Annotated in this window: 216 protein-coding genes, 4 tRNA genes and 1 pseudogene (2 of these 221 cut by a window edge); 133 read left to right on the top strand and 88 right to left on the bottom strand. The window is 62.7% G+C overall.

From position 1 onward, the window contains the following. From QTA58_RS05470 to QTA58_RS05460, 3 genes are all read right to left on the bottom strand, one after another. Window positions 1-81, bottom strand: partial view of a helix-turn-helix transcriptional regulator gene (locus tag QTA58_RS05470; RefSeq protein WP_085423355.1) — the start only. 585 nt of this gene lie to the left of the window's left edge; the window shows 81 of its 666 coding nt (coding positions 1-81); it begins with the start codon at window positions 79-81; the stop codon falls past the left edge of the window. Window positions 82-279: 198 nt separating this feature from the next. After that, window positions 280-927, bottom strand: coding sequence for a response regulator transcription factor (locus QTA58_RS05465; protein WP_085422262.1), 648 nt, complete (start codon window positions 925-927; stop codon window positions 280-282). 85 nt (window positions 928-1012) lie between these two features. Continuing rightward, window positions 1013-1408 carry a hypothetical protein gene (locus QTA58_RS05460; RefSeq protein WP_289673032.1) on the bottom strand — a complete coding sequence of 132 codons (396 nt, stop codon included), beginning with the start codon at window positions 1406-1408 and terminating at the stop codon, window positions 1013-1015. 111 nt (window positions 1409-1519) lie between these two features. Between QTA58_RS05460 and QTA58_RS05455 the strand changes: the two genes are divergently transcribed. Next, on the top strand, window positions 1520-1867 hold the full coding sequence (locus QTA58_RS05455) for a DUF952 domain-containing protein (protein WP_200814105.1): 348 nt from the start codon (window positions 1520-1522) through the stop codon (window positions 1865-1867). Further along, window positions 1864-2955 (top strand): quinone-dependent dihydroorotate dehydrogenase, encoded by a 1092-nt coding sequence (locus QTA58_RS05450; RefSeq protein ID WP_289672009.1) that lies wholly within the window; start codon window positions 1864-1866, stop codon window positions 2953-2955. Before QTA58_RS05455 ends, QTA58_RS05450 begins: the two co-directional genes overlap by 4 nt. Here the strand turns inward: QTA58_RS05450 and QTA58_RS05445 are convergent. From QTA58_RS05445 to QTA58_RS05435, 3 genes are all read right to left on the bottom strand, one after another. Continuing rightward, window positions 2931-4202, bottom strand: a complete 1272-nt coding sequence (locus QTA58_RS05445) for an MATE family efflux transporter (RefSeq protein WP_289673030.1) — start codon at window positions 4200-4202, stop codon at window positions 2931-2933. The two genes, QTA58_RS05450 and QTA58_RS05445, sit on opposite strands and share 25 nt — an antisense overlap. A gap of 96 nt (window positions 4203-4298) precedes the next feature. Continuing rightward, a complete protein-coding gene (locus tag QTA58_RS05440; protein WP_289672008.1) occupies window positions 4299-4787 on the bottom strand; it encodes a CAP domain-containing protein in 489 nt (162 codons plus the stop codon). Between the two features lies 1 nt (window position 4788). Continuing rightward, window positions 4789-5055: a DUF6460 domain-containing protein gene (locus QTA58_RS05435; RefSeq protein ID WP_085422267.1), complete on the bottom strand. Its 267-nt coding sequence runs from the start codon at window positions 5053-5055 to the stop codon at window positions 4789-4791. 130 nt (window positions 5056-5185) lie between these two features. Here QTA58_RS05435 and QTA58_RS05430 point away from each other — a divergent pair, with 130 nt between their 5' ends. Together QTA58_RS05430 and QTA58_RS05425 are read left to right on the top strand one after the other, a co-directional pair. Next, window positions 5186-6115: a methyltransferase domain-containing protein gene (locus tag QTA58_RS05430; RefSeq protein ID WP_289672007.1), complete on the top strand. Its 930-nt coding sequence runs from the start codon at window positions 5186-5188 to the stop codon at window positions 6113-6115. 104 nt (window positions 6116-6219) lie between these two features. After that, window positions 6220-6873 (top strand): YitT family protein, encoded by a 654-nt coding sequence (locus QTA58_RS05425; protein WP_289672006.1) that lies wholly within the window; start codon window positions 6220-6222, stop codon window positions 6871-6873. Window positions 6874-6888: 15 nt separating this feature from the next. On the opposite strand, the gene QTA58_RS05420 is transcribed toward QTA58_RS05425, so the two are convergent. Next, window positions 6889-7350 carry a carboxymuconolactone decarboxylase family protein gene (locus tag QTA58_RS05420; protein ID WP_289672005.1) on the bottom strand — a complete coding sequence of 154 codons (462 nt, stop codon included), beginning with the start codon at window positions 7348-7350 and terminating at the stop codon, window positions 6889-6891. A 26-nt stretch (window positions 7351-7376) separates the two neighbouring features. Next, complete coding sequence (locus tag QTA58_RS05415; RefSeq protein WP_289672004.1) at window positions 7377-7877, bottom strand: Rrf2 family transcriptional regulator; 501 nt, start codon at window positions 7875-7877, stop codon at window positions 7377-7379. A gap of 111 nt (window positions 7878-7988) precedes the next feature. On the opposite strand from QTA58_RS05415, the gene QTA58_RS05410 reads away from it, so the two are divergent. Together QTA58_RS05410 and pdeM are read left to right on the top strand one after the other, a co-directional pair. Beyond that, complete coding sequence (locus tag QTA58_RS05410) at window positions 7989-10538, top strand: ligase-associated DNA damage response DEXH box helicase (RefSeq protein ID WP_289673029.1); 2550 nt, start codon at window positions 7989-7991, stop codon at window positions 10536-10538. Between the two features lie 278 nt (window positions 10539-10816). Further along, window positions 10817-11527 carry a ligase-associated DNA damage response endonuclease PdeM gene (gene pdeM, locus QTA58_RS05405; RefSeq protein WP_289673028.1) on the top strand — a complete coding sequence of 237 codons (711 nt, stop codon included), beginning with the start codon at window positions 10817-10819 and terminating at the stop codon, window positions 11525-11527. A 56-nt stretch (window positions 11528-11583) separates the two neighbouring features. On the opposite strand, the gene QTA58_RS05400 is transcribed toward pdeM, so the two are convergent. From QTA58_RS05400 to QTA58_RS05385, 4 genes are all read right to left on the bottom strand, one after another. Beyond that, complete coding sequence (locus tag QTA58_RS05400; RefSeq protein ID WP_289672003.1) at window positions 11584-12021, bottom strand: universal stress protein; 438 nt, start codon at window positions 12019-12021, stop codon at window positions 11584-11586. A 71-nt stretch (window positions 12022-12092) separates the two neighbouring features. Beyond that, on the bottom strand, window positions 12093-13040 hold the full coding sequence (locus QTA58_RS05395) for an alpha/beta hydrolase (RefSeq protein ID WP_289672002.1): 948 nt from the start codon (window positions 13038-13040) through the stop codon (window positions 12093-12095). Window positions 13041-13120: 80 nt separating this feature from the next. Then, window positions 13121-14917, bottom strand: coding sequence for a chloride channel protein (locus QTA58_RS05390; RefSeq protein WP_289672001.1), 1797 nt, complete (start codon window positions 14915-14917; stop codon window positions 13121-13123). A gap of 98 nt (window positions 14918-15015) precedes the next feature. Then, the gene (locus tag QTA58_RS05385) at window positions 15016-15576 is read right to left on the bottom strand and encodes a dihydrofolate reductase family protein (protein WP_289672000.1); all 561 of its coding nucleotides are present in this window, start codon (window positions 15574-15576) and stop codon (window positions 15016-15018) included. A 97-nt stretch (window positions 15577-15673) separates the two neighbouring features. Between QTA58_RS05385 and QTA58_RS05380 the strand changes: the two genes are divergently transcribed. After that, entirely contained in the window at window positions 15674-16192 is a 519-nt protein-coding gene (locus QTA58_RS05380) for a helix-turn-helix domain-containing protein (protein ID WP_085422277.1), read from the top strand. Here the strand turns inward: QTA58_RS05380 and QTA58_RS05375 are convergent, their stop codons facing one another. The 3 genes from QTA58_RS05375 to QTA58_RS05365 form a co-directional block, all read right to left on the bottom strand. Then, window positions 16193-16996, bottom strand: coding sequence for a TIGR02186 family protein (locus QTA58_RS05375; RefSeq protein ID WP_289671999.1), 804 nt, complete (start codon window positions 16994-16996; stop codon window positions 16193-16195). After that, the gene (locus QTA58_RS05370; RefSeq protein ID WP_085423358.1) at window positions 16996-17922 is read right to left on the bottom strand and encodes a sulfite exporter TauE/SafE family protein; all 927 of its coding nucleotides are present in this window, start codon (window positions 17920-17922) and stop codon (window positions 16996-16998) included. Before QTA58_RS05370 ends, QTA58_RS05375 begins: the two co-directional genes overlap by 1 nt. A gap of 247 nt (window positions 17923-18169) precedes the next feature. After that, window positions 18170-22126 carry a peptidoglycan-binding protein gene (locus QTA58_RS05365; protein WP_289671998.1) on the bottom strand — a complete coding sequence of 1319 codons (3957 nt, stop codon included), beginning with the start codon at window positions 22124-22126 and terminating at the stop codon, window positions 18170-18172. Between the two features lie 480 nt (window positions 22127-22606). On the opposite strand from QTA58_RS05365, the gene QTA58_RS05360 reads away from it, so the two are divergent. The 4 genes from QTA58_RS05360 to QTA58_RS05345 all read left to right on the top strand — a co-directional run bounded on the left by QTA58_RS05360 (window position 22607) and on the right by QTA58_RS05345 (window position 29530). Next, window positions 22607-24400 carry an acyl-CoA dehydrogenase C-terminal domain-containing protein gene (locus tag QTA58_RS05360; protein ID WP_289671997.1) on the top strand — a complete coding sequence of 598 codons (1794 nt, stop codon included), beginning with the start codon at window positions 22607-22609 and terminating at the stop codon, window positions 24398-24400. Between the two features lie 184 nt (window positions 24401-24584). Next, a complete protein-coding gene (locus QTA58_RS05355) occupies window positions 24585-25793 on the top strand; it encodes an acetyl-CoA C-acetyltransferase (protein WP_289671996.1) in 1209 nt (402 codons plus the stop codon). 189 nt (window positions 25794-25982) lie between these two features. Next, window positions 25983-28199 carry a 3-hydroxyacyl-CoA dehydrogenase NAD-binding domain-containing protein gene (locus QTA58_RS05350; protein WP_289671995.1) on the top strand — a complete coding sequence of 739 codons (2217 nt, stop codon included), beginning with the start codon at window positions 25983-25985 and terminating at the stop codon, window positions 28197-28199. 935 nt (window positions 28200-29134) lie between these two features. After that, window positions 29135-29530 (top strand): hypothetical protein, encoded by a 396-nt coding sequence (locus QTA58_RS05345; RefSeq protein ID WP_289671994.1) that lies wholly within the window; start codon window positions 29135-29137, stop codon window positions 29528-29530. 33 nt (window positions 29531-29563) lie between these two features. On the opposite strand, the gene QTA58_RS05340 is transcribed toward QTA58_RS05345, so the two are convergent. Continuing rightward, a complete protein-coding gene (locus tag QTA58_RS05340) occupies window positions 29564-30859 on the bottom strand; it encodes a cystathionine gamma-synthase family protein (protein WP_289671993.1) in 1296 nt (431 codons plus the stop codon). 195 nt (window positions 30860-31054) lie between these two features. Between QTA58_RS05340 and QTA58_RS05335 the strand changes: the two genes are divergently transcribed. After that, complete coding sequence (locus QTA58_RS05335) at window positions 31055-32455, top strand: mannitol dehydrogenase family protein (RefSeq protein ID WP_289671992.1); 1401 nt, start codon at window positions 31055-31057, stop codon at window positions 32453-32455. Here the strand turns inward: QTA58_RS05335 and QTA58_RS05330 are convergent. The 9 genes from QTA58_RS05330 to QTA58_RS05290 all read right to left on the bottom strand — a co-directional run bounded on the left by QTA58_RS05330 (window position 32452) and on the right by QTA58_RS05290 (window position 41389). Continuing rightward, window positions 32452-33729 (bottom strand): L-fuconate dehydratase, encoded by a 1278-nt coding sequence (locus tag QTA58_RS05330; RefSeq protein WP_289671991.1) that lies wholly within the window; start codon window positions 33727-33729, stop codon window positions 32452-32454. The two genes, QTA58_RS05335 and QTA58_RS05330, sit on opposite strands and share 4 nt — an antisense overlap. A gap of 18 nt (window positions 33730-33747) precedes the next feature. After that, a complete protein-coding gene (locus QTA58_RS05325) occupies window positions 33748-34482 on the bottom strand; it encodes an SDR family oxidoreductase (RefSeq protein WP_289671990.1) in 735 nt (244 codons plus the stop codon). A gap of 32 nt (window positions 34483-34514) precedes the next feature. Then, window positions 34515-34844 (bottom strand): L-rhamnose mutarotase, encoded by a 330-nt coding sequence (locus QTA58_RS05320; protein WP_289671989.1) that lies wholly within the window; start codon window positions 34842-34844, stop codon window positions 34515-34517. Between the two features lie 10 nt (window positions 34845-34854). Then, on the bottom strand, window positions 34855-35862 hold the full coding sequence (locus QTA58_RS05315) for a zinc-binding alcohol dehydrogenase family protein (protein ID WP_289671988.1): 1008 nt from the start codon (window positions 35860-35862) through the stop codon (window positions 34855-34857). Between the two features lie 4 nt (window positions 35863-35866). Beyond that, a complete protein-coding gene (locus QTA58_RS05310) occupies window positions 35867-36685 on the bottom strand; it encodes an amidohydrolase family protein (protein ID WP_289671987.1) in 819 nt (272 codons plus the stop codon). A gap of 3 nt (window positions 36686-36688) precedes the next feature. Next, complete coding sequence (locus QTA58_RS05305) at window positions 36689-37702, bottom strand: aldo/keto reductase (protein ID WP_289671986.1); 1014 nt, start codon at window positions 37700-37702, stop codon at window positions 36689-36691. Window positions 37703-37765: 63 nt separating this feature from the next. Continuing rightward, window positions 37766-38707, bottom strand: a complete 942-nt coding sequence (locus QTA58_RS05300; RefSeq protein WP_289671985.1) for an ABC transporter substrate-binding protein — start codon at window positions 38705-38707, stop codon at window positions 37766-37768. A gap of 97 nt (window positions 38708-38804) precedes the next feature. Further along, entirely contained in the window at window positions 38805-39833 is a 1029-nt protein-coding gene (locus tag QTA58_RS05295) for an ABC transporter permease (protein WP_085422292.1), read from the bottom strand. An 8-nt stretch (window positions 39834-39841) separates the two neighbouring features. After that, window positions 39842-41389, bottom strand: coding sequence for a sugar ABC transporter ATP-binding protein (locus QTA58_RS05290; RefSeq protein ID WP_289673026.1), 1548 nt, complete (start codon window positions 41387-41389; stop codon window positions 39842-39844). Between the two features lie 313 nt (window positions 41390-41702). Between QTA58_RS05290 and QTA58_RS05285 the strand changes: the two genes are divergently transcribed. Both QTA58_RS05285 and QTA58_RS05280 read left to right on the top strand, forming a co-directional pair. Further along, window positions 41703-42404 carry a FadR/GntR family transcriptional regulator gene (locus tag QTA58_RS05285; RefSeq protein WP_085423361.1) on the top strand — a complete coding sequence of 234 codons (702 nt, stop codon included), beginning with the start codon at window positions 41703-41705 and terminating at the stop codon, window positions 42402-42404. 45 nt (window positions 42405-42449) lie between these two features. Then, complete coding sequence (locus tag QTA58_RS05280) at window positions 42450-43982, top strand: altronate dehydratase family protein (protein WP_289671984.1); 1533 nt, start codon at window positions 42450-42452, stop codon at window positions 43980-43982. A 223-nt stretch (window positions 43983-44205) separates the two neighbouring features. On the opposite strand, the gene opgC is transcribed toward QTA58_RS05280, so the two are convergent. Beyond that, the gene (gene opgC / locus QTA58_RS05275; RefSeq protein WP_289671983.1) at window positions 44206-45438 is read right to left on the bottom strand and encodes an OpgC domain-containing protein; all 1233 of its coding nucleotides are present in this window, start codon (window positions 45436-45438) and stop codon (window positions 44206-44208) included. Between the two features lie 197 nt (window positions 45439-45635). Then, window positions 45636-49151: a NahK/ErcS family hybrid sensor histidine kinase/response regulator gene (locus tag QTA58_RS05270; protein WP_289671982.1), complete on the bottom strand. Its 3516-nt coding sequence runs from the start codon at window positions 49149-49151 to the stop codon at window positions 45636-45638. A 190-nt stretch (window positions 49152-49341) separates the two neighbouring features. On the opposite strand from QTA58_RS05270, the gene mscL reads away from it, so the two are divergent. The 5 genes from mscL to QTA58_RS05245 all read left to right on the top strand — a co-directional run bounded on the left by mscL (window position 49342) and on the right by QTA58_RS05245 (window position 53623). Next, the gene (gene mscL / locus QTA58_RS05265; protein WP_085422296.1) at window positions 49342-49773 is read left to right on the top strand and encodes a large conductance mechanosensitive channel protein MscL; all 432 of its coding nucleotides are present in this window, start codon (window positions 49342-49344) and stop codon (window positions 49771-49773) included. A gap of 114 nt (window positions 49774-49887) precedes the next feature. After that, a complete protein-coding gene (locus QTA58_RS05260; protein WP_289671981.1) occupies window positions 49888-51057 on the top strand; it encodes a pyridoxal phosphate-dependent aminotransferase in 1170 nt (389 codons plus the stop codon). 157 nt (window positions 51058-51214) lie between these two features. Next, complete coding sequence (gene galE, locus QTA58_RS05255; protein ID WP_289671980.1) at window positions 51215-52249, top strand: UDP-glucose 4-epimerase GalE; 1035 nt, start codon at window positions 51215-51217, stop codon at window positions 52247-52249. Between the two features lie 221 nt (window positions 52250-52470). Further along, a complete protein-coding gene (locus QTA58_RS05250) occupies window positions 52471-52716 on the top strand; it encodes a hypothetical protein (RefSeq protein ID WP_085422299.1) in 246 nt (81 codons plus the stop codon). Window positions 52717-52855: 139 nt separating this feature from the next. Further along, entirely contained in the window at window positions 52856-53623 is a 768-nt protein-coding gene (locus QTA58_RS05245; protein WP_289671979.1) for a polysaccharide deacetylase family protein, read from the top strand. A 131-nt stretch (window positions 53624-53754) separates the two neighbouring features. Here QTA58_RS05245 and QTA58_RS05240 read toward each other — a convergent pair whose 3' ends face one another. The 3 genes from QTA58_RS05240 to QTA58_RS05230 form a co-directional block, all read right to left on the bottom strand. Continuing rightward, on the bottom strand, window positions 53755-54153 hold the full coding sequence (locus tag QTA58_RS05240) for a DUF1236 domain-containing protein (protein WP_289671978.1): 399 nt from the start codon (window positions 54151-54153) through the stop codon (window positions 53755-53757). Between the two features lie 70 nt (window positions 54154-54223). Beyond that, on the bottom strand, window positions 54224-54412 hold the full coding sequence (locus QTA58_RS05235) for a hypothetical protein (protein WP_085422302.1): 189 nt from the start codon (window positions 54410-54412) through the stop codon (window positions 54224-54226). A gap of 23 nt (window positions 54413-54435) precedes the next feature. Further along, the gene (locus QTA58_RS05230) at window positions 54436-55218 is read right to left on the bottom strand and encodes a DUF1236 domain-containing protein (protein ID WP_289671977.1); all 783 of its coding nucleotides are present in this window, start codon (window positions 55216-55218) and stop codon (window positions 54436-54438) included. Window positions 55219-55738: 520 nt separating this feature from the next. Here QTA58_RS05230 and QTA58_RS05225 point away from each other — a divergent pair. Next, window positions 55739-56521, top strand: a complete 783-nt coding sequence (locus tag QTA58_RS05225; RefSeq protein ID WP_289671976.1) for a hypothetical protein — start codon at window positions 55739-55741, stop codon at window positions 56519-56521. Here QTA58_RS05225 and QTA58_RS05220 read toward each other — a convergent pair. From QTA58_RS05220 to QTA58_RS05210, 3 genes are all read right to left on the bottom strand, one after another. Then, window positions 56495-57166, bottom strand: a complete 672-nt coding sequence (locus QTA58_RS05220; RefSeq protein ID WP_289671975.1) for a response regulator transcription factor — start codon at window positions 57164-57166, stop codon at window positions 56495-56497. The genes QTA58_RS05225 and QTA58_RS05220 overlap by 27 nt on opposite strands. Then, a complete protein-coding gene (locus QTA58_RS05215; protein WP_289671974.1) occupies window positions 57166-58560 on the bottom strand; it encodes a sensor histidine kinase in 1395 nt (464 codons plus the stop codon). Before QTA58_RS05215 ends, QTA58_RS05220 begins: the two co-directional genes overlap by 1 nt. A gap of 183 nt (window positions 58561-58743) precedes the next feature. After that, a tRNA-Thr gene (locus QTA58_RS05210) sits at window positions 58744-58818 on the bottom strand. A gap of 152 nt (window positions 58819-58970) precedes the next feature. On the opposite strand from QTA58_RS05210, the gene QTA58_RS05205 reads away from it, so the two are divergent. The 10 genes from QTA58_RS05205 (at window position 58971) to QTA58_RS05160 (ending at window position 65731) form a co-directional block, all read left to right on the top strand. Next, window positions 58971-59201 (top strand): hypothetical protein, encoded by a 231-nt coding sequence (locus QTA58_RS05205; RefSeq protein ID WP_289671973.1) that lies wholly within the window; start codon window positions 58971-58973, stop codon window positions 59199-59201. Between the two features lie 100 nt (window positions 59202-59301). Then, complete coding sequence (gene murA, locus QTA58_RS05200) at window positions 59302-60594, top strand: UDP-N-acetylglucosamine 1-carboxyvinyltransferase (RefSeq protein ID WP_289671972.1); 1293 nt, start codon at window positions 59302-59304, stop codon at window positions 60592-60594. A 138-nt stretch (window positions 60595-60732) separates the two neighbouring features. After that, window positions 60733-61578, top strand: a complete 846-nt coding sequence (locus tag QTA58_RS05195; RefSeq protein WP_289671971.1) for an oxidoreductase — start codon at window positions 60733-60735, stop codon at window positions 61576-61578. Between the two features lie 88 nt (window positions 61579-61666). Continuing rightward, on the top strand, window positions 61667-62098 hold the full coding sequence (locus tag QTA58_RS05190) for a DUF2948 family protein (RefSeq protein ID WP_085422309.1): 432 nt from the start codon (window positions 61667-61669) through the stop codon (window positions 62096-62098). Between the two features lie 54 nt (window positions 62099-62152). Next, on the top strand, window positions 62153-63496 hold the full coding sequence (gene hisD, locus QTA58_RS05185; protein WP_289671970.1) for a histidinol dehydrogenase: 1344 nt from the start codon (window positions 62153-62155) through the stop codon (window positions 63494-63496). A gap of 3 nt (window positions 63497-63499) precedes the next feature. Continuing rightward, window positions 63500-63973 (top strand): UPF0262 family protein, encoded by a 474-nt coding sequence (locus tag QTA58_RS05180; RefSeq protein WP_085422311.1) that lies wholly within the window; start codon window positions 63500-63502, stop codon window positions 63971-63973. A 332-nt stretch (window positions 63974-64305) separates the two neighbouring features. Then, window positions 64306-64524 carry a translation initiation factor IF-1 gene (infA, locus tag QTA58_RS05175; RefSeq protein ID WP_004435948.1) on the top strand — a complete coding sequence of 73 codons (219 nt, stop codon included), beginning with the start codon at window positions 64306-64308 and terminating at the stop codon, window positions 64522-64524. Window positions 64525-64548: 24 nt separating this feature from the next. Further along, complete coding sequence (locus QTA58_RS05170; RefSeq protein ID WP_085422312.1) at window positions 64549-65169, top strand: Maf-like protein; 621 nt, start codon at window positions 64549-64551, stop codon at window positions 65167-65169. A 91-nt stretch (window positions 65170-65260) separates the two neighbouring features. Beyond that, complete coding sequence (gene yacG, locus QTA58_RS05165) at window positions 65261-65476, top strand: DNA gyrase inhibitor YacG (RefSeq protein WP_085422313.1); 216 nt, start codon at window positions 65261-65263, stop codon at window positions 65474-65476. A 179-nt stretch (window positions 65477-65655) separates the two neighbouring features. Then, window positions 65656-65731: transfer RNA gene (locus QTA58_RS05160), tRNA-Phe, on the top strand. Between the two features lie 84 nt (window positions 65732-65815). Here the strand turns inward: QTA58_RS05160 and QTA58_RS05155 are convergent. The 3 genes from QTA58_RS05155 to QTA58_RS05145 all read right to left on the bottom strand — a co-directional run bounded on the left by QTA58_RS05155 (window position 65816) and on the right by QTA58_RS05145 (window position 68318). Then, on the bottom strand, window positions 65816-66880 hold the full coding sequence (locus tag QTA58_RS05155; RefSeq protein WP_289671969.1) for a tyrosine-type recombinase/integrase: 1065 nt from the start codon (window positions 66878-66880) through the stop codon (window positions 65816-65818). 566 nt (window positions 66881-67446) lie between these two features. Beyond that, window positions 67447-67815: a hypothetical protein gene (locus tag QTA58_RS05150; protein ID WP_289671968.1), complete on the bottom strand. Its 369-nt coding sequence runs from the start codon at window positions 67813-67815 to the stop codon at window positions 67447-67449. Window positions 67816-67820: 5 nt separating this feature from the next. Further along, entirely contained in the window at window positions 67821-68318 is a 498-nt protein-coding gene (locus tag QTA58_RS05145; protein ID WP_289671967.1) for a hypothetical protein, read from the bottom strand. A gap of 111 nt (window positions 68319-68429) precedes the next feature. Between QTA58_RS05145 and QTA58_RS05140 the strand changes: the two genes are divergently transcribed. The 4 genes from QTA58_RS05140 to QTA58_RS05125 all read left to right on the top strand — a co-directional run bounded on the left by QTA58_RS05140 (window position 68430) and on the right by QTA58_RS05125 (window position 69693). Then, on the top strand, window positions 68430-68666 hold the full coding sequence (locus QTA58_RS05140; protein WP_289671966.1) for a helix-turn-helix transcriptional regulator: 237 nt from the start codon (window positions 68430-68432) through the stop codon (window positions 68664-68666). Between the two features lie 93 nt (window positions 68667-68759). Continuing rightward, window positions 68760-68924, top strand: a complete 165-nt coding sequence (locus tag QTA58_RS05135; RefSeq protein ID WP_289671965.1) for a hypothetical protein — start codon at window positions 68760-68762, stop codon at window positions 68922-68924. Beyond that, window positions 68917-69228, top strand: coding sequence for a hypothetical protein (locus tag QTA58_RS05130; protein WP_289671964.1), 312 nt, complete (start codon window positions 68917-68919; stop codon window positions 69226-69228). The genes QTA58_RS05135 and QTA58_RS05130 overlap by 8 nt, the downstream gene beginning before the upstream one ends. A 69-nt stretch (window positions 69229-69297) precedes the next feature. Further along, window positions 69298-69693 (top strand): hypothetical protein, encoded by a 396-nt coding sequence (locus tag QTA58_RS05125; RefSeq protein ID WP_289671963.1) that lies wholly within the window; start codon window positions 69298-69300, stop codon window positions 69691-69693. A 29-nt stretch (window positions 69694-69722) separates the two neighbouring features. Here QTA58_RS05125 and QTA58_RS05120 read toward each other — a convergent pair whose 3' ends face one another. The 5 genes from QTA58_RS05120 to QTA58_RS05100 form a co-directional block, all read right to left on the bottom strand. Next, window positions 69723-69881 carry a hypothetical protein gene (locus QTA58_RS05120; protein ID WP_289671962.1) on the bottom strand — a complete coding sequence of 53 codons (159 nt, stop codon included), beginning with the start codon at window positions 69879-69881 and terminating at the stop codon, window positions 69723-69725. A gap of 178 nt (window positions 69882-70059) precedes the next feature. Beyond that, window positions 70060-72288, bottom strand: a complete 2229-nt coding sequence (locus QTA58_RS05115; protein ID WP_289671961.1) for a glycosyl hydrolase family 28-related protein — start codon at window positions 72286-72288, stop codon at window positions 70060-70062. A gap of 69 nt (window positions 72289-72357) precedes the next feature. Continuing rightward, entirely contained in the window at window positions 72358-72489 is a 132-nt protein-coding gene (locus QTA58_RS05110) for a hypothetical protein (RefSeq protein ID WP_289671960.1), read from the bottom strand. Next, window positions 72474-74720: a tape measure protein gene (locus QTA58_RS05105; RefSeq protein ID WP_289671959.1), complete on the bottom strand. Its 2247-nt coding sequence runs from the start codon at window positions 74718-74720 to the stop codon at window positions 72474-72476. The genes QTA58_RS05110 and QTA58_RS05105 overlap by 16 nt, the downstream gene beginning before the upstream one ends. After that, entirely contained in the window at window positions 74720-74917 is a 198-nt protein-coding gene (locus QTA58_RS05100) for a hypothetical protein (RefSeq protein ID WP_289671958.1), read from the bottom strand. Before QTA58_RS05100 ends, QTA58_RS05105 begins: the two co-directional genes overlap by 1 nt. Window positions 74918-74982: 65 nt before the next feature. Here QTA58_RS05100 and QTA58_RS05095 point away from each other — a divergent pair, with 65 nt between their 5' ends. Further along, a complete protein-coding gene (locus QTA58_RS05095; protein WP_289671957.1) occupies window positions 74983-75810 on the top strand; it encodes a hypothetical protein in 828 nt (275 codons plus the stop codon). Window positions 75811-76127: 317 nt separating this feature from the next. On the opposite strand, the gene QTA58_RS05090 is transcribed toward QTA58_RS05095, so the two are convergent. The 7 genes from QTA58_RS05090 to QTA58_RS05060 form a co-directional block, all read right to left on the bottom strand. Further along, complete coding sequence (locus QTA58_RS05090) at window positions 76128-77258, bottom strand: phage major capsid protein (RefSeq protein WP_289671956.1); 1131 nt, start codon at window positions 77256-77258, stop codon at window positions 76128-76130. A 13-nt stretch (window positions 77259-77271) separates the two neighbouring features. Beyond that, window positions 77272-77601, bottom strand: a complete 330-nt coding sequence (locus tag QTA58_RS05085; protein WP_289671955.1) for a hypothetical protein — start codon at window positions 77599-77601, stop codon at window positions 77272-77274. Further along, window positions 77598-78092 (bottom strand): hypothetical protein, encoded by a 495-nt coding sequence (locus tag QTA58_RS05080; protein ID WP_289671954.1) that lies wholly within the window; start codon window positions 78090-78092, stop codon window positions 77598-77600. Before QTA58_RS05080 ends, QTA58_RS05085 begins: the two co-directional genes overlap by 4 nt. Before the next feature lie 128 nt (window positions 78093-78220). Continuing rightward, a complete protein-coding gene (locus tag QTA58_RS05075) occupies window positions 78221-79111 on the bottom strand; it encodes a hypothetical protein (protein WP_289671953.1) in 891 nt (296 codons plus the stop codon). Window positions 79112-79422: 311 nt separating this feature from the next. After that, a complete protein-coding gene (locus QTA58_RS05070) occupies window positions 79423-80316 on the bottom strand; it encodes a DUF2971 domain-containing protein (protein WP_289671952.1) in 894 nt (297 codons plus the stop codon). A gap of 374 nt (window positions 80317-80690) precedes the next feature. Next, entirely contained in the window at window positions 80691-80855 is a 165-nt protein-coding gene (locus tag QTA58_RS05065; protein WP_289671951.1) for a hypothetical protein, read from the bottom strand. A gap of 7 nt (window positions 80856-80862) precedes the next feature. Next, window positions 80863-82065, bottom strand: coding sequence for a hypothetical protein (locus QTA58_RS05060; RefSeq protein ID WP_289671950.1), 1203 nt, complete (start codon window positions 82063-82065; stop codon window positions 80863-80865). 698 nt (window positions 82066-82763) lie between these two features. Here QTA58_RS05060 and QTA58_RS05055 point away from each other — a divergent pair. From QTA58_RS05055 to QTA58_RS04990, 14 genes are all read left to right on the top strand, one after another. Continuing rightward, window positions 82764-83330, top strand: coding sequence for a DNA-3-methyladenine glycosylase (locus QTA58_RS05055; protein WP_289671949.1), 567 nt, complete (start codon window positions 82764-82766; stop codon window positions 83328-83330). Window positions 83331-83785: 455 nt separating this feature from the next. Next, entirely contained in the window at window positions 83786-85399 is a 1614-nt protein-coding gene (locus QTA58_RS05050; RefSeq protein ID WP_289671948.1) for a globin-coupled sensor protein, read from the top strand. Further along, window positions 85399-85692, top strand: coding sequence for an STAS domain-containing protein (locus tag QTA58_RS05045; RefSeq protein WP_085422315.1), 294 nt, complete (start codon window positions 85399-85401; stop codon window positions 85690-85692). Before QTA58_RS05050 ends, QTA58_RS05045 begins: the two co-directional genes overlap by 1 nt. A gap of 2 nt (window positions 85693-85694) precedes the next feature. Continuing rightward, a complete protein-coding gene (gene cheY1 / locus QTA58_RS05040) occupies window positions 85695-86060 on the top strand; it encodes a chemotaxis response regulator CheY1 (protein WP_037158833.1) in 366 nt (121 codons plus the stop codon). 16 nt (window positions 86061-86076) lie between these two features. Beyond that, window positions 86077-88392: a chemotaxis protein CheA gene (locus QTA58_RS05035; protein ID WP_289671947.1), complete on the top strand. Its 2316-nt coding sequence runs from the start codon at window positions 86077-86079 to the stop codon at window positions 88390-88392. A gap of 5 nt (window positions 88393-88397) precedes the next feature. Further along, window positions 88398-88865, top strand: coding sequence for a chemotaxis protein CheW (locus QTA58_RS05030; protein WP_085422317.1), 468 nt, complete (start codon window positions 88398-88400; stop codon window positions 88863-88865). Next, the gene (gene cheR / locus QTA58_RS05025) at window positions 88862-89770 is read left to right on the top strand and encodes a protein-glutamate O-methyltransferase CheR (RefSeq protein WP_085422318.1); all 909 of its coding nucleotides are present in this window, start codon (window positions 88862-88864) and stop codon (window positions 89768-89770) included. The genes QTA58_RS05030 and cheR overlap by 4 nt, the downstream gene beginning before the upstream one ends. Next, window positions 89767-90807: a protein-glutamate O-methylesterase CheB gene (gene cheB / locus QTA58_RS05020; protein ID WP_085422319.1), complete on the top strand. Its 1041-nt coding sequence runs from the start codon at window positions 89767-89769 to the stop codon at window positions 90805-90807. Before cheR ends, cheB begins: the two co-directional genes overlap by 4 nt. After that, window positions 90808-91197: a response regulator gene (locus tag QTA58_RS05015; RefSeq protein WP_085422320.1), complete on the top strand. Its 390-nt coding sequence runs from the start codon at window positions 90808-90810 to the stop codon at window positions 91195-91197. It begins immediately after the preceding gene. Then, window positions 91194-91754, top strand: coding sequence for a chemoreceptor glutamine deamidase CheD (gene cheD / locus QTA58_RS05010; RefSeq protein ID WP_085422321.1), 561 nt, complete (start codon window positions 91194-91196; stop codon window positions 91752-91754). Before QTA58_RS05015 ends, cheD begins: the two co-directional genes overlap by 4 nt. Window positions 91755-91768: 14 nt before the next feature. Then, on the top strand, window positions 91769-92161 hold the full coding sequence (locus QTA58_RS05005) for a hypothetical protein (RefSeq protein WP_085422322.1): 393 nt from the start codon (window positions 91769-91771) through the stop codon (window positions 92159-92161). Window positions 92162-92308: 147 nt separating this feature from the next. Continuing rightward, window positions 92309-93979, top strand: coding sequence for a flagellar basal-body MS-ring/collar protein FliF (gene fliF / locus QTA58_RS05000; RefSeq protein WP_289671946.1), 1671 nt, complete (start codon window positions 92309-92311; stop codon window positions 93977-93979). A gap of 404 nt (window positions 93980-94383) precedes the next feature. Beyond that, window positions 94384-95100: a helix-turn-helix transcriptional regulator gene (locus QTA58_RS04995; RefSeq protein WP_289673024.1), complete on the top strand. Its 717-nt coding sequence runs from the start codon at window positions 94384-94386 to the stop codon at window positions 95098-95100. Between the two features lie 14 nt (window positions 95101-95114). Next, a complete protein-coding gene (locus QTA58_RS04990; RefSeq protein WP_289671945.1) occupies window positions 95115-95861 on the top strand; it encodes a helix-turn-helix transcriptional regulator in 747 nt (248 codons plus the stop codon). 46 nt (window positions 95862-95907) lie between these two features. On the opposite strand, the gene QTA58_RS04985 is transcribed toward QTA58_RS04990, so the two are convergent. The 6 genes from QTA58_RS04985 to motA form a co-directional block, all read right to left on the bottom strand. Further along, on the bottom strand, window positions 95908-96342 hold the full coding sequence (locus QTA58_RS04985) for a hypothetical protein (protein WP_289671944.1): 435 nt from the start codon (window positions 96340-96342) through the stop codon (window positions 95908-95910). A gap of 5 nt (window positions 96343-96347) precedes the next feature. After that, window positions 96348-97427: a flagellar biosynthesis protein FlhB gene (gene flhB, locus QTA58_RS04980; RefSeq protein ID WP_085422327.1), complete on the bottom strand. Its 1080-nt coding sequence runs from the start codon at window positions 97425-97427 to the stop codon at window positions 96348-96350. A 203-nt stretch (window positions 97428-97630) separates the two neighbouring features. Beyond that, on the bottom strand, window positions 97631-98683 hold the full coding sequence (fliG, locus tag QTA58_RS04975; protein WP_289671943.1) for a flagellar motor switch protein FliG: 1053 nt from the start codon (window positions 98681-98683) through the stop codon (window positions 97631-97633). Window positions 98684-98711: 28 nt separating this feature from the next. Continuing rightward, window positions 98712-99287 carry a flagellar motor switch protein FliN gene (gene fliN, locus QTA58_RS04970; RefSeq protein ID WP_289671942.1) on the bottom strand — a complete coding sequence of 192 codons (576 nt, stop codon included), beginning with the start codon at window positions 99285-99287 and terminating at the stop codon, window positions 98712-98714. A gap of 57 nt (window positions 99288-99344) precedes the next feature. Continuing rightward, entirely contained in the window at window positions 99345-100298 is a 954-nt protein-coding gene (locus QTA58_RS04965; RefSeq protein ID WP_085423364.1) for a FliM/FliN family flagellar motor switch protein, read from the bottom strand. After that, the gene (gene motA, locus QTA58_RS04960) at window positions 100298-101167 is read right to left on the bottom strand and encodes a flagellar motor stator protein MotA (protein WP_085422330.1); all 870 of its coding nucleotides are present in this window, start codon (window positions 101165-101167) and stop codon (window positions 100298-100300) included. The genes QTA58_RS04965 and motA overlap by 1 nt, the downstream gene beginning before the upstream one ends. A gap of 201 nt (window positions 101168-101368) precedes the next feature. Here motA and QTA58_RS04955 point away from each other — a divergent pair, with 201 nt between their 5' ends. From QTA58_RS04955 to QTA58_RS04895, 13 genes are read left to right on the top strand one after another with little or no spacing between them, the layout of a single operon-like run. After that, complete coding sequence (locus QTA58_RS04955; protein WP_085422331.1) at window positions 101369-102145, top strand: DUF1217 domain-containing protein; 777 nt, start codon at window positions 101369-101371, stop codon at window positions 102143-102145. Window position 102146: 1 nt separating this feature from the next. Beyond that, window positions 102147-102884 (top strand): flagellar basal-body rod protein FlgF, encoded by a 738-nt coding sequence (gene flgF, locus QTA58_RS04950; RefSeq protein ID WP_085422332.1) that lies wholly within the window; start codon window positions 102147-102149, stop codon window positions 102882-102884. A gap of 21 nt (window positions 102885-102905) precedes the next feature. Next, the gene (gene fliI / locus QTA58_RS04945; protein WP_085422333.1) at window positions 102906-104303 is read left to right on the top strand and encodes a flagellar protein export ATPase FliI; all 1398 of its coding nucleotides are present in this window, start codon (window positions 102906-102908) and stop codon (window positions 104301-104303) included. 7 nt (window positions 104304-104310) lie between these two features. Then, window positions 104311-104880 carry a flagellar protein gene (locus QTA58_RS04940; protein WP_085422334.1) on the top strand — a complete coding sequence of 190 codons (570 nt, stop codon included), beginning with the start codon at window positions 104311-104313 and terminating at the stop codon, window positions 104878-104880. A 53-nt stretch (window positions 104881-104933) separates the two neighbouring features. Further along, complete coding sequence (flgB, locus tag QTA58_RS04935) at window positions 104934-105320, top strand: flagellar basal body rod protein FlgB (protein ID WP_085422335.1); 387 nt, start codon at window positions 104934-104936, stop codon at window positions 105318-105320. Window positions 105321-105324: 4 nt separating this feature from the next. Then, window positions 105325-105744, top strand: a complete 420-nt coding sequence (flgC, locus tag QTA58_RS04930; protein WP_085422336.1) for a flagellar basal body rod protein FlgC — start codon at window positions 105325-105327, stop codon at window positions 105742-105744. After that, window positions 105741-106076, top strand: a complete 336-nt coding sequence (locus QTA58_RS04925) for a flagellar hook-basal body complex protein FliE (protein ID WP_085422337.1) — start codon at window positions 105741-105743, stop codon at window positions 106074-106076. The genes flgC and QTA58_RS04925 overlap by 4 nt, the downstream gene beginning before the upstream one ends. Before the next feature lie 18 nt (window positions 106077-106094). Further along, a complete protein-coding gene (gene flgG, locus QTA58_RS04920; protein ID WP_085422338.1) occupies window positions 106095-106883 on the top strand; it encodes a flagellar basal-body rod protein FlgG in 789 nt (262 codons plus the stop codon). A 19-nt stretch (window positions 106884-106902) separates the two neighbouring features. Beyond that, window positions 106903-107385, top strand: a complete 483-nt coding sequence (gene flgA, locus QTA58_RS04915; RefSeq protein WP_289671941.1) for a flagellar basal body P-ring formation chaperone FlgA — start codon at window positions 106903-106905, stop codon at window positions 107383-107385. After that, window positions 107382-108497, top strand: a complete 1116-nt coding sequence (locus QTA58_RS04910; protein WP_289671940.1) for a flagellar basal body P-ring protein FlgI — start codon at window positions 107382-107384, stop codon at window positions 108495-108497. The genes flgA and QTA58_RS04910 overlap by 4 nt, the downstream gene beginning before the upstream one ends. Then, window positions 108494-109051, top strand: coding sequence for a MotE family protein (locus QTA58_RS04905; protein ID WP_289671939.1), 558 nt, complete (start codon window positions 108494-108496; stop codon window positions 109049-109051). The genes QTA58_RS04910 and QTA58_RS04905 overlap by 4 nt, the downstream gene beginning before the upstream one ends. After that, window positions 109048-109767, top strand: coding sequence for a flagellar basal body L-ring protein FlgH (gene flgH / locus QTA58_RS04900; protein ID WP_085422342.1), 720 nt, complete (start codon window positions 109048-109050; stop codon window positions 109765-109767). The genes QTA58_RS04905 and flgH overlap by 4 nt, the downstream gene beginning before the upstream one ends. A 42-nt stretch (window positions 109768-109809) precedes the next feature. After that, the gene (locus tag QTA58_RS04895; RefSeq protein WP_289671938.1) at window positions 109810-110301 is read left to right on the top strand and encodes a flagellar basal body-associated FliL family protein; all 492 of its coding nucleotides are present in this window, start codon (window positions 109810-109812) and stop codon (window positions 110299-110301) included. A 33-nt stretch (window positions 110302-110334) separates the two neighbouring features. Here the strand turns inward: QTA58_RS04895 and QTA58_RS04890 are convergent, their stop codons facing one another. From QTA58_RS04890 to QTA58_RS04860, 7 genes are all read right to left on the bottom strand, one after another. Then, window positions 110335-110988 carry a hypothetical protein gene (locus QTA58_RS04890; RefSeq protein ID WP_085422344.1) on the bottom strand — a complete coding sequence of 218 codons (654 nt, stop codon included), beginning with the start codon at window positions 110986-110988 and terminating at the stop codon, window positions 110335-110337. 18 nt (window positions 110989-111006) lie between these two features. Next, window positions 111007-111846, bottom strand: coding sequence for an NAD(P)-dependent oxidoreductase (locus QTA58_RS04885; RefSeq protein WP_289671937.1), 840 nt, complete (start codon window positions 111844-111846; stop codon window positions 111007-111009). Further along, a complete protein-coding gene (locus tag QTA58_RS04880; RefSeq protein ID WP_289671936.1) occupies window positions 111843-113066 on the bottom strand; it encodes a class I SAM-dependent methyltransferase in 1224 nt (407 codons plus the stop codon). Before QTA58_RS04880 ends, QTA58_RS04885 begins: the two co-directional genes overlap by 4 nt. Then, a complete protein-coding gene (gene rfbC, locus QTA58_RS04875; protein WP_289671935.1) occupies window positions 113063-113623 on the bottom strand; it encodes a dTDP-4-dehydrorhamnose 3,5-epimerase in 561 nt (186 codons plus the stop codon). The genes QTA58_RS04880 and rfbC overlap by 4 nt, the downstream gene beginning before the upstream one ends. Beyond that, the gene (rfbG, locus tag QTA58_RS04870; protein ID WP_289671934.1) at window positions 113620-114702 is read right to left on the bottom strand and encodes a CDP-glucose 4,6-dehydratase; all 1083 of its coding nucleotides are present in this window, start codon (window positions 114700-114702) and stop codon (window positions 113620-113622) included. The genes rfbC and rfbG overlap by 4 nt, the downstream gene beginning before the upstream one ends. Next, window positions 114684-115457: a glucose-1-phosphate cytidylyltransferase gene (gene rfbF / locus QTA58_RS04865; protein WP_289671933.1), complete on the bottom strand. Its 774-nt coding sequence runs from the start codon at window positions 115455-115457 to the stop codon at window positions 114684-114686. Before rfbF ends, rfbG begins: the two co-directional genes overlap by 19 nt. A gap of 100 nt (window positions 115458-115557) precedes the next feature. Next, a complete protein-coding gene (locus QTA58_RS04860) occupies window positions 115558-116805 on the bottom strand; it encodes a glycosyltransferase family 2 protein (RefSeq protein ID WP_289671932.1) in 1248 nt (415 codons plus the stop codon). A 227-nt stretch (window positions 116806-117032) separates the two neighbouring features. Here QTA58_RS04860 and fliP point away from each other — a divergent pair, with 227 nt between their 5' ends. After that, complete coding sequence (gene fliP, locus QTA58_RS04855; protein ID WP_289671931.1) at window positions 117033-117770, top strand: flagellar type III secretion system pore protein FliP; 738 nt, start codon at window positions 117033-117035, stop codon at window positions 117768-117770. A 48-nt stretch (window positions 117771-117818) separates the two neighbouring features. Here the strand turns inward: fliP and QTA58_RS04850 are convergent, their stop codons facing one another. Beyond that, on the bottom strand, window positions 117819-120095 hold the full coding sequence (locus QTA58_RS04850) for a glycosyl transferase (RefSeq protein ID WP_289671930.1): 2277 nt from the start codon (window positions 120093-120095) through the stop codon (window positions 117819-117821). Here QTA58_RS04850 and QTA58_RS04845 point away from each other — a divergent pair. From QTA58_RS04845 to QTA58_RS04690, 32 genes are all read left to right on the top strand, one after another. Continuing rightward, entirely contained in the window at window positions 120085-121341 is a 1257-nt protein-coding gene (locus QTA58_RS04845; protein WP_289671929.1) for a flagellin, read from the top strand. The genes QTA58_RS04850 and QTA58_RS04845 overlap by 11 nt on opposite strands. A gap of 252 nt (window positions 121342-121593) precedes the next feature. Beyond that, window positions 121594-122850, top strand: coding sequence for a flagellin (locus QTA58_RS04840; protein ID WP_289671928.1), 1257 nt, complete (start codon window positions 121594-121596; stop codon window positions 122848-122850). Window positions 122851-123101: 251 nt separating this feature from the next. Beyond that, a complete protein-coding gene (locus QTA58_RS04835; RefSeq protein WP_085423365.1) occupies window positions 123102-124352 on the top strand; it encodes a flagellin in 1251 nt (416 codons plus the stop codon). A 323-nt stretch (window positions 124353-124675) separates the two neighbouring features. Further along, entirely contained in the window at window positions 124676-125962 is a 1287-nt protein-coding gene (locus QTA58_RS04830) for a flagellin (protein WP_289671927.1), read from the top strand. A 286-nt stretch (window positions 125963-126248) separates the two neighbouring features. Beyond that, a complete protein-coding gene (locus QTA58_RS04825) occupies window positions 126249-126890 on the top strand; it encodes a hypothetical protein (RefSeq protein ID WP_289671926.1) in 642 nt (213 codons plus the stop codon). Then, a complete protein-coding gene (locus QTA58_RS04820) occupies window positions 126887-128167 on the top strand; it encodes a MotB family protein (RefSeq protein WP_289671925.1) in 1281 nt (426 codons plus the stop codon). Before QTA58_RS04825 ends, QTA58_RS04820 begins: the two co-directional genes overlap by 4 nt. Before the next feature lie 2 nt (window positions 128168-128169). Beyond that, the gene (motC, locus tag QTA58_RS04815) at window positions 128170-129444 is read left to right on the top strand and encodes a chemotaxis protein MotC (protein WP_289671924.1); all 1275 of its coding nucleotides are present in this window, start codon (window positions 128170-128172) and stop codon (window positions 129442-129444) included. Continuing rightward, on the top strand, window positions 129441-130904 hold the full coding sequence (locus tag QTA58_RS04810) for a flagellar hook-length control protein FliK (protein WP_289671923.1): 1464 nt from the start codon (window positions 129441-129443) through the stop codon (window positions 130902-130904). The genes motC and QTA58_RS04810 overlap by 4 nt, the downstream gene beginning before the upstream one ends. Window positions 130905-131025: 121 nt before the next feature. Beyond that, window positions 131026-131529, top strand: coding sequence for a lytic transglycosylase domain-containing protein (locus QTA58_RS04805; RefSeq protein WP_289673022.1), 504 nt, complete (start codon window positions 131026-131028; stop codon window positions 131527-131529). Between the two features lie 281 nt (window positions 131530-131810). Continuing rightward, the gene (locus QTA58_RS04800) at window positions 131811-132482 is read left to right on the top strand and encodes a winged helix-turn-helix domain-containing protein (protein WP_289671922.1); all 672 of its coding nucleotides are present in this window, start codon (window positions 131811-131813) and stop codon (window positions 132480-132482) included. Window positions 132483-132584: 102 nt separating this feature from the next. After that, on the top strand, window positions 132585-133904 hold the full coding sequence (locus QTA58_RS04795) for a flagellar hook protein FlgE (protein ID WP_289671921.1): 1320 nt from the start codon (window positions 132585-132587) through the stop codon (window positions 133902-133904). Window positions 133905-133951: 47 nt separating this feature from the next. Continuing rightward, window positions 133952-135421, top strand: a complete 1470-nt coding sequence (gene flgK, locus QTA58_RS04790) for a flagellar hook-associated protein FlgK (protein WP_289671920.1) — start codon at window positions 133952-133954, stop codon at window positions 135419-135421. A 2-nt stretch (window positions 135422-135423) separates the two neighbouring features. Continuing rightward, window positions 135424-136533 (top strand): flagellar hook-associated family protein, encoded by a 1110-nt coding sequence (locus QTA58_RS04785; RefSeq protein ID WP_289671919.1) that lies wholly within the window; start codon window positions 135424-135426, stop codon window positions 136531-136533. Between the two features lie 38 nt (window positions 136534-136571). Further along, the gene (gene flaF, locus QTA58_RS04780) at window positions 136572-136919 is read left to right on the top strand and encodes a flagellar biosynthesis regulator FlaF (protein ID WP_289671918.1); all 348 of its coding nucleotides are present in this window, start codon (window positions 136572-136574) and stop codon (window positions 136917-136919) included. Continuing rightward, a complete protein-coding gene (gene flbT / locus QTA58_RS04775) occupies window positions 136916-137365 on the top strand; it encodes a flagellar biosynthesis repressor FlbT (protein ID WP_085422366.1) in 450 nt (149 codons plus the stop codon). The genes flaF and flbT overlap by 4 nt, the downstream gene beginning before the upstream one ends. Continuing rightward, window positions 137356-137841: a flagellar hook assembly protein FlgD gene (flgD, locus tag QTA58_RS04770; protein WP_085422367.1), complete on the top strand. Its 486-nt coding sequence runs from the start codon at window positions 137356-137358 to the stop codon at window positions 137839-137841. The genes flbT and flgD overlap by 10 nt, the downstream gene beginning before the upstream one ends. Before the next feature lie 29 nt (window positions 137842-137870). Further along, a complete protein-coding gene (gene fliQ, locus QTA58_RS04765; RefSeq protein WP_085422368.1) occupies window positions 137871-138137 on the top strand; it encodes a flagellar biosynthesis protein FliQ in 267 nt (88 codons plus the stop codon). A gap of 123 nt (window positions 138138-138260) precedes the next feature. Next, window positions 138261-140348 carry a flagellar biosynthesis protein FlhA gene (gene flhA / locus QTA58_RS04760; protein WP_085422369.1) on the top strand — a complete coding sequence of 696 codons (2088 nt, stop codon included), beginning with the start codon at window positions 138261-138263 and terminating at the stop codon, window positions 140346-140348. A 71-nt stretch (window positions 140349-140419) separates the two neighbouring features. Further along, a complete protein-coding gene (fliR, locus tag QTA58_RS04755; protein WP_289671917.1) occupies window positions 140420-141172 on the top strand; it encodes a flagellar biosynthetic protein FliR in 753 nt (250 codons plus the stop codon). 8 nt (window positions 141173-141180) lie between these two features. Continuing rightward, window positions 141181-141582 (top strand): hypothetical protein, encoded by a 402-nt coding sequence (locus QTA58_RS04750; RefSeq protein ID WP_289671916.1) that lies wholly within the window; start codon window positions 141181-141183, stop codon window positions 141580-141582. Between the two features lie 160 nt (window positions 141583-141742). After that, complete coding sequence (locus QTA58_RS04745; RefSeq protein WP_085423367.1) at window positions 141743-142294, top strand: rod-binding protein; 552 nt, start codon at window positions 141743-141745, stop codon at window positions 142292-142294. 25 nt (window positions 142295-142319) lie between these two features. Further along, the gene (locus tag QTA58_RS04740; RefSeq protein ID WP_085422371.1) at window positions 142320-142685 is read left to right on the top strand and encodes a hypothetical protein; all 366 of its coding nucleotides are present in this window, start codon (window positions 142320-142322) and stop codon (window positions 142683-142685) included. Further along, complete coding sequence (locus tag QTA58_RS04735) at window positions 142685-143227, top strand: hypothetical protein (RefSeq protein ID WP_085422372.1); 543 nt, start codon at window positions 142685-142687, stop codon at window positions 143225-143227. Before QTA58_RS04740 ends, QTA58_RS04735 begins: the two co-directional genes overlap by 1 nt. Before the next feature lie 173 nt (window positions 143228-143400). Then, complete coding sequence (locus QTA58_RS04730) at window positions 143401-144045, top strand: hypothetical protein (RefSeq protein WP_289671915.1); 645 nt, start codon at window positions 143401-143403, stop codon at window positions 144043-144045. 172 nt (window positions 144046-144217) lie between these two features. After that, entirely contained in the window at window positions 144218-145885 is a 1668-nt protein-coding gene (locus tag QTA58_RS04725; RefSeq protein ID WP_289671914.1) for a hypothetical protein, read from the top strand. Between the two features lie 118 nt (window positions 145886-146003). Beyond that, window positions 146004-146903 (top strand): bifunctional methylenetetrahydrofolate dehydrogenase/methenyltetrahydrofolate cyclohydrolase FolD, encoded by a 900-nt coding sequence (gene folD, locus QTA58_RS04720; RefSeq protein WP_289671913.1) that lies wholly within the window; start codon window positions 146004-146006, stop codon window positions 146901-146903. A 137-nt stretch (window positions 146904-147040) separates the two neighbouring features. Next, window positions 147041-148402: an ABC transporter substrate-binding protein gene (locus tag QTA58_RS04715; RefSeq protein ID WP_289671912.1), complete on the top strand. Its 1362-nt coding sequence runs from the start codon at window positions 147041-147043 to the stop codon at window positions 148400-148402. 169 nt (window positions 148403-148571) lie between these two features. After that, complete coding sequence (locus tag QTA58_RS04710; RefSeq protein ID WP_289671911.1) at window positions 148572-149582, top strand: sugar ABC transporter permease; 1011 nt, start codon at window positions 148572-148574, stop codon at window positions 149580-149582. A gap of 1 nt (window position 149583) precedes the next feature. Beyond that, window positions 149584-150744 carry a carbohydrate ABC transporter permease gene (locus QTA58_RS04705; protein ID WP_085422378.1) on the top strand — a complete coding sequence of 387 codons (1161 nt, stop codon included), beginning with the start codon at window positions 149584-149586 and terminating at the stop codon, window positions 150742-150744. 27 nt (window positions 150745-150771) lie between these two features. Further along, on the top strand, window positions 150772-152427 hold the full coding sequence (locus tag QTA58_RS04700; RefSeq protein WP_289671910.1) for an alpha-glucosidase family protein: 1656 nt from the start codon (window positions 150772-150774) through the stop codon (window positions 152425-152427). A 13-nt stretch (window positions 152428-152440) separates the two neighbouring features. Beyond that, entirely contained in the window at window positions 152441-153394 is a 954-nt protein-coding gene (locus QTA58_RS04695) for an ATP-binding cassette domain-containing protein (RefSeq protein ID WP_289671909.1), read from the top strand. A 178-nt stretch (window positions 153395-153572) separates the two neighbouring features. Continuing rightward, window positions 153573-153929, top strand: coding sequence for a hypothetical protein (locus tag QTA58_RS04690; RefSeq protein ID WP_289671908.1), 357 nt, complete (start codon window positions 153573-153575; stop codon window positions 153927-153929). 55 nt (window positions 153930-153984) lie between these two features. On the opposite strand, the gene edd is transcribed toward QTA58_RS04690, so the two are convergent. The 5 genes from edd to QTA58_RS04665 all read right to left on the bottom strand — a co-directional run bounded on the left by edd (window position 153985) and on the right by QTA58_RS04665 (window position 160977). Next, the gene (gene edd / locus QTA58_RS04685) at window positions 153985-155802 is read right to left on the bottom strand and encodes a phosphogluconate dehydratase (protein ID WP_289671907.1); all 1818 of its coding nucleotides are present in this window, start codon (window positions 155800-155802) and stop codon (window positions 153985-153987) included. A gap of 122 nt (window positions 155803-155924) precedes the next feature. Next, entirely contained in the window at window positions 155925-156623 is a 699-nt protein-coding gene (gene pgl / locus QTA58_RS04680) for a 6-phosphogluconolactonase (protein ID WP_289671906.1), read from the bottom strand. Between the two features lie 38 nt (window positions 156624-156661). Continuing rightward, window positions 156662-158134: a glucose-6-phosphate dehydrogenase gene (zwf, locus tag QTA58_RS04675; RefSeq protein WP_085422383.1), complete on the bottom strand. Its 1473-nt coding sequence runs from the start codon at window positions 158132-158134 to the stop codon at window positions 156662-156664. Window positions 158135-158237: 103 nt separating this feature from the next. Next, entirely contained in the window at window positions 158238-159527 is a 1290-nt protein-coding gene (locus QTA58_RS04670) for an FAD-binding oxidoreductase (protein ID WP_289671905.1), read from the bottom strand. A 10-nt stretch (window positions 159528-159537) separates the two neighbouring features. Further along, window positions 159538-160977, bottom strand: a complete 1440-nt coding sequence (locus QTA58_RS04665; RefSeq protein ID WP_085422385.1) for a glutamine synthetase family protein — start codon at window positions 160975-160977, stop codon at window positions 159538-159540. 126 nt (window positions 160978-161103) lie between these two features. On the opposite strand from QTA58_RS04665, the gene QTA58_RS04660 reads away from it, so the two are divergent. From QTA58_RS04660 to QTA58_RS04650, 3 genes and pseudogenes are all read left to right on the top strand, one after another. Then, the gene (locus QTA58_RS04660) at window positions 161104-162285 is read left to right on the top strand and encodes an NAD(P)/FAD-dependent oxidoreductase (RefSeq protein ID WP_289671904.1); all 1182 of its coding nucleotides are present in this window, start codon (window positions 161104-161106) and stop codon (window positions 162283-162285) included. A 142-nt stretch (window positions 162286-162427) separates the two neighbouring features. Further along, the gene (locus tag QTA58_RS04655; protein ID WP_200814079.1) at window positions 162428-162565 is read left to right on the top strand and encodes a hypothetical protein; all 138 of its coding nucleotides are present in this window, start codon (window positions 162428-162430) and stop codon (window positions 162563-162565) included. Between the two features lie 206 nt (window positions 162566-162771). Further along, window positions 162772-162936 (top strand): annotated as a pseudogene (locus tag QTA58_RS04650) (LysR family transcriptional regulator); the annotation flags it as partial. A 22-nt stretch (window positions 162937-162958) separates the two neighbouring features. Here QTA58_RS04650 and QTA58_RS04645 read toward each other — a convergent pair. Continuing rightward, a complete protein-coding gene (locus QTA58_RS04645; protein WP_085422387.1) occupies window positions 162959-163210 on the bottom strand; it encodes a hypothetical protein in 252 nt (83 codons plus the stop codon). A gap of 168 nt (window positions 163211-163378) precedes the next feature. Next, on the bottom strand, window positions 163379-164668 hold the full coding sequence (aceA, locus tag QTA58_RS04640) for an isocitrate lyase (RefSeq protein WP_289671903.1): 1290 nt from the start codon (window positions 164666-164668) through the stop codon (window positions 163379-163381). Window positions 164669-164865: 197 nt separating this feature from the next. Here aceA and QTA58_RS04635 point away from each other — a divergent pair, with 197 nt between their 5' ends. The 5 genes from QTA58_RS04635 to QTA58_RS04615 all read left to right on the top strand — a co-directional run bounded on the left by QTA58_RS04635 (window position 164866) and on the right by QTA58_RS04615 (window position 170479). Beyond that, a complete protein-coding gene (locus tag QTA58_RS04635) occupies window positions 164866-166284 on the top strand; it encodes an XRE family transcriptional regulator (RefSeq protein ID WP_289671902.1) in 1419 nt (472 codons plus the stop codon). A 183-nt stretch (window positions 166285-166467) separates the two neighbouring features. Further along, window positions 166468-167499 (top strand): polyamine ABC transporter substrate-binding protein, encoded by a 1032-nt coding sequence (locus tag QTA58_RS04630; RefSeq protein WP_289673020.1) that lies wholly within the window; start codon window positions 166468-166470, stop codon window positions 167497-167499. 72 nt (window positions 167500-167571) lie between these two features. Then, window positions 167572-168729 (top strand): ABC transporter ATP-binding protein, encoded by a 1158-nt coding sequence (locus QTA58_RS04625; RefSeq protein WP_289671901.1) that lies wholly within the window; start codon window positions 167572-167574, stop codon window positions 168727-168729. Between the two features lie 12 nt (window positions 168730-168741). After that, window positions 168742-169659, top strand: coding sequence for an ABC transporter permease subunit (locus tag QTA58_RS04620; protein WP_289671900.1), 918 nt, complete (start codon window positions 168742-168744; stop codon window positions 169657-169659). 1 nt (window position 169660) lies between these two features. Further along, the gene (locus QTA58_RS04615; protein WP_085422393.1) at window positions 169661-170479 is read left to right on the top strand and encodes an ABC transporter permease; all 819 of its coding nucleotides are present in this window, start codon (window positions 169661-169663) and stop codon (window positions 170477-170479) included. Window positions 170480-170494: 15 nt separating this feature from the next. Here QTA58_RS04615 and QTA58_RS04610 read toward each other — a convergent pair whose 3' ends face one another. After that, a complete protein-coding gene (locus QTA58_RS04610) occupies window positions 170495-172357 on the bottom strand; it encodes an AsmA-like C-terminal region-containing protein (RefSeq protein ID WP_289671899.1) in 1863 nt (620 codons plus the stop codon). A 181-nt stretch (window positions 172358-172538) separates the two neighbouring features. Between QTA58_RS04610 and QTA58_RS04605 the strand changes: the two genes are divergently transcribed. Beyond that, window positions 172539-174491: an acetoacetate--CoA ligase gene (locus QTA58_RS04605; protein ID WP_289671898.1), complete on the top strand. Its 1953-nt coding sequence runs from the start codon at window positions 172539-172541 to the stop codon at window positions 174489-174491. A 257-nt stretch (window positions 174492-174748) separates the two neighbouring features. Here the strand turns inward: QTA58_RS04605 and QTA58_RS04600 are convergent, their stop codons facing one another. Together QTA58_RS04600 and QTA58_RS04595 are read right to left on the bottom strand one after the other, a co-directional pair. After that, window positions 174749-176398 (bottom strand): iron ABC transporter permease, encoded by a 1650-nt coding sequence (locus QTA58_RS04600; protein ID WP_289673018.1) that lies wholly within the window; start codon window positions 176396-176398, stop codon window positions 174749-174751. A gap of 63 nt (window positions 176399-176461) precedes the next feature. Continuing rightward, window positions 176462-180295, bottom strand: coding sequence for an ATP-binding protein (locus tag QTA58_RS04595; RefSeq protein WP_289671897.1), 3834 nt, complete (start codon window positions 180293-180295; stop codon window positions 176462-176464). Window positions 180296-180530: 235 nt separating this feature from the next. Here QTA58_RS04595 and QTA58_RS04590 point away from each other — a divergent pair, with 235 nt between their 5' ends. The 3 genes from QTA58_RS04590 to QTA58_RS04580 all read left to right on the top strand — a co-directional run bounded on the left by QTA58_RS04590 (window position 180531) and on the right by QTA58_RS04580 (window position 181659). Continuing rightward, a complete protein-coding gene (locus tag QTA58_RS04590; protein WP_085422398.1) occupies window positions 180531-180977 on the top strand; it encodes a phasin in 447 nt (148 codons plus the stop codon). A 127-nt stretch (window positions 180978-181104) separates the two neighbouring features. Then, window positions 181105-181181 (top strand) — tRNA-His (locus tag QTA58_RS04585). Between the two features lie 232 nt (window positions 181182-181413). Continuing rightward, entirely contained in the window at window positions 181414-181659 is a 246-nt protein-coding gene (locus tag QTA58_RS04580; RefSeq protein ID WP_085423369.1) for a helix-turn-helix transcriptional regulator, read from the top strand. Window positions 181660-181779: 120 nt separating this feature from the next. Here the strand turns inward: QTA58_RS04580 and QTA58_RS04575 are convergent, their stop codons facing one another. Further along, a complete protein-coding gene (locus QTA58_RS04575) occupies window positions 181780-182679 on the bottom strand; it encodes a LysR family transcriptional regulator (protein WP_289671896.1) in 900 nt (299 codons plus the stop codon). 122 nt (window positions 182680-182801) lie between these two features. Here QTA58_RS04575 and QTA58_RS04570 point away from each other — a divergent pair, with 122 nt between their 5' ends. Then, a complete protein-coding gene (locus QTA58_RS04570) occupies window positions 182802-184298 on the top strand; it encodes a CoA-acylating methylmalonate-semialdehyde dehydrogenase (RefSeq protein WP_289671895.1) in 1497 nt (498 codons plus the stop codon). 403 nt (window positions 184299-184701) lie between these two features. On the opposite strand, the gene QTA58_RS04565 is transcribed toward QTA58_RS04570, so the two are convergent. Further along, window positions 184702-185748 (bottom strand): Fe(3+) ABC transporter substrate-binding protein, encoded by a 1047-nt coding sequence (locus QTA58_RS04565; RefSeq protein WP_289671894.1) that lies wholly within the window; start codon window positions 185746-185748, stop codon window positions 184702-184704. 173 nt (window positions 185749-185921) lie between these two features. On the opposite strand from QTA58_RS04565, the gene rirA reads away from it, so the two are divergent. From rirA to QTA58_RS04545, 4 genes are all read left to right on the top strand, one after another. Then, window positions 185922-186392: an iron-responsive transcriptional regulator RirA gene (rirA, locus tag QTA58_RS04560; protein WP_085422402.1), complete on the top strand. Its 471-nt coding sequence runs from the start codon at window positions 185922-185924 to the stop codon at window positions 186390-186392. A 187-nt stretch (window positions 186393-186579) separates the two neighbouring features. Beyond that, on the top strand, window positions 186580-187611 hold the full coding sequence (locus tag QTA58_RS04555; protein WP_289671893.1) for an AbrB family transcriptional regulator: 1032 nt from the start codon (window positions 186580-186582) through the stop codon (window positions 187609-187611). A gap of 97 nt (window positions 187612-187708) precedes the next feature. Next, window positions 187709-188236 (top strand): gluconokinase, encoded by a 528-nt coding sequence (locus tag QTA58_RS04550; RefSeq protein ID WP_289673016.1) that lies wholly within the window; start codon window positions 187709-187711, stop codon window positions 188234-188236. A gap of 214 nt (window positions 188237-188450) precedes the next feature. Continuing rightward, window positions 188451-189107, top strand: coding sequence for a TetR/AcrR family transcriptional regulator (locus QTA58_RS04545; protein ID WP_289671892.1), 657 nt, complete (start codon window positions 188451-188453; stop codon window positions 189105-189107). 29 nt (window positions 189108-189136) lie between these two features. Here QTA58_RS04545 and QTA58_RS04540 read toward each other — a convergent pair whose 3' ends face one another. After that, complete coding sequence (locus QTA58_RS04540) at window positions 189137-190384, bottom strand: FAD-binding oxidoreductase (protein ID WP_289671891.1); 1248 nt, start codon at window positions 190382-190384, stop codon at window positions 189137-189139. A 245-nt stretch (window positions 190385-190629) separates the two neighbouring features. On the opposite strand from QTA58_RS04540, the gene QTA58_RS04535 reads away from it, so the two are divergent. From QTA58_RS04535 to QTA58_RS04485, 11 genes are all read left to right on the top strand, one after another. Then, entirely contained in the window at window positions 190630-190815 is a 186-nt protein-coding gene (locus tag QTA58_RS04535) for a hypothetical protein (protein WP_289671890.1), read from the top strand. 13 nt (window positions 190816-190828) lie between these two features. Then, window positions 190829-191116: a hypothetical protein gene (locus QTA58_RS04530; protein ID WP_289671889.1), complete on the top strand. Its 288-nt coding sequence runs from the start codon at window positions 190829-190831 to the stop codon at window positions 191114-191116. Window positions 191117-191127: 11 nt separating this feature from the next. Then, window positions 191128-191289: a hypothetical protein gene (locus QTA58_RS04525; protein WP_289671888.1), complete on the top strand. Its 162-nt coding sequence runs from the start codon at window positions 191128-191130 to the stop codon at window positions 191287-191289. Between the two features lie 495 nt (window positions 191290-191784). Further along, window positions 191785-191874 (top strand): K(+)-transporting ATPase subunit F, encoded by a 90-nt coding sequence (locus QTA58_RS04520; RefSeq protein WP_111561755.1) that lies wholly within the window; start codon window positions 191785-191787, stop codon window positions 191872-191874. Window positions 191875-191909: 35 nt separating this feature from the next. Beyond that, the gene (gene kdpA / locus QTA58_RS04515; RefSeq protein WP_289671887.1) at window positions 191910-193613 is read left to right on the top strand and encodes a potassium-transporting ATPase subunit KdpA; all 1704 of its coding nucleotides are present in this window, start codon (window positions 191910-191912) and stop codon (window positions 193611-193613) included. A 213-nt stretch (window positions 193614-193826) separates the two neighbouring features. Then, complete coding sequence (gene kdpB, locus QTA58_RS04510) at window positions 193827-195914, top strand: potassium-transporting ATPase subunit KdpB (RefSeq protein ID WP_289671886.1); 2088 nt, start codon at window positions 193827-193829, stop codon at window positions 195912-195914. A 12-nt stretch (window positions 195915-195926) separates the two neighbouring features. Next, window positions 195927-196496: a potassium-transporting ATPase subunit KdpC gene (gene kdpC, locus QTA58_RS04505; RefSeq protein WP_289671885.1), complete on the top strand. Its 570-nt coding sequence runs from the start codon at window positions 195927-195929 to the stop codon at window positions 196494-196496. Between the two features lie 210 nt (window positions 196497-196706). Further along, the gene (locus QTA58_RS04500) at window positions 196707-199412 is read left to right on the top strand and encodes a sensor histidine kinase KdpD (protein ID WP_289671884.1); all 2706 of its coding nucleotides are present in this window, start codon (window positions 196707-196709) and stop codon (window positions 199410-199412) included. Then, window positions 199409-200101: a response regulator transcription factor gene (locus tag QTA58_RS04495; RefSeq protein WP_085422412.1), complete on the top strand. Its 693-nt coding sequence runs from the start codon at window positions 199409-199411 to the stop codon at window positions 200099-200101. The genes QTA58_RS04500 and QTA58_RS04495 overlap by 4 nt, the downstream gene beginning before the upstream one ends. Window positions 200102-200134: 33 nt before the next feature. Next, window positions 200135-200584 carry a PTS sugar transporter subunit IIA gene (locus QTA58_RS04490; RefSeq protein WP_289671883.1) on the top strand — a complete coding sequence of 150 codons (450 nt, stop codon included), beginning with the start codon at window positions 200135-200137 and terminating at the stop codon, window positions 200582-200584. 202 nt (window positions 200585-200786) lie between these two features. Beyond that, entirely contained in the window at window positions 200787-202250 is a 1464-nt protein-coding gene (locus tag QTA58_RS04485) for an MDR family MFS transporter (RefSeq protein ID WP_289671881.1), read from the top strand. Window positions 202251-202281: 31 nt separating this feature from the next. Here the strand turns inward: QTA58_RS04485 and QTA58_RS04480 are convergent, their stop codons facing one another. Both QTA58_RS04480 and QTA58_RS04475 read right to left on the bottom strand, forming a co-directional pair. Then, window positions 202282-202719, bottom strand: a complete 438-nt coding sequence (locus QTA58_RS04480; protein WP_085422415.1) for a PAS domain-containing protein — start codon at window positions 202717-202719, stop codon at window positions 202282-202284. A 235-nt stretch (window positions 202720-202954) separates the two neighbouring features. Continuing rightward, window positions 202955-203028 (bottom strand) — tRNA-Gln (locus QTA58_RS04475). 276 nt (window positions 203029-203304) lie between these two features. Here QTA58_RS04475 and QTA58_RS04470 point away from each other — a divergent pair. Together QTA58_RS04470 and QTA58_RS04465 are read left to right on the top strand one after the other, a co-directional pair. Beyond that, on the top strand, window positions 203305-204891 hold the full coding sequence (locus QTA58_RS04470; RefSeq protein WP_289671879.1) for an exopolyphosphatase: 1587 nt from the start codon (window positions 203305-203307) through the stop codon (window positions 204889-204891). Continuing rightward, a complete protein-coding gene (locus QTA58_RS04465; protein ID WP_289671878.1) occupies window positions 204891-205622 on the top strand; it encodes an RlmE family RNA methyltransferase in 732 nt (243 codons plus the stop codon). The genes QTA58_RS04470 and QTA58_RS04465 overlap by 1 nt, the downstream gene beginning before the upstream one ends. A gap of 1 nt (window position 205623) precedes the next feature. On the opposite strand, the gene QTA58_RS04460 is transcribed toward QTA58_RS04465, so the two are convergent. Next, complete coding sequence (locus QTA58_RS04460; RefSeq protein ID WP_289671877.1) at window positions 205624-207027, bottom strand: MFS transporter; 1404 nt, start codon at window positions 207025-207027, stop codon at window positions 205624-205626. Between the two features lie 198 nt (window positions 207028-207225). On the opposite strand from QTA58_RS04460, the gene QTA58_RS04455 reads away from it, so the two are divergent. From QTA58_RS04455 to QTA58_RS04440, 4 genes are all read left to right on the top strand, one after another. Beyond that, the gene (locus QTA58_RS04455; RefSeq protein ID WP_289671875.1) at window positions 207226-208215 is read left to right on the top strand and encodes an MBL fold metallo-hydrolase; all 990 of its coding nucleotides are present in this window, start codon (window positions 207226-207228) and stop codon (window positions 208213-208215) included. A gap of 179 nt (window positions 208216-208394) precedes the next feature. Then, window positions 208395-209900: an IMP dehydrogenase gene (guaB, locus tag QTA58_RS04450; RefSeq protein WP_085422419.1), complete on the top strand. Its 1506-nt coding sequence runs from the start codon at window positions 208395-208397 to the stop codon at window positions 209898-209900. Between the two features lie 122 nt (window positions 209901-210022). Further along, entirely contained in the window at window positions 210023-210442 is a 420-nt protein-coding gene (locus tag QTA58_RS04445; RefSeq protein WP_289671874.1) for an MAPEG family protein, read from the top strand. Between the two features lie 142 nt (window positions 210443-210584). After that, the gene (locus QTA58_RS04440; RefSeq protein WP_289671872.1) at window positions 210585-211469 is read left to right on the top strand and encodes a dienelactone hydrolase family protein; all 885 of its coding nucleotides are present in this window, start codon (window positions 210585-210587) and stop codon (window positions 211467-211469) included. Window positions 211470-211528: 59 nt separating this feature from the next. Here QTA58_RS04440 and QTA58_RS04435 read toward each other — a convergent pair whose 3' ends face one another. Beyond that, window positions 211529-212479, bottom strand: a complete 951-nt coding sequence (locus QTA58_RS04435; protein WP_085422422.1) for a LysR substrate-binding domain-containing protein — start codon at window positions 212477-212479, stop codon at window positions 211529-211531. Window positions 212480-212675: 196 nt separating this feature from the next. Between QTA58_RS04435 and QTA58_RS04430 the strand changes: the two genes are divergently transcribed. Further along, window positions 212676-212975 carry a DUF1127 domain-containing protein gene (locus tag QTA58_RS04430; RefSeq protein WP_085422423.1) on the top strand — a complete coding sequence of 100 codons (300 nt, stop codon included), beginning with the start codon at window positions 212676-212678 and terminating at the stop codon, window positions 212973-212975. Between the two features lie 146 nt (window positions 212976-213121). On the opposite strand, the gene QTA58_RS04425 is transcribed toward QTA58_RS04430, so the two are convergent. The 6 genes from QTA58_RS04425 to QTA58_RS04400 all read right to left on the bottom strand — a co-directional run bounded on the left by QTA58_RS04425 (window position 213122) and on the right by QTA58_RS04400 (window position 219483). After that, entirely contained in the window at window positions 213122-214009 is an 888-nt protein-coding gene (locus tag QTA58_RS04425; protein ID WP_289671871.1) for a DUF937 domain-containing protein, read from the bottom strand. An 87-nt stretch (window positions 214010-214096) separates the two neighbouring features. Then, window positions 214097-215470, bottom strand: a complete 1374-nt coding sequence (locus tag QTA58_RS04420) for a glutamate--cysteine ligase (RefSeq protein ID WP_289671870.1) — start codon at window positions 215468-215470, stop codon at window positions 214097-214099. A gap of 133 nt (window positions 215471-215603) precedes the next feature. Continuing rightward, entirely contained in the window at window positions 215604-216341 is a 738-nt protein-coding gene (locus tag QTA58_RS04415; protein WP_289671869.1) for a 16S rRNA (uracil(1498)-N(3))-methyltransferase, read from the bottom strand. 22 nt (window positions 216342-216363) lie between these two features. Further along, window positions 216364-217869 (bottom strand): inorganic phosphate transporter, encoded by a 1506-nt coding sequence (locus tag QTA58_RS04410; RefSeq protein WP_289671868.1) that lies wholly within the window; start codon window positions 217867-217869, stop codon window positions 216364-216366. A 129-nt stretch (window positions 217870-217998) separates the two neighbouring features. Beyond that, window positions 217999-218505: an NUDIX hydrolase gene (locus QTA58_RS04405; RefSeq protein WP_143531610.1), complete on the bottom strand. Its 507-nt coding sequence runs from the start codon at window positions 218503-218505 to the stop codon at window positions 217999-218001. A 204-nt stretch (window positions 218506-218709) separates the two neighbouring features. After that, window positions 218710-219483, bottom strand: a complete 774-nt coding sequence (locus QTA58_RS04400; protein ID WP_289671867.1) for a FadR/GntR family transcriptional regulator — start codon at window positions 219481-219483, stop codon at window positions 218710-218712. An 89-nt stretch (window positions 219484-219572) separates the two neighbouring features. Here QTA58_RS04400 and QTA58_RS04395 point away from each other — a divergent pair, with 89 nt between their 5' ends. From QTA58_RS04395 to glcF, 3 genes are all read left to right on the top strand, one after another. After that, window positions 219573-221006, top strand: coding sequence for an FAD-linked oxidase C-terminal domain-containing protein (locus tag QTA58_RS04395; RefSeq protein WP_289671866.1), 1434 nt, complete (start codon window positions 219573-219575; stop codon window positions 221004-221006). Between the two features lie 244 nt (window positions 221007-221250). After that, the gene (locus QTA58_RS04390) at window positions 221251-222468 is read left to right on the top strand and encodes an FAD-binding protein (RefSeq protein WP_289671865.1); all 1218 of its coding nucleotides are present in this window, start codon (window positions 221251-221253) and stop codon (window positions 222466-222468) included. A gap of 214 nt (window positions 222469-222682) precedes the next feature. Further along, a complete protein-coding gene (gene glcF / locus QTA58_RS04385) occupies window positions 222683-223987 on the top strand; it encodes a glycolate oxidase subunit GlcF (RefSeq protein WP_289671864.1) in 1305 nt (434 codons plus the stop codon). A 46-nt stretch (window positions 223988-224033) separates the two neighbouring features. Here the strand turns inward: glcF and QTA58_RS04380 are convergent, their stop codons facing one another. The 3 genes from QTA58_RS04380 to QTA58_RS04370 all read right to left on the bottom strand — a co-directional run. Next, window positions 224034-224747 carry an outer membrane beta-barrel protein gene (locus QTA58_RS04380; protein ID WP_289671863.1) on the bottom strand — a complete coding sequence of 238 codons (714 nt, stop codon included), beginning with the start codon at window positions 224745-224747 and terminating at the stop codon, window positions 224034-224036. A gap of 105 nt (window positions 224748-224852) precedes the next feature. Beyond that, window positions 224853-225521: a L,D-transpeptidase gene (locus tag QTA58_RS04375; protein WP_289671862.1), complete on the bottom strand. Its 669-nt coding sequence runs from the start codon at window positions 225519-225521 to the stop codon at window positions 224853-224855. 172 nt (window positions 225522-225693) lie between these two features. Continuing rightward, window positions 225694-225838: the 3' portion of a L,D-transpeptidase gene (locus QTA58_RS04370; RefSeq protein WP_289673015.1), read on the bottom strand. The gene runs 626 nt beyond the window's last position; the window shows 145 of its 771 coding nt (coding positions 627-771); its start codon lies off the right edge, out of view; it ends in the stop codon at window positions 225694-225696.

The raw sequence follows: 225838 nt of genomic DNA, 5'->3' as shown, positions 1-225838 counted from the left end.
CCGTGCAAGCCCCGAGGGCGTCAGCTGATGACGCTCGGCCAGCGTGTCGATCGCGTTCCAGATCGTTTCATGTGACAGCATCTTGCCCGTACCCGTGATCTTGCCCGGACCAAGGGCGCGCGAGGCAGGGCCGGACAATCCGGCGCTCGGCGACACCCTTCGATCAAACCCTTGCCCGCGGCCTTTCAAGCAGAAAGGAGGCTCGCGCATACCCCCGGATTTTAACGGAGCCGCGGCCCGGCGTAAAGGGACGAAAGGAATAAAATCCTGTTTCGCCGGTCAGGCCACCAGCGCCATGTTGATCTTGCCGAGCTTGATCACCGCTTGCGTGCGGCTGTCGACGTTGAGTTTCAGGAGGATCGCCGAGACATGCGCCTTAATGGTCGCTTCGGAGACGCCGAGTTCGTAGGCGATCTGCTTGTTGAGCAGGCCCTCGCCCAGCATGGTCAGCACCCGGCTCTGCTGCGGGGTGAGCGTTTTCAGCCGCTCGATGAGTTCGGCAAGGCCGGGATCCTCTTCCTGTGCGGTGAAATCGCCCTTGGGCGCCCAGATATCGCCCTCCAGCACCGCCTGGATACCGGCGCGGATGTCGTCGAGACCGGAGGATTTGGAGATGAAGCCCGAGGCGCCGAGTTCGAGCGCCCGGCGGATGGTGGTGCAGTCGTCGCTTGCCGAGACGATGATGATCGGCAGGCCGGAGAATTCGGCCCTGAGCGTCATCAGCCCGGAAAAGCCGCTGACGCCCGGCATGGCGAGGTCGAGCAGCATCAGGTCGGCGTCGGGATTGCTTCCGGCGGCAAGCCGGGCGGCCTCGAAATCGCCCGCCTCGATGATGACGAGCTCGTCGGCAATACCCTGCATCGCCTGGCTGAGCGCGCCGCGAAACAGGGGATGATCGTCTGCGATGATGATCGTGAGTGTCTGCATTCCCACGCTCCCTCCCAAGAGCATAGTCGGGCCTGCTTCTTTGAGAAGTTGTAAACCTCCCGTGAGCCGGAAACAAGTGCGGGAATCAGGTGCGGTCGGGTTGCGGCTCGTTCGCCCGCCGTTCATCCACAAATTCTCCGACGATCGCCATGAAGCGCCGCATGAATTTCTCCATGATCGAGAGCGACTGCTCTACGTCCTGGTCGCTCGGCAGCGCTTTCAGCGGCGTCTGGCTCAATCGCTCCTCCAGCGCGGTCACGCGTTTTGCGAGCCTGTCGAGCTCCTGTTCGTAGGCCGCCCTTTCGTCCGGCTGCATGCGGCAGGCGAGCGTGCCGTTCTCGTCGCGGCAAAGCGTCATGGCGCCGGTTTCGGTGTCGAGCCGAACGATGCCGTTTTCCGTGCGTTCGAGCTGGAAGCGGTTGGCCTGTGTCTGCTGATGGGGCTGCTGCTGGGCATGCGTGCCGGTGGAGACGAGAAGCATCGCGATCGCCAATGCTGACGTTTTCATCCTGTGGTCCTCCTGTTGCCGGGTGGACAAGCGCCGGGCTTTGCGGCAAACGCTGCGACTATAACACATCCCAGAGAGCTCATGATGACGGATATAGTGTACAAGATCGTGCCGGAAACGCTCTGGCGCCAGGCCAAGGAAAAAGGCGTCTTCGAAGGCGCCGAAATCGACTTGAAGGACGGTTATATCCATTTCTCGACCGGCGCCCAGGCGCGGGAGACGGCTAGGCTGCATTTCGCCGGCGTCGCGGGCCTGCTCCTGGTGGCGGTCAATGCGCTCACACTGGGGGAGGCGCTGAAATTCGAGCCCTCGCGCGGCGGCGATCTCTTCCCGCATCTCTACGGTGCCCTGCCGTTCTCCGCGGTCCTCTGGGAAATGCCGCTGCTGATCGGTGCCGATGGCCTGCATGCCTTCCCGGAGAAGATGCCGTGATCGGTCCGTTCGCAGGCCTTGCCTCCCGCAGTCTGTTCGTTTTCGATCCGGAAACCGCCCACGGGCTTTCGGTGGCCGCGCTGAAGACGGGCTTCGTGCCCGCCTGCCGGATGCCGGTCGATCCGCGGCTCGTGCAGACGGTCGCCGGCATCCGGTTCCCGAACCCGATCGGCCTTGCGGCGGGCTACGACAAGAATGCCGAGGTTCCGGATGCGATCCTGAGGCTCGGCTTCGGCTTCACGGAAGTGGGCACGGTGACGCCGAAGCCGCAGTCCGGCAACGACAGGCCGCGCATCTTCCGGCTCGTCGAGGATCGCGGCGTCATCAACCGGCTCGGCTTCAACAACGAAGGGCATGAGGCCGCCTTTGCGCGGCTGACCGCCCGCCGCAATGCGCCGGGCATCGTCGGCGTCAATATCGGCGCCAACAAGGATACGGCCGACCGTGTCGCCGATTACGTCCTCGGCATCCGCAGGTTCTACGGCCTCGCCACCTATTTCACCGTCAACATCTCCTCGCCCAACACGCCGGGCCTGCGCGATCTCCAGGCGCGCGACAGCCTGCGGGCGCTTCTGGAGGCCGTGCTCGCCGCCCGCGCCGAGGAGGCGGTGCGGCACGGAAAGTCCGTTCCGGTCTTCCTGAAGATCGCCCCCGATCTGACCGAGGAGGGACTGGACGACATCGCGGCGGAAACGATCTCCCATCCGCTCGACGGGCTCATCGTCTCCAACACGACGCTCGCCCGCGACGGGTTGAAGGACGGAGTGCAGGCAAAGGAAGCCGGCGGGCTTTCCGGCGCGCCGCTCTTCAGGCGCTCGACCGCAGTGCTCGCGAAGATGCGCAGGCGCGTCGGGCCGGCTCTGCCGATCATCGGCGCCGGCGGCGTTTCGAGCGCCGAGGATGCCCTGGAGAAGGTCCGTGCCGGGGCCGATCTGGTGCAGCTCTATTCCTGCATGGTCTATGAAGGGCCGGGGCTTGCGGCGACGATCGTCAGGGGCCTGTCCTCGCTGCTGGACCGGGAAAAGGCCCCGTCGATCCGCGAGCTGCGCGATAGCCGTCTCGACTATTGGGCGGATACGAAACTCTGACGCGCCTTGCGCGGCACCATGGCCGCCAGGAAGAAACCGCGCATCAGGAGGAACAGGTTGAGGGACAGCCAGAGCCCGTGATTGCCGAAAGGCAGCACGAGCAGCGCGAGGCTCGCGCAATAGCCCGCGAACGAGACCAGCATCATGTTGCGCATCTCGCGCGACCAGGTGGCGCCGATGAAGACCCCGTCCATCTGGAAGGCGAGCGCGCCGGTGAGCCCCGTCACCGCCGCCCAGGCCAGATAGGTATAGGCCTCCTGCCGTACCTCTTCGGACGTCGTGAGCAGGTGGATGATCGGCTCGCCGAAGGTGATGAAGAAGAGGCCGACGATGGCGGCCATGGCGAAGGACCAGAGGCCGGTGAGCTTCAGGGCCTGGTTGAAGGAGGGCCGGTATTGCGCCCCGACCGCACGGCCCGCGAGCTGTTCGGCGGCACCCGCCAGCCCGTCGAGGAAGAAGGCCGACAGCATGAAGATGTTCATCAGCACGGCGTTTGCCGCCAGCGTCACGGCGCCGAAGCCGGAGCCGACGCGGGTGAGCAGCGCGAACGCGCCGTTGAGGATCAGCGAACGGATCAGGATGTCGGCATTGAGCTGGAAGAGCTGCTTCAGCTTCGCGGTGTCGAATATCTCGGCCCGGCTCGGCCGGTCGGCGGCGGAAAACTGCCGGCTGAGGATGAGGAGGCCGATCGCCACGGCGCTGGCTTCCGCCGCTGCCGTCGCCCAGGCGACGCCCGCGACGCCCCAGCCCAGGATGAGGCCGAACAGGATGGCGAGAACGATATTCGTGCCGTTCAGAATGATCTGCAGGGTGAGCCCCAGCACGCCCTGGCCCCGTCCGAGCACAAAGCCGAGGATCGCGAAATTGGCGAAGGTCGCCGGGCTCGTCAGCACCCGGATGCCGAAATATTGCCGCGTCACCTCGGCGACGGCCGGATCGCTGGTCATCAGGTCCGGCGCGAAGGTGAGAATCAGCGGCGAAAGCGCCAGCATGAAGAGGCCGAGCGCGAGCGCGCTCAGGAGCGCCCGCCAGAAGACGGCCTGCTGCTCGTGCCGGTCGCCGCGTCCGAAGGCCTGCGCCACGAGCCCCGTGGTCGAGGTGCGCAGGAAGCTGAGGCTGCCGTAGATGAGGTCGAAAAGGATCGCGCCGATCGCGAGCCCCGCCAGCGCTTCCGGCCTTCCGAGATGGCCGACCACGGCGGTATCGGTAAGGCCCAGCAGCGGCGTCGTCAGGAAACCGAGGGTCATGGGGATCGCGATGCCCAGCACCAGCCGGTGCGTCACCTCGAATGGCCTGACGGCCTCTCCCCTGGCCTCTCCCTTTTGCCCTCCGCTCTCCACGGATCAGCCCGAGAGGACCATGGCCCAATAGGACCGGGCGCCTGTCGACGTGCGCGCCATGGCGACGCCGAGGCCCCTGTAGGAGCCGAGCATGTTTTCCAGATGTTTCGGCGAGTCGATCCAGGCCTGTACGGCGGCTTCCACCGTGTTCTGGCCGCTCGCGATATTCTCCGCCGCCGGCAGCGGCACGTCGTTCTTCCTCATCCTGCCGCCGAAATCGTCGCCGAAGCCGATCAGATGGCTCATCTCGTTGGCCTTCGCCATGCGCACCGCCTGCTGGAGGGCCGCCCGGCGGGCCGGCGTGTCGGGCGACAGCGACGACCGGTTGCGGCTCTGCCTGAGCCTGTTCACCAGCGGCAATGCCGCTGCCGTCTCGTCCTCTGCACTCGACGCGGGCGTGAGGACATTGGTGGTCGAACAGCCGGCCAGAAGAAGCGCCATGCCGGAAAGGACGAGGAAACCCCGCCGCGTAGGAAGGACGAAGGCGGTCATGTCAGCGGCGGTAGCTCAGGAGACGCAGGATGACGAAGATCGGTATGACGACGATCGCGCCCAGCAGCAGATAGTCGCCGACCCGCCCGAGCGCCCGGAAGCCGTTGTACCAGAGGTCCAGGAACCAGTAGCGGATGGTGCCGACGATATTGTCCGGCGTGAAACCGAAAAATGCGAGTACAAAGCCCACCACCAGGCACACGACGATCAGTTTGACGATCGTGCGGCCCAATGAATCGCCCAGAAACCTGTTGACCCCGTCCGCCATCCTTGTCCTTCTCCGAATTGCAACTGAGAAATAGTCGGCAGCAGCTTCCGCCGCAAGCGTTTCCCCTTAGATAGAACTTGAGTTTTTTTGTGGCTTCGGCGAAGAACCCGCACCTTCAGGGATCATTCCGATGCTGCCCAGCCAGTTTTCCTCCGGCGACGTGATCGCCGACCGCCGCGCCGACTATGCCCGCATGCTGGCGGAGGGAGGCGATTTCGCGGCCGCGGCCGAGCTGATGGAGCAGGCGCTGGAGATCGCGCCGTCATGGGCCGCCGGCTGGTTCCGGCTCGGCGAGTACAGGGAAAAAGCGCGTTTCGAAACCGCTGTGGACGCCTATCGCCGGACGCTCGACCTCGCGCCTGACGATGTCTTCGGTGCCCGATTGAAGCTCGCGCTGCTCGGCGCGGAAGAGGTGCCGGACCAGCCGCCGAGCCGCTATGTCGAAGGTCTTTTCGACGATTACGCCGACCGTTTCGATGCGGCGCTCGTCGAAAAGCTCGACTATTCCGTTCCCGGCAAGCTCGCCGCGCTCGTCGCGCCTTACGGGCCGTTCACGAATACCGTCGATCTCGGCTGCGGAACCGGGCTTTTCGGCGCCGAGGTCCGCGACCGGACGGGCCGCCTCGAAGGCTTCGACCTCTCCCTGAACATGCTGGCCAAGGCGGAGGCCAAGGGGCTCTACGATCATCTCGGCCAGTCCGACCTCAGCCTTTCCATGGAAGAATCCGGCCTCTTTTCGGCCGGTCTCGCAAGACAGCGCGCCGATCTCGTCTCGGCGGCCGATGTACTGATGTATCTCGGCTCGCTGGAAACCGTCTTCCCGCTCGTCCCGGAACTGCTGGCGCCCGCCGGCCTCTTCGCCTTTTCCGTCGAGGATGCGGGCGAGGGGGCGACATTCCTCCTCCGCGATTCCCTGCGTTACGCGCACTCGGAAGCGTATATCCGCGCGCTGCTTGCCCGCTACGGCCTCGATCTTCTGGACGTCCGGCGGACGGTCATTCGCCTGGATGCCGGCAAACCCGTCCACGGCATTCTGTTTCTGTCGCGAAAGCCCGGCTGACCGACCGTTTCTTGCTTTTTTCTTCGCCGGTCCGTCCCCGCTTGAACGGTCTTGATGACCGTTTTATTGCAGTGCAATATCATCGAAGACAGATGGGGTGAGCGTTGGCTGGACAGCAGAAGCAGGTTCAGAGAAGAAGCCTTGGTTTCTACAGCATCGATCCGTCGCAGCATACGCTGCTGGAGGATGCGCAGGGCCTGTTCACCGGCGCCATGGTCGCGGCCCTCGGCTTCTACATGCTGAACAAGGTGGGGCTGCTGACCGGCGGCACGGCGGGCGTCGCCTTTCTCCTGCACTACGCTTTCGGCATCTCGTTCGGCCTGCTGTTCTTCATCGTCAACCTGCCGTTCTATTACCTGTCGTTCCGGCGGCTCGGCTGGGCGTTTTCCCTGAAGACCTTCGTCGCCATCGGCCTCGTCTCGGTGATCTCCGAGATCGAGAGCCGCTTCTTCCTGATCGATTACCTGCACCCGTTCTGGGCGGCGCTCCTCGGAGGCCTGCTTCTCGGTTACGGGCTGCTGGCGCTTTACCGGCACCGGGCATCGCTCGGCGGCGTGGGCATCCTGGCGATCTACATTCAGGATCGTTTCGGCATCCAGGCAGGCCTTATCCAGCTTGCCTTCGACCTCGCCGTCATGGTCTGCGCCTTCGCGGTCGTCAGTCCCCTGACGGTGATGTGGTCGGTCCTGGGGGCGGTGATGCTGAACCTCTTCCTCGCCATCAATCACCGCTCCGACCGCTATATCGTCGTGCGGTGATCGCGGCGGGAAGGATCAGGCGGCCTTTGCCGGCTGGTCGACCGGATGCATGGCGCGGAAGCCGACGCAGAGCCGGTTCCAGACGTTGATCACGCCGATCGCGACCGTGATCTTGACCATGTCCTCTTCCGTGAAATGCGCCCTCAGCGCCTCGTAGGCGCTGTTGGGAACATGGGTATCCGCAACGCGGGTGACCGCATCCACCCAGGTCAGCAGCGCGCGTTCCTTCTCGTCGTAGATCGGCGATTCTTCCCAGGCGCTCATCAGGTTGATCCACTGCTCGGAAAGCCCGTCGTGCCGGCTTTCCTTCACATGCATGTCGATGCAATAGGCGCAGTGGTTGATGATCGAGGCCCGGAGCTTGATCAGGTGGATGTGGCGCTTTTCCAGGCCGCAGCCCTGGACATAGTTTTCGAGATTCTTGACGGCGTTGTGGGCCTCCTGCGAGGCTTTGAAGAAATTCAAGCGGGGCTCCATGGGGTGGTCTCCTTCAGGTTATGGCCTCAGCGGGCCGTCTTGCGTTCGTGGATTTCGAGGAAGGCGCAGCCACGCGCGGCGATCCCGCCGTCGTCGGTAACCTCCAGGTCCGCCAGGATGTCGGCGATCGACACCTTGGCGAGTTCGGCGCGGTAGGCCCTTTCCGCCTTCAGCATCGCCGCGTTGATGCCGCAGGGTTTTGCGAAATAGCGCCCGGGCAAAGGGTTCGGCCCGCGCTGGCGGATTTCGGCGCAGCGGAAGGCAGGCGCCGGTCCTTCGACGGCCAGAACGATGTCGAGCAGGGTGATCTCCTCCGGCTTTTTCGCCAGCCGGTAGCCGCCCTTCGGCCCCGGCATCGTGTCCACCAGCCCGGCGCCCGAGAGCGCCTGCAGATGCTTCAGGAGATAGCTTGTCGAGACGCCGTGAAACTCCGCCAGCGCCGCCGCCGACAGCACGCCGCCTTCCGAAAGGCGCGAGAGCATGGTCACGCAGTGGATCGCCTGTTCGACGCCGTCGCCGAGTTTCATGGCTCGTCTCCTACTACGGCTTGTCTCCTATCATGGATAAAACATATCCATGATTCTGTGAGGCCGTCAAGCACCCTTCTTTTTCTTGCGGTTACGCTTATCTTGAGCGGCGTGGATATCGTCGAAACCCAGTCCTCCGGCCGAGATGCCGCGCTCCTGCCCCGGCCGTTCCAGACCTGGTTCGCCGAAAAGGGCTGGCAGCCGCGCGCCCACCAGCTCGAACTGCTCTCGCGGGCCACGGCCGGCGAGAACATGCTGCTGATCGCGCCGACCGGCGCCGGCAAGACGCTCGCCGGTTTCCTGCCCTCGCTCACCGATCTCACCCGCCGCGGCAAGATCCCGCCGGGCTCGGCCTTTACCGGCATCCACACGCTCTACGTCTCGCCCTTGAAAGCGCTGACGGTCGATATCGAGCGCAACCTGATGAAGCCGGTCACGGAGATGGGCCTGTCCGTCACCGTCGAGAACCGCACCGGCGATACGCCGCAGGCCAAGCGCCAGCGCCAGAGGCTCAATCCTCCCGACATCCTGCTGACCACGCCCGAACAGGTGGCGCTGCTGCTCGCCAACAAGGAGGCCGAGCGCTTCTTCAAGGACTTGAAATACGTGGTCCTCGACGAGCTGCATTCGCTCGTCACCTCCAAGCGCGGCCACCTTCTCTCGCTCGATCTCGCCCGCATCCGCAGGCACGCGCCGCACGTGCGGACGATCGGCCTTTCGGCCACCGTCGCCGATCCCATGGACCTGCAGCGCTGGCTCGTCCCGCAGGGCCAAAGGGAAACAGGGCGTCCGGCCCCGCCCGCCGGCCTCGTACATGTCACGGGCGGCGCCGCACCCGATATCGCCATCATGAAGACGGACGACCGCATTCCCTGGTCCGGCCATGTCTCGACCTATGCGATGCCGGAGGTCTACGAAGAGATCAAGCGCCACAAGACGACGCTGATCTTCGTCAATACGCGGTTCCAGGCGGAGCTTCTGTTCCAGACGCTCTGGACGATCAACGAGGACAACCTGCCGATCGCGCTGCATCACGGTTCGCTCGATGCCGGCCAGCGCCGCAAGGTGGAAGCCGCCATGGCCGCCAACCGATTGCGCGCCATCGTCGCCACCTCGACGCTCGACATGGGCATCGACTGGGGCGACGTCGATCTCGTCGTGCATGTCGGCGCGCCGAAGGGGGCGTCGCGGCTCGCCCAGCGCATCGGCCGCTCGAACCATCGCATGGACGAGCCGTCCAAGGCGATCCTCGTTCCCGCCAACCGCTTCGAGGTGATGGAGTGCCAGGCGGCGCTCGATGCGAACTATCTCGGCGCGCAGGACACGCCGCCGGTCGGCGAAGGCGCGCTGGACGTGCTCGCCCAGCACGTGCTCGGCATGGCCTGCGCCGAACCCTTCGATCCGGTCGAGCTTTACGACGAGATCGTCTCGGCTGCGCCCTATGCCAACCTCTCCTGGGAAATGTTCGAGCGCATCGTCGATTTCGTCGCGACCGGCGGTTACGCGCTGCGCTCCTACGAGCGTTACGCCAAGATCCGCAAGACGAAGGATGGCCGCTGGCGCGTCTCCAACCCGCAGGTCGCGCAGCAATACCGCCTGAACCTCGGCACTATCGTCGAGGCGACCGAGCTCAACGTCCGGCTGGTGCGGCGCAACGCCAACGGCTCGCTCGGCCGCGGCGGCCCAGGTCGGGGAGGACTTTCGCTCGGCAAGGTCGAGGAATATTTCCTCGAACAGCTTGTTCAGGGCGATACCTTCCTCTTCGCCGGCAAGGTGCTGCGCTTCGAGGGCATCCGCGAGAACGAATGCCTCGTCTCCAACGCCTTCTCGCTCGATCCGAAAATCCCGGCTTACGCCGGCGGCAAGTTCCCGCTCACCACCTATCTGGCCGCCCAGGTCCGCTCCATGCTGGCCGATCCCGATCGCTGGCGCGTCCTGCCCGATCAGGTGCGCGACTGGCTGAATATCCAGCGCGACCGCTCGATCGTGCCGAAGCAGGACGAGCTGCTGATCGAGACCTTCCCCCGCGGCAAACGTTTCTTCCTGATCGCCTATTGTTTCGAGGGCAGGCTGGCGCACCAGACGCTCGGCATGCTGCTCACCAGAAGGCTGGACCGCATCGGCGCCCACCCGCTCGGCTTCGTCGCGACCGATTACTCGCTCGCGATCTGGGGCCTCTCCGACATGGGCGCGATGATCGGATCGGGCCGTCTCAGCCTCTCCGACCTCTTCGACGAGGACATGCTGGGCGACGATCTCGAGGCCTGGCTGAACGAGAGCTACATGCTGAAGCGCACCTTCCGCAATTGCGCCGTGATTTCCGGCTTGATCGAGCGCCGCCATCCGGGCAAGGAGAAGACCGGAAGGCAGGTGACGGTGTCAACCGACCTGATCTACGACGTGCTGCGCACCCACGAGCCGGACCACGTGCTGCTGGAGGCGACGAGGCGGGATGCGGCATCCGGGCTTTTGGATATCGGCCGGTTAGGCGATATGCTGAAGCGAATCAGGGGGCACATCACCCACCGCGATCTCGACCGCGTTTCGCCGCTCGCCATCCCGATCATGCTGGAGATCGGCAAGGAGCCGGTGCCGGGCGAGGCGCAGGATGCGGTGCTGCAGGAAGCCGCCGAGGAACTGATCGCGGAGGCGCTTGGGTGAGACGCGGTGGGGCGAAGCCCGAGCGATCGATCCGGTGATCGATTGCGTCGTGCCCCTCACCCTCACCCTCTCCCCGCAGGCGGGGAGAGGGAACGTGCCCTGTCCGGCCGTGGGTGGATTCGGATAGGCTGCGGCGAGTCTTCCTTCTCCCCGTCATGACGGGGAGAAGGTGCCTGGCAGGGCGGATGAGGGGCAGTCGCAAGGACGAAGGCGGCCACCTCGAATATTGGGAAGAAACGAAGTTGATGCACCGCCTCGGGCTCGCAGCCCGTTCGACAATGATGACCGGAGCCGCCACGGGCGCGGAAGAGATCGTCGTGAACGGCACCGTCGCCGTCTGCGATCCCATGGGCGGGCTCTATCTGCCGGAAACGGGCATGCTCGTCGTGTCCGATCTGCATCTCGAAAAAGGCGCTGCCTTCGCCCGCCGCGGCATGATGCTGCCGCCCTATGACACGATCGCCACGCTCAACATCCTGTCCGCCGTCATCACCCGCTACGATCCGAAGATCGTGGTCTCCCTCGGCGACAATTTCCATGACCGCAAAGGCTCCGAGCATCTGCCGCAGGAGCTGCGCTCGCTGATAGGCGCCATGGCGCGCGGCCGCGACTGGATCTGGATCAACGGCAACCACGATCCGGACGGCACCGTCGGCCTGCCGGGAACCTGCACCGACGAATTGTTTTACGGCGGCCTCGTCTTCCGCCATGAGCCGAGCCTGATTTCCGGCCCGAGGGGGAGCAAAGGCGAGATCGCCGGCCATCTTCATCCCGCCGCCACCGTCCGCCGCCGGGAAAAATCCGTCCGCCGTCCATGCTTCGCGAGCGACGGTTCGCGTCTTCTCATGCCGGCCTTCGGCGTGCTGGCAGGCGGCCTCGATCTTCGCCACCAGGCCATGCGCGGCCTCTTCGATCATGAGACGCTGGTCGCGCACCTGCTCGGCCGCGACCGCATCTATTCGGTGCGTTACGCCAATCTCATCGGCTGACCGGCGCGGATGCCGAAGGGTAGTGCCGTTTTCGGTTGGGCATCCAGCCCGAAACCTTACCGATAGACCAGAACCGGCGTCTTGGAATTGGCCAGCACCTTCATGGTGACGCTGCCCAGCATGAACGCCTTGAAGCCGGAGCGGCCGTGCGAGGCCATGGCGATCAGGTCGCAATTGTACTTGTCGGCCGCCTCGATGATCGTGCTCGCCGGATCGGTGCTTTCGAGCTTGACGGTTTCGCAGGCGACCATGCGCTGTTTCGCCGCCTCCCTGGCGCCGGAAAGAATGCCGTCCGCGGCCTCGTTGTTCTGGCGGTCGTATTCCGCATAGGCGATTTCCATGCCGGCCGGATTGAGCGTGAAGACCTGCAGCGGCTCCATGACGACCAGCACCGTCGCTTCCGCGCCGGTTTCGTGTGCGAAATCCAGTGCCTTTTCGAGCGCCTGGGTGGAAAGCGGCGATCCGTCGATGGGGATGAGGATGTGTTTGTACATATGCGCCTCCGTGATCTTGCGGCTTCAATCTAACAAGGAACGCTCTAAGGTAGGCGCTTCATTGACATTGCTCAATTGTCCCGTGCCGGCGCCCAGGGGTTCTCTCCGTCCCGCAGCCACCTGAGAGTGTCCCGCCAGAAGCCGTTGGCATGGCGGGAGTGGAACAGGCTGAAATGCCCGATCGCCTCGAGATCGTAGTCCTGAGGTCTCAGCAGCACCTCCGTGCGGTCCGCGTTGCGGTAGTAGGCGAGCGTCCGCCGGACCGCGGCGACGGTACCGATATCGTCGTCCGAGACGGCGACGGCCAGGATCGGCGCCTTCACGGCCTCGAAGCGCCGCAACACGTCCTCCCGTTCATTGGCGGGATGGGTCATCTCCATCCGGGCGCCCCGAAAGCTCCATTCGTTGGCGACGCCGGCCGGCAGGTCCTCCAGCCAGCCCAGCCGTCTTCCGGGAAAATAACCGTAGAGCGCCGTCAGCGCGGGCATCACCACATGCCATTTGTAGAAGAGGCGCAGCCGGTGCCTGGCGGCATAGTCCCGCCAATAGGCATATTGCGCGCCGACGGTCAGCATACGGTCGATCCGCCCCGCGCAAGGAGAAAGACCGGGCAGGTAGCCGCCGATACTGTGGCCCACCACGCGAAGCGGCTGCCCGGGCCGGGATGTGGCCAGATGGCGCAGGGCCGCGTCGAAATCCTGTTCGCCCCAGTCCCGCCAGCGATAGCGGCACCCCCTCAGCGTCTCCGGCCGCGAAAGGCCGATGCCGCGATAGTCGTAGGTGAGCACGTCGAACCCTTCCCGGGCGAGGAAGTCCGCGTAGTAATGGTAGTAGCGGGCAAGCACGCCGGTGGCGGGATTGATGACGATGCCGGCGGCCGGCTCGCCGCGGGCCGGCCAGAAATGCCCGTTGAGCACCACCCCGTCGCGGCAGGTCAGGGAGACCGGCTCGCCGAGAGGCCGCGCCGCCACCTTTGCCGGTTCCTGCGCCAAGCCGGCTGTATTCTCGTTGACCGCCATGTGCCGCCTCCCTCGCAAGCACACCATAGCCGCCATCGTGTGCGGCGCAATAATCCGAAGGAAGGGGTTGTCGCGGCCGTTCAGATCTCGCCGGACATCTCCCGGCGGCGCCGGTCGAGTTCTTCGCTGTAGCGCCTGAGCGTATGGCTTTCGGTCAGGAGCCCGATGACCTTGCGCTCGATCTGGTTGTTGACGACGGCCAGGGCTTCCGCCTCCAGCTTGTCGAACATCGCGGCCGCCTGCTTGGCGTTCATGGAACGCAGCAGCACGTCGTTCCTGTAACGTATGAAGGAGGCAAGCGTCGGCTTCTCCTTCTTCTCGGCGTCCTCGGTCGGCGCGGCATAGACGTCCGGCAGCAGGATCATGCCCGCATATTTCTCGCCTTCGTCGACCAGGATCACCCGCTGCGTCGCGCCGAGCGGAAATTGCTTCCGGAATTCCTCGATGCTCATCGTCACCGGCGCGGTGCGCACGTCCGCGCGCATCATCCGTTCGACGGTGAGGTTGCGGATCCAGCCGATGTCGTGGGCGCTGCGGATGCTTTCCCCGCGCAGGTGGAAGCGCCACGTGGCGAAGGAATAGCCGAAAGTGCTGCGCACGGTGACCGACGAGGTGATGACGGCTGCGAGCGCGAGCGCGGTGATGGGAAAGTCGCCCGTCACCTCCAGCGCCAGGAACGTCATGGTCAGGGGACCGCCGATGACGGCGACCGACAGCGCGCTCATGCCGACCACCGCGTAGATGACCGGCGTGACCGTCGCCTCGGTGAAGACGTAGGGAGCGGCATAGGCGAAGAGCTTGCCGAGCAGCGCGCCCAGGAACAGCGATGCGAAGAAGAGCCCGCCGCGAAAGCCGGAGCCGATCGAGATGGCGCTGGCAACCGATTTCAGCAGCAGGATCGACAGGAGCGCGAAGACCGTCATGCTCTGGTTGAGGTTGAGGTGCAGGGCGCCGTGGCCGGCGGCCAGCACCTGCTGGTCGACGAGGGCGAGCAGTCCGACGGCGATGCCCCCGAGCGCCGGCCGGAAAACCGGTGAAATGGAGCTCTTGCGCGCCAGTTCCTCGACGAAGGTCACGCCTTTCATGAGCAGGATGCCGCCGCCGGCGCAGAACATGCCGAGCACGATCGCCGGCACGTAATCGGCCGGCACGACGGCGCCGAAATCCCCGACGTCGATCATGAAGGCGTCGCCGACGAAAAGCCGGGTGACGATGGTCGCGGTGAGCGCCGATACCACGACCGGCGCAAGGCTGATGATCGTATAGGTGCCGATGATCAGCTCGAAGGCGTAGAACGCGCCTGTCAGCGGCGCGTTGAATGCCGCCGCGATCGCGCCGGCCGCGCCGCAGCCGACGAGGATCCGGAGATCGGAGCGGCGAAGCTGCAGCAGGAAACCGATCTTGGAGGCTATTCCGGAGGAGAGCTGGGTATAGCCGGCCTCCAGCCCGACGGAGGCGCCGAAACCGTTGGAGATCAGGTTCTGGACCGCGACGAGAATGCTGTCCGTGAGCGACAGGCGGCCGCCATGCAGCGCGTTGGCCTCGATCGGATCGACCATCGGCTTCTTGCGCCACTTGCGCAGGATCAGGAAGACGAGACCCATGACGGCGCCGCCGACGATCGGTGCCGCGAGAATGGTAAGCCGGTCCGTATTGACCGAGGAACTCAGCCTTTCCCCCGCCTCGATCTTGAAGATCAGCTGATGCAGTTCATGCGAGACCCAGCTCATCCCCGCAACGGCGAAACCTGCAAGCACGCCGACCATGGCTGCCGCGACGATGAGGCCGAATTCGCTGCGCCGGATAAGGACGCGCAGCGCGGCCGGATCGAGAAGAATGCGGGCGGATGGCAGGTATGAGATGATCCGGCTGAACATGATGGCACGAGGCGGGCACGAGAAGGATGGGGCCTACTTAGTGCAGGCGGCGGCGGAAGCAAACCGTCAAAGCGGTCCCTTCCGCCTCCGCGCCGGTATCATGCGGCCTTCCCGATTTCATAATGCAGGATCACCGCGCCGTTGGCCGCGGTTGCGGAAGAGACGAGCTTCAGCTCCGTCACCTGGTCCGCCGTCTTGAAAAGCGGATTGCCGGAACCGAGCAGCACCGGCACGATGCAGATGCGGTATTCGTCGATCAGTCCTTCCTTCATCAGCGAGGCTATCAGCTCGGCGCTGCCGAAGACGAAGATCGTCTTGCCGTCCTGCGCCTTCAGCGTCTTGAGCTCCGCAACCGGATCGCTCACCACGCGGCTGTTGTTCCATGTCGCCTCCTTCATCGTCTTCGAGACGGCGAGCTTGGCGATGCTGTTCATGTAGTCCTTGACCGGCCCTTCGTTCTCGGCCGTCGGCCAGTAGGCCGCCATGCCCTCGTAGGTTCTGCGTCCGAAGACCAGCAGATCGCCTTCCTTGCCGAACTGTTCGGAAAGCTCCCGGAGCTCCGGCCCCCAGGCGTGGTTGTGAAACTCCAGGTCCCAGGGCTTCTCTCCCTCGAAATAGCCGTCCAGCGTCATCAGGTTCCAGGCCACCAGCTTTCTCATCTCATTCTCCATCCGTGTTAAAACCAGTTGCATTTAGCAAGCAGTTGAAAGTTAGCGAAACTGATTTTATAATGCAAGCGGTTTTTTGGAGAAAGAAATGGAAGAAGTGCACCGGTCGGGCTGCCCGATCAATCTGACGCTGGAGGTTCTCGGCGACCGCTGGAGCCTGATCGTCATCCGCGACATCATGTTCGGCAACCGCCGTCATTTCCGCGAGCTGCTGCAGAATTCGGAGGAGGGGATCGCCTCCAACATCCTGGCCGACCGGCTGAAACGCCTGGTGGAGCGGGGAATGCTCACCCGCGAGGACGACCCGAGCCACAAGCAGAAGGCGATCTACAGCCTCACCGAGATGTCGATCCGGCTGGTGCCGATCTTCGCGGAGATGGGTGCCTGGGGCCGGCGGTTCCTTCCCGTTTCGGAGGAGCTCTCGATCCGCGCCCAGCTTCTGGAGGAGGGCGGCCGCCCGCTCTGGGAGGATTTCATGCAGGAACTGCGCGTCCTGCATCTGCACGCTCCGCGCGATCCCGATAAACCGTCCGTCTTCGATCGCCTGCGCGCCGCCTATCTGGAAGTCGTCGCCCGCAACCGGGCCGCCGCCGAGGCTGCCGAGTGATCAGTCCTTGCGGAAGATCAGGCTGGCGCCCCAGCCGGTGATGACGGCGATCAGCACGCACAGGAAACCGTAGGCGAGCGGCCGGTTATGCGCCGCGTCCGTGATCGCCTGTTCGATGCCGGTCTTGACGACGCGCAGCGGCAGTTCCTTCTGGAGGATGAGCTGGCCGCTCTTGAAGAGATAGGCGCGCACCACATGGACGCCGTCCGGAATGTTGGCCGGCAGCCTCAGCGAGGCGCGGAAGAGGCTCGACGAGACGAAGCGCACCCCGCTCGTGTCGCGCTGGTAGAGCCCGCTCGTGAGCTTCAGCCGCCGGTAGGCGTCGCGGAACTCGCCGATCAGGCCGGAATCGGGAATGTAGCCGACCGGGTTGAGCGCCAGGTGATCGATGCCGACGCCGATATCGTTGAGGCTCGTTGGCTGGTCGATGCTGTCGATCTGGCGCGTGCTCGCCATCGAATAGCTTTCCGGCACCTGTTCGAACGTCATCGACTGCGTGTTCATCCATATGCCGAAGACGCGCTCCTTCTTGCGCACCGTGGCATAGTCCTTCGGACCCTCCAGCGTGACGATCAGGTCGTATTGCCCGATCGCCAGGAACAGTTCGTCCGCATTGGTGAGCGCCCCGAAAATCGTCAGGTCCGCGCCGCGGAAATCCGAGGCGATGGCGATTTCGCTGGTCGAGGCGCCGATCTCCAGGCCCTCCTTCACCGTCGAGGCCTGCCCGAACGGCACCTGCGCCATCGCGGGCGAGGCGAGCGCCGCGAACACGAACAGCAGGGCGGAGCGGAGGAGCCGGCGCATCAGTAGGACAAGCCCCCGACCGCGACCGAATAGATGTCCTCCGGCGTCACGATGAGCCCGATCGCGAGGCGGATGCCGACGGCGAGCACGAGCAGCGCCAGCAGCGCGCGGAGCTGCTCGCCGCGCAGCTTCTGGCCGACGCGCACCCCGTATTGCGCGCCGATCACGCCGGCGACCATGAGGATCGAGGCGAGCACGATGTCGACGGAATAGTTGGTCGCCGCCTGCACCATGGTCGTGTAGGCGGTCACGAAGATGATCTGGAAGAGCGACGTGCCGACGACCACGTTGGTCGGGATGCGCAGGAGATAGATCATCGCCGGCACCATGATGAAGCCGCCGCCGACGCCCATGATCGAGGTGAGCACGCCGATGCCGAAGCCGAGCGTCACGATCGGCACGGCGCTCAGATAGATCCGCGATTTCTTGAACCGCATCTTGAAGGGCAGCCGGTGCACCCAGTTGTGCTGGCCGGGGCGCTTCAGCGGCAGCGGCTCGTTGTTTCTCGCCCGCTGCATGGCGCGCAGGCTTTCCTGCAGCATCAGCCCGCCGATCGTTCCGAGCAGCACGACGTAGAGGAGCGAGATGAAGAGGTCGAGCTGGCCGACCCGCCTCAGCCAGGAGAAGACCCAGACGCCCGCCGTCGCGCCCAGGAGGCCGCCGACGAGCAGCACCGAACCGAGCTTCATGTCCAGCGTGCCGCGCCGGAAATGGGTGATCGCGCCGGAGATCGATGAGGCGACGACCTGGTTGGCGCCCGTCGCGACCGCCACCACGGGCGGAATGTTGTAGAAGATCAGCAGCGGCGTGATGAGAAAGCCGCCGCCCACGCCGAACATGCCGGACAGGAAGCCCACGGCCGCGCCCATGCCGAGAATGATGAAGATGTTCACCGAAAGCTCTGCGATCGGCAGGTAGACAGTCACGGCCGAACCCCGAAAAGGCATGAATCACCGCCTCGCGGGCGGCGCGATCATGGGTCCGCCCGCTGCGGCGATGGGATTGTGCGCGACCCTGACCCCTCGAAATTGCCGGCCGGCCGCCTGTTTCCACATGCGCCCGGCGCGAGCCGCGAGTCAATTCGCAAGTCTCAGATAATTCGGCAATTTTACCGTTTTTGTGGCGATGTGATTAATAACGCGCAACTCTTCAAAACCGGTCGGGTAAGTAGAGTTACTTGTTCCGCGCCAGCAGTTCCTTCACCAGCGCGTCGTTGATCCTGCCGTTCGGCTCCTGCCCTACCGAGGTCTGGAAGGCCTTGATGGCCGCGGTCGTCCTGGCGCCCATCTTGCCGTCCGGCTGGCCGGCGTCGAAGCCGTTCTTGTTGAGGATCGCCTGGATGTTGCGGATCGCCTTCTCCATGTCGACCGAAGCCGTGGTGAGCGGCTTGCCCGAAGCCCATTCGTCCGGCAGGTTGATCGAATTGGCCTGCGGATCGAGCGGCTGCACCTTCCAGGTCTCCGCCTTGGCGCGGGCGCTTTCGAGCTGCTCCTTGCGCATGGCGTTCGCCACCTCGTCGCGCTTCTGGGCGGCGTCCTTGTCGCCGTCCTTGGCCGCGACCGCGAACCATTTGTAGGATTCTTCGAGATCCTGCTTCACGCCGTTGCCGCGCGCATAGAGGATCGCCAGGTTGAACTGGCTGTCGGAAACGCCGAGATCGGCGGCCTTGCCGAACCATTCCACGGCCGCCGCATAGTCCGGCTGCCCGGCGGCGCCGGAGGCATAGAGGACGGCGAGATTGTGCATGGCGCTCGCATTGCCGGCCTCGGCGGCCTGCTTGTAATAGGCCATCGCCCGGGTGAGGTCGCGCGTGACGCCGGTGCCCTTCTCGAAGAGGTTGGCGAGCCGGTATTGCGCCGGGGCGAGCCCCCGGTCGGCGGCGAGCTTGTACCAGTTGGCGGCTTCCGAAAGGTCCGTCTGGACGCCGCGCCCTTCGGTGAAGCGTGCGCCGATCTCGAAGAGGGCGTTGGGATCGCCCGCCGCAGCCGCATCGGCAAGCGACTTGGGCTCGATGCCTTCGGGAACGACGATCGCCGACGGAATGTCGGCCTGAAGGGTGGAGTGGGAGGCGGAGGCTTCCGCCTTGGGCACGGTGACGAAATCGTCCTGCGCCTCCGGCGCCGTGCCGGCCGGTTCCATGAGGGAAGGTGCGCCGGCCGCCGGGTTGGGATCGGTGAGATGGGGCGATGCGGCTTCCGGGGCGGATGCGGTCTCTTCCGGAACTGCGGGCGCCGCGGCGATTTCCGAACCGCTGTCGATGCTGTCGGCACCGGCCAGGCTTTCGGGTGCGGCGCTCTCGCTGCCGCCTGCCATGTCGGCCGGAGCGGGTTCGGCGGGCGTCTCGATCGCCGCGACGGGAGCGGCGCCCACGGGTGCCCTGGCTCCGCTGGTCAAAGTCTTGGCGAGCGGCATCGCCATCAGCGCCAGAAGCACGGCGCCGACGGCCATCAGGATCGGCCGGCGATGCCGGGAAAATATCGCGCCGATGCCGGTGCCGGAGGGCTTGGCGGCCTTGCGCGGGTCCTTTGCCGGCGTGGCGTTCTGCGAGGGATCGGTTTCCTGCGCGGCGGCCTTGGCGGCGCGGCGGGCGGCGGCGATATAGTCGGCCCGCTCGGTGCCGGCCGGGCGATCGCCGTCGAATGCGCCGGCGGCCTGGCTGGCGCGAACCCGCTCCAGGATCTTCTTCACGTCGGGAGCGCCGGAACCCGGCTCCAGAAGATCGTTCTCGTAATCGGACGGCAGCGCGTCCGAGGGGTCGAGCGAAGGCGCCGGCTCGACGACGGCACGGCTGGTCTTGGCAGCTTCCCCCTTGCCGCCCGGCAGGAGGCGGCGGGAGATTTCGGTGAGCAGGCTGGTCTTGGCCGCCCTGTCGTTCGGGGCGATGTCGTTCGGAGCGGCCTTGGTGTCCGCCCGAAGCATCGTTTCGGTTTCCGAAAGCTCCCCGGCGCCCGTTTCCTGGACATCGAAGGCTGCTGTGGCCGGTTGCGGCGACTGCGCAACGTCCCCGCTGATGAGCGCTTCGGGCGCTGCGGCAAACGTCGCCGCGGCCGGCATGGCGGCCGCGGAAAGGCGGGATTCGTACCGCTCGGGCTCGCTGTAATACCGCTCCGCAGGGGCGGAAGCGGCAAGCCGTTCCTCCATGCCGTCCAGCCGGTCGGCGATCTGCACCAGCGTGCCGTGCAGGGCTTCGAACGTGTGGTGCGTCCGCTCTTCCGAGCTGCGCGTCAGGTCCTCGAGATGCTTCAGGTCGTCGGCGAGCGCCGAAAGGGCGGCCATGTCGGCGGCGCCGACCGGAGTGCCGGCGGCCGTCTGGCGGGAATAGGCTTCGACGACGGCCTCGGCTGCCTGGCGCGCCGCCTCGATGATGTATTCGTCGTTGGTCGCCATATAGCTTTCGATCGCCGTCATGCGGCTGTCGAAATCGGCGGGCAGCGCGGCGGTCGGCTGCGGCTGGCTGATCAGCACGGAAAGATGGGCGATCTGCTCTTCGAGATTGCGCAGCGCGCCGTCGTCGCCCCGCGGTGCGGCCGTTGCCTCGTCCAGACGGGCGGCGATGTCGCTCAGCCGGTCCTCGATGCGCCCGAAGGCATTTCCGTCCATCGCCGGCTGCATCCGCGGCTGATGGTCCATCTCCTCGATCCGCCGCGCCAGATAGTCGAGCCGTTCTGCAAGCACGTCGTTGACGGAGCCCTTTTCCAGGCCCTCGATCCTGCGGGAAATGTCGGCAAGATGGTGAAAGATCTCCGGCTGTTCGGCCGGCTTCTGGGCCTGTTCGAGGATCAGCGAAAGCTGCTCCAGCCGGTCTTCCAGGCGCAGCGCGGCCTGCTCGTCGGTCAGTTCCTCGATGCGGCCCGTGAGCGCTTCGATGCGGGCCGAAAGCAGCTCGGTCGGATCGGCCTGATGGTGGGACGCCTGGCTCAACGCGTCGATCTGGTCGGCGAGCGCGCCGATCCTGCCTTCGAGGCGCTGCAGGAACGACTGGTCGATCGACGCGGCGGCGGAAGCGCGTCCGCCTGCCGCGATCGCCCGGCTGATCTCGTCCAGCCGCTGGTCGAGGGTGGAGAAATGTTCGGAAAACGCCGCGCTGCTCGGCTGCATGTGCGAGCCGAGCTGCTCCATGGCGCTGGCGACGGTGATCAGCTTCTGTTCGAGCGCCCGGATGACCGGGTTGTCGCTCATCTCGCCGAGCTGGCTCTTGATCTCGTCGATGCGATAGGCGAGCGAGACGAGTTCCTCCCGCAGCGCCGCCGAGTCCAGGTCGTGCATGCGCTCTTCGAGCCCCTGCCACTGGCTTTCGATCCGCCGCACGGAATCTTCGCGGGCGAGCCCTTCCATGACGGAGCGCAATTCCTCGAACTCGGCGCGCAGCCCGGCCGCCTCCGGCGTCGCCTGGTAGCCGAGCTGGTTGATGCCTTCCGCAAGCCTTGCGAGATCCTCGCGCAGGTCCTCGGTGAAGCGCTGGTCCTCGGCGATGGAGATGATCGAACGGATTTCGCCGCGCAGGGCGTTCATCTCGCGCGCGACGCCTTCGGAAATATCCTGCTTCAGCTCCTGGCGCAGCCCGACCAGCGCCTGGGCGATATCCCGCATGCCGTTGTCGCCCTGTGGTGGCTGATGCTGTTGTGGCTGATGCGCCGGCATGTGCGGCTGTGCGGCGGGGCGGACGAACTCTTCCCGGCGGGGCGGGGAGGGGTAGCGCGCCGCGGCATAACCGGACGTTCCGGCAGGCGCCGCCGCCTGGCGTTCCAGGGGCCGGTGGGCTTCCGGCGGACGCACGTCGCTGCGCCGCGGTTCGGCGGGGCGGGAAACTTCGCGCCGCGCCTCGGGCGCGTGCGGGCGCTCGGGGCGGGTGCTGCGGTCGCGGCCGGTCTCGAGCATGCGCTGGCGCTCGCGGATCTGGGCGAGCGGATCGCCGGCGAATTCGGGAGCGCGATGGGAGGCCGAAGCCGGTGCCGGGCGCCGCTCCTGGCGCGGATCGCGGGCTTCGAGGTTCTTCGATGAACGGGGATCGCGGCCGGCGCCCGACATCAGCCCCTCGATACGAGCCTCCAGCCCTTCGATGGTGCGGTTCAGCGCATCCAGGGAAGAGCGGTCGCCATGACGGTGAGGAGTCGATCGTGATCCGTTCATTTGCTCGCTCGTTTCGACGTTGTACTTGCCGGCCCTCGTCAAGGCCGTGCCGGAAGGATCGTCTCCACCCGTGAAATCAGCCTTATATTAGGGGTACCTTACGCAAGACTTGCCATTCCGACGGACGTTGCCTTTCCCGAAGCAAATACGCTGCGCCGGCGGAGAGCCCACTATTTCCCGAAACGTGGTAAACAAGTCGTTAATCGACGTAAAAATTTAACCTTTTTGACGCGAACGTTCGTGCATAGGGGGTGATGACGTGCCGCCTGCCGGCCCTGATCTTCTTGCCCGCTCGTTCCGGTGCCGCAGCGCTCCTCCTCGCCAGGCCGTAAGCGGGGTGGGGCCGCAGCAGCGATAAGTCGGCGATTTTCGCCGCGTCGCATTTGACGTTTACGCAAACGTCAATTATTCATGGTAAAGGAAATCCGGACCCCGCCACGAGTCGAAGGTCCGGGACGAGGATATGGAGGAAGCTCGACCATGCCAGTGTACAAGGCGCCGGTGAACGACACGCTTTTCATCTTGAACGATGTGCTGGGACTGGAGCGCTACGGCAATCTGCCGGGTTTTGCCGATGCCACGCCGGACATGCTGGAAGCGATCGTCGGCGAGGCGGCCAAGGTGGCGGAGGACGTGCTTTTCCCGCTCAACCTGCCGGGTGACCAGGAAGGCTGCACGCGTCATGACGACGGCACGGTCTCGGTGCCGAAGGGCTTCAAGGAAGCCTACGACCAGTATTGCCAGGGCGGCTGGATCGGCCTTGCCGTTCCGCCGGAATTCGGCGGCCAGGGCCTGCCCTACACGCTGCATGCCGCCGTCGGCGAATACATGTCGTCCGCCAACATGTCGCTGATGATGTATCCGGGCCTGACGCAAGGCGCGATCGCCGCCATCCTCGTCCACGGTTCGGACGAGCAGAAAGAGACCTATCTGCCGAAGATGGTGGAGGGCACCTGGTCGGGCACCATGAACCTCACTGAGCCCCATTGCGGCACCGATCTCGGCCTCCTGCGCACCCGCGCCGTGCCGAACGGCGACGGCAGCTACAGGATCTCCGGCCAGAAGATATTCATCTCCGCCGGCGAGCACGGCATGACGGACAACATCATCCACCTGGTGCTCGCCCGCATCGAGGGCGCCCCGGAAGGCACCAAGGGCATCTCGCTCTTCATCGTGCCGAAGTTCATGGTCGGGGAAGACGGTTCGCTCGGGAAGCGCAACGGCGTTTCCTGCGGCGCGATCGAGCACAAGATGGGCATTCACGGCAACGCCACCTGCGTCATGAACTACGACGAGGCGACCGGCTACCTGATCGGCGCCGAGAACAAGGGCCTTGCCGCCATGTTCGTGATGATGAACGAGGCCCGCCTCGGCGTCGGCCTGCAGGGCCTTGCGATCGCCGAGACGGCATACCAGAACGCCGCCGGCTATGCGCGCGAGCGCATCCAGGGCCGCTCGCTCTCCGGCCCGAAGAACCCGAACGGCAAGGCGGACCCGATCATCGTCCATCCGGATATCCGCCGCACGCTGATGACCATCCGCGCCTTCAACGAGGCCGGTCGCGCCTTCCTGCTCTGGACCGCGCTGAAATCCGACATCGCCCACCGCTCGGAAGACGAGAAGGAGCGGCAGAACGCCGACGATCTGCTCGGTCTCGCCACCCCTATCCTCAAGGGCGTCATGACCGACAAGGGTTTCGAGCATGCCGTCATGGCCCAGCAGGTCTTCGGCGGCCACGGCTATATCGAAGAGCACGGCATGAGCCAGTATGTGCGCGACGCGCGCATCACCATGATCTACGAAGGCGCCAACGGCATCCAGGCGCTCGATCTGGTCGGCCGCAAGCTGGCGCTGAACGGCGGCCGCGCCGCCATGGCCTTCTTCAAGGAGATCGGCGATTTCTGCGAGGAGAACCGCGCCGACGAGCAGATGTCCTTCTACACCAAGCATCTGAAGAAGGGCTTGAACGACCTGCAGGCCGCGACCATGTGGTTCATGCAGAACGCCATGGCCAAGCCCGACAATGCCGGCGCCGGCTCGACCGATTACATGCACCTCTTCGGCCTCGTCACGCTCGGCTACATGTGGGCGAAGATCGCCAAGGCGGCCCAGGAGAAGCTTGCCGCCGGCGACGCCCGGGAGGACTATCTGAAGAACAAGCTGGTCACCGCGAAGTTCTTCATGGAGAAGATCATGCCCGAGACGGCTCTCCGCAAGGCCCGCATCGAGGCCGGCGCCGATACGGTGATGGAACTGGCGGCCGAGGCGTTTTAAGGTTCTGCCCCTCACCCTAACCCTCTCCCCGCTTGCGGGAGAGGGGGCGTGCCCAACTTAGGCGCCGAGGGTGCGGTATTCGTCCTTCTCCCCGTCAAAACGGGGAGAAGGTGCCGGCAGGCGGATGAGGGGCTTGTATTTGAAATTCGAAGGCAACCCGATTGCCATCCAGGGAGATGACACCATGACCGAAGTCTTCATTTACGACCATGTGCGCACCCCGCGCGGTCGCGGCAAGAAGGATGGTTCGCTGCACGAGGTGCCCTCCGTCCGCCTCGCCGCCAGGACTCTGGAAGCGATCCGCGACCGCAACGGCCTCGATACGGCGACCGTCGACGACATCATCATGGGCTGCGTCGATCCGGTCATGGATGCCGGCGCCGTCATCCCCAAGGCCGCCGCCTTCGAGGCCGGCTACTCCACCCGCGCTCCCGGCATGCAGATCTCCCGCTTCTGCGCCTCGGGCCTCGATGCCGTGAACTTCGCGGCCGGCAAGATCGCCGCCGGCTCCGACGACATCGTCATCGCCGGCGGCGTGGAATCGATGTCCCGCGTCGGCATGGGCATGTCCGGCGGCGCCTGGTTCATGGACCCGTCGGTCAATTTCCCCGCCTATTTCATGCCGCAGGGCGTCTCGGCCGATCTCATCGCCACCAAATACGGCTTTTCGCGCGACGATGTCGACGCCTATGCCGTCGAGAGCCAGAAGCGCGCCGGCAAGGCCTGGGAGGCCGGCTACTTCAAGAACTCCGTCATCCCCGTGAAGGACCAAAACGGCCTCACCATCCTCGACCGCGACGAGCACATGCGCCCGGAAACGGACATGCAGGCGCTGGCGAGCCTCAATCCATCCTTCCAGATGCCCGGCGAAATGGGCGGCTTCGAAGCCGTCGGCATCCAGGCCCATCCGGAAATCGAGCGCATCAACTATGTCCACCACGCCGGCAATTCGTCGGGCATCGTCGATGGCGCCGCTGCCGTCCTGATCGGCTCGAAGGCCGGCGGCGAGAGCATGAACCTGAAACCCCGCGCCCGTATAAAGGCCTTCGCCAATATCGGCTCCGATCCGGCGCTGATGCTGACCGGTCCGGTCGACGTCACCGAAAAGCTCCTGAAACGCTCCGGCATGAAGCTCTCCGATATCGACCTCTTCGAGCTCAACGAAGCCTTCGCCGCCGTCGTCCTGCGCTATATGCAGGCCTTCGACATCGGCCACGACCGGATCAACGTCAACGGCGGCGCGATCGCCATGGGCCACCCGCTCGGCGCCACCGGCGCGATGATCCTCGGCACCGTTCTGGACGAGCTGGAACGCCGCGACCTGAACACCGCGCTCGTCACCCTCTGCATCGGCGCCGGCATGGGCACGGCGACGGTGATCGAGAGAGTTTGAGGAAGGCCATGGAAGCCCCTCACCCCGCCTCCGCTTCGCTCGGCGCACCCTCTCCCCGTAAACGGGGCGAGGGGGACCGGAAGCGTAGCGGCATGTCCCTTCTCCCCGCTGGCGGGGAGAAGGTGCCGGCAGGCGGATGAGGGGCAGATCTGAGCCACGATTGAATTTCAGGGAAGAGGAAATCCCGCCATGAGCACCTACAGGAACTTCACCGTCGAAACCGATGCGGACGGCATTGCTCTCGTCACCTGGGACATGCCGGAAAAGTCGATGAACGTCTTCACCATGGAGGTGATGGACGAGATCGAAAAGATCGTCGATGCCACGGTGGCAGACAGCGCCGTCAAGGGCGTCGTCTTCACCTCCGGCAAGTCCTCCTTCTCGGGCGGCGCCGATCTCACCATGATCAAGTCCATGTTCTCCATGCTGGAGGAGGAGAAGGCGAGGGATCCGCAGGGCGCGGCGAAGAAGCTCTTCGATGCCGCCGGCCGGATGTCCTGGCTGTGGCGCAAGATCGAGACGAACGGCAAGCCCTGGGTCTCGGCGATCAACGGCACCTGCATGGGCGGCGCCTTCGAGCTTTCGCTCGCCTGCCACGGCCGCGTCGCTGCCAGTTCCAAGTCGGTCAAGATAGCGCTCCCGGAAGTGAAAGTGGGCATCTTCCCCGGCGCCGGCGGCACCCAGCGCGTGCCGCGGCTCGCGAACGCGCAGGATGCCCTGCAGATGATGACCACCGGCCAGAATCTCACCGCCCAGCGCGCCAAGGCCATGGGCCTCGTGCATCAGGTGGTCGAGCCGGCCGAGCTGATCAACGCGGCGAAGCAGATGATCAAGGACGGCCTGAAGCCCGTCGCCCCGTGGGACGAGAAGGGTTTCAAGGCCCCCGGCGGCGGCGTCTGGACGCCTGCCGCGGCCCAGCTCTTCCCGGCCGCCCCCGCCATCCTGCGCCGCGAAACCGGCGGCAACTATCCGGGCGCGCTCGCCATCCTCAAATGCGTCTATGAGGGCCTGCAGCTCCCCTTCGATACGGCGTTGAAGGTCGAGCAGCGCTATTTCACCGAAATCCTGCAGACCACCGAAGCCTTCTCGATGATCCGCTCGCTCTTCGTCTCCATGCAGGAGCTCGGCAAGGGCGCCCGCCGCCCGGCCGGCGTGCCGAAGGCGGAGTTCAAGAAGGTCGGCGTCGTCGGCGCCGGCTTCATGGGCGCCTCGATCGCCTATGTCACGGCCGCCGCCGGCATTCCCGTCACCCTCATCGACCAGACCCAGGAAGCCGCCGACAAGGGCAAGTCCGTCTCCGAAAAGCTGGTGGCGGATAGTATCGGTAAGGGCCGCATGACGAAGGAGGAGGGCGAAAAGCTCCTCTCCCTCATCACCCCCACGCCGGATTATTCCGCCCTCTCCGATGCCGGCTTCGTCGTCGAAGCGGTCTTCGAGGACCGCGCCGTCAAGAAGGTGGTCATCGAACAGGTGGAGGCGGTCATCCCGCAGACCGCCGTCTTCGCCTCCAACACCTCGACCCTGCCGATCACGGGTCTTGCGGAAAACTCCAGGCGCCCGGACCAGTTCATCGGCGTGCATTTCTTCTCGCCGGTCGAGAAGATGATGCTGACCGAGGTGATCCTCGGCGAAAAATCGGGCGACAGGGCGCTCGCCACGGCGCTGGATTACGTCGCGGCGATCAAAAAAACACCGATCGTCGTCAACGATACGCGCGGCTTCTATGTCAACCGCTGCGTCTTCCGTTATATCAACGAGGCCTATGACATGCTGATCGAGGGCGTGCCGGCGGCGATGATCGAGAACGCCGCCAAGATGGCCGGCATGCCGGTCGGCCCGCTGTCGCTCAACGATGAGGTCGCCGTCGATCTCTCCCAGAAGATCATGAAGGCCTCGATCGCCGATCTCGGCCCCAACGCCGTCAAGATTGAGCACATGGCGCTCATCGACCAGATGGTCGATGTCTTCGACCGCCGCGGCCGCAAGAACGGCAAGGGTTTCTACGAATACCCGGCCAAGCCCGCGAAGAAATATCTCTGGCCGGAACTGAAGACGCTCTACCCGCAGAAGAAGGCGGAAGAGATCGACGTCAACACGCTGAAGCAGCGCCTCCTGGCGACGATCGCCCTCGAAGCCGCTCGCACCATGGAAGAAGGCATCGTGACGGACCCCCGCGAAGCCGATGTCGGCTCCATCCTGGGCTTCGGCTTCGCCCCCTATACCGGCGGCACGCTCTCCTACATCGACGGCATGGGCGTGAAGAATTTTGTCGCGCTCTGCGAAAAGCTCGCCTCGGCTTACGGCGACCACTTCAAGCCGACGGAACTGTTGAAGGACATGGCCGCGAAGGGCGAGACCTTCTACGGAAGGTTCGATCCGTATGGAGAGGGGAAGCGGGCGGCGTGAGCCGCCCCAGCCTGATGACAAACCGTGCTTCCTGCTCGGCGTCATCCTCGGCCTTGTGCCGAGGATCTATAAACGCCCATGGTTTGCATATGCTCGGGACAGGCCCGAGCATGACGATCAGTTGCAAAGATGCCGCCCGGTGATGCGGATGGCGGAGGGCGAGGCGGTCGAGCTTTTCCCGATGATCTTCGGTTTCCGCCCCCCTCTGTCCTGCCGGACATCTCCCCCACAGGTGGGGAGATAACAAGTGGCATGATCTTCCCGCCCAACCACCGGTTCGCCGGACTTTGCTGTTATTTGTTTGGGGAAGCCGGTGCTTCCAGCCGATCTCCCTCCTTGTGGGGGAGATGCCCGGCAGGGCAGAGGGGGGTGCCGCAAGGCAAATCAAGGCCTTGTCGGAAATCGGCAGCAAAAATCGCTCTCTCTCATCCCCGCCCTCTCGACCCATGCCTACAATCCTCCCGCTTCCGTCGCCGGAGTGTTTCGCGAGACGTTCGCGGGCAGGCGGGAGCCGGCGCTTCCATCGGAACCGTAACGTGCGGGGACGGTGGAAGAGGTGAAGGCCATGGAGAGTTCGTCGAAAGACGGGCTTCCCTATCAAGCCTCCCCCTGGTCGCCAGGCCAGGTTCGGTTGAGCCGTGCAAGTGGCAGGCCTGTCCCGAAAGGACGGGCGCGAACGAAGCCACGCAGCGAGGCGAGATGATCACCTGTAGGGGCCGGAAGCCCCGAGAGAACGCCGAAGGCCACGCGAATGCGGAGCCACATACTAAAATCTACTGAGGTTCCGCATTCGTGTGGGCTCTCCGAAGAAAAAGCAGATCCGGTTCGCCGGTGAAAGGAAATCAGAACCGAACACGGAGCCGGAACCGGCCGCGTGAACGAAATCGCGCGCCGTTGGAACCGTGCCGGAAAAGAAGATCAAGGAGAAAGGAACGATGGCGAGAAGCGAAGAAGAATGCCGCCGCATCATCGAAGAAGAGAACAGGCAGCCCTATCTGCCGTGGATGACCTGGGGCGAGTTCAGCGCGTTGCCGGAACGTCAGAAATCTCGTGAACTGCAGAAGTTCAGCCAATATGTCACGACCTATCTCGGCTTCTGGAAGACCTGCGACCTTTCATCCTGCCGCCGGGCCAAGGCCTGCAGGGGCTTTCTCACGGAGGCGCAATATCGCGCCGAGCCGCGTTACCACGACAGCTTTCCGCCCTGTGTCGGTCCTGGCGGGGCGCGCCAGTCGGAGGTGCTGGCGGGCATGAGGCGGCTCGGTGGCAGGGAGGAAGACGATGAGCCGAAATACGACGGCAGGCAGCGGGCAGATCGCGAGGCGTGGTAGCCCCGCCCCGCCAGTGCTTCGCGCGAACAGCCCTCACGCCTTGTCCAGCGCCATCGTCAGGTCCGCGATCAGGTCGTCTGGATGCTCGATGCCGATCGAAAGCCGGATCGTGCTGTCCAGCACGCCGATCCGCTCCCGCACCTCCGCCGGCACGCCGGAATGGGTCATGGTCGCCGGGTGGCTCGCAAGCGATTCCGTGCCGCCGAGGCTCACCGCCAGCTTGAGGATCGACAGCGCGTTCAGGAAGCGGAAGGAGGCCGGCTGCCCGCCCTCTATGTCGCCCCGGATATCGAAAGAGAAGGTCGAGCCGCCGCCCGTGCATTGCCGGGCGAAGACCTGTCCGGCCGGCGAGCCGGGATCCTCGAAAGGAAGGTAATGCAGCTTCTTCACCTTCGGATGGTCCCGCAGGAAGGCGGCGACGGCCGTCGCATTGGCATTCGCCTTCTCCATGCGGATCGACAGCGTCTCCAGGCTGCGGCCGAGCATCCAGCAGGAATGCGGGTCGAGCTGCGTGCCGATCGCGCCTCGCAGCGCCTTCACCTGCCGGACGACCGCCTTGGAGCCGAGCGCGGCGCCGGCGATCAGGTCCGAATGGCCGCCGACATATTTGGTCAGCGAATAGAGCGAGATGTCTGCCCCGTGCTCGATCGGCCGCTGGAAGACCGGCCCGAGCAGCGTGTTGTCGCAGGCGATGACCGGCGTGTGCCCCTGCCGCCTGCCGATCGTCTCCGCCACCTGCCGCATCAGCGCGATGTCCACGAGGCTGTTGGTGGGGTTCGCCGGCGTCTCGATGAGGATCACGGAGACGCGGCCCTTCGCCATCGCCTCTTCCGCGGCCGCGGTGACGGACTGTTCGCTGACGCCGTCCGCAAAGCCCACCGCCGCGACGCCGAGGTTGAGGAAGGTTTTCGCAAGCAGCGTCTCGGTGCCCCCGTAGAGCGGCTGGGAGTGAAGGACGCTGTCGCCGGGCCGTACGAAGGTCATCAGCGTCGTGGCGATCGCCGACATGCCGGAGGAAAAGAGCGCGCAGCTTTCCGTCTGCTCGAAGACCGCCATGCGGTCCTCGACGATCTCGCTGTTCGGGTGGTTGAAGCGGGAATAGACGAGGCCCGCCCCGGTTCCGGGCGGCGGCTCCCGGCGTCCGGCGACGAAATCGAAGAAGTCGCGGCCCTCTTCGGCCGACTTGAAGACGAAGGTGGAGGTGAGGAAGACCGGCGGCTTCACGGCCCCTTCGGAAAGCTCCGGGTCGTAGCCGTAGTTCAGCATCTGCGTTTCGGGGTGGAGCCTGTGATTGCCGATATGCGTCTTGGAAGGATGCGGCGCGGTCATGGTCGTCTCCTGCGGGTGAGAAGCTGTCCCATGGAAATAAGGCCGCGGGCCGCATTCTCAAGCGCCGCGGAAAGCACGATATCGGGAGTGGAACGTATGATGCATGCCGTTGACCGCGCCGTTCCGGCAGGGCTATCACTTTCCCGTCTTGAAACGGGAGGATGCCCATCGACCGCGGGCATCGATGATAAAAAAATGCCGCGCCTTTCCGCATCCACGCCCCTTCCGACCGATGTTATAACGCCGGGCTACGACCGGACCTCCCTGAAACCCGGCATCCTGCATATCGGCGTCGGCGCCTTTCATCGGGCGCATCAGGCGGTCTATACGGACGCGGCGCTCGCGAAGGAGTTCGGCGATTGGGGCATTGTCGGCGTCAGCTTACGCTCGGTGGATATCGTCCATGACCTGAGGGCGCAGGACGGGCTCTATACCGTCATTGCCCGCAGTGGAGCGGGCGACAGCGCGCAGGTCGTCGGTTCGGTGGTGAGGGGGCTTTCCGGCACGGAGGATCGCGAGGAAATCCTGTCCCTGATGGCCGATCCGGCGATCAGGGTCGTCACCATCACGGTCACGGAAAAGGCCTATGGTTACGATCCGGCCTCCGGCGGGCTCGACCGCAGCCATCCCTCGGTCGCCGCAGACCTTGCCGATCCCCGAGCCCCCGTCGGCGTCGTCGGTTATCTGGTCGAGGGCCTGTCGCGTCGCCATGCCGCCGGCCTGCCGCCGTTCACGGTGCTCTGCTGCGACAACCTGCCGACCAACGGCCGCATCGTCCGGCGTCTCGTGATCGAGATGGCGGGCGCCCGTGATCCGGCGCTCGCCAACTGGATTTCCGGGCAGGGCGCCTTTCCCTGCAGCATGGTCGACCGCATCGTCCCTGCCGCCACCGAGGAAACGCGTGCCCGCGCCGAAAGGCTGATCGGCGCCGAGGACGAGCTGGCGCTCGATACCGAACCCTTCATGCAATGGGTGATCGAGGACCACTTCATCTCCGGCCGGCCGGAATGGGAGGCCGGCGGCGCGCTCTTCGTCGGCGATGTCGAACCCTACGAGAAGATGAAGCTCCGGCTCTTGAACGGCTCCCATTCGCTGATGGCCTATCTCGGCCAGCTTCACGGCCTCACCTATATCCGCGATGTCATCGCCGTGCCGGATTATCGCGAAAAGGTCCGGCGGCACATGGCGGCGGTGCTGCAGACGCTCGACCCGGTGCCCGGCATCGATCTCGAAGCCTATCAGGCGCAGCTCGTCGAACGGTTTTCCAATCCCGGCGTCGCCCATTCCACCCGCCAGGTCGCCATGGACGGCTCGCAGAAGCTGCCGCAGCGGATCATGCTGCCGGCCGCGGAAGAGCTTGCGAAAGGCGGAGATGCGTCGGCATTCGCTTACGTTCTGGCCGTCTGGATGGCCTATCTCGCGAAGGTGGCCGAGATCAGCGATCCGCGCGCCGCGGAACTGAAGGCCGCGGCGGCGAAATCGGCGCCCGGTGACCCGTCGGCTCCCTTCTTCGAGATCCCGGGCCTCTTTCCCCGGGCTCTCGTCGAAAACGGGGCCTGGCGCGCGCTGGTGAATGCGGAGCTCGAAAAGCTCTAGCCGCGAAAGGTGTAGCCGGCGATCGACTGCGGCTTCATCTCGATCGAGAAACCCGGCCGCGAAGGCGGCATGTAGGCGGCGTTCCGGATGACGCAGGGATCGACGAAATGCTCGTGCAGATGGTCGACATATTCGATCACCCGCCCGTCCTTGGTGCCGGACACGGCGATATAGTCGATCATCGAGAGATGCTGGACGTATTCGCACAAGCCCACGCCGCCGGCATGCGGCCAGACGGGAAGAGCGTATTTCGCGGCGACCAGCAGCACGGCGAGCACTTCGTTCAGCCCCCCCATGCGGCAGGAATCGATCTGCACGATGTCGATCGCGCCTTCCGCGATGAACTGCTTGAACATGATGCGGTTCTGGCACATCTCACCGGTCGCGACCTTCACCGGGCCGATCGCCTCCCGGATTTTCCGGTGGCCGGCGATATCGTCCGGACTGGTTGGTTCCTCGATGAAGAAGGGTTTGGCGAAGGCGAGCTTCTTCACCCACTCGATCGCCTGGCCGACCTCCCACACCTGGTTGGCGTCGATCATCAGGTAGCGGTCGGGCCCGATCACCTCGCGGGCGATGGTCAGCCGCCGGATATCGTCCTCCAAGTCGCGGCCGACCTTCATCTTGACGTGGTTGAAGCCGGCATCGACGGCCTCCCGGCAGAGGCGGCGGAGCTTGTCTTCCGGATAGCCGAGCCAGCCCGCCGAAGTCGTGTAGCAGGCGTAACCCTCGCGCTTGAGGGTTTCGATGCGCTCCGCTTTGCCGGCCTCGGCTTTCTTGAGGATCGCGATCGCCTCGTCGCGGGAAAGCACGTCGGTGAGATACCGGTAGTCGACGATATCGGCGATCTCCTCCGCGGGCATTTCCGAGACGAGCTGCCAGACGGGCTTGCCCTGCTGCTTGGCGTGGAGATCCCAGAAAGCATTGACGACGGCGCCGGTGGCGAGATGGATCGCGCCTTTTTCTGGCCCGATCCAGCGCAGTTGGCTGTCGCTCGTCAGGTGGCGCCAGAACCTGCCGGGCGCCTCGGCGAAGGCCTCCAGCTCCTGGCCGACCACCAGATGCCGCATCGCCTCGATCGCCATGCAGCAGATGTCGTTGCCGCGGCCGATCGTGAACGTCAGGCCGTGGCCGGAAAGCCCGTCGCGATCGGTATCGAGGATGACATAGGCCGCCGAATAGTCCGGATCCGGGTTCATCGCATCGGAGCCGTCGAGGCTTTGCGATGTCGGGAAACGCAGATCGAAGACGCGGAGATCGGTGATGCGGGTCATGGGGTCACTCGATGGTTTTCAGAGGGCCCAGCCGCCGTCGATGGCATAGGCCTGGCCGGTTGTGTAGGTCGCGCCGGCGAGATAGACGGCGAGTTCTGCGATCTCCTCCGGCGTGCCGAGCCGGCCCATCGGCTGGCGGGCGATGAAGGCGGCCTTGGAGGTCTCGTAGTCTCCCTGCGCCTTCATGCGGTCCTGCAGCGAGGGGCTTTCGACCGTGCCGGGGCAGATCGCGTTGCAGCGGATGCCCTCGGTCACGTAATCGGCGGCGACGGACTTGGTGAGGCCGATCACGGCCGCCTTGGTGAGGCCGTAGGCGAAGCGGTTCGGCACGCCCTTGATGCTGGAGGCGACGGACGACATGTTGATGATCGCGCCATCCTTCTGCGCCAGCATGCCCGGCAGCACGGCGCGGATCGTACGCACCATCGACTTGACGTTGAGGTCGAGCGCGAATTCCAGCTCGCTGTCCTTCATCTCGAGGATCGAGCCGGCATGCACGAAACCGGCGCAGTTGAACAGGATGTCGATCGTGCCGGCCTTTTCCACGAAGGCCCTGACGGCGCCGTCGTCGAGCACGTCGAGCCGGGCGGTCGTGAGATTGCCGATGTTCGGCAATGCCGCGAGCAGCGTTTCGTTGATGTCCGTCGCATGGACCGTCGCTCCGGCCTCCGCGAAGGCGAGCGCCGTCGCGCGCCCGATGCCCTGGCCCGCGGCGGTCACAAGTACGGTTTTGTCATCCAGTCTGGTCGTCATGTCATGTCCTCGATTTTTCCTGGCCCAGCGGATCAGTCATGATGGAACACCTCCTCCATCATCGCCCACCATTCGCCTTCTTTGCGGCTTGCAAGCGGCCTCTGGCAAGGGATGGTGAAGGACCACCACTCCTGATTCTTCGGATCGGCGGCCATTTTCGCCATATCGGCCTCGAAATCCGCGCCGTGATATTCCCAGGTGCCGAAAAGGAGGTTCTCCGGTTCGCGCAGGAATATCGTGTAGTTCCTGATGTTGCAGCGGCTGATGAGAGCGAGGATCTCCGGCCAGACGGCCGCGTGCAGCCGCTTGTATTCCGCGATCATGTGGGGCTCGACGCCGATCACCATGCCCATGCGCTGCATCGTTCTCTCCTCAGACTTCCACCAGCGCCTTGACGACGCCGGCGGCCGGATCGGTCAGTTTCCGAAAACCTTCGGGCACGTCCCGCAGCATCATTCTATGGGTTATCAGGGCCTCGGGGATGTTGCCCGCCCGCATGGCCTGCATGACCCGCTGGAAATCGGCGCGCGTGGCGTTGCGGCTGCCGAGCAGCGACGTCTCGCGCTTGTGGAATTCCGGATCGGAGAAGGTGATGTCGCTCGAAACGATGGAGACGAGAACATAGGTGCCGCCATGCGCCACGAAGCCGAAACCGCGCTCGATCGCCTTGGCATTGCCGGTGGCATCGAAGACCGTGTCGAAGAAATCACCCCCGGTGATCGCGGAAAGTTGCTCCAGGTCGCCGTTGCCGAGCTGGACGGTGGAAGTGGTCCCGAGATGCCGACGCCCGAATTCCAGCCGGTCGGCACGGCCGTCGAGCAGGGTCACGTCGCCGCCGTCGAGCTTTGCGAAGATGGCGACTGCGAGCCCGATCGGCCCGGCCCCCGTCACCAGCACCTTCTGGCCGGGCTCGATGCGGGCGCGGGCCACCGCATGGGCGCCGATCGCCAGGAACTCCACCATGGCCGCCTGGTCGAGCGACAGCCCGTCGGCCTTCAGCACGAATTCCTCCGGCAGGCTCAGATATTCGGTCATCCCGCCGTCGCGATGGACGCCGAGCACGCCGATATTGCGGCAGCAATTGGTCTTGCCTTTCAGGCAGGCGCTGCAGTGCCCGCAGGAAATGTAGGGAATGATCGACACCGTGTCGCCGGCCGCAAGCCGGCTGCCGGCGGGCGCCTCCTCGACCGTTGCGGCAAGCTCGTGACCCATCACGCGCGGATAGGAGAGATAGGGCTGGTTGCCGGTGAAGATGTGCAGGTCCGTGCCGCAGACGCCGATGCGGCGGAGTTTCAGCAGCACCTCGCCTTCGCCGCGCAGAGGTTTGGGACGGTCTATGGTGCTGAGCTTGCCGGGTGCTTCGCAGATGACAGTCAGCATTGGCTTACGCTCCAAGCCGGTAGAAACGCTGCGCATTGCCGCCGAAGACGGCAGCATGGTGCTGAGCCGGCACGATATCGAGGCATTGGTCGAGCCAGGCGGAATAGTCGCCGGCGAGCCTGAGCACCGGCCAGTCGCTGCCCCAGACCGCCCGGTCCGGGCCGAAGAGGTCGAGGATGGTTTCGGCATAGGGCCGCACGGCTTGCGGCTTCTGGTCGCCGGCTTCCGTCAACAGGCCGGAAAGCTTGCAATGCACATTGGGCAGTTCCGCAAGCGCCTTCATCCGCGCATACCAGCCAATGAACCGGCCCTCCGATATCGGCGGCTTTGCGCCATGGTCGACGACGATGGGCAGGTCCGGGTGACGGCGGGCGAAATTCGCGAGCGGTTCCAGATGCCGCGGCAGGACCAGCGCGTCGAAGACGAGACGGTGTTCAACCATTGCTCCAACGGCGGCATCGAGCGCCGGGTCGTCGATCCAGCGGTCGTCGGCGATATCCTGCAGCATCGGCCGGAAGCCTTTCAGCTTCGGATGCCGCGCCAGCCGGGCGATATTGGCGGGCGCCCCGGCGGCCTTCATGTCCGTCCAGCCGACGACGCCGAGGATGAAGGGCGTCCTCTCGGCAAGGTCCAGCATGAAGGCGGTGTCGGCCTCGTTCTCCATCGTCTGCACCAGCACCGTGCCGTCGATCCCGGCGGCGGCGATCAGCGGCTGCATGTCTTCCGGCAGAAAATCGCGATGGATGGCGGCAAGCTCCGGCGGCGGCCATTGGCCGGTCCGGTCGGCGATCCGCCAGAAATGCTGATGCGCGTCGATCCGCATCGCTCAGGCTCCTTCGCCGGGGACGGGGGCTCCATCGGCGATCAGCCTGCGCTCCTTCAGCCGCGACCAGAAGGAGGCGGGGATTTCTTCTGCGAACCAGTCGACGTTCGATCTGATCTGCCCGGCCGTGCGCGCGCCGGAAACGATGGTCATCGCAGCCGGATGGGCGAGGGGGAATTGCAGCGCCGCAGCCGGCAGCGTGACGCCTTCCTCTTCGCACGCCGCATTGAGCACGTCGACGCGAGCGAGGATTTCCGCCGGCGCATCCGTATAGTTGAACTTCCTGTTGCCGGCGAGCAGGCCGGAATTGAACGGCCCGGCGATGACGATGCCGACGCCACGTCTGGCGCAATCGTCCATGAAGGCAAGGCTCTGCTGTTCGAGCAGCGTATAGCGGCCGGCAAGCATGGCGACGTCGATGTCGAAGACCTTCATCGCATCGGCGATGATCTCCCATTCGTTGACGCCGAGGCCGACAGCCTTCGTAAGGCCTTCCTCACGCAGCTTGCCGAGCGCCCGGAAGCCGCCGCCATCGGTCAGTTGCCGCCAGTAGTGCTGGTGCTTTTCGCCATGGGTCATGCCGCCGATATCGTGGATGTAGAGGATATCGGGCTTCAGGATGCCGAGCCGCTGCCGGCTCGCCTCGAAGGAGCGCATGATGCCGTCATGGGTGTAGTCGAAGACCGGGCGGAAGGGCAGCGGCTCCACATAGCCGTCCTCTTCCGGCCCCACCGTCTCGTCCGGCTGCATCACCCGGCCGACCTTGGTGCTGAGCACGTAGTCCGTGCGCGGCAGGTCCGTCAGCATGGTGCCGAGCCGCCGTTCCGAGCGGGTATAACCGTAGAAAGGCGCGGTGTCGTAATAGCGGATGCCCGCCTCCCAGGCTGCCTTGAAGGCGCCGGCCGCTTCCTCATAGGAGGTCTTGCGATAGAGATTGCCCATCTGCGCGCAGCCGAGACCCATGACGGTCAGTTCGACGGGAGCGTTGGGCAGCTTTCGGCGGTCGGCGACGTTCATCAGACATTCCTTGAGAATTGACGGACGCGCACCATTCGCGATGCGCGCCCGCAGGGGTAGCACTCAATAGAGGACGTTCTTAGCTTCCGGCTTGTCGATATTGTCCTTGGTGACGATCACGACGCCGGTATCGACGAATTTCTCGACCTTCTCCTTGTTCATCACCTTGAGCACGGTCTGGATGCCGAGTTCGCCCATCTGGAACGAGCCCTGCACGGCGATCGCGGCAAGCGTGCCGTCCTTGACGAATTCCTGCAGGTCCTGGTTTCCGTCGAAGCCGATCGCCACCACCTTGCCCACCTTGCCGGACTGTTTGAGCGCCCGGCCCATGCCGATCGCGGTCGGCTCGTTGGCGCCGAAAATGCCCTTGAGGTCGGAATTGGCGGCCAGCACGTCGGTCGTCTGGTTGAGCGCGGTCGCCATCTGGGACTGCGAATAGAAGGGCCCGACGATCTGAAGCTTCGAATGCGCCTTGATATACTCGGAAAAACCGCCGACGCGGCCGATTTCCGAACCGGCGCCCGCGACATAGGACATGACGGCGATCTTGCCTTCGGTGCCCACCTTGTCGATCAGCGCCTGGGCGGCGAGTTCGCCGGCCTTCTTGTTGTCGGTCGCCAGGAAGGACTGGTAATATTGCTCGGCATCCTTGGAGAGCATCGAATCGATGATGATGACCGGGATGCGGGCTTCCCACGCCTTCTTGACGGCCGGCACCAGCGCGTCCGGATCGGACGGCGCGAGCACGATGCCGGAGACCTGGCGGTTGACGGCGTTCTCGACCATGTTGACCTGATCGGCGATCGCCGATTCCGCCGCCGGACCCTGGAAGGTCATGGTGTTGTCGCCGCCGCCGGCCTTCATGGCGGCATCGGCACCCTTCTGGACGTTCTGCCAGAAAGTGGAATTGACCGTCTTCACGATGACGGCGATTTCGCCCGCCTGGGCCGGGATCGCGGCAAGCGCGATCGCGGATGTGAGCAGCGCGGCAGCTAGCTTTCTCATGTCTTCCTCCTCTTGTTGTCTGGCCTGACCGGCCGGTTTCGGGAGACTCCTCACTCCCGTGATGTTCCCGCGGATAAAGGCCCGCGTTCCCTTTTCCTCAGCGGCGGTTGCGCAGCTGGTCGATCCAGACGGTGACCAGGATGACGAGGCCGATGATGATCTGCTGCGTGAAGGCGGAGACGCCGTTCATGTTCAATCCGTTGCGCAGGATGCCGATGACGAAGGCGCCGATCGCCGTGCCCGAGATCGTGCCGACGCCGCCCATCAGCGACGTGCCGCCGATGACGGCGCTGGCGATCGCGTCGAGCTCGTACATCACCCCTTCGTTCGGCTGCGCCGTGACCAGGCGCGACATCAGCACGCAGCCGGTGAGGCCGGCGAGCGTGCCGGACAGCACATAGGTGAAGCTGACGATGCGGGTGACGTTGACGCCGGAAAGCCGGGCGGCATCGGGGTTCGAGCCGACCGCATAGATATGCCGGCCGAGCACCGAACGGTTCAGCATGAAGGAGACGGCGAGCGCGATCGCCACCATCAGGATGACCGGATAGGGAATGCCTGGAAAGACGATGGTCGGAAAACCGTCGTCGCCGATGTTGACGATCCTGAGGAACGAGCCGTTGCCGAGTTCGCCGAAGGATTCGCCAAGCCCCGAGACGGCGCGTGCGCCGGTGATCTGCAGGGCGACGCCGCGGGCGATCATCATCATGCCGAGTGTGGCGATGAAGGGCGGCAGCCGCATCTTCGTCACGAGCAGGCCGTTGATGAAGCCGCAGACGGTGCCGGTCAGGATGCCGACGAGCATGCCGAGCCAGACGGGCGTGCCGAAATCCTTGACCGCAAGCGCCGCGACGACGCCGGAAAGCGCCAGCACGGAACCGACCGAAAGGTCGATGCCGCCCGTGATGATGACGCAGGTGGCGCCGATGCCGAGCAGCGCGATGGAAGTGACCTGCAGCGCGATCGTCATGCCGTTGTTGACGGTGAAGAAGGCGCTGCTCGTCAGCGAGAAGACGGCGATCAGCACGAACAGGCTGCCGAGCGCGGCGAACTTCTGGATGATGTCCTTCTGCCGGTCGCTGAACGACATGCTTTTCTGCTTCGAAACTTCGGTGATCTCGGCCATGTCTTCCCTCATTCCGCCGGCCGCGCATAGCCGGAAGCGTATCGCATGATCTCTTCCTGGGTCGTCTTTCGCGTCTCGAGCACGCCGGTGATGCGGCCCTGGTGGAAGACCGCGACGCGGTCGGTCATGCCGAGGATTTCCGGCAGTTCCGAGCTGATCAGCACGACGCCGACGCCCCCTGCGGCCAGTTCGTCCATCAGCCGGTAGATGGCGAGCTTGGCGCCGACGTCGATGCCGCGCGTCGGCTCGTCGAAGAACAGCACCTTCGATTTGCGGAACAGCCATTTGCCGATGATGATCTTCTGCTGGTTGCCGCCGGAGAGCAGCCGGACCGGCTGCTTGATCGAGGGCGTTCGGATATTGAGAAGGCTGACGTAATCCTTCGCAGCCTTGGTCTGTTTCGCGAAGTCGATCAGGCCGAAGCGGTTGGACACCGCCGCCATGTTGGCGAGCGTCATGTTGGCGTCGACCGGCATCTTGATCGCCAGCCCCTGCGCCTTCCGGTCCTCGGAAAGATAGGCGATGCCGGCGGCGATCGCGTCGCGCGGGGAGGTGATGACAAGCGTCTTTCCGTGCAGTGTCACCGTCCCGGTGTCGAGCGGATCGGCGCCGAAGACCGCGCGGGCGACTTCCGTGCGGCCGGCGCCCATCAGTCCGGCGAAACCGAGGATCTCGCCGCGGCGGAGTGTGAAGGATATGTCCTTGAAGACGCCGGCGCGGGTGAGGCCCTCGGCGGAGAAGATGATCTCGTCGCTCGGGGTCGAGGTGCGGTCGGGAAACTTCTCCTCCAGCGACCGGCCGACCATTCTGGAGACGATCGCATCGATGCTGGTCGAGGCAAAATCGTCGGTGGAGATGTAGCGCCCGTCGCGCAGCACCGTGACGCGGTCGACGATCTCGGCCATCTCGTCCAGCCGGTGCGAGATGTAGACGATGCCGACGCCGGAGGCCTTCAGGTCGCGGATGACCTTGAAGAGGAGGCGCGTCTCCTGCTCGGTGAGCGACGAGGTCGGCTCGTCCATGATCAGCACTTCCGCATCGAGCGACAGCGCCTTGGCGATCTCGACCATCTGGCACTGGGCGACGGAGAGCCCGCGCACCGGCCGGTTCGGGTTGATGTCGACGCCGAGCCGGTCGAGGCAGCGCTTGGCGTCGGCGCGCAGCTTCCTGCGGTCGACGAGAAAACCGCCCCCGAGAAAACCGCCTCCCAGGAAACCCCGGCGCGGCTCACGGGCGAGATAGATGTTCTCCGCGACCGAGAGATGCGGGACGAGGTTGAGTTCCTGGTGGATGATGGCGATGCCGGCCGTCTCGGACTCGCGCGTCGAGGAGAAATGCCGTTCCTCGCCCTTGTAGAGGATCGTGCCGCTGCTCGGCTGATAGACGCCGCTGATTATCTTCATCAGCGTCGATTTGCCGGCGCCGTTTTCGCCGCAGACGGCATGCACCTCGCCGCGCCTGAGGTCGAAATGGACGTTGGAGAGCGCTTTGACGCCGGGAAATTCCTTGCTGATATTGTCGAGGCGCAGCAGCGGACCGCTGCCGGAGGCCGGCATGGTCCGGCCCGCCGCGATCGCTGCGTCATGGGTATTCGGGCGAAACTCCGCCGGCCGATTTTCCATGCTTTCCTCCCCGAACCCGAAGGTTCATCCGCCACGGCTCCTCCCGCTGGCGTTGTTCAATGGGTAAACCGGAGCGGAAAACTGGTCAAGCCAATTTTTCCTGACGAGCAAAGCGGGAAACTGAATGGAACGGATATTTTTCACAGATGGAGGGAAAATCCCTTATATTTCAATAGTAGGTTTTGCGGCTTGCTCCATATCGTTTCCATGTTTATGGTAAGGCCAAATCTTCAGGATGACGGAATCCATGAACGAGCCTATCAAGACCGCGGAGCCGCGGCGGCTGTACCAGCAGATTGCCGACCAGATCCGGGCCCTCATCCAGGCAGGGCAGTTCCCGGCCGGTGCCCGCCTGCCGGCAGAGCGGGAGCTCGCGCAGCAGCTCGGCGTCTCGCGGCCGTCGCTCCGCGAGGCGCTGATCGCGCTCGAAATCGACGGCAGCGTCGAAATCCGCATGGGGTCGGGCATCTATGTGACGGCCGAGCCGGACCGGCGGCAATGGCAGACGGGCTCCATGGGCGAGAGCCCGCTGGAACTGATGCAGGCGCGCGCCACCGTCGAGGGCGCGGTCATCCTGCTCGCGGCGGCGAGGATCACGCCGGAGGCATTGCGGTCGCTGCGCCAGACGCTGGACCAGATGCGGGCGGAGATCGCGGAGGGACGCAAACCGCTCGATCTCGACCGGCTGTTCCATCTGACGATCGCCGGCCAGTCCGGCAATTCGGTTCTGGCGCATATCGTCGGCGACCTCTTCGACGAGCGGCACAGCCCGATCTCGGCGCAGATCCGCGTGCGCTTCGAAACGCCGGAGACCTGGGGTTTCGCGCTGGCGGAACACGAGGCGATCTATGCGGCGCTGGAGGCGCGCAACCCGCTCCTGGCGCAGGCCATGATGCATGCGCATCTGGAGGAATCCAAACAGCGCTGGATGAACAACGAGGCGCGGTGACATCGCGCCGGCCCGAAGGCGGCAGGCATAAGCGAGGCGGCAGGCATGAACGAGGCGGTTTCGCCGATCATCATTCTGAACCCGATCGACGATGTGGGCGTCGCGCGCCGGTCCGTGCCGGCGGGCGGCCAGACCGGTTACGGCGGCCTTCTGGCGCGCGAACTGATCGGCCGCGGCCACAAGGTGGCGATCAAGGCGATACCGGCCGGTCACGAGGTGAGGAAGTACGGGCAGGTGATCGGCGTCGCGACCGAGGACATCGCCCCCGGCAGCCATGTGCATCTGCACAACCTCGCCATGCTGCCCTCCGAGCACGAGCATCAGTTCAGCGTCGATATCGAGGAAAGGGGCATGCTGCCGGAAGCCGCGCGGCGAACCTTCATGGGCTTCGATCGCGGCCTCGGCGGTGCCGGCACGCGCAATTATATCGGCGTCATCTCGTCGGTGAACTGCTCCGCCACGGTATCGCGCTACATCGCGGATTATTTCAACCGCATGGGCGGGCTCGACGGGTTTCCGAACGTGGACGGAGTGGTCGCGCTGACCCACGGCGGAGGCTGCGCGCTCAACACCAAATCGGAAGGTTACCGGCTGCTGATCCGCACCATCCAGGGCTATGCGAAGCACCCGAATTTCGGCGGCATCCTGATGATCGGGCTCGGCTGCGAGACGAACCAGATCGCGCCGATCCTCGAACATTACCGCATGGAAGAGGGCGACCGGCTGAGGACCATGACGATCCAGCAGCACGGCGGCACGCGTAAGACCATCGATGCGGCGATCGCCATCATCCGGGAAATGCTGCCGGGCGTGAACGCGGCGGCTCGCACGCCGCAGCCGCTCTCCAAGCTGAAACTCGCGCTCGAATGCGGCGGGTCGGACGGCTATTCCGGCATTTCCGCCAATCCGGCGCTGGGTTATGCGTCCGACCTGATCGTCCGCAACGGCGGCACGACGGTCCTTTCCGAAACGCCGGAAATCTACGGCGCCGAACACCTGCTGACGCGCCGCGCGGTGACGCCCGAAGTGGCGGAGAAGCTTCTGCGGCGGATCGACTGGTGGCGGGACTACACGGCCCGCAACGGCGACGAGCTGAACAACAATCCCTCGCACGGCAACAAGCTCGGCGGTCTGACCACGATCCTCGAAAAGTCGCTCGGGGCCGTCGCCAAGGGCGGTTCCATGCCGCTGAAGGCGGTCTACGAATTCGCCGAGACCGTCACCGAACAGGGTTTCGTCTTCATGGATACGCCGGGCTACGATCCGGTCGCCGTGACCGGACAGGTGGCGGGCGGCTGCAACGTCATCTGTTTCACCACCGGCCGCGGCTCGGTCTCGGGCTTCAAGCCGGCACCCTGCATCAAGATCGCCACCAACTCCGAAATGTACGAGCACATGAAGGAGGACATGGACCTGAACTGCGGCGGCATCGTCACCGGCGAGGAGACGATCGAGGAGGCGGGTGCGCGGATTTTCGAGGATGTTATCGCGGTGGCTTCGGGCAAGAAGACGCTGAGCGAGGTCTACGACTACGGCGACAACGAATTCGTGCCGTGGCAGGTCGGGGCGGTGACGTAAAAGGCGGGCGGCCTAGGCGGTTACCCTCAGTTATGGAAAGCCCGAATCACTCCGCCCTCATGCTCGGGCCTGTCCCGAGCATCTGCAACGGCCAGTTTGAGGAGGCGGCTTAGATCCTCGGCACAAGGCCGAGGATGACGTCGTGAACGTTGCGAGCCCTCCTGAATAAAATGGGCAGTAGCCTGAGCCACTGCCCTTATTTCTACCTTGGCCTTCTATCGCCTTACCGAACGGTCATCTGCTGCGGTCCGGCCGGTTTCGGCCGCTGGACCTTGACCGGTGCGGGCTCCGCGGTGCCGAAGAACCTGTCGCGTTCGCGCCACAGCGCCGGGATCGAGAGCAGGGCGATCGACACCAGGGCGATGGCGGTCTTCGTGAGCTGGCTGAGCTCCGGCGAACGTCCGTCGAAATAATAGACGAAATAGACGATCGCGACGTGCCACACATAGACATAGAGCGAATGGCGGCCGAGGAGCTGCAGGTATTTCAGCGAGAAGACCCAGGTGAACGCGCTGGCGATGCGGCGCACCCATGCGGCCTTGTGCTTCGGACCCGCAACGATCAGCCAGGTGACGAGGAGAGCCACCGAGGCGAAGTTCAGGAGATAGACCGGGCCGAAATCGGCGCGGATTTCCATCGAGGCGAACTTGCCGATCATGTGCGGCGGCATCAGCTCGTGCGCGGTGATGAGGCGCAGCGGCAGGAAGAAGAGCACCAGGACCAGGGCCGCCTTCGGAATGAAGGTGTTTTCCGGCGAGAGGATTTTCTTCCAGTCGATCTTGCCGGCCGAGGTCAGCGCACCGAGCACCAGGGCCGAGTAGAAGACGATCTGCCAGCCGAGCAGGTTGAACGACGCGCGGATGCCCTGGTCGTCCGCCCCCATGACGAGGTCGTTGAGCGGCGTGGTGGCGATCTGCTGCAGGCCGAGCTGCGCCGTCATCCAGAGGATGATCGAGCCGGCGATGACATAATGCCACTTGTCCTCCAGCACGAGCTTCACCAGCATCGGCGCGAAGAGCATATAGACGATATACTGCGGCAGGATGTCCATGAAGGTCGGCTGGTACAGGAAGGTCGCGATCGCGGCCAGCCGCAGCGGATCGTCGAAGTTCGTATAGCCGAGCCAGTTGAACCAGATCGTATAGGCACCCGGCAGCAGCATCTGCGCCACCAGCACAACCAGCACGATGCCCATCGCATAACGATAGAGCTCGAAGGCGCGGCTGTAGATGGCCGTGCGCCCGGCCGCATAGCCGTTCTTCAGCATCTTCTTGGCATAGACCATGCCGATCAGCAGGCCGGACAGGAAGACGAATCCTTGGGCGTCTTCCACGAAGGCGAGCTGGTTGTGGTTGATTTTGACCAGCCAGTAGCCGCCGGCGAAGATCAGGTGGTTGATCAGCATGAAAACGAGGAAATATCCTCGCATACCATCAATAATATCAAAGCGTTTCATCGGTCGCGGTCTCCGTCTCTGCCGGTTCCGATGGCTCACGCCGGTCGGTCCGTAAGGCCTCTGCGGGCCAGGAAGTCACGCGCCTAAACGTCCCGAAAAGCCGGAGGGTTCCGCCTTGCGACGTCTAAGCATGTTACGATCGTAAACTATGCGTGATGACTCTCAGATGAACGGAGGGTTGCGCGGAATTTAGGCGCTTATTCGGCGGCGACGCGTTTCAGGCCTGCAACCTGCGTGAGGTAGGCGCGCATGGCGGCGGGCCTCACCGGCTTGTGCTGCACGCCGATATCGTGCCGTTCCGCCTCGGCGCGGACCTCCGGCGTGCGGTCGGCGGTGATGATGAGCGCGGGTATGTCCGCCTGGTATTTCGCTCTCAGTTTGAGGATCGCCTCGATCCCGTCGCCGTCGTCGAGATGGTAGTCGGCGATGATGATCTCCGGCGGCGGTTCCCGGCGGGCGACGATGTCGTCGAGGGCGGCGATCGAATCCGCCTGGCCGACCGTGCAGCCCCAGCCGGTGATGAGCAGCGCCATGCCTTCGAGGATGCGCGGTTCGTTGTCGATGCAGAGAACGCGCAGCCCGTTGAGCGGCTGCGAGCGCTTGCGGCGTTCGGGCTGGTCTGCGTCCCGCACCGCCTGAGATGCCGCAACGTCCATAGGGATTTCGACGCGGAAGGCCGTGCCGTGGCCGGGCGTCGAGGCGAGCTGGACGGGATGGTTGAGGACCCGGGAGATCCGGTCGACGATCGACAGGCCGAGGCCCAGCCCGCCGGCCGTCCTGGCGCCCTCGTCGAGACGGGCGAATTCCTTGAAGACGGTGCGGAATTTCGAAGGCGGAATGCCGATGCCGGAATCGAGAACCTCGATGATCACCCGGTCGCCTCTCCGCCGCGCGCCGACCAGCACCTTGCCGTCGATCGTGTATTTGATCGCGTTGGAGACGAGGTTCTGCACCAGGCGGCGCAGCAGGTTGGCATCCGACCGGACCCTGAGCGATGTGGGCATGACGACGAATTTCAGGTTCTTCTCGCGCGCCATCGGCGCATAGTCGGTCTCGATGCGCTTGAAGAGATCTTCGAGCGGCACGGAGGTGAGGCGCGGCTTCATCGCGCCGGTGTCGAGCCGGGAAATGTCGAGCACGGCCCCGAGAATGGCCTCCACCGATTCGAGCGCGGAATCGATGTTGCGGACGAGAGTGCCGTTATTGTCTGTCGTGCCGAGGCGTTCCACCAGCGCCGAGGAATAAAGCCGGGCGGCATTGAGCGGCTGGAGAATGTCGTGGCCGGCGGCGGCGAAGAAGCGCGTCTTGCCGATATTGGCCTCGTCGGCGGAGGCGCGCGCTTCGGCAAGCTCGCGGTTCACGCGCGTCAGCTCGGCCGTGCGTTCGCCGACGCGCTGCTCCAGCGTCTCGTTTGCCTGCTTCAGCGCCTTGTCGGCGGCGACGCGCTCGGAAATGTCGGTGAAGGTCGCGACGATGCCTCTGTCCGGCATGGCGTTTGAGCGCACTTCGATGATCCGTTCGCCGCCGTCGAGCACCAGCGAGAAGGGGGCGTCGAGCGTGTGGAATTGACGGATCACTTCCGCCTGGTCGGCGGCGGCGATGTCGCCGCGCTCGGAGAGGATGGCGACGATGTCGGCGAGCGGGAAGCCGACCTGCCCCGCCTGTTCCGGCAGGTCGAGGAGATTGCGGAAGCGCCGGTTCCAGATGGTGAGCCGTTCGGAACTGTCGAAGACGGCGATGCCCTGGTCCATCTGCGAAAGCGCGGTCTGCAGCATGTCCTGGTTATATTGCAGCGCCTCGCTCGCCTGGTCGAGCAGCCAGGCGGTGTCGGCGTTGGTGTCCTCGGCCTTCTGCAGGATGAGCGACAGCACGAGGCGCGCCGAGGACGAGCCGATCGCGCTGCCGAGCAGCTGTTCGGAGAAATGGATCATCGCCATGTCGGCCGGCTGATCGTCGCGGAAGGTCCGGCCGGCGCTCTGCTCGTAATGGGAGAAGGAACGCCGCATGCGCTCCTCTCCGAGATAGCGGGCGATCGCGGCTTTCAGGTCGCCGACGCTGACGCGGGTCTTCCAGCCCTGCGTGGCGAACTGCGAGCGCAGGTGCCGCTTGACGAAGATGCCGGCCTGGATGCGTTCGACCGGCCGCGGGTTGCGCGACAGCGAACCCAGCACGAAGGCGAGCGTGTTGAGCGTCAGGCTGAAGATCGTGATGTTGACCAGGGGGTCGGTTTCCGGCCCGGAGAAGATGCCGGTGCCGGGAAAGAGGAAGTTCAGCACGGCCGCCGCGACATGGGAATTGTCCGGCCCGCCGAGGCTCGGCAGGAAGAGCAGATAGGCCCAGGCGAGAAAGCCGAGAGACATGCCGAGGATCGCCCCGCGGGCATTCGCCCGCCGCCAGATCAGCCCGCCGAAGAGGGCCGGGGCGACCTGCGCGATCGCCGCGAAGGCGAGCAGGCCGATCGAAGCGAGGCCCGACTGGCTGTCGGCCATGCGGTAATAGCCGTAACCCAGGATCAGCACCGCGAAGATCGCCAGTCTGCGGATATTCAGGAGCGTCCGGGTGAAATCGTTCCGCTGGCCGGAGCGGGCGGCCATCAGCCTCTGGCGCAGGAAGATCGGGATGACGATGTCGTTGGAGACCATGATCGACAGCGCGACCGATTCCACGATCACCATCGCGGTGGCCGCCGAAAACCCGCCGATGAAGGCGATGAGCGAAACGAATTTGAGCTCGCCGGTGAGCGGCAGCGTCAGCAGGTAGAGATCGGCGTTGCCGACGCCGCCGAAAGCGATCAGCCCGGCCATGGCGACGGGCAGCACGAAGATGTTGATGGCGACGAGATAGAGCGGCAGAAGGAAGCCGGCCACCTTGCGTTCCTTCGCCGTTCGGTTCTCCACCACCGTGACGTGGAACTGCCGCGGCAGCAGGATGATCGCGAAGGCGGAGAGCACGGTCAGGACGAGCCAGCGGCTGAGCGGCGTCTCGTAGGAGAGGGCGGAGCTCACCAGCAGGTTTTCCGATGCCTTGGCGAAAAGGTCGGCCGGTCCGTCGAAGAGGATGAAGAAGACGGAAAGGCCGACGGTCACGAAGGCGAGCAGCTTGACGACCGATTCCATCGCGACCGCCAGGATGAGCCCGTCCTGATGCTCCGTCGCATCCGTGTGGCGGGTGCCGAACATGACCGCGAAACAGGCCATCATAAGCGTGACGATCAGCGCCAGGTCGATGAAATAGAGGTTGCCGCTGCCGATGCCGTAATCCGACGGATTGACCATCGCGGCGACCGAGCTCGACACGGCCTTGAGCTGCAGCGCGATGTAGGGAACGGCGCCGACGAGGGCGATGATCGCCACGATCATCGCCACCGTGGAGTTCTTGCCGTAGCGGGCGGCGATGAAATCGGCGACCGAGGTCAGCTTTTCGGCCTTGGCGAGTTCGACGATGCGCTTCAGCACCGGCATGCCGAGCGTGAAGGCCAGGATAGGGCCGATATAGATTCCGGTGAATTCCAGCCCCCTCTGCGAGGCGAGCCCGACGCCGCCGAAATAGGTCCAGGACGTGCAGTAAATCGCCAGGCTGAGCGCATAGACGATCGGCCGGCCGTTTTTCGGCACGCCGAACAGACGGCTTCGCCGGTCGCCGTAGCTTGCTACCGCAAACAGCAGCAGGACATAGGCGAAAGCCGAACCGAAAATGACCCAGCCTGGAAGCATGGCTCCTCCCCGCAGGAAATTGCGGCGCCCCTGAACATTAGGGGAAAAGCAGGCGCTTGGAAATCAGCGACGCCCTCGGCAAAAAGTCCAATAGACGTTTATACTAAACCTCTGGACCTCTGCATCTTTCCACCTCCGGCAAATGCGCTATGTTGCTCGCGACGCAACCTGAAAGTCGGGGGTATAAACCATGTCGGTAGTCAGCGAATTCCGTTCCTTCATCGCCAAAGGCAATGTGATCGACCTTGCCGTGGGTATCATCATCGGCGGCGCCTTCACCGGTATCGTCAACTCGCTGGTGAACGATATCGTCATGCCGATCGTCGGTGCCATCACGGGGGGCGGCTTCGACTTCTCCAATTACTTCCTGCCTCTTTCCAGCACCGTCACCGCTCCGACGCTCGCCCAGGCGCGCGAACAGGGGGCGGTCTTCGCCTACGGCAGCTTCATTACAGTCATGATCAACTTCCTGATTCTTGCCTGGATCATCTTCCTGATGGTGAAGGGCGTGAACAGGATACGCCTGATGGAAGAGAAGAAGCCGGAGGAAGCAGCGCCCGCCCCGCCGCCGGCCGACGTCCAGCTCCTGACCGAGATCAGGGACCTTCTCAAAACCAAGTGATCTTTTGATCACATTTCCCGAATTCATCATCGGAATCGATCGCCGGCTCACGGATTATCATGGGATTTTCTGGTTCTCCTGCGTTAAACAGGGGAAAACATGTCAGGGAATTCCATGTCGATCATCAGCAGCTTGAGCCCCCGCGCTGTCTCCGCACCCGAGAGCGGGATCGTCGAGATCATCAATCACGCTCGCGGGCGGGAGGGCTTGATCCCGCTCTGGGCCGGCGAGGGAGACCTGCCGAGCCCGGATTTCATCAACCGCGCCGTGACCGAGGCGCTGGCCGCCGGCGAGACGTTCTATACCTACCAGCGCGGCATTCCGGAGCTTCGCCAGGCGCTCTCGGACTATTATGCCCGGCACTTCTCCGTCGCGCTGCCGGTCGAGCATTTCTATGTGACCGGCTCCGGCATGCACGCGATCATGCTTGCCGTGCAGGCGGTCACCTCACCGGGCGACGAGATGATCTATCTTTCGCCCACCTGGCCGAACATCATTTCGGCGATCGACATTTCCGGCGCCCGTTCGGTCGGCCTGCCGCTCGATTTCGTCGGCGGCCGCTGGTCGCTCGACCTTGCCAAGCTGGAATCGAAGATCACGCCGAAGACCAAGGGCCTGTTCATCAACACGCCGGCCAATCCGACGGGCTGGACGGCCACGCTCGACGATCTCAAAAACATCCTGGCGCTCGCCCGCAGGCACGGCCTCTGGATCGTCGCCGACGAGATCTATGCCCGCTACTATTACGGCGGCGCGGCACGCGCGCCTTCTTTCCTCGACATCATGGAGGAAGGCGACCGGATCATCTTCGCCAATTCCTTCTCCAAGAACTGGTCGATGACCGGCTGGCGGGTTGGCTGGCTCGTCGCGCCGCCGGAAATGGGGCAGGTGATCGAAAACCTCGTGCAGTATTCCAATTCCGGCGTCGCGCAGTTCCTGCAGCGCGGCGCCGTCGTGGCGTTGAACGAGGGCGACGACTTCGTCCAGGCGAATATCGACCGGGCGACCAGGGCGCGGGATATCCTCTGCGACGCCCTGATCGCCACCAATCGGGTCGAAACCCTGAAGCCCGACGGGGCTCTCTACGCTTTCGTCAAGGTGGACGGCATCACCGACAGCCGCAAGGCGGCGCTCGATATCGTCGACAAGATCGGCGTGGCACTGGCGCCGGGCTCGGCTTTCGGCAAGGGCGGCGAACTTTTCCTGCGCGCCTGCTTCCTGCGCGATGCGGGGCAGATCGAAGAGGCGGCCGCGCGCCTGTCCGACTATATCCACCGTCTCTGAGCCTCTTCGGAACAGGATCGATAGGATTTTAGCGAATTTCTCAAGATCGGGTTTGCCCTGATCGGAGATAAACCCGGCGGAGGCCGCGCCGGGTAAGCATTGTTGAAGTTCAGCCGTGTTTTTCTTCTGCCAACGATAAAAGGCAGGGAAGTGTGACATGGCGGTTCTGGTGACGGGTGGCGCGGGCTATATCGGCAGCCACATGGCCTGGGCCTTGCTCGACGCGGGCGAGGAGGTCGTCGTTCTCGACCGGCTCTCGACCGGCTTCCGGTGGGCGGTGCCCGCCGATGCCCGATTCTATCTGGGGGATGTCGGCGACCGCGCCGTTCTGACGCAGATCTTCGCCGAGAACGATATCGACGCGATCCTGCATTTTGCGGGTTCGATCGTCGTGCCGCAATCGGTGGCCCAGCCTCTGGATTATTACGAGAACAACACCGGCAATACGCGCCTGCTGGCGGCGGCGGCGGTCGAAGCCGGCATCCGCCATTTCGTCTTTTCTTCCACCGCGGCCGTTTACGGCGACCAGAAGGACGACACGCCGGTGCTTGAAAGCACGCCGCCGCATCCGAAGAACCCCTATGGCCAGTCCAAGCTGATGTCGGAGATGATGCTGCGCGATGCCGCCGCCGCTCATGACTTCCGCTTCGTGGCGCTGCGTTATTTCAACGTCGCCGGCGCCGATCCGCTCGGCCGTACCGGACTGTCCACCGAGGGCGCCACGCATCTCATCAAGATCGCCTGCGAGGCCGAGCTCGGCAAGCGGCGTGGCGTCGATGTCTACGGCACGGATTATCCGACGCCGGACGGCACCGGCATCCGCGACTATATCCACGTGACCGATCTGGTGAACGCGCACCTCAATGCGTTGAGCTATCTGCGCCGCGGCGGCGAACCCCTGATCGCCAATTGCGGCTATGGCCGCGGCTATTCGGTCCTCGAGGTGCTGGAAGCCGTGATGCGCGTCGGCGGGCGCAAGTTCGAAATCCGCTACGGGCCGCGCCGGCCCGGCGATGCGGCAAGCGTCGTCGCCAACTCGACGCTCGCACGCCGGCTGCTCGACTGGAAACCCCGTCACGACGATCTCGATCTCATCGTCGAGACGGCGATCGCCTGGGAGAGGGGACTTGCCGCGCGCAAGGCCGAAGATCTCAAGTCGCTGCAGCACCGGCTTGCCTCCGTTCGGTTCTGACGTCCGCATCACAAAAGATTTTCGGTGGAACATCCTCCATCTCTTTCGGTTGGGTCGGTGTTGGCAAAACCAAACCGGCCGGCGAAGTCGGCCATGGAGGAATCCAGATGCATTCCAAGCTTATTACCGTAACCATTCTTTCCCTGGGTCTTGCGACGGGTGCTCTCGCTCAGACGAGTACCGGAAGCGGAGGAAGCAGTGGAAGCAGCGGAAGTGGTTCGTTGAACAGCACTCCGGGCGCCCCCGACACCGGCGGCGACAGCAACGGGATGAACAACAACAACCGGGTTATCGACCCCAACGCCACCAACAGCACGACCGGCGGGGCGACCACGGATACCCGCACCAACTGCGCGCCGAACATGCAGACGCAGGGTTCCGCCACCACGCCGGACACGACGGGAAGCGCCTCTGTCCCTTCCGGCACAGCCGGTACCAATACCAACGGTCAGTCGACCAACTGCTGAGGCTGCGGAACGGATTGCAAGAAAGGCCGGCATCGTCCGGCCTTTTTTCATGCCTGCCACTCGGCCGCCCGGTCATTCGGTCGCATGGTGTCCTTGAAGGTTTAGCGGTAGAGGAACAGAGTTTCGATACCGGTTTTCCATGCGACGTTTCCTCCTTTCCGCTTGTCTTGTGCTTCTGCCTCCGGCCGCCGGCGCTGAAGACATGCCCGCCCGCCAGAACATTGTGAACGCTCCCAAACTCGTCGAGCCGCACCTGCATGTGGCGCGCTCGGGACATGCGGACCGCCCGCGGGTGGCGCTGACCTTCGATGCCTGCATGGGGCAAGCGGACGAGCGGATCCTGTCGGTTCTCGTCCGGGAGCGAATTCCGGCGACGATTTTCGTGACGGCACGCTGGCTGAAGAAAAACCCGCAGGCGGTGGCGGTTTTCCTGCAGAACCTCGATCTCTTCGAAATCGAGAACCACGGCCGCAACCATGTGCCCGCGGTCGATGCGCCGGCGCTGATCTACGGCATCGCGGCGGCCGGCTCGGCGGAGGCTGTGCGTCAGGAAGTCGTGGGCGGCGCGGAGGCCATGCTGGCCGCGGGTTTCGCCGCGCCCCGGTGGTTCCGCGGTTCGACCGCGAAATACGATCCCTCGGCGATCCGGCAGATCCGCGACATGGGATACCGGATCGCCGGCTATTCGCTGAACGGCGACGGCGGCTCGCTGCTGGGCGCGGCCGTTTCGGAAAAGCGTATTGCCGCCGCCAAGGACGGCGATGTGGTGATCGCGCATATCAACCAGCCGACCCATGCGGCGGGGGAAGGCGTCGCCCGCGCCCTGCTCGCCTTGAAGCGGAGGGGCGTCGAATTCACGCGCCTTTCGGACGTGGACGATCTGGGCGACGACGGCACGACGCAATGATGGATCGAGGAGCGTGCAGCCGCTTATGCCCGCGGGCTTTTTCGAGTGGTCGGGCCGTGCAGGTGCCGGAAATGCGGAAATGAAAAGGGAGAGCCGTGCCGGCTCTCCCTTCGATCAGGCCGAAGCTCGATTTAGCGAACGATCTGCACGACCGTCCGGGTGCCCGGATCGACGATGACCCGCTGCTGGTTCACGACGGCATAGGCATATTCCGGAGCCTCCGGAACCGGAGTGAGCACGACGGTCGAGGGTATCGGCTTGCCGACGACCACCTTCTCCTGAACCACGACCGGGTCCGCGGGGAGGGGAGCCTGTTCGACGTAACTGACGACACGCGGCGGCGGCGGGTCGATGGCCGTGCCGGCGATGGCGCCGACGACGCCGCCGACCGCCGCACCCACCGGGCCGCCGACGATCGCGCCGGTGACGGCGCCGCCGGCCGCACCGTTGACGGTGCCCTGTTGCGCGGAGGCCGCCGGGGCGAGGATGCCGAGGGCCGCAGCGGAAAGAACGATGATCTTGGTCTTCATGATGCTTCTCCTTTCAAGTCCGGGCGAGGCGGGGTTTCAAGCCGCGTTTCGCCGAATGAGGTCGAGGCGGTTATCGCGTGATCGGTTGCGGCGCCTCGACTTTGGGCAGGCTCACGTCGATATCGACGTTGCGGGTTCCGAGGTAACCGCCTTCGAAGAGGATGAGCCCGCCTGCGATGATGACGATCAGCAGGATGGCCGCGACGGCCCAGCCGCCGCTGCCACCCGTATCGATCACTGTCGGTTCTCGGTCACTCATGGATTTCACTCCTCCGGCTCGGATCAGCCGGTGAGGACGTAGACGACCTCATGGGTCGACGGTTCGACGATGATGATCCGGCCGTCCGCAAGGACGAAATACTCGTAGCCGCGATAGGCCGGCACGATTTCGACGATGCGCGGGGGCAGAGGATGAAGCTCCACCGTCGTCGGGACGGCTGTGCCGACGCTCACATCGACGTCGATATCGACGGGCTCAACCCGGTTTTCGACGAAGACGCTGCGGATTTCGGTCTGCTGTTCGGTGGAGATGTTGATGCTGCCGGTGGTCTCGCCGGACGGGCGATCGCTGGCGGCCCGGTTCGAGTCCTGCTGATCCGCGCCATTGTTCTGGCGGGCGCTGTCGCTCGTTGCCGAGGGATTGCGGACATCCGTTCCCGAACCCGAGCCTTTGTCTGCAGCCGTCGAACCGTCCGACTGACCGGATTTGCCGGCCGGCTGCTGCGCGGTATCACCGGTCTGCGGTTTCACGCGTTTTTCGGTGTCCTGGCTCTGGGCATTTCTTGAAGTGTCCGTGCCCGGGTTTGAAGGCTGCTGCTGTGCTGCGCCTCCCATGTCCTGCAAGGGTTGCGCCTGTGAGGGTTGCGCCTGGCTTGGCGCACCCGCACCGGAGCCGGAAGAGCCCTGGTCGCCGGAAGAACCCTGTCGGGGCAGGATGGGGGCGGCGGAACCTGCGCCGCCCTGGCCGCCCGCCGGCGATTCACTTTGAGCGATCGCCGGTACTGCCGAGAGCGTCGATCCCGCAAGAAGCGCAATCGCGAGCGTCTGTTTCATCAGCGGTTTCATGATGTTTCCTCTATTGTTCTTGTCCTGCTTGCGAGGCTCTGCGTGAGCCGCAATGCACGTCCCAAACAACCGCCTGCGAGGCCTCGTTCCGCGTCTGGGGCTTCAGTCGGGTCTTTGCCGGACTTCAGGCCGACCTCGCTTGGGCATTTGGTCCGATGGCGGGACGCAAAGGTCCGACGGGGCTGGAATTACGGAACTGTGGCCGTAGAATGGGATTGACCCTGAAGCTTTTTCAGGAGGTTCCGTCATGGGCGCCGGCGTTGTTTCCGGACCGAATGGCCTTTTGGTTCCCGCCGCGGCCCATGATGAGCGCGACGGAGCGCTCGCCGCCTGACGGACTTACGGAAGCCGGATTCCTGCGCGATCATCGGTCCCTTTCAGCGCAGAACCTGCCCGCCGATCGCCCTATCGATCGGCGGGCCTTTTGACCCGAAGCGGAACCATCGAGGAAATGTCCGGTTTTCCTCAGGAGATGGAGAGACGCGACAGATGCAGAATATCGCTATGTCGGGAGAAGAGGATGCCTACGCGTAGAATGCTTCTATTGGGCGGCGCGTTTACGGCGATCGTCGCGACCGTAACGCCCTTCAAGGTGGTCATTGATGCGGATGGCCTGCTTCACCTCGCCTCGCCGGCTGCAGCCGCCCAGGACGGCGGCAACTCCGGCAACGGCGGAGGTAACGGCAATGGCGGCGGCAGCGGAAGCTCCGCCGGGGACAGTGCCGGCAGCGGCGGTGGCAGCAGTAGCGGAAATGGCAGCGGCAATAGCGGCGGCGGTAACTCCAACGGCGAGAGTGCCGGTGGCGGCAACGGAAATGGAAACGGCTCCGGCGGAACCGGCGGCACGGATACCGGCGGCAGCGATGCAGGCGGCGGCACCGGCTCGGATGGAACGGATGCCGGCGGCGCCGGGTCCGGCAATTCGGCCTCCGGTGGATCCGGAAAAGGCGGCGATCCGGATGCCGGTTCCGATACCGGCACCGACGCTGATGCAGATGCCGATGCGGACACAGGCGTCGGCGCCGAGGCTGGAAAAGGCTCTCCGGACGGAACCGGCAAGGGCGCCGTCTCGCGGTCGACCGGTCCCTCTTTGCGGGGCCGTTCCGCGGCTTCCCCTGCACGCGCCGTCCAGGATGTCGAAGTCGACACGCGCGGCGCGTCGATCACCGTCCGCCATCGCAACGGCACGACGGAAAGAATTTCGCAGGGCCGCTACGAGATGCGCGACTCCCGCTCGCGAACCATCGTCAACCGGACGGCGACCCCTTCCGACGCTTCAAGATTGCGCTCGTTCGGCCGCTGACCGCTGGTCGGTGGCATCGCGAAGAACGAGCGCCGCTTCCGTCCGGTTGGAGACCTTCAGCTTCGAGAGGATGCGGGTCATGTGGTGCTTGACGGTCTTTTCGTGCAGGTCGAGTTCCCGCGCGACGCGCTTGTTGCTGAGGCCGGATGCGACCAGATGCAGGACCTCCTGCTCGCGGTCGGTGAGCTCGGCCATCGGATCGGGCTTTTCGGCGGCCTCGACGGAAGCCGAAAGGCCGGCGATCAGCCGGGCCGAGAGGGCAGGCGAGACGTAGCTCTCGCCGGACGCGACCGTCCTGACGATCTCCGCAAGGCCCCTCGATCCGACGCCCTTGAGCACGTACCCCTTCGCGCCGAGCTTGAGCGCCTTGGCGATGTCGTCGCTCGCTTCCGAAACCGTCAGCATGACGATCTTGAGATCGGGGCAATGCCGGAGCGCTTCGCCGATCGCTTCCAGGCCGTTTCCCGGCATGGAGATGTCCATGAGCATGACGTCGGGGCACAGGTCCCGCACGATGCGGATCGCGTCGTCCCGGGATCCGCCTTCGCCGACGATGTCGAAATCCTCGATTTCGCTGAAGCTGCGCGTGACGCCTTCCCGGAACAAGGGGTGGTCGTCGACGACCGCTATCTTGATGGCTGTCATTAGGCCTGCTCCATCTCCTGCACGTTCAGGGACATCCTGACCGTAGTTCCGTCTTGCGATGTGGAAATGTCAAATGTGCCGCCGAGGCTCTCGATCCGTTCCCTGAGGCCCGCGAGCCCCAGGCCTTCCGGCCGCACGGACGCGGGATCGAAGCCAGGCCCCCGGTCTGCGACTTCGATGACGACATGGCCGTCCTCGAAAGTCTGCCGCACGCTCTGGCCGATGCCCCCGCCGTGCCGGAAGCCGTTGTTGAGAGCTTCCTGCACGAACCGGTAGATGCTGATCTTGGCGGAAGGCGAAAGCGATTGAGAGGCATTGGACATCGATAGGTCGACATCGAGCCCCGTCCGCTGCCGGTGCGCGTTGACGGCGCGCTCCAGGACATCCGGCAGTTCGGCGGTTTCGATCTGCGGCAGCACCAGGCCGCTGCATATGCTGCGAATCTCGTCCATCGCCTCGTCCAGCCGCGATTTGATCGTCGTGACCTCCTTCTCGCGCGCCTTGGGCGAGGTCTTGGGGTCGGTGAGCAGCTTGCTGTCCACCCGCAGCGCCGCATAGGCGACGAGCTGTGCGGGGCCGTCGTGCAGGTCCGCGCCGAGCCGGCGCAGATAGCTTTCGTTGAGCGCCGTTGCGCGTTGGGAGGCGCGCTGCGCCCGCGCATGGAGCGCCCGGTTCTGGGCCAGCAACGAGGAAAGCTCGGCGACGCGCTGCGTCAGCGCCTGCCGCTGGCTGTCGATCGTCTGGCTGCCGCGGAAGACGATGGCCGACAGGAGGAGGAAGAAGGCGAGTGTGACACCCGCGACGGCAAGCCAGCTTCTGAGCTGCGCCTGATGAAGGCTCTGCTGGAAATCGTCCGCCACCTCGTAGAATTCCGAGACGGCGACCACCTCGCCCGACCAGGGCTGCAGGATGGGGTTGTAGATTTCGAGAAGCGGACTGCCGGTCGCCCGCTCGGCTTCGCTTTCCAGATCGTCGGCCGGTCCGAACTGCGCGACCATCTGTCCGGAAAACGCCGTTTTCAGGTCGTGGCTCGGTTCGAACTGCCTGCCCGCCATGCTCTTGTCGGTGGCGTAGAGAACGGTCCCGTCCTGGCGCCAGAGCCTGAAGGAGACGACCTTGCCGCCGAGCGCGCCTTGTCCGAATGTTTCGTCGAGGGCCCGGGTGGTCACGTCGTCGAGGGTCTTGTTGGTCTTCATGTCGGGTAGCAGCGGCGCGATGATGCTGTCGACGTAGAGTGCGGTCGAGGCGGCGGAATTGCGGGTGACCGCCGCTTCGATGAGGCTCGTCACATAGGCGCCAATCAGCATCATGGCTGCGATGGAGACCAGCCCGCCGGCAATCAGGAACTGCCTGGCGAGCGATTGATTGTTCCATCGATCAAGAATTCCGTTCATCCGCACGAGAACCCGCAGTCGATTTCCAAGGCTCGCGCAAGGCGAGCCGATGCCCCGCAACGCATGAATGGGGCAACCCGTTGCATGCGCGGCTAAGATTATCCGCATCGTGGCAGCAATGAGACGGGGGAGAGCGAGGTCCGCGAGCCGGCTCGGCTTTCGGGAGATCATCGCTGGGAAAAATGGTGCTGCTAGAGAGATTTGAACTCTCGGCCTCTCCCTTACCAAGGGAGTGCTCTACCCCTGAGCTATAGCAGCTTTCGGCCGGCGCGAAGTCACCGCGTCGTCGGCAGCGGCCTATTGCCATAGCTTCACCGGGAGCGCAAGCCGCAAATTCCAAGTTCTTCGCCATGAACGGGGAAAACGTCGCTTCCGCTTCCGCCGGAACGGCTTTTTGGCTATGGAAGGTTATGGCGAATGACGACAAACCGCACGATCCCGAGGCCGAAGGCGAAAGCGAGGCCCGCGTCGCCCGCGCCCGCAGGGCGGCCGAGGCGCGCGAGGCGCAGCGGAAGGCCCGTGCCGCGGCCAAGCTCCGGGAAAATCTCATGCGCCGCAAGACGCAGGCCCGTGCCCGCCGGGCCGGCGAAGCCGACGCCACGGAAGGATTGCCTGCCGCAAAAACGGACGAATCGTCGTAGCTTATGCGCCAGGGCAGGCATTTCAGCCAACATTGAAGCTGCGGCGGATTTCGTTTAAAGACGCGTCCTTTCGCGCTCGCAGAAGGAAGAGTGACAACGTATGGATCGCATCAGAATCTCCGGCGGCAATGAACTTAAGGGCACCATTCCGATTTCGGGAGCGAAGAACGCCGCGCTGCCTTTGATGATCGCGTCCCTTTTGACGAGCGACACGCTGACGCTTGAAAACGTGCCGCATCTCGCCGACGTCGAACTCCTGATGCGCATCCTCGGCAACCACGGCGTCGATATCGCCGTCAACGGCCGGCGCGAACGCCAGGAAGACGGCTATTCCCGCACCATCCATTTCACCTGCCGCACCATCGTCGATACGACCGCGCCCTACGAGCTGGTCTCGAAGATGCGGGCGAGCTTCTGGGTCATCGGCCCGCTCGTCGCCCGCGAGGGCAGGGCCCGCGTCTCGCTGCCGGGCGGCTGCGCCATCGGCACGCGTCCGGTCGACCTCTTTCTCGAAGGGCTGCAGGCGCTCGGCGCCGAGATCGAGATCGACGGCGGTTACGTCAACGTCACGGCCCCGCAGGGCGGCCTCGTCGGTGCCCGCTACGTTTTCCCCAAGGTTTCGGTCGGCGCGACCCATGTGATGATGATGGCGGCGACGCTCGCCAAGGGCACGACGGTGATCGAGAACGCCGCCCGCGAGCCGGAGATCGTCGATCTGGCGAAATGCTTGACGGCCATGGGCGCGAAGATTTCCGGCGCCGGCACCAGGACGATCACCATCGAGGGCGTCACCTCGCTTTCCGGCGCCCGCCACCGCGTCCTGCCGGACCGCATCGAGACCGGCACCTATGCCATGGCGGTCGCCATGGCCGGCGGTGACGTGACGCTGGAAGGCACGGATGCCGCGCTGCTCGAAAATGCGCTGGATACGCTGCGGATGGCCGGTGCCCACATCACCGAGACCGAAACCGGGCTGCGCGTCGTGCGCAACGGCAACGGCATCCAGGCCGTCGATATCACCACCGAACCGTTCCCGGGCTTCCCGACCGATCTGCAGGCGCAGTTCATGGCTTTGATGACCCGTTCCACGGGCGTTTCCAATATCACCGAGACGATCTTCGAAAACCGCTTCATGCATGTGCAGGAGCTTGCCCGCCTCGGTGCGAAGATCTCGCTTTCCGGCCAGAAGGCCCGCGTCGAGGGCGTGCCGCGGCTGAAGGGAGCGCCGGTCATGGCGACCGATCTGCGCGCTTCCGTTTCGCTCGTCATCGCAGGCCTTGCCGCCGAAGGCGAGACCATGGTGAGCCGCGTCTACCATCTCGACCGCGGCTTCGAGCGGCTCGAGGAAAAGCTCACGCGCTGCGGCGCCGTGGTCGAACGCGTCAGCGAATAATCGACCCGGACGCGGAGATTTCCAAAGGACGGCGAGGCACTGCCCTTGCCGTCCTTTTTTGTATTTCTATTTATTCAAAACATTCCATCGCCTTTCCCGCCTCATTTTTTTGATCCGGCTTCTTACGGAGATCCTCCCATGGCTGACGTTTCTTCTTTGCCCGTCTGGTTCATCACCGGCTGCTCCACCGGCTTCGGCCGCGAGCTTGCCAAGCTCACGCTCGACCGCGGCTGGCCGACCGTCGTGACCGCCCGCGACAGGAGCCGCGTCGCCGATCTCGCCGAAGGCAGGGAGAACGCGCTGGCGCTCGGCCTCGACGTGACGGATGGAAAACAGATCGCCGAAGCGGTGAAGGCCGCGGAGGAAAGGTTCGGCCATATCGACGTCCTGGTGAACAATGCCGGCTACGGCTACCAGGCCGCGGTCGAGGAGGGCGAGGAGGACGAGATTCGTGCCATGTTCGACGCCAATGTCTTCGGCCTCTTCGCCATGACGCGGGCGGTGCTGCCGGGCATGCGCGCCCGCCGCAAGGGCCACATCATCAACATCACGTCGATGGCCGGCTTCCTCGGCCTGCCGAGTTCCGGTTACTATGCGGCCAGCAAGCACGCGGTGGAAGGCTTCTCCGATTCGCTCCGCCTGGAAGCCGGCCCGCTCGGCATCAGGGTCACCTGCGTCGAGCCCGGCCCGTTCCGAACCGATTGGGCTGGACGCTCGCTGAAGCAGACGCCGAACAGGATTGCCGATTATGCGGAAACCGCCGGTGCCCGCATGAGCGCGACCTCGGGCTATAGCGGCAGGCAGCCGGGCGATCCCGTGCGTGCCGGCGAGGCGATGATCGCGGCGACGGAGGCCGATGAGGCGCCGCGCCATCTGGTGCTGGGCGCGGTCGCCTATGACGGCATAACGAAGAAACTGAAGGAGCGGCTCTCCCAGATCGAACTTTGGGAGGAAATCAGCCTTTCGGCCGATTACCCGGCCTGAGCCGCAGTTGCTTCTTGGCCCTCGGCATCCTATGTCCAGACAAGGAACTTCTGCGTGAAAACGCGACTCTGGATGGACATTTGAAGCGATGACCGAGCTGAAATTGCTTGCCCTGGACAAGGACGACTTAGGCGTCATTTCCGCCCACATGCAGGATGCCGTCTTCAAGGTGGGCGACGTGCGCTGGTCGCCCTCCGAGAAGACCTTTTCGCTCGCCGCGAACCGTTTCGTCTGGGAAAAGGCCGGAGAGAAGCGCAAGGGCTTCGAGCGCCGCCGTTCCGCCCTGGTTCTGAAGCGCGTCGAGGCGGTGCGCTCGGCCGGCATCGACCGCAACAGGAAGGACGAAGTGCTTTCGCTGCTCGCGATCACCTTCGCGGAGAAGGGTGACGGTCCGGAAGGCACGGTCGAACTGGTGCTGTCGGGCAAGGCCACGATCGCGCTCGATGTCGAATGCATCGAAGTTGCTCTTGCGGATATCGGCGGCGCGTGGGAAACGGCGTCGAGGCCCCGCCATCCGTAGGTTCCCGGAACCTGGCAGGGACGGCATCGCATTCAATTTGGAAGGAATAGCCGCTTGGCAATCTGGCTGGAGCAGGGATCGCAGGATTTCGAGGCGAAGTTTTCCGCTTTCCTCTCGACGAAGCGCGAGGTCTCGGAGGATGTCAATGCCGTGGTGCGCGCCATCATCGACGACGTGCGCGCCCGCGGCGATGCGGCGCTCGTCGACTATTCCGCCCGTTTCGACGGCATCGATCTCGCGAGAACCGGCATCCGGGTCAGCGAGGCGGATATCGATGCCGCCGTCACCGAGACGGCCCCCAAGGTTCTCGATGCGCTGAAGCTCGCGGCCGAACGCATCGAACGGCACCATGCCCGGCAGATGCCGAAGGACGACATCTACGAGGATGCGATCGGCGTGGGCCTGGGCTCCCGCTGGACGGCGATCGAGGCGGTCGGCCTTTACGTGCCGGGCGGTACCGCGAGCTATCCGAGCTCGGTGCTGATGAATGCCGTGCCGGCCAAGGTCGCCGGCGTGCCCCGCCTCGTCATGGTCGTGCCGGCGAGCGGCGGAAAAATCAACCCCGCCGTGCTGGCGGCCGCCCGCATCGCCGGCGTCACCGAGATCTACCGCATCGGCGGCGCCCAGGCGGTGGCCGCGCTTGCCTATGGCACCGGGACGATCGCGCCGGTCGCCAAGATCGTCGGTCCCGGCAATGCCTATGTCGCGGCGGCAAAGCGTCAGGTCTTCGGGATCGTCGGCATCGACATGATCGCCGGCCCTTCCGAAGTCCTCGTCATCGCCGACGGCGAAAACGATCCGGATTGGCTGGCCGCCGACCTGCTGGCGCAGGCGGAGCACGATGCCGGCGCCCAGTCGATCCTCATCACCGACGATGCCGGGCTTGGCAAGGCGGTGGAAGGCGCGGTCGAACGGCAGCTCAAAACCCTGTCGCGCTCCGAAACCGCCGCGGCGAGCTGGCGGGATTTCGGCGCCGTCATCCTCGTGCCCGACCTTAAAGCAGCGCTGCCGCTCGCCAACCGCATCGCCGCGGAACACCTGGAGCTCGCCGTCGCCGATCCGGACGCGCTGATGCCCGGCATCCGCAACGCGGGTGCGATCTTCATCGGCCGCCATACGCCGGAAGTGATCGGCGATTATGTGGGCGGTTCCAACCACGTGCTGCCGACGGCGCGTTCGGCCCGCTTCTCCTCCGGCCTCTCGGTGCTCGATTTCGTCAAGCGCACGTCGATCCTGCGCCTCGGCCCGGACCAGCTTCGCCAGCTCGCGCCGGCCGCGATCACGCTTGCTCATTCCGAAGGGCTCGATGCCCATGCCCGTTCCGTCGCGATCCGCCTGAACGCCAGCCCCCTGAATGACAGCTTCTCGAGTGCCAGCCCTTTGAACGATGGGGACTGACGGATGGGGAAGGGGGACTTCCGGCTCTCCGATGTCGTTCTGGACGACTCGATCGGGCGCTCGACCCCCGATGTGGAGCATGAGCGGGCAGTCGCCATCTTCGATCTCGTGGAGGAGAATTCCTTCGAGCCGGTAGGCCATGCCGGCGGGCCTTACAAGCTCAGGCTCTCTCTGGTCGATTCCAAGCTGGTGCTCGGCATCGCCACGGAAAAGGGAGAGGATGTCGCCACCCATATCCTCTCGCTCACGCCGTTCAGGCGGATCATCAAGGACTATTTCATGATCTGCGAGAGCTATTACGAGGCGATCCGTTCCTCGACGCCGAGCCGCATCGAATCGATCGACATGGGGCGGCGCGGCATCCATAACGAGGGATCGCAGACCCTGATGGACCGGCTGGACGGCAAGATCCGCGTCGACTTCGATACCGCGCGGCGGCTCTTCACCCTCGTCTGCGTGCTTTACTGGCGGGGTTGAGCAGCCATTGCAAAAAGGCTCCGGGCACCCGATATCCACTTGCAGTAGGCCGGCATCGGCTCTACACGCTTGACGAACGTGGGAATTGCCTCCGGCCTTGCCGTCACGCCGACGCCCTGTTCGCAAGGTTCGCAGTCGTCTCCGGCATCCGATCGAGGAGCGCTCTCGGGAATGAACGGGCATCCGGCCGAGACTGCCTGAAAGACATCGAGAATCGCTCTCAAGCGAGGTTCACAAAGCGGACATGATTGTGTAGTTTCCGCCCACATTTTTCGGGCGGGCGAAGAAGGCTTCCCCCGCTCCCGATCCAAACACAGGAAGAAACCCTATAGATGGCTAAAGAAGAAGTCCTTGAATTCCCGGGCGTCGTGACCGAGCTTCTGCCCAACGCGACGTTCCGCGTGAAGCTTGAAAACGAGCACGAAATCATTGCCCACACCGCCGGCCGCATGCGCAAGAACCGTATCCGCGTTCTCGCCGGCGACAAGGTGCTGGTCGAAATGACGCCCTATGACCTGACCAAGGGTCGCATCACCTACCGCTTCAAGTAGTTTTCTCATCCGCGGCGGGCTCTCATGGCGCTGGAACAAAAGCTGATACTGGCCTCCGGTTCTCCGCGCCGTCTCGATCTCCTCAATCAGGCCGGTATCGCGCCGGCGCGGCTGATGCCGACGGATATCGACGAGACGCCGAAGAAATCCGAACATCCGCGTTCGCTCGCCCGCAGGCTCTCGACGGAAAAGGCGGAAGCCGCGTTCGCCTCCGTAAAGGGCGATCCGGCGTGGCGGCACAGCTACATCCTGTCGGCCGATACGGTGGTCGCCGTCGGCCGCCGCATTCTCGAAAAGACCGAGTATACCGAAGAGGCCTCCGCCGCCCTGCATCTTCTCTCCGGGCGCGGCCACTGGGTCTATACGGGCATCTGCCTCGTCACCCCCGGCGGCCAGTTCCGCCAGAAGGTCGTGCAGACGAAGGTGCGCTTCAAGCGGCTTTCCACCCGCGAGATCGAGAACTATATCGCGTCCGGACAATGGCGCGGCAAGGCGGGGGCCTACGCGATCCAGGGGATCGCCGGTTCCTTCGTGCAGAAGCTCGTCGGCTCCTACACGAACGTCGTCGGCCTGCCGCTCTACGAAGTGACGTCGTTGCTGGCCGGCGAAGGTTTCGACGTGGCGGCGGCGTGGCCCGAGGGCTGAGGCCGGGCTTGAGGCTGAACCCGGCAGGCTCTTCCGGCATCCCGCCAACGCCTGATGCCGCGTCGCCGAGAGAAAGGAATGCTTTAGAACCATGGCATCCGTACCCATCAAGACAGGCGGCAAGGTCGAGCCGCTCAGGAAGACCAGACCTTGCCCGGAATGCGGCAAGCCGTCTTCGCGCGAACACTATCCCTTCTGCTCCGACCGGTGCCGCACGCTCGACCTGTCGCGCTGGCTGAAAGGCTCCTATGCCATTCCGGTGGCGGAAGACGAAGCCAAGGCGGACCGCTCGGACGAGCGCGAATAGGCGAGCCGGGCCGTCAAGCCTCTTGCTGTTTTTGTTCGGGAATTTGCGATTTTCGCAAACCTGTCAAAAAAGTGGATGGTGGCGCTGGACATGGCCGAACAAGATGTTATAACCCCGCTCGCTTCCGGGGGACACGACCCCCGCCGGCTTCGGCCGGAAGGCTTTGTCGAAGCCTCGATGCCCGGATAGCTCAGTTGGTAGAGCAGCGGATTGAAAATCCGCGTGTCGGTGGTTCAAATCCGCCTCCGGGCACCACTCCTAACCGCTTGGTTTTGCCTAGATATTAGCTCCTTGATTCCGTTTTGAAACCATCTCGTCTAGACGCATTTTTCGGAGCATCTAGACGTTTTTCGTTTTCCGTCTGTTCACTTCAGCTTCGAATTCGCTAACCGTCTCGGCCATCTTCTTCGACATGTCGGCGCGACGAGAATAGTGTTTGGCCATGGCTTCTGTCTTCTGGCCGAGCATCTCGGCGATGGTCGCGTGATCCTTGCCCATCTCGCGAAGAATGGTAGCGACTGTGTGCCGAAGGCCTTTCAGCGTCAGTCCTGGCTGGATCTTGCTTTCCTCTTCCAGCTTCTGCCGAATCGGGCGCCAAGAAGCGCGGAAGCCGGACACAGTCCATGGTTTGCCATAGCTGTTTGCGCAAAGGGTCAACGTGGTGGCCGGGTGCTTCGGCTCCTCCTCCAGCGCCTCTACCACGGGCGAGGGAAGGGGCACCCACACCGGAACACCGGTCTTGCCGCGCCGAGTATCCAGCCTGCCTTTGGAAACGGCCGTGCGCGGAAGTGTGAGCGCGTCCTGAGGGTCGAGGCCGCAATACATCATCAATGCTATCGGTAAGCGCATGTGCGCCGGCAGAGCCACCGCAACCGCTTCCCGCTCAAAATCCATCCACGGCCGATTCGCTTCAGGCGCATCGGTGGCTTTGCGAACTCGCTTCACTTTCGAAACAGGGTTTACGGTCATCGTCTCCTGCTCGATCGCATGTTCAAACAGGATAGAGAGTACGGTCAGCACATAATTAGCGAATTTCCGCTTCTTCTTCTCGAACGTCTTGTCGCGGAGCCTCGCAACCCATCCTTGCGACAACTCAGAGAGCGGTGAAGGGCCAAGCGGTTTCAGATATTCAAGGACCTTTTGGTAGTCCGACTTTGTCCGGGTCTTCAATGATTGAAAACCGGCCGATCGGCGATAGGACTCGATAAGGGCGGCCAGCGTGCCTGGTTTCGCCTCTTGGCTCTTGGCCTCGGCATTGATGGCTTCTAGCTCGGCGAAGAATTCCGGCGATCCGAATTCAGCCTTCAGGCGCTTGCCGGATTTGCGATGATAAGCATACCATTTGCCAGTTTTTGGCTCGAAGTACCTCTTGATGCCCTTCACGCGCACCACGGTGCCAGTCATAGGGCCTCCAGGAGTGCATCGGCGGTCCTGTGAGACTTGCCGTCGGCCCGCAGAGAATCAATCCAGGCGTCAATCTCGCGAAGATCGTAGCGCTCCATACGCACGCCAACGCCCAGCGCGATTGCTCGCACCGGGCAGACAGAACCGAACGTGGGCAGGCTCAGGCCGCAATAGGATGCCGCCTGTGACTTCGTCAGAAGTCTGGGCGGGAAATTGTCATTGGCTGCAATGGGCCGCTCTCTCACGCGGAAGCCTTCAGATTATCGTTTGCGGGCCGCGGAAGACGAGGCGGCCGGCTGCGCATGATACATATTGACTGCAGAAGCTCGGCGGAGGGCTGGACAGTATTGCCAGGCCAGAAGGTAATTTGGCATCCAAGGTTAGTCATATCGTCTCCTATTCTGTGGTGGTCTCTATGCAACAAGGATCTTCTCCGGCGCGGGTCGGCGCCGAATTCCAATCTTCTTCTCTGAGCCAAGGCAGTGGCAGTCATCGCGGTCTCCTCTGTGGTGGCAAGGAAACCAATGTCTGATTCACGCTTCAGCTTTTACGCAAAGAATTCCCATTTACGTGCGGTCTTCACGATCGTCGTCATCACGGTCGAATACGGCGATGCAATTTCGCACATGAGATTCCGAAAACCCGAAACGCTCGGCGAGCTCAGCTATGGAGTCTTCGTACCTCCGGCCCTCATCCCTCATCTGGTGAAAAGCTGAGCCGATATCATACCAAAACTGGGGTAGGGCCTTCCTCCGGCCGCGACCACGCTTCGGCGGCTTGAGGAGATCGGCGGCAATACCCTGGACGACACGGTCGGCTTTGCCCGCCCGCAGCAACTCGACCACCATGCGCTTCGCGTCTTCCGTCCGACCCTCATTGAGTGCGGCGCGGATCTCGATGGCTTGCAGGCTGAAGGACGGAGGTAGCTTTGCCATGGGGCTTAGACGAGAGAAGTGTAAATGCCGGGTGTCATTCCGATGCAGCCTTTGTGAGCGGATGCCAGGATCCTCGACCACTGGCGAAGCAGGCTAACACGCCATGGTTCGCTTCTTTCAAACTCCTGACGCGTAGGGCCTCTCCCGTTGTGTCGGAAATAACGGCTGTCAGGGCCTTTCAGCATATGCGCAATGGTAAAAAGACGGTCAATCTCGACGGCCTGCATGACGACCGGCGCGGGTGCCAACGCGTGTCCGAGGATCAAACGATATGGCCGGATATCGCGCGGGCGATAAATACCATAGATCTCCCTCCCCATCGAGCTTTGTTGGCGATCGACGACAATCCAGACCTTGCCGCCGAGGAGGACCGGACATCCTAATCCGAACCGGTAGCTCGTTGGTGGTTCCTTGTCAGCTTCACACGTCCGATTGCCGTCGGCCCCTTGTGACAATTTATGCGAATCCTCGGCTGCTGGTATGACTGCGACGTGCGCGTTCATCTGTTGTCCCCTTGTTGCCACTGCAGATATTACAGGGTAATAAGGATTAAACTTCGACTCACCATCGAAGTCAACACCGCGTGTCATACAATTCTTACAGGGTAATAACTGATGACGCCTGCACAGTTGCGAATGGCGCGAGTCGCCTTGCGAATCGGCGTGCGCGAGCTTGCGTCGATGGCCGGCGTCACCACCGCCACCATTACGCGGTACGAAAATGAAAGGGGCGGATTGCTTGCGGCAACTCGTGACAAGATCCAAGCCGCGTTAGAATCCGCCGGTATCACGTTTCTCGACGAAGGCGACATCGCTGGAGGTCCAGGCGTATCGCTGCGCCAAGAAGCTTGACAAATTTGTCAAATCTTTCATGGTGTTAGGAGACTGATAACTTGACTTCTGCTCAACTCACGATCTACCTTCATCCCACTGGGGTGGGAAAAGATGGAAGAGCAACAAGTCGAACAAAGGCCAAGCCGTTCCGAAGCAGCGGCAGCCGATTATGCCCGCACGACCGCACCTATTGATACGGAAATGGGCTGGCGCCGCGAGGACCTCGAGCTTGCCTTCCTCGCTGGCGTCGAGTGGCGGGCGCTGCAGAATGAGTGACGCCCTCTCTAAGCTGCCGCTGTTCGCCACAGACCGCGAGCTTGCCGTTGCCATCGTTGGCAAAGAGCGCGCCGCTATGTGGATCAAGACGGTTATCCCTCAACTAGAGCGCAGCGGCTTCCCAAGGATCGATCCGCTCCATGATGGCAGGCCAGTGCCGCTGGTCAAGAAATTCTACGATGGTTATTTTGGAATAACCGCGGGCTTCAATGTTGCGGCACCGGACGGAGAGGAGCGGCTAGGTTTGTGGAAGCGCGACCGACGTAGGCAGCCAAAGTCAAAATGGGGCGATCCGCCGGAGTGAGTTGCATTTCCAACCCTGGACAACCCGCATCGGAGATGCCAGCATTCACGCGGGCTTGAGGGGAACATCATGTATATGAAAATTGCCTTCGCAGTCAGTTTGACTGCGTGCCTGGTTGGCTGCGCGACCACAGAAAGCATGTCGCGCGTTTCATCGTACAGGCAAACAGTAATTCACGTGCCGATGCCGGATGATACTTATCGTCTGTACGAACACAAAAGCGACGACTCGCTGCTTGTAGCACCGAGCATGAGTAAGATTGTCTCGATAGGCATGGCACAAGGCGCAACGCTTGGCCTTGCCGACACGATGACGCCAGAACAAAAACTGGAAGCCGCGGCACAACAGCATTTGACCAATACTGGCCGTGGGCAATGCAAGATCACCCGCGGCTATATGCTGCAGAAGCCGCTATTCGAATTCTGGTTTGAGTGTCCAGCACCCTTACCAGCATCAAAGACTTGAGGCGCGACCGTAGCCGCGCCCGCCTTTGATTAGGCAGCTTCTTTCTCTTCGAGCGCCGGCCTCTCTACCTCCGCAGCCTGAACGCGCCTGATGAGATCGGCAACGACCATGACGAGAGCACCGTTGATCCGTGAATTTTCAATAAGGCCAAGGCGAATTGTGCGGTCCTGTTCTTTGTCGAGTTTCATTCTTGTTTCTCCTTACTTACATCCGGGCTCGATGGAACAGGGCGGCTACGCAATCCGCCGTCGTAGTCAGCCCCGCCAGGACCGCCGCACACTTCACGGGTTTTCCTTTTGCTATGCCGTTGATAGAGTGCGCCGCTCAGATCAGGAGGGGCTATTGGATATCAGCCTCAGCGGCTTCTTATCCGACAAATTGGACCACAACATTTATGGCGGCGCCGCGGCGATTCTCAATGTAAATCCTGCCGTCCAACGCAGCCGAAATCGTCATCAATCCATCGGTTCCAGTCGTGCCGGTCAACGCACCCGTGGTCCTGGCTGCGGTCGATCCGGCGGCTTGAGCGATTAGATCCAAGGTCGCTGTTGTCAGGACACGGTACCAGAAGATGCCGCGAAGACCCTGAACGATTGCGCTTTCAACGGAAACAATCACTGTGCCCTGCGACTTGCCATGCGGCGGCACAATAGCCCACGCGGCATCATCCGCCAGCGTCTTGAAGAAGGTGCCGTCAATGAGCGCATCGTCTTCCGTGATGTTGGCGATAGGGAATGAAGCGTCGGAGCCGGCGACGCATCCATCGGTGCTGAAGCGGTTTCGAGTGCCCGAGAACGCACGAAGGGCACTGACGTAATTCGTAGCCTCGCCATCGTTCGATACGGTGTTTCGAGTGGCTTCGCTGTCAGTGCACGCCTGCAGCTGAATCCCGTGGGTGCTCACCGCTTGAGCCGCCTTGCGGACCGTGTTTTCGCTCACCTTTGCGTTGATGCAGGTCTGCAATAGGATGGCCTGACTGCCGGTTCCGAAATAGGTATTGCCTCGAACGATGGCGTCTTTCCAATACCGGCCGCGCGTGCCGTATTGCGTCATGTTCTTGAAGACGTTGCCGATGATGCGAATGTTCGTCGGGTAGATGGGAGGTTCCGTGGCGCCGTGCGTGCTGGCTCCAGACTGGACGCCATCGAAAAGGCACCCTTCCACAAGGATATCGTCGCACGGCGTATTGTCGTAACTACCGAAAAGCGGGAAACCCGTGGCATAGGCGAAGTCGATGTTGATCGCGTCGCGGTCATTGTCGCCGACGTCGAGAACCTGTCCGGAAAAAACACATCCTCGGACCTGACCGTGCCTGATCGAATTCAGTTCGATATAGTGGCCGCGCCAGAGGCTGGAGCAGACGACATTTTCGATGAAGATGTTTTCGGCATGGGCGAATTGAACGAACGCGGCCTGGCCGGAACCGCTCGCGCGGTCCGTGGTGCAGTCAAGGTGTCCCCCGCGAATGGTGATATTGCCATCGCCATTATATCCGTCCGCATAGGTTGCGTTCCCGATATCCCCGTTCACGAACAGGCTGGTTCCCGTGAGGGTGATATGTGCGGCCGGATGCATGTCCACCATGGTATTATGATGAACCCGCAAAGGTCCCGCGACCTTGTATTCTCCGGACGGGAAATAGACGCGCTTATTTCCGCCCTGCAATGCTTCATTGATCGCTGCCGTGTCATCCGTTACGCCGTCGCCGGCAGCACCAAACCATTTGACATCGATTTCGCCGTCATGATGCCGCACCCATGCTCCGGCAGAAGCCGAAATATCGTCGGCCTTGAGATAGAGGCCTTCCATCAAATCGGCGGCGACAAGCGTGGAAAAATCGCCTGGAGTCCATTTGAAAAGGCCTTCACGTCCATCTTCGCGCAGAAAGGCCAGCGTCGTCACGGTCGTGTCCAGCGCCTTCAACATAGTCCGGCTGGATACGTTGCGGATGCTGATGCTTGCAGCCGCTTCTTCGGCGCGATCTGCGGCCGCTTCAGCCGCCGCCACAATGGCTGCGCTCGCCTGATCGCTCACCAGCCGGAACGTCGGCCCAGACACGATACCGAGCACGATCATGCCCGTGATAAGGCCACCGGACGATACGTCATTGCCGCTATTGGTCTTGATCGTGAGTGCTGCCCCGCCGTTGAACGAGACAGTGACGGGCGACCCGGTGTTCGTGTCCGCGATGTTCATCCACACCAGCGCCGAGTTGCTGACCGGAATGCTCGTCGTGGCCCGAATGGCGTTCGGTGTGCCGTCTCCAACGTCAGACGCGATGATGAAGCTGAACGGCAAGTCAGCGCGACGCGTCCACGAACCAGTGCCGGAGGCACCAACCTTGCCATAGACCCCGTTGTTCGCCGCGACAGGATCGCCAATCACCCACGCCATGCTGTTGGTATCGTGCGCCAGGTCGGCATCGAGGGCGGCTTTACTGGAATAGATCAGGCCGCCAGTCGAGGTGAAGGCGGTGACGATGTCTTCATAGCCGGTCAGGAGTCGGCGGATGTCTGACTTTTGTGGTTTGTGCGCTCCAGACGACGGAACGCCATCGGTGACGAAGTCGCGGTACACATATGCTGCAGTTGCCATGGAAACTCCAAGCAAAGAAAAAGCCCGCGTGAGAGCGGGCCGGTGAAATCTGCAAAGTTTGCAGTTGGGCTATTCGAATGTGCTTCCATCGTCGAAGGTCGTGCCGTCGTCGAAGGTGACGCCTTCATCCGCCGGAGCTTCGGCCGGCAAGTCTTCTTCGGTTTCGGTGTCTGGTGTTTTTGGATTCATCGAAATCTCCATTCCCCTCCCGCTTTCGTTTGTTGATGCCGCGTGACGGCTGCCGGCGCGCTCTGGTTTGCAGCCTGCACGATCTTAGGAGCGGCTGCGCTAACTTCGCGCTGGCTGACGTCTTTGACGTAGGCTTGCAGCCTGCCATCGTCATCGACGGTGACTCCCACCTGGACGGCCACGCCCTGCTGCCCAGCCTGACTGCGCTTTGGAATGGCCGGCGCCTGAAACTTGACCGGAATAGACCGACCATCCGGCAACGGCACCGCCGCTTCCGGTCCAGCCTCCCCGAAGATTGCCGCGGAGCGCGACACGCCGCCGCGGGAGAAGGTCTTCATCGGCTTGCCGCGCGAGGCGATGCCGCCTTTGGCGAAGCCGAAGATGGAGAACAGGCCGCCCAGTAAGCCACCGCCACCACCACCGCCGGTCCCAAACAGCGAGTTCAGGCCGATGTCGATGAGCTTGTCCAGCACCCTGTTAAGGGCATTAGACAAAGCATCCGCAGCCGAAACGCCAGACCGAAGGTCGGAAATGAACCCGGATGTGATGTCCTTGGCCGAGTCCCTGAAATCGTCCGCTGCTCGGCGCGCCTTCTCTTGCGAGTCCTGCAACTGTTCAGCCGCAACGCTTGCGTTTGCGTAGCCGATAGCCAGTTGCTCGATCTGCGCCTTGAGGGCCGGCGTGATTGCCATGCCTTCCTTCTGCGCAGCAGCAAGCAAGTCGCTTTCGGCGCGGGCCTTTTCGAGCGCAAACCCATAGTCGTTTACGAGCGGATTGACCTGCGCCATTGCAGCCGTTTCGGCCTGCAATGCAGCAGTGCGCTCCTTGATCTGCTGAATTTCGCGCTGGTAGTCGTCGGCGCGTCGACCGCCCCCGCCGCGGGCTTTGCGTCCGGAGCCGCCGGAAGAGGATGCAGCAGCCGGGAAGTCGACGATAGATACCGTATTGACGACAGGTGGACGCCTCGCACCTCCACGGATGCGAGAACCGCCCATCTGGCCATTCGTGCCGCCCGTATTCGGCTCTACGCCACCGCTGCCAACACTGTATCCAGGCACCGTCGCAGGCAGATTGGCCGCCTGCGCCCGAAGGTTCGCTAGCGCCTGCTGGACTTCTCCTAGCCTCGCTAGCGCTTCGGTGTTATCAAAGCCAAGCTCCGTGTTTAGCGCAATACGCTCCTGGAGAAGCTTCACCTCCCGCTCAAGGCCAGCGGTCTCGTCCTTCGCCTTCTCGGCGTCAAGGTTGATGACATTGCCCTCAGCATCCGTTACGCCCAGAAGATCGTTCAGATCCTTGAATATCTGTGCGTTGCCGAGGCCGCCGAGGAAACTATCTAGCTCGCTCTTGGCTTCCTGAATCTTCTGAACGAATCCGGAAATGTCGACGCCGTTTATGGCCCGAGCCACGCCGTCAATACTGGTCGCGAAGCGCTCTCCTGCGCCGGTGGAGGCGTTGAATTCCTTGGCGAGCCTCAATAGCGAGTTGTTGAAATTCGTCATGGCCTGTGCCGTCGTCAGCACGGAGCCGCGAAGACGCTGCTCCAGAACGACGGAACCAGCCTGGATGCCTTCGAAAAAGGCGCGAGACGACAGGTTGCCGTCAAGCATGATTTGCCGAAGTTTGGCGACGGAGCCTTCGGCTTCGGTAATCCCGGCAGCCGCGGCTTGCAGAATTGGAAGCGCGCCCTCCTGGATGGAATTGAACTCTTCCGCGCGAACCACGCCACCGCCGAGGGCCTGGCTCAACTGCAGCAACGCGCCCGACGCCTCCTGCGCACTCTTGCCGGAAGCGCGAAGGGCAAGCGCGACGTTGTCGGTGAGCTTCACGACTTGCTCATTCGACACGCCGAGTTCGTTCTGAACGATCGAAACGCGGCTGTAGAGCTCGACGAGCGCCTCGAGCGGAACGGAGTATTTCGACGCCGACGCAAAGAGAGAATCGTAGGTCTTTTCAAGTGCCGCACCCGACTGGCCGGCGATCTTCAGCGCATTGTCGATGCGGGTGGCGGCATCAGAAAGCGCAACCGCTTCCTTGGCTGCGGCCGCACCTATAAACGCTCCACCGATCGAAGCGCCTGCGCGCAAAAAAGAGGCGGCGATCGCCTTGCTGCTTGCTGTAGCTTGCCTCTGCATGGCGCCGAGTCGCTTGTTGGTGACGCCTTGGGCTCGAGCTAGTGAGCGTTCATATCGCGTCAGGTCGGCCGAAAGCTGAACGACAAGCCGTTCCAAATCTTGGGCAGCCATCAGGCAGCATCCCTGATCAGTGTCCAGGCCACTAAGGCGGCTGCCGCATCCTCATGCCGACCCGTTTCTGCGGCCCAGAGAGCGAGGCCTTGAGCAATCAGCCCGTCGGCAGCGACTGTTGGCGGCACGCCCTGCTTTAGCAGCCGGCGCGCACAACGGTGCGCCGCCGCGGATGCGGTGGTGAAATTGTCTGTCATGATTTTCCTGTTGGTTCTGCCTGGTGCATGTGGACCAAGGCGGGGAGGCAAGCTTCAATGCGCCAATGTTGAAAATTGCTCTTGCCGCAACCGGCGGCTTCTTCGGTGGTCTTTTGGTCTTCGCCGTCGGGCGGGAGGTTATGTTCGTATTTCGGCTTCGAGTGGCAGGCGAAGTGATTGGCGATGCACTTTCCGCCGTTGGATCTCTGTCTTGGGTGGATACAACTCTGGTAACCGGCCTTGCGGCGGTTACTGCGGCCGCTCTGAGCATTCGCGCCGTAAAGGATCAAATCAGGGCGTCGGACGCTGCCGTCCAGCGTCAAATAGAGCATGGTGTTCTGGTTGAGAAAAATCGGCGCGACGCGAAGCGAGCCGCAGCACGGGCAACGCTGCCAATCTATCTGAGCATTATCTGTGACTATGCAGAGACTAACGGACGATCACTTTACAGCTTGGTGCGCCAGTGCGTTGATTGGACGCTACCTAGAAGCGTTCCGTTACCTGAATTCCCAGAGATTCCGTTCGAGGCAGCTACGGCTCTTCGAGAATTAGTAGAGCTTTCGGATGCCTCCGAACGCGTATTTTTAGGCTCGTTGCTCGGAGAAATGCAGGTGCAGAGCTCCAGATTGCGAGGGCTTGAGCGGGATCGGTCAGCAGGAATCGTAGCGCAGCACAATCTTGAGAGCTACTTGGCTGATTCAGTCGAGATATATGCGCGTGCCAGCGAACTTTTCGATTTCGGTAGAGATCCTAATGCCAAGATTCCCGATAGCCTGAGCGAAAACGCAATTGGAACCGGACTCCATGTCATGGGTGTGTGGGACGATGAAATTTCCACCAGGGTGCGGAGGCAGGTAGTTCGATCGTCCGCCCATAAGCGAGGGCAGCACTGAGGTCCCTCATATTTTCAATTGCAGCATTGTGTACGTTAGACCCGCGCGGTCCCCGAAAAGGGCCGGCTTTCGAATTTTCCAAGCCCGTCCAAAGAGCATCGCACAAACTTTTTTTATACAAGATTTGCAAAGATCGTGGACGCCGCCGGTCTCTGGCCGGTCGGCCTCACACTTTCAGACAACCCGTAGGGGTGTGCCCTCGCTGAAGCGAGTGACCGAGCCGACGGGCGGCGCTGCACCTGGCCGATGTCTGAAATCGGCGGGCGGCCAAGTGCTTCGGCGCCTGCGCTAACCCAGGAGTCTCCCCGCCTTATCTCTTAAGAGCTTACTGCCGGATAGAGATCGCCGACGACGAATGCGGTAGGTCGGTAAACAGCCATCGCCAGGCGCGTTTCGATCCTTATCGAAACCATGTTCTTTTCGAAGTCATCGACGTTCTCGCTCGAGATGAGCACCTCCGTTTCCATGCGGTCAAAGATTTCAGCACCAACGTTAAACGAGCCGGTGAGGAACGTGCCTTGCTGGACAGCCAGAGAGCGAACGACCGGAAGACCCCAGAGGGTTGGAGCTTGGACACCAAACGGCACGTCCTTGGCGAGGTAACGCTCGTCGGCATCTTTCGTGCCGATCAGCGCGCGCCAATCGGTTGGGTGAAGAACGATGCCATTCACGGGCGCGCTGGTAGCTTCGACCTGCGCGATGGCCTGGCTAACGCGATCCAGCGCCGTATCGGCTACCCCAGTGAACGGAGGAGCAAATGCAGCGGCCTGCGGCACGAGGCCGTTGATGTTCTGACCTGTACCGTTGCCGAACAACAGCTGGTTTTCGATCACAAGCTCAAGGCCATACACGCCGCGTCTGGAGATATAGCTCGCAAGAGCCGGCGCATCGTCCAGAATCTGACGGGACGCCTTGAATAGATGGGCGATCGTGCGAACCGGAGCGGTCTTCAGTTCGAAAGTCAAATCGCTGGTCGGCTTTTGGGTCGTTTCGGCGACTGGAGCGGCATTGTTTGTGAAGCCGGTTTCGACCGCGTATTCAACCGAATTCGACGTGGTGCGCGAGCGAGCAAAGAGGTCGCGGACGCGAAGTTCTCGTTCGAAAGGCGTAACAATGCCGGGCACACGATGTGCCGGCACAAGGCTCGTGCCGGGCGATGTGGTGTTGCCTACGGTCGCTGGCGCCGAGGTGATAGCTGCGAGTTCTTCGCTGATCTTAACCTTTGCGGTGCCGCGGAATTCGGAGGTCAGCGCTTGTACATCGCGGTTCGCAACGACAATGTCCCCGAGTGAGGAGCCATTGTCATTGGCCGCCATGCCGCGGCCGGCTGGGGATGATTCAAACCGGTCCCACTGCATTTCGATTTCGCGCATGCGACTGTTAAGCTCGGAGGCGGTTGCGCTGAATTTGTCGCCGACTTCACGGATCATTTCTGCAAGATTTGTCAATTTCGTTTTCCCTTCAGTAATTTGCGGCGAGCGCCGCATTGATGTTTGCGCGGTTGGCTGCGATCTTACGCGCCGCCGCGATTTCCAAGTCAGCGCCGGAAAGGCCGGCGGCTTGGGCGTTCTGCTCCGCCCTAGTCGAGGCTAGGAGGTTGTTGAACCAGCGAAGGGCGCCTTCCCGAGTCGCGCATCCTTCAAGGCTTTCCGCATAGGCAGACCACGCTGCTGCCGGCACGTCATAGAGCCCGTCCGGGCGCTGCTGAAGCTCACCGAGCAGGTCGGCAAAGCTTTTTTGCTCGACCGCGGCCGCTGCCAGGCTGTCGAGTAGTTCATTTACATCGGTCATTTCATCAACCTTGTTATTGCGGCCACCGCGTCCGCTTGGCTCGGCGCCGCTCCCTGGAGCTCTGCCGCGATTGCGGAGAGGCTGGCGCCGGTGACGAGGCGTGCGGGTGCTTCGGAGAGTTCGCCGAAAAGATGATGCCGGCCGTCGACGACCAGGGAAACACTTTCCCGCCGAACGATCATGTGCTCGATATGGCGGGGCGAACCGAACAATAGTTCGCCCATGAACTCACTCATGGAGTTCCCTTGCGCATTGCGTAGCGTAGCAAGCCTGGTTGCTGCCGCCGGCGCGTCGTCAATCTTCTCGGAACCGAGAAAGCCAAGAAGGATCGTGACAGCCTCTGGCTCGCCGATTTCGGGCGGGAAACGGCGTGAGCCTGTAACAGGTTTTACCATTCCAGTCTCGTGGAGACGTTCCACGTGCCGCTCGATATGGCGCAGCGGCTCGCCAAGGCGACGCGCAAGCATCGCCACATACTCGCCTTTCGTCATGGCGATCTCCAATTTTCGGGAATTGAGAAAAGGGTAAAAAGGGGGCCAAGCCGAAGCTTGGCCAATGTCGAACACGTCGGGAACTGCTTCCCTATGTAAATACCGCCTGATCTGCAAAAAGGGGACGGTTAGGCCGCCAACACCTCATCCAGTTCGGCACAGGCGTCGATCAGCGCGGCCTTGCCCCTACGTTCCGCATTCTTGCCGCGATAGCCCAGCCGCTCGCCAATCTGACGGAAGTTCGCGGCGACGAGGGCGAAATCAAGAATATCCGCCGTCTCCGTTTTCACGCCATTCCGAATGCGATTGCTCTCCTGGCGCTGCTCGATCGGATCGGCGAATGCGACAGCGCCGGCCGAATGCCCACCGATACCAACCGTGGCGCGGCCTGGGTCGATGGCTTCCGTTCCCTTGGGTTTGCCGAAACGATCGCGCACCTTATGGTGCCCAAGTCCGATGATCCCGCCAACTGGAATGCGGACATAGTCCATCTGCAATGCTCCGTCTTCAGTACGTATCGGCGCCCATTCCGCATTGGCGCCGTTAGACAACCGCAGGCCACCGAGGCGCCATATGCAGGGTGGCGCCGGCTTCCTCCGGCGGCGAGGCGATAGATTAGGACCGCGCTCAATGTCGCCGCCTACAGGCGCGACGTAGGACTCTCCGCCGCCACCGAGCCGCGCATGTCGGCGTTCCTCGAACTCGACGTCCTTGATGGCCACCATCATTTCGGAAATGCGCGGTCTGACCTCATGCTTCGAATCCAGAATTGGCGGCGCTATCTCCTCGCCTTCGCCCGCCACGTTGTCATTGGCGGCAATGGTCTTCCAATCCTCGGGCGTGCTCGCTGCTCGCCATGTGAGAAGGCTACGAAGTTTGGCGGATAGTTCCGCGTGCTTTGGCGTTTCCGTCTTCACCGCTCTGCGCGGAAGAACTTCAGAATCCCTTTGAGGTGCATTCCGCTGCCAAACGGCAAGGGCGATGCGATACCTGGACGGAGTCCAGGTTTCATCTGTCATGAATGGCATTTGGTTCCTGACGTGTGTCGGGGTTTGCCGGCCCTTCGGGCTTCTTTTTAAGCGGCGGCGCAGATGCGCGGTAGAGGTTGTTTTGTAGACGTTTTTTACAAATTTGTCAAGATAACTGTTGACAACTTGTTCGTTTTATGATCCGCGAACTCCGGCAATCATCCGAACGCGAAAAAACTCAATGTTTTCTCGCACGCGCGCTTGCGCGCGCGGGAGGCAAAAATCTGTGTTAGCGCTAAAGGAAGAGGACCGCGCCGCTCCGTGGCTGCGCATGCTGAGACTTCAGAGAAGCCCCCGGTGGGTTAGTTCCGGAGCGGGATGTCGGAGATCCAAATCCTGCCTAAGGGGTTCTCGACGCCCTTTGCATCGAGGACAATTCCCAATGCTTCCTTGATTTCCACAGCGAAGTCAGTCGGACCTATTATGATGCGGTCTATCAACTCCCGTATCTCGATTCCGAACAGGCCTTCCGCCTCCACATTCTTGAGTGGGATTTTGAAGATTCGCTGGGGAACACCGTCGAACGTGAATATGTCGGGCTTGATACGCGTCGATTCGTGGAGACTTGGGCTGTAGATTATTCGCCATTCGCGCTCCTCGGCAAAGCCTGGGTGCTTGGTGCAAAGCACCGCCATACGGAAGACCTCGAACATATTGGAGATTAGCTGCTCCTCCGAAAGCTGGGATAGTAGCGAGCCGCCCTGCTCGAACCCTTCCATTAGATTTGCGAATTCGTTCGTAAACTGCTCTTCGCTCAGGTACGCAACGGGTGATGTGTACGCCTGCAGCGCATTGGTTGGCCGCAAGAACGGAGCGCCATTGACCACAATGGCGACCCCGCGTGGGCTGCCATAGGCTCGCCACATAGACAGTCGACCGTTGATGTCTTCTGAAGCCTCATGTTCTGAGATGCAAGAGATGTACGTGCTGTTTCGAATGCTTGGGAGCCATCCGTTGAAGTAATCCTCCACCTTCTTACAGAAACCCGGAAAGCGGCTTTCGAAAATGCTTTCAAACCTATCCTTGTGCTCTTTGTAGGCTCGGCTAAGACAATTGAAACCGTGCTCAATTTCGTTGAAGTCATTCATGCAAGTAGACTTACGCATCCAGACCTCTTCGTTCTGGATGATCTTCAACGCTGTGTCAGCGCTCGTGTAATGTACAAATCTGGCGTTTCCTGCAAATGCAGTTGCCATTTTTTCGAAAGCGTGGGGGTGAAAAAGTCGGAATGTCGCTAGCTCCGTTTCGTCTAACCCTATCAAAGCGACCTCGAAACTTGTGCATGGTTAATTGCCGACTGTATATCACTCCTTTGTGCCTCCCGGCGATTTGATAGCCTCGCTATCCACCGATTTGTTATCATTCGCCGCCCTCAGGTCCGGCCGCTGCGCATAGAACTCCGCCCAGCTTATGCGCCGGCCACGGTAGGGGCGATCGGTGTCTGCTAATGTCATGCTATCCTCCTATGGATGCTGATGTGGTCAAGCTTGCGTCGACATGCTACAAGGCGAAGTCGAGGAAACGCCCTCGTCGTCATCGGGGGTAGATAAATGACTGAGGCAGCGACCAATCAGCCGCTCGCGATATTTTGGGACATTCCCGTTCTAGCGAATGGTCGGCTGATATTTGGCCCACTCGATGCCAAGTTTTTCATGACCACGAAGTGGCCGGCCGACAGGGCCATTGCGTCGATGAAGGCGTCCTTGGTGGCGTTGTAGAAATCGCTGTATTCCATCACTTCCTCACGCTGCTCGACTGTAGGAGATCGCGAGACGATCGTTGATTGTGCATTTGATGCGCCTATCGTGGAGTTGGTTGGTGTCGGTCAGTTCGTCGATGTCCAGGCAATCGGCAAGCCTCCTAATGAACTTCTGCCCGCGCTCTTGGATCGCCGGATCCGTGTGCTCATAGTAAAAGGTGTGCTGAACATCGGGACCGGATCCTCTGTCGCTCCACGTCAAATCCAGGACGACTTTTTGCGTGGAATAATCCACCTGCTCGACCTTACTTCCGGTGATCGTCGCGTAAAATGTTCCGAATGGACTGAATGGCCCGACGTCGCAAATCATAGGCCAGTCATCATTCGCGGCAACGGGCGCTGGTTGTTCTGGCCTCGGCTTGGCATTAGCTTTTGCCTTCCGCTCCCTCGGCTTGTATGCGGCTGGCGGGTCGCATTCATAGTGCTCACCGGTCAGCCAAGTGTCCAGATGCTTGCGCGGGGCGTCGGGCTTGCCTTGCGCCTGCCATGCTTCAAACCACGCCCTCGCCGAATCCAGCAGAGAAGAATGAAGGTCAGCATCGGGCGCTAGAGCCTCATATGCCGATCGAGCTTTCTTCTTGTCGCCTTGGCCTCGCTTCGGAAAATAGGTTTTCCAAAGCTCTTCAAATCCCCCTTGCGCACCACCCGCGCCGGTGGCCTCCAGGCCAACCGGAAGCGGCGGCGTAGCCGGGGCGCAATCATCTCCACCTATCCCCGTAACCCCGTCTTGTAGACGGGTCCGGGTAGGTGGGTCTTCGTTCTGGGTTTTATGAACGCTATCGCTCGTAGTGTTCTGGTTTTCCCGAACGCTTGTGTTCTGGTTTTCCCGAACGCTAATTTCATCTTCTATAGTGTTCGGAATTTCCCGAACGCTAGAACCGTGCGCCCAAACGGGCACATAGCGGGAGGCACGTCGGCCAACGCCGACATCAGCGGTGATGTAGCCCCATGCCTCAAGGTCTTTGAGGGCGGAATGAACGTCACCGGTGTATAGGCCAATGCCGGCGGGGTCTCGCTCTTTCAGCTGCGCAACAATGTGACGGACACTGGCCAACGCGTCACCATACTTGCGGTGGTACCAGTCGAGCAGGAAACCATATACGGCAAGATGCTTGCGCTTCATGCGGCGATCAAGGGGAGCAATAGTGGCCAGCCTGAACTTGTTCTCAAGGCTGTCATCGTCCATGAACCGCCTCCAGCGCCTCAACGGCAAGGGCGGTCAGGCGCTCGGCAAGCGGCTTGGAAAAGGTAGCCGCGTGGCGGTTCCCGCATTGCGGGGCATATAAAAGATGCCGTCCGTCGGCCTGCCGTACGACACGCAAGCCGTACATCCTCACGTGCTCATTGAGCTCGACGTCGACGAAACCGACGCATTCGCGCTCACCGCGCCCTTTCGTCGGGTGCGCATACAATACCCTCATATTTCTCTCCTGTTATCGCGCACAAAGGCGCGGCCCGCCAGCGAAGGCCGGCGGGGTGGTTTGGTTATTGTGGTGGGCTCAGCGCGGGCGCGTTAGGCAAAGAAGACATATTTCTTTGCGTACCGATGCGCTTGTTTTTGCTGCATTTAGATGCAGAAAATGCGGGGTCGAAGGTTCGATACCGTGGTGGTCAACCAAGTTTCGGTGTTCTAGACAAAATCGTTCTAAGTGATTGATGCCGGTTCCGGTTCTAGACTATTTTCAAACTGAAAAGACCTTGAAAATACCCACTTGAGAGCGGATTGAAAATCCGCGTGTCGGTGGTTCAAATCCGCCTCCGGGCACCATTATTTCCCAATGGATGTACGTTGCCCGTTGTCGTTTTGATCGGCTCAGGGGAAGACAAGTTTCCCTACGCTGTCTATGCATGCTCCGGCATCAGGTAACGGATTCCGGAATGGGAATGAACCAGCAGTTTTTCGACAGAAGTTCCGTTGCGGTCGCGCGTGATCTGATCGGGGTGGAGCTCGATGTGGCGGGCGTCGGCGGCGTGATCGTCGAGACCGAGGCCTACGAGCCGGACGATCCGGCCTCCCACAGCTTTCGTGGCCCCAAGCCGAGGAATGCGGTGATGTTCGGTCCGCCCGGCCATGCCTATGTCTATCGTTCCTACGGTATCCACTGGTGCCTGAACTTCGTCTGCCGGCCGGGCAGCGCGGTCCTGGTCCGCGCCTTGCAGCCGGTCAGGGGCATCGGCGAGATGGAGACGCGGCGCGGGCAGGACGATCCGCTGCTACTGTGCTCGGGGCCCGGCCGCGTCTGTCAGGCGCTGGGGATCACCATCGAGCATAACGGCCTGTCGCTGTTCGAACCGCCGTTCGAGCTCACCTTGCCGGAAATGCCGCCGATGGTCGTCGTCGGCCGCAGGATAGGTATTTCGCAGGCCATCGATCTGCCCTGGCGCTTCGGGCTGTCGGGCTCGTTGCATGTCAGCAGGAAGTTCACCGGGAAGGGCGGTCTGGCCCCATAAGCCGCCGGTCGTCCGATGCCGCCGGTCAGGCGGGAGCGGGCGCCTGCGCCAGCCTGCCGATACTTGCATTGTGCATTGGCGAAGAAGCCGCAATCCGTGTGCTGCCGAAGCAGCCTGTGGTCCGCGGATCAATATGTGCTCTCCCGAAGCAATACAGGTATTCTTGCACCAACTATTAACCTTCAGGCAAGGAATTAACCATACATATTGGGGACCACGGCGAAATGGGACGACTGCGGTCTCCCACCAGGCATGAAGCCGCAAAGCCGTACCGGTGACAATCCGGTATCCGCTCATGAAAATCCAGGAAAGCCTGCGTTGACCGTGGTGCACATGCCCGGCGGATAGCGATCCGCTTTGGCGAGCGTTCCCCATTCATCTCCGGCGCTTGGGCCTCAGGAGCCGCGTGCCGCTGGTTCCCACAAGGGGATCGGCTTGATGAAGTGGGGACGGTTTTGGTGCAGGAAACGCCATCGGATCAGGCGCGACGGGGCCAGGCGGGCAGCCTGGGCGAGAGGCTGGCATTTGCCGGCCTCGACGGCGAACTGCGCGATCTTCTGCGGCGCTGCCGCCCCGAGCTCGACCGCCATGTCAAGGCCGGCCTGCGCGACCTCTTCCATCGTTTCCAGTCCTCTCCGGAGGCTGCCCGGAATTTCGAAAGCGAACAGCAGATCGAACGCCTGCACGACCTGCAGGCATCCCATTGGGGCGTGCTGACGGACGCCCGTTTCGATGCGCTTTACGCCGAGCGGGTGAAGCTGCTTTCCGACACCGAAAGCCGCATGGGCCTCGATCCGCGCTGGCATGTCGCCGGTCATGCGGTGATGCTGGAGCATCTGATCGCCGGCGCAATCGCCGACTTTTCTCCGAAATCGCTGCTGCCGGGCGGCCGCAAGCGCGAGCGGGACCTGCTGGACCTTGTCGGCGCAATCACCCGCCTGGTGATGGTCGATGTCGAGATCGCCGTTTCGCTCCGGTTCAACGAACTGCGCCAGAGGCATCAGCGCGCGCTCGCCGAACAGCGCGAGGCCGATCATGCGCAGGCGATCGAAACCTTTTCCGGCGTCATCGCGGCGCTTGCCGACCGCGACCTGACGGCCTGTCTTCCAGCCGACGTGCCGGAGGCCTATCGCGAATTGGCCGGTCTCCTCGACCAGGCGATCGCCGGCATGCGTTCCTCGGTCGAAACGGCGGAGGCCCATGGCCGCACGGCCGGCGCATTGACGCTGGAGCTTGCCGAGGGCGCACGTTCCGTCGCGGCGGCTTCGCAAGAACAGTCCGGCCGCCTGCAGGATGCGGTAAGGGCGCTCGTCGAGGTGGCGACGAAGGTCAAGGGCAGCGCCGCCGAGACGGCCGCCGCCGAAAAGGCCGCCGCCGAAACCCGCCGGTCCGTGGAGGCAAGCGGTGAGGTCGTCGGCCGCGCGATCAGCGCCATGGCCGATATCGAAACCTCCGCCGAGAAGATCGGCCAGATCATCGGCGTCATCGACGACATCGCGTTCCAGACAAATCTTCTGGCCTTGAATGCCGGCATCGAGGCCGCCCGCGCCGGTGAGACGGGGCGGGGTTTTGCGGTCGTCGCACAGGAGGTGCGGGCGCTTGCCCAGCGTTCCGCCGAGGCCGCCCGCGAGATCAAGACGCTCGTCACCGGCACCAAGTCCCAGGTGGATGCCGGGGTCGAGATGGTCCATCGCACGCAGGACGCCATCGGCGGCATCGTCCGCCAGGTTTCCGGCATCAACGATGCGATCGCCGGTATTGCCCTCAATGCGGACGAGCAGGCCGTGAGCCTCGACCGGCTGACCGCCGAAATCGGCGCGGTCGGCGAACGCGTGGCATCGAATGCAGGCCTCGCAGGCCGGACGGGCGAGGGGGCTGACGAACTTCAGACCGTGATCCTGGAACTCGGCCGCACGGTGCGCGAGTTCCGGATCGAGCGGCAGAAACGCTATGCGGACGAGCATCTTCCGGCAGTGCCGCACATTCAGCCGGCGCTCGCCGCGATCGCCGGCGACAGCCGGGCGGATGACGGCGAATACCTCTTTCACAAACGACAAGGAATGAGCTGATGGCAGCGAAGAAGGCTGGACCGGGAAGTTTGAAGCTGTCGGCGGTACTGGACCTCAACGAGGCTTCGGTCCTGCATGGTCAGCTGATGTCCATGCGCGGAAGCGATCTCGTGATCGACGCTTCGGGCGTCGAGCGGGTCGGCGTCCAGTGTGCGCAGGTCCTGGTCGCCGGCGTCAGGGCCTGGGAAGAAGACAGGAAGTCCTTTCTCGTCGGAAAGGCTTCGGATGCATTTCAGAAGACGATGCAACTCATCGGCATCAATATCGAAAATTTGGTTCCTAAGGAGATCTAGCAATGAAGAAAAAAGTGCTGACCGTGGATGATTCACGGACGATCCGGAACATGCTTCTGGTGACCCTCAACAATGCGGGGTTCGAGACCATTCAGGCGGAAGACGGCGTGGAAGGCCTCGAGGTTCTCGAAGACGCCAACCCGGACGTCATCGTCACCGACATCAACATGCCGCGCCTCGACGGTTTCGGCTTCATCGAGGGCGTCCGCCGCAACGAAAAATATCGCGCCGTCCCGATCCTCGTGCTGACGACGGAAAGCGACCAGGAAAAGAAGAACCGGGCCAGGCAGGCCGGCGCGACGGGCTGGATCGTCAAGCCCTTCGATCCTGCCAAACTGATCGATGCGATCGAGCGTGTAACCGCCTGAGCCAGGAATTCCTCCGATGGATATGAACGAAATCAAAGAGATCTTCTTTCAGGAATGCGAAGAGCAGCTCGCTGAACTGGAGTCGGGTCTTCTCAAGCTGAACGACGGGGATCGCGACCCCGAAACGGTGAATGCCGTTTTCCGTGCCGTTCATTCCATCAAGGGAGGCGCCGGCGCCTTCGGCCTGGACGATCTGGTCTCCTTCGCCCACGTCTTCGAAACGACGCTGGACTGCGTGCGTTCCGGCAAGCTGGAGCCCGGCCCGGACGTCCTCAAGGTGATGCTGAAATCGGCCGACGTGCTTGCCGACCTCGTCAGCGCCTCGCGCGACGGCGGCAGTGTCGACGAATCGCGCAGCCGCGGCCTTGTGAAGGAGCTCGAAGCGCTCGCGAACGGCGAGCTGCCGTCTTCTTCCGGCTCCGAGGCGCCCAGAGCGGCTTCCAAGCCGGCCGCCAAGGCCGCCCCTGCTCCGGAAGAGGCCCCGAAACCGACCGATGAGAGCGGTTTCCAGCCCATTCCCTTCACCTTCGACGGCTTCGGTGAAGACGAGGAGCCGGCGCTCGAAGGTTCCGTCTACGACGTGACTTTCAAGCCGCGCCGGGAACTCTATTCCAAGGGCAACGAGGCGGCGCTCCTGTTGCGCGACCTGTCGCGCCTCGGCGAGATGAGCATCGCCTGCGACATGGATGCCTTGCCCGCCCTCGACAAGATGGACCCGGAGGCCTCCTACTTCGCCTGGAAGATCTCGGTGAAGACCACCAGGAGCGAGGACGATATCCGCGCCGTCTTCGAATTCGCCGAATGGGATTGCGACCTCGAGGTGCGGCTGGCGGACGAGACCCCTTCGGACGAAGAACAGCCGATGATCCCGGTGCCCTTCGACCTCTCGATCCTCGACGGGGCTTCCGAAGCCGAGGAAGAGGACAAGGCCGTCGAGCAGGCTGCGGCTGAAGAAGCCGCCGCGGCAGCCATATCCGCCGCCGAGACCGCCGCCAGCGTCGCCAAGGCCGCCGGCGCGGCTGCGCGCGCTGCCGAGAAGAAGGAATCCGCGGCCTCCGCCGCTGCGGCCGCAGCAGCGGCCCAGAACAATGCCGCAGCCGCTTCGGCCGGCCAGACGATCCGCGTTGATCTCGACCGCGTCGACCGCCTGATCAACCTGGTGGGCGAGCTCGTCATCAACCAGGCGATGCTGTCCCAGAGCGTCATCGAGAACGACACGACCGGTACGTCTTCGATCAACATGGGCCTCGAAGAGCTGCAGCAGCTCACCCGCGAGATCCAGGACTCGGTCATGGCGATCCGCGCGCAGCCGGTAAAGCCGGTCTTCCAGCGCATGTCGCGCATCGTCCGCGAAGTGGCCGACATGGTCGGCAAGCAGATCCGCCTGATCACCGAGGGCGAGAACACCGAAGTCGACAAGACGGTCATCGACAAGCTCGCCGAGCCGCTGACCCACATGATCCGCAACGCCGTCGACCACGGCATCGAAACGCCCGAGAAGCGCGAGGCCGCCGGTAAGAACCCGGAAGGCACCGTCCGCCTCTCCGCCAAGCATCGTTCCGGCCGTATCCTGATCGAGCTCGCCGACGACGGCGCCGGCATCAATCGCGAGCGCGTCCGCCAGAAAGCGATCGACAACGACCTGATCGCCGCCGATGCCAACCTCTCGGACGACGAGATCGACAACCTGATCTTCATGCCGGGCTTCTCCACCGCGGACAAGATCTCCGACATTTCCGGCCGCGGCGTCGGCATGGACGTGGTCAAGCGGTCGATCCAGGCGCTCGGCGGCCGCATCTCGATTTCGTCCAGGCCGGGCCAGGGATCGACCTTCACCATGAGCCTGCCGCTGACGCTTGCCGTTCTCGACGGCATGGTGGTCACGGTTGCGGGCCAGACGCTGGTCGTGCCGCTCACGGCGATCGTCGAAACCCTGCAGCCGGAAGCATCCGCCATCCATTCCTTCGGCGCGAACCAGCGGCTCATCTCGATCCGCAACTCGTTCTGCCCGCTGGTCGATGTCGGCCGCATCCTGAACTTCCGCAACACCCAGGCGAACCCGGTCGACGGCGTCGCGCTGCTGGTGGAATCGGAAGGCGGCGGCCAGCGCGCGCTGATGGTGGACGCCATCCAGGGCCAGCGCCAGGTCGTCATCAAGTCGCTCGAAGCGAATTACACCCACGTCCCGGGCATCGCCGCGGCCACCATCCTGGGTGATGGCCGCGTCGCGCTCATCCTCGATGTCGATGCGGTCGTCGCGGCCTCGCGCGGCCAGTCCCTTAGACCGGAAATGGCGCTGAAGCCTGAAATGTCACTCGCAGCCACGGGTTAATTGGTATGTCGTACGCCGTGAAAAACCTTGTCCAGGGTAGTCGGGAGTTGATCGCCTTCCGCATCGGTGATCAGGAATTCTGCGTCAACATCATGTCCGTCCGCGAAATCCGCGGCTGGACGCCGGCAACGCCGATGCCGCATGCGCCGTCCTATGTCAGGGGTGTCATCAATCTGCGCGGAGCGGTGCTGCCGATCGTCGATCTTTCCGCTCGCCTCGGCATGAAGGATGCCGAACCCACCGCGCGCCACGTGATCATCGTGGCACAGGTCAAGAGCCGCGTGGTCGGTCTGCTCGTCGAGGCCGTTTCCGATATTCTCACGATTACCGACGAGAATATCCAGCCGGTACCGGAAGTCTCTTCCGACCTGGAAAAGCAATATGCCCGAGGGATTCTCGCCATCGACAAGCGGATGATCTGCATGATCGAGCTCGACGCCCTCTTCCCGGAAAAGGAAAGCGAAGCTGCATGAGGCCTTTGGGCGCCATCGAAAGCCGACAGTCGCCGGACGAGGTGCTCGCCAGCGGGGAATATCCGCTGACGCGCCGCGACCTCGCCGACATCGCGGCGATGATCTATGCGGATGCCGGAATCTATCTCAACGATTCCAAGGCGTCGCTCGTCTATTCGCGTCTTTCGAAGCATATCCGGGCGCTGGGTCTGCGCGGCTTCAAGGACTATTGTGCACTGGTCGCCTCGCCGGAAGGCGCGGCCGCACGCCGCGAGATGCTCTCGCACCTGACGACCAACTTCACCCGGTTCTTCCGCGAAAATCATCACTTCGACCACCTGCGCGACGAGGTTCTGCCGGGGCTCATCGGCCGCGCCAAGAGCGGCGGCCGCGTGCGCATCTGGTCGGCCGCCTGTTCGGACGGGCAGGAGCCCTATTCGATCGCGCTCACCGTGATGTCGCTGCTGCCGAATGCGGCCGATTACGATTTCCGCATCCTGGCGACCGACATCGACCCGAAGATCCTGGCTGCGGCCCGCGCCGGCCTCTATGACGAGAACGCGCTGGAGACCATGACGCCGGCCATGCGCAAGCAGTGGTTCCGCGAAGTGGACGCGGGCGGAAGGCGCAAGTTCCAGATCGACGACCGGGTCAAGAAGCTCATCACCTTCAACGAACTGAACCTGATGGCGCAATGGCCCTTCAAGGGCAATTTCGACGTCATCTTCTGCCGCAACGTCGTCATCTATTTCGACGAGCCGACGCAGATGAAGATCTGGTCGCGGTTCGCCTCGCTGCTGCCCGAAGGCGGACATCTTTATATCGGCCATTCCGAGCGCGTCTCTGGCGACGCGAAAAACCTGTTCGATAACATCGGCATCACCACCTACCGTCATGCCGGTAAGAACGCGGGGAGGAAAGCATGAGCGCTCCGGCACGAGTCCTTGTCGTCGATGATTCACCCACCATGCGTGGCCTCATCACGGCCGTCCTGAATTCCGATCCGGAAGTGAATGTCGTCGGTCAGGCCGGCGATGCTCTGGAAGCCCGGGCGGCGATCAAGCAGCTCAATCCCGATGTCGTCACCCTCGACATCGAAATGCCCAACATGAACGGGCTGGAATTCCTCGAAAAGATCATGCGCCTCCGGCCCATGCCGGTGATCATGGTTTCGGCCATGACCCATCAGGGCGCCAATGCGACGCTCGCGGCGCTTGAGATCGGCGCCTTCGACTGCGTCGGCAAGCCGGCGCCGGGCGATGCCCGCCCGTTCGTCGATCTGGCGGAAAAGGTAAAGGCCGCGGCCCGTTCGAGCCATCGGCGCGCCGAGCCCGTATCGATCCCGGCGGCGACGCCCGCGGCGGAATATCGCGTCGGCCGCAAGGTTGTGGCGATCGGATCCTCAACCGGAGGTGTCGAGGCGCTGATCACGGTGCTGCAAAAGTTCCCGCAGAACTGCCCGCCGACCGTGATTACTCAACATATGCCTTCCACGTTTACCAAAAGTTTTGCTGAACGGCTTAATCGTATCTGCGCTCCTGTGGTGCAGGAAGCCACCGACGGTGCGCGGCTGGAGATCGGCAAGATCTATCTGGCGCCCGGTGGCGAGCGGCATTTGCAGGTGGTCAATCCGTCGGCGCCATGTTGCCGGCTGGTCGAAAAGGAGCCGGTCAACGGTCACAGGCCTTCGGTGGATGTCCTTTTCGAATCGGTCGCCGACCTGGCCGGCCGCAGCGCCGTCGGGGTTATTCTGACGGGCATGGGACGCGACGGAGCTGCCGGTCTGCTCAAGATGCGCAGCGCAGGCGCGCGCACCATCGGGCAGAACGAGAAAACCTGTGTGGTCTACGGCATGCCGAGGGTTGCCTACGAAATGGGGGCCGTCGAGCAGCAGCTGCCGCTGGGCTCCATTGGAGAAGAAGTGTTGAAATTAACTGCCGCCCGAAAAGAAGGTACCGAATAAATGTCTCTCGCTGAAAAAATCAAAGTTCTGATCGTCGATGATCAGGTGACCAGCCGCCTGCTGCTCAGCGACGCTCTGACACAGCTCGGCTTCAAGCAGATCACTGCCGCCGGCGACGGCGAGCAGGGCATGAAGATCATGGCCGAGCAGCCGCATCATCTGGTGATCTCGGACTTCAACATGCCGAAGATGGACGGCCTTGGCTTCCTTCAGGCTGTTCGCAGCAATCCGAACACCAAGAAGGCGGCGTTCATCATCCTGACCGCTCAGGGTGACCGGGCGCTCGTGCAGAAGGCGGCCCAGCTCGGCGCCAACAACGTTCTCGCCAAGCCGTTCACCATCGAAAAGATGAAGGCCGCTATCGAAGCGGTGTTTGGAGCATTGAAATGAACGACGCGGCTGCAGCCAGGCGTGTCCATATCATTCAGGGGGAATACAAGGTCGTCAACGACCCGAACGTCGTTCTGTCGACGATCCTCGGCTCATGCGTGGCTGCATGTCTTCGCGATCCTGTCGCCGGTATCGGCGGCATGAACCACTTCCTGCTTCCGGGCTCCGGCGGCTCCAGCGCATCGGGCGGCGATGCGACGCGCTACGGCGTGCATCTGATGGAGCTTCTGATCAACGGCCTGCTGAAGCAGGGAGCCCGGCGCGACCGGCTGGAAGCGAAGATCTTCGGCGGCGCCAAGACGATTGCCAGTTTTTCGAATGTCGGCGAGCAGAATGCCGCATTCGCCATGCAATTTCTCAAGGACGAAGGCATTCCGGTGGTCGGCTCCTCCACGGGCGGGGAGCATGGACGCAAGCTCGAGTTCTGGCCGGTCAGCGGCCGGGCTCGCCAGTATCCGCTGACCGGCGCCGAAACCCAGAGGACCGTGGCGATGGAAGAGCGTCCCCTGCGCATGCCGCCCCCGAAACCTGCCGAAAATTCCATCGAATTCTTTTAATCACGGGGAAAGCCATGAACGACATCGCCACGCCGCCGAGCGTTTCCCTCGAGGAGCCGCTTCCCGAAATACTGATGCGGCTGGTGTCGGAGCTCCACGATGTCGCCTATCTGATCGAGCGCGTCGAGCCGCAGCTCATCGAAATCGGCGGCTCGGCCGTTCTCCAGTCGCCCGACAGCATCAAGGTTCTCCAGGGTATCGACCTCGCCGTACAGAAAACCCGCGGCATTGCCGAATTCATCGACACGATCACCGCCACGATTCCGGAAAGCTGGATGGTCGATGTCTCCACGGCCCTCAACCTCGTCAAGCTGGCCGACATGCAGAAGGCCCTTGCCAGCAACGGCCTGCGTCACGGTCACTCCCAGCCTCTGAGCAAGGCTGCCGGCGACTTCGACTTTTTCTGACGCTGTTCCTTCAGGCCGTCGGATATAGAGCCTCTCCGTTCATAATCGTCAAAATCCCTTCGTGTGCGAAACGTTCGCACAAGCTTCGCTTTCTAGGGTCCGCCTGGGCATAGGCTCTATATCCTTGTTTGGCGATGCGGGAACAGAATGAATCTGTTGGCTCAATTTTCACCAGTCTTTAAAAATCTGGCCAGTCTTGGCCGGACGCGACTTATTGCTTTGGGCGCCGTCGGCGCCGTTTCGATTGCGATTGTGCTTGCTGCGGCCATCTATGTGAACAGGCCGGCCTACGAGACACTTTACGTCAACCTGGAGACCGCCGACCTCAACCAGGTCAGCATGGCCCTTGCCGAAGCGAACATGGCCTTCGAGGTCGGCGCGGACGGAAAAAGCATCCAGGTTCCGGTCGGCACGACCAGCAGGGCGCGGCTTCTGCTCGCCGAACGCGGCCTGCCGAACAGCACCAATGCCGGTTATGAACTCTTCGACAATGTCGGCTCGCTCGGCCTGACCTCCTTCATGCAGGAGGTTACCCGCGTTCGTGCGCTCGAAGGGGAAATCGCCCGGTCGATCCAGCAGATCAACGGCGTTTCCGCCGCCCGCGTCCATATCGTGATGCCGGATGTCGGCAATTTCCGCAGAGGCGAACAGAAACCGACCGCGTCGGTGATGATCCGGGCAAGCTCGACGACCGGCCGCAAGGCGGCTTCGTCGATTCGTCACCTGGTCGCGTCGGCCGTTCCCGGTCTCGACGTGGACGACGTCACGATCCTCGATTCCACCGGCCAGCTGCTTGCCTCCGGCGACGAGTTCGGCGGCAGCGAGATGAACAAGTCGCTCGGCATCGTCCAGAACGTCCAGCAGGAAATCGAGAACAATATCGACAAGGCGCTCGCGCCTTTCCTCGGCATGGACAATTTCCGTTCCAGCGTGACGGCCACTCTCAACACCGACAGTCAGCAGATCCACGAAACCGTCTACGATCCGAACTCCCGGGTCGAACGCTCCGTCCGCACGACGAGGGAAAACTCGCAGTCGCAGCAGAGGCAGGACGACAACGCCACGACCGTCGAGCAGAACGTGCCGCAGGCAGCGCCCCAGCAGGGCGGTGCGAACGGTCCGCAGTCGTCCGACCAGTCCGACAAGCGGGAAGAACAGACCAACTACGAGATCAATCAGAGGACGGTCGCCACCACGCGCAACAGCTATCAGATCGAGAAGGTCTCGGTGGCGGTGGTCGTCAACAGGGGCCGGATCGCGATGATGGTCGGTGAGCCGGTCGATCAGGCCAAGGTCGACGCCTATCTCGCCGAGATGCAGAAGATCGTCTCTTCTGCTGCCGGCATCAATGGGGAACGCGGCGACGTGGTGACACTGACGGCCATGGATTTCCTGGAGAACCAGCTTCTGGACGAGGCCGCCGGCGGTCCGGGCTTCATCGAAATGGTGAACCGCAATATCGGCGGCATCGTCAACTCGCTCGCCTTCGTCCTGGTTGCCTTCCTGGTGGTCTGGCTCGGCCTGCGCCCGCTCGTCCGCACCGTCACCGGTACCGGCGTCGCCAGCGAAACGGCGACCGAGGGCGCCGGCCTTGAACTGCCGGATTTCTCTCCGGCAGGCGGCCCGGCCCTTATGGACGGTTTCGGCTCGGACTTCGGCTTCGACAGCTCGACCGACATGCTGGGCGGCGACGAAGGCGAGGGCTTCAACCGCCGCGTCAAGGAAGGTCCGGAGAAGCGTCTGGCCCGTATGGTCGAGATATCGGAAGAACGCGCGGCGAAAATTCTTCGGAAATGGGCGATCGAAAAGGCCGCCTGAGCAGGTATCACGAAAATATGATTATGCTGGGCCGGGCTCTCCCGGCCCATTTCTTTTCAGTCCTGCCACACACTTGGCCAATTTGTCTGAATCACGAATCAATGAATAAAGGCCTGCAACTGGGGAAATCCTGTCTCCGGCGATGGTAATTCGGCAGGCGTCTCCTACAATGGCCATGATTCGTATGGCGATTCCAACGGTCTGAGGCGGGTGGACCTGCGGCGGCACTCCGCTGAAGACGAGAAATGAAAGCGGTCGCGAAATGTGGCCCTTTCGTGATTTGCCGAAAATCGGGATCGTTTCGCCGCAAGAACGGTTGTGCGTATGTGCCGCGATGTGCGCGTTCATGATGAATGCGCGACGTGGCGGGGAGCGGATGACGGATGGAGTTGTCGGGGGCAGACATGGTGGCGGAGGGACGCTCCTACCAGGAGACGGCCGTTTCCAGGGGACTGTCGCGTGAGCAGTTGGTGCGTCGTCTTTCTCTGGCGACGAGTTCCAACAACGTTCAGGCGGTGATGCGCCTGCTCGCCGATTATGTCGGCGCTTCCCACTTTCTGCTGGCCCGCTACGACCTCATCCAGGAACAGGGCCTCGATTTCATCGTCACGTCCAACTGGCCCTTCGATCTCGTACGGCGTCTGGGATCTGAGCTTGCAAGCGGTTACGCACGCTCCACCGAATTGGAAAAATGCCTGTCGCTGCTGACGCCCAGTTTCGCGCTGCTGCCCGACGACGCGGTTCCGCCGGACGACATCAGCCGGCAGTATTGCTCCCTGACCTTCTGCGTCGGCAGGACGCGGTTCTCGCTGATGCTGCTCTTCCTCGAGGGCATCATCCTCTCGCAGGAGCGCCTCAAGGAGGTAGGCCTGTTTGCCGCCTACGGAGCGAGCTTCGCGGAGGGGACGGATGCCAGGACCGAACGCGATTTCGAACTGACCGAGCGCGAACTGGAATGTCTCTTCTGGATCGCGGAGGGCAAGACCAGCGACGAGATCGCGGTGATCCTGGGCATATCGCGCAACACGATCAACAACTACATCACCAGCGTGATGCGCAAGACGGCGACGAAGACACGTTCGGAGGCGATCGCCTACGCGGTCCGGAACAATCTGGTATAGGGGATAGAATTTCGATGGGGTATTCGCGCAGCGGTACGGCAGATGGACCTGGAGGCATCCAGTATCTGCGCCTGCAGCGCGCTTCGAGCCGGTCGGACATCTTCCCCAAGCTCATCGCCATGCAGAAGAACCTGAAGGCGCGCAATTTTGCGGTTTTCCGGATCACGGGGGCCGGGCTGCCCAACAAGCGCAAGCTTGTGTGCGAACTGGAGAACTGGGGAACCGGCGCGGCCGAAAACGGCAACCGCTTCATCAGCGGTTATGGCGAGGTCCTGCTCGATCACATCGAGGTCTCACTTCTTCCGCTGATATGGAACGGTTCGGAAAACGCCAGCTTTGCCGACGCCGGGGAATTTTCGTCCCTGACGCGCCGGCTGGAGCCCGGTGTGGTTCCGTTCTCGGGCATTGCATTTCCGGTCCGGCTCGGCGCCCTCGGCAATGGCTATGTGACTTTCCTCGCGACATCCATGGAGCTTGGAAGCGATGCCGTCATCGACCAGCACGTGAGAAGCTGCCAGGTGATGATGGACCTGCTCGCGCTCGACGAGCGCCGCGGTGTACCTGCCGAATCATTGAGCGAGCGGGAGATTGCCTGTCTGCAGCTCGCCGGCGACGGGCGCATCAGCGAAGAGATCGCCGAAAAGCTCGGCCTCTCGGTCCATACCGTCAACGCCTATCTCGGTTCGGCCACCATCAAGCTCGATTCGGTCAACCGCATCCAGGCGATCGCCAAGGCGATCAGGCTCGGCTACATCCACTGATTTCCCGAAGCGGAAGCAAGGCCCGGAATATTGTTCCGCAGAAGCCTCACATCTGGGAGGCGCTGATTCTGACGAATTTGGCCTCCTGCAGGCTCCTCGCCAGGAAGGCTGTGTTGTCGTCCGGATTGTCGGAAGGCTCCTGGAAGGAGATGTGGTCGATTTCCAGTCCGGCCTGGCGATCCGCAAGCTTCAGGCGGGCGTAGACCGAAACTCCCCGCGGCTTGATTTCGAGATCGAGCACGACTTCCGGGACGCCGTCCCATTCGAGCTTGTAGTCGCCGCCGGCGCCGAAGCTCACGGTGCCTGGATGGAAATAGAGTTCAGCCGCCGAAGAAACGAGATCGGCAAGGCTGCTGTGGCATTCCAGTCGTAGAAGCGCGATGAGGTCGCCGGCATCGAGCAGGCGAAGTTCCGATGCCACCGGGCTGATTGCTTGTGCGACGATCTTTTCCCGTTCGGTGGAATAGCTGCATTTCTTCATGACGCTCAGTGTGTCCGTTTCTTGAGCGACCGGGATGCGTAGACCCGGTGCACGAGTTCTGCCACAGCCTTGTAGAAGACTGGTGGGATGACACTATCCACCGAGACTTGCGCAAACATGGAGCGTGCCAGGGGCGGATCCTCGAAGACGGGAATGCCGTTCGCCTCGGCGGTCTCGCGAATTTTGAGCGCAATCAGGTCCTGGCCCTTCGCCACGACGACGGGGGCGTCGTTCTCTTCACGCACATAACGGAGCGCGACCGCATAGTGGGTCGGGTTGGCGATGACCAGCGTCGCGCGCGGCACGTTGTTGATCATGCGCCGGCGGGCCCGATCGCGCGCCACCGATTTCTGGCGCGATTTGACGATTGGGTCGCCCTGGGCCTGCTTGTACTCGTCCTTGATCTCCTGCTTGGTCATCTTGAGTTCGTTGTACCAATGGCGGCGCGTCCACAACACGTCGATGACGGCAAGCAGTGCGGTCGAGAGGACGACGACGATCACCATCTTCCGCACGATCGTGTCCAATTTCACGAGGATGACCTGCGGATCGGAGAACATCGCGTCGAGCGAGGCGAAAAATTCGCCGCGCAAGGCGAAATACATGATGAGCGAGACCACCAGGATCTTGAACAGCGATTTGCCGAACTCGACGAAACCCGGAACGCTGTAGATGCGCCCGAAGCCCTTCATCGGCGAGACGCGCGAAATCTGCGGCCTGACGCGCTCCAGAACCATGGAAGGCATGTTCTGCGCCAATGACGAGCCGAGGCCGAAGACGATGAAGAGCAGCATCGCCGGGACCAGGAATGCCGCAACGGCCCAGGCAAGGTGAACGCCGAGCGAGATTACGTCGGTCGCGTTTTCGAGCCGCCATTGGTCCGGCTGCTCGAAAAGGTCCTTCAGCGTCTGCCCGATCCGCGCCACGCCGGAGGGCAGGAAGAAGATGAGAAAGACGTAGAACGCCAGAACCGAGGCGAAAAGCGGCAATTCGCGCGAGAAGGGCACATTGCCCTTCTCCGCCGCGTCGGTCATTCGTTTGGCGGTCGGGTCTTCTGTTTTGCTGTCTTTATCGTCGTCCGCCACGGTTCAGGACCAATCGACGTTCGGGTTGCAAGGACGGCTCGAACGAATCGAGCCGTTGCGGCGATGTTATCGCATCGCCCGCTAACCGCTAATCGAGTCGAGAAAAAGATCACGGGATAGACGGCTGCGGAACTGAGGCCGGAAACGGGAACGGAGCGGAATTGCCTCCGCTCCGTTCCCTTCCTCGTGCAGTGTCGCGGAAATCAGGCGGCCTCTGCGGGTACTTCGCCTTCCTTCTTTTCTTCCTTGAGAATGATCTGGCCGGCATTGGCAAGCCGGATCGCTTCCTGTGCGACGGCACGCCGGGCCATCGCTACCTCGCGCGGATTGAGGTTCGGGCTCTGAACCGCGAGATCGCTTTCGATCATGCGGCGCTGGCGCGGGCTGATCGCGGAAAGCACGCATTCCTTGATCTCGTTGTTTGCGCCGCGCAGCGCCATCGTGAGGATGTCGGAAGCAACGTCGTTGAGCAGCATGACGCGGCTGCGCTGCGGCATGTACATGAGGTCTTCGAAGAGGAAGATCTTCGGGCGGACCTTGTTGACCGATTCCTTGCTGATCGTCTCGAGCGAACCGAGCAGCGTATCGACCTGGTTCTTCTCGAGCTCGTTCATGAGTTCCGCGACCTTGTTCGAGCCGTTGGAGTTGCGCTCCGCTTCGATCGCGTTGATCAGCTCGATCACCCGGTTCTCGATGATCTGCGCTGCCTTGGGGCTGACTTCCTTCATGTTGACGGCGCGGTTCATGATGTCGGCGCGGCGGCTTTCCGGAAGCTGGAGCAGCACTTTCGCACCGAAGTTCGACGGCATCTGCGAAAGGATGTAGGCGATGGTCTGCGGATGCTCGCGCGAGAGGAATTTGCCCACGAAGGCCGGGTCGGCGTCCTGCAGGCGGTCCCAGATGCTCGCCTGATAGCTTTCGAAGGCGGTGCGGCGGCCGAGCAGGCCGTCCACTTCTTCCGGCGTCAGGCCGGCCTCGAGAATGCCCTCGATCGCTGCCGCGTTGTCCATGAGGCCGGTGCCTTCGGTGAACAGGTCCTCGAACTCGTTGACGAGCTGGAGGAGCTCGTCCGGCGGAATTGAGCGGAGCGTCTGCGCCGAGGCGATGATGTTCTGCAGCTCGCTCTGGGTGAAATACTTGAGAAGCTTGCCGGCGACGCCCTTGCCCATGGCCAGCAGAACTGCCGCCGCCTTTTCGGCCTGGGACAGCGGTTTCGTGGAAAGCGCGCCGCCGCCGAAATCCTCAAAGTCCATCATGGTCTTCCTTCTCTGTCCCAAACCGGGATCAGGTTCTTCTCGTGCTCAGTACTTCCGTCAGCCTCACGCCGAAGCGGGTATCGTCATTCTCCAGGACGGTGATCTCACCCTTGCCGATGCGGCGGCCGTTGACCATGATCTCGACCGGTTCGCCGATCTTCTTGTCGAGCGCGATCGTGGCGCCTTCTTCCAGGCTCATCAGGCCGGACACCTGCATCCGGCTCGTTCCGAGCACGATCTCGACATCGATCGGGATATCCATGATGAGGTCGAGATTGGCGTTGAGGGCGCTGCCCGGTTCCTGATAGGCCGCGCCGTCCGCCGAAGCGCCGAAATCGCTGCCACCGAAATCGCCGCCGCCGAAGCCCGCATCTCCGGCGAAGCTTTCGGTCTGTGCCTCGAAGCCGCCGCCGAAGGAGGAGGTATCGGCCGTAAAGTCGCTGGTTGCCGGTGCGCCGAAATCGGCATCGAAGCCCGGAACGCCGCCGTCGGCATCGGTCTTCAAGACGCCGCGCAGATCGTCGATGGCCTGATCCAGCTCGGCTTCGTTGCCCAGCGGCATCAGTGCGTCGTCTTCGGTGAGGGGTGTCTTCTTCGTAGCCATGCGGTCATTATTCCTGTTGAAACTTGTGTCAGCCTGCCTTGCCGAAGCGCCTGCGGCTTAGCCTATCAGGTGTCTGAGGATCTCGTCGTCGGTACTGATATTATCCTTTACGCGGACTGTATAACGCTCGCCGGAGCGTCCGAATTCGCACGCATACATGTCCTTGCCGTTGGCGCTGACCTGAACCTGGACATCGCCCTTGTCCTGAAAGGCGATCACATCGCCGGCCGCGAGCCGCGAGATCGTTCCGAGCGTCAGTCTCTGCAGGCGGATGCGGGCCTCGAGCGTGACATGCGAGCGGCGGACCTGCTCGTTCATCCGCTCTGCCCATTCCTGCTTGGCCTTCGATACCTGGCCCCTGGCCCTCGGTGCCGTGACCTTGGTCTTCAGGAATATGCTTTGCGGAATGACGAGGGCGAATTCCGAAACGACCGGACCAAGCTCGATCGCCATGCGAATCGTCACGCCGAATTCCGGGCGCGCGAGCTCGTCCGGCTTCGGCCTGTCCTCGGCATTGTGGGGTCGTTCGAGGCTTGCCTCGAAACCGCCCGGCGCGTTGACGCCTGAACGAAGCACGTTGGCGATCCGGTCGAAGACCATCACCGCGAGGTCCAGCTCGATATCGGAAAGCGGGCGCTCGATGGGCTGCGTGATCGTGTCCGGCGCAGCTCCGAGCATCAGTTCCATCAGCGCGATGACGAAGCTGTTGCCGCAGGCGAGCACGAAGTTGGGGCACCAGTTGCGCAGCGCTCCGTCGGAAAGCGCAAACCCGTCGCCGAGATCGGCGATGAGGTCGTTCATCAGGCCGGAGGTACAGCTCAGATAGGAGACGCCGATCCGGATGCCGGTCTCGCTGTGGAACACGTCCGGCAGGAATTCCGTGTAGAGATGGGCGAATTCGCTGCTGATCCTCTCCACGGTCCTCTTGTCGCCGAGGCCGCCCGTCAGCTTGGCAAGAAGCGCCAGGTCCATCTTCGGCGCGATTGCTTGGTTCGCTTGATCGGTCGTCATCATGCCGCCTTTTCACCGCCAGGATTCATCATTTCCTGCTCGACCGAATCGATCGAGGGGCGTTCTTTGTTGGAAATCGTCTTGCGTCCGTATTCCAGGGCAACCTGCGGCACGGAGCCGTTCATGTAGGCGAGCAGCGTCTGCTTGACGATGATGTAGAGGCGGTGCTGCTTGGTCCGGACGACCTTGATCTGCGAGCAGAGCGGGTTGCAGACCGAATAGGAAAGAACGATGCCGAGCATCGTGCCGACGAGGGCGGCGCCGATGAGGCCGCCGAGAACTTCCGGCGATTCGTTGATCTTGCCCATCGCCTTGATGACGCCAAGAACCGCCGCGACGATACCGATGGCGGGGAAGGAATCCCCCATGATGGTCATCGCGTGGTAGGGCTTCATCTTGTCCTGGAACATCGTGTCGAGTTCCTCGTCCATCAGCGCCTCGATCTCATGGGAGCGGGCATTGCCGATGATGATCAGCCGCACGTAGTCGCAGATGAAGGCGGTCAATTCCTTGTTCTTCAGCACCGTCGGGGCGGTCTGGAAGATCGAGGATTCCTCCGGGTTGTCGATATGCGCCTCGATCTCGTTGCGCGACTTGGTCCTGAGGTCGCGCATCAGCGAGTAGAGGACGCCGAGCACGTCGAGATAGTGACGCTCCTTCGGAACGGCATTCCTGAAGGCCTCGCTGAGAGCCTTGCCGGAATCCTTCACGACTTTCATGGGGTTCGCCATGATGAAGCCGCCGAGGCCGGCGCCGCCGATGATCATCAGTTCGAAGGGTTGCACGAGAACGTCGATGTGGCCGCCCATGGCCATGAAGCCGCCGAGAATACAGCCAACGGTGATGACCAATCCGATAATAATATTCATCGCGTACCTGTGCCGATCGTTTTCGTTTGGTTTTGGGATACGGCCTCTGGCTTGCGTGAGGCTGGTTCTGAAGGCGCTAATGGAAGGGGGATTCGGGACAGCTTCGCACAAGTCTTCGCGCCTAGTTTCCGGAAGGATCGGACCGGATTGCCCGCTCCGAGAGCGATGTCCGCCGCTCCCGCGGACCTTGGGTGAGCCAACGTGATCACGACCTACGCAAGCTATGCCATGATCAGCCGCGACCTCCCGAAGTCGCTGGCACGCGTCGCGGAAAAGCCGGATGTCGCACGCGAGACCGAATATTATCTTTCGACGATCGGCAGCATCAAAACCGTCGACGACTTCATGGCCGACACGCGGGTCTATAATTACGCGTTGAAGGCCCACGGTCTCGAGGACATGGCCTATGCCAAGGCCTTCATCCGCAAGGTGCTGACGGAAGGCGTCGCCGACGAGAACGCCTTTGCCAACAAGCTTTCCGACAGCCGGTATGCGTCGCTGGTGGAATCGCTGAATTTCGCCGCTTACGGCTCGACCGCCACATCCTTCGAGAAGGCGCAAAAGGGCGTCGTCGACAAGTTCCAGCGCCAGACGCTCGAAGAGGAGGCCGGCGCCGACAATATGGGCGTGCGCCTCGCGCTCTATTTCGAGCGCACGGCGCCGACGATCAAGTCGGGCATGGAAATCCTCGCCGACGATGCGCTTTCCGAGGTCGTCCGCACCGCGCTGCAGCTGCCCGATGAGATCATCGGCGCCGATCTCGACCGCCAGGCCAAATATATCGAGGACGTGGTCAACATCGAGGACTTCCAGGACCCGGCCAAGGTGAACAAGTTCCTCGAACGGTTCACCGCCATGTGGGAGATCGAGAATCCCTCGGAAGCCTACGATCCCCTGGCTCCCTTCAACGCTCCGTCGAGCGGAATCTCCACGGATCTCCTGATCTCCATCAATAATCTGAAACTCGGAGGCAAATGATATGCAATCCGGACTTTATGTCGGCATTTCTTCGCAGATCGCGCTCGAGCGCCGCTTGAACACGATCGCCGACAACATGGCCAACATGAACACGGTCGGTTTCCGTGCGACGGAAGTCAAGTTCGACGAGGTCATGAGCAGGACCCAGAACGATATCAACGCCAAGATCGCCTTCGTCACCCAGGGCAACGACTATCTGTCGACCCGCACCGGCGAGCTGCAGCGGACGGGCAATCCGCTCGATTTTGCCATCAAGGGCAATGCCTGGTTCGCGATCGACACGCCGGCGGGTCAGGTGCTGACCCGCGACGGCCGTTTCACGATGGATGAGACTGGCCAGCTCCGTTCGATCCGCGGCTATCCCGTACTGGATGCCGGCGGCGCCCCGATCCAGCTCAATCGCGAATCCGGTCCGCCGACCGTCGGTGCCGACGGCATCATCATGCAGAACAATCAGCCGGTCGCAACGCTCGGCCTTTTCACGGCCGATGTCACCAGAGGCTTCAACCGTTACGAAAACGAGGGTGTGATCGTCGTCGACAACCCGCAGCCCGTGGTCGAGGGCTTCGAGAACTCCGTCGTCCAGGGCTATATCGAGCAGTCCAACGTCAACGGCATCGGCGAAATGACCCAGTTGATCCAGGTCAACCGCGCCTTCGAAAGCATTTCGGCGCTGATGCGCGACAGCGAATCCGCCATGAGCGAGGCCATCAGGACGCTCGGCGGCTCCAACAGCTAACAGTAAGGAAGACGGCCCACCATGATGGAAGCGGCTATCCTCGATGCGGTCAACGGCGGCAAGCTGGCGCAGCTGGCGGGCCTTGCGGCCCGTTATGCCGATCCCGCGTTCTCGATTGCTCACGGCGGTCACGTCAGGACCATCGCGGCAGGACATTATACGGTCGCCGGCCTCTCGAAACACGTGCGGCTCGGCGAATTCGTCGCCCATCGCAGCGCGACCGGCATTCACCTCGGCGAGGTCGTTCGGGTGGAGCCGGACGTCGTCTACGTCTGCCCCATCGAGCCCGGCGAACCGATCGGCATCGGCGACACGGTCATTCGCAAGGGCGCCTTCCGGGTATCGCCCGACGACAGCTGGTGCGGCCGCACGATCAACTCGCTCGGCGAGCCGATCGACGGCAAAGGTCCGATCACGAAAGGCCTCTCTCCGCGCTCGATCGCCAATACCGCGCCGCCGTCCATGACGCGCAGCCGCGTCGAGAAGGGCTTCAAGACCGGTGTGCGGGCGATCGACATCTTTTCGCCGCTCTGCCTCGGGCAGCGTCTCGGCATTTTCGCCGGTTCCGGGGTCGGCAAGTCGACGCTTTTGTCGATGCTCGCGAGAGCCGATGCCTTCGACAAGGTGGTGATCGCGCTGGTCGGCGAACGCGGCCGCGAGGTGCGCGAATTCATCGAGGATACGCTCGGCGACAACATGGCCAAGTCGATCGCCGTCGTCGCGACCAGTGACGAAAGCCCGATGCTGCGCAAGATGGCGCCGCTGGTGGCGATCACCATAGCCGAGCATTTCCGCGATCAGGGCGACAACGTCCTGTTCATTGCCGACAGCGTCACCCGTTTCGCCCACGCGATCCGCGAGGTGGCGGTCGCATCCGGCGAACCCCCGATCGCCCGCGGCTATCCCGCTTCGGTCTTCACGGAACTGCCGCGCCTGCTCGAGCGCGCCGGTCCGGGCGTCGAAGGCGCCGGCACGATCACCGCGATCATCTCGATCCTCGTCGACGGCGACAACCACAACGACCCTATCGCGGACTCCACCCGCGGCATTCTCGACGGCCATATCGTGCTCGACCGGTCGCTCGCGGAGGAGGGGCGCTATCCGCCGATCAATCCGCTCGCCTCGATTTCGCGTCTCGCCCGCAAGGCCTGGACGGAGGATCAGGAGAAGCTGGTGTCCCGTCTGAAATCGCTGGTGCACCGTTACGAGGAAACGCGGGACCTGCGCCTGATCGGCGGTTATCGCGCCGGCAGCGATCCGGATCTCGACATGGCGATCAAGCAGGTGCCGGTCATTTACGAAGTTCTCAAGCAGACGCCGGGGGAGAAGCCCGCGCTCGATGCTTACACAGACCTTGCGAACGCGCTGAGAGCGGCGGCCGGACAGCCGAATCCGCCGTCGGCCATGGCAAGAAGGTGATGATTCGATGAGCGATCACAAGAACACCGCAGAAGCGGCATGGCCCAAGCCGGAAGTGCCGCCCTCGCGGCTGGGCGACAAGATGCTGACCGCGGCGGGGATTACCCTTGCGGCGGCGTCGGCCTTCTTTCCCTGGTACGTTTTCCTCAACGCCGACAAGTTCGGCATCCGCACGGAAACGCTGGGCCGGACCCGCGACCTGCCGCCGGGCATCGCCCGCCCGGTCGTCAGCGTCTCGCCTTTGGCCATGACCGACAGTTCCAGAGACGATTGGCCGGTTCCCCCCGAGCCTATGGACACGCTGGCCACGGCCACCACGTCTTCGGTCGGCGAAACGCGCAATAACGGCAGCTTTCGGGAGGAACAGCCGTTTCCGGGCGGTGGCAGCTTCCGGCTGCTGCATGTCGCCAACGGGCGGGCGCTCATCGAGAACAGCTCCGGCATGTACATGGTCCAGGTCGGCTCGACCCTGCCGGACAACAGCAAGCTTGCAAAGTTCGAACAGCGTGACGGCAAGTGGGTGATCGTCACGTCCAGCGGGCACGTCTACCAGGACACGGGAACGGCCCGCCCGTAAGTCCGACGCAAGGTTATGGGCCTAGGCTTCAGACAAAAGATGGAGAGAAGCCTATGCAACCGATTCAACTGTTCGAGATGGCATCGCGTCAGGCCGAGTGGCTCTCGGTGCGCCAGGAAGTCGTTGCAGGCAACATCGCGAATGCCAACACGCCCAAATACAAGTCGAAGGACGTAACGCCCTTCGAAGCGGTTCTGGACCGGACCTACGTCCCCATGGCCCGCACCCATGCGGCTCATTTCGCCGGCAGCGGTCTCAGCGACCAGGTTGAGATCAAGGAATCGGAACTGAACGAAGAAATCGGCGTGCAGGAATCCGGCAATACCGTCTCGCTGGCCCAGGAGCTGTCGAAGACGGGCGAAATCAAGCGTCAATACGAACTGAGCACAGGTCTGGTGAAGTCGTTTCACAGCATGATGCTGATGACAGTAAAGAGGTAAGCAAATGGATCCGCTTTCAGCCTCCCTGAAGATCGCAGGATCGGGAATGGAGGCGCAGGCAACGCGTCTGCGCATCGTTTCCGAAAACATCGCAAACGCCCGCTCCACCGGCGACACGCCCGGTGCGGACCCTTATCGCCGCAAGACCATCACCTTCGGCGCCGAATTGGACAAGGCAAGCGGCGTGGACCTCGTCGAGGTCAAGAAGCTCGGGGTCGACAACTCCAAGTTCATCCAGGAATACGATCCGGATCATCCGGCCGCCGACGAGAAGGGCATGGTCAAGACGCCGAACGTCAACATGCTCATCGAGATGGCCGACATGCGGGAAGCCAACCGCTCCTATGAAGCCAATATCCAGACCATCAAGCAGACGCGTGAGCTGATTGCCGCGACGATCGATCTTCTGAAGGCCGGACAATGATCGACAAGATTCAGAACGTAAGCTCCCTTTCGCTCTCCAACGGTCTCGATGAAATCGGCTCGGAAAGCACCTCCGTCTTCGGCGCGCGCGCTTCGACGCCCGGGCAGAACACCGGCATGGATTTCGCCAGCGTCATCGGCGAAATGGCGACAGACACGATGAACAGCCTGAAGGGCGCCGAATCGATGTCCTTCAAGGCCATTCAGGGCAAGGCGAATACCCGCGAAGTCGTGGATGCGGTTCTGGATGCGCAGCAGTCGCTCCAGACGGCCATGGCGCTGCGCGACAAGATCGTCTCCGCCTATCTCGAAATCACGAAAATGCAGATCTAAAATTTTGAGGACGAAGACATGAGAGCGCTTTCCGTCGCGGCAACGGGCATGGATGCCCAGCAGACCAATCTCGAAGTCATCGCGAACAACATCGCCAACATCAACACGACGGGCTACAAGCGTGCCCGCGCCGAGTTTTCCGATCTGCTCTATCAAAGCGAGCGCGCCCAGGGCGTGCCGAACCGGGCCAACCAGGCGATCGTGCCGGAAGGCGCCAATATTGGTCTCGGCGTGCAGACCTCGGCGGTGCGCAACATCCATACCCAGGGTGAGCTGACGCACACCGAAAACGACCTCGATCTCGCGATCGTCGGCCGCGGCTGGTATCAGATCCAGACGCCGGACGGCACGACGCTCTACAGCCGAGCCGGCGCCTTCAACAAGAACGCCGACGGCCAGCTCGTCACCATCGACGGATACGCCGTCGTGCCGAACATCACCTTCCCGGCCGATGTCAGCGAAACCCAGATCACCCGTACCGGCCAGGTCATGGTCCGTATCGGCAATTCCTCCGATTTCACCGAAATCGGCCAGCTCACCATCGCCAACTTCGTCAACGAAGCAGGCCTGCAGCCGCTCGGGGACAACCTCTTCGCGCAGACCGCGGCGTCCGGCGAGCCGATCGTCGCGGTGCCGGAGGATCCGGGCTTCGGCTATCTGAAGCAGGGCTATCTGGAAAGCTCGAACGTGGACGCGGTCAAGGAGATCACCGATCTGATCTCGGCCCAGCGCGCCTATGAAATGAACTCCAAGGTCATCACCACAGCAGATGAGATGGCTCAGATCGTCAGCAAGAACCTGAAGTAAAAACAGGAGACGGGCAGACATGACGTTTAGCCGGAAAAATGCGATTGGCGCCAGGTTGGCCGTGCCTTTCCTGGCGGCCTTCCTTGCCGGAATGGGCTCGCCGGTGCTCGCTGAAATGGGCACGGCGGTCGTGCCGACGTCGACCATCTATCCCGGGGAAGAGATCACCCCGAGCAGGGTCGAGGAGGTCGAGGTCACCAATCCCAATCTGACCGGCGACTATGCCCGGAAGTCCAAGGAGGTCGTCGGCATGGTGGCGAAGCGCACCTTGCTGCCGGGGCGCACCATTCCGGTTTCGGCTCTCCGCGAAGCTTTCGCCGTCACCCGCGGCTCGGCGATCCGCCTGACGTTCACGATCGGAAATCTGACGATCTCGGCAGGCGGCACGCCGCTCGAGAACGCGGGAGTGGGCGACCTCATCCGCGTGCGCAACACGGACTCGGGCGTCACGGTAAGCGGCACCGTCATGGCCGACGGCACGGTACAGGTGATGGCGAGATGAGAACGAGCCTCTTCCTCACTGCGCTCGTTCTGCTGGGCTCTCTCCTGGGTGGCGCACCGGTGCTTGCCGATTCGGCACGCATCAAGGACATCGCCTCGCTGCAGTCCGGCCGCGAAAACCAGCTCATCGGGTACGGTCTCGTCGTCGGCCTGCAGGGCACCGGCGACAGCCTGCGCTCGTCGCCCTTCACCGATCAGTCCATGCGGGCGATGCTGCAGAACCTCGGCATCTCGACGCAGGGCAGCCAGTCCAACGCCAAGAACGTCGCGGCCGTCATGGTCACGGCCAATCTCCCGCCTTTCGCAAGCCCCGGCAGCCGCATCGACGTGACCGTCAGTTCGCTCGGCGACGCGACCTCGCTGCGCGGCGGTACGCTGGTGATGACGTCGCTTTCGGGCGCCGACGGGCAGATCTACGCGGTCGCCCAGGGCGCGCTAATCGTTTCCGGCTTCTCGGCTCAGGGACAGGCCGCTACACTGACGGAAGGCGTCACGACGGCGGGTCGCGTTCCGAACGGCGCCATCATCGAGCGCGAGCTGCCGTCCAAGTTCAAGGACGCGGTCAATCTCGTCCTGCAGCTCCGCAATCCTGACTTTTCGACGGCGGTGCGTGTCTCCGACGTCGTGAACAGTTTCGCCACCCGTCGCTATGGCGGCCTGATCGCCGAGCCTCGGGACAACCAGGAAGTGATCATCCAGAAGCCGAAGAGCGCCGACCTCACCCGCCTGATGGCCGAGATCGAGAATCTTGTTGTAGAAACCGATACGCCGGCCAAGGTCGTCGTCAACGAACGCACCGGTACGATCGTCATCGGCGCGGATGTGAAGGTATCGCGCGTCGCCGTGAGCTATGGCACGCTGACCGTGCAGGTTACGGAAACCCCGCAGATCATCCAGCCCGAGCCGTTCTCGCGCGGCGAGACCGCCGTTCAGCCGCAGACGGACATCATGGCGATGAAGGACGGCGGTCAGGTCGCGATCCTGAACGGACCGGACCTGCGCACGCTCGTCGCCGGCCTCAACAGCATCGGCGTCAAGCCGGACGGCATCATCGCCATCCTGCAGGGCATCAAGTCCGCCGGCGCCCTTCAAGCGGAGCTCGTCCTGCAATGACCGAGACCCTGTTCACCATTTCCGTATCCAAAACCCTTGCCCGCCGCGTTCTTGCAGCCGCCGCAGTCCTGACGCTGGTCTCCCAGGTCGGGGCGCAGCAGCCCGCGGCGGTTTCGGAAACCTCGACGAGCGACGAGATCCAGAGGTTCTGCACCAATATCGCCGATGCGGCGCGCGACCAGCGTTATCTCCTGCAGAAGCAGGAGCTTGAAAAGCTGCAGTCGGATGTCGACGGCCGCATCCAGACACTGGAAGAACGCACCGCGGAATATCAGGACTGGCTGAAGCGCCGCAACGATTTCCTGGCGCGCGCCCAGGCGGGCCTGGTCGACATCTTCAAGACGATGAAGCCGGATGCCGCAGCGCCTCAGCTCGAAGAGATGCGGATGGAGATCGCGGCGGCGATCATCATGCAGCTTCCGCCGCGCCAGTCCGCGCTCTTCCTGAGCGAAATGGATCCGCAGAAGGCCGGCATGATCTCGACGATCATTTCCAGCGCCTCCGATCCCAACACTTCGAAGACACCTTCCAATACTGCGAAAGCGCCCTCATGACGAAACGCATTCCCGCCATCATGGCTGTTCTCTTTCTGGCCGGCTGCCAGAGCCAGACCATCAGGGAGATCGGCAATGCTCCGGCGATGAGCCCGATCGGCAGCGGCCTGCAATATGCGCAGACGCCGCAGATGTCCTCCTATCCGAAGCAGCCGCGGCACCTCGCCAGCGGCTATTCGCTCTGGAGCGACACCCAGGCGGCGCTCTTCAAGGATGCCCGTGCCCTGAATGTCGGCGACATCCTGACCGTCGACATCCAGATCAACGACCGCGCCTCCTTCGACAACGAGACGGAACGCACCCGCGACAATTCCACGGGACTTTCCTGGCAGCTTGGTGTGAGCAATCTTTTCGGCTGGACGCCGAAAGCCGAGGCGACGGGCGATCTCGGCTCGGATTCCGCCACGGCTTCCCACGGCAAGGGCTCCACGGAGCGCTCCGAGCGGTTGAAGCTGCTCGTCGCCGCGGTCGTTACCGGCATCCTGGAGAACGGCAATCTCCTGATCAGCGGTTCTCAGGAGGTCCGGGTCAATCACGAAATCCGCATCCTGAACGTCGCCGGCATCGTCCGTCCTCAGGATGTCGATTCCAGCAACATGATTTCCTACGAAAAGATCGCCGAAGCCCGTATTTCCTACGGCGGCCGTGGCCGTCTGATGGAAGTCCAGCAGCCTCCGGTCGGTCAGCAGGTCGTCGATCTGTTCTCGCCCTTCTGACGAAACCGGGTGAAGGTCTCTTGATTTGAAGGTTTGAAGACCATGGCGGATGAAGCGCAGGCGGCCGACGCCGGAAAAAGGAAGAACACCGTGATGGTGCTCGCGGGCGTCGCGGTCCTGACGCTGGTCGGCGTCGGAGGCGGCTGGGTCCTCGGCGGCGTGATCGCGCCGCCGGCGCCGCAGCCGGTGCAGACGGCCGAGACCGCCGAAGGCGGCAAGGAGGAGGGGATCCCGCATATTTCAACGCCGGAGAAGGGCGTCGTTCTCCTGGAGCCGATCACCACCAATCTCGCTTATCCCTCCGAGAACTGGATCCGGCTCGAAGTGGCGCTTGCTTTCAAAGGGCCCCCGGAACTGCCGCTCGCGGAAGACATCCACCAGGATATCCTCGCCTATATGCGCACTGTCTCGCTGCAGCAGATCGAGGGGCCGCGTGGCTTTCAGTATCTGAAGGACGACATCCAGGAGCGGATCGACCTCCGCTCGCAGGGCAAGGTCGCCAAGGTGATGTTCAGGACCTTCGTGATAGAGTGAAACCAGAGCGGATGGATCGCCCACGCGAACTGCCTACACGTTCCTGAAAAAGTCCGCGATCACCCTGTGCGGTGGCTTCTTGAAGACCAGTGAATATCCCGAACTCTGGAACGCTATTCGATCCGGTTCGGTGTCGCGGTTGACGACGCTGGTTCCTTGAGCAATCAGCGACCCGCGAGCAATGCGGCACCGACCGATAACCGCCGAATTGGGATAGAGGATGACGCAGTCCTCTAGTATCGGCGCCACGCCATGGTTCTTGCCCACAGTGGAATTCTGATAAAGTACGAGGTGATTTCCGTAGGTGGCCTTTGCCAGCACGATACCCACCGAATGGCCGATGAAGAAGACCTCCGGCAGCTCGACTTCGTAGAATATGTCGATGGCATTCAGAGCCTTGTTGAGCAGGAAAAGCATCGTGCATATGCGCGGTGTGCGTTCTCGACGCCAGATGGTATTGGCGAGATAGTACAGGAAAATGCAATATTGTGACGAATGGAGAACGTCGAATTGCCCCGGCTTCCAGACGCTGGACTGACCGATGCAATGATCCAGCCGCTTTAGCGCCTCCGGCAGATGCATCGCGACCAGCGGAAATTCGGTTTCATCGCAAAAGGGAACAAGACGACGCAGCTGTTCGCAGCAATAGTCGGCAAGTCTGTCCGCTTCAAGGTTGAGTATCTCCATCGGGAGCTTCCTCCGAAATCAGACGTTTACCCGGCGCACTCCTAGCACGCAGGGCGGGTCCACAAGGTTGTCGGGACGTGCGCCGAAGCGCAGCAGGTCACGCCGGCCGTACTCGTCGGCGATCCGTTCGGCCATTTGCCGCACCGTGACCGGGATGCCCGAGCAGATATTCGCCGGTCCTGTCCCGTCGCCAAGCGCGATCTCGGCGATTTGCCGGCCCGCCTCGCGGACATCCAGGAAGTCGCGGATCTGGTTGCCGCTGGTCAGTTCTACCGGGCTGCCGGCGGCGAGCTGGGCGCGCAGATAAGGCACCAGCCGGCGTTCGTCCTCCCCTTCGCCGAAGAGATAGAAGAGACGGCACCATGCGAAATCGATCCGGTGTAATGGCAGCCATTGCGACAAGGCGAGAAAGGTTGCGGCCTTTGCCCCCGCATAGGGGCTGACGGGGTGCAGCGGCGTGTCGGTCGCCAGCATGCCTGCGGAAATGTCGTATTCGAAACACGTGCCCACCCCGACGAAGCGTCTCACCCCGGCAAGTGCCGCCGCCTGCGCCATGCGCAGCGTGCCTTCCAGGCACACGATGTTTTCCGGAGACTGCAGGTATTTGCCGGCTTCGACATACCAGGCGACATGGATGACGGTTTCTACGCCGTCGAGCGCCTCTGCCCACCATTCCGTAGATTCACGGAACAGGTCCTTCGTGCGGATCACGCTTTCGATGGCGGAATGATGCCCGAGCCGGCTTTCGGACCCTTCGCGCACGACGAGGCGAACGCGTGCACCCGCCTCGGCCAGCGCCCGGAGAACCTGCCGGCCGACGAAACCCGTCCCGCCTGTCAGGAGAACGATCCCGGTCATGCGATCTGCAGCCTCGGCACGGCGGTTACGAACCTGGTGCCCTGTTCGGCCAGTGACGCGAGCTGCTGGCGGACTTCGGCGGCGATGTTCCAGGGGAGGATCATCACGTAATCCGGCCGGCGTTTGATGATGGTGTCGGGATGCAGGATCGGAATATGGCTTCCGGGCATGAACTTGTTCTGCTTGGCGGCCGCCGCATCGCAGACGAAGGGCAGGAGATCGGGTTTGACGCCCGCGAAGTTCAGAAGCGTGTTGCCCTTGGCGGCCGCGCCATAGGCTGCGACGGTCTTGCCCTCGCGTTTTGCCTCGAGGAGGAAGGCCAGCGCATCGTTCTTGACCTGCTCCGCCCTGGCCTGGAATTGTGCATAGAGTGCGGATGTGCGCAGGCCGCGGCGTTCCTCCTCGGCAAGCAGCGCCGTCACCGCGTCGGTCGTCTCCCGCGGATCGTCGGCATGGCAGCCGTAAACGCGCAGGCTTCCGCCATGGGTCGGCAGTTCCTCGACGTCGAAGACGCGCAGGCCCGCGCTCCCGAAGATCTTTCCTACCGTGTAAAGGGAGAGATAGGAGAAATGCTCGTGATAGACCGTATCGAACTGGTTCTCCTCGATCAGCCGCATGACATGCGGGAATTCCAGCGTGATCGTGCCGCCGGGCTTCAATGCCGCCTTCATCCCGCGCGTGAAGTCGTTGATGTCGGGGACATGGGCATAGACGTTGTTGCCGAGGATGAGGTCGGCGCTCTTGCCTTCTTCGGCCAGCGTCTTGCCGAGCGCCTCGCCGAAGAATTCCCGCCGCACCGGAATGCCGAGCGCTTCGGCAGCCTCGGCCGTGCTCGCCGTCGGCTCGATCCCCAGGCAGGGAATGCCGGCGGCGGCGAAATTCTTCAATAGGTAGCCGTCGTTCGAGGCGATTTCGACGACCATGCTCTTCCGATCGAGGCCGAGCCGCCTCGTGATCGTTTCGACATAGCGGGCCGCGTGCGCCAGCCAGCCCTTCGATGCGCTGGAGAAATAGGCGTAATCCGCGCTGAAGAGGGATTCCGCGGAAGCATAATCCTCCGTCTGGACGAGCCAGCATTCCTCGCAGACCTTCAGCCGCAGCGGGAAATACGGCTCCGGCTTCGAGAGATCCTCGGCGGTCAGATAGGCGTTCGACGGCGGTGCGAAGCCGAGGTCGAGGAAATCGCAGCGGAGCGCGCTGCCGCAGTGGCGGCAATTCATGGCGTCAGTCCCGTAAATTCGTCTGTCAGATGTGGATGGCGGCGATCCCGCTCGGAGATTTCAGTGATGCTCAGGGGCCAGCTGATGCCGAGCATCGGATCCTGTGAATTCAAAGCGCCTTCCGCCCCGGGTGCGTAAGGCGTCGAGTGCAGGTAAAGGAGCTCGCAATCGTCGGTGAGCGCCTGGAAACCGTGCGCGAAGCCTTCCGGTATCAGCAGCGAGCGCCGGTTTTCCCCCGAAAGCTCTTCGGCATGCCATTTCAGAAAGGTCGGCGAACCGGCCCTGAGATCGACGGCGACGTCCCAGACTTTACCGCGCAGACAGTTCACGAGCTTCATCTCCGCATGCGGCGGATGCTGGAAATGCATGCCGCGCACCGTGCCTCCTTGTGCCGTCATCGTCAGGTTGATCTGGGCGATCGGCTTTGCCCAACCCGCCGGAGCGAGCTCCTCTGCGCAGAACATGCGCGAGAAGAAACCGCGCGAATCACCGAGGTTCTGGCGTTCGACCAGCTTCAGGCCGGCAAGCGGCAGCTCGGTGACCGTGAAGCGGCTCAAGGGCGGGCCTCGTAATCGGCGATTTCAAATTCGCAGAGCGCGCGGGCATCGGCTCCGTCATGTTGCGCGCGATACCATTTCATCGTCCGGTCGACGGCTTCCGTCAGCGACCAGCGCGGTTCGATGTTCAACATATGCCGCGCCTTGGCGGTTTCCAGCGCAAGCCAGCCCGCTTCGTGCGGCCCCTCGTTTCCGTCGCCATACCGTACCTCGCCGCCGCCATAGGAAGCGCGGGCGATATCGATCACCTGACGTACCGGGGCGGCTTCATGGCTGACCGGGCCGAAATTATACGCATCGGCGAGCGCCGCATCGCTCCACAGCCGCTCGGCAAGCACGAGATAGGCGGAAAGCGGCTCCAGGACGTGCTGCCATGGGCGTTTTGCCTTCGGCCGCCGCACATGCAGGACCTGGCCGGATTGCCAGGCGCGCACCGCATCCGGCAGAAGCCTGTCCGCCGACCAGTCGCCGCCGCCGATCACGTTGCCGGCGCGCGCACTTGCGACAGCGACGCCTTTCTCGCGCAGAAACGAATCACGGTAGCTGGAAATGACGATCTCGGCCGCCGCCTTGCTGGCGCTGTAGGCGTCATAACCGCCGAGAAGATCGGTCTCCCGGTAGGGAAAGACGTGCTCCAGGTTGCGGTAGACCTTGTCCGTCGTGACCGCTACGACGACGCGTGCCGACGGCGCCCGGCGGACGGCTTCGAGGAGGTTGGCCGTGCCGAGCACGTTCGTAGCGAACGTGCCGAGAGGATCCTGATAGCTCTGCCGCACCAGGGCCTGCGCGCCGAGATGCAGGACGATGTCCGGAGAGGCGGCCCTGACGAGCTCTGCGAGCTTCGTCGCGTCGCGGATATCCTGGAAATGGCTTGCGGCCAGCTGGGGGCGTGCGAGCGAGAAAAGGCTCGGGGTTGTCTCCGGCGGCAGCGAAATGCCGGTGACATCGGCGCCGAGGCGCCTCAGCCAGATGGAAAGCCATGCGCCCTTGAAGCCCGTATGCCCCGTCAGCAGAACACGCTTGCCGGCCCAGAAATCAGGTTTCGGCCGAACGCCGGCCGTCACTGCCAGATCTTCCATGGTGCCTGTCCCGACGCCCAAAGATCTTCGAGCAGGTTTTTTTCGCGCAGCGTGTCCATCGGCTGCCAGAAGCCTTCGTGTTCATAGGCCATCATCTCGCCCATGGTGGCGAGGGTCGTCATGGGCGCCGCTTCCCACGGAGTGCTGTCTGCTTCGATGAGCTCGATGGACTTCGGCGACAGGACGAAGAAGCCGCCGTTGATCATGCCGCCGTCGCCGCGCGGCTTTTCCGCAAAGCCGGTGACCTTGATGCCGTCACGCTCCAGCGCGCCGTATCGGCCGGGCGGGTGGACGGCGGTCACCGTCGCGAGCTTGCCATGGGCCTGGTGGAATTTGATCAGCTCGTTGATGTTCACGTCGCTAAGGCCGTCGCCGTAGGTGAAGCAGAAGTAATCCTCGTTGCGCAGATAGTCCGCGACGCGCTTCAGGCGGCCACCCGTCATCGTGGCTTCGCCGGTATCGATCAGCGTGACTTTCCACGGCTCGGCGGTGCGGCGGTGAACCTGCATCTCGTTATAGGCCATGTCGAAGGTGATATCCGACATGTGCAGGAAGTAGTTCGCGAAATACTCCTTGATGACGTAGCCCTTGTATCCGCAGCAGATGATGAACTCGTTCACGCCATGGGCGGAGTAGAGCTTCATGATGTGCCAGAGGATCGGCCGGCCGCCGATCTCGATCATCGGCTTCGGCCTCAGATGGGTTTCCTCGGATATGCGGGTTCCGAGCCCGCCGGCGAGAATCACAGCTTTCAATTTGGTCTCTCCATGAGAGGTAGCCACCTGCCAAGGCCGGAACACGCCATGGGTCTGATGAATCCGATAAAGAACCGTTTGGCCGACATGTTCGGAAAGCCTAAAGCAGGACGGTCTGAATCAGGTCCCCCTGGCTGAACACCAGGTTCGGCAGATAGCCTAATGCCACGAAACGCTCACGATGTTCGGCCGAAGAGACGAGGACGGCCGCGTGTTCGACCAGTTCCGGAGCGTGTTCTGCGGGTTCGTCGACAATTTCCACCCTGCTGGGAAAATTGACCTTGAGAAGCCGCTCCTTGATGATCGAAGAATCGGGAAAACCGGATATGATGAGGCGACTGACGCCGGCCGTGGCGTTCACCTGCCAGGCGAGCGTCTGCAGCGCGACCGCCAAGGGCAGGCCGTCGCGTATGGCGGCGAGCTGCGCATGGTCTCCACGGCCTCCGAATTCCATCCGGGTGTAGAGCTCGTAGCTCTTCAGGTAATCTTTGTTCTGGGAAATCAACAGGCGGATCGCGACCGCCATGCGTTCGAGCGTGAACTGGCGGCACAGATATTCCTGGGTATGGCGGTCATCGAGGGATGTGCCGATCTTGCCACGTTTGATGCCGAAATACAGGAAGTATTCCAGACCGCCGCGGTAGGTATCCCAAGCGGTCATCGCAAGGTGATGGCCGCCCTGGGTGCGGTTGCCAATCGCCGAGCGGATGACCTGGCGGTAGAACGGCTTCTTGCGGAAGGCGATATCGCCCTGATCGAGCATATGAGCGAGCATGGGAAAGCAGAAATGGCAGATCTCGCGCGGCACCCACGCGGCTCTGAACGCCGAGTTCCGGTAGATACCGATCTCGGGAAAGATATGCCGCTGGATCATCAGGTTGAAAACTTCCGCAAAGCTTCGCTTCGGATAGATCGTGTCCTTTTCCAGCTCGTAGAAGACCCCCTTGTCGATATCGGTGACGCCGTCGGTGATATGCCATGGCGCATAGCAGGCGGTTAGATTGCGGTTCTCGTCCATGTAGTGGACGATCGCATCGATCTCGTCGCCGATCAGTCGATCGTCGTCGGCCAAATAAAGCAGATACTCGCCACGTGCCAACCGGAACGCGCTGTTCATGTTGGGAATCATCCCAACATTGGTTTCGCCCTTGAAATAGCGGATAGGCGCGCCCTGTCCGATGAACTTCTGCACCACTTCGGTAGTGTCGTCAGTCGACGCGTTATCCGAAACTACGATCTCGAAAGGAAAGTCGGATTTGACGTCGCGAACACACCGCTCCAGGCAGTCGTGCAGGTATTTCGCCCGGTTGTAGGTGGGTATGCAGATGCTGAACTTGATAGGATTCACCGGAACTTCCTCGACTGGGCCCTGCGATGATGAGATATTTCGGGCCTAAGCTATCCGTCGAGACTTGTGTAAAGCTGAAGCGGGCTGCCGCCGGCCGGTCCTCATGGCGTCCAGGAAATCGACGCCGGTATCTTCCTGTTCATGACCTCCCCTCTCGCCCGCTATTGTGTTGACCTCGGTTCGCTGGGGTGACTATCGAAGGTGACCTAAAGGACCTTCGTGATCGCATGATTCGGCTGATCTACCTGCTCGTCGCCCTGGTCGCGGCACCCGGGCTCGCGCTTGCCCAACAATCGCCTGCGGATCTTCTCAATCTGCCGGTCGACGGCTCCGCCGCTGCGTGGATCATCAGGACCTTCGGGCTGCTGACGGTTCTCTCCGTCGCTCCCGGCATCCTGATCATGGTCACGAGTTTTCCTCGCTTCGTGATCGCTTTTTCGATCCTCCGGTCGGGCATGGGGCTTGCGACGGCACCCTCGAACATGGTGCTGATCTCGATGGCGCTGTTCATGACGTTCTATGTCATGGCGCCGACCTTCGACCGTGCGTGGAATGAAGGTGTTCAGCCGCTCCTTCAGAATCAGGTGACGGAAGCGGAAGCCGTGCAGCGCATCGCGCAGCCCTTCCGGGTCTTCATGTCGGCCAATACGCGCGACAAGGACCTTCAGCTTTTCGTCGAGATCGCCCGCGAACGGGGCCAATCGGTCGGAACGCCGGAGGCCATCGACTATCGCGTGCTGATTCCGGCCTTCATGCTGTCGGAGATCAGGCGGGGCTTCGAGATCGGCTTCCTGATCATTCTCCCCTTCCTGGTGATCGATATGATCGTTGCGGCGATCACCATGGCGATGGGCATGATGATGCTGCCGCCGACCTCGATCTCTCTGCCCTTCAAGATTCTCTTCTTCGTGCTGATCGACGGCTGGAACCTGCTGGTCGGCAGTCTCATTCGGTCGTTCGGCTGACTTGGTCGGAGGGGAACGGCCATCCCACCGGCCGTCCCGGACCTGATGTCAGGCCGCACGGGAGATGAAAGGCTCGCTCCGCGCCGGCAGCGCCGGCACCTCGAAGTGATCGGGCTTTTGTCCGGCCTTTGCGCGGTCCGCCATCATCTCGTAGGCCTTTTCGAGGTGGCGGCAGAAGCGGTCGGCGTCGAACAGCGGATGAGTGAAGCGGTTTGCATGCAGCCGCTTCCGGATTTGCGCCAGCTCTTCCCTGTTGTTGTAGAAGTGGACGGCGCGCCGGACGTAGTCATCCGGATCGTCGGCGACCATTTCGGGCAGGCCCAGGGCGTTCAGCAAGCTTTCGCTTACCCGCGAGGCGAAGTTCGTGCCTTTGTAGGTGAGCATCGGCAACCCGCTCCAGAGCTTTTCGGAGGTGGTCGTGTGGCCGTTGTAGGGGTAGGTATCCAGGCCGAGATCGGTCAGTGAGATACGGGTGAGATAGGACGTATAATCGACAAGGCGGTCTCCGAACAGGATTCGGTCGCTGGAGATCCCCGCATCGGCAAAAGCTTTCCGAAGATTCGCGCGTGCACCGAACCTCTCGCGGCAGATGAGGTAAAGATAGGCATCGGGAGCTTCCTTCAGGATGCGTGCCCACAGGTCGATCGTCGTGCGGGTGTATTTCCACTGGGAATGGAAGCACGAGAAGATGAAGGCGCCGTCCGGCATCCCGCAGACCTGGCGTTCCACCGAGCCGGGCAGCGGGCGGTGCGCCACGCTGTTCGGGAAGAAGGTCTCCGGCATCCAGCAGAGCTTTTCGTAATAGTTGGGAATGGAGCTCTCCGGCACGACCGTGCGGTCGCATATCAGGTAGTCGATATCCACATTGACCACCGTGCCGGGATAGCCGAGCCATGTGACATGAATCGGCGCCGTCATGTGATTGAGGAGGAAGACCCGGTTGTCCGCCGTATGGCCCTGCAGATCGACGAGTATGTCGATGTTTGCTGCCTTGATGGCATCCACCGCCTCTTCGTCGGTCTTGCCGCGGACGGAGACGATCTTTCCCCATTCCTCGCGATTGGCCGAATTCCGGGTGCGGAGGTTTTCCGGATCCGTGTTGCAGAAAAGCGTGATGTCGAAGCGCGTTCTGTCATGAGCTTCCAGTACACCTCGGAGAGCCTTCATGACAGCATGGTCGGTCCAGAGGTCGGCCGAAAGATAGCCGATCCGGAGCTTGTCCCCCCATTTGTGAGGCATGGCATGCCTTTTCGCCGTAACGCCGGCCGGCTTTTTCTGGCCTGTATCGGCGCCTGCGATTGCATTGACCTTTTCGTCGCCGCACCAACGCATGTTGTAGAGGGACACTTCGCTGCGGATCGCTTCGAGGTCGCCGCGCGCAATCTCGGCGTCCACGATCGGCTGATATTTATCTACTATCTCGTAATTGTTGGTGTCCCGGGCGATCGAGAGATAGAAATTGCGAACGAACTTGTCGTCGGGGAACCTCTCGAACACGTCTTCGATGAGCTTATGCTCTTCTTCGCTGCGTTCTGCGAGCTTGATCGACCGAACGGCGAGGTGGCGATGGGCCTCCACGGCGCTTTCGCCAAGGGTCTTTCGGAATGCGCCGATCCCCTCCATATCCTGGCGCATCAGCGCACCGGTCATCAGGGCAGCCATGTCCGGATCGGCAAGAGCCTCGTTGAGGATGCGCGCACCGATACGCAGCGTGCTGATGTCGTCGCCGTTGGAGAAGTGAATCCGCATGGCTTCACGCAGATATTTCAGCTGGTGGCGGGATTCCGTCGAGCCTGCTACCTGGAATGCCTGCGCTGCCTCCTCCTTCATCCGGAGCTTCACGAGCGTGGCACCCAGCAGGGCGTAGTGCCTGGGGTCCTTGTCTATGTCCAGCAGCCGGTTGAGGATCGCCAGAACATCGTGATATTCGCGCTTGTCGAAGCTCTTTTGAGCCGCTGCGTAGTCCCTTTGCACCTTGAGGCTTTTCAAGTCTTCCCACTCCAGTGATTGCTGCGCCGGCAGCTCGGGGCCGGCCTCTGGGCCCATGATGGCGGACGAAGCTTGCTTGAAACCATCGTGAAAGAGCCGGGCCGTCGTAAACCGGCGGTTAACCATAAAAGAGGGTGCTTTCGTTCCGTCCTGCCGTCTAAAGAACTTGGCAAGAATTGGCTGCGAGATTTCCCACACACGACGGGTTTGGTATCTCTTCAGGACTGAAGGAACCGATTGGCATGATGCCGGACCGGAGTGACCGGTAAAGTATTCAGTCCGGTATGTCCCCCCAAAAGTATTTCGTTCAAAGGGACAATCAATTATGGCAAGCATTCTCACCAATGTTAACGCTATGGCGGCGCTCCAGACCCTGCGCGGCATCAGCAACGACATGCAGACGACGCAGGACCGGATCTCCTCCGGCATGCGCGTCGGCACTGCTTCCGACAACGCCGCCTACTGGTCGATCGCGACCACGATGCGTTCCGACAATGCCGCTCTTTCCTCCGTTCAGGATGCGATTGGCCTCGGCGCCGCCAAGGTCGACACCGCCTATTCCGGTATGGAAGCAGCGATCGACGTTGTTCAGGAAATCAAGAACAAGCTGATTACTGCCGCAGAAGGCAGCGCCGACAAGAAGAAGATCCAGGAAGAAATTTCGCAGCTTCAGGATCAGCTGAAGAGCATCTCTTCCTCGGCTTCGTTCTCGGGCGAGAACTGGCTGCAGGCCGATATCGGCGGTAGCGCCGGCGACGACGGCGTGGTTGTCGCTGACAGTGCGATCACCAAGCAGATCGTCGGTTCCTTCACGCGTGACGGCAACGGCAACGTTTCGGTCAAGACCATCAACGTCAAGCTCGACGAAACGAACGTTCTGTTCGACCTTTCCGGCGGCGATGCGGGCATTCTGGACTCCAACATCATGCAGGGCTTCCGCGTCGTCAAGGACGCGAGCGGTGCGAAGGCCTACGCCAAGGTCAACACCGACGGCATCACCCCGACCGACACCACCTATACCTGGAAAGACATCGGTGGCGACGTTTGGGCCAAGTTCGACACCAACGGCGATATCTCGACGGCCACCTCCGGGTCCTACCTGGTCAAGGTCGGCGGCGCTTTCGTCGACGCAGTGGACGCCAAGGGCACGGTCGACGCGACTGCCATCGTCACCGCCGGCATCGCCTATGCCACGGGTGTTTCCGTGTCCGAACTCGACATCACCAAGCTCGACGACTACCGCGAGAGCGGTAACGACAAGAACCTCGGTATCGGCGACGGCACCTATGCGACCGATGAGAACATCATCGCCGCTCTGACCTCCTTCGTCGACGGTCAGCTCGAACTGATGACCAGCGCCGCCGCGAAACTCGGTGCGGTGTCGAAGCGCATTGAGATGCAGGAGGACTTCGCTTCCAAGCTGTCCGACTCGCTCGAGCGTGGCGTCGGCCGACTGGTGGACGCGGACATGAACGAGGAGTCGACGAAGCTCAAGGCCCTGCAGACGCAGCAGCAGCTCGCGATCCAGGCTCTCTCGATCGCCAACTCCGACTCGCAGAACATCCTGTCGCTCTTCCGTTAATCGGAGGCGCGATGGCGTGGAGGCTGACCACGCCGCCAGGCTTCAGAAGGGCCGCGTCCGAAATTGGACGCGGCCTTTTTGTTTTTTCATACGCTTCAATGTTCATTAACCATATTGGGGTTACCTAGAGCCATCGAAACGGCGAGTTAACCAAAAAAATTAATTGGTTAGCAGGCATGATGCTGACCGCTGTTCCCGGTGGAATCCGGAATGTCCCTTTTCGTAATCAGCCACTCAAGGGGCACTCAGAAAATGACTAGCATTCTTACCAATATCGCAGCTATGGCTGCTCTCCAGACCCTGCGCTCTATCGGCCAGGATATGGAAACGACGCAGGGCCGCGTCTCTTCCGGCATGCGCGTCGGCACTGCTTCCGACAACGCCGCCTACTGGTCGATCGCGACCACGATGCGTTCCGACAATGCCGCTCTTTCGGCCGTTCAGGACGCACTCGGCCTCGGCGCCGCCAAGGTCGACACCGCCTATGCCGCGATGGAATCGGCGATCGACGTTGTTCAGGAAATCAAGAACAAACTCGTTGCCGCCTCCGAACCCGGCGTCGACAAGGCCAAGGTCCAGGAAGAAATCACTCAGCTTCAGGACCAGCTCCGCAGCATCGCTTCCTCGGCTTCGTTCTCGGGCGAGAACTGGCTGCAGGCCGATATCGCCGGTAGCGCCGGCGCCGACGGCGTGGTTGTTTCGGATGATCCCGTCCTCAAGCAGATCGTCGGTTCCTTCACGCGTGACGGCAACGGCAACGTCGCGGTCAAGACCATCAACGTCAAGCTCGACGAAACGAACGTTCTGTTCGACCTTTCCGGCGGCGATGCGGGCATTCTGGACTCCAACATCATGCAGGGCTTCCGCGTCGTCAAGGACGCGAGCGGTGCGAAGGCCTACGCCAAGGTCAACACCGACGGCATCACCCCGACCGACACCACCTATACCTGGAAGGATATTGGCGGCGACGTTTGGGCCAAGTTTGACACCAACGGTGATATCTCGACGGCCACGTCCGGGTCCTACCTGGTCAAGGTCGGCGGCGCTTTCATCGACGCAGTGGACGCCAAGGGCACGGTCGACGCGACTGCCATCGTCACCGCCGGCATCGCCTATGCCACGGGTGTTTCCGTATCCGAACTCGACATCACCAAGCTCGACGACTACCGCGAGAGCGGTAACGACAAGAACCTCGGTATCGGCGACGGCACCTATGCCAGCGATGAGAACATCATGGGTGCACTGATCTCGTTCGTAGACGGTCAGCTCGAACTGATGACCAGCGCTGCTGCCAAGCTTGGCTCGATCTCGATGCGCATCGAAATGCAGGAGAACTTCGCTTCCAAGCTGTCCGACTCCATCGACAGCGGCGTCGGCCGACTGGTGGATGCGGAGATGAACGAGGAGTCCACGAAGCTCAAGGCCCTGCAGACGCAGCAGCAGCTCGCGATCCAGGCCCTCTCGATCGCCAACTCTGACTCGCAGAACATCCTGTCGCTCTTCCGTTAATCGGATCGCGTCAGAACCATCGAAGAAGGCCGCGCCCTCCGGGGCGCGGCTTTTTTTGTGCTTCATTATTTTTTATTAACTTTCCTAAAGGGAATTTAACCTTTGTTAACCATTCGCCGCTTAATTGAGGTCATCGAAACGAAGGGTTAACCAAGACGAAAAAGAGGTTAACAGGCATCAGGCCGAACCGTCGTTCACCGGTGAGATCCGGAATGTCCCTTTCCCATCAGCCAAATCAAGGGGCAATCAAGATGACCAGCATTCTTACCAATATCGCAGCCATGGCTGCGCTCCAGACGCTGCGCTCCATCGACAGCGATATGGAGAAGACCCAGGGCCGCGTTTCCTCCGGCCTGCGCGTTGCCACCGCCTCCGACAATGCCGCCTATTGGTCGATCGCGACCACTATGCGTTCCGACAACAGTGCTCTTTCGGCCGTTCAGGACGCACTCGGCCTCGGTGCCGCCAAGGTTGACACGGCTTACGCCGCGATGGAAACCGTCGTCGACGTCGTCAAGGAAATCAAGAGCAAGCTCGTCGCCGCCTCCGAAGCCGGTGTCGATAAGGCAAAGATTCAGGAAGAAATCACCCAGCTTCAGGATCAGCTCCGCAGCATTGCGGCATCGGCTTCGTTCTCCGGCGAAAACTGGCTGCAGGCCGATATCGGCGGTCAGACCAACGCGACGACCGGTCTCATCGAGGCGGGTAGCCCCGTGATGAAGCAGGTCATCGGCTCCTTTATCCGCGATGCCAATGGCAATGTCTCGGTCCAGGCCATTCAGGTCGAACTCGACGAGACGAATGTCCTCTTCGACCTCTCCGGCGGTGATGCCGGTCTGCTCGACGCGGAGGCTTTCAACGGCCTGCGCAAGGTGACGGATACCAACGGCGACGCCAGATACGTCAAGCTGTCGACCGAGTCGGTCGACACGACCTGGAAATCGCTCGGCAACGACGTCTGGGCAAAGATGGACAGCAACGGCGATGTGATAACCGACTCGAACGCCCAGTATCTCGTCAAGGTTGCCGGAGCGTTCCTCGATGCGGTCGATATCGCCGGCACGTTCAATGTCGACACCAACCATGCGGTGACGGGTACCGACGTCACGTATGCCCAGGATATCTCGATCTCCGAACTGGATATTACCAAACTCGATGATTATCGCGAGGCGAGTAACGCAAGCTACCTCGGCATGGGTACCGATGTCAGTGACGCCAATATCATGGACTACCTGATTTCCTTCGTCGACACGCAGCTCGAAGGGCTCATCAGCTCCACCGCAAAGCTCGGTTCGATCTCCATGCGCATCAACATGCAGGAGGATTTCGTTTCCAAGCTGACCGACTCCATCGACAGCGGTATCGGCCGCCTGGTGGATGCGGACATGAACGAGGAGTCGACGAAGCTCAAGGCCTTGCAGACCCAGCAGCAGCTCGCGATCCAGTCGCTGTCGATCGCCAACACCAATTCCGAGAATATTCTGTCGCTCTTCCGTCAGTAAGCGGCGCTCTTGGCTGGAGCGGTTTCGTCCCGCTCTGACACGGCACAATATTCCGGACAGAAGACCGCGTCTCGCAAGAGGCGCGGTTTTTCGTATCGCCGCGTGGCTTGCGCGAAGCCTGCACGATCGTCGCCTTCGGGGGTTAAGACCTCATTAAGACCTTGCCAATCCGCGTTTGCCTTTGATAACTGTCGTTTTAACGATTTGTTAAGAACGACAGGCCGCCTGCGCATCGGATGCGGGAGGGCGGTGAGCATGATGCCTCTGGTCGTTTCCGGTGTTCCACTCCGGATCTCTCAGAACATTTGACCGAGGCACGGCCAATGACCAGTATCCTGACCAACACCGCCGCCATGGCGGCCTTGCAGACCCTGCGCGCGATCAACCGCAATATGGAAGTCACCCAGGCCAGGGTTTCATCCGGCATGCGCGTCCAGACGGCGGCGGACAATGCGGCCTATTGGTCGATCGCCACGACGATGCGTTCGGACAATCACGCGCTGTCGACGATTCAGGATGCTCTGGGTCTCGGTGCGGCGAAGGTGGATACCGCTTATGCGGCCATGGAAAGCGCCATCGACACGGTAATGGAGATCAAGTCCAAGATCGTCGCGGCTTACGGTGTCGGCGCCAACCGCAACAAGATTCAGGAAGAGATCGCGCAGCTCCAGGAGCAGCTCAAGAGCATTTCCAACTCTGCAACCTTTTCGGGTGAAAACTGGCTGCAGGACTATATCAGCGACGGCAGCACGAACGCCCAAGAAAAGCCGCTGCTCAAGCAGGTCGTCGCGTCGTTCACCCGTACCGCTTCGGGCGAGGTCGCGATCCAGACCGTCGATTATACGCTGAACTCCAAGACGGTTCTCTTCGATCTCAGCGGCGGCAATCTCGGCATTCTGGATTCGTCGGTCGAGTTCGTCGCCGAAAGCGAAACGGCCGTGACCGTCACCACTGCGAACGGCACCCAGGCTCCGACGAGCGCGGGCTATGCGGTTCCCGTATACAACGAGAGCGATCTGGCGGCTCTCGGCACGGACGCAAACGCAGCCGATGCGCGCATCTACGAGGTCGGCGGCAGTTTCTATTTGAAGATAGCCGAAGGACAGTGGGTCGAGGTGACGGATACGGATCCCGCCACCGCGCCGGTGGTGACGACCCCCGTCCATCAAAATGGCGGAACGAACTACTATTTCGTTGTCACTGCCGCCAACAACCTCGACAACCGCAGGCTCGGCATTTCCGTCTCGACGCTCGACATCGACAAGCTGGACGAAATCGCCGTGAAGATGAACACGATGGTTCCGGGCTCCGCGCCGGACAACGAGGCTGTGCTCGACATGCTGGAGCGCTTCCTCGACAAGCAACTGATGGCGATGACGAGTGCCGCTTCCAGTCTCGGTTCGATCCAGAAGCGCATCGACCTGCAGGAGGATTTCGTCGCCTCGCTGACGGATGTCATCGACAAGGGTGTCGGGCGACTGGTCGATGCGGACATGAACGAGGAATCGACGCGCCTGAAGGCCCTCCAGACCCAACAGCAGCTCGGCATTCAGTCGCTGCAGATTGCCAACACCAACGCCGAAAACATCCTTCAGCTCTTCCGGCAGTAGCACGTATAGGTTGATGCCGTTCGCCATGCGGGGGCGCCGGCCGGGCGCTGCCGGCACCCGTCGGACCTTTCCGCGCGGTCCGCTGCGGTGCGGCATCTTCATCTTCGCGCAAGTTTGACTTCCTACCGTTCCGCTGCGGTCCGGCGAATGTTCTGATCTCGCCGCGAGCGAACGAATGGCAACCTTATCGGGATGATACGATGACGGCAGCGGCGAAATTTCGCTCTCTCAGCAGGCTCATGAAGAGCGCTGGGCGAAAGGGCATTGCAGGGCAGGGGACTGCCTGATGAGTGCTTCGCTCGCCCGATACTTGAAGGATTTCAGTGAGCCCCAGACGGTGCCGCTGCCCCTGATGACCGATGATTTTGCAGGCGGCTTCGAAGACGGCCTGGCCCTTCCTCCCCTGGCCGACGAACAGATCGATGTCGAGGCGGAGCGGGCCGAAGCCTATGCGAAGGGTTATGATGCCGCTTCCGAGGAATTGCGGCAACGCTTCGAGGAAGAGCGCCAGGCGCTCCTTGCGGCACATGCACAGGAAACGGCGGCCCTGCGCGAAAGATATGAGACGGAAGCCGCGACGCTGGTTGCCGCCCGGCTTCAGGAAATCGCCGGACTGACGGCCGAGGCCGTCAGCGGCCAGACGGCCGGCATTCTGGCGCCTCTGCTCGATGAGGCGCTCGTCGCAAAGGCGGTGTCCGACATGGCGGATATCATTCGCGGGAGCATGCTCGAAGGGGACATCGGAACGCTGAACGTGCACGGCCCGCTGCATCTGTTCGAGAAACTGAAAACGGCGCTTGGAACATCCACCCCGCTGCTGCGCCATATCGAAGCACCCGACCTCGATATCACGGTCGATATCGGTGAAACCGCGCTTGTGACCCGCATGTCTGCGTGGTCGGCGAGTCTGAAGAAGGTACTGGGATGAGCGACGGCGAAAACCATCATCACGGCAAGAACGAGGTCATCATCGTCAAGCGGCATGGCGGCGGGCACGATGATGGTCATCACGGCGGTGCCTGGAAGATCGCCTATGCCGACTTCATGACCGCGATGATGGCCTTCTTCCTCGTGATGTGGCTGGTCAACGCGGCCAATGAGGAAACCAAGGCCTCGATGGCGAGCTATTTCAATCCCATCAAGCTTTCCGACGAGACGCCCGCCGAGAAGGGCCTCGAAAAGCCGGTCGATGCCGCCGAGGGCCGCGAAGAGGGCGAGCGCTCCCGGATCAAGGCGGACGCCGACGTCCAGGGCTCCGCGGCGGCGACGGGCGAGGACATGACCTCGACCTCCGGCGACGAACCGAATTATTCGGAAGCGGATTTCTTCGAGAATCCCTATTCCGTTCTGGCCGAGATCGCGCAGGAGGTCGGCCAGCAGGCCAATGTCAGCGCCAAGGGCGAGGGCGGCGCAAGCGATTCCGGCCCGGCGACCGGCGCCGATGGCGGCCAGGCCTATCGCGACCCCTTCGACCCGGATTTCTGGACCAGGCAGGTTCAGGTGACGCGGGCCGACGGTCCCGAACAGGCTGTCAGGGCGGTTCCGAGCGAGGACCCGCTGGCGCAGATGGGCCAGGCGCCGCAATCCCCCGATACGCAGCCTCAACAGTCCCTGGCTGCCGTCGCTCCCTCGCCGCGCCCCGATCAGTCGCAATTGGATGAGACTTCCGCTCAGGCCGAGAAAGCGGCAAATCTCGATGGGCAGAAGCCGGAAGATGGCGCAAAGGCCGAAGAACAGGCGCAGAAGGCGGCCGATCAGCTGCGCGAAGAAATCCGGCAGCAGATTTCCGGCATCGCAGGCAAGCTTGCGGAAGGCCTGGTCGTGACACCCGCCGAAGGCGGGCTGCTGGTGACGATCTCCGATCAGATCAGCGATCCGATGTTCAATATCGGTTCGGCCGTGCCGCGCCGGGAAATGGTGCTGGCGATGGAAAAGATCGGCCAGATCCTCAAGGATCGCAAGGGCAGCATCGTCCTTCGCGGTCATACGGACGGCCGCCAGTTCAAGGGGACCGAGAACGACAACTGGCGGCTTTCGATGGCCCGCGCGCACAGCGCCTATTACATGCTGGTGCATGGCGGTCTGGCGGAAGATCGCATCAAGCAGGTTTCCGGTTTCGCGGACAGGCGGCTTCAGGTGGCGGACGATCCGCTGGCGGCGGCGAACCGGCGCATCGAAATCCTGCTCCAGGCGGACGAGGGATAGCGATGGCGCTTGCGGGCACACGGTTCCTGTTCGCGGCCGGCCTCGCCTTCGGGGCCGCGCCGGCATATCCGGCAATGGCGCAGGATCGCAGCGATCTGGCCCCCTATGCGATGCTGCGATCTTTGCAATTCGTGCAGGATTCGGTCGTTCGCGGTGATCATTCCGCCGCGGAAATGCAGCGCTTCATGCTGGAGACGATCGACCGGCGGCTGAGGACCGCAGACCCGTCGGTCTTCGAGGATCCCCGCAATGTCGACGCCGCGCTGATCTATGCCATGAGCGGCGGCAATCCCGGGACGCTCGAATATCTCGCTTCACGCGACATAGCCGGCAATTTCGACAGCCGCGTTGCAGACGCATTGAGGAAATACCTGAGCGGCAAAGGCACGCTCGTTGCCAAAAGCCTGGCCGAAATGACCGAGGAGTATCGCGACGAGAAGATCGGGCCCTACCTCGCGCTGGTCAGCGGCAACGTGTCGGTGGTCAAGGATCCCGAGGGCGCTCTGGTCTTTTACGACTGGGCGCGGCTGACGGCTCCCGGCACGATCATAGAAGAGGCGGCGCTCCGCCGCTCCGTCGCAATCGCCGTCGATGCCAACCTGGTGGGCCAGGCGCTTTCGTATTCGCGCAAATATGCCCGGCGTTTCGTGCATTCTCCCTATGCCAGCCAGTTCGCCGATTTCTTCGTGCAGCTCGTCGTCGGACATTTCGGCGAGATCAGGGAAGAGGATATCGACGGTACGCTGGAGTTCATGGACGTTGACCGCCGCCGGGAAGTCTTCCTGCGCATCGCCCGCGCAGCCGCGGTTGCCGGCAAGAACGACCTTGCCCGCCTCGCGTCCTCGAAAGCCGAGGCGCTCGGCGGAAATCCCACTCCCGAAGCGCTTGCGCGCCTCTATGGCGGTCTCGCCGACATCCCGACGAACGATATCGATGCGGCCATGCGGGCGATAGCCGACGTTCCGGAAGAAGCGCTGTCGCCGCGCGACAGGGCCTTGCGCCAGGCGGCGCAAGCCGTAGCGGAGCAGGTCCTTAGCCCGCCGATGGTCGAAAGCCTCGCACAAGAAATGCCTGTCACTATGAACAATACAGAAGACGCGAACCCTCAAGCCGCGTCGCCCAGAAATGAGATCGCTGGGCCTGCCCCCGCCACGGAAGGTCCGATGGCCGGCACCGCTGCCAACTTCGATCCGGCCTTCCAGACATTCGTCGATAGCGGTCGTTCGAAATTGCTTGCCATCGATGAAATGCTGAAGGAGGAGAGCGCTTCCAAATGATTACCGATATCTTGGGTGGTAAAGCTGGCGCTACGGATGCGGCTTCTTCCGCAAAACATGCCGTCGCAGGCCGGAAGGATGCCGACGGTTCTCCAAGCGGATTCGCCGATGCGCTTTCGGGCTATGGGCGCGATGCGCATTCCCAGCAGCCGGACGACGTGCCGGAAGGCGAGGGGGAGGCCGTCCCTGAAGACCTCATGGCGGATGCGAAGCCTGCCAAGACGAAGCCGATCATCGATCTCAGGCCGGAATCCCTGCGCACCGGATCTGGTGAAGCGGAAAACTCGGCCGAGCGTCTGAAGCCGGAAGAGACGCGGAAATCCGGAGAGCGGCAACTGACCGCGGCGGAGAAGAAGCTCCGCGATGCGCTTGCGGCTGCCAAGGCCGTCGCAAAGCAACTGGATGAGCTTCACGAGAAGAACGCAGCTTCCGGAAAGGATATGGCGCCGGACGGCGAGGATGCCGATCTGGACCTGTCGATGCTTTCCGCCGACGACGCGAAGATCGCCGATGTCCTGTCGCTCTTGAACGGAGCGGAGACGAAGGCCGCCGAACTGAACGCGACGATGCCGAAGAATGCCGCCGGAGCTCAGAACAAGCGAGGCAAGGATGCCGACGGCCGGTCCGATGAACCCGGCGCCCTTCCGGTCAATGATCTAAAACGCGCCACGCTGATGAGCGACTCAGCGGCGGACCCGCTTTCGATGCCTTCGGACCCGGATACGGCTGTTCCCGGCACGCGCGTGTTCCGTTTCAGCAATGCCCGCGGTGAAGGTCCGAGCGTCGACATGACGGTCGATGGCGGCCGCGGCGGGCGCACAGCCGCCGTGGAGTTCAAGTCGTCCTCCAATGGTGCTGCCGAAAACGTCACGGTGCTCGACTCTCGCCGGTTCCTTGGGCTGGCGCCGAATTCCAACGGCGCGAATCTGACGGCGGTGCTTTCCGGCGATCCCGAATGGGCGGCGGCCATGCATCCGAGCTCGGCTCTTTCCAATGCAGCGGCACAGAGCAGCACCGGGACGGTGGTGAACATGCTCAAGCTGCAGATGAACCCGCACGAACTCGGCTCGGTGACGGCCACCTTGCGCCTTCACGGCGAGGAATTGAACGTTCATCTGACCGTCGAGACGCGCGCGGCCTATAGGCAGCTCAGCGACGACAGCGGCGGCATCCTGGATGCGCTCCGTGCACAAGGCTTCGCCGTCGACCAGGTAACGATCAGCATCGCGTCGACGGCGGGTTCGGACGCCGCCGGCAGCCAGCAAGGGCAGGCGGGACAGACGGGCCAGCAGAACATGGCCGAAGGCGGGCGGCAGGGGCAGGCTGCCGGTCGCGGCCAGGAACAGGCCGCTAACCGGCAGGCGGATGAGCAAGGCGCAAGGAATGCAAATGACGCGGCATTGGACAACGCGACGGCTGCCGTTTCTGGCGGCGCTCGTCCTGACCATCTCTACCTCTGAAGCCGGCGCCGGATCGCTGTTCAGTTCGGGAGGATGGGCAGGTCGGGGATCTGCTCCCGCCGAGGAAAATCCCGCACCCAAGGCCGCGCGGCACTCGCCTGCAAGTCCGGCGGCCCTCGGGGTGCCGGCCAATCCCGGCGCCTGCGAGCGTGAAATCCAGGCGGCTGCAGCGAAGTATGGCATACCGGAAGGTATTCTCTATTCGGTGGGTCTCACCGAGACCGGCCGCAAGGGGAGCCTCAGCCCTTATGCCATGAATGTGGAGGGGAAGGCGTATTTCCCCCCTTCGCAGCAGGAGGCGATGACGACCTTCTATGCCGCCAGGCAGCAGGGCAGGAAGCTCATCGACATAGGCTGCATGCAGATCAACCACCATTTCCACGGCGAGAATTTCTCTTCCCCCGAGGAAATGTTCAACCCTCAGCGCAACGTGGAATATGCGGCCAAGTTTCTCCGCAATCTCCATGACAGGCATGAGACCTGGACGATGGCGGTGGCCAGATACCATGCGGGGCCTAACAACGATCCTGCGCAGAAGAAATATGTGTGCCGCGTGATCAGCAATCTTGTTGCCACGGGCTACGGAAAATGGACTTCCAATGCTTCCCGGTTCTGCGACGGGTAGGCAATCTTCAGTTGAATTTGCAAAACGAAGAATCGCAAAATTGCAATTGCCCTACTTTGTGGCGCAAAATGGCAATGCAAGCATTCTTTTGCGATGCGTTAATTTTTCCACTGGAAACTTGTGTGTGAAAATCGCACACCCACTATATCTAGTGCAAATCGGGAGCTAAAGGTTAATCAACTATTAATTTGTTTGGTTAATTTCACGCAGCTTGTCTCGGATTCCGCCGATTCGTACCCATAGCCTCATCGAAACACCACAACTGATTCGGAGGCGGACGAATGATCGTAGTGGTTGATGAGCGTGAGCTCGTGAAAGACGGTTACACTTCTCTTTTCGGGCGGGAGGGAATTCCTTCTCAGGGGTTCGATCCAAGGGAATTCGGCGAGTGGGTAAACACCGCGGCAGATTCGGACATCGCTGCGGTCGAGGCCTTTCTGATCGGCCAGGGTGAGCGCGCGCTCGAATTGCCGCGGGCGATCCGGGACCGGTCGATGGCGCCTGTGATCGCGGTCAGCGATCAGCCCTCCCTGGAGACGACCCTTGCCTTCTTCGACAGCGGCGTCGACGACGTGGTGCGCAAGCCCGTCCATCCCCGTGAGATCCTGGCGCGTGCCGCTGCGATCCGCCGGCGCCTGAAGGCGATTGCAAACTACACGGACATCGGCGCGATCCGGGTCTTCTCCGACGGCCGCGATCCGGAGATCGATGGCGACGTTTTCCCGCTGCCGCGCCGCGAGCGCCGCATTCTGGAATATCTGGTCGCCAATCGCGGCCGCCGTGTTTCCAAGACGCAGATCTTCAATGCCATCTACGGCATCTTCGACGAGGAAGTCGAAGAGAACGTCGTCGAAAGCCATATCAGCAAGCTGCGCAAGAAGCTGCGCAAGAAGCTCGGCTTCGATCCCGTCGATTCCAAGCGTTTCCTTGGCTATTGCATCGACTGGAACTGATTTTCAGCGGGGCCTTGCCGCATATTTCGCGGGATGGAAGGCAGACAGCTTCACGCAAGGCCCGCAACTTACTCTCTCCATCAGACAAACAGGAGATTTCCTATGAGTATTTTCGGCACGATGAAGACGGCCGTCTCGGGTATGAATGCTCAGGCCAACCGTCTCGGCACGGTTGGCGACAATATCGCCAATTCCAGCACGGTCGGTTACAAGCGCGCCTCGACGGCGTTTTCCTCGCTGGTCCTGCCCTCGACCCAGGGCTCGTATTCTTCGGGTGGTGTCGAAACCAACGTCCGCTACAGCATCTCCGAGCAGGGCGGCATCCAGTACACGACGTCGAACACCGACCTCGCCATCCAGGGCGAAGGCTTCTTCATCGTCAGCGATCCGAACGGTTCACCTTATCTGACCCGCTCCGGCTCGTTCCAGAAGGACTCGAACGGCTATCTCGTCAACACCGCCGGCTACCAGCTTATGGGTTATCCCTATGGCTCGAACCCGCCGGCGGCCGTCGTCAACGGCTTCAACGGTCTCGAGGCGATCAACATCAACGACTTCGGTCTGATATCCTCGCCCTCCAGCCAGGGCAGCTTCCCGGCCAACCTGAACAAGGAAGCGACGGCCGTTACCGGCGATACGCCTGGCGACAACCTCGCAACCAGCGCCTATACCAACAAGAGCTCGCTGACGGGCTACGACCATGCCGGTGCAAAGGTTCTCTACGATTTCTACTACACCAAGATCGACGACAACACCTGGGAAGTGACGGTCTTCCGTCAGGATCAGTCGACCAACGGCGGCTTTCCATATGTCGGCTCGGACGGCACGCCTGCTACGGCCATCAAGTCGACTTCGACGCTTAGGTTCGATCCGAACACAAACAAATTGGTGGCCGGCAACTACAACGCCGGTCCGCCGCCGACCGGTTCCGACAAGCAGATTGTCATTACGGATCCGACCGACGGCGCCACGCCGGCGCAGACGATCACCATCGACCTCTCCGACATGACGCAGTTCGCCACCGCCTTCACGCCGGGCAAGGGCATCATCGACGGCAATTCGCCGAGCCCGATCACCGATGTTCAAATCGGCGGCGACGGCGTCGTCACGGCCGTCTATCAGGATGGCGGTCGCCGTCCGATCTATCAGCTCGCGCTGGCGACGGTTCCGGCGATCGACAAGCTGCAGCCGCAGAACGGCAACGTCTATCTGCCGACCAACGACTCGGGCGTCGTGACCATCGGCTTCCCGACGAGCGGCGCCTTCGGCCAGATCTACTCCGGTGCGCTTGAAAGCTCCAACGTCGATATCGCCAACGAGCTGACCGAGATGATCGAATCCCAGCGCGTCTACACGGCGAATTCGAAGGTCTTCCAGACCGGCTCCGATCTGATGGACGTACTTATCAACCTGAAGAGATAACCGGCCGAAATCATCGAGAGAATAAGTCTCAAGAGGTTATTTAAGAAATGTCGCTTTCGTCAGCATTGTCTACGGCCCAGTCCATCTTCAACAACTCCGGCACCCAGTCGTCGGTAGTTTCGAAGAACATCGCCAATGCGCAGAACCCGGATTATGTCCGCCGTTCCGCAATGGTCGTGACCGGCGGCAATGGGGCCATGATCGGCGACATCGTCCGCTCCCAGAATTCGCCGCTCCTGCGCCAGACGATCGAGAGCTCGTCGGTGGCGAGCGGCCAGCGGACGCTTCTGAACGGCCTCGAATCGATCAAGAACCTGATGGGGGGGAACAACAACGAGTTCTCTCCCGCCAAGCTGATCACGGCCTTCCGCAACAATCTCGACGCATTCGCCTCCAAGGCGAACGATACCGGCCTCGGCATGGCCGTGATTTCCAGCGCGCAGGACCTTGCATCCGGCCTGAACACGGCGGCCAACGAACTCCAGCAGATCCGCAAGGATGCCGACGAGCAGATCAAGCAGAATGTCGACGACCTGAATGCGCTGCTCGCCAAGCTCGAGGCGGTCAACAACCAGGTCAAGAATGCGACGGCGAGCGGCGCCGACGCCAATGACGCGCTCGACGAGCGCGAAGGGCTCGTCAAGAAGATCTCGGAAATCGTCGGCGTCACGTCCTACATTCGCGAAAACAACGACCTGGTGCTCTATACCTCGGACGGCGTGACGCTGTTCGAATCCGTTCCGCGGAAGGTAACGTTCCAGCCCACGGCCGGTTTCGATGCGGCGACCACCGGAAGCGGCGTCTATATCGACGGTGTGGCGCTCAAGGCCGGCGAATCCGCCAACACCACGGCCAAGGGTTCCATCCAGGCGCTGTTGCAGCTCCGCGACGAGATTGCCCCCACCTTCCAGAGCCAGCTCGACGAGATTGCCCGCGGCCTGATCACCGCGTTTGCGGAAACGGGACCGGACGGGACGCTCACGCCCCTAACGGGTCTCTTCACCTACAAGGACAGCGCCGGTGTCCAGCAGACGGCCGTCCCCGCCGCCGGCGTGACCGTTCCGGGTCTTGCTTCGCGCATCCTTGTCAACCCGATCGTCGTTCCCCCGACCGGCACGCCCGACAAGCTGCGGGACGGCGGCATCAACGGCGTGGCTTATGTGGTCAATACGGGCGGCAGCAGCTATGGCGACCTGCTGGACAAGTATAACGAAAACCTCGAAGGGCCGATGGCGTTCGATCCGGACACGGAAATCGCCGACGCTCCGGACCTTCTGTCCTTCGCATCCGACTCCATGGGTTGGCTGGAGCAGCTTCGCAGCACGGCGACCTCCGCCGACGAGACGAAGACGGCCATGCTGACCCGCTCTCTCGAAGCCTATTCCAGCAATACGGGCGTCAGCCTCGACGAAGAACTGTCGCTGCTTCTTGATATTGAACAATCTTATAAGGCCGGCACCAAGCTGATGGCGACGGTCGATGAAATGATGCAGGCACTCTTGGATATTGCGAGCTGATCATGAAGACATCGTTCATTTCCACATTATCCATTCAGACCACGATGCGGAATTCGATCGCAGGCGTGCAGCGCGAAATGGTGAAGGCGAACCAGGAGGCGGTAAGCGGGAAGCATGCGGATATCGGCGTCACCCTGGGCGCCAGCACGTCCCGCGCGCTCGATCTCTCCCGCGACATCACGCGCATCGAATCCCTTTACAGCACTGCATCGCTGGCGACACAGCGGCTCGAAAGCGCGGAACTTTCGCTTTCGAAGATGAACGATCTCGCTCTCGAGATCCAGAGCGCCATCCTGACGCTCGGCAATTCCACGGACGAGACGAGCCTTGCGACGGCGCGCATGACGATGCAGAACTCGCTCGACGCCTTCACGAGCTTCGCAAACACGGCGGTCCAGGGCGAATACATCTTTGCGGGCATCAATACCGACGTGAAGCCGATGCAGGATTATTTCGCGCCGGGCTCCCCGGCGAAGGCGGCTTTCGATACCGAGCTCAATTATTACATGTCGTCGCAGGTCCCGCCCGTCGCAAGCCTGTCGGCGATGACGGAAGACCAGATGAACGGCTTCCTCGACGATCTCGAAGCGAAGTTCAACGGCACTGCTACGTTGACGTCTCCGCCGCACCCGGCGGCTCTGAACGGGCAGGACCTCTGGACGACCTTTTTCTCCAGCGCCAGCGACGAGAACATGAAGAGCCGCGTCAGCTCGACCGAGGTCGTCGAAAGCTCGACCAATGCCAATAGCGCCGGCATGCGGAATTTCGCGTTCGCCTCGATCATCTCGATGGAGCTCCTGCAGCCCAACATGGACGCCAAGGCCCGCGAGGCGGTGAGCGCGCGGACAGGGGCCGTCATCGCCAAAGCGATGAACGGTGTAGATAGCATTAACCAGCAACGGACTATGGTAGGCGTCTATACGGAACGTGTCTCCAAGGCTGAGGAAAGGTTGGAGGCGCAGAAAGATATTCTGGTGAAGGGTCTCGGAGACATGGAGAATGTCGATCCGGAGGAGGCCGCGACCCGTCTCAACACCATGAAAACCCTTCTCGAGACCGCATATACCGTAACGGCGAGAATTCAGCAGCTGAGTCTAGCCAACTTCCTTTGATGATTAAAGGAAGGCCCGTGAAGATGAAGGATACATGAATGTACCAATTTTCATATGCCGAGATCATGGAGGATGGCGTCGCAAACGCCAAGGATCGTGAACGGCAGGCCCTCGATCGCTCCATCGAGATGCTGATCGCGGCTCGCGACGAGGGTAGTTACTCGCGCACGACGGTCGAAGCCCTGTTTTATACCCGGCGTGTCTGGATTCGCTTCATCGAGGATCTGAAACAGCCCGATAACGAATTGGCCACCGAACTGCGTGCGGACCTGATCTCCATAGCCATCTGGATATTGAAGGAATGCGAGAAGATCAGAAAACGCGACTCGACCAATTTCCAGGGCATCATTGACGTGACCACCATCATCAGGGATGGACTTAAATGAAAAGTACGCTTCGTATCTCCTTGAAATCCGGTGAGCGGATCTTCATCAACGGCGCCGTGTTGCGCGTTGATCGAAAGGTCGCGCTGGAATTCCTCAACGACGTCACGTTCCTTCTGGAAAACCACGTTCTTCAGCCGGAGGATGCGACCACGCCGCTTCGGCAGCTCTACTTCATCGCCCAGATGATGCTGATCAATCCCGATGGAAAGGAGCAGTCGTCGGCGCTGTTCCGCAAGTCGGTCGCCATGCTGCTCACCTGCTTCCACGACGACGAGGTGCAGGCGGAATTGAAGCGCATCGACGGTATGGTCGCATCCGGCCGCGCCTTCGACGCCTTGAAGGCGATCCGCGCCCTCTATCCGGTGGAAGACCGCATTCTGAACAACCAGGAAATCGCTCCGGCCACCGTCGAGCGCATCCGCAAGGAGATCGCACCATGGCGATAGATCCGATTAGCTCGGCGACGGCCAATCCCTGGGCAAACGCCGGCGCATCGACCGACGCTGCCAAGAATGCCAGTTTGAACTACAACAACTTCCTGCGGCTCCTCATCGAGCAGATGAAGCATCAGGACCCGACCGATCCGATGGATGCGACCGAGCAGATCTCGCAGCTTGCGACCTTCTCGCAGGTCGAACAGTCGATCCAGACGAACAATCATCTGAAGAGCATGCTTCAGGCCGAGGCATTGACCCGCGCCACCGATCTCGTCGGCAAATACATCAAGAGCGCCGACGACACGCTCACGGGCAAGGTCAAGGAAGTCGAGGTCTATGCGGACGGCGTCGTTGCCATTACGGAAAACAACGACAAGATCTTGCTGCAGGCCGGCGTCGTGTTCTCGGACCAGCCGCTCTCGACCGGCGACGATGATGCATCCGACGGGTCGACCGAAGGCGACAACAGCGGTACAGATACTTAACGAAAATCCCGCGAATCGGAGTCGGCTCGATGAATGAAGCTGATGCCCTCGACATCATGCAGGCGGCGATCTGGACGATCCTGATCGCCTCCGGTCCGGCTGTCCTTGTCGCCATGGTGGTGGGCGTGACGATCGCCTTTCTCCAGGCCCTGACGCAAGTTCAGGAAATGACGCTCACCTTCGTGCCGAAGATCGTTGCCATCATGGTGACGATCGGCATTACGGCGCCGTTCATCGGCGGCCAGATCAACCTTTTCGCCAATCTCGTCTTTTCGCGGGTGCAATCGGGCTTCTGACCCGGTTGCCGCCCTATTTCCTTTTTTGCCTTCCCCCATTTTCGCGCAAGCTTCGACCGATAGTCAGGATGGTGAACTGGTAGGAGAATGTCCTGCCGCCATCTCATGAAGAGACGGGAAGCCATGGCGCAACCACCTGCACTATCCATACCGAAGGTAACTCCGAGCGGCCGCGACATCGGTTTTGCCCTCGGCATCGTCGCCATCCTCTGTATCCTTTTCCTGCCGATACCGCCTTTCCTGATCGATATCGGCCTTGCCTTCTCGATCGCGTTCTCGGTGCTGATCCTGATGGTGGCGCTGTGGATCCAGCGACCCTTGGATTTCTCCTCCTTCCCGACCGTCCTGCTGATCGCGACCATGGTGCGACTGTCGCTCAACATCGCGACGACGCGTGTGATCCTGTCGCACGGCCACGAGGGGCATGGCGCGGCGGGCAACGTCATTCAGGGCTTTTCAGGCCTGGTGATGTCCGGCGATTTCGTGATCGGCGTGATCGTCTTCATGATCCTCATCACGGTGAACTTCATCGTCATCACCAAGGGTGCGACCCGTATCGCGGAAGTCGGCGCCCGCTTCACCCTCGATGCGATCCCCGGCAAGCAGATGTCGATCGACGCCGACCTGTCGGCCGGCATCATCGACGAGAAGGAGGCGCAGCGCCGCCGCTCCGAGCTGGAAGAGGAAAGCTCCTTCTTCGGAGCCATGGACGGTGCGTCGAAATTCGTGCGCGGCGACGCGATCGCCGGTCTCATCATCACTGCGATCAACATCTTCGGCGGCATCATCATCGGTTACTTCCGCCATGGCATGCCGATCGGCGAGGCGGCGGACGTATTCGTCAAGCTTTCGGTCGGTGACGGCATCGTCTCGCAGATCCCGGCCCTCATCGTTTCGCTCGCGGCCGGCCTGCTCGTCACTCGCGGCGGCACGTCCGGTTCTACCGACAAGGCCGTCGTCGATCAGCTCGGCGGCTATCCGCGCGCCCTTTCCGTCGCGGCCGGCCTCATGGGCCTGCTGGCGATCGTTCCCGGCCTGCCTTTCCTGCCCTTCGTGACGCTCGGCGGCCTGATGGGCTTCGGCGCCTGGCTCGTGCCGCGTCGCATCGAAGCGGAGAACAAGGCGCGCCGCGAGGACGAGGAAAAGAAGGTCGTCCAGAGCAAGGAAGCCGAGAAGGATTCGGTCAAGTCCGTCCTCAAGACCGCCGAGATCGAATTGGCGCTCGGCAAGCAGGTCTCGACCCGGCTGCTCGGCGCGCACCAGGAGCTCGCCTTCCGTGTCGGCAAGATGCGCAAGAAGTTCGCGACCCAATACGGTTTCGTCGTGCCGGAAATCAAGGTTGCCGACGACATCGCCATTCCGGAAAAATCCTACCAGATCCGCATCCACGGCACGACGATCGCATCGAACGTCCTGCGTGTCGGCGACGTGCTTGTCGTGACGGGATCGGGCCGCAAGCCGAGCATTCCCGGCGACGAAATCCGCGAACCCGCCTTCGGGATGCCGGCCGTCTCGATCCTCGAAACCTTCGCGGAAGACCTGAAGCGCGAGGGCTTCCACCCGATCGACAACGTCTCGGTCGTGCTGACCCATCTGTCGGAAGTCATCCGCAACAACCTGCCGCAGCTTCTCTCCTACAAGGACGTCAAGATCCTGATCGATCGGCTCGATCCGGAATACAAGAAGCTCGCCGACGAGATCTGCTCGTCGCATATGTCCTATTCGGGCCTGCAGGCGGTCCTGAAGCTGCTGCTTGCCGAGCGCGTCTCGATCCGCAACCTGCATCTCATCCTCGAAGCCGTGGCGGAGCTCGCGCCGCATGTCCGCAAGACCGAGCAGATCGTCGAACATGTGCGCGTGCGCATGGCGCAGCAGCTCTGCGGCGACCTTGCCGACAACGGGGTGCTCCGCGTGCTGCGTCTCGGCAACAAGTGGGACATGCTGTTCCACCAGGCGCTGAAGCGCGACAACAAGGGCGAAGTGGTCGAGTTCGACATCGATCCGCGTACGCTTGAGGAATTCAGCGAGCAGGCGACCAAGGTCATCCGCGAGTTCATGGATCGCGGCCTGCCCTTCGTGCTCGTCACCTCGCCGGAGACGCGCTCCTATGTGCGGATGATCATCGAACGCCTGTTCGCGACCCTTCCGGTTCTCTCCCATGTGGAGCTCGCCAAGGGTCTCGAAATCAAGATACTCGGCGCGATTTCGTGATGGACTGTTTCAAGGCCGAATGGAATTCGGCCTTGAAACGCTCTAAGCTGTCCGTAAAGGACGATTCTCCCATGATTACCGACCCGCAAGGGACCATTCTCGCGCTTTTCCTTGCGTTCTGCCGCATGGGCGGGTGCATGATGGTTCTGCCGGGCTTCGGAAGCGCCCGCATTCCCCCGCAGGTCAGGCTTTTTGCGGCGGTCGCGGTCTCCATGGCGATGCTGCCGCTCCTCTGGGACATGATCTATCCCAAGGTATCTTCCCCCGGCGCCACCTATGTCGGTCTTATCTTCACCGAGGTGCTGATCGGCGTCGTCTATGGCCTGATCGCCCGGCTCTATACGCTGGGCATGCAGTTTGCCGGCGCGATCCTGACCATGTCCATCGGCTTCACGGCACCCGGGGGCCACGACATTCTGGAAGACACCTCGGAAAACCAGATGACCAACCTCCTGACCCTGAGCGGTCTTCTGCTGTTGTTCATGATGGATTTCCACCATGTCGTCTTCCGAGCCCTCGTCGATTCCTACACGGCGACGCCGGTTGGGGCCGTGATCGATTCGCAGAAGATATTGATCACGCTGACGGACACGTTGCGCGCATCGACGATGATCATGCTGCGGCTGGCAAGCCCGTTCCTGATCTATGGCCTGATGTTCAACGTGGCGATCGGCCTCATCAACAAGCTCGCGCCGCAGATCCCGGTCTTCTTCATCTCGACGCCTTTCCTCCTGATGGGCGGGCTTTTCCTTCTCTATCTTTCGATCGCCGCGCTCATCCGCCAATATGCGGATGGTTTCGCGCCGATCTTCATGTCGTTCTAGGAGACGTGATGGCGGGGTCAGGCAAGCGGTCGGACAAGCTGAAGCGCCTCGTGGCGGTACAGCGGCATATCGAGAAGATGGCCGAGCACGAGCTCGCGGCGACGACCCGTCACCGCGCCGAGGTCAACCAGTCGATGGAAGAGGTCATCGATGCGATCGGCTCGATGGAGCCGGTGCACCGGCAGTTCTCGCAGCATTACGCCGAGCGCTTCGGGCGGTTGACGACCAAGGAGCGCCAGCTCGCCGGCGTCCAGCAGGTCCAGGAGATGAAAGTCCTGAAGGAGCGCACCAAGGCGGACCGCCTTGAGGAAAACATGAAGGACGCCCGCGATCACGAAGACCGCGAGGCTGCCGACAATTCCATCTACGAACTCATTGAGATCACTCTCGGCGTCCAGCTGATCAAATAGCTGCGCCAGCCTCCAGCAAGCTTCGAACGGCATAGTTCCCTTCAACGCACCGACCGCCCGGCAGGAATCGCAGCCGGGTGGAGCATGTGCCGATTCAAACTGTTGCCGTGTGCCTTGCGTCTTTTGGACGTGGTTCGCGGAAGTCATGAAAGGAGCTGACGTGGCGATTTCACCTCCGAGCGATCTGGTTCTGGACGTCGTTCGCGCCGCCGACCCCACTGCCGTTCAGGAAGCCCAGGCCAGGCTGAAGGCGCACAAGGCGGCCTTTGCCGCGACAAGCCTTGCTGATGCCGGCAAGGGTTTCGGCGCAGCCATGGATATCATCGATACGCCGGCCACCAAGGCGGGCCTCGGCAATCCGGAGGCGCCGAAGAAGGCTGTCGAAATGCCGGAGGAATACCGCAAGTTCGAAGCCTCCGTGCTGCAGACGTTCGTGAACTCCATGCTCCCCAACGAGACCGAGGAGGTTTACGGCAAAGGGTCGGCGGGCGAGTTCTGGAAAAGCATGATGGCCGAGCAGATCGCCGACGAAATGTCCAAGAGGGGCGGCGTCGGTATTGCCGAGCAGATGTATTCGCAGGCGCTCGCCCGGGCCGAACGGCATGGCGTGGTCAACACCAGCACCGACGAGAATGATCGCAGCCGCGCAATGAGCATGATTACCGATTTCGAGCGTCAGATTCTCGGCGTCGGCAAGAAGAGTGAGGCCTGACATGATTCAGACTGGGGCAGAAAATATGGAAGTCGTTTCGAATGATTATCGCATCAAGACCGTGCTCGGCCGGCTGGAGATGATAATCGACAACGAGAACCAGCGGCTGGGCCGCGATCCGGAATTCGACCTCAAGGTGTCGAACGCCCATAAGAGCCGTTGCCTTTATGAGCTGACCATGCTGTTCCGCGGCACCGATCCGAAGGAGCTGGCCATCGGCTACATCGACCAGATGCATGGATTGAAGGCGAAGCTCGCCCTCAACGCCCGGCGGGTCGAGGCACACCTGCATGCCGTGCGTGCGGTCGCCGATCTCCTGAAAAGCGCCGCCCGCGATGCCGACGGCGACGGCACCTATACCCAGGAACAGTTCACCTACGGCGAAGCCTGATGGTCAAGCTCCTTCTCACGGGTCTATGGGTCTGCATCGTCACGCTCGGGGCAGTGTATTTCTCCGTGCAGATGTCTGCCGCGCCTGCGCCGGTCGATGAGGAGGCCAGGAGGAAAGAGATGCAGGAGCTGGTGCGCGGCGAATCGATCACCATTCCGGTGATCTCGAACGGCGCGATCACCGGTTATTTCTTGAGCCGCGTCTCGTTCATGATGGACAAGGAGAAGATCAGGAACGTCAAGCTTCCCATCACCGAGCTGACGACCGACGGGCTTTTCACGCTGCTGATCGGCAACAAGATGGTCGATCTCAGCAAGCCCGGAGCCTTCGACCTCGAGAAGTTCCGCTCGAGCATCAAGGACGACATGAACAGCAAGCTGGGTGAAGGGCTGGTGGCGGAAGTGCTGGTCGAACAGCTCGACTATCTGTCGAAGGAGGACATTCGCAACAATGCCTCCCGCGGCAACAAGAACCCGAACCCGGGCCAGAAGATCGTGGAAGGCGTGAAGATCGACGCGCCGGCGCAGCCCGCTGCCCATTGAGCGGCGTTCCACTTTCGGAAACGCGCAGAGCCGGCCGTCATGGCCGGCTTTTCCGTTTCGGGAGTCCCGGAAATACACGGATCGCCGGCATTTTAACGACCGGCTTAAATGGAGGTTCAGGGCGCTCTGCTAGAGGTACCGGAGAATTGCCGTGCCTCATGTGGAGCGTATCGATGAACGCATCGGGAGAATTCCAGGCCTTCGCGTCGCCGCGATCCCCGTTCGGCCTGCGCGTCTGCGATCTTGGATGGACCGCAGCCCTCGGGTTTGTGGAGAGCCTGATTTCGATGCAGGGCAACCGTACGACGCTGGCGTTCCTCGACGCGAGGACGGCTCTGCGCCAGGCGGCCGACGCCGGCTATCGCGACGAATTGCGCCGCAGGCTGCTGCTGCCGTCCGGCGGACGGACCTTTGGCTTCCTGATGAAAGCGCTGCGGGAAGGGCCGCTACCGGCCCGCTACTCGGCAGGGACATTCGTGCCTGCACTGCTCACCTTCCTGGAGAAAGGCCGCCGGATCGGCATCGCCGGGGAGGATATCGCCCGTATCGAGGTTCTGCGGGATCATTTCGTCCGCCATGCGCCCTGGCACGACATCGTGGCGATCGCTCCGGACCGGGAGATCACACAACCTTTCGATGTGGTCATCGTCGATGCGCCGCGCTTTGCCGAGGAGAAGCGGATCGAGCTCCGGCTGGCGGCGCTCCGCACCGGACTGGTAGTGATGGCGGGATCGGGCCTGTCCGGGTTCATCGAAGGCAGGCCGGCTCTTGCTGCCGCGAAAGCCGGAGTGGGTTCGGCCGAGCCGTCCTTCGCCTGACGAGTTAACTCTTTATTTGCCATGATAATTTAGACTGCCTTAATCAACAGGCTGCCCGCGGGATTCCGGCAGCCCCGGTTAGTGCGGTCATCCCATGGATCAATCGGCGAATATCAGCGAAGACCGAAACCTCCAGCCTGCGGCAAAGCGCGTCAGGTCCGCGCTGGCCGGAATGCGGTCTGCTTTCCTGAAGGCGGGCGCTCTCACATTGGCCGGCGGCCTCTTGCCGCTCCTCTTCGTCGAAGCGGTGCCGCAGAAATTCCAGGCCGAAACCCGGCTGCAGGTCGAGGCGGCGGGCGAGAGCGCGGTGAGTGAAGCCGTGGCGGCGCTCCGTTCGAAGGCGAGCCTCGACAATCTCATCCGCGCGCTCAACCTCGGGCGCAACAGCGAGTTTTCCGTCGACCGGCCAAGCGCGGCGCGGGTCATGTCGGATATCGTCTCCGGAGAGGAAACGACCGTCGCGCAGGCCGAGAACCGATTGCGGGATCGGCTTTCGCAGGCGATCGCGGCCACCTATGACCGCAGCACCGGTCAGCTCGTCATTTCGGTAACGGCGTCGCAACCGGATATGGCGGCGCGGATCGCCAACATGGTCGGTGACAGCCTCCACGACCGGATCGTCGTTGCCGGCGCCGGAACGTCCGATCCGTTGGTGGAGAGGCTCCGCCAGACCCTTGAACGCGCCGAGGCGGCTCTCTCGGGTTTCGTCGGAGAGACGGGCGAACAGAAGCTTTCGCAGCTGCGCCGGGCGGAAAGCGAAAGCCGCCAGCTTGTGGCGGAGATCACCGATGCGGAAACGCAGCTTGCGGACCTGAAGCAGAAGGCGGCGCAGGCGTCCGCGATGAAGCTGGAAGACGTGCTGAACAAGCCTCTGCCGGACAGCCTGGAATTCACCGGTCTCGACTATCAGCGGCAAAGGCATGTGGAGGCCAAGCTTGCGGTCGACCAGCTTTCGGGCAATCTCGGCCCGCGCCATCCGCAGCTGCTTGCAGCCCAGGGGGCGTTGGAAGCGGCGCGCGCCGATATTCAGACGGCCCTGAAACAGCTTGCAACGTCGCTTCGCCAGCAGGAGAGCGCCGCCGCGAAGCATCTGGCCCAGCTCAGGACCAAACAGGCCGGGAAGCCGGACGACGAGCAGATTGCCGGTTCCGCCGCAAGGCTTGCGGCGTTGGAAACGGCGGCCGACGAGGCGCGCCGGAATTATCTCGAAGCGCTTCATCGCTCGGAGGCGGAGACCAGGGTGTCGGCCGCCAAGGTCGAGGTCCTGGCCCCGGCTGCAGCCGAGAACGCCCAGACGCTTGGCCCCTCGCTCGCCGAGATATCCGGCGGCGGGGCGCTGATCGGCTTCTGCCTCGGCGTGGCGTTCGCCTTCTTCACGCGGCGCAAGCCGCTGCAGGTGGACATGGTCGATGAAGCGGAATCCGGCCTGCTAGACGAGGCGGACCATGCCGACGGCCAGCGGTGGCCAGAAACTGTTCCCGAGGCGCCAAATGCTTTCTGGGAGGATGACGATCCGGTTCATCATGAGCCGGCCTACCACGAGCTGCAGTCACCCTTGCGCCCGCGCTATCCGGCGCCAGCCAATGACAGCCCGCTTGCGGACCATATCCGCGAAATGCTGATGGCCAATCGCCGGCCGGTTCCGGAAAGCGATCTGCCGCCGCTGGTCGCTGCGGTGATGTTCGGTCGTCTTGCCGACGCCCCGTCCTATACGACCCCGCGTTTCTCCGAGGAAGATATCCGCAAGGCGGAGGAACTGGAGGAACTGCGCCGCGAGATGGCGGAACTACGCGAACGCGTGCAGTTGTATTCAGCCCGCCGAAGCGTGGCGAGAAGATAAGCGCCTGCGACATCGAATCCGCTTGCATTTGCCGTCTGCGACCAGCATAGGCGTTGGCGGACAGATTTCATTCATGTCCCATGTATACATTGGTAACGGTTTCAAGCGGGAGGCGCGCGTGGCTGTGGTGATCGATGGAAAAGAGGCGGCGGCGTCCGTCATCGTGGCCGTGACCGAGGCGGCGGGCTCTCTGGAAAAGGAGACGGGCGTCAAGCCGGGTCTTGCGGTCGTCATCGTCGGCGATGATCCGGCAAGCCATGCATACGTCAATTCCAAGAGCAAGATGGCCAAGCAGTGCGGCTTCAACTCGATTCAGCACAGTCTGCCGGAAGAGACGACGCAGGAAGAGCTCGAAAAGCTCGTCGCCGAGCTCAATGCCGATCCTGCCGTCCACGGCATCCTGGTCCAGCTTCCGCTGCCGAAACATCTGAACGCCGAGCCGGTCATCCTGTCGATCTCGCCGGAAAAGGACGTCGACGGTCTGCACGTCGTCAATGCCGGCAAGATCGCCACCGGTGACCTGGAAACCGGCCTCATCTCCTGCACGCCGGCGGGCGCCATGTTGCTTGTCCACCGTATACACGGCCGTGACCTTTCCGGCCTGAACGCGGTCGTCATCGGCCGCTCCAACCTGTTCGGCAAGCCGATGGGCCTCTTGCTGCTCGCCGCCAACGCGACCGTCACCATGGCGCATTCTCGGACGAAGGATCTTGCCTCCGTCTGCCGCAACGCCGACATCCTCGTCGCCGCCGTCGGGCGTCCGCAGATGGTGAAGGGCGACTGGGTGAAGCCCGGCGCCACCGTGATCGATGTCGGCATCAACCGCGTCGCCGCGCCCGACAAGGGCGAGGGCAAGACCCGCCTCGTCGGCGATGTCGCCTATGCGGAAGCCGCCGAGGTCGCGGGCGCCATCACGCCGGTTCCGGGCGGCGTCGGACCCATGACCATCGCCATGCTGATGGCCAATACGGTGATCGCCGCCTATCGCACCGCGGGAAAAGCGGCGCCGAAATTCTGACGCCGGACGGCGCATTTTTCCATCCACATATGACGCTTTCGGAGGGGTTGACTCCTCCGAGAGCGCGTTAAATCTCTTCCCATATCTTGGAACTCCCGGCAGAGTAGCAAAAACCGGGGCAATGGGAGGGTTATTTCATGAAGGCATCATTTTGGATCGGCACGGCGCTCGCGGTTTTGATCGCCGGCGGCGCCGGTGCCCAGGAGTTGAAATTTCCGCCGGGGCAGGATTCGCGTTTCAACTGGAAGAGCTATGAGGATTTCAAGGCCGCCCATGCGGATCTGAAGGGACAGGGCCTGACCCTGTTCGGCCCGTGGCGCGGTGAAGACGAGATCCTGTTCAACAGCGTGCTCGCCTATTTCAATGCGGCGACCGGGGTCGATGGCCGTTATTCCTCCTCGGAAAACTACGAACAGCAGATCGTCATCGATACCCAGGCCGGCTCGCCTCCGAATATCGCCATCATTCCGCAGCCCGGTCTTCTGACGGACCTTGCCGCCAAGGGGTTTCTCACCCCGCTCGGCGATGAGACCGCGAATTGGGTGAAGGAGAACTACGGCGCCGGCCAGTCCTGGGTCGATCTTGGCATGTATCCGGGCAAGGACGGCAAGACGGCCTATTTCGCCTTCCCGTTCAAGGCCGACCTGAAATCTCTCGTCTGGTATGTCCCCGAAAACTTTGAGGAGGCCGGTTACGAGGTCCCGAAGACCATGGAGGACCTGATCAAGCTTAGCGACCAGATCGTCAAGGACGGCGGGGTTCCGTGGTGCATCGGTCTCGGCTCCGGCGGCGCGACCGGCTGGCCGGCGACCGACTGGGTCGAGGACATGATGCTGCGCACGCAGTCTCCCGAGACCTATGACAAATGGGTGAAGAACGACATCAAGTTCGATGATCCCGCTGTCGTCGGCGCCATCGAGGAATTCGGCAAGTTCGCCAAGAACGAGAAATATGTGAGCGGCGGTGTTGCGGCCGTCGCCTCCACCGATTTCCGCGACAGCCCGAAGGGCCTCTTCGACATTCCGCCGAAATGCTACCTGCATCACCAGGCGTCGTTCATCTCGTCCTTCTTCCCGCCGGACAAGAAGCTGGGCACCGATGCGGACTTCTTCTACTTGCCGACCTACGCCTCCAAGCCGGAGCTCGGCACACCGGTTCTCGGCGCCGGCACGCTGATCGCCATCACCAGGGATTCGCCCGCCGCACAGGCATTCATTGAATTCCTGAAGACGCCGATCGCCCATGAGGTCTGGATGGCGCAGGCCGCTTTCCTCACGCCGTACAAGGGCGTCAATCTTGAAGCCTATGCCAACGAGCCGCTGAAGAAGCAGGGGGAAATCCTCACCTCCGCCACCACCTTCCGGTTCGACGCTTCGGACCTGATGCCGGGCAAGATCGGCGCCGGCGCCTTCTGGACGGGCATGATCGATTATGTCGGCGGCAAGGATGCCAAGACGGTCGCGTCCGATATCCAGAAGGCCTGGGACGGCTTGAAGTAACGGGGGCTTTCCGGATAGCCCCTAACCCCGCCTCCGCTTCGCTCGGCGCACCTTCTCCCCGCATGCGGGGAGAAGGTGCCGGCAGGCGGATGAGGGGCAATCCGGCGGCTACTGTAGACCTGGCGATGATACATAAGATCCGCAAAGAGCGGAGAATGGAGAGGGGAGCATGATATCGCAGATCGTCTCGGCCGTCGGCGTCGTCATCGCCGGCGTTTTTGCGTGCGCGCTGTATTACTGGCTCTCCGACAAGCTGCTTCAGATCGTCTTTCCGGTGCCGAAGGAGAATGTCCGGGCGGCATCGATCAATCTCAACCGCCGGGCGGTCGTCCGTCCCTGGCTGTTCATGGGGCCGGCGCTGATCCTGCTCGGGGTCTACCTGGTCTACCCGGTCGTCGCGACCTTCATCCTGTCCTTCTACGATCGGGGTGGCGTCAATTTCGTTGGCCTTGCGAATTACCGCTGGGCGATTTTCGACGGGCAGTTCCGCCAGTCGATCTTCAACAACATCCTCTGGCTCGCCGTCGTGCCGGCCGCCTGCACCTTTTTCGGCCTCGTCATCGCCGTGCTGACCGACCGCATCTGGTGGGGCAACATCGCCAAGAGCCTGGTCTTCATGCCGATGGCGATCTCCTTCGTCGGCGCTTCGGTGATCTGGAAATTCGTCTACGAGTACCGCGGCAACGAGACCCAGATCGGCCTCCTGAACGCCATCGTGCAATCCTTCGGCGGCGATCCGCAGGTCTGGATATCGATGCCCTTCTGGAACAACTTCTTCCTGATGGTCATACTGATCTGGATCCAAACCGGTTTCGCCATGGTCATCCTTTCGGCGGCACTGCGCGGCATTCCCGAAGAGACGATCGAAGCGGCCGTCATCGACGGCGCCAACGGCTGGCAGATCTTCTGGAAGATCATGGTGCCGCAGATCTGGGGGACCATCGCCGTCGTCTGGACGACCATCACCATCCTGGTGCTGAAGGTCTTCGATATCGTGCTGACCATGACCAACGGCCAATGGAGCACGATGGTGCTGGCGAACCTGATGTTCGACTGGATGTTCCGCGGCGGGGGAGATTCCGGCCGAAGCGCAGTCATCGCCCTTGTCATCATGGCGGCCGTGACGCCGATCATGATCTGGAACATCCGCCAGGCGAACAAGGAAATGGGGGGACATTGAGATGAACGCTGCCGCCAGCCTCCGCCGCATCGGTCTTCCGCGTCTCGTCGTCCATCTGTCGGTGCTGCTGATCTGCATCATCTGGCTGATCCCGACACTCGGCATCCTCGTCACCTCCTTCCGCGATCCGGCGCAGATCACTTCCTCCGGCTGGTGGACCGCGTTCACCAGCGCCTCCCAGACCACGGCGTCGCGATTGGCCGATCCGTCCGCCGCCCGGCAGGAAGGTTCGAACTACGTCATCTCCGGCTCGGTCTTCGAGGAAGGGCAGGGCGGAACCGTCAGGGCTTTCGGCACGCGCGTCGCCGCACCTGCGGAATTCGAGGCCGGTCAGCCGGCCGATCTCGGAGACGGGGAAACGCTTACCGTCAACGGGGACGGCAGCTATACCTATACGAAGAACGGCCCGTTCGAAGGCGAGCGCGGCCGGCGTGTCTATCTGCAGGTCGCGACGCCGCCCACCTTCACCACCCAGAACTACAACACCGTGCTCACCTCGCAGGGGATCGGCCAGGCCTTCGTCAATTCGCTGACCGTTGCCATTCCTTCGACCATCATTCCGATCCTGATTGCGGCCTTCGCGGCCTATGCGCTCTCCTGGATGGAGTTTCCCGGGCGGGCGCTGATCATCGCCATGGTGGTGGGGCTGATCGTCGTGCCGCTGCAGATGTCGCTCATCCCGCTGCTCAGGATGTACAACGAGATCGGCGCCTTCTTCGGCGTACCGTCGAGAAGCTACGCCGGTATCTGGCTCGCGCATTCCGCTTTCGGCATGCCGCTCGCCATCTATCTCCTGCGCAATTACATCGCCGGCCTGCCGAAGGAGATCATCGAATCCGCCCGCGTGGACGGCGCGAGCGATTTCGAGATTTTCGTCAAGATTATCCTCCCGCTGTCCTTTCCGGCTCTTGCGTCCTTCTCGATCTTTCAGTTCCTGTGGACCTGGAACGACCTCCTCGTCGCCATGGTCTTCCTCGGGACCAACAGGGAACAGCTCGTCCTGACCGGCGCCTTGAACGCGCTTTTGGGCTCGATGGGCGGAAGGTGGGAAATTCTGACGGCTTCGGCCTTCATCTCCATTCTTGTGCCGCTTTTGGTGTTTTTTGGCTTGCAGCGATATCTCGTCCGCGGGCTGCTCGCCGGCTCGGTCAAGGGCGGCTGAGCAACCTCGAACACAATAGGATTCTGAATGAGCATTTCCGCAGAAGCTTCCGCAGCGCCGGACAAGGACTGGTGGCGCGGAGCCGTTATTTATCAAATTTACCCCCGTTCTTTTCAGGATTCGAATGGCGACGGCATCGGCGATCTCAAAGGCATCACCGCGCGCCTGCCGCATGTGGCCGCGCTGGGCGCCGACGCCATCTGGATCTCCCCTTTCTTCCCGTCGCCGATGCGTGATTTCGGCTACGACGTTTCGAACTACACCGATGTCGACCCGATGTTCGGCTCGCTTTCGGATTTCGACGGGCTGATTGCTGAAGCCCACCGGCTCGGCATCAAGGTGATGATCGATCTTGTGATGTCGCACAGCTCCGACCAGCACCCCTGGTTCATCGAAAGCCGGTCGAGCCGCTTCAATCCCAAGGCGGACTGGTATGTCTGGGCCGATGCCAAGCCCGACGGCACGCCGCCCAACAACTGGCTGTCGATCTTCGGCGGGTCCGCCTGGGCGTGGGACCCGACCCGCATGCAGTATTACATGCACAACTTCCTGACCTCGCAGCCGGACCTGAATCTTCACAATGCCGAGGTTCAGGATGCATTGCTCGATATGACCCGCTTCTGGCTGAAGCGCGGCGTCGACGGCTTCCGGCTTGATACCATCAACTTCTATTTCCACGACAAGGAACTGCGCGACAACCCGGCGCTGGAGCCCGCCCGGCGCAACGCCTCGACGGCCCCGGCCGTCAATCCCTACAACTTCCAGGAACATCTCTACGACAAGAACCGCCCGGAGAACCTGGAATTCCTGAAGCGCTTCCGCGCCGTGCTGGACGAGTTTCCGGCGATCGCGGCGGTCGGCGAAGTGGGCGACAGCCAGCGCGGCCTCGAAATCGTCGGGGAATACACGTCCGGCAACGACAAGATGCACATGTGCTACGCCTTCGAGTTCCTGGCCCCCGATCCGCTGGTGCCGTTGCGGGTCGTCGATGTCCAGAATGCCTTTTCCGCCGCCGCGCCCGACGGCTGGGCCTGCTGGGCTTTCTCGAACCACGACGTGGTGCGCCACGTCAGCCGCTGGGGGCAGGACGTTCTTGACCGCGACAGCTACGCCAAGATGGTCTCCGCCATCCTGATGACGCAGCGCGGTTCCGTCTGCATCTATCAGGGCGAGGAACTGGGCTTGACCGAAGCGGATATCGCCTATGCCGACCTGCAGGACCCTTACGGCATCCAGTTCTGGCCGGAGTTCAAGGGACGAGACGGCTGCCGCACGCCGATGGTCTGGGACGCGCAGGCGCTGCAGGCGGGGTTCTCGACCGCTGAAAAGACCTGGCTGCCGATCCCGGTCGAGCATCAGCTCCGTGCGGTCAGCGCCCAATATGGCGATCCGGCCTCGGTGCTGGAGCAATATCGCCGCTTCCTGGCTTTCCGCAAGCAGCATCCGGCTTTCGTTAAAGGTGATATCCTGTTCCTGCCTGAAGACGGTTCGGTGCTGGGCTACAAGCGGCAGTATGGCAACGAGACGGTGCTTTGCCTGTTCAACATGGGTGCGGCGCCGGCCGCGGCCGATCTGCCGATCGGTGATTGGGATGTGCTGACCGGCCACGGTTTTGAAAGCGGGCTGGAAGATAGAAGCGTGACGTTGCCTGCTTGGGGGGCGTTCTTCGCCCGCCATGTTTGAAAAGGGAAAGTGCGTGCCGAGACCCCCCCTCACCCGGCAGGTGAAGGTGCTGCACGGCATCGACCTGGACGTCAAGCAGGGCGAGTTCGTGGTCTTCGTCGGTCCTTCGGGCTGCGGCAAGTCCACGCTTCTGCGCATGATATCCGGGCTTGAGAGCATCACCGGCGGCGAGATGTATATCGACGGCCAGCTCGTGAACGAGGTGCCGCCGTCCCGGCGCGGCATTGCCATGGTTTTCCAGTCCTATGCGCTCTATCCGCATATGACGGTCTACGACAACATGGCCTTCGGCATGCGGATCGCGCGCGAGAGCAGGGACGAGATCGATCGCCGGGTCCGCTCGGCGGCGGAGATCCTCCAGCTCACGCCCTATCTCGACCGCCTGCCGAAGGCGCTGTCGGGCGGCCAGCGGCAGCGCGTCGCGATCGGCCGCGCCATCTGCCGCGATCCCAAGGTCTTCCTGTTCGACGAGCCGCTGTCGAACCTCGATGCGGCGCTGCGCGTCGCGACCCGCATCGAGATCGCCAAGCTCAAGGAGCAGATGCCGGACACGACGATGATCTACGTGACCCACGACCAGGTGGAGGCCATGACGCTTGCCGACCGCATCGTCGTGCTTTCGGCCGGCCGCATCGAGCAGGTCGGCGCTCCGCTGGAGCTCTACGAGCGTCCGCAGAACCTCTTCGTGGCCCGCTTCATAGGCTCGCCCGCGATGAACATCATCCCGGGCCCGGAAGACCTTTCGGTCGCGACGGGCGAGGATTACCTTTTCGAAGGGCGGATTTCCATCGTCGAGGCGCTCGGCGAGGTGACGCTGCTCTATATAGAGGGCCTCGCCGATCGCGAGCCGATCATTGCCAAGATCCCCGGCATTCTGAATGTAACGAAGGGCGAGACGATACGCTTTTCGGCCGATCCGAGGAAGCTGCACCTTTTCGATGCGGAAGGTAAGACTTTTCGCATCTGAAGGATAACCGGTCGTTCACTATATTCGGGCAAGAGTTGGCGGCAGTTGTTCCAAAGCTAGACTTCAAAACGCTCTGTTAAAGTTCGCCGGCTAGCTTTTTCTTATTAAGAGAAGGAGGGATGTCGTGGGTGCGGCTCCAGATAACAAAAAGCACTTTTTGAACAAGGAAGAGTCTTTCATGTACGACCGGGAAAACCGGTTCAAGATGGAAGACACGATGAACAACGCGCGTATCGAGTACACGGAGAAGGGCGTGATGAACATGGCGCAGCGCCGCTGCGACATACTGCGCATCTCCCGGAGCGGCGCCATCATCGGCATTCTCACGCAGTACAACCTGCCGCAGCAGTTTTACCTCGATATCCCGGATGCGCGCATCACCAAGATCGGCTGCCTGCTGATGAAGACCTTTGCCAACAATACGATCGAGGTCCGCTTCCTCCGCCTGCTGTCCGAGAAGGAGATGAACCGCATCTTCGTCTTTTCCACACACCCGAACCACAAGGACCGCACGATCGACATCCGGGCCTGGTAAGGTAAACGGACGATTTCCCAGGAACGAAGGGCGGCCGAAGCCGCCCTTTTTGCGTTCAGGCGAACACGCTGGCGCCCTGGTCGGCATGGCCGACATTGCGGCGGAAGGCGGCGAAGAGCTCGCGGCCCATGCCGAACTCGTTGTCGGAAAGGTCGGCCGCGGCGGGCACGCGGGCGGCGAATTCCGCGGCATCCACCAGCACTTCCAGCGTGCCGGCGACCGCGTCGAGGCGGATGATGTCGCCGTTCTTGATCTTGGCGATCGGCCCGCCGTCGGAGGCCTCCGGGGTGATGTGGATGGCCGCCGGCACCTTGCCCGAGGCGCCGGACATGCGTCCATCGGTGACGAGCGCCACCTTGAAGCCGCGGTCCTGCAGCACGCCGAGCGGCGGGGTCAGGCGATGGAGTTCCGGCATGCCGTTCGCCTTCGGCCCCTGGAAGCGCACGACGGCCACGAAATCCTTGTTGAGTTCGCCGCGCTTGAAGGCGTCCTGCAGCTCCTGCTGGTCGTGGAAGACGATGGCCGGCGCCTCGATCACATGCCGCTCCGGCTTCACCGCCGAAATCTTGATAACCGCCTTGCCGACGTTGCCCTTCAGCATCCTGAGCCCGCCGGTCGGCTGGAAAGGCGCGTCGATCGTGGCGAGGACCTTCGCATCCCCGCTCTTCTCCGGTGCCGGTTCGCGCACGACCTGCCCGTTCGCATCGAGCTTGGCTTCGACCGTATAGGCTTCGAGCCCCTGGCCGAAGACGGTGCGGACGTCGTCATGCAGCATTCCCTGCTTCAGGAGCTGCTTGATGAGGAAACCCATGCCGCCGGCGGCATGGAAGTGGTTCACGTCGGCAAGGCCGTTCGGATAGACGCGGGCGAGCAGCGGCACGACATCGGAGAGTTCGGAAATATCCTGCCAGGTGAGGTGGATGCCGGCCGCGCGCGCCATGGCGACGATATGCATGGTGTGGTTGGTCGAACCGCCGGTCGCATGCAGGCCGACGACGCCGTTGACGATCGAGCGCTCGTCGATCATCTCGCCGGCCGGCGTGAACTCGTTGCCGAGCGCGGTGATGGCGAGCGCCCGCTTGGCGGCTTCGCGGGTCAGCGCGTCGCGCAGCGGCGTACCGGGGTTGACGAAGGAGGCGCCGGGCATATGGAAGCCCATGATCTCCATCAGCATCTGGTTTGAGTTGGCCGTGCCGTAGAAGGTGCAGGTGCCGGGGCCGTGATAGGATTTGGATTCGGCTTCCAACAGCTCGTCGCGGCCCACTTTGCCTTCCGCGTAAAGCTGGCGGATGCGCGATTTCTCGTCGTTCGGGAGCCCCGACGTCATCGGTCCGGCCGGGATGAAGACCGCTGGCAGGTGCCCGAAGCTCAGAGCGGCGATGACGAGGCCCGGCACGATCTTGTCGCAGATGCCGAGGAAGACGGCCGCATCGAACATGTTGTGCGAAAGGCCGATACCGGCCGCCATGGCGATCGCATCGCGGGAAAAGAGCGAAAGCTCCATGCCCGGCTGGCCCTGGGTGACGCCGTCGCACATGGCCGGCACGCCGCCCGCGACCTGGGCGATGCCGCCGGCTTCCCGCGCCGCTTCCCGGATGATCGGCGGAAAGGTCTCGTAGGGCTGGTGGGCCGAGAGCATGTCGTTATAGGCGGTGATGATGCCGAGGTTCGGGACGACGTCTCCGGCGAGCGCCTCCTTCTCGGCGGGGGAACAGACCGCAAAGCCGTGCGCGAGATTGCCGCAGGAGAGGACGGAGCGGTGCGGACCTCGGGAAGCCGCCCGGCGGACGCGGTCGAGATAGGCTTCGCGATGCGGTTTCGATCGTTCGACGATACGGGCGGTGATCGCCTCGATGCTGGAATGGGCGGCCATGGTCTTGTCCTCTTTGGTCAACCCCGGCTTGGGAGAGGCCGCGGACCTTCGACAAGGCCCTTAAGCCACCGGGATTGCTCCTATTGAAAATTCGGTGCCGGAAGCGCCGGGAGCGGGGGGCCTTACGGCGCCCAGTAGATCTGAAGCGGCGAAACGGCGCGGTTCAGCACGGCGCGGATCGGCATTTCGGCCTCGTCGGAGCCGGCCTTCGCCTTTATGAGCACGTCCTTCTTGCCCTGGCCTTCGATATGGAGCGCCAGCAGGCGGGCATCCGAAAGGCTGGCGAAGGAGAAGGTTAGCCGCTCTTCGCCGGCTCCTTCCGCCTCCATGGTCAGCACGCCGCGCGGGCCGGAAAGGTCGAGCGCTCGCTGCAGATTGTTGCCGTGGGGGAAGAACGAGGCGGTGTGGCCGTCCGTTCCCATGCCGAGGATCGCCACGTCGAAGGGGTTGCCGATGCGGGCGGCCTCTTCCGTCGCCATGCGTGCCGCCTCCTCGATCGAGGAACAGTCGTAATAGAGCGGGATGAAATTAGCGGCCGCTGCCTTGTCCTTCAAAAGATGCGTTGCGACCAGGAGATGGTTGGAACGCGGATTGTCGGCCGGCACGAAGCGCTCGTCGACCAGCGTCACCGTCACCTTGCTCCAGTCGAGGTCGCGGGTCGAAAGCGTTTCGAAGAACCTCTTCGGCGTCGAGCCGCCCGAGACGGCGAGCGAGGCGGAGCCCCGCTCCTCGATCGCGGCGGCAAGGCATGCCACGACCTCGTCCGCCAAGGCGGCGGCGAGTGCTGCTGCATCCGGAAATTCATGCATGTTCGCGGTCATTGCCCTTTTCTCAACCTTAGCGCCTTAACCCTCGTGCCCTAACCCTCGTGCCAAGTGCGGCCGTCGCGCTCGATGAGAGCGATCGCCTGGCTCGGACCCCAGGTGCCGGCGGTATAGCCCTGCACCTGCTGGCCGGTCGCTTCCCAGCCCTTCAGGATCGGGTCGACCCATCGCCATGCGGCTTCCACTTCGTCGCGGCGCATGAACAGCGTCTGGTTGGAGCGGATCGTATCCGTCAGCAGCCTCTCGTAGGCGTCCGGGTTGCGGACCGCGAAGGATTCCGCAAAGCTCATGTCGAGCGAGACCTCGCGCAGCCGCATGCCGCCGGGACCGGGATCCTTGATCATCAGCGACTGCTTGACGCCTTCGTCCGGCTGCAGGCGGATGATGAGCTGGTTCGCCGAAATGCGGCCCGCCCCGGTATCGAAGATATTGTGCGGGATCGGCTTGAAGGTGATGACGATCTCCGAGACGCGGTTGGCAAGCCGCTTGCCGGTTCGGATGTAGAAGGGCACGCCCGCCCAGCGCCAGTTGCCGATCTCGGCCTTGATGGCGACAAAGGTCTCGGTGTTCGAGACGCCGCCTTCCAGTTCGTCGAGATAGCCCTTGACCGGACCGCCGGCGGAAGCGCCGGCACGATACTGGCCGCGCACCGTCATCTGCTCGACATTGGCTTCGGTGATCGGCTTCAGGGCACGCAGCACCTTGAGCTTCTCGTCGCGCACCGATTCCGAATCCATCGAGGAGGGCACTTCCATGGCGACAAGGCAGAGAAGCTGCAGGATATGGTTCTGCACCATGTCACGCAGCGCGCCGGCCGTGTCGTAATAGCCGGCGCGGCCTTCGAGGCCCACCGCTTCGGCGACGGTGATCTGCACATGGTCGATATGCTCGGCGTTCCAGAGCGGTTCGTAGAGGGCGTTGGCGAAGCGCAGCGCCATCAGGTTCTGCACCGTCTCCTTGCCGAGATAGTGGTCGATGCGGAAGATCTGCTCTTCCCGAAAGACCCTGCCGATCGTGTCGTTGAGTTCGAGGGCCGAGGCGAGGTCGCGGCCGATCGGCTTCTCGACGACGATGCGGGTCGATTTGGTGATCAGCTTGTGGTCGCGGATCTTCTCGGAGATCGCGCCGAAAATGCCGGGCGCCACGGCGAGATAGAAGACGCGGACGCGTTCCTTGCCGTCGTCGATGATTTTCTTGAGTTCGTCCCAGCCCTGATCGGTCTTGGCATCGACAGAGACGTAATAGAGGCGCTGGCAGAATTTCTTGACTTCCGCTTCGTCGAATTCGCCCTTCTTCAGGTGCTCCTTCAGGGCATCCTCTGCGAACTTGCGGTAATCCTCATGCGAGAGCGCGCTGCGCGAGGCGCCGATGATGCGTGTGGGCTCGGTGAACTGGCCCTCGATCTGACGATGGTAGAGGGCGGGAAGGAGCTTGCGCTCGGCAAGATCGCCGGTACCGCCGAAGACGATACAATCAAAAGGTTCGACTGGGATGATCTGGCTGCTCATCGCTGTTCTTTCGTCCTGCATGGTTGGGGGCATGTTTATTCTAATCGATTTAAAAACGCTAGCCCAAATCGGGCGTTTGAATGGGCGGCACTCTTGAACCTTGTCAGAGCCTGTCGCGCAGCGCAAACCACGTGAGGGCAAGGAAAAGCAGCGGAGTCCGCATATGGCGTCCGCCCGGGAAGGCGGGGATTTTGAGCGAGGCGAGGTGATCGAGATCGGTTGCCTTGCCGGCGACCATATCAGCATAAAGTTTGCCGCAATAGTTTGACAGCATCACGCCATGGCCGGAATAGCCGCCGATCGAGGTGACGCCCGGCATGACCTCCCGCACGAAAGGTTGGCGAGGCATGGTGATTCCCACATTGCCGCCCCATGCATGGGTGATCTCCACGTCCCTGAGCGCCGGATAGGTGTCGACGATCTGCTTGCGGATGGCGTTGGCGGTATCCCTGGGGTCGCGCGAGGAATAGACCTCCCGGCCGCCGAAGAGCAGCCGGTTGTCTTTGCTCTTGCGGAAATAGCGCACCACGAAACGCGAATCGGCAACGGCCTCGCCGCCGGGGATGACATGCGGAAAGTCGTCGAGCGGCGCGGTGGCGGCGATGAAGGAACCGATCGGCATGATATGCGCGGCCGTCTTCGGCTCCAGGTCGCCGATATAGGCATTGGTGGCGATCAGCACCCGGTCGGCGGCCAGCGTGCCTGCGGGGGTGTCGACCAATGTCTTGCCGCCGGCCTGCCGGATCGCGGTGGCCTTGGTCATCTCGAAGATCTGCGCCCCGGCGGAATGCGCGACGCGGGCAAGCCCGACAAGCAGCTTCAAAGGGTGGATATGACCCGTGCCCGTATCGCGCACGCCGCAATAATAGTCCTTCGTGCCGAGCCGTTCGGCGGTCTCTTGCGCATCCATGAAGGCGATGTGCGGATAGCCGTAGCGCTCCGTCGCGATTTCGGCATTCGCCCGGTAGTCCCTGTCGTGGCCCGGCTTGTGGGAAACGTTCATCTGCCCCGGCATGTAATCCATGTCGATGCCGTGTGTTTCGGCGAAGTCGAGAAGGTATCGCTTGGCGTCCTCCGCCATGTCGAACAGCGCCTTGGAGCGTTCGTAGCCGATTTCCTTCTCGAGGTCTTCCGGCCACCAGCGCTGGCCGGTGCCCATCTGCCCGCCATTGCGGCCGGAGGCGCCGTCCCCGAACCGGTTCGCCTCGATCAGCGCGACGGAAACGCCGGCCTTCGCCAGATTGCAGGCCGCCTGCAGGCCGGTATAGCCGCCGCCGATGATCGCCACGTCGACCGACTTCGAACCGTCGAGGGCCGGATAGTCCGGCCGCTCGCCGACGGTTGCCTGATACCAGGAGATTCCCGGCGCGATCGGGCTCTGCCATGAATCCAAGACACCGACCTCACACGTTGAGAAGCAGGAACTCCCGCTCCCAGGGGCTGATCACCTGCATGAAGGTCTCGAACTCGCCGCGTTTCACGCCCGCATAGAGACCGATGAATTCCGGGCTGAAGACCTCCGCCAGCGCCGGATCGGATTCGAGCAGGGAGACGGCCTCGAGCAGGCCACGCGGCAGGTCGATCGCGCCTTCATTGGCGGTATCTTCGGTCGCCGGTCCGGGTTCGATCCCTTTCATGATGCCGAGAAGCCCGCAGCCGAGCGAAGCCGCGAGCGCCAGGTACGGATTGGCGTCCGAACTCGGCAGCCGGTTTTCGACGCGGCGGGCGGCGGCATCCGAGACCGGCACGCGGAACGCGGTCGTTCGGTTGTCGTAACCCCAGGCCGTATTCACCGGCGCCGACATGTCGGGCGTCAGGCGGCGGTAGGAATTCACATAGGGCGCCATCATCACGAGCGTCTTCGGCACATAGGCCTGCATGCCGCCGATGAAATGGAAGAACTCCCGGGACGGAGAGCCGTCCGGATTCGAGAAGATATTCTTGCCCGTCTTGATGTCGACGACCGACTGGTGGATGTGCATGGCCGATCCCGCCTGGCCCTGCATGGGTTTTGCCATGAAGGTGGCGTAGATGCCGTGCTTCATCGCCGCCTCGCGGATGGTGCGCTTGAACAGGAAGACCTGGTCGGCGAGCTCGACCGGATCGCCGTGCCGCAGGTTGATCTCGAGCTGCGCCGGGCCTTCCTCGTGGATCAGCGTGTCGATCTCCAGGCCCTGCTTTTCCGAGAAATGATAGATGTCGTCGATCAGTTCGTCGAATTCGTTGATGCCGGCGATCGAATAGCCCTGGCCGCCGAGGATGGAGCGTCCCGAACGCCCCTTCGGCGGATGCAACGGGTAATCCGGGTCGTCGTTCTTGGCGACGAGATAGAATTCGATCTCCGGCGCCACCGCCGGCTTCCAGCCGCGCTCCTTATAGAGCTTCAGGACATTCTTGAGCACGTTGCGCGGCGTATAGGCGACCGCCTTGCCGTCCGTATCGACGATGTCGCAGATCACCTGGGCGGTCGGATCGGTTTCCCAGGGCACCACGGACAAGGTCGAAAGGTCCGGCACCAGCTTGAGATCGCTGTCGCGCGGTTCGTAGCGGAAATTGCCGGTCTCTTCCGGATATTCGCCGGAGATCGTATGGCGATAGAGGGCGGAGGGCAGGGCCAGAGAGGTGTTCGAGGTGAATTTCGACGACGGCATCATCTTGCCGCGCGGTACGCCGGCGAGATCGGGCGTGATGCATTCCACATCCTCGATCCCGCGCGCTCTCAGCCATGCCGTGGCCTCCCGCCAGTCCGCCACGCCTCGAAGCGAGGTAAGCGTCGGTTGGGCAACGGCAGCTTTCGCTACGGTGCCGATGGCGGGGGCGGGTTTGGATTTCTTCTGCGGCATGACACACCGGAGTGAGGTTGATCGGAACTCCCATCATAATCACGGATTGGCGATTGGCGAGGGGGAGCAGCCATTGACTTTGCTCGACCGATCGAAAACAGCATCTCGGAAAACAAGGAGCGCCGGGTGACGAGGAAATTCGATGTGGTGGTTCTGGGCGCCGGCGCGGCAGGCATGATGTGCGCCATCCGGGCCGGCGGGCGAGGGCGCTCCGTACTCGTGATCGACCACGCCAGGGCGCCGGGCGAGAAGATCCGCATCTCCGGCGGCGGACGCTGCAACTTCACCAACATCCATGCGGGCGCGAAGAATTTCCTTTCCGCCAATCCGCACTTCGCCAAGTCCGCACTCGCGCGTTATACGCCGCGGGATTTTCTCGACATGGTGGAGGCGCACGGGATCGCCTGGCACGAGAAGACGCTCGGCCAGCTCTTCTGCGACGAAAGCGCCAGGGACATCATCCGCATGCTGCTTTCCGAGATGAAGGCGGCAAACGCCGTCCTCGAACTGCAGAAACAGGTCACGACGGTGGAGAAGACGCTCGACGGTTTCCGCATAGGCACGTCCGACGGCTCCGTGGAGGCACTGTCGCTGGTGATTGCGACCGGCGGCAAGTCCATCCCGAAAATGGGCGCCACCGGCTTTGCCTATGACATAGCCAGGCAATTCGGCCTGAAGATCGTCGAAACGCGGCCGGCGCTGGTGCCGCTGACGCTCGACCCGAACCTTCTGGAAAAGCTCTCGCCGCTCTCCGGCATCGGTGTGCCGGCCGAGATCCGCCATGGCAGGACGGCCTTCCGTGAAGCGCTGCTCTTCACCCACCGGGGCCTGAGCGGCCCCTCAATCCTGCAGATTTCCTCCTACTGGCGCGAAGGCGACGAGATCACGCTTGCGATCGAGCCCGACCTCGACATCGCGGCTGCCCTCAAGACCGGTCGCAAGGCGAACGGCCGGCAGGCGGCGCAGACCGTGCTTGCGGAAATCTTGCCGAAGCGGCTCGCCCAGTTTTTTGTCGAAAGCCGCGGCATCACGGGGCACCTCGCCGACCTTTCCGACAAGGCGATCGACGGTCTGGCAGGCTCCATCCAGAACTGGACGGTGCGGCCTGCCGGATCGGAGGGCTACCGCACGGCGGAGGTGACGCTGGGCGGGGTCGACACCTCCGAGCTGGATTCGAAAACCATGCAGGCGAAGGCAGTGCCCGGCCTTTATTTCATCGGCGAATGCGTCGATGTGACGGGCTGGCTCGGCGGTTACAATTTCCAGTGGGCCTGGGCCTCCGGCCATGTCTGCGGTGAGAGTTTGTAAGGCAAGGTGATTCAACACTTCTTAATGGGCGTCCGCCATCCTGCCTTAATGCCAGCCAAATCCCATGCTTTTAAGACTGGTATGCGTTGCCTGCCGGCTCGCGGCAGGGCGCCAAGAACAACGTGTTTAGGGTTCAGGAACGATGCAGAAAACCCGCCGTGCCCGTGCAATCGCCATCGCTTTGGTCAAGGACGACGCAAAATTGCGGCGGCTCAGGCTTTTGGCAATCGCAATCGGCGCCACGGCAGCGCTTCTTTCGGTTCCGGTCCTGTTCGGCTGAACTGAACTCTCGCCGCAAAGGTGATTTTCCTGATGCAGCGTTTCGCTGATCCCGCGCTGACGGAATTCACGCACGCCTGCCATATGTCAGAAGATTGACGAGCCACTGCGGCGCTAGATAGGCGAAGCGCTCTTCGGCGCAGCGTCCTGCAACCTTGTTCTTCCTTTGGAAATGCGTGGAGAGGACGGCGCGATCGGGACATGCGGCTGGAGCGTGTCGGCGACGAGATCGCGAGCCTCCGTCATAGCCAGTGGATCGTGATGAACGATGACGATCGCCACCGGCGTGAAATCCGCACGGTGGTCGATCGCATGGTGAAGTTCGTCAGGGGATATGCCGAGCTTTTTGCCGGCCGGCGGCCTTGGGGATGAACCCGCTGCTTACTGCCCTTGCCTACTGAATGCGGTTGGTGACGACCACCGGGATCATCAGGTCGCCCCAATGGCCGTCGCCGCCATGGTGACGGGCGGAACGCATGAGCTCGACCGAGACGCCTGCATCCACCGCCTTCATGATGGCGTGGTTGAGGCGGTGCAGGTCATTGGCGAGCGTACGGACCGCCGCCTGCTGCTCGGGCGTCATCGCGGTCGCCTGTTCCTCGGCGCGTTCCTTGACATGGGTCTGGATGTTGGTCTGGATGTTCATGGCATTTCTCCTCTCGTTGGTCTTAGTCTCCTCCCCAACCCCTCCCCACAAGGGGGAGGGGCTCTCTGCGACGCGGCTCCCTCTCCATAATCATTGAAGGTGGGCTGCCGAGCGGGCGGTGGGTTAAGCCCCTCCCCCTTGTGGGGAGGGTTGGGGAGGGGAGTTCTGTTACTCCGCCGCCGGCCGGAATTGCGCGTGTTCGGTGGACTCCTTCATGGCCGTGGTGGAGGAAAGCCCGCCGGTAATCGCCAGAGAGACGGCATCGAAATAGCCGGTGCCCACCTCCCGCTGATGTTTCGTCGCGGTATAGCCGTTGACCTCGGCTGCGAACTCCGCCTCCTGCAATTCCGAGTAGGCGGCCATCTGCCGATCCTTGTAGCCGCGGGCGAGTTCGAACATGCCGTAGTTGAGCTGATGGAAGCCGGCGAGCGTGATGAACTGGAACTTGTAGCCCATCGCGCCGAGTTCCCGCTGGAACCTGGCGATCGTCGCGTCGTCCAGGTTCTTCTTCCAGTTGAACGACGGCGAGCAATTGTAGGCCAGCATCTTGCCCGGATGCACCTTGTGGACGCCTTCGGCGAACTTGCGCGCCTGTTCGAGATCCGGCTTCGACGTCTCGCACCAGATGAGGTCCGAGTAGGGCGCATAGGCGATCGCGCGGGCGATGCACGGTTCCAGCCCGTTCCTGACCTGATAGAAACCCTCGACCGTACGGCCTGCATCATAGTCGACGAAGGGCCGGTCGCGCTCGTCGATATCGGAGGTGAGCAGCTTCGCCGCTTCCGCATCGGTGCGGGCGATGACCAGCGTCGGCACGCCCATGACGTCGGCTGCAAGCCGCGCGGCCGTCAGGTTGCGGATATGCGCTGCGGTCGGGATCAGAACCTTGCCGCCCAGATGGCCGCATTTCTTCTCCGATGCGAGCTGGTCTTCGTAATGAACGCCGGCAGCACCCGCCTCGATGAAGGCTTTCATGATCTCGAAGGCGTTGAGCGGTCCGCCGAAACCGGCTTCCGCATCGGCGACGATCGGCGCGAACCAGGTCTCGACGGAAAGGCCCTTGCCTTCGGCCGCCTCGATCTGGTCGGCGCGCTGGAGCGTGCGGTTGATGCGCCGGGCAAGTTCCGGCGCGGCATTGGCCGGGTAGAGAGACTGGTCCGGATACATGGCGGAGGCCGTGTTGGCGTCGGCCGCGACCTGCCAGCCGGAAAGATAGATCGCCTTGAGGCCCGCGCGGACCTGCTGCATGGCCTGGTTGCCGGTCATGGCGCCGAGCGCGTTGACGAAGTTCTCCTTATGCAGCAGCGACCAGAGCCGGTTGGCGCCCATTTCGGCAAGCGAATGGCGGATATCGGCGGAGCCCCTCAGGCGCTTGACGTCCTCGGCCGAATAGGGGCGTTCGATGCCCTCGAAACGGCCTTCCGGCGCGCCTGGAACAAGTGTGTAAAAATCTGTCATTGCCATCTCTCCCGTGTGGTCTGCTTGTCCGCATCGATGCGGTTTTCATGTGACTGGTTTTACAGATGGAAATGCTGCATCGCCACAAAAGATGCAATTTTGGGGAATTGAAAAGGGTTATGATGTCTTGTCTTTCACAAAGGCTTCTGTGAAGATGTCAAAGTAGTAAAAGCGAGCGCTTGTAAAATTGGTGACAAATGGCGGAGCGAAAGATATTTGCCGGCCCTCGCGTGCGGCGGGTGCGGTTGGGCCTCGGGCTGACGCAGACGGCCATGGCCGAAGCCCTCGGCATCTCGCCTTCCTATCTCAATCTCATCGAACGCAACCAGCGGCCGCTGACCGTCCAGCTCCTCCTGAAGCTCGCCTCCGTCTATAAGGTCGATCTCGACGCGCTGCAGGGCGAGGGCGGCGGTCTGGCAGGCCGGCTCCGCGAGGTGTTTGCTGATCCGCTCCTGTCCGGCGAAATTCCGGGAGATCAGGAAATCATCGAGGTCGCCGAGGCGGCTCCGAACGCCGCGCTGGGGCTGATGAAGCTCTACCGGGCCTATCGCGAACAGGCCGAACGGCTCTCCGATCTTGCCGATCTTCTGGCGCGGGAGGGCCACGAAACCTCGCTCGCCGGCACGCGCCTCCCCATCGATGAGGTGCGCGAGACGCTGGAACGGCGCCCGAATTTCTTTGCGCGCATCGAGGATGCGGCGGAGGCTCTCGCCGCCAGGCTCGGCACGGGCGATGAACTGCCGGGCGCGCTGAAGGCGTGGCTGAAGAGCGAACGGGGCATCGTCGTGCGCACGCTTCCCGTCCACGTCATGCCTAACCTGCGCCGCCGCTACGACCGCCATTCGATGCGGCTCTTCCTGTCGGAACGGCTGTCGCCCTTCGACCGGACGCGCGAAATGGCCATGGAAGTCACGCTCCTGGCATTTGGGGCCGAGATCGCTGCGGAGCTTGAAGAACTCGCCTTCTCCACCAACGAGGCAAGGCGCATCGGCCGCTTCGAGCTGGCCCGCTATGCCGCCCATGCGCTGATGATGCCCTATGGCGATTTCCTGTCCGCCGCCCAGCGGACCCGTTACGACCTCGATGTGCTGCGCTCCCGTTTCGACGTCTCGTTCGAGCAGGCTGCGAACCGGCTGACCTCGCTCGCGCGTCCGGGTGCGGCGGGCATTCCGTTTTTCCTGATGGAACTCGATCATGCGGGCAATGTCATCCGCCGGGCGGGCGCGCAAGGTTTTCCGCATGCCCGGTTCGGCGGGCACTGTCCCAAGCTCGGCATCCACGCGGCCTTCGGCCAGCCGGGGCAGATCCTCGCCGACCGGGTCGGTATGCCCGATGGCGGCGCGTTTCTCACGCTGTCGCGGACGCTCGAAGGACCGCAGGCGGGTTTCGGCGAACGCGTCCGCCGCACGGGCGTGCTTCTCGGTTGCGATCTGCCGGATGCCGGCGAAACCGTTTATGGAGAGGCCTTACCCGGCCCGTCCGGCGCCGTGCTCGCGGGCACGGCTTGCCGTCTCTGCGAGCGGCAGGGCTGTCTTTCCCGGGCCGAACCGCCCATCACGCGGCCGCTCGGACTTGACGAAATGGTAACGGGTCTCAGCGCTTTTGATTTTCAATAGCTTTGCGGCGGCGCATAATGCCTCTTGTGGCGAGAAAAATTCCTTTTTACTCTGCCGGAAAAACGAGGGAATTTATGCGCGAGCTCCCCGCTTGCGTGAAAAAGTGGAACAGGAGAGATTATGAAAACCCATTTGCTCCGTCTTGCCGCCGCCGTTGCCGCGACGGCGGTTGCCACCGCTGTCATGGCTCAGGAACGGGTGGTGCATGTCTATAACTGGTCCGACTATATCGATGAGTCCATCCTGTCGGATTTCACCAAGGAAACCGGCATCAAGGTCGTCTACGACGTGTTCGACAACAACGAAATCGTCGAGACCAAGCTGCTCGCCGGCGGTTCGGGTTACGATGTCGTGGTTCCGACCGGTCCTTTCCTGGCCCGCCAGATCCAGGCGGGCGTCTTCCAGAAGCTCGACAAGTCGAAGCTGCCGAACCTTTCCAATCTCTGGCCGGAAATTTCCGAGCGGCTCGCCAAATACGATCCCGGCAACGAATATGCCGTGAATTACATGTGGGGCACGACCGGCATCGGCTACAATGTCGAGAAGGTGAAGGCCGCGCTCGGCGATATACCGATCGATAGCTGGGACGTGATCTTCAAGCCGGAAAACGCCGAAAAGCTGAAGGCGTGCGGCATCAACATCCTCGATGCCTCGGACGAGACCTTCGCCATCGCCATGAACTACATCGGCAGGAACCCCGACAGCAAGGAAACCGCCGATCTCGAAGCCGGCGGCGAGGTCTACCAGAAGATCCGCCCCTTCGTGAGAACGTTCAACTCATCCTCCTATATCGATGAGCTTGCCAACGGCGATACCTGCATTTCGATCGGCTGGTCGGGCGACGTGCTGCAGGCAAAGGCGCGCGCCGAGGAAGCCAATAACGGGGTCGAGGTCAATTACATTATCCCGAAGGAAGGCACCTATATGTGGTTCGACAACCTCGCGATCCCGGCGGATGCGAAGAATGTCGAAGAGGCGCACGCCTTCATCAACTACCTGATGAAGCCGGAAGTGATCGCCAAGGCCTCCAACTACGTTCAATACGCCAACGGCAATCTCGCCTCGCAGCAATTCCTCGACAAGGAAGTGCTGGAAAACTCGTCGGTCTATCCGCCGTCCGAGGTCGTATCGAAACTGTTCACCATTTCGCCCTATGGCCCGCGGGAGCAGCGCGTGCTGAACCGGGTCTGGACGCAGATCAAGACCGGTAGCTGATCTGAAGACGGGGCAGGCGGAAACGTCTGCCCCGAACGCTTGCAGTCTACGATGGGCGAAATGGGGTAGGGCATGGCGAAATCACTTGGACCGGTAAAGCGCAAATTCTCTCCCTGGACCGATCCAGCGGCCGTCCCCTTCATCCGTTTCGAAAACATCACCAAACGCTTCGGCGATTTCACCGCCGTCGACAACCTGACGCTGGACATCTACGAGCGGGAATTCTTTTCGCTGCTTGGCCCCTCCGGCTGCGGCAAGACGACGCTGATGCGCATGCTGGCGGGGTTCGAGGAGCCGACCGAAGGCCGCATCCTGCTGCAGGGCAAGGACATTTCCGGCGTGCCGCCCTATCGCCGGCCGACCAACATGATGTTCCAGAGCTATGCGCTCTTCCCGCATATGACGGTGGAGAAGAACGTCGCATTCGGTCTCGAGCAGGACAATCTGCCGAAGGGGGAGATATCCGCCCGCGTCGAGGAGATGCTGAAGCTCGTCAAGCTGGAGCCTTTCGCCAAGCGCAAGCCGAACCAGCTTTCCGGCGGCCAGCGCCAGCGCGTGGCGCTCGCCCGCTCGCTCGCCAAGCGGCCGAAAGTGCTGCTGCTCGACGAGCCGCTCGGGGCGCTCGACAAGAAGCTGCGCGAGGAAACGCAGTTCGAGCTGATGGACATCCAGACCAATCTCGGCCTCACGTTCCTGATCGTCACTCATGACCAGGAAGAGGCGATGACGGTTTCGGACCGTATCGCCGTCATGGACAGGGGCGTCATCGTGCAGGTGGCGACGCCGGCGGAAATCTACGAGGCGCCGAACAGCCGTTATGTCGCGGATTTCATCGGCGACATCAATATATTGGAAGGCGCGGTCGTCTCGACCGAGAGCGCTCTTGGCGCGCCGGGCGCCGTGCGGATCGATTGCGACGGCATTGCGGTTGCGGTCGAACAGGAATGCCAGGCGGTGAAGGGCGACAAGGTCGCCTTCGCGATACGGCCGGAAAAAGTGCGCATCTCTCCCGACCAGCCGGCCGAGACCTCCGTCAATGCCGTCTATGGAGAAGTCTGGGACATCGGTTACCTCGGCGACTTCTCGGTCTTCCTCGTCAAGCTCGCCGACGACCGGATCGTTCGCGCCGCGCAGGCCAACGTCTCCCGTCTTGTCGATCGGCCGATCACCTTCGGCGACATGGTCTGGCTCACCTGGCCGCTCGATGCTGGCCTCGTGCTCACACGCTGAGGCGGAGGGGAAATGGCGACCGCTTCCGAAACCCATACCGCCAACAAGCCAAGCCCCGCCCGCTGGCTTGTCGTTGCGGTGCCCTATGTCTGGCTGCTGCTCTTCTTCGCGGCGCCCTTCCTGATCATCCTGAAGATATCGCTGTCGGATACGGCGATCGCCATGCCGCCCTACACGCCGCTTTTCCAGGGATTTGGCGCGCTTGGCGACTTCGCCTCGAAGCTCGATTTCGAGAACTACCTCTTTCTCACGGACGATCCCCTCTATATCAGGTCCTACCTGTCGTCGCTCAGGATCGCGGTCATCTCCACCTTTCTGCTGCTGCTGATCGGCTATCCGATGGCGCTCGCCATGGCGCGCGCGCCGACGTCCCTCAGGCCGACGCTCGTCATGCTGGTCATCCTGCCGTTCTGGACGTCCTTCCTGATCCGCGTTTATGCCTGGATCGGCATTCTGAAGCCGGACGGCCTTCTGACGCTGCTCCTCCAGACGATCGGTCTTCTGGGGCCGAACGAGCAGGTGCAGATATTCAGGACCGACATCGCCGTCTTCATCGGCATCGTCTATTCCTACCTGCCCTTCATGGTCCTGCCGCTCTATGCGGCGCTGGAGAAGATGGACAATACGCTGCTGGAGGCCGCGAACGATCTCGGCTGCCCGCCGCTGAAAGCCTTCTGGAAGATCACCTTCCCGCTGTCGCTGCCGGGCGTTGTCGCCGGCTCGATGATCTGCTTCATCCCGATCACCGGCGAGTTCGTCATCCCCGATCTTTTGGGCGGTGCCGACACGCTGATGATCGGCAAGACGCTCTGGACGGAATTCTTCGGCAATCGCGACTGGCCGCTCGCTTCCGCGGTGGCGGTGATCCTGCTCGTCATGCTGGTCGTGCCGATCGCCATCTTCCAGAACCAGCAGAAGAAGGTGGTCTGAGATGAGGGCCTCCCGCTTCGACGCCACCGTCCTGACGCTCGGTTTCGCCTTCCTTTATATCCCGATCGTCATCCTGGTGATCTATTCGTTCAACGCGTCCAGGCTGGTCACGGTCTGGGGCGGGTTTTCACTGAACTGGTACCGCACGATGTGGTCGAACCAGGGGCTGATGGACGCCGCCTGGGTCACGGCGCGCGTCGGCGTCATCAGCGCCACGCTCGGCACCGTGCTCGGCACGCTTGCCGCCCTGGCTCTCGTGCGCTTCTCCCGGTTCCCGGGACGGATGCTGTTCTCGGGCATGATCTATGCGCCGCTCGTCATGCCGGAGGTCATTACCGGCCTGTCGATGCTGCTCCTTTTCGTGGCGCTTAACATCGACCGCGGCTTCTGGACGGTCATCATCGCGCATACGACCTTCACCATGTGCTACGTGGCGATCGTCGTGCAGTCGCGGCTGCTCACCTTCGACCGGAGCCTGGAGGAAGCGGCACTCGATCTCGGCTGCCCGCCGGTCAAGACCTTCTTCAAGATCACCCTGCCGCTGATCATGCCGGCCGTCATCGCCGGGTGGATGCTGGCCTTCACGCTGTCGCTGGATGATCTGGTGATCGCGAGCTTCAACACGGGACCCGGAGCGACGACGCTGCCGATCAAGATCTATTCGCAGGTGCGGCTCGGCGTGACGCCGGAGATCAACGCCATCTGCACCATATTGATCGGGCTCGTGACGATCGGCGTCATCATCGCTTCGATCGGTACGAAGCGCGCCGAAATGCGCCGCATCCGCGACGAGCATGTCGCCGCGCGCGGCACGACCTGATAGCCGCCGCGGCGCCTATTCCGCGACCTTTGGCGGCGGAGCTTGCGAAATCGACCATATGACCGGGTTCGGCCAGGAACCGCCGATGAAGACCATCAGCGGCGCGGCACCCGCGCCTTGCGCCGGCGGCTGAATGCTGGCGGAAAGAGCCAGGCTGTTGTTGACGTAGGAAACGACGCCGGAAAGGGCGATCGTTTCGCCGGGGCCGACGAGCTTGCCTTCGCGGATATCCGCCGAACCGCCCTTCAGGTCGGCCGATATGTCGATGCTGTCGAATTCGAGATTGCCGCCGCCGGCTTCGCTCAAGGGGAAATAGGGTTTCTGCGTTGCAAGTTGCCGGATGCCGGCCAGATTGACGCCGGGCAGGGAACCCCGCTCCGTCCGAAAGCGGATGGTGCCCTTCGCATTGCGCCACGCCTCGGTCGTCAACGACCGGTCGGCGTCGAGCGACAGTTCCAGGGATCCCCGCGCGGCGGGCAATGGCCCGGCCAGTCCGAGCTCCCTGACGATGTCGCCGAAATCGGCACTCTGGACGGAAAGGTGCAGGGCAATCCCTCCGGAGGCTCCGCCTTTCGTCGTGGCGATCCGGCCCGTCAGGCGGCCGGTTTCGAAGTCGCTGTCGACGATGTCGATGCGCGATTGTTCCGCGGTGTTCATCACGCTCATCGCCGCTTCGGCAAGCCGGAACGGGCCAAGGGTCGCCTGTTGCGCGGAAAGCCTCAGATCGAGTTCCAAGCGGTTGCGCAACCCGTTGTTTTGTCCCGCGCCGTCGCCGCTGCGCGGCGCGATCGCGGCAAGGACACCCGAAAAATCCATCCGGTCGAAAGCGAGCGTGCCGGTCAGCCTCGGCAGCCGGTCCGGCGGCAGAACGAGGTCGAGAATGCCGGTTGCCCTGGCGTCGTTGAGGCTGAGCGACAGGTTCTCGAAGCGGAGGGCTTCGTCGTTCGTGACGAGGCGGGCGCTCAAGGAAAGGCTTTTCAATCGTTCCGTGCCATCGAAATGCACGCCGGACCAGGCCATGGCCGAGGAAAGATCGGGGATCGTGAGTTCGGCATCGCCGGAAAGAAACGCATGCGCTGCAAGGTTGGCGGTACCGTTGAAGCGGCCGCGCAGAAGGTCCGATTCGACGGAGCCGGAAGCATTTCCGCTTTTGCCCGACAGCAGCAGCAGAGGTTGCGAGCTGCTGATGTCGATCGCCAGCCTGCGGCCGTTCATCTCCCCACCCGCTCTTATGTTCAGGCCGCGGGAAAGCCAGGGCCAATGGAGATCGCCGTTGATCGAGGCGAACCGTGTGACACGGCCGCTCGCGACGTCTGAGACCTCAAGGGTTCCGTTGGTGATCTTGACGTCGCCCATCTGCGCATCGTCGCCGGAGGGCAGGGACTGGCCGCCGCCATCGGCCTTCGCTTCCCGCACGGCACGGCTGAGCAGCCCGTCGTTCGCCCAGTCCAGCCGGCCGTTCGCGTCCCGCAGAATGTAGATTTCCGGGTTCGTGAGATGAAAATCCTCGAATTCCGGCCGGCCCAGCAGCGCCTCGAAGAGATCGAAGGAGGCGGAAAGCCGCGAGACGCGGCCGAGAACCCGCTCGCCGCCATCCGCCTGTTTGCGGATGGTGATCTCCCTGAGCGTGATCCTGGGCTCCGGCCAGAAGCGGATATCCGGCACGCCCTCGATCGTCACGTCATGGCCGGTCCACTGGGCGACCGCGCGCTCCATGCTTTCCCGCACCACGGTCGAGGAGATGAGGAACGGCGCGACGATCTGATAGAGCGCGAAGAGGACCAGAGCGACGAGGATGCCGATCAGCAGTCCGCGCCGTCGCCTGCCAAGCGGGCGGCTTGAGATTTTCCGCAGATTTCCGATCCCGTTGGTCAGCATGGTCCACGCGAATATAGGAAATGGCAGGACTGTGCAAATCTGTGCTCCGGTCCTTCGGCTGTCCCCTTTATCATGCAGTGCAACATGCTATACAGGCCCACGTGCCAAGGCCCTTGGCCGGTATGTTTGGAGGTCTTCCCCCGGTCGGGATTGGCCTCTTTGAGGTGGAGGAGGAATGGGAATGGGCAACGAACAGCCGCTGTGGAGCCCCTCGAAGGAAATGCAGCGGAAGACCCCGCTGTTTCAGTTCATCGGATGGTGCGCCGAGCGCTACGAAAAAGACTTCGCCGATTATGACTCTTTCTACGCCTGGTCGATCGCCGAGCGCGGCGATTTCTGGTCGGCGGTCTGGGACTTCTGCGGCGTCAAGGGCGAGCGCGGCGCCCGCGCCCTGATCGATGGCGACGACATGCTCGCTGCCCGCTTCTTCCCCGATGCCACCCTGAACTTCGCCGAAAATCTTTTGACCGGAACCGGCGCGGGCGATGCATTGATCTTCCGCGGCGAGGACAAGGTGAGCTATCGCTGGTCCTGGGACAGGCTGCGCGAGGAAGTCTCCCGCCTGCAGCAGGCGTTCAAAGCGCTCGGGATAGAGAAGGGCGACCGCATCGCGGCCATGATGCCCAACATGCCGGAAACGATCGCCTGCATGCTCGCCACCGCCTCGATCGGCGCCATCTGGTCCTCCTGCTCTCCCGATTTCGGCGAGCAGGGCGTGCTCGACCGTTTCGGCCAGATCGGCCCGAAGCTCTTCGTCACCTGCGATGCCTACTGGTACAACGGCAAGCTTCAAGACGTCTCCGCCAAGGTGAAGACCGTCTCGGAAGTGCTGAAGGCGCCGGTTCTGGTCGTGCCTTATGCGGGCGATGCGAAGGCGCTGGCCGCCTCGCTTGCCGACGGCCGCACGCTTGCGGATTTCACGGCACCCTATCGGGCGAAGGACGTGGAATTCGAACAGCTTCCTTTCTCGCACCCTCTCTATATCCTCTTTTCCTCCGGAACCACGGGTGTGCCGAAATGTATTGTCCATTCCGCCGGCGGCACGCTGCTGCAGCACCTGAAGGAGCACCGCTTCCATTGCAGCCTTCAGCCGGGCGAGAAGCTTTTCTATTTCACCACCTGCGGCTGGATGATGTGGAACTGGCTGGCGTCGGGCCTCGCCGTCGGTGCCACGCTCTGCCTGTTCGACGGCTCGCCGTTTGCGCCGGACGGCAATGTCCTGTTCGACTACGCGCAGGATGAGGAATGCGCGGTCTTCGGCACCTCGGCAAAATATATCGACGCGGTGCGTAAAGGCGGCATCGTGCCGAAGGACACACATGACCTTTCGGCGCTTCGCCTGATCACCTCCACGGGTTCGCCGCTCTCGCCCGAGGGCTTCTCCTTCGTTTATGAAGGCATCAAGGACGACGTGCATCTCGCCTCGATCTCCGGCGGCACGGATATCGTCTCCTGCTTCGTGCTCGGCAATCCGCTGAAATCCGTCTGGCGCGGCGAGATCCAGGGGCCGGGCCTCGGCCTGGCCGTCGATGTCTGGAACGACGACGGCAAGCCGGTGCGCGGCGAAAAGGGCGAACTCGTCTGCACCAAAGCCTTTCCCTCGATGCCGGTCATGTTCTGGAACGACCCCGAGGGCAAGAAATACCGCGCCGCCTATTTCGAACGCTTCGACAACATCTGGTGCCATGGCGACTTCGCCGAATGGACCGAGCATGACGGCATCGTCATCCACGGCCGTTCGGACGCGACGCTCAACCCGGGCGGCGTGCGCATCGGCACCGCCGAGATCTACAATCAGGTGGAGCAGATGGAAGAGGTCGCGGAAGCGATCTGCATCGGCCAGGACTGGGATGACGACGTGCGCGTCATCCTCTTCGTGCGCCTCGCCAACGGCCTGACGCTCGACGACGGCCTCGTCAAGGCGATCAAGACGCGCATCCGCATCGGCGCCTCGCCGCGCCACGTGCCGGCCAAGGTGATCCAGGTCGCCGATATCCCGCGCACCAAGTCCGGCAAGATCGTCGAACTCGCGGTGCGCGACGTCGTGCACGGCCGGCCGGTCAAGAACAAGGAGGCGCTCGCCAATCCCGAAGCGCTCGACCTCTTCGCCGGGCTTGCGGAACTGAGGAGCTAGCCCGGCTCCCGGTCTGTACCGCGACGATACGTTTTCGGCGTGAATTCCGGAAAATGGACGGCGTTAACTCCGCATTAAGCCGCATTGGTCAAAAGTGGAGCAACATGGTTTCGTCTCGTGTATGGAAGGCGCGTAGCCGCGAGCTTTCATAGACATGACGTCTCCACCGACCCTCGTTGGACAGCATTAAACTTCAAAGGCAGCTTCGGCTGCCTTTCTTTTGGTCTGGGATGCACCCCTGGATTGCCGATGCGGAGCTACCGCAATCTGTCGAGCGAACGCGAAACCAGCATGACCGGGACGAGACCCGCCAGGATGATGATGATCGCCGCCACCGAAGAATCCTCGATCTTCGCACGCGAGGCGTCCTCGTAGACGAGTGTCGCCAGCGTGTTGAAGTTGAACGGACGAAGCAGGATCGTCGCCGACAGTTCCTTCATCGTTTCGATGAAGACGAAGAGCGCCGCAACCAGCAGGGCGGGGCGCATGTTGGGCAGCAGAACAGACCAGAGCGTCTGCCGGCGGTTCCGCCCGAGCGCGCGGGCGGCCATGTCGAGATGCGGCGAAAGTTTTTGAAAGCCTGCATCGAGATTGCCTTCCGCCATCGTCATGAACCGCACCGTACAGGCATAGACGATCGCAAAGCCGGTGCCGGAAAGCAGAAGCCCCGTTGAAATCCCGAGATTCGCGCGCAGGAAACCGTCGAGCGCATTGTCGAAGCCGGCGAGCGGGATCAGCACGCCGATCGCCAGAACCGTGCCCGGCACGCCGTAGCCGAGCGAGGCGATGCGGCCTGCGAAAGTCGCAAGCGCCGAATGCTCGCTGCGGGCGGCATAGGAAAGAATGAAGCCGAGCGAGACCGCGCAGAGTGCGGCGGCGGCCGATACGGCGATGCTGTTCCACAGCGCGTCGAGGAGCCGCGGATCGGCGAAGTTTTCGACACGCGCCAAGGCGAAACGGCCCAGAACCAGGAAGGGGATGAGGAACCCGACCGCTATGGGCAGCGCGCAAAAGACGGTCGCAAGCCAGGCCCGTGCCCCGGAAAGCGCCGGCCGCGCGGTGGCGTTGACCATGGCCGTCGTCCTGTTGCCGGCAAAGCGCTGCTGCCGGCGGGCGGCGCGCTCCACGAGGATCAGGATGGCGACGACGAGCAGCATGACGGCGGCGATCTGTGCCGCGCCCGAAAGGCTGCCGCGGTTGAGCCAGGTGTCGTAGATCGAGAAGGTCAGCGTGTTGACGCCCAGGAATTCCACCGCGCCGATATCGTTCAGCACCTCCATCATGACCAGCGTCAGGCCGATCATGATCGCCGGCCGCGCCATGGGTATCTTGACCCTGAGGAACACCCGAAGCGGCCCGGCGCCGAGCGTGCGGGCGACATCGGCCGCCGCACGTCCCTGCATCATGAACATCGAACGGCAGGCAAGATAGACATAGGGGTAAAGCACGGAGGAGAGCACCAGCACGGCGCCGCCGAGCGAGCGGATATCCGGAAACGAGTAGTCGCGCGCCGTCCTGTAGCCGAATACCTGCCGGTACCAGGTCTGCACCGGGCCTGTGAAATCGAGAAATTCCCCGAAAGCGTAGGCGGCCAGATAGGACGGGATGGCAAGCGGCAGCACCAGCGCGGCCGAGAGCAGCCGGCGGCCAGGATACTCGAAGCTTGTCACCAGCCATGCCGTCACGATGCCGAAGAGAGCGGTCACCAGGCCGGTGAAGAAAAGCAGCGAGATCGTCCTGCCCGTGGCGCGCGGCACGACATTGGCGATGACGTGCCGCCAGGTTTCGTCGCCGCCCGAGGCAGCGATCCAGAAAATCGCCAGGATCGGCAGCGCGACCACAACCGCGATGCCGACCGCGAGCCAGGAGAGCGGCCGGCGCGGCTGGCGTGCTCTTGGCACCGGCATGTCGGATGTCGAAACCTGCAAATTCCACTCCTCTTTATGGGAGGAGTGCTAACCGCCGCGAGATCAGTTCGCAAGCACCCGCGGCGAGGGGAAGGTGATTTCCACCAGCGTGCCCTCGTTCGGCGCCGAGGTGATCGCGAAGGCGGCGCGGTTCGCGTCCACCATCGCCTTGGTGAGCGGCAGGCCGAGGCCGGTGCCGTCGCCGCGCTTGCGGGCGCTGTTTGCCACCTGTCGGAACGGCTTCATGGCGAGTTCGAGTTCCGAGCGGGTCATGCCGATGCCCGTGTCACGGACGCGGAGGACCACATTGCCGTTCGCCTCGTAAGCCGTCGAGACGACGATCTGTCCGCCTGATGGCGTGAAGCGGATGGCGTTCGACAGGATGTTCAGCACGATCTGCTTGATCGAACGGAGATCGGCGACCACCGGCGGCACGGCATGCGAAAGCGCGGTGCGGATGATCACCCGCTGGCTGTTCGCCTGCGGCTGCACCAGCGAAACCGCTTCCGACACCGTCTCGTTCAGGCCGACGGCGATGAAATCGAGCTCCATCTCGCCCGCCTCGATCTTGGAGATGTCGAGCAGGTCGTTGACGATGTCGAGCACGTGACGGCCGGAGCGGCCGATGTCGTTGGCATATTCCACGTAGCGCGGATGGCCGATCTGCCCGAAGCGCTCCGTCGCCATCATGTCGGCAAAGCCGATGATCGCATTGAGCGGCGTGCGGATCTCGTGGCTCACATGCGCCAGGAACTCGCTCTTGTGGGCATTCGCCGTTTCGGCGGCACGCTTGGCGGTGCGCAACTCCTCCTCGGTCCGCTTCCACTGAGTGATGTCGCGGATGACGGCGCAATAGCCGTTCGAGGAGGTGAGCTTGCCGATCGTCATGAAGAGCGGCAGGAAGCCGCCGGATGCCTCGCGACCGATCACTTCCCGGCCGTCGTTCAGCACGCTGGCGACGCCATGGCCGGAAAGTCCGCTGAGATAATCGAGGATCGCCCGCTGGCTCTCATGGGCAAACAGCATGACGAAGGGCTGGCCGTTGATCTCTTCGTTGTCGTAGTTGAAGAGCCCGCTCGCCGCACGGTTCAAGGAGCGGATATCGCCTTCCGCGCCGATGATCACCACACCGTCGGTCGCCGTTTCCAATATGGCGCGCAGTTCCTCCACCTCGACCTGCAACCGTGCGAGCTGGTCGGCCGGACGCAGGGGACGCAGCGGAATGACCTCCGCCGCCTCGCCGCTCTCCGGCAATTCCGGATTTTCAGACGAGATCGGCATCAGGGCAAGCATGAGCGCGGTCGAATCGTCCCAGCGGACGGATTGCAGCCGCGCCGTCACCGGGACGACGGCGTCGTCGGCGCGCACCACGACCATGCCGCCCGCTTCGGTCGTCTTGCCTTCCAGGTCCTGGCGCTGCAGAAGCGCATCGAGCCCGCCCAGTTCCGCCAGTTCTTCGATGGACGAATAGCCGGTGAGCCGCAGGAATTCGGGGTTGCCGTGGATCAGAACGTCGCCGTTGTGGACAAGCAGCGCGATCGGCATCTGGTCGATGATCTCGGCCGAAAGACCGATCCGCTCGCGCACGGGGATCATCTGGCTCAGGAGCTCGCGGTCGGAAGGTGCGGGAGGGCCGGCAGGCTCTTCCGCGGCTGTTTCTGCACTATCCGGCTCGGCCGCCGGTTCCTCGGAACCCTCGTCTATCTCCTGCACGGAAGCTTCGGAAATGTCGGCCTCAGTTTCGGATGTCGGCGCGGAGGCGGTCGCGTCCGCTTCCGGCATCTCGTCCGTAGGGGGCTTGTCAGTCTCTTCGGATGCGGAAAGTTCCTTTTCACCGCTTGGCGGGGCGTGCGAACCCTGGCCGGGATCGATCGCGACCTGTTCCAGCGGCTCGGCCTGTTCGGCAACAGGCGTTTGCAGCTCGGACGGGGTCTCCGGAGTTGCTTCCTCCTCGCCGCGGCCGACGAACGTGTCGAGCTGCCGGGCGATCTCGCGGAAAGCCGCTTGCTCTCCGGGTGTCAGCCCGTCGCGCCGGACGGATCTGCGTTCCTCGAGCTGGATCACCTTGTCGGAATGGCGGCGGCCGGGATTGCCGACGACCTTGAGCGCCGGCGGTTCGCCTTCCGGCCAGTCGAGCAGCGACGGCATCTGCCCGTCCGAAGCAGAGACACCGGCCTCTTCCGGCGACGGCAGTTCGGAACGCAGCTCTTCGGACGATTCGGACGGAGCCGCCCCGTCGGCGGCGGCCGAGTTGCCGGCCTGGTCGGCAGCTCCCCGGTCTTCTGCGACTGTTGGCTCTTCCTGCCGCTCGGCAGGGCTTTCCTCCGGCGCCTCATCGGATTCGAACGCAGTCTCGGCTTCCGATGCGGCGACGTCCTCCGGCACGGACCGGGTCAGCGTAAGGCCGATGGCGTTCGGGTCTTCCGTCGCATCGCCGATGCGTACGATGCCGAAGCCGCGGAAACCGTCGAATTCGCGGGTGCGCGTATAGGTGGGCAGTGCGGCGAGATCGACCGGTACCATGAGCGAAGTGCCCTCGACGGGCCACCAGATGGTCTTGCCGGACCACGTGTCGCGCTTGTTGAGCAGTTCGGCGATTTTTCCGTCCGGATCGAGATGGAAGAGGGCCGCAAGATCGGTAAAGGCCATGCCGTTGATATCGGCGGCATGCGGGCCGACCGCGTCTGCGAATTCGCTCGAAACCTCGCTGAACCGCCCCGAGGCATCGATCTTCCAGACGAAGCGGATGGCGCGCCCGTCGCGGCGGAAGATGAAACCGTCCTGCTCGGGCGCGACGTCTTCGGCTGCGGGTACGGCGGCTTCGATGGTTTCGGTTTCCGCGTCGTTCGCCGTTTCGCCTTCCTGTGGTTCGTCAGCGAGAGTTTCCGCGGTTTCGGCTGCGGCAATGGCCTCTTCGACGGGCTCGTCCGTCTCAATCATTTCGTCCGCGGTCTGTTCCGTCCGCTCTTCGTCGGCAGGCGCCGGCGGGGCGGCTTCGAAGTCTTCGCCGGTTTGGAGCGAAACTTCCTCCTCCGGCTCTTCCGTGTCCTCGATTTCGGAAACGGCGGCGATCACGTCGGCATAGCCGTCGGCCGGTACGGCCTCGACCGTGAAATCCTCGTTCTTTTGATCGAAGGCGGGTGCGGACTGCTGCTCTTCGGCCGACGCCTCGGCCTGACCGGGGTCCGGCGCATCGTCCTTCGGCTCAAAACTGTGTTCCGCTGCGATACGCTCCTGTGGGGTCTCCACCGTGAACAGGAGATGCAGTGCGGGCTCGTCGGAAAGCTTGCCGATCGCGGCCGGCAGATAACCCTTGACGGTCGGGATCGGCCGCTTGGCGAGCCGGCTCGGATCGCTGCCGGCCATGGTGGCCAGCATCTTGGCCGTCTGCGAGGTGACGCCGAGATCGGCGAACTCGGCGGAAGCGGCGAGCACGTCGCCGTCATCGTCGAGCACCGCCATATGCGTATCGGGATCGTCGAACCCCTCGATCATGCGTGCGGCACAGGCGGAGGGTGACAACCGGCCCTTTTCCGCCGGCGCGCTGAACAGGACGGCCGCTTCCCCCTGGACCTCGATGAGTTCGCAGACAGCCTGCACCGCAATGCGCTGGAACCCCGAAGCGACGCGGATGGTGAAATGCCGGACATCGCCGATGGCGCCGAGCTGGCGGGCGGCCGCTTCCGTCTGCCGGAAGGCGATGTCGACGCGGTTTGGCCCCTGGTCGAGGAAGTCGTAGATGGAATCGAAACCGAAGAGATCGGCACCGCGGCCATTGGCCCAGAGCGGGCTCTTCATGTCCGGTGAAAACAGCACGATCGCTTCGCCAGCCGCAAAACGAGCGCGTACGCGCTCGTGCACGGCAATGTCGATGAACGGATACTGGACTGCGGACATGAAACGAAACCTACGGGGCTTTTGTGACCGTATTTCTGCGGTTTAACGGATTGTTAATACCCTTCGCGCGGCCGCGGGTCGAGAGTGGCGGCAACCCAAACCGGAGATAGGGTTAATTCCGAGACTTGCTCATTGTGCGACGCACAATGATATTGCAATGCACAATGAGATAGACTATATAAGAGGCATGAGGTCTTCGGTGCTGCCGAAGAAAACGCCAACGAGGATTTGAACGATGGCATACAGGACTGACGATATCTTTTCCTTTTCCGCTTTCGATCCGGCCAAGCTGACCGAAAGCTTCCGTGAGTTCGCCGAGAAGGGCGCCACCCAGTCTCGCGACGCCTATGCTAAGATGAAAGTCGCTGCGGAGGAAGCCACCAAGACGGTGGAAACCACGATGCAGTCCGCCCAGGCCGGCTCCGTCGAGCTTGGATTGAAGGCGATCGACGCGCTGCGCACCAATGCCGACATGTCGCTTTCCCATATGGAAGCGCTGCTCGGCGTGAAGTCCGTTTCCGAACTTTTGGAACTGCAGACCGCCTTCATCCGCAAGCAGGCCGAAGTGACCGTCGAGCAGGCCAAGGCCATGCAGGACGCCGCCCGCAAGCTCGCCGAAGACGTCGCGAAGCCCGGCAAGGAAGCTGCCGAAAAGGCCATGGCGACCTTCAAGGCCGCCTGATTTCCGCGGCCCTGTTTTGCAGGAAACGGCCCGAGTACGCTCCGGCCTCTTCTATTTGCGGAAAGGGCTTGCAAAAAGCGTCCGATCGCCGTATGTGACCCGCAATACCGCTTAGGCGGCTTCTCGTGCGGTTGTAGCTCAGTTGGTTAGAGCGCAGGTTTGTGGCACCTGAGGTCAGTGGTTCGACCCCACTCAACCGTACCATTTTCCACAGCAATATACCTTGATCCCGACGCTTTTCCGCGCCCTGCCATCTTTCGACCCGAAAGCGAACACATTTTTGTGCACTGCACTACACGATCTTGTCAGGATCGTTAACATGCCTATCTTTGGGGCAGCGAGTGCCTAAATTTTTGGACACCCGCGTCTTTTGGGCAGCTGCCCCCTTCACCTGCCCGGTTGTCCGGCAGGCCTTTCCAGAAGGAGAGTCATGAGCATGACCATTTCCATCAATAATTTCGCATCCGCGAACGGAACAAAGCTTTCCCTGCAGAATATCGCCGCTGCCGTCGCCGAAGCGCGCCGTGCCGTAGGTTATAGTATCGAGGAGCTTGCCGTGACGACCGGCCTCGTCAACGACGAGATCGTTCGCATCGAAAACGGTACGGATGCCGATCCCGCCAAGCTGAAGCGCATCGCGGCAGCCTTGCAGGTTCCGGTTTCGACATTTCTTCCTTCCTGATTTCTCAGGTTTCCGGCCGCTTCGGCGGCCGGTCCCTTCCAAAAGGCCGTTGAGGCCGACAATCCCCCAGATTTGGCATCCCCCAGCAGGCTCGGCTCACGAGCTTGTGGTTCCGCGTCGTCAGGAAGAACTGAACGGCCAGGTGAAAATCCAGCCTTCCTCGGCCACCAGCTCTTTCAGGAACTCGACGACGGCTCTCAGCCGCATCAGGTCGCGCGTAGTCTCGTGATAGGTGGTCCAGTAGGACCGGCGGATGACGATCTCCGGCAGCACGCGGACGAGTTCCGGATATTGCCGCGCCACGTAGTCGTGCAGGATGCCGATGCCGGCACCGGAACGCACCGCCTCGGTCTGGCCGATCGCGCTCGATATCTCGAAGCTTGCATCCCAGTTTCGCATCACTTCGCCGGTGAAATTGAGCGAAGGGGAGAAGATCAGGTCTTCGACATAACCGATCCGCGGGTGTTCTCTCAGCGCCTCCAGCGTTGGCGGGTTTCCGGCCTGGTCGAGATAGGTTTTCGAGGCGTAGAGCCCGAGCGTATAGTCGGTGAGCTTGGACGAGACGAGCCGGCCCTGTTCCGGCCGCTCGATGGTGATGGCGATGTCCGCCTCGCGCTGGGAAAGCGAGAAGGATCGCGGCACCGGCACGAGCTGTAGTTTCAGTTCCGGATGCCGCCGCGTCAGGCGGCCGAGCCGGGAGGCAAGGAAGGAGACGCCGAACCCGTCCGGCGCGCCGATCCGGACCGTTCCGGCAATCGCCGTGTCGATCCTGCCGGTGCTTGCCTGTGCGGCCAGCATTTCCGTTTCCATCCGCTCGGCGGCGCGGAAGAAGACCTCACCCTCGGCGGTCAGCTCGCAGCCGTTGGTGCGGCGGATGAGCAGGCGCGTGCGCAGGTCCTCCTCCAGCGCCGTGATCCGGCGTCCGAGCGTGGCGTGATTGATTCCGAGCCGCCGCGAGGCGGCGAGAATCTGGCCGCTCCGCGCAACGGCAAGGAACATGCGCACATCATCCCAGTTCATGGGAAACTCCAATGTCGAATTCTGCACAACGGATGCGTAAACTACGGCGTTGCTCTGTGCAATTCTGAGAGTATCCTCGGCTATCCAGAAAAGAGCGCCGTCAAGGCAGGAGGAGCACACCCATGCGTGAGATCGGGCATTTCATCGGCGGCAAGCGCGTCGCCGGCACCAGCGGCCGCACCTCGAACGTCTTCAACCCCGCAACCGGCGAAGTCCAGGCGAAGCTTTCGCTCGCCAGCGTCTCGGAAATCCGCGCCGCCGTGGAAAACGCCAAGGAAGCCCAGCCGAAATGGGCGGCCACCAACCCGCAGCGCCGCGCCCGCGTGTTCATGAAGTTCGTCGACCTGCTCAACCAGAACATGGACGAGCTCGCGACACTTCTCTCCAGCGAACACGGCAAGACGGTCGAGGATTCCAAGGGCGACCTCATCCGCGGCCTGGAAGTCTGCGAATTCGTGATCGGCATTCCGCATCTCTCCAAGGGAGAGTTCACCGAGGGCGCCGGTCCTGCGATCGACATGTATTCGCTTCGTCAGCCGGTCGGCATCGGTGCCGGCATCACGCCGTTCAACTTCCCGGCCATGATCCCGATGTGGATGTTCGCGCCGGCGATCGCCTGCGGCAATGCCTTCATCCTGAAGCCGTCCGAGCGCGATCCGTCCGTGCCGCTTCGCCTTGCCGAACTGATGATCGAAGCGGGCCTGCCCGCCGGCATCCTCAACGTCGTCAACGGCGATAAAGCCGCCGTCGATGCGATCCTGGCCGATCCGGACATCGGTGCGGTGTCCTTCGTCGGCTCGACGCCGATCGCCCGTTACGTCTATGGAACGGCGGCAATGAATGGCAAGCGTGCCCAGTGCTTCGGCGGCGCCAAGAACCACATGATCATCATGCCGGATGCCGACATGGATCAGGCCGTCAACGCGCTGATGGGCGCCGGTTACGGTTCGGCCGGCGAGCGCTGCATGGCGGTATCGGTTGCCGTCCCCGTCGGCGAGGAGACCGCCAACATTCTTGTCGAGAAGCTGACGCCGAAGATCGAGGCGCTGCGCATCGGCCCCTATACGGACGAGAAGGCCGACATGGGCCCGGTCGTCACCAAGGAAGCGCATGCCCGCATCGAAGGCCTGATCGGCCGGGGCGTCGAGGAAGGCGCCAGGCTCGTGGTCGACGGCCGCGGCTTCAAACTGCAGGGCTACGAAAACGGCTATTTCGTCGGCGGCACGCTGTTCGACCACGTCACCCCTGAGATGGACATCTACAAGCAGGAAATCTTCGGTCCGGTCCTCTCGGTCGTCCGCGCCAATAACTATGAAGAGGCGCTCTCCCTGCCGATGAAGCACGAATACGGCAACGGCGTCGCGATCTTCACCCGCGACGGCGATGCCGCCCGCGATTTCGCAAGCCGCGTCAACATCGGGATGATCGGCATCAACGTGCCGATCCCGGTGCCGCTCGCCTATCACTCCTTCGGCGGCTGGAAGGCCTCCGCCTTCGGCGACCTCAACCAGCACGGTACGGATTCCATCAAGTTCTGGACCAAGACCAAGACGATCACCGCCCGCTGGCCGTCCGGCATCAAGGACGGCGCCGAGTTCGTCATGCCGGTGATGCGATAAGCCGTACCAAAGAGCAGCAATTCCGAACGGGCCCTTTCGGGGCCCGTTTGCGTTTGTTCGAGCATCCGAGGGGTGTCCGTTCAGGCCAGGTCGGTTTGTTTCCTGCCCGCACGTTGACGTTTTTGAAGACTGAACTAATTTAGCCGACGCAGTAGGAGTGGGGAGTTCAGTCCATGGTATATGAGTGGGATGAGAGACGCGCTCGCCGTGCGCATTTGACCAAGATCGGCCTTAGCCTGCTTGCCGCGCTGGTGATCATAGCTGTTCCGGCCTGGGTCGCGATAACGCTGGACGTTATCTGAGCCGGGCATCTTTCGATATCCGGAAACGCATCAAGGCCGGCTTCGGCCGGCCCTGATCCTTTTTCTTGCATCTGTCTTCTGGTCGGTCCTGCGGCTCCGGCTCAGCTCTCCGGGCCTTCGTTGAAGCCGACCTTGTCGACCAGCTCCGATGCCTTCTTGCGGTTGGCGGCGATGTCGGCGAGCGACAGCGTGTCCGGCTTGATCGTGCCGAAGCTCTTCACGGTGGCGGAAGGCTCGGCGCCCGGCATGACGGGATATTCGAAGACCTGCTCGGCATAGATCTGCTGTGCTTCGCCGGATGCCAGGAATTCCATCAGCTTCACGGCATTGTCCTTGTTCGGCGCATTCTTGGCGAGCGCCATGCCGGAAATGTTGACATGCGTGCCGCGATCGGCCGAGTTCGGGAAGAGCACCTTGATCGCCTCCGCCCACTTCTTCTGATCCGGTTCCTTCTCGTTGGTCTGCATCAGGCCGACATAGTAGGTGTTGCCGATGCCGATGTCGCAGGCGCCTGCGAAGATCGCCTTGGCCTGGTCGCGATCGCCGCCGCTCGGTTTCTGGGCGAGGTTGTCCTTGACGCCCTTCAGCCAGGTTTCGGTATAGGCTTCGCCATGCACGGCGATCATCGATGCGATCAGGCCGATGTTATAGGAATGCTGGCCGTCGCGGATGCAGATCTTGCCCTTCCACTTCGGATCGGCAAGCTCCTCATAGGTGATGGAGGTCTGGGCGACGCGGTCCTTGGAGGCGTAGACGACGCGGCCGCGGGTCGTCAGTCCGAACCATTCGCCGGCGGGATCGCGCAGATTGGCCGGAATGTCCTTGTTGATCGTCGCGTTGTCGGTGACGGCTTGCGTCACGCCGCCTTCCTTGGCTTCCATGAGGCGGGCGATGTCGACCGTCATGATCACGTCGGCCGGCGAATTGGCGCCCTCGGCCTGGATGCGTTCGACAAGACCCTTGTCAAGGAAGAGAACATTGGTCTTGATGCCGGTCTGCTGCGTGAAGGTGTCGAGCAGCGGCTTGATCAAATCCGGCTGACGATAGGAGTAGATATTGACCTCGCCATCGGCATATGCCGCCGTGGTCGTTGCCAGCATGGATGCACCTATAAGTGCAGAAAGCTGGATCTTGCTCCGGATATGCATCAATTGTCCTCCTAGGGTTGTTTTTTCCTGAGGACTGAGGTCATGATTTTGGTGCGGCGTCAAGGAGGAGGGCTCCTAAAGGAGAGAAATGCGATCACATTTTTCTTTTTTTGGAATTGTTCAAAACTAGCGAAAGCTCTATATAGGGTTAATACGACTCTCGGGAGACCAGCATGCGCTTGACCAAACAGACCAATTACGCAGTACGGATGCTGATGTATTGCGCGGCCAACGAAGGCCATCTGAGCCGCATTCCCGAGATCGCAAGGGCCTATGGCGTTTCCGAGCTCTTCCTTTTCAAGATCCTCCAGCCGCTCAACAAGGCCGGTTTGGTTGAGACTGTCCGCGGCCGGAATGGCGGCGTGAAGCTCGGCCGCAGCGCCGATCGCATCACGCTTTTCGATGTGGTGAAGGTCACGGAAGACAGTTTCGCCATGGCGGAATGTTTCGAAGACGGCGTCGTGGAATGCCCGCTCGTCGATAGCTGCGGCCTGAATGCGGCCCTGCGCAAGGCGCTCAACGCCTTCTTCGACGTGCTTGCGGAATATACGATCGACGATCTCGTCAAGGCACGTCCGCAGATCAATTTCCTGCTCGGTCTCGATACTCTGCACATGCCGAAGGTCACGGCCCCGGCCGCTTGAGCCCTTGCGATTTTTGGAATGGAAAGCGCCGGTCGAAAGCCGGCGCTTTTGTTTTGCCGTTGGCTTTGCGCGAGGTTGACCTTCGTCGCATTTGCAATAGAAGGGGCAGGCATTCGGCCTTCCGGCCGCCCATTCCTGTGGCGCCTCGCGCCGCGTTCCAAACCCAACTGTCCGCAGGCTCCAGGGGATGTCTCTTTCGGAATTGCGTACCTTTGCGCTGACTGCGCTGATCGGCACCGCCGGCGCATTGATCGCGATCGCCGTCGCTTTTCCCGCGCCCTACCTCATTGGCCCGGCTGTCGCCGTCACCTTGGCGGGCCTTGCCGGCATGCAGTTGTCGGTCCCCAGTGCTGTCCGCAACGTCTGCTTCGTCGTCGTCGGCGTGTCCATGGGAACCACCGTGACGCCTGAGGTGATCGTCGCGGCACGCACCTGGCCGCTCAGTTTCGTCATGGTGCTGGTCGCGGTCGTCATCCTGCTCTACGTCAGCTGCTGGGTGCTGCAGAAGTTCTTCCGTTACGATCGGGTCACCGCCCTTCTTGCCTCCTCGCCCGGCCATTTGAGCTATGTGCTGAGCCTCGCGGCCGAAACCCGTTGCGACGTGCGCACCGTCGGCGTTGCCCAGAGCGTCCGCGTCCTGGCACTGACCATCACCGTGCCGCTGATCGTCGATGCCCTCGACCTCGTGGGAACGGATCCGGTCGTTCTGCCCGAGGCGATGAATACGCCGATCCTCATCGCCACGCTCGTCGTGTCGAGCCTTTTCGGCATGCTCTTCCTGCGCCTGAAGTTTCCGGCGGCTCTGCTCCTCGGCGGCGTGGTGGTGTCGATCGGCACGCATGTGACCGGCTTCGTCGGCGGCGGCGTGCCGAATTGGCTGCTCACGCCGACCTATGTCATCCTCGGCTCGGTCATCGGAACGCGTTTCTGCGGCGTTTCGCTCGGTGAGCTGCGCACCGCCTTCGTGGCGGGCGGCGTGGTGACGATCGTCGTCACCGTGCTGGCTGCTGCGATCGCCGGCAGCGTGTCCTATCTGACCGGAGTGCCGCTCGACGCGGCATTGATCGCGTTCGCCCCCGGCGGGCTCGAAACCATGTCGGCCATGGCGGTGATGCTGCATGCGGACCCGACCTATGTCGGTGCCCATCACGTGCTGCGGCTGCTGTTCCTTTCGGTGCTGATGCCGCTGATGCTTGGCAAGGATGCCCGGCAGCGGTGAGATTGTGGACATTTCCAAGCGTCGGGGCTTGTGATGCATCGGCAAGGGCGGATATCCGTGGCTGATCCGGGAATATGAGAAGGGTGTATTGATCCTCATGAATCTGAAGAAACCGGCAGCCATCGTGGTCATGGGCGTCAGCGGATCGGGAAAGACCTCGGTGAGCGAACGCCTTGCCGAGCGGCTCGGCTGCGCTTTCGTGGAGGGGGACCGCCTGCATCCGGCGGCGAATGTCGCCAAGATGGCGCAAGGCATTCCGCTCACCGACGACGATCGCTGGCCCTGGCTCGATCTCGTCGGGGGCGAACTGGCCGGGGCGAGGGGACGGGGCGAGAGCGTGGTGGTCTCATGCTCCGCGCTCAGGAGGGCCTATCGCGACCGGTTGCGGCAGGCGAGCGGCGGCACGCTCTATTTCGTCTTCCTCACGGGCGATCCCAAGGTGCTGGAGGGACGGATGGGCGCCCGCACCGGCCATTTCATGCCCGCATCGCTGCTTCAGAGCCAGCTTGCGACGCTGGAAAGTCCGGAAGGAGAAGCGGGCGTCGTGACCGTCGACATCGATGCAAGTCTGGACGACATCGTCGGCAAGGCTTTCGAAGGGCTCGAAAAGATATGGCGGGCTTGATAACGTGATTCATGCTCCTATTTCCTCCCGCACTATGTCTTGCGTGCGGGCGGCGAAGTATTTTCGGGAAAATCGCCAGGCTGGGTGATCCGAAGTTCTTCCGGCGCCGTATAAAGAAACACTTTTTTGTGTCTATGCAATTTGCCGGGCCTCCGGGAATTCCGTGGCCCGCAAAATGCAGCGAGTGGCAGGTGTTTGAGGAGACGGTGTGCGGATGCCAGATTCGACGCGAGGACCGGGGCACGGTTCCCTTCGGCGAGTGCCGAAACAGGAAAGGAGCCGCGAGCGTATCGATGAGATCCTGAAAGTATCGATGGAACTGATCGGCCGGAAGGGCATCGATGCAGTGACCATGAAGGAGATAGCGTCTCTTTCCGGCGGGCCGATCGCATCGGTCTACCAGTATTTTCCGAACAAATCCGCCATCATCGCAATGCTGTACGAACGCTATGTCGAAGAGGTGCGTTCGTTCGTCAAGGAAGAAATCGACAGGATCGCGACCGCCGAAGACGCCCTGCAGGCGACCGAAGGGCTTTTCGATCTCTATTACCACAAAATGCGTCTGGAGCCTTCGACCCAGGATCTTCTGAACGCCATCCAGGCGGACAAGGCGCTCGCCGATCTGGATATCGCGGAAACGCGCTTTCAAGCAGAGGTGTTCTACGAGGCCACGGAGCGGTTCGTCCGCGAGCCGCTGCGCGAGAGTTACGCGCGCACGCTGCTCGTCATGTTCCACATGGCCGGAGCAACGCTCCGCCTGGCTCTCGTGGTGCCGGACGAGGAGGCCGCTGAGATCGTCGAGCAGTTCAAGTCCATCATCCGCGCCCAGGCAACCTACTATCTCACCGGCAGCTTTCCCGCTTCGCTTTGATGACCAAAACCCCGCCCGCCTGAGCGGTGTCAGGCGTTGAAACGCTCGGGCCGGTAGGCGGAGATGTCGATCAGCGTCTTCTCGCCCGTGATGGCTTCGGCGATCACCCGGCCCGTCACCGGACCGAGGGTGAGGCCGTGATGCGCATGACCGAAGGCGAACCAGAGGCCCTCGTGCCGCGGCGCCTTGCCGATCACCGGCATCATATCCGGCGTGCAGGGGCGGGCGCCCATCCAGGGTTCCCTGTCGAGCCGTTCGCCGAGCGGGAAGACGGTGCGGGCGACCGCTTCCGCCCGTTCGACCTGAACCGGCGTCTTCGGCGCGTCGCGGCGGGCGAATTCCGCTCCCGTCGTCAGGCGAATGCCCTGGTTCATCGGTGCGAGGAAATAGCCGCGTTCCGCATCCATGGTCCAGCCGTTGAGCTTGGCATTGCCCTTCGTGCCGTAATGCATGTGATAACCGCGCTTGACGCCGACCAGGAAATTGTAGCCGAGCGGCTTGGTGACCGTGTCCGACCAGGGGCCGAGCGCCACGACGACATCTTTGGCCTCCACCGTGCCGTCGCCGGCGACGATCCGCCAACCGGTCCTGGTTTGCGACAGGCTCTTTGCGTCACCCTTCAGCACGCGGCCGCCGAGCTTTTCGAAGAGCGCCACATAGGCGCGCGTCAGTGCCAGCGGATCCTTGACCGACCAGGGGTCTTCCCATTTCAGGCCGCCGACGAAATCGTCGGAAAGGTTGGGCTCTTGCGCCGCGATGTCTGAGGGCGACAGCTCCTTGAAGGCGACGCCGTATTCCTTGTTCAGCCGCTCGGCTTCCCGGATCTCGCCGTCGTGCTTGGCCCGGGTGCGGAAAACTTCGGTCCAGCCGTTCTTGGCGATCAAGGCTTCGGCACCCGCTTCCTGGATCAGTTCGTTATGGGTCGAGATGGAATGCTCGATCAGCGGCGCATAGGCGCGCGCGATGAGCTGATGGCGGGTGAGGTTGGAATGCCACCAGTATTTCGCCAGGAAGGACGTGACCGAGGGTAATGCCCGCCAGTGATAATGCGCGTCGATGCGGTTGTTCAGCGCATAGCGCAGGATGAGGCCGAACTGCTGCGGAAAGCCGTAGGGAACGACGCCCTCGCGCTGGATAAGGCCGGCATTGCCGTAGGACGTCTCCATCCCCGGTTCCTTGCGGTCGATGAGGACCACCGATTTGCCGCGCCGCGCCAGTTGCAATGCCGTTGAAACGCCGATGATGCCGGCTCCCAGCACGATCGCATCCGCTGCCATGATCTGAATTCCACTCTCATTCTTTTATGGTTCGAGGATTTAAACCCTCATCCGACCATGCCGTTCCGGATGCTGCGGCGCAAATGAAAAATCACCAATGCTATATGGATTCCCTATTTCTTCGCCGCCTCCGCCCAATCGAAAGCTTATGGGGCCGTCGCTACCTTTTTGAACAGGCATCGGCTTCGGTGCCGGCTCCGCGGCATCCCCGCCGCGCGGGCCAATTCCAAAAAGGAGTGACCTGGATGTTTGGCCGTTTGGGGAGTTTCTATCTGGCGCAGTACCTCGCGGAAGACGATGCGCGCCGCCGTGAAGAACCCGTATCGGACCGCAGTCCCGTCGACCAGAACCTCGGCATCTTCCTGAGGCTTCTCGGCGTGATGGGCATCGGCTTCTGCGCCGCCGGCGCGATCGCCCTGATGGCGGCTTGAGGAGGGATGCGTCATGGACAAGTCCCAGCTGAACAATGCCCGGAAAGGCGAGCCTCTCCAACGTGGCGTGCGTTTCATGGTCGGCCGCGATGCCGGTGGCCGCTGGATCGTCTCCGACCGCGAGGGCCGCGTCGGCGGGCTCTTCACCGACCGGGCTGCCGCGGTGCATTTCGCCATGTTCGAGAGCGATCACCTGCCAGGCGCGGTCTGCTGCGTCCCCGACCATGTGACGCTCAGCCTCGACTCGGCCTTCGAGAACCGGGTCATGAGCCCGAGGCTGAAAGTTGCCGGCCGGGCGTGAGGAGGTGGATAATGTCTCGCGCTTTCCATTCCATGCGCGGATACGTCTATCCGCGCGCGCATATTCCCGGGAACCATAAGGGCTTGCATGCTTCGAACATCATTCTCGGCATGCTTGGCGTGATGCTCGCGGTGCTTGTCATTGCCTATGCGATAACGCTCGTGGCTCATTGAGCCGGGGCGGTTACCTTCTGAGATTGCCCCTCACCCTAGCCCTCTCCCCGTTCTGACGGGGAGAGGGGACGTGCCCCACGCGGCGCCGGAGAGGCAGGAGGACGGCGCGACATATCCCTTCTCCCCGCGGGCGGGGAGAAGGTGCCGGCAGGCGGATGAGGGGCACTTATGTGGGCTTTGACAACGAGGCACCAACCCGGGCAGCAAGAGAAATTCCTATAGGATTTTTATTTCTTTCCTCTGCCGGCAATCTCGAACCCCTATGCGATCCCGCCGCATATTAGGCATGCGAGAGATCAGAGATCATCTCCAAAGCCAGCAAGCCTCAAAGGTGCCGTCTTCCCGGGATGGCGCCCTTTGTCTTGTCTTGCTCCATGAACAATCCAGGAGTCCGGATCGATGATGGATATCATTTTACTTGGCACAGCGGTCGTCTTCTTCGCCCTCTGCTTTGCCTATGCCCGAGCCTGTGACAGGCTTTGAAAGGAGGGCGCCATGATCTTCGACTATGTCTTGAGCGGTGCCGTGACCGTTTTTCTCACCGTCTATCTTACCTACGCTCTCATCCGTCCCGAGCGCTTCTGAAGAGAAGCTGCCGGAGATATTGAAAGTTTCCTCCCATGACCCTCAACGGATGGCTACAGATCCTCGTCTTCTGCGGGATCCTCATCGTGCTCGTCAAACCGCTTGGCGGTTACATGACGCGTGTCTTTTCGGGCGAGCGCACTTTCCTGTCACCGGTCCTCGTTCCGATCGAACGGGGGCTTTACGCCGTTGCCGGCACCGGCGAGCGGGAGGAGCAGCATTGGACCTCCTATGCCTTCTCGCTCCTGATGTTCAACCTTCTCGGCGTCCTGGTGCTCTATGCGTTGATGCGCCTGCAGGGCATCCTGCCTTATAACCCGGCCGGCATGGGCGCGGTCCCTTCCGAGCTCGCCTTCAACACCGCCACCAGCTTCGTCACCAATACCAACTGGCAGAACTACGGCGGCGAAAGCACCATGTCGTATCTGACGCAGATGGCCGGCCTCAGCGTGCAGAACTTCGTGTCTGCCGCGACCGGCATGGCGATTGCGGTCGCCCTGATCCGTGCTTTTGCGCGCGCCTCCGGCAAGGCGATCGGCAATTTCTGGGTCGATATGATCCGCTCCACCCTCTACATCCTGCTGCCGATCTGCATCGTGTTGACGCTGGTTTACGTCTGGCTCGGCGTGCCGCAGACACTCGGCCCCTATGTGGATGCAACGACGCTCGAAGGCGCCAAGCAGACGATCGCCGTGGGCCCGGTCGCCTCGCAGCTTGCCATCAAGATGCTCGGCACCAATGGCGGCGGCTTCTTCAACGCCAACTCCGCCCATCCGTTCGAAAATCCGGACGCCGTCTCGAACATGATCCAGATGCTGTCGATCTTCGCGATCGGCGCGGCCTTCACCAACGTCTTCGGCCGCATGGTCGGCAACCAGCGCCAGGGCTGGGCGATCCTGGCCGCGATGGGCATCCTGTTCGTCGTCGGCGTCGCCGTCGTCTACTGGGCGGAGGCCGCCGGCAACCCGCTGATGCATCAGCTCGGCCTTTCGGGCGGCAACATGGAAGGCAAGGAAGTCCGCTTCGGCGTCGTCCTGTCCTCGCTCTTCGCCGTCATCACCACGGCCGCCTCCTGCGGCGCGGTCAATGCCATGCATGGCTCGTTCACGGCGCTCGGCGGCCTGATCCCGCTCATCAACATGCAGCTCGGCGAAGTCATCGTCGGCGGCGTCGGTGCGGGCTTCTACGGCATCGTCCTCTTCATCATCGTCGCCGTCTTCGTGGCGGGCCTGATGGTCGGCCGCACGCCGGAATATCTCGGCAAGAAGATCGAGGCGAAGGAGATGAAGATGGCCGTTCTCGCCATCCTCTGCCTGCCGCTCGCCATGCTGGTCTTCACCGCCATCGCGACGGTGCTGCCTTCAGCCGTCGCCTCGATCGGCACGGGCGGTCCGCACGGCTTTTCCGAAATCCTCTATGCCTACACGTCGGCTGCGGCCAACAACGGCTCGGCTTTCGGCGGGCTGACCGGCAACACGCCCTGGTACAACGTCACGCTGGGTCTCGGCATGCTGATGGGCCGCTTCCTGGTCATCATCCCGGCCCTTGCGATCGCAGGTTCGCTGGTCGCCAAGAAGACGGTTCCCGCTTCGGCAGGCACGTTCCCGACCGATGGCGGGCTCTTCGTCGGCCTGCTCGTCGGCACGATCCTGATCGTTGGCGGCCTCACCTTCATGCCCGCGCTGGCCCTCGGCCCGGTCGTCGAGCACCTGGTGATGATCGCCGGCCAGACCTTCTGAGGTCCAAGGGGAGCAATGTCATGAGCATTCGTCAAGCACTCCGGAAACAGTCCATCCTTGCCTCGAAAAATCGAGGCAAGGAGACCAACCGGTGGCACGGGTCCAACGCAATTCTCGCGATGATGGGGATCGTTTTCGCCATCATCCTCGCAGTCAAAATCCTACACGGCTGACCGCCGCTCCGGTCGCCTTTTTTCAAAGCTGGAGTCTCTTATGAGCCAGGCAAAATCCGCGAGTATCATGGATAGTCGCATTCTCATTCCGGCCGTGGGCGCCGCCTTCACGAAGCTCAACCCGCGGACCCTTGCCCGCAACCCGGTCATGTTCGTCGTGGCCACGGTCTCGGTGCTTACCACCGTTCTGTTCCTCCGCGATCTGGTGACCGGCGGCGGCGATCTCGGCTTCTCCTTCCAGATCAACCTCTGGCTCTGGTTCACCGTGCTCTTCGCCAACTTCGCCGAAGCGGTCGCGGAAGGCCGCGGCAAGGCGCAGGCGGATTCGCTGCGCAAGACCCGCACCGAGACCCAGGCGAAGCTGCTCACCGGTACTGACCGCACTCAGTACAAAATGGTGCCCGGCACCAGCCTCAAGGTGAACGACGTGGTCATCGTCGAGGCCGGCGACATCATCCCGTCGGACGGCGAGGTGATCGAAGGCGTGGCCTCCGTCAACGAAGCGGCGATCACCGGCGAATCCGCGCCAGTGATCCGCGAATCGGGCGGCGACCGCTCGGCCGTCACCGGCGGCACGCAGGTCCTCTCCGACTGGATCCGCGTCCGCATCACGGCGGCGGCCGGCTCCACCTTCCTCGACCGGATGATCTCGCTCGTCGAAGGCGCCGAACGCCAGAAGACGCCGAACGAGATCGCGCTCAACATCCTGCTCGCCGGCATGACGCTGATCTTCGTGCTTGCCACCGCGACCATCCCGAGTTTTGCGGCCTATGCCGGCGGCTCGATCCCGATCATCGTGCTCGTCGCGCTCTTCGTGACGCTGATCCCGACGACGATCGGCGCGCTGTTGTCCGCGATCGGCATCGCCGGCATGGACCGTCTCGTTCGCTTCAACGTGCTCGCCATGTCCGGCCGCGCCGTCGAGGCCGCCGGCGACGTCGATACGCTGCTGCTCGACAAGACCGGCACGATCACGCTCGGCAATCGCCAGGCGACCGCCTTCCGTCCGGTCCGCGGCGTCACCGAACAGGATCTCGCCGATGCGGCCCAGCTCGCCTCGCTTGCCGACGAAACGCCGGAAGGCCGGTCGATCGTCGTGCTCGCCAAGGAGAAATATGCGATCCGCGGCCGCGACATGCAGAGCCTGCACGCCACGTTCGTGCCCTTCACGGCCCAGACCCGCATGAGCGGCGTCGATCTCGAAGGCTCGTCGATCCGCAAGGGCGCGGTCGACGCCGTGCTCGCCTATGCCGGCTCCGGTTCGCTGCCGGTTTCCGGCAACGCGGCCGTCGTTTCGCTGGGCGAGACGGAAACCGTGCGTGAACTCAAGGCCATCGCGGAAGAGATCGCGAAGTCCGGCGGCACGCCGCTCGCCGTCGCCCGTGACGGCAAGCTGCTCGGCGTGATCCAGCTGAAGGATATCGTCAAGGGCGGCATCCGCGAGCGTTTCGCGGAACTGCGCCGCATGGGCATCCGCACCGTGATGATCACCGGCGACAATCCGATGACCGCCGCCGCCATCGCCGCCGAAGCCGGCGTGGACGATTTCCTCGCCCAGGCGACGCCGGAAAATAAGCTGCAGCTCATCCGCGAGGAACAGGCCAAGGGCAAGCTCGTCGCCATGTGCGGCGACGGCACCAACGACGCCCCGGCGCTTGCGCAAGCCGATGTCGGCGTCGCCATGAACACCGGCACCGTCGCCGCCCGCGAGGCCGGCAACATGGTCGATCTCGACAGCGACCCGACGAAGCTCATCGAGATCGTCGAGATCGGCAAGCAGCTCCTGATGACCCGCGGCGCACTGACGACGTTTTCGATCGCCAACGACATCGCCAAGTATTTCGCCATCATCCCGGCGATGTTCCTGGCCTTCTACCCGCAGCTCGGCGTGCTGAACGTCATGGGCCTTGCGACCCCTCAGAGCGCCATCCTCTCGGCGATCATCTTCAACGCACTGATCATCATCGCGCTGATCCCGCTGTCGCTGAAAGGGGTGAAGTACCGGGCGATCGGCGCCGGCGCGCTGCTCTCCCGCAACCTCGTCATCTACGGTGTCGGCGGCATCATCGTCCCCTTCATCGGCATCAAGGCGATCGACATGGTCATCACGGCCATCGGTCTCGCCTAAGGAGTGTTCGAAATGTTGAAACAACTTCGTCCGGCAATCGTCATGATCATTGCCACCACGGCCATCTGCGGTCTGATCTATCCCCTCGGAATGACCGGCATCGCCCAGGCCGTCTTTCCGGCCCAGGCGAACGGCAGCCTTGTCGAAAAGGACGGCCAGGTGATCGGCTCGACGCTGATCGGCCAGGCCTTCACCGGCGAGCGGTATTTCCACGGCCGCCCCTCGGCTGCGGGCGACGGCTATAACGCGGCCTCGTCCTCCGGCTCCAATCTCGGCCCCACCAGCCAGAAGCTGATCGACCGGGTGAAGGCCGATTACGAGAGCGCCAGGGCCGCCAACCCGAATGCCGAAGTCCCGATCGACCTCGTCACCGCTTCGGGCAGCGGCCTCGATCCGCATATTTCGCCGGACGCCGCCTATTTCCAGGTGCCGCGCGTTGCGAAGGCCAGGCAGATGGACGAGGCTGCCGTTCGGGCGCTGGTAGATCAGCATGTTGAGGGCCGCGAACTCGGCTTCCTCGGCGAACCTGTGGTCAATGTGCTGGCGTTGAACATGGCGCTTGATACGCCTATGACACGGTGATGTTGCGGCAGACGGCCCCCTCACCCGGCCCCCGCTTTGCTCGGCCACCAACCGGGGACGGGTCGACGGCCCCGTCCCGTCCTCCGGACCCCCGAGGGGAGAGGAGGATCGGAGGCATTGCGGGCTATTCCCTTCTCCCCAGCGGGGAGAAGGTGCCGGCAGGCGGATGAGGGGGCTGCTTGCACCGACGGTTACGAAAGATCAATCTTCATGCCCGACGACAGTCGCGACATCGATAACAGACCATCCCCGGACGCTCTTCTGGAGCATGCCGAGCGTGAATCGCGCGGGCGGTTGAAGATCTTTCTCGGCGCGGCGCCCGGTGTCGGCAAGACCTACGAGATGCTGATGTCCGGCCGCGCCCGCAAGGCGGATGGCGTGGATGTGGTGATCGGCGTCGTCGAGACCCACGGCCGCCGGGAGACCGGGGTACTGGTCGAAGGTTTCGAGGTCATTCCGCGCAAGAAGATCGACTACCGCGGCCAGCAGCTCGAGGAAATGGATATCGATGCGATCATAGCCCGGCGTCCGGCTCTGGTTCTGGTCGATGAGCTGGCCCATACCAATGCCGCCGGCAGCCGCCATCCCAAGCGCTACATGGACGTGCAGGAGATTCTGTCCCAGGGCATCGACGTCTATTCGACGCTCAACATCCAGCATGTCGAAAGCCTGAACGACGTCGTGGCGCAGATCACCCGCGTCCGCGTGCGCGAGACGGTTCCGGACCTGATCATCGACCGGGCCGACGACGTCGAGATCATCGACATCACCCCGGATGATCTCATCAAGCGGCTGAAGGACGGCAAGGTCTATGTGCCGGCGACGGCCCGGCGGGCGATCGAGAACTATTTTTCGCCGGGCAACCTGACGGCCTTGCGTGAACTCGCCCTGCGCCGCACGGCCCAGCGGGTGGACGAGCAGCTCCTGAACCACATGCAGGCGCATGCGATTTCCGGCCCGTGGGCGGCGGGTGATCGCGTGCTGGTCTGCCTGGACCATAGCCGCGGCGGCGCGGGCCTCGTCCGTTACGCCCGGCGGCAGGCGGACCGCCTCAGGGCGCCCTGGGCGGCGCTGCATCTCGAAACGCCGCAATCGGCGGGCCTTTCCGACGAGGACAAGGACCGGCTGGCCACCAATATGCGGCTCGCCCAGCAGCTCGGCGCGGAGACCGTGACGCTGCCGGCGCTCCATCCTTCGCGCGAGATCATCGCCTATGCGAACGCCAACAACTTCACCCATATCGTCGTCGGTCGGCCGGCCAAATCGCGCTGGCGCCAGCTCTGGCAGGGCTCGGTCACCCACGACCTGATCCGCTACGCGGGCGATATCAGCGTGCATGTCATCTCCGGCGATGCGAAGGAGAGCGAGCCGCACCGCGGGGTAAAAGCCGCCCAGCCGCCGAAACCCTTCCGCATCAAGCCCTATGTCAACAGTACGGTCTTCGTAGCGCTTGCCATCGCAGTCGGCGTCTTGCTCGATCAGACGCTCGACGTCCAGAACCTGGCGCTCGTCTTCCTCATGGCCGTGCTGGCGGCGGCCGTGCGCGGCGGGCTGGGGCCGGGGCTTTTCGCCTCGCTGCTCGGCGCCCTGTCCTTCAATTTCTTCTTCCTCGAGCCGCGCTATACCTTTACCGTCCGCGATCCGGAAAGCCTCGTCGCCCTGTTCTTCTATCTCGGCGTCGCCGTCGTCGCCTCCAATCTGACTGCCGCCGTGCAGCGGCAGGCCGCCGCAGCCCGCCAGAGGGCGCGCACGACGGAGGACCTCTATCTCTTTTCCAAGAAACTTGCCGGCACCGGCACGCTGGACGACGTGCTGTGGGCGACCGCCTTCCAGATCGCCTCGATGCTGAAGGTGCGGGTGGTCATCCTGCTGCCGGAGAACGGCTCGATCGCCGTAAAGGCGGGGTATCCGCCGGACGATACACTGGTGGACGCAGACATAGCCGCCGCCAAATGGGCCTGGGAGCACAACCGCCCCGCCGGCCGCGCCGCCGATACGCTGCCGGGCGCCAAGCGCCTCTATCTGCCGATGCGCACGGGCCGGGAGGCGGTCGGCGTCATCGGTCTCGACAACGACAAGCAGGGGCCGCTTCTGACCCCCGAGCAGCAGCGGCTTTTCGATGCGCTGGCGGATCAGGCGGCGCTCGCCATCGAGCGCATCCAGCTCGTCTCGGACGTCGACAAGGCGAAGCTCGCGGCCGAAACCGACCGATTGCGCACCGCGCTTCTGACCTCCATCTCGCACGATCTCAAGACGCCACTGGCGGCGATCATGGGCTCGGCCGGCACGCTGAAGGATTTCGGCGCCGATATTCCCGAAGAGGCGCGCGCCGAGCTTTTGACCAGCGTGGTCGACGAATCCGAGCGGCTGAACCGCTTCATCTCCAACCTGCTCGACATGACCCGCATCGGCTCGGGGGCCATGGAGCCGAACTACGCCTTCCATTTCGCAGGCGACATCGTCGGCACGGCCTTGAGCCGGGCGGCCAAGATCACCGCACGGCACAAGGTTCATGTCGGCATTCCGGAAGACCTGCCGATGCTGAAGGTCGATCCCGTCCTGTTCGAACAGGTCCTCTTCAACCTTATCGACAACGCCGCCAAATATGCGCCCGACGGAACCATGATCGATATCCGCGGCTGGCGGGACGGCGGCTCTATCCTCATTTCGGTCATGGACGAGGGTCCCGGCATCCCGCCGGGCGACGTCGAACGCATCTTCGACAGTTTCTATCGTGTGAGGAAGGGCGACCACGTGCGGGCCGGCACCGGCCTCGGGCTTGCCATCTGCCGCGGTTTCATCGAGGCCATGGGCGGCACGATCCGCGCCGCCAACCGGCCGGACCGCGCCGGCGCGATCTTCACGATCCGCATGCCGGTCCAGGCCGAAACGCCCATATTGGGAGAGCAGGAATGACGAATACCGCCGTGCGCGTCCTGATCGTCGACGACGAGCCCCCGATCCGCAAGCTGCTCCGCGTCGGCCTGTCCACGCAGGATTACGCAGTCAGCGAGGCGATGAACGCCAAGGTCGCGATCGATCTCGTCAAGACCGACAAGCCGGACCTGATCATCCTCGATCTCGGCTTGCCGGATATGCCCGGCCACGACCTGCTCGCGAGATGGCGAGGCGAGGGGCTCGACCTTCCGATCGTCATCCTGTCGAGCCGTACCGACGAGGCCGGCATCGTCAAGGCGCTGGAGCTCGGCGCCGACGATTACGTCACGAAACCCTTCGGCATGAACGAGCTTGTCGCCCGCATCCGCGTGGCGCTCCGCCATCGCCTGCAGAGCCAGGGCGAGAAGCCCGTCTTCCAGACCGGCGAACTCTCCGTCGATCTCGTCAAGCGCATCGTGAAAGTGGCCGGCAAGGAAGTGAAGCTCTCGCCGAAGGAATACGACATCCTGCGCATCCTCGTGCAGCACGCCGGCAAGGTGCTCACCCACCGCTTCCTGCTGGAGCACGTCTGGGACGGCCTGACCGACGTGCAATACTTGCGCGTCTACGTGCGCCAGCTCCGCCAGAAGATCGAAAAGACGCCCGATCAGCCGCAATACATCCTCACCGAGACCGGCGTCGGCTACCGGCTCCAGGAAGGCCAATAGGCAATTCGTTTTCCAATCGATGGACATATCCTCATGAACCTCCGTGATCATCTCCCGCCGGAGAATATCGTGCTCGACCTCGCACCCCCTTCGAAGGCGATCCTGATCAAGCAGCTTTCCGCCCTGGCGGCGGAAAGACTGGCGCTCGATGCGGGCGGCATCGCCCGGGCGCTGACCAGCCGGGAAAACCTGGGGTCCACCGGCATCGGCGGCGGCGTTGCCATCCCGCATGCGGGCGTGAAGGGTATCGACCGGCATTTCTGCCTGTTCGCCCGGCTGGCGAAGCCGGTCGATTTCGAAGCCGTGGACGAGCAGCCGGTCGATCTCGTCTTCCTGCTTCTGAACCCGGAAAACCGGCGGGATCACCTGAACATCCTCTCCTGCATCGCGCGTCGCATGCGGGAAGAGGAGACGGCTGCGGCCATCCGGCGCGCGGCGGACCCGCAGGATGTCTATTCGCGGCTTTGCCATGCGGATTCATGATGGGTGATGAACATCAGACGGGCGATTGCCGGCCATGGCCTGTCTCCCGCGTTCTATCTTCGAGGCCTAAGGGAGGCTAGATTTCGCGCTTGACGCCGGCCCGCATGGGGGTACTAAGCATTATCCCGCAGCGACGGCCGTTTGACCGCCGAACATCCATCCCTATCGTGTTCGCCCCATAAGCGTTCCCAGGTGAAAACCCATGACTCATCCACGCTCCAACCGGGCGCTGGTCATCGCGGCCGTGATGGCAAGCATGGCGATGATCGCAATCGAAGCGACGATCGTTTCGACGGCCATGCCGCAGATCGCCGCCCAGCTCGGCCAGTTGAACCTCTATAGCTGGGTCTTCTCGTCCTTCCTGCTGGCCCAGACCGCCATGACCGTGGTGTTCGGCAAGCTTTCCGACATTTATGGCCGCAAGCCGATCATTCTGTTCGGCATCGTGGTCTTTCTGGTCGCTTCCGTTCTTGCCGGTTTCGCCTGCTCCATGCCCTCGATGATCGCCTTCCGGCTCCTGCAGGGCATCGGCGCCGGAGCGCTCCAGCCGGTCACCATGACGGTGGTGGGCGATCTTTTCCCGGGTGCCGAACGCGGCAAGGTTCAGGGCTATCTTGCAAGCGTCTGGGCGCTTTCGGCCGTCGTCGGACCGCTTCTCGGCAGCGTCATCGTCCATAATCTGCCCTGGGCCTGGGTCTTCTGGATCAACATCCCGATCGGCCTTCTGGCGCTTGCCGGCTTCATCGCTTTCCTGCACGAGGAAAAACAGTCCCGGACCACGTCGATCGATGTTCTCGGCGCAGGCCTCTTCGCGGTCGCCATCGCCTCGCTGATGGTCGCGCTCACGGAATCGGCGGGGGCCGCAGCATATACCCTCGCTGCGATCGTGATCTTCGTCGTTAGTTTTGCCCTGTTTCTCTGGCAGGAACGCCGGGCCGAAGCGCCCATGGTCTCGCTGGATCTCTGGCGCCAGCGGCCGATCGCCGCCGCCAACGGCGCGACCTTCCTCGCCAGCATGGCGATCATGGGGCTGACGACCTTCCTGCCCATGTATGTCCAGACCGTGCTGAACCGCTCGGCTGTCGTGGCTGGCTTCGCGCTCACCATGCTGCTCATCGGCTGGCCGCTTGCCGCGACGCTCGCCTCCCGCCTGTTTCCCCGTTTCGGCCTGCGGCGCATGATGATCTTCGGCAGCGCGTGCATTCCGGCCGGAGCTCTTCTCCTCGTGCTCCTGTCTCCGCAAAGCTCGCCGGTCCAGGCCGGCGCAGGCTCGCTCGTCATGGGCTTCGGCATGGGCCTCATCAGCATCTGCTCGCTGGTCATCATCCAGGAAAGCGTCGGCTGGTCGGAGCGCGGCAGCGCCACGGCCTCCAACATCTTCGCCCGCAATCTCGGCAGCACGCTCGGCGCCGCGGTGCTTGGGGCGGTGCTGAGCTACGGCCTTGCCCACACGGCCGGAGCCGATCCGGTCACCTCGGATCAGTTGCGCAGCCTTCTGGAAGAGACCGGCGCAGCGCTCGCGGCCGAATCTCCGATCCGGCTCGTCCTGCAGGATGCGCTTCACCTGACCTTCATCGTCATGTTCCTCATCGCGGCTCTCATCGTTCTCGCCTGTCTCTACGTGCCGGGCGTGGTGCGGCATGCGGAGCCGGTGCGGGAAAGCTGAGCTTCGTCAGGGCGCATCTAGGTGGGGGCGATCAAAATGATTCGTCGGGATGGGAATGTGGGGCCAGGTGGTTCCCATTGGCCACCGTCGGCCTCGGCTCGCTGATCCGTATCCGCTCGATCGTGCCGCTGCACAGGGTCGGCAGGCCGTCTTGAACGCGGTAACAATGGCCATACACCGTTACCCAGCGGGGCTCTAAGTCGCCATCGCAGAGCAGCCGATGGGATTCGCACCAAGACGAAGCGTTGAGGATGGATTTGTGCACCTTTTCCGCCAGGTTCGCTCTGTCTTCGGGATGAACGAGATTGAGATACTCGATGATCGAGATGCCCTCGTCCATGAGTGCCGCGGGCAATTTCAGAATATGCGCGAGATTGGTATCCCCCCACAGCCGGTCGAGCACGATATCCCATGTGAATGATCCCGGACTGAGTGTGGCATCGTTTCCACCTTTCAGGAACATATCCATGACCGACCCCCCGCATGATCCAGCTTGGAACATGAAGTTAAAACAACAAGAAGCCGGATGCACGCCCCTTTGGAACAAAAGGTCCGCTCGATGGCGTTTGTCCGGCCGTTCCGTCGTTGTCATTGCCGGTTCGGCGAACGATGGGTGCTCGAAACCGAAAGGAAAGGGGAGGCCCGGTGGCGCCGCCGAAGTGTCGGCGCCCGATTTTTATCCGGCTGATTCGTTGTGGAAATTATGGCTGGGGAACCTGGATTCGAACCAAGATCGACGGAGTCAGAGTCCGCTGTTCTACCATTGAACTATTCCCCAGCAGGAGCGGCCGATGAGGCGGCTCGGCTGGTGTGCGGCGCTTATAAACAAAAGCAGGCGGATTGCAAATACCGATTTCGAAAAAAATCGAAGGCTTCGGTGTCTGCCCTTTGACAGCGCATGCTCGCAAAAAGGCGGGCAGGGAAGGCTTCCGCGACGTGGCCGGCAAAAAGCCGTTGGCGAAAACGCACCGGGCTGTTATCTTCGCATCAACGAAACAATCAGACGCCAGCGGCATGCCTTTTCAAGGCCTTGCGCGGCGAGACGGATATTGAAGTGATGGACCCCGATAGCGGCGCCAAGCCGCCGGAAGGCGGGGCGTCGGCGGCACCGCGCGGTGAGGGGCGATCCTCCCGGCGCAGGAAGGCGAAGCGGAACGGCAAGCGTCGTGACGCGGCGCCCGTCAACCATTCGGGTTCGGCCGGTTCGGCCACCCCTGCGGGACGCCCTCACGCCCAGGAACCAAACCCGATGGCGCGAAAGCGCAAGCGGCGCCGTGCCAAATCCGGCGGCGCTCCCCGGCCGGCGGAAGGCTCTGCCGCGCCTGCCGTGGCGGATCAGGTTCAGGCCCGCTCCCAGACCGAGCCGCAATCGCATCCCGGCAAATCCCGCAACCGGCGCAAGAAGAATCGCGGCGGTCGCGGTCTGCAGGGCCGGCCGCTGATGCCCGCCAAGGCGGCGCCCGGCGCCGCCAAGTTCCCGGCACCAGCCGTTGCACGGCCGGCATCGGCAAAGGATGCGAAGGGCAGGGCGGGTGAAGCCTCCGCCCCGGATGCGCGGGCGGAAAAGACCGCCTATGTCAACGATCTCTACGCGGCGCTCGATCTCGGCACCAACAATTGCCGCCTTCTGGTCGCCCAGCCGACGAGACCCGGCCAGTTCCGGGTCGTCGATGCATTTTCGCGCATCGTCCGCCTGGGCGAGGGGCTGGGCGCCAGCCGCCGGCTCTCCCCGGAAGCCATGGACCGGGCCGTCGAGGCGCTGCGCATCTGCGCCGCCAAGCTTGCCAACAAGCCGATCCGCCGCATGCGCCTCATTGCGACCGAGGCCTGCCGTTCCGCCGAAAACGGCGAGGCGTTCCTGGCCCGCGTGACGGCCGAGACCGGGTTGAAGCTGGAGATCATCGACCGGGAAACGGAGGCGCGGCTCGCTGTCTCCGGCTGCTCCTCGCTGGTCGGCCGCGAGGCGCGTTCCGTCGTGCTTTTCGATATCGGCGGGGGCTCGTCCGAAATCGCCGTCATCCGCATCGGCGACAACCGGTCGAGCCGGCTTGCCAATCACATCACGCACTGGACGTCCCTGCCGGTCGGCGTCGTCACGCTGTCGGAACGGCATGGCGGCCGTGACGTCACGCCGGACGTCTTCGCCGCCATGGTGGCGGAGGTCGAAGGCATGCTTGCCGGTTTCGACTGCCCGCCGCTCGCTTTCTCCCGCCGCCAGGGCGCCGAGGATTTCCACCTGATCGGCACCTCGGGCACGGTGACGACGCTCGCCGGCGTGCATCTCGACCTGCCGCGCTATGACCGCCGCAAGGTGGATGGCCTTTGGCTCTCCGATGCGGAGGTGAGCGCCATGCAGGCGAAGCTGCTCTCCTGGGATTTCGCCGGCCGCGCCGCCAACCCCTGCATCGGGCCGGACAGGGCCGACCTCGTACTGGCCGGTTGCGCCATTCTGGAGGCGATCCGCCGTCGCTGGCCGAGCCCGCGCATGCGGGTCGCCGATCGCGGGCTGCGCGAAGGGCTTTTGACCGACATGATGGCCGATGACGGCGTGTGGCGCCGCCTGCGTCCGCGTCGCCCGGGATCCAATCAGGGTGGGGCCCATCCGGGTGCCTCCGGTCATGAAGAGGCGGGAGCAAGCTGATGACGAAACCCCCCGTTGCCGGCAATCGCACCGGCCGTAAGCTCGGCCAGAAGGTGAAGAAGGGCAAGCTCAAGGCCTCCTCCCGCCGCTGGATCGAGCGCCACATCAACGATCCCTATGTGCAGCGCGCCAAGCTCGAAGGATATCGCGCCCGCGCCGCTTTCAAGCTCCTGGAGATCGACGAGAAGCATCACATCCTGAAGGGCGCCCGGCGGATCATCGACCTGGGCGCCGCGCCCGGCAGCTGGTCGCAGATCGCCGCCAAGGTGACCAATTCGACGGATGAGGATATCCGCGTCGCGGCGATCGATTTCCTGGAGATGGCGCCGCTGCCGGGCGTCAGTATCCTGCAGCTCGACTTCCTCGACCCCGAAGCGCCGCGCCTGCTCATGGAGGCGATCGGCGGCACGCCGGACCTCGTCCTTTCGGACATGGCGGCGCCCACGACCGGCCACCAGAAGACGGATCACCTGCGTACCATGCATCTTTGCGAGGTGGCGGCGCATTTCGCCGTCGAAGTTCTGGGCGAAGGCGGCCATTTCCTGGCCAAGACCTTCCAGGGCGGCACGGAACGCGAGCTGCTCAACATGCTGAAGCAGAATTTCAGGCAGGTCATCCACGTGAAGCCCGGTGCCTCGCGCGCCGAATCGGTCGAGATGTTCCTGCTCGCCAAGCATTTCAAGGGCCGCAAGGCGGAGGATGCCGGAATCGAAGCCGGCGATCAGGCCTGACCTACTCGCCGGCCTCCGGCTGGATGCGCCGGACGCGATGGCCGGAGACCGACGCACCCGTCATCGGGTCGAGCCGCAGCAGCGGGATGACTGCGAAGAGCGACAGCGCCGCGACCAGGAAGAAGGCGAGATGGAAGTCGGCGAGCCGCAGATGCGTGCCCGTCACCGCCGCCGAGGCTTCGAGGATGAAGGCCGCGAAAGCGACGCCGAGCGCCATGCTGATCTGCTGCAGAACCGAGGCGATCGAGGTCGCCTGGCTCGCCTGCTCGTCGCTGATTTCCGAATAGCTGAGCGCGTTCGAGCCGGTGAAGAAGAAGGAGCGGCAGAAGCCCGACATCAGCAGGAAGGCGACGATGAGGGCATGCGATGTCTCGGGCGTGAAGAAGCCGTTGGCGGCCGTCGTCGCCGCGCCGAGCACGCCTGAGACGATCAGCGTCACCTTGAAGCCGGTCATGGCGAAGACGCGGCGGGCGGCGAATTTCACCATCAGCGCCCCGAGCGCCCCGGCGAAGGTGATCAGGCCGGACTGGAAAGGGTTGAGTCCGAAGCCGAGCTGCAGCATCAGCGGCATCAGGAAGGGAATGGCACCCGTCGAGATGCGGAAGAGCGTGCCGCTGGAGCTCGCCGCCCTGAAGGCGTCGTCCTTGAAGAGCCTGAGGTTGAGGATCGGCGAGGGATGGTTCCGGGCATGGGCGACATAGGCGATGCCGGCGGCAAGCCCGATCGCCGTCGCGGTGATGCCGATGGCCGGCGGCAGGGCCGGCAGGCCGATGACCGAAAGCCCGAAAACGGTTCCGGCCGCCGTGATCGAGGTGAGCAGGAAGCCCCACCAGTCGATCGACGGCGGGTTGGTCGTGTCGATCTCCGGAAGAAAGATCGAGGAGAGATAGATGCCGAGAAGGCCGACCGGGACGTTGATCAGGAAGATCCAGTGCCAGGTGAAATAGGTGGTGATGAAGCCGCCGATCGGCGGGCCGGTGAGCGGGCCGACCAGCGCCGGAATGGTGAGCAGCGCCATGGCCGACACGAGTTCGCTGCGCCGGGTGGTCCTGAGGAGCACGAGACGCGCCACCGGCGTCATCATCGCGCCGCCCATGCCCTGCAGGAAGCGCGACAGGACGAACTGAAACAGGTCCGAGGAAAACGCGCAGCAGATCGATCCGGCGACGAAGACCAGGATCGCCAGCCGGAAGATCCTCTTGGCGCCGAAACGGTCCGCCATCCAGCCGCTGATCGGGATGAACATGGCAAGCGCGACCATATAGGAGGTCAGCGCCAGCTTGAGCGTGATCGGTCCCACGTTCAGGTCCGCGGCGATTGCCGGGAGCGCGGTGGCGATCACGGTCGAATCCATCTGCTCCATGAAAAGGGCAACGGCAAGAATGAGGGGGATGATGCGGTTCATGAGGTGGGCCTGCGGGTGCGCCGAACGGCTTTCCTGTAAACCTCTTGATGCCGTCTGCCAATTGCAGAATGTCACCTTTTTCCGTTTTGTGTCACGTCTGCGTGAGATCGGATTTCCCTGTGATATATGGCGGTTATGTTCCCCCGGGTATCGGATTCGCGAGGCGGATTTGGTGACGGAACAGAGGGAGCTATGATCATGACGTCTTTTGAAGTGGGCAGGCGGGCGCTGCTCGGCACAGCCGGCCTGGGTATCATCTCCGCCCCTGCCATCTTGAGTGGACAAGCCTTTGCGCAGGAGAGCAATCAGTTGGAAATCAATCGCGTGACGCCGCCGGACATCCATAAATTCAAGGTCGGCGGCTTTCAGGTTCTGGTGGTGAAGGATGCGGCCCGGCCTTCCGGCGCCCCGGGGGAAATCTTCGGCACCAATCAATCGGCGGAAACGGTCGGCACGCTGCTGACCGAGAACTTCCTTCCCTCCGACCAGTTCGTCAACAGCTTCTCGCCGACGCTGATCGATACCGGCAGCGATGTCATTCTCTTCGACACCGGTCTCGGCGAGGCGGCGCGCGCCCAGGGCGGCGGACGCCTGATCGAAGGCCTCGCGGCCGCCGGCTACATGCCGGAAGACATCTCGATCGTCGTCATCACCCATATGCATGGCGACCATATCGGCGGCATCATGGAAGACGGCGAGCCGACCTTTCCGAAGGCGCGATATGTCGCCGGTCAGGCGGAATACGATTTCTGGAGCGACACGGCCCGCGCTGGCACGCCCGCCGAAGGCAATCACAAGGCGGTGCTCGCCAATGTGAAGCCGCATGCGGACAAGATGACCTTCCTGCAGGATGGCGGCGACGTCGTCTCGGGCATCACGGCAATGCTGGCGCCGGGCCACACGCCGGGTCACCTGATCTTCAATATCGAATCGGAAGGCAGGCGCCTGGTGCTGACGGCCGACACGGCCAATCACTACGTGCTCTCGCTGCAGCGCCCGGATTGGGAAGTGCGCTTCGACATGGACAAGGCCCAGGCGGCCGCGACCCGCAAACGCGTTTTCGACATGATCGCCACCGACCGGATTGCCTTCCTCGGCTATCACATGCCGTTCCCGGCGGTCGGCTTTGCCGAGAGGCAGGAGACCGGCTACCGTTTCGTGCCGAAGAGCTATCAATTCGACATTTGATGCCCCCGCTGGCGAGCTATGCAAACCCGGAAGGTCTCACTTCCGGGTTTTTGCTATTCCCTTCCTGTCATGAACGTGTTACCAGCCCTCGCCAACTTCCAAGCAACTCTTGCGGGATCGCTCGGGCGGACGATTCGTTCCGGAGCGTGATCCGCATTTCCGACCGAAGGAAATTGGCCATGGCACGCATCATTGAAACGGCAACCGGCGCGGACGCGCTTACCTTTGACGACGTGCTGCTGCAGCCCGGCCATTCCGAGGTCATGCCGGGCCAGACCAACATCTCCACTACCATCGCCCAGGATATCGACCTCAACCTGCCGATCCTGTCGGCCGCCATGGACACGGTGACGGAAAGCCGGCTGGCGATCGCCATGGCGCAGGCAGGCGGCATCGGCGTCATCCACCGCAATCTCACCCCGGTCGCACAGGCCGAGGAAGTCCGTCAGGTCAAGAAGTTCGAAAGCGGCATGGTCGTCAACCCCGTGACGATCGGTCCGGATGCGACGCTGGCCGAGGCGCTGGGGCTGATGAAGGCGCATGGCATTTCCGGCATCCCGGTCGTTGAAAACGGCGGTTCGGGCGGCCATACGGCGGGGCGCCTGGTCGGCATCCTGACCAACCGCGATGTCCGTTTCGCTTCCGATCCCACCCAGCGCATCTACGAGCTGATGACCCGCGAAAACCTCGTGACGGTCAAGGAGAGCGTCGACCAGACGGAAGCCAAGCGGCTGCTCCACAAGCACCGGATCGAAAAGCTGCTGGTCGTCGATACCGATGGCCGTTGCGTCGGGCTCATCACCGTCAAGGACATCGAGAAGTCGCAGCTGAACCCGAACGCTTCGAAGGATGCGCAGGGGCGTCTTCGTGCGGCGGCAGCGATCAGCGTCGGCGACGACGGCTACGAGCGCGCGGAACGGCTGATCGAAGCCGGCGTCGACCTGCTCGTGGTCGATACGGCTCATGGCCACTCGCAGCGCGTGCTCGACGCCGTCACCCGCGTGAAGAAGCTTTCCAACTCGGTCCGCATCATGGCCGGCAATGTCGCGACCTCCGACGGAACCAAGGCATTGATCGATGCCGGTGCGGATGCGGTGAAGGTCGGCATCGGTCCCGGTTCGATCTGCACGACCCGCATCGTCGCGGGCGTCGGCGTGCCGCAGCTCGCCGCCATCATGTCTGCCGTCGATGCGGCACGCGACCGGAACATCCCGATCATCGCCGACGGCGGCATCAAGTTCTCCGGCGACATGGCGAAGGCGATCGCGGCCGGCGCTTCCGCCGTGATGATCGGCTCGCTGCTTGCCGGCACCGACGAAAGCCCGGGTGAGGTCTATCTCTATCAGGGCCGTTCCTTCAAATCCTATCGCGGCATGGGTTCGGTGGGCGCCATGGCGCGCGGCTCGGCCGACCGCTACTTCCAGGCTGAGGTGCGCGATACGCTGAAGCTGGTGCCGGAAGGCATCGAAGGCCAGGTGCCCTATAAGGGGCCGGTGTCCGGCGTGCTGCATCAGCTCGGCGGCGGCCTGAAGGCGGCCATGGGTTATGTCGGCGGCGCCAGCATCAAGGATTTCCAGGAGCGTGCCACGTTCGTGCGCATTTCCGGAGCGGGCCTGCGCGAAAGCCACGCCCATGACGTCACGATCACCCGCGAGAGCCCGAACTATCCGGGCGCCGGCGCCTGACCGGTTGGCACTTTTTGAAAGAACATGGCGCCGGGCAACCGGCGCCGTTTCTTTTTGCGGGGACACGGTTGTGCGTCCGTGAACAGCGCCCTATTGGTTCCCGCAAAACATCAGGAGGACCGATGCTTTCCACCGACGCGACGCTCTGGCCGATGATCGCGCATGCCGCGCTCGTCTTCTTTCTCTATTGGCTGCTGTCGAAGAGGCGCGCCGAGGCGGTTAGGGCGGGCAGCGCCGAGGCGGGACATTTCCGTGAAAACCTGCAGGAGCCGCCCGAAAGCCTGTTGGTTCACAACAACCTCAAGAACCAGTTCGAGCTGCCGGTCCTGTTCTATGCCGGCAGCCTTGCCCTCTACGCATCGACCGCCGATAACTGGGCTACGGTGGCGCTCGCCTGGATATTCGTCCTGTCCCGCTATGCCCATTCCTATGTGCATCTCACCAGCAACCGGCTGCGCTATCGCCGCCCGATCTGGATCGTCGGTTTCTTCTCGTTGATGGCGATGTGGCTCTGGCTGGCAGTGTGGCTTGCGCTGAACTAGGCGGGGAAGCCGGCTGGCGATCAAGTTTCTCTCACGAACAAGTGTAGCCCGTCGCTTCCGATCACTTACAGTTTCATCCTCAAACGGTGCTGCTCCGAGTAAAGATTTCCCTGCTCGGCCATGTCGAGAAGGAGGATACGCCATGGACAATGAAGCCCCGAAAATCACCCAGGCGATGATCAACGCCTATGACGAATACACCCATCTCACCCTCGATCGCCGCCGTTTCATGGAAAGGCTGACGCAGCTTGCGGGCTCCGGCGCCGCAGCCGCGGCCATTGCGCCGATGCTTGCCGCCAATAGCGCCAAGGCGGACATCGTCCCCGCAGATGACGACCGGCTGACGGCTGAAGACGTTACCTATCCCGGCGCCAACGGCGTGACGATGAAGGGGTATCTCGTGCGCCCGAAGAATGCCTCCGGTCCCCTGGGCGGCGTCATCGTCATCCACGAGAACCGCGGCCTCAACAACCATATCAGGGATGTCTCCCGGCGCATGGCGCTCGAAGGCTTCAATGCGCTGGCCGTCGATTTCCTGTCGCCGCAAGGCGGCACCCCCGCCGACGAGGACCAGGCGCGCCAGATGTTTTCGTCTCTCGACGCCGCGGACGTTGCGGCCAATGCCGAGGCGAGCCGCGTCTATCTGGCCGGCATCGACGGTGCGAACGGCAAGGTCGGCGCCGTCGGCTTCTGCTGGGGCGGCGGCACCGTCAACAATTTTGCGGTAAGATCGCCAAATCTCAACGCCGGCGTCGCCTATTACGGCTCCCAGCCGAAGGCGGAGGACGTCCCGGCCATCGGGGCGCCGCTGATGCTGCATTACGGCGGGCTCGACGAACGTATCAATGCGGGTATTCCCGCGTTCCGGGAAGCGCTGGAGAAGAACGGCAAGACCTTCGAGATCTTCGTGTATGAAGGCGCCAACCACGCGTTCAACAACGACACGTCGGCGGCTCGTTATGACAAGGCGGCCGCCGATCTTGCCTGGAGCCGCACCGTGGATTTCTTCAAGAAGAACCTGTCCTGATATCCAGCCGATGCCGAAAACGAAGAGGCCGGGGGCAGCCCCGGCTTCCTCGCAGGAGGTTACCAGCCCGGCATGACGGAGCCCGCGCGGGCGCGTACAAGCCGCTGAAACGGCTTCACCTCACCGTCGAGATCGTCGGGGACGACCGCCGGCGAGATGTTGTCTAGGCAGGCGGTGATATGGTCGGTGATGGCGTTCATCAGCGAGGGCGAGAGGCCGGGCCGTTTCATGAGGCCGATCTGCACCGGCGGCAGCGGCGGGAAGCCGTCGGCCGCCGTCAGCACCTTCATGCCGGGGCGCAGCGCCGATTCCGGCAGCACCGAGACGGCCATGCCGGCGAGCACGGCGGCTGCGACGACGGTCGAGGACCAGCTCGTGAACAGCACCTGGTATTCGCGCCCGTCCGCGTCGAGCGCCGAACAGGCGAGCTGCCGCCACAGGCAGTCGCGCCGGCCGACGGCGAGCGGCACCGGCGCGTCGTCCCTGAGCGGATGGTTGGCCGATCCCACCCAGCAGAGCGGTTCGGTCCGCACCACGTCGGAAATCCGCTGGCGCGGGTTGTGGGTGACGAGCGCTATGTCGAGTTCGCCGCGCGCCATCTTCTCCGCAAGGCTCACCGAGGGCTCGCAAACGATATAGAGTTCGACATTCGGATGGGTCTTGGCGAACCGGCCGATGATCTCCGGCATGTAGCGGTCTGCATAATCGTCCGGCGTGCCGATGCGGATCGTGCCCTCCAGCCGGTTGTCGTCGAAGGCGGCGATCGCCTCGTTGTTCAGCCGGATGATGCGGCGGGCATAGTTGAGCAGCTTCTCTCCCTCGGCCGTCAGCCGGTTGCCGCGTCCGTCCTTGGCAAAGAGCTGCTTGCCGATCCGCTCTTCGAGGCGGCGCATCTGCATCGAGACGGCCGACTGGGTCTTGAACACCCGGTCCGCGGCCTTGGTGAAACTGCCGGTGTCCACAATGGAAATGAACGTATGCAACTGGTCGATATCGAGCGGAGCGGACATGGCGGGCATCCATCAGAGGGTTTGATGCTAATCATTAGAAACATTCGTTGGACTGATCAATAGGTTTTCAGCGATAACGTATCCGTAAATCACGACTGACACGGCGCCTCTCCCTGGGCGCCCTCCCAAGGCAGCCCTTCCGTCGGACCTCCGCGGAAGGGGCGGCCGTACTCGTGCCTGATGAAAGGATAGTCCGATGAGCACGACCGAATGCGGAACCGATCTCGACCTCGTTCACGAGAGGCGCGGCACGGAAGGCCGTCTGGCCTTCGTGATGTTGCGGACGAAATCCGTATGGCGTGCCTTTCGCAATCGTCTTGCGGCCAATCGCCTCCATGATCTCGACGACCGCCAGCTCAACGATATCGGCATCACACGGCATGATGTGGTGAAGGCGCTCAACCATTCGGGCGTGCTGGAAGATCCGTCGCTGCTTCTGTCTCGTGCCGCCCGAGACCGGGCGCGCAACCGCTTCGCGAGGCCCGCCAACCGCTGAGCCTTTCGAAACCCTTTTCCCCGCAGGGTGATAGCCAATAGCCCTGCCGCTTGCCCGGCCCGGTCGATCCGCGCCGGGCTTTTTTTTACGCATGTCGCCCGAAAGTGGGAACCGGTTTCGGGATAACGACATGCGCAAAAGATGAGTTATTTATCGGGCGTGGCCTCGTCCGGCGCGGGTTTGCCGCCCGGGCCCTTGCGGAACGTGTCGAAGATCGCTTCCATGTTCTTCTGGTAGGTTTTCTGCACTTCCAGCCCGCTGTCGAACATGCTGTTCAGCATGTCGCGATAGGGATTGGGTTCCGATGCCGGCTTTTCCTTGGGCTTTTCGGAAGCCGCCGCCGCCGGCTGCTGTCCGGAGAAGGTGCCCGACATCATGTCCTGGAAGGCTTTGGCGAACGGATTGTCGGCAAAGAGATTGCCGCTCGCGGGCTGCGGCTGTTCCGGCTTGTCCAGTCCCCACATGGAACGCATGGCCTGGGTAAACGGATTGTCGAACGGATTGGCGGCCGCCTGCGGCTTGGCCTTCGGCTGCAGTCCGAGGCTCTCCAGCCATTGCCGTGTCATCTGGCCCATCGGGGAGGCGGCGAAGGCCTCGTTGGCGGCGGGCATCTGCCCGGTCATCTGCTTGAAGAGGCCACCCATCAGCGTGTCGGCCATGGCAGGCATCATCTTCTTGAAGATTTCCTGGCCGATGCCGGTGAACTGTTCCGCCTGCTGGGCGATGGCGCGGGACACGTCCTTGGAGCCGAACAGCTTTTCGAGAACGGCGTTGCCGTCGGCCACGCCCTGCGGCGTGAAGGCCTTGGTCATGTCCTCGAAATACTTGGCATAGGAGCCGGAGAACATGCTGCTCATCAGGGCGGTCAGATCGTAGGGATTGGTCGCGCTGCGCTTCAACCCGGAGGAAAAGGCGGGCATCAGCGCCGCCATGGCTTGGGTCGCCTGCTCCTGCGCCAGGTCGAGCTGCTTGGCGATCGCCTCCATGCCTGCGCCGTTCTGGGCCCTGAGCATCATGTCGAACAGCGGCAGCATGGAAAATCCTTTCCGGTCCTAGCGTAAGGACACTATATCCGGAAAGTCGTTGACGGAAACCGGTTTTTCAGGACCGGCCTCAGCACCTCAATACTGATAGTCCTCGAAGACCGGCTCGACGGAACCGTTCCAGCGGCCGTGATAGAGCGCCAGCATGTCTTCCGCCATGGTCGCCTTCTTGGCGAGCACCTCCTCGAGCGGCTGCAGAAAGATGCTTTCGTCCTGGCCGTCGCGGTTCAGGCGGTTGCGGGCCTTGAGGCCGGCCTTCGAGATCGCCACCACGTCGCGGGCGACGTCGTAGACCGCCTTGCCCCTGATCTCCGCCTTGAGGCCCTTCGCCGGCACGGCATCGCGCATGGCGGTCACGTCCTCGAAGGTCCAGTCCTTCGTCAGCGTCTCCGCATCGGCAAGCGCCGCGTCGTCGTAGAGCAGGCCGACCCAGAAGGCCGGCAGCGCACAGATGCGCCGCCACGGGCCGCCGTCGGCGCCGCGCATTTCCAGGAAGCGTTTCAGCCGCACGTCCGGGAAGAGTGTGGAGAGATGGTTGGTCCAGTCGCCCATCGTCGGCTCCCAGTCCTTGATCTCGCCCTTCAGCGCGCCGTTCATGAACTGGCGGAACGTGACATGCGTGCAGTCGTGGTATTTGCCGTCGCGGACGACGAAATACATCGGCACGTCCAGCGCCCATTCGACGTAATCCTTGAAGCCGAAGTCCTGGTTGAAGACGAAGGGAAGGATGCCCGCACGCCGGTTGTCCGTATCGCGCCAGATGTCGCCGCGCCAGGAGAGGAGACCGTTCGGCTTGCCTTCGGTGAAGGGCGAGGAAGCGAAGAGCGCGGTCGCGACCGGCTGCAGCTTCATCGAGACCCGCATTTTGGCCGCCATGTCCTCTTCCGAGGAGAAGTCGAGGTTCACCTGGATCGTGCAGGTGCGGTACATCATGTCGAGGCCTTGTGCGCCGACCTTCGGCATGTAGCGCGTCATGATCTCGTAGCGCGATTTCGGCATGCGCGGCGTTTCCGCGAAAGACCATTTCGGGCTGCCGCCGATGCCGAGGAAGCGGATGCCCATCGGCTCGGCGATCTCCTTGAGGACCGCCAGATGCTGGTTCGATTCCCGACAGGTCTCGTGGATGGTTTCGACAGGCGCGCCGGAAAGTTCGAACTGGCCGCCGGGCTCGATGGAGATCGCGCCCATGCCGGACCGTTCCCCGAGCCCGATGATGTTCTCCCCGTCCATGATCGGCTCCCAGCCGAGCTTTGCCTGCATGCCTTTCAGGAGCGCGGAAATGCTGGCATCGCCGAAATAAGGAACCGGGCTGTGGTCCGCGCGGAAGAAGGCGAACTTCTCGTGCTCCGTGCCGATGAGGAATTCTTCGGGTCGACGCGCCCCCTTTTCCAGGTAGGAGGAAAGCTCGGACACCGAGGAGAGCGGTGTCTGGTCGGTGGTGTCGCGGGCCATGAAAGTTACCTTGCTGGGAATGTCATGCTCGAACGGACCGTTCGGCTCGCTGCTTGTACCGGATTGCCCTGCAGTGCAAGTGAATTTCTTTCAAAATCCGTTCAGAAATTCGAAGCCTATCGCGCCGCCCGGATCAGCGCCAGTCTCCGATTGCCGACTGGATGACGGCGAGTGCTGCGACCGCCGCCGTATCCGCCCTCAATATCCGGGGACCGAGCGGGATCGCCGTGACGAAAGACAGTGAGCGCAGCGTGTTTCTCTCTTCTTCCGAGAAGCCGCCCTCGGGGCCGACCAGCAAGGCCAGTTTCCTCTCCTCGATGGCGGAAAGGATCGGCAGCGGGTTCTGTCCCTCGTCGCCTTCGTCGCAGAAGATGATGCGCCGGTCCGCCGGCCACCGGTCGAGCAGGTCGGTGAGCTTCTTCGGCGCCACGACATCTGGGATCGAGAGGATGCCGCACTGCTCGGCCGCCTCCACCGCGTTCGCCTGCAGCCGCTCCAGGCTGGTGATCTTGCCCTGCACGTGCTGCGTCATGACGGGTTGCAGAAGGCCCGCGCCCATTTCCACCGCCTTCTGGACGAGGTAGTCGAGCCGGCCCGTTTTCAGCGGTGCGAAAAGATAATGCAGATCGGAGGCCGGCGGCTGCGGCCGCGTCTGTTCGACCGCTTCGAGCACGATCTTCTTGCGGCTGGGGAAGGTAAGCCTCGCCTTCCATTCGCCTTCGCGGCCGTTGAAGACGAGGATTTCGGCGCCTTCCTCCATCCGGAGCACATTGGCGAGGTAGTTGAACTGCTCGGACGACACTTCGTGCGGCGCAGCCGGGCCGAGCGGCGCATCGATGAACAGCCTTTGCATGCGGAAATTGGCGCGCATGGATATCCCCGTATGATCCGGTTCAGACGAACAGCGCGAACATAGCCATCGCGATCAGCGCCGCAAGAGCGGCAGCGGCCGGAAGCGTGATCATCCAGGCCGCGATGATGCTCAGGAAATGCGACCGCCGCACCAGGTAGCGGCGCTTGAGTTCCTCGTCGTTGCGCTCGAACGGTTCAGTCGTGTCGATCTCCTTGCCGGCACGTATGCGCATGTATTCGAAGCGGCGGCGGGAATGGCGCGTGTACCATTCGCGAAAGAAGCCGACGCCGAACACGGCGCCGACGGCAATATGGGTGGAGGAGACCGGCAGGCCGATCCAGGAGGCGACGATGACGGTGAGCGCGGTCGAAAGCGACACGCAATAGGCGCGCATCGGGTTGAGCTTGGTGATCTCCGCGCCCACCAGCTTGACGAGCTTCGGGCCGTAGAGCAGCAGGCCGAGCGAGATGCCGAGGCCGCCGATCACCAGTTCCCAGAGCGGAACGCGGACGCCCGCGGAAACGCCCTGCTGTGCCGCCGAGACGATGGCGGCAAGCGGCCCGATCGCGTTGGATACGTCGTTGGCGCCATGTGCGAAGGAAAGCAGCGCCGCGGAAAAGACGAGCGGAATCTGGAAGAGCTTCCGCAGCGACTGGTTGCGGTTTTCAAGCCCTTCCGCCTGCCGGGCGATGAGGGGGATGAGCGCCCGCCAGGCGATCAGGCCCGTTGCGAAGGCGATCAGCGTTGCGACGGGCGCCGAGACGACGAAAAGCTGCCCGAGCCCGATCAGCGCGAGGAACCCGGCAAAGGCGCCGGTCATGACGCCGATCAGCACCGGCACCCATTTCTTGGCCGCGGCGATCTTGTCCTCGCGGTAGATGATGGTTTCCTTGACGAAGAAGAGGAAGCCCGCGGCGATGACCGCCCCGAGGATCGGCGAGAACACCCAGCTCGCGGTGATGCCGGCGATCGTTCCCCAATTGACGGCGGAGATGCCGGCGGCTGCGATCCCTGCGCCCATGACCCCGCCGACGATGGAATGGGTGGTTGAAATCGGCGCGCCGGCCCAGGTCGCGACGTTGATGAGGACGGCAGCCGAGAGCAGCGCCGCCATCATCGCCCATATCATGATGTCGGGACTGGCGATCATGCCGCTCTGCATGATGCCGTTGGCGATCGTGTTGGCGACGCCCCGGCCCGCTATCACCGCTCCTGCCACTTCGAAGACGGCGGCAAGCCCGAGGCCGAAGGCCATGGTCATGGCACGCGCCCCGACTGCTGCGCCGATATTGTTCGTCACGTCGTTGGCGCCGATGTTCATCGCCATGTAGGCGGCAAGCCCCGATGCGGCGATGACGACGACGGCGCCGGGCTTGCCCGTCACATAGGATGCCGCGAAGATGGCGACCAAGATGATGAAAAGCAGCGCTGTGCCGGGTGCGGCAAGCCGGCGCGACATCTGCCGCGCGGCTTCTTCCACCGTGGAGAACTTTTCCAAATCCTTGTCGAGTGTCGGCTTTGCCAGGCGCGGCCGTCTTTGGCCCATATCTCCGTCCTTGATGAGAAATGAGGCGCGAGATCGACAGACCAGCGTCTGCGCCCTGCGCAAGAAATTATCGCCCACCGCCTAATAGCAACAGGTCGCGAAGGCAATATTGCGGAATTGTGAAGATGCTCAGCTCGCAGCCTTGATGGGCTGCGGCGGCGTGCGCGGCTGCATTTTCTGGCCGAACTCCAGGATGAGGATCTTGAGTTCCGGTTCGTTGACCCGCAGGGCCGCTTCCTCGCAGGAAACCCATTCGAGCGTCCGCGAACCCTTTTCGGGAAAGCTCTTGAGGCATTCGTCCACTTCCAGCGCATGCACCTGCACCCGCACGGGGATCTTCAGGCCGTTGTCCAGCGTCTTGCGGTAATGGTAGTAGCCGAGCGGCTCCTTCTCGACCTTGCCTTTGACGCCGACTTCCTCGAAGGCTTCGCGTTCGGCCACCTGATGGGCCTTCTTGCCGTTCATCGGCCAGCCCTTGGGGATCACCCAGCGGCCGGTATCCCGGCTGGTGGCGAGGAGAATCTCGATCTGTCCCTGCTTCTTTTTGATCCGGTAGCACAGCGCAGCATATTGCTGCCGCGGCGGTCTCTGCAGCATCAATCGAAGATTGCTGGTAACCCGATCTATGAACCCCAATTTTTGCGATACCTCCGAGTTGCTGTTATTTTACTAATATAGGAATTATCTGGAGCTTAACGAGCTAAGCACAACCGTTTTGAACGAGAATCATCGCGGAGGGGGTCGCCGAGGCTGGCGTTATTCTCGCTCAGGCCCGTTCAAGGTCAATCGGTAAATTGCACACCTGTTCAATAAATCGCAGAATTTCACATGAACTGGAGATCAGGCTTTCTTCTGCGTCAGCCTGAGTTGCGCAATCCGGTCCCATTCGCCGGCCCGTACGGCTTCGTCCGTCACACGGGAGATGAAGTCGATATGCGCCTCTGCGGCGTGCCGCGCCTCGGCCGGGTCGCTGGTCAGGATCGCCTGGGCGATATTCTCGTGCTGTTGCATGACGGCGTGATGGGCGCCGGCGATCGTGAAGATGACCCGGCGATTGTAGAAGATCCCGTCGCTGAGAAGCCGGTAGCAGGCCCGGAGCGTGTGCATCAGGATAATGTTGTGTGCGGCATCGCCGATGGCGTTATGGAATTCCACGTCGGATGCAAGTTCTTCCTCGAACCGCCCCTCCCGGTGCGCGTCGCGCATCCTTTCGATGATGCGGCGGATGAGTTCCTTGTCCGTCTCGGTCGCCCGCCTTGCGGCAAGCTCGGCGGTCAGTCCTTCGAGTTGGCGGCGGTATTCCAGATAGTCGCGGACGGCCTGGCCGTGGCGGCGGATGAGCTCGACGAGCGGCCGCGAAAATATCTGGCCGACGACATCGGCGACATAAGTGCCGCCGCCATGCCGGCTCACCAGCAGTTCGCGGTTTTCGAGCTCCTTGAGCGCCTCGCGGAGGATCGGCCGTGAAATCTCGAACTTCTGCGCCAGTTCCCGCTCGCCCGGCAGCCGCTCGCCGTCGCGCAATACCCCGTTGAGGATCAGGCGCTCGATCTGGAACACGATCTCGTCGGCCGTGCGGCCGTGCGAGACGGGTGCGAATAACTCATCTGTCACGTCTTCGTCTCCCGCTGCTCCGGCGTCTGCCGATACTTGTAGCACTGGTAAAAAAAGTATACCAGTGAGGGGGTTCAAGGGAGTTTATCGTGTCCGAAGCCATCCGCTTTCTGCCGCCGCGTCAGACGGTGCTTTCGCGCCGGGCGGCGATCATTGCCGATCTCGCCGATCTTCTGCCGCCGGAATGCCTCGTGCACGAGGAGCGCGAGTTGGTGCCTTTCGAGACGGATGCGTTTATTTCCTACCGCCGGCTGCCGCTTGCGGTGGCCCTCCCGAGGACGACGGCGCAGGTGGCGGCGGTGATGAAATACTGCCACCGCTACGGCATTCCGGTCGTGCCGCGCGGCGCGGGCACGTCTCTTTCCGGCGGCGCCATCCCGCAGGAGGATGCGATCGTGCTCGGCCTTTCCAAAATGTCGCGCATCCTGGAAGTGGATTATTCCAACCGCACCGCGACCGTGCAGGCCGGCGTCACGAACTTGAGCATTTCCGAAACGGTCGGCGTCGACGGGTTCTTCTATGCGCCGGACCCGAGCTCGCAGCTTGCCTGCACGATCGGCGGCAATATCGGCATGAATTCCGGCGGCGCGCACTGTCTGAAATACGGCGTCACCACAAACAACCTGCTGGGCGTGAAGATGGTTCTCGTCGACGGCACGGTGATCGAGCTCGGCGGCAAGCATCTGGATGCGGGGGGCTACGATCTGCTCGGCCTCGTCTGCGGGTCGGAAGGCCAGCTCGGTATCGTCACGGAGGCGACCGTTCGGCTGATCGCCAAGCCGGAAGGCGCCCGTCCGGTCCTCTTCGGCTTCGAGGCCTCGGAGGAGGCGGGCGCCTGCGTCGCGGATATCATCGGCTCCGGCATCATTCCGGTCGCGATCGAATTCATGGACAAGCCGGCGATCGAGATCTGCGAGGCCTTCGCCCAGGCGGGCTATCCGCTCGATGTCGGCGCGCTGCTGATCGTCGAGGTGGAAGGCTCGGATGCCGAGATGGATGCGATGCTCGCAAGCATCGTCGAGATCGCCCGCCGCCACGGGGTGAAGACGGTGCGCGAGTGCCAGTCCGCGACGGAGGCGGCGCTGATCTGGAAGGGCCGCAAGTCGGCCTTCGGCGCCACCGGCCGCATCGCCGACTATATCTGCATGGACGGCACGGTGCCGCTCGGCAAGCTCCCCTATGTGCTGAACAAGACCTCGGAGATCGTCGAGCGCTTCGGCCTGCGTGTGGCGAACGTCTTCCATGCCGGGGACGGCAACATGCATCCGCTGATCCTCTTCAACGCCAACGATCCGGCCGATGCGGCGAAGGCGGAGGAGGCGGGAAACGAGATATTGAAGCTCTGCGTCGATGCCGGCGGCTGCCTGACCGGCGAGCACGGTGTCGGCATCGAGAAGCGCGACCTGATGCGCCACCAGTATTCCGATGCCGACCTGGCCCAGCAGATGGCGGTACGCTCCGCCTTCGACGAGGGCTGGATCCTCAATCCGTCGAAGGTCTTCCCGCTGGAGGGCAGGGAGTGAGTTTTATGCATATTGCTTCTTCCGTCCTTGAAGCTGGCGGCGTTACCCCCCTCTGCCCTGCCAGGCATCTCCCCCTCAAGGGGGGAGATCACAAGCAGTATGACCTTCCAGTCTCATTTAGCGCCCGCCGGGTAGAATGGCTGTTTGGCCGGGGAAGTCGGTGCGTCCATCCGATCTCCCCCCTTGAGGGGGAGATGCCCGGCAGGGCAGAGGGGGGTAGCCGCGGAACGATGGGGGGTATCACATGCTGACACCTCACTCCGAATCGGACGCCGCCTATGTCATCCGGAACGCCGCCGCCCAAGGCACGAAGCTCGCCATCTGCGGCGGCAACACCCGCAGCGGGTTCGGCAATATCACATCGGCAGAGGAGACGCTGAGTTCCCGTGGCCTCGCCGGCATCGTCGACTACGAGCGGGCGGAAATGGTGATGACGGCAAAAGCCGGTACGCCGGTTGCCGAGATCGAGGCCGCGCTTGCCGAAAACAGGCAGATGATGGCCTTCGAGCCGATGGATCATCGCGGCATCATGGGAACGCATGGGGCGTCCGTTGGCGAGCCGACCATCGGCGGCGTGTTCGCGGCCAATGTCTCCGGCCCCCGCCGGCTCGTGGCCGGGGCTGCGCGCGACAGCCTGCTCGGCATCCGCTTCATCAACGGACAGGGGCAGGCGATCCGCGCCGGCGGCCGGGTGATGAAGAATGTCACCGGCCTCGACCTGACGAAGCTGCTTGCCGGTTCGCACGGCACGCTCGGCTTCCTGACGGAAGTGACCTTCCGCGTGCTGCCGGTGCCGCAGACGGTGGAGACGGTCGTCGTTTCCGGGCTCGACGATGCCGCCGCCGCCAAGGCCATGGCCGCGGCGATGGCGTTGCCGGTCGAGGTTTCGGGTGCCGCGCACCTGCCGGCAAGCGTCGGGGGCCGCTTCCTCAAGGGTGCTTTGCCGGCCAAAGCTGACGGGGCAGAGGCGACCGTTCTCCGCCTCGAAGGCCTTGCCGCTTCGGTCGCCGTGCGGGCGGAAAAGCTCGCCGCGGTGATGGAGGCTTTCGGTCCGGTCTCCCGGCTAGGCCTGGAAGAGAGCCGGACGCTCTGGCGGGAGATCCGCGATGTCCATCCCTATGCCGACGGGACGCAAAAGCCGCTCTGGCGCGTCTCGGTCGCCCCGTCGGCGGGGCATCAGCTCGTCGCGGCGCTGCGGCTCGAAGCAGGCGTCGACGCCTTTTACGACTGGCAGGGCGGACTCGTCTGGATGCGCATGGAGGCCGATCCGGAAGCGGAGCTGCTGCGCCGCTACATCCGCGCGCTCGGCGGCGGCCATGCGACGCTGATGCGCGCGTCCGATGCGGTTCGGGCAGGGACGCCGGCCTTCGAACCGCAGCCCGATGCGGTCGCCGCCCTTTCGGCCCGGGTGAAACAGAAACTCGACCCGGCCGGCATTTTCTCTCCGGCCAAGATGGGGTGACGGAATTGATGATGGTTGTGTCCTTTCACCCCCCTCTGGCCTGCCGGCCATCTCCCCCACAAGGGGGGAGATCGAATCGCGGCAACGCCTCGTCCATCGTGAACGTCGCGATGAAGGCAATGTCGGTGCGCCCAGCCGATCTCCCCACCTGTGGGGGAGATGGCCGGCAGGCCAGAGGGGGGCTGGCAACCTCTGTGATCAGAGGAGCTTTCTGATGCAAACTTCCTTCACCCCCGCACAGCTTGCCGATCCGCACGTGGCGGAATCCGAGAAGATCCTACGCCGCTGCGTGCATTGCGGCTTCTGCACGGCGACCTGTCCCACCTATGTGACGCTCGGCAACGAGCTCGACAGCCCGCGGGGACGCATCTACCTCATCAAGGACATGCTGGAGAACGGCCGCCCGGCGGATGAGGAGGTCGTCACCCATATCGACCGCTGCCTCTCCTGCCTTGCCTGCGTCACCACCTGTCCCTCCGGCGTGGATTACATGCATCTGGTCGATCACGCCCGCATCCATATCGAAAACACCTATAGACGCCCGCTGGCCGACCGGCTGATCCGCAATCTGCTCGCGGCCGTGCTGCCCTATCCGGCCCGCTTCCGGACTGCGCTCGGTTTCGCCAGGCTCGGCCGCCCCTTCGCGGCGCTGCTGAAACGCGTCTCCGCCCTCAAGCCCCTCGGCGCGATGCTCGATCTGGCGCCAAAGTCCGCAGCCCGGTTCTCCGATGCCGCAAAACCCGGCATCCGGCCGGCCGAAGCGCAGAAGCGCGGCCGCGTCGCCATTCTCTCCGGCTGTGCCCAGTCCGTGCTCGATCCGGGCATCAACGAGGCGACCCTGCGGCTGCTTGCCCGTCTCGGCGTCGAGGTGGTGGTGCCGGAGGGCGAGGGCTGCTGCGGCGCGCTGGTGCATCATATGGGACGTGAAGAACAGGCGCTCGATTTCGCCCGCCGCAATGTCGATGTCTGGACGCGCGAGATCGAAAAGGGTGGCCTCGATGCCATCATCATCACGGCCTCGGGCTGCGGCACGACGATCAAAGATTACGGGCATATGCTCCGCCTCGATCCCGCCTATGCGGAAAAGGCGGCAAGGGTCTCCGGCCTCGCAAAGGACATTACCGAATACCTCGTCGGTCTCGACCTGCCGAAACTGGAGCCGAGGCGGCTCAACGTCGCCTATCACTCGGCCTGTTCCATGCAGCACGGCCAGAAGATCACGATGGCTCCGAAGAACCTTCTGAAGGCTGCGGGCTTCACCGTCCGCGATCCGGCGGAAGGCCATCTCTGCTGCGGCTCGGCCGGCACCTACAACATCCTGCAGCCGGAGATTTCCGCGCAGCTCAAGGCTCGCAAGGTGAAGAACATCGAGGCCACCAGGCCCGATGTCATCGCCACCGGCAATATCGGCTGCATCACCCAGATCGCGTCGGGCACGGCGATCCCGATCCTGCACACGGTCGAACTGCTCGACTGGGCCTATGGCGGGCCGAAGCCGGAAAAGCTGGCGGCCCAATAAAAAGCCGGCGGTTTCGCCGGCTCCATTGTTTGCCAGATCTCAGGCCTCAGAACTTGTAGGACACGCCGAAATTGACGGCATTGGTGAGGATGTTGGTCTTCAGCGCGTCGCCGCTGTCGATGTCCACGTCGATCCAGGAATAGTTGCCCTTGTATTCGGCAAAGGCGGACCAGTTGTCGGTGAATTCGTAGCGGACACCCGCCTGGACCTGAAGGGTCGGGCCGCCGAACTGATAGTCGAAGGTGCGGCCGCTGCCGCGGGTCACTTCCACATGCGGAATGTTGATGCCGACGCCGGCGCCGACATAAGGGGCGATTCTGGTGCCTTCGATCGGAAACTTGTAGAGCGCGTTGACCGTCAGCAGGTTGAGGCCGTCGGTGAACTCGAAATGCGACCAGCCGGTTTCTGTCAGGGTATCGTCGTCGGCATAGACCTTGGCATGGGTATAGTCTAGCGAGATACCCCAGTTCGAGAGCGCGCCGCCGCCGAACCAGTAGGTGCCGCGCACACCCCAATAGGGCGGCGAGGCGAAGGACTTACCCTCCCAGCCTGCCGTGAAATCGGCCATGCCGGAGACTTCGACGTCGCTGTGCGGAGCGGTCTGATAGCCGCCGTAAGCGGAGATTTCCCATCCGCCGGTCTGAACCGGAGCGGCATACGGCCCTTCGGCCGTCGTGGGATCGGCGGCTTGAGCCGGCGCGAAGGCAGCAATCGCCGTCAGCGCTGTGGAGACCAGGGAAAGCGAGAGGAGTTTGCGCATGGATAGGCCCGAGCTGAGGAGAGAGTTCCTCGGATAGACCGGGTTTGCGACACGCATGTGAAGGTGCCGTCCGCGGGCGGTGTTCGCCCGCGGACGGAAGAGCTCTTAGCCGCCGAAAATCGTGCGGAAAATGTCGACGCCCCGATCTTCGTAGTTCACCTTGCCCTGGCGGTTGCCGGGGCCGATGACGATCACCTTGGCGCCGATGCCGGCGCGGGCGTAGAGATGCTCCACGTCCTTGTTCATCATGCGGATGCAGCCGGACGACATGTTGAGGCCGATCGTCCAGGGCTGGTTGGTGCCGTGGATGCGGAAGATGGTGTCGCGGCCGCCCTTGTAGAGATAGAGCGCGCGGGCGCCGAGCGGGTTGTCGATGCCGCCTTCCTGCACCACGGGCAGGATGCGGCCGGCGCGGGCTTCGCGGGCGCGCATCTCGGCCGGCGGCCTCCAGGAGGGCCATTCCTCCTTGCGGCCGACATTCACCACGCCAGACCAGCCGAAGCCTTCGCGGCCGACGCCGATGCCGTAGCGGGTCGCCCGGTTAGGGCCTTCGACGTAATAAAGGAATTTGTTGTTGGTATCGACGATGATCGTGCCCGGCTTTTCGGCCGTCGAGAAGCGCACTACGCGGCGCTTGTATTTCTCAGGCACTTCCCTGGGTTGCGCCACCAGCGTGACGTCGCTTGCCGGACGTTCGACATTCAGTGCGGCCGGGCCGATCGCGCTCGCATGTCCGGCGTTTAGAAAGACCACTCCGGCCATCCCCATGGCCATTGCGAGTATCCTGCCTCTCCTCATTCTCGATGTCCCTCTTCAATTTAAGGATGAGGGAGGCTAGCCGACTCCATCGGCAAAGCAAGATGCCGCAGGCGGAATCCATGGGATGTGACGGCAGGAAGGCGACGGCACTGTGTCCTTGCGGCCTCACTTCCTGCCGTTCCGGAGGTTACATCACGATCACCCTGGTGCCGACGTTGACGCGTTCGTAGAGGTCGACGACGTCCTCGTTGCGCATTCGGATGCAGCCGGAGGAGACGGCGCTGCCGATCGTCCAGGGGGCGTTGGTGCCGTGGATGCGGTAGAGCGTCGAG

The sequence above is a fragment of the Neorhizobium sp. CSC1952 genome, from assembly GCF_030378245.1.
GTDB lineage: Bacteria > Pseudomonadota > Alphaproteobacteria > Rhizobiales > Rhizobiaceae > Neorhizobium > Neorhizobium oryzae_A.
The sequence above is the reverse complement of the archived record's forward strand: the minus strand, read 5'-3'. Positions and strand labels throughout refer to the sequence as shown.

What these genes read in the sequence shown, in the direction of transcription:
- QTA58_RS05465 (WP_085422262.1), bottom strand. Translation starts at nt 927, where the DNA reads ATGCAGACACTCACGATCATCATCGCAGACGATCATCCCCTGTTTCGC.
- QTA58_RS05460 (WP_289673032.1), bottom strand. Translation starts at nt 1,408, where the DNA reads ATGCTTCTCGTCTCCACCGGCACGCATGCCCAGCAGCAGCCCCATCAG.
- QTA58_RS05455 (WP_200814105.1), top strand. Translation starts at nt 1,520, where the DNA reads ATGACGGATATAGTGTACAAGATCGTGCCGGAAACGCTCTGGCGCCAG.
- QTA58_RS05445 (WP_289673030.1), bottom strand. Translation starts at nt 4,202, where the DNA reads ATGACCCTCGGTTTCCTGACGACGCCGCTGCTGGGCCTTACCGATACC.
- QTA58_RS05440 (WP_289672008.1), bottom strand. Translation starts at nt 4,787, where the DNA reads ATGACCGCCTTCGTCCTTCCTACGCGGCGGGGTTTCCTCGTCCTTTCC.
- QTA58_RS05435 (WP_085422267.1), bottom strand. Translation starts at nt 5,055, where the DNA reads ATGGCGGACGGGGTCAACAGGTTTCTGGGCGATTCATTGGGCCGCACG.
- QTA58_RS05430 (WP_289672007.1), top strand. Translation starts at nt 5,186, where the DNA reads ATGCTGCCCAGCCAGTTTTCCTCCGGCGACGTGATCGCCGACCGCCGC.
- QTA58_RS05420 (WP_289672005.1), bottom strand. Translation starts at nt 7,350, where the DNA reads ATGGAGCCCCGCTTGAATTTCTTCAAAGCCTCGCAGGAGGCCCACAAC.
- QTA58_RS05415 (WP_289672004.1), bottom strand. Translation starts at nt 7,877, where the DNA reads ATGAAACTCGGCGACGGCGTCGAACAGGCGATCCACTGCGTGACCATG.
- pdeM (WP_289673028.1), top strand. Translation starts at nt 10,817, where the DNA reads ATGATGACCGGAGCCGCCACGGGCGCGGAAGAGATCGTCGTGAACGGC.
- QTA58_RS05400 (WP_289672003.1), bottom strand. Translation starts at nt 12,021, where the DNA reads ATGTACAAACACATCCTCATCCCCATCGACGGATCGCCGCTTTCCACC.
- QTA58_RS05395 (WP_289672002.1), bottom strand. Translation starts at nt 13,040, where the DNA reads ATGGCGGTCAACGAGAATACAGCCGGCTTGGCGCAGGAACCGGCAAAG.
- QTA58_RS05390 (WP_289672001.1), bottom strand. Translation starts at nt 14,917, where the DNA reads ATGTTCAGCCGGATCATCTCATACCTGCCATCCGCCCGCATTCTTCTC.
- QTA58_RS05385 (WP_289672000.1), bottom strand. Translation starts at nt 15,576, where the DNA reads ATGAGAAAGCTGGTGGCCTGGAACCTGATGACGCTGGACGGCTATTTC.
- QTA58_RS05380 (WP_085422277.1), top strand. Translation starts at nt 15,674, where the DNA reads ATGGAAGAAGTGCACCGGTCGGGCTGCCCGATCAATCTGACGCTGGAG.
- QTA58_RS05375 (WP_289671999.1), bottom strand. Translation starts at nt 16,996, where the DNA reads ATGCGCCGGCTCCTCCGCTCCGCCCTGCTGTTCGTGTTCGCGGCGCTC.
- QTA58_RS05365 (WP_289671998.1), bottom strand. Translation starts at nt 22,126, where the DNA reads ATGAACGGATCACGATCGACTCCTCACCGTCATGGCGACCGCTCTTCC.
- QTA58_RS05360 (WP_289671997.1), top strand. Translation starts at nt 22,607, where the DNA reads ATGCCAGTGTACAAGGCGCCGGTGAACGACACGCTTTTCATCTTGAAC.
- QTA58_RS05355 (WP_289671996.1), top strand. Translation starts at nt 24,585, where the DNA reads ATGACCGAAGTCTTCATTTACGACCATGTGCGCACCCCGCGCGGTCGC.
- QTA58_RS05350 (WP_289671995.1), top strand. Translation starts at nt 25,983, where the DNA reads ATGAGCACCTACAGGAACTTCACCGTCGAAACCGATGCGGACGGCATT.
- QTA58_RS05345 (WP_289671994.1), top strand. Translation starts at nt 29,135, where the DNA reads ATGGCGAGAAGCGAAGAAGAATGCCGCCGCATCATCGAAGAAGAGAAC.
- QTA58_RS05340 (WP_289671993.1), bottom strand. Translation starts at nt 30,859, where the DNA reads ATGACCGCGCCGCATCCTTCCAAGACGCATATCGGCAATCACAGGCTC.
- QTA58_RS05335 (WP_289671992.1), top strand. Translation starts at nt 31,055, where the DNA reads ATGCCGCGCCTTTCCGCATCCACGCCCCTTCCGACCGATGTTATAACG.
- QTA58_RS05330 (WP_289671991.1), bottom strand. Translation starts at nt 33,729, where the DNA reads ATGACCCGCATCACCGATCTCCGCGTCTTCGATCTGCGTTTCCCGACA.
- QTA58_RS05325 (WP_289671990.1), bottom strand. Translation starts at nt 34,482, where the DNA reads ATGACGACCAGACTGGATGACAAAACCGTACTTGTGACCGCCGCGGGC.
- QTA58_RS05320 (WP_289671989.1), bottom strand. Translation starts at nt 34,844, where the DNA reads ATGCAGCGCATGGGCATGGTGATCGGCGTCGAGCCCCACATGATCGCG.
- QTA58_RS05315 (WP_289671988.1), bottom strand. Translation starts at nt 35,862, where the DNA reads ATGCTGACTGTCATCTGCGAAGCACCCGGCAAGCTCAGCACCATAGAC.
- QTA58_RS05310 (WP_289671987.1), bottom strand. Translation starts at nt 36,685, where the DNA reads ATGCGGATCGACGCGCATCAGCATTTCTGGCGGATCGCCGACCGGACC.
- QTA58_RS05305 (WP_289671986.1), bottom strand. Translation starts at nt 37,702, where the DNA reads ATGAACGTCGCCGACCGCCGAAAGCTGCCCAACGCTCCCGTCGAACTG.
- QTA58_RS05300 (WP_289671985.1), bottom strand. Translation starts at nt 38,707, where the DNA reads ATGAGAAAGCTAGCTGCCGCGCTGCTCACATCCGCGATCGCGCTTGCC.
- QTA58_RS05295 (WP_085422292.1), bottom strand. Translation starts at nt 39,833, where the DNA reads ATGGCCGAGATCACCGAAGTTTCGAAGCAGAAAAGCATGTCGTTCAGC.
- QTA58_RS05290 (WP_289673026.1), bottom strand. Translation starts at nt 41,389, where the DNA reads ATGCCGGCCTCCGGCAGCGGTCCGCTGCTGCGCCTCGACAATATCAGC.
- QTA58_RS05285 (WP_085423361.1), top strand. Translation starts at nt 41,703, where the DNA reads ATGAACGAGCCTATCAAGACCGCGGAGCCGCGGCGGCTGTACCAGCAG.
- QTA58_RS05280 (WP_289671984.1), top strand. Translation starts at nt 42,450, where the DNA reads ATGAACGAGGCGGTTTCGCCGATCATCATTCTGAACCCGATCGACGAT.
- opgC (WP_289671983.1), bottom strand. Translation starts at nt 45,438, where the DNA reads ATGAAACGCTTTGATATTATTGATGGTATGCGAGGATATTTCCTCGTT.
- QTA58_RS05270 (WP_289671982.1), bottom strand. Translation starts at nt 49,151, where the DNA reads ATGCTTCCAGGCTGGGTCATTTTCGGTTCGGCTTTCGCCTATGTCCTG.
- mscL (WP_085422296.1), top strand. Translation starts at nt 49,342, where the DNA reads ATGTCGGTAGTCAGCGAATTCCGTTCCTTCATCGCCAAAGGCAATGTG.
- QTA58_RS05260 (WP_289671981.1), top strand. Translation starts at nt 49,888, where the DNA reads ATGTCGATCATCAGCAGCTTGAGCCCCCGCGCTGTCTCCGCACCCGAG.
- galE (WP_289671980.1), top strand. Translation starts at nt 51,215, where the DNA reads ATGGCGGTTCTGGTGACGGGTGGCGCGGGCTATATCGGCAGCCACATG.
- QTA58_RS05245 (WP_289671979.1), top strand. Translation starts at nt 52,856, where the DNA reads ATGCGACGTTTCCTCCTTTCCGCTTGTCTTGTGCTTCTGCCTCCGGCC.
- QTA58_RS05240 (WP_289671978.1), bottom strand. Translation starts at nt 54,153, where the DNA reads ATGAAGACCAAGATCATCGTTCTTTCCGCTGCGGCCCTCGGCATCCTC.
- QTA58_RS05235 (WP_085422302.1), bottom strand. Translation starts at nt 54,412, where the DNA reads ATGAGTGACCGAGAACCGACAGTGATCGATACGGGTGGCAGCGGCGGC.
- QTA58_RS05230 (WP_289671977.1), bottom strand. Translation starts at nt 55,218, where the DNA reads ATGAAACCGCTGATGAAACAGACGCTCGCGATTGCGCTTCTTGCGGGA.
- QTA58_RS05225 (WP_289671976.1), top strand. Translation starts at nt 55,739, where the DNA reads ATGCCTACGCGTAGAATGCTTCTATTGGGCGGCGCGTTTACGGCGATC.
- QTA58_RS05220 (WP_289671975.1), bottom strand. Translation starts at nt 57,166, where the DNA reads ATGACAGCCATCAAGATAGCGGTCGTCGACGACCACCCCTTGTTCCGG.
- QTA58_RS05215 (WP_289671974.1), bottom strand. Translation starts at nt 58,560, where the DNA reads ATGAACGGAATTCTTGATCGATGGAACAATCAATCGCTCGCCAGGCAG.
- QTA58_RS05205 (WP_289671973.1), top strand. Translation starts at nt 58,971, where the DNA reads ATGGCGAATGACGACAAACCGCACGATCCCGAGGCCGAAGGCGAAAGC.
- murA (WP_289671972.1), top strand. Translation starts at nt 59,302, where the DNA reads ATGGATCGCATCAGAATCTCCGGCGGCAATGAACTTAAGGGCACCATT.
- QTA58_RS05195 (WP_289671971.1), top strand. Translation starts at nt 60,733, where the DNA reads ATGGCTGACGTTTCTTCTTTGCCCGTCTGGTTCATCACCGGCTGCTCC.
- QTA58_RS05190 (WP_085422309.1), top strand. Translation starts at nt 61,667, where the DNA reads ATGACCGAGCTGAAATTGCTTGCCCTGGACAAGGACGACTTAGGCGTC.
- QTA58_RS05180 (WP_085422311.1), top strand. Translation starts at nt 63,500, where the DNA reads ATGGGGAAGGGGGACTTCCGGCTCTCCGATGTCGTTCTGGACGACTCG.
- infA (WP_004435948.1), top strand. Translation starts at nt 64,306, where the DNA reads ATGGCTAAAGAAGAAGTCCTTGAATTCCCGGGCGTCGTGACCGAGCTT.
- QTA58_RS05170 (WP_085422312.1), top strand. Translation starts at nt 64,549, where the DNA reads ATGGCGCTGGAACAAAAGCTGATACTGGCCTCCGGTTCTCCGCGCCGT.
- yacG (WP_085422313.1), top strand. Translation starts at nt 65,261, where the DNA reads ATGGCATCCGTACCCATCAAGACAGGCGGCAAGGTCGAGCCGCTCAGG.
- QTA58_RS05155 (WP_289671969.1), bottom strand. Translation starts at nt 66,880, where the DNA reads ATGACTGGCACCGTGGTGCGCGTGAAGGGCATCAAGAGGTACTTCGAG.
- QTA58_RS05150 (WP_289671968.1), bottom strand. Translation starts at nt 67,815, where the DNA reads ATGGCAAAGCTACCTCCGTCCTTCAGCCTGCAAGCCATCGAGATCCGC.
- QTA58_RS05145 (WP_289671967.1), bottom strand. Translation starts at nt 68,318, where the DNA reads ATGAACGCGCACGTCGCAGTCATACCAGCAGCCGAGGATTCGCATAAA.
- QTA58_RS05140 (WP_289671966.1), top strand. Translation starts at nt 68,430, where the DNA reads ATGACGCCTGCACAGTTGCGAATGGCGCGAGTCGCCTTGCGAATCGGC.
- QTA58_RS05135 (WP_289671965.1), top strand. Translation starts at nt 68,760, where the DNA reads ATGGAAGAGCAACAAGTCGAACAAAGGCCAAGCCGTTCCGAAGCAGCG.
- QTA58_RS05130 (WP_289671964.1), top strand. Translation starts at nt 68,917, where the DNA reads ATGAGTGACGCCCTCTCTAAGCTGCCGCTGTTCGCCACAGACCGCGAG.
- QTA58_RS05125 (WP_289671963.1), top strand. Translation starts at nt 69,298, where the DNA reads ATGTATATGAAAATTGCCTTCGCAGTCAGTTTGACTGCGTGCCTGGTT.
- QTA58_RS05120 (WP_289671962.1), bottom strand. Translation starts at nt 69,881, where the DNA reads ATGAAACTCGACAAAGAACAGGACCGCACAATTCGCCTTGGCCTTATT.
- QTA58_RS05115 (WP_289671961.1), bottom strand. Translation starts at nt 72,288, where the DNA reads ATGGCAACTGCAGCATATGTGTACCGCGACTTCGTCACCGATGGCGTT.
- QTA58_RS05110 (WP_289671960.1), bottom strand. Translation starts at nt 72,489, where the DNA reads ATGGAGATTTCGATGAATCCAAAAACACCAGACACCGAAACCGAAGAA.
- QTA58_RS05105 (WP_289671959.1), bottom strand. Translation starts at nt 74,720, where the DNA reads ATGGCTGCCCAAGATTTGGAACGGCTTGTCGTTCAGCTTTCGGCCGAC.
- QTA58_RS05100 (WP_289671958.1), bottom strand. Translation starts at nt 74,917, where the DNA reads ATGACAGACAATTTCACCACCGCATCCGCGGCGGCGCACCGTTGTGCG.
- QTA58_RS05095 (WP_289671957.1), top strand. Translation starts at nt 74,983, where the DNA reads ATGTTGAAAATTGCTCTTGCCGCAACCGGCGGCTTCTTCGGTGGTCTT.
- QTA58_RS05085 (WP_289671955.1), bottom strand. Translation starts at nt 77,601, where the DNA reads ATGACCGATGTAAATGAACTACTCGACAGCCTGGCAGCGGCCGCGGTC.
- QTA58_RS05080 (WP_289671954.1), bottom strand. Translation starts at nt 78,092, where the DNA reads ATGACGAAAGGCGAGTATGTGGCGATGCTTGCGCGTCGCCTTGGCGAG.
- QTA58_RS05075 (WP_289671953.1), bottom strand. Translation starts at nt 79,111, where the DNA reads ATGACAGATGAAACCTGGACTCCGTCCAGGTATCGCATCGCCCTTGCC.
- QTA58_RS05070 (WP_289671952.1), bottom strand. Translation starts at nt 80,316, where the DNA reads ATGGCAACTGCATTTGCAGGAAACGCCAGATTTGTACATTACACGAGC.
- QTA58_RS05065 (WP_289671951.1), bottom strand. Translation starts at nt 80,855, where the DNA reads ATGGAATACAGCGATTTCTACAACGCCACCAAGGACGCCTTCATCGAC.
- QTA58_RS05060 (WP_289671950.1), bottom strand. Translation starts at nt 82,065, where the DNA reads ATGGACGATGACAGCCTTGAGAACAAGTTCAGGCTGGCCACTATTGCT.
- QTA58_RS05055 (WP_289671949.1), top strand. Translation starts at nt 82,764, where the DNA reads ATGAACCAGCAGTTTTTCGACAGAAGTTCCGTTGCGGTCGCGCGTGAT.
- QTA58_RS05045 (WP_085422315.1), top strand. Translation starts at nt 85,399, where the DNA reads ATGGCAGCGAAGAAGGCTGGACCGGGAAGTTTGAAGCTGTCGGCGGTA.
- cheY1 (WP_037158833.1), top strand. Translation starts at nt 85,695, where the DNA reads ATGAAGAAAAAAGTGCTGACCGTGGATGATTCACGGACGATCCGGAAC.
- QTA58_RS05035 (WP_289671947.1), top strand. Translation starts at nt 86,077, where the DNA reads ATGGATATGAACGAAATCAAAGAGATCTTCTTTCAGGAATGCGAAGAG.
- QTA58_RS05030 (WP_085422317.1), top strand. Translation starts at nt 88,398, where the DNA reads ATGTCGTACGCCGTGAAAAACCTTGTCCAGGGTAGTCGGGAGTTGATC.
- cheR (WP_085422318.1), top strand. Translation starts at nt 88,862, where the DNA reads ATGAGGCCTTTGGGCGCCATCGAAAGCCGACAGTCGCCGGACGAGGTG.
- cheB (WP_085422319.1), top strand. Translation starts at nt 89,767, where the DNA reads ATGAGCGCTCCGGCACGAGTCCTTGTCGTCGATGATTCACCCACCATG.
- QTA58_RS05015 (WP_085422320.1), top strand. Translation starts at nt 90,808, where the DNA reads ATGTCTCTCGCTGAAAAAATCAAAGTTCTGATCGTCGATGATCAGGTG.
- cheD (WP_085422321.1), top strand. Translation starts at nt 91,194, where the DNA reads ATGAACGACGCGGCTGCAGCCAGGCGTGTCCATATCATTCAGGGGGAA.
- QTA58_RS05005 (WP_085422322.1), top strand. Translation starts at nt 91,769, where the DNA reads ATGAACGACATCGCCACGCCGCCGAGCGTTTCCCTCGAGGAGCCGCTT.
- fliF (WP_289671946.1), top strand. Translation starts at nt 92,309, where the DNA reads ATGAATCTGTTGGCTCAATTTTCACCAGTCTTTAAAAATCTGGCCAGT.
- QTA58_RS04995 (WP_289673024.1), top strand. Translation starts at nt 94,384, where the DNA reads ATGGTGGCGGAGGGACGCTCCTACCAGGAGACGGCCGTTTCCAGGGGA.
- QTA58_RS04990 (WP_289671945.1), top strand. Translation starts at nt 95,115, where the DNA reads ATGGGGTATTCGCGCAGCGGTACGGCAGATGGACCTGGAGGCATCCAG.
- QTA58_RS04985 (WP_289671944.1), bottom strand. Translation starts at nt 96,342, where the DNA reads ATGAAGAAATGCAGCTATTCCACCGAACGGGAAAAGATCGTCGCACAA.
- fliG (WP_289671943.1), bottom strand. Translation starts at nt 98,683, where the DNA reads ATGATGGACTTTGAGGATTTCGGCGGCGGCGCGCTTTCCACGAAACCG.
- fliN (WP_289671942.1), bottom strand. Translation starts at nt 99,287, where the DNA reads ATGGCTACGAAGAAGACACCCCTCACCGAAGACGACGCACTGATGCCG.
- QTA58_RS04965 (WP_085423364.1), bottom strand. Translation starts at nt 100,298, where the DNA reads ATGACGACCGATCAAGCGAACCAAGCAATCGCGCCGAAGATGGACCTG.
- motA (WP_085422330.1), bottom strand. Translation starts at nt 101,167, where the DNA reads ATGAATATTATTATCGGATTGGTCATCACCGTTGGCTGTATTCTCGGC.
- flgF (WP_085422332.1), top strand. Translation starts at nt 102,147, where the DNA reads ATGCAATCCGGACTTTATGTCGGCATTTCTTCGCAGATCGCGCTCGAG.
- fliI (WP_085422333.1), top strand. Translation starts at nt 102,906, where the DNA reads ATGATGGAAGCGGCTATCCTCGATGCGGTCAACGGCGGCAAGCTGGCG.
- QTA58_RS04940 (WP_085422334.1), top strand. Translation starts at nt 104,311, where the DNA reads ATGAGCGATCACAAGAACACCGCAGAAGCGGCATGGCCCAAGCCGGAA.
- flgB (WP_085422335.1), top strand. Translation starts at nt 104,934, where the DNA reads ATGCAACCGATTCAACTGTTCGAGATGGCATCGCGTCAGGCCGAGTGG.
- flgC (WP_085422336.1), top strand. Translation starts at nt 105,325, where the DNA reads ATGGATCCGCTTTCAGCCTCCCTGAAGATCGCAGGATCGGGAATGGAG.
- QTA58_RS04925 (WP_085422337.1), top strand. Translation starts at nt 105,741, where the DNA reads ATGATCGACAAGATTCAGAACGTAAGCTCCCTTTCGCTCTCCAACGGT.
- flgG (WP_085422338.1), top strand. Translation starts at nt 106,095, where the DNA reads ATGAGAGCGCTTTCCGTCGCGGCAACGGGCATGGATGCCCAGCAGACC.
- flgA (WP_289671941.1), top strand. Translation starts at nt 106,903, where the DNA reads ATGACGTTTAGCCGGAAAAATGCGATTGGCGCCAGGTTGGCCGTGCCT.
- QTA58_RS04910 (WP_289671940.1), top strand. Translation starts at nt 107,382, where the DNA reads ATGAGAACGAGCCTCTTCCTCACTGCGCTCGTTCTGCTGGGCTCTCTC.
- QTA58_RS04905 (WP_289671939.1), top strand. Translation starts at nt 108,494, where the DNA reads ATGACCGAGACCCTGTTCACCATTTCCGTATCCAAAACCCTTGCCCGC.
- flgH (WP_085422342.1), top strand. Translation starts at nt 109,048, where the DNA reads ATGACGAAACGCATTCCCGCCATCATGGCTGTTCTCTTTCTGGCCGGC.
- QTA58_RS04895 (WP_289671938.1), top strand. Translation starts at nt 109,810, where the DNA reads ATGGCGGATGAAGCGCAGGCGGCCGACGCCGGAAAAAGGAAGAACACC.
- QTA58_RS04890 (WP_085422344.1), bottom strand. Translation starts at nt 110,988, where the DNA reads ATGGAGATACTCAACCTTGAAGCGGACAGACTTGCCGACTATTGCTGC.
- QTA58_RS04885 (WP_289671937.1), bottom strand. Translation starts at nt 111,846, where the DNA reads ATGACCGGGATCGTTCTCCTGACAGGCGGGACGGGTTTCGTCGGCCGG.
- QTA58_RS04880 (WP_289671936.1), bottom strand. Translation starts at nt 113,066, where the DNA reads ATGAATTGCCGCCACTGCGGCAGCGCGCTCCGCTGCGATTTCCTCGAC.
- rfbG (WP_289671934.1), bottom strand. Translation starts at nt 114,702, where the DNA reads ATGGAAGATCTGGCAGTGACGGCCGGCGTTCGGCCGAAACCTGATTTC.
- fliP (WP_289671931.1), top strand. Translation starts at nt 117,033, where the DNA reads ATGATTCGGCTGATCTACCTGCTCGTCGCCCTGGTCGCGGCACCCGGG.
- QTA58_RS04845 (WP_289671929.1), top strand. Translation starts at nt 120,085, where the DNA reads ATGGCAAGCATTCTCACCAATGTTAACGCTATGGCGGCGCTCCAGACC.
- QTA58_RS04850 (WP_289671930.1), bottom strand. Translation starts at nt 120,095, where the DNA reads ATGCTTGCCATAATTGATTGTCCCTTTGAACGAAATACTTTTGGGGGG.
- QTA58_RS04840 (WP_289671928.1), top strand. Translation starts at nt 121,594, where the DNA reads ATGACTAGCATTCTTACCAATATCGCAGCTATGGCTGCTCTCCAGACC.
- QTA58_RS04835 (WP_085423365.1), top strand. Translation starts at nt 123,102, where the DNA reads ATGACCAGCATTCTTACCAATATCGCAGCCATGGCTGCGCTCCAGACG.
- QTA58_RS04830 (WP_289671927.1), top strand. Translation starts at nt 124,676, where the DNA reads ATGACCAGTATCCTGACCAACACCGCCGCCATGGCGGCCTTGCAGACC.
- QTA58_RS04825 (WP_289671926.1), top strand. Translation starts at nt 126,249, where the DNA reads ATGAGTGCTTCGCTCGCCCGATACTTGAAGGATTTCAGTGAGCCCCAG.
- QTA58_RS04820 (WP_289671925.1), top strand. Translation starts at nt 126,887, where the DNA reads ATGAGCGACGGCGAAAACCATCATCACGGCAAGAACGAGGTCATCATC.
- motC (WP_289671924.1), top strand. Translation starts at nt 128,170, where the DNA reads ATGGCGCTTGCGGGCACACGGTTCCTGTTCGCGGCCGGCCTCGCCTTC.
- QTA58_RS04810 (WP_289671923.1), top strand. Translation starts at nt 129,441, where the DNA reads ATGATTACCGATATCTTGGGTGGTAAAGCTGGCGCTACGGATGCGGCT.
- QTA58_RS04800 (WP_289671922.1), top strand. Translation starts at nt 131,811, where the DNA reads ATGATCGTAGTGGTTGATGAGCGTGAGCTCGTGAAAGACGGTTACACT.
- QTA58_RS04795 (WP_289671921.1), top strand. Translation starts at nt 132,585, where the DNA reads ATGAGTATTTTCGGCACGATGAAGACGGCCGTCTCGGGTATGAATGCT.
- flgK (WP_289671920.1), top strand. Translation starts at nt 133,952, where the DNA reads ATGTCGCTTTCGTCAGCATTGTCTACGGCCCAGTCCATCTTCAACAAC.
- QTA58_RS04785 (WP_289671919.1), top strand. Translation starts at nt 135,424, where the DNA reads ATGAAGACATCGTTCATTTCCACATTATCCATTCAGACCACGATGCGG.
- flaF (WP_289671918.1), top strand. Translation starts at nt 136,572, where the DNA reads ATGTACCAATTTTCATATGCCGAGATCATGGAGGATGGCGTCGCAAAC.
- flbT (WP_085422366.1), top strand. Translation starts at nt 136,916, where the DNA reads ATGAAAAGTACGCTTCGTATCTCCTTGAAATCCGGTGAGCGGATCTTC.
- flgD (WP_085422367.1), top strand. Translation starts at nt 137,356, where the DNA reads ATGGCGATAGATCCGATTAGCTCGGCGACGGCCAATCCCTGGGCAAAC.
- fliQ (WP_085422368.1), top strand. Translation starts at nt 137,871, where the DNA reads ATGAATGAAGCTGATGCCCTCGACATCATGCAGGCGGCGATCTGGACG.
- flhA (WP_085422369.1), top strand. Translation starts at nt 138,261, where the DNA reads ATGGCGCAACCACCTGCACTATCCATACCGAAGGTAACTCCGAGCGGC.
- fliR (WP_289671917.1), top strand. Translation starts at nt 140,420, where the DNA reads ATGATTACCGACCCGCAAGGGACCATTCTCGCGCTTTTCCTTGCGTTC.
- QTA58_RS04750 (WP_289671916.1), top strand. Translation starts at nt 141,181, where the DNA reads ATGGCGGGGTCAGGCAAGCGGTCGGACAAGCTGAAGCGCCTCGTGGCG.
- QTA58_RS04740 (WP_085422371.1), top strand. Translation starts at nt 142,320, where the DNA reads ATGGAAGTCGTTTCGAATGATTATCGCATCAAGACCGTGCTCGGCCGG.
- QTA58_RS04735 (WP_085422372.1), top strand. Translation starts at nt 142,685, where the DNA reads ATGGTCAAGCTCCTTCTCACGGGTCTATGGGTCTGCATCGTCACGCTC.
- QTA58_RS04730 (WP_289671915.1), top strand. Translation starts at nt 143,401, where the DNA reads ATGAACGCATCGGGAGAATTCCAGGCCTTCGCGTCGCCGCGATCCCCG.
- QTA58_RS04725 (WP_289671914.1), top strand. Translation starts at nt 144,218, where the DNA reads ATGCGGTCTGCTTTCCTGAAGGCGGGCGCTCTCACATTGGCCGGCGGC.
- QTA58_RS04715 (WP_289671912.1), top strand. Translation starts at nt 147,041, where the DNA reads ATGAAGGCATCATTTTGGATCGGCACGGCGCTCGCGGTTTTGATCGCC.
- QTA58_RS04710 (WP_289671911.1), top strand. Translation starts at nt 148,572, where the DNA reads ATGATATCGCAGATCGTCTCGGCCGTCGGCGTCGTCATCGCCGGCGTT.
- QTA58_RS04705 (WP_085422378.1), top strand. Translation starts at nt 149,584, where the DNA reads ATGAACGCTGCCGCCAGCCTCCGCCGCATCGGTCTTCCGCGTCTCGTC.
- QTA58_RS04700 (WP_289671910.1), top strand. Translation starts at nt 150,772, where the DNA reads ATGAGCATTTCCGCAGAAGCTTCCGCAGCGCCGGACAAGGACTGGTGG.
- QTA58_RS04690 (WP_289671908.1), top strand. Translation starts at nt 153,573, where the DNA reads ATGTACGACCGGGAAAACCGGTTCAAGATGGAAGACACGATGAACAAC.
- edd (WP_289671907.1), bottom strand. Translation starts at nt 155,802, where the DNA reads ATGGCCGCCCATTCCAGCATCGAGGCGATCACCGCCCGTATCGTCGAA.
- pgl (WP_289671906.1), bottom strand. Translation starts at nt 156,623, where the DNA reads ATGACCGCGAACATGCATGAATTTCCGGATGCAGCAGCACTCGCCGCC.
- zwf (WP_085422383.1), bottom strand. Translation starts at nt 158,134, where the DNA reads ATGAGCAGCCAGATCATCCCAGTCGAACCTTTTGATTGTATCGTCTTC.
- QTA58_RS04665 (WP_085422385.1), bottom strand. Translation starts at nt 160,977, where the DNA reads ATGCCGCAGAAGAAATCCAAACCCGCCCCCGCCATCGGCACCGTAGCG.
- QTA58_RS04655 (WP_200814079.1), top strand. Translation starts at nt 162,428, where the DNA reads ATGCAGAAAACCCGCCGTGCCCGTGCAATCGCCATCGCTTTGGTCAAG.
- QTA58_RS04645 (WP_085422387.1), bottom strand. Translation starts at nt 163,210, where the DNA reads ATGAACATCCAGACCAACATCCAGACCCATGTCAAGGAACGCGCCGAG.
- aceA (WP_289671903.1), bottom strand. Translation starts at nt 164,668, where the DNA reads ATGACAGATTTTTACACACTTGTTCCAGGCGCGCCGGAAGGCCGTTTC.
- QTA58_RS04635 (WP_289671902.1), top strand. Translation starts at nt 164,866, where the DNA reads ATGGCGGAGCGAAAGATATTTGCCGGCCCTCGCGTGCGGCGGGTGCGG.
- QTA58_RS04630 (WP_289673020.1), top strand. Translation starts at nt 166,468, where the DNA reads ATGGCTCAGGAACGGGTGGTGCATGTCTATAACTGGTCCGACTATATC.
- QTA58_RS04625 (WP_289671901.1), top strand. Translation starts at nt 167,572, where the DNA reads ATGGCGAAATCACTTGGACCGGTAAAGCGCAAATTCTCTCCCTGGACC.
- QTA58_RS04620 (WP_289671900.1), top strand. Translation starts at nt 168,742, where the DNA reads ATGGCGACCGCTTCCGAAACCCATACCGCCAACAAGCCAAGCCCCGCC.
- QTA58_RS04615 (WP_085422393.1), top strand. Translation starts at nt 169,661, where the DNA reads ATGAGGGCCTCCCGCTTCGACGCCACCGTCCTGACGCTCGGTTTCGCC.
- QTA58_RS04610 (WP_289671899.1), bottom strand. Translation starts at nt 172,357, where the DNA reads ATGCTGACCAACGGGATCGGAAATCTGCGGAAAATCTCAAGCCGCCCG.
- QTA58_RS04605 (WP_289671898.1), top strand. Translation starts at nt 172,539, where the DNA reads ATGGGCAACGAACAGCCGCTGTGGAGCCCCTCGAAGGAAATGCAGCGG.
- QTA58_RS04600 (WP_289673018.1), bottom strand. Translation starts at nt 176,398, where the DNA reads ATGCCGGTGCCAAGAGCACGCCAGCCGCGCCGGCCGCTCTCCTGGCTC.
- QTA58_RS04595 (WP_289671897.1), bottom strand. Translation starts at nt 180,295, where the DNA reads ATGTCCGCAGTCCAGTATCCGTTCATCGACATTGCCGTGCACGAGCGC.
- QTA58_RS04590 (WP_085422398.1), top strand. Translation starts at nt 180,531, where the DNA reads ATGGCATACAGGACTGACGATATCTTTTCCTTTTCCGCTTTCGATCCG.
- QTA58_RS04580 (WP_085423369.1), top strand. Translation starts at nt 181,414, where the DNA reads ATGACCATTTCCATCAATAATTTCGCATCCGCGAACGGAACAAAGCTT.
- QTA58_RS04575 (WP_289671896.1), bottom strand. Translation starts at nt 182,679, where the DNA reads ATGAACTGGGATGATGTGCGCATGTTCCTTGCCGTTGCGCGGAGCGGC.
- QTA58_RS04570 (WP_289671895.1), top strand. Translation starts at nt 182,802, where the DNA reads ATGCGTGAGATCGGGCATTTCATCGGCGGCAAGCGCGTCGCCGGCACC.
- QTA58_RS04565 (WP_289671894.1), bottom strand. Translation starts at nt 185,748, where the DNA reads ATGCATATCCGGAGCAAGATCCAGCTTTCTGCACTTATAGGTGCATCC.
- rirA (WP_085422402.1), top strand. Translation starts at nt 185,922, where the DNA reads ATGCGCTTGACCAAACAGACCAATTACGCAGTACGGATGCTGATGTAT.
- QTA58_RS04555 (WP_289671893.1), top strand. Translation starts at nt 186,580, where the DNA reads ATGTCTCTTTCGGAATTGCGTACCTTTGCGCTGACTGCGCTGATCGGC.
- QTA58_RS04550 (WP_289673016.1), top strand. Translation starts at nt 187,709, where the DNA reads ATGAATCTGAAGAAACCGGCAGCCATCGTGGTCATGGGCGTCAGCGGA.
- QTA58_RS04545 (WP_289671892.1), top strand. Translation starts at nt 188,451, where the DNA reads ATGCCAGATTCGACGCGAGGACCGGGGCACGGTTCCCTTCGGCGAGTG.
- QTA58_RS04540 (WP_289671891.1), bottom strand. Translation starts at nt 190,384, where the DNA reads ATGGCAGCGGATGCGATCGTGCTGGGAGCCGGCATCATCGGCGTTTCA.
- QTA58_RS04535 (WP_289671890.1), top strand. Translation starts at nt 190,630, where the DNA reads ATGTTTGGCCGTTTGGGGAGTTTCTATCTGGCGCAGTACCTCGCGGAA.
- QTA58_RS04530 (WP_289671889.1), top strand. Translation starts at nt 190,829, where the DNA reads ATGGACAAGTCCCAGCTGAACAATGCCCGGAAAGGCGAGCCTCTCCAA.
- QTA58_RS04525 (WP_289671888.1), top strand. Translation starts at nt 191,128, where the DNA reads ATGTCTCGCGCTTTCCATTCCATGCGCGGATACGTCTATCCGCGCGCG.
- QTA58_RS04520 (WP_111561755.1), top strand. Translation starts at nt 191,785, where the DNA reads ATGATCTTCGACTATGTCTTGAGCGGTGCCGTGACCGTTTTTCTCACC.
- kdpA (WP_289671887.1), top strand. Translation starts at nt 191,910, where the DNA reads ATGACCCTCAACGGATGGCTACAGATCCTCGTCTTCTGCGGGATCCTC.
- kdpB (WP_289671886.1), top strand. Translation starts at nt 193,827, where the DNA reads ATGAGCCAGGCAAAATCCGCGAGTATCATGGATAGTCGCATTCTCATT.
- kdpC (WP_289671885.1), top strand. Translation starts at nt 195,927, where the DNA reads ATGTTGAAACAACTTCGTCCGGCAATCGTCATGATCATTGCCACCACG.
- QTA58_RS04500 (WP_289671884.1), top strand. Translation starts at nt 196,707, where the DNA reads ATGCCCGACGACAGTCGCGACATCGATAACAGACCATCCCCGGACGCT.
- QTA58_RS04495 (WP_085422412.1), top strand. Translation starts at nt 199,409, where the DNA reads ATGACGAATACCGCCGTGCGCGTCCTGATCGTCGACGACGAGCCCCCG.
- QTA58_RS04490 (WP_289671883.1), top strand. Translation starts at nt 200,135, where the DNA reads ATGAACCTCCGTGATCATCTCCCGCCGGAGAATATCGTGCTCGACCTC.
- QTA58_RS04485 (WP_289671881.1), top strand. Translation starts at nt 200,787, where the DNA reads ATGACTCATCCACGCTCCAACCGGGCGCTGGTCATCGCGGCCGTGATG.
- QTA58_RS04480 (WP_085422415.1), bottom strand. Translation starts at nt 202,719, where the DNA reads ATGGATATGTTCCTGAAAGGTGGAAACGATGCCACACTCAGTCCGGGA.
- QTA58_RS04465 (WP_289671878.1), top strand. Translation starts at nt 204,891, where the DNA reads ATGACGAAACCCCCCGTTGCCGGCAATCGCACCGGCCGTAAGCTCGGC.
- QTA58_RS04460 (WP_289671877.1), bottom strand. Translation starts at nt 207,027, where the DNA reads ATGAACCGCATCATCCCCCTCATTCTTGCCGTTGCCCTTTTCATGGAG.
- QTA58_RS04455 (WP_289671875.1), top strand. Translation starts at nt 207,226, where the DNA reads ATGACGTCTTTTGAAGTGGGCAGGCGGGCGCTGCTCGGCACAGCCGGC.
- guaB (WP_085422419.1), top strand. Translation starts at nt 208,395, where the DNA reads ATGGCACGCATCATTGAAACGGCAACCGGCGCGGACGCGCTTACCTTT.
- QTA58_RS04445 (WP_289671874.1), top strand. Translation starts at nt 210,023, where the DNA reads ATGCTTTCCACCGACGCGACGCTCTGGCCGATGATCGCGCATGCCGCG.
- QTA58_RS04440 (WP_289671872.1), top strand. Translation starts at nt 210,585, where the DNA reads ATGGACAATGAAGCCCCGAAAATCACCCAGGCGATGATCAACGCCTAT.
- QTA58_RS04435 (WP_085422422.1), bottom strand. Translation starts at nt 212,479, where the DNA reads ATGTCCGCTCCGCTCGATATCGACCAGTTGCATACGTTCATTTCCATT.
- QTA58_RS04430 (WP_085422423.1), top strand. Translation starts at nt 212,676, where the DNA reads ATGAGCACGACCGAATGCGGAACCGATCTCGACCTCGTTCACGAGAGG.
- QTA58_RS04425 (WP_289671871.1), bottom strand. Translation starts at nt 214,009, where the DNA reads ATGCTGCCGCTGTTCGACATGATGCTCAGGGCCCAGAACGGCGCAGGC.
- QTA58_RS04420 (WP_289671870.1), bottom strand. Translation starts at nt 215,470, where the DNA reads ATGGCCCGCGACACCACCGACCAGACACCGCTCTCCTCGGTGTCCGAG.
- QTA58_RS04415 (WP_289671869.1), bottom strand. Translation starts at nt 216,341, where the DNA reads ATGCGCGCCAATTTCCGCATGCAAAGGCTGTTCATCGATGCGCCGCTC.
- QTA58_RS04410 (WP_289671868.1), bottom strand. Translation starts at nt 217,869, where the DNA reads ATGGGCCAAAGACGGCCGCGCCTGGCAAAGCCGACACTCGACAAGGAT.
- QTA58_RS04390 (WP_289671865.1), top strand. Translation starts at nt 221,251, where the DNA reads ATGCTGACACCTCACTCCGAATCGGACGCCGCCTATGTCATCCGGAAC.
- glcF (WP_289671864.1), top strand. Translation starts at nt 222,683, where the DNA reads ATGCAAACTTCCTTCACCCCCGCACAGCTTGCCGATCCGCACGTGGCG.
- QTA58_RS04380 (WP_289671863.1), bottom strand. Translation starts at nt 224,747, where the DNA reads ATGCGCAAACTCCTCTCGCTTTCCCTGGTCTCCACAGCGCTGACGGCG.
- QTA58_RS04375 (WP_289671862.1), bottom strand. Translation starts at nt 225,521, where the DNA reads ATGGCCATGGGGATGGCCGGAGTGGTCTTTCTAAACGCCGGACATGCG.